Annotated in this window: 208 protein-coding genes, 1 tRNA gene and 1 pseudogene (2 of these 210 only partly in view); 98 read left to right on the top strand and 112 right to left on the bottom strand. The window is 68.3% G+C overall.

Annotated features, from left to right (window positions below):
- On the bottom strand, window positions 1–100 hold the 5' portion of the coding sequence (locus IBX18_RS26790) for a hypothetical protein (protein ID WP_194836266.1). The gene continues 407 nt to the left of window position 1, outside the view; the window shows 100 of its 507 coding nt (coding positions 1–100); it begins with the start codon at window positions 98–100; its stop codon lies off the left edge, out of view.
- A 228-nt stretch (window positions 101–328) separates the two neighbouring features.
- On the opposite strand from IBX18_RS26790, the gene IBX18_RS26785 reads away from it, so the two are divergent.
- Together IBX18_RS26785 and IBX18_RS26780 are read left to right on the top strand one after the other, a co-directional pair.
- Window positions 329–685, top strand: a complete 357-nt coding sequence (locus tag IBX18_RS26785; protein ID WP_194836529.1) for a hypothetical protein — start codon at window positions 329–331, stop codon at window positions 683–685.
- 108 nt (window positions 686–793) lie between these two features.
- Window positions 794–1627 carry a GNAT family N-acetyltransferase gene (locus IBX18_RS26780; RefSeq protein WP_194836265.1) on the top strand — a complete coding sequence of 278 codons (834 nt, stop codon included), beginning with the start codon at window positions 794–796 and terminating at the stop codon, window positions 1625–1627.
- A gap of 40 nt (window positions 1628–1667) precedes the next feature.
- Here IBX18_RS26780 and IBX18_RS26775 read toward each other — a convergent pair whose 3' ends face one another.
- Both IBX18_RS26775 and IBX18_RS26770 read right to left on the bottom strand, forming a co-directional pair.
- Window positions 1668–3446, bottom strand: coding sequence for a serine/threonine-protein kinase (locus IBX18_RS26775; RefSeq protein WP_194836264.1), 1779 nt, complete (start codon window positions 3444–3446; stop codon window positions 1668–1670).
- A gap of 3 nt (window positions 3447–3449) precedes the next feature.
- Window positions 3450–5252: a serine/threonine-protein kinase gene (locus tag IBX18_RS26770; protein ID WP_194836263.1), complete on the bottom strand. Its 1803-nt coding sequence runs from the start codon at window positions 5250–5252 to the stop codon at window positions 3450–3452.
- Between the two features lie 340 nt (window positions 5253–5592).
- Here IBX18_RS26770 and IBX18_RS26765 point away from each other — a divergent pair, with 340 nt between their 5' ends.
- The 5 genes from IBX18_RS26765 to tuf all read left to right on the top strand — a co-directional run bounded on the left by IBX18_RS26765 (window position 5593) and on the right by tuf (window position 10275).
- The gene (locus tag IBX18_RS26765; RefSeq protein WP_194836262.1) at window positions 5593–6363 is read left to right on the top strand and encodes a deoxyribonuclease IV; all 771 of its coding nucleotides are present in this window, start codon (window positions 5593–5595) and stop codon (window positions 6361–6363) included.
- Between the two features lie 59 nt (window positions 6364–6422).
- Window positions 6423–7640 (top strand): CaiB/BaiF CoA-transferase family protein, encoded by a 1218-nt coding sequence (locus tag IBX18_RS26760; RefSeq protein ID WP_194836261.1) that lies wholly within the window; start codon window positions 6423–6425, stop codon window positions 7638–7640.
- Window positions 7637–7795, top strand: coding sequence for a hypothetical protein (locus IBX18_RS26755; RefSeq protein ID WP_159080695.1), 159 nt, complete (start codon window positions 7637–7639; stop codon window positions 7793–7795). Before IBX18_RS26760 ends, IBX18_RS26755 begins: the two co-directional genes overlap by 4 nt.
- Window positions 7792–8721, top strand: coding sequence for a hydroxymethylglutaryl-CoA lyase (locus IBX18_RS26750; protein WP_194836260.1), 930 nt, complete (start codon window positions 7792–7794; stop codon window positions 8719–8721). The genes IBX18_RS26755 and IBX18_RS26750 overlap by 4 nt, the downstream gene beginning before the upstream one ends.
- A gap of 375 nt (window positions 8722–9096) precedes the next feature.
- Complete coding sequence (gene tuf, locus IBX18_RS26745; protein ID WP_194836259.1) at window positions 9097–10275, top strand: elongation factor Tu; 1179 nt, start codon at window positions 9097–9099, stop codon at window positions 10273–10275.
- 51 nt (window positions 10276–10326) lie between these two features.
- Here tuf and cqsA read toward each other — a convergent pair whose 3' ends face one another.
- The 4 genes from cqsA to IBX18_RS26725 form a co-directional block, all read right to left on the bottom strand.
- The gene (cqsA, locus tag IBX18_RS26740) at window positions 10327–11565 is read right to left on the bottom strand and encodes an alpha-hydroxyketone-type quorum-sensing autoinducer synthase (protein WP_194836258.1); all 1239 of its coding nucleotides are present in this window, start codon (window positions 11563–11565) and stop codon (window positions 10327–10329) included.
- A gap of 233 nt (window positions 11566–11798) precedes the next feature.
- Window positions 11799–13052, bottom strand: coding sequence for a formamidase (gene fmdA, locus IBX18_RS26735; RefSeq protein ID WP_194836257.1), 1254 nt, complete (start codon window positions 13050–13052; stop codon window positions 11799–11801).
- Between the two features lie 16 nt (window positions 13053–13068).
- The gene (locus IBX18_RS26730; RefSeq protein WP_194836256.1) at window positions 13069–13347 is read right to left on the bottom strand and encodes an FmdB family zinc ribbon protein; all 279 of its coding nucleotides are present in this window, start codon (window positions 13345–13347) and stop codon (window positions 13069–13071) included.
- Between the two features lie 65 nt (window positions 13348–13412).
- Window positions 13413–14486: a substrate-binding domain-containing protein gene (locus IBX18_RS26725; protein WP_194836255.1), complete on the bottom strand. Its 1074-nt coding sequence runs from the start codon at window positions 14484–14486 to the stop codon at window positions 13413–13415.
- Window positions 14487–14550: 64 nt separating this feature from the next.
- Between IBX18_RS26725 and IBX18_RS26720 the strand changes: the two genes are divergently transcribed.
- From IBX18_RS26720 to IBX18_RS26705, 4 genes are all read left to right on the top strand, one after another.
- Window positions 14551–14988, top strand: coding sequence for a MarR family transcriptional regulator (locus IBX18_RS26720; protein ID WP_306796432.1), 438 nt, complete (start codon window positions 14551–14553; stop codon window positions 14986–14988).
- Between the two features lie 81 nt (window positions 14989–15069).
- Window positions 15070–15846 (top strand): ABC transporter ATP-binding protein, encoded by a 777-nt coding sequence (locus IBX18_RS26715; RefSeq protein ID WP_194836254.1) that lies wholly within the window; start codon window positions 15070–15072, stop codon window positions 15844–15846.
- A gap of 11 nt (window positions 15847–15857) precedes the next feature.
- Window positions 15858–18371, top strand: coding sequence for an ABC transporter permease (locus tag IBX18_RS26710; protein ID WP_194836253.1), 2514 nt, complete (start codon window positions 15858–15860; stop codon window positions 18369–18371).
- 226 nt (window positions 18372–18597) lie between these two features.
- Entirely contained in the window at window positions 18598–19425 is an 828-nt protein-coding gene (locus IBX18_RS26705) for a phosphatase PAP2 family protein (RefSeq protein ID WP_194836252.1), read from the top strand.
- Between the two features lie 199 nt (window positions 19426–19624).
- Here IBX18_RS26705 and IBX18_RS26700 read toward each other — a convergent pair whose 3' ends face one another.
- The 6 genes from IBX18_RS26700 to IBX18_RS26675 all read right to left on the bottom strand — a co-directional run bounded on the left by IBX18_RS26700 (window position 19625) and on the right by IBX18_RS26675 (window position 27987).
- Window positions 19625–20053: a PIN domain-containing protein gene (locus IBX18_RS26700; RefSeq protein ID WP_194836251.1), complete on the bottom strand. Its 429-nt coding sequence runs from the start codon at window positions 20051–20053 to the stop codon at window positions 19625–19627.
- A complete protein-coding gene (locus IBX18_RS26695; RefSeq protein WP_194836250.1) occupies window positions 20050–20289 on the bottom strand; it encodes an AbrB/MazE/SpoVT family DNA-binding domain-containing protein in 240 nt (79 codons plus the stop codon). The genes IBX18_RS26700 and IBX18_RS26695 overlap by 4 nt, the downstream gene beginning before the upstream one ends.
- A gap of 67 nt (window positions 20290–20356) precedes the next feature.
- Window positions 20357–21517, bottom strand: coding sequence for a VWA domain-containing protein (locus IBX18_RS26690; protein ID WP_147141330.1), 1161 nt, complete (start codon window positions 21515–21517; stop codon window positions 20357–20359).
- Window positions 21518–21605: 88 nt separating this feature from the next.
- Complete coding sequence (locus IBX18_RS26685; RefSeq protein WP_194836249.1) at window positions 21606–24020, bottom strand: DUF5682 family protein; 2415 nt, start codon at window positions 24018–24020, stop codon at window positions 21606–21608.
- Window positions 24017–25111, bottom strand: coding sequence for an AAA family ATPase (locus tag IBX18_RS26680; RefSeq protein ID WP_107659029.1), 1095 nt, complete (start codon window positions 25109–25111; stop codon window positions 24017–24019). The genes IBX18_RS26685 and IBX18_RS26680 overlap by 4 nt, the downstream gene beginning before the upstream one ends.
- A gap of 2 nt (window positions 25112–25113) precedes the next feature.
- Window positions 25114–27987: an SWIM zinc finger family protein gene (locus IBX18_RS26675; protein ID WP_194836248.1), complete on the bottom strand. Its 2874-nt coding sequence runs from the start codon at window positions 27985–27987 to the stop codon at window positions 25114–25116.
- A 421-nt stretch (window positions 27988–28408) separates the two neighbouring features.
- Here IBX18_RS26675 and IBX18_RS26670 point away from each other — a divergent pair, with 421 nt between their 5' ends.
- From IBX18_RS26670 to IBX18_RS26655, 4 genes are all read left to right on the top strand, one after another.
- A complete protein-coding gene (locus tag IBX18_RS26670) occupies window positions 28409–30826 on the top strand; it encodes an AAA family ATPase (protein WP_194836247.1) in 2418 nt (805 codons plus the stop codon).
- Window positions 30827–30839: 13 nt separating this feature from the next.
- Entirely contained in the window at window positions 30840–31292 is a 453-nt protein-coding gene (locus IBX18_RS26665) for a hypothetical protein (protein WP_194836246.1), read from the top strand.
- A gap of 91 nt (window positions 31293–31383) precedes the next feature.
- On the top strand, window positions 31384–31773 hold the full coding sequence (locus IBX18_RS26660; RefSeq protein ID WP_228541796.1) for a YchJ family protein: 390 nt from the start codon (window positions 31384–31386) through the stop codon (window positions 31771–31773).
- A 44-nt stretch (window positions 31774–31817) separates the two neighbouring features.
- On the top strand, window positions 31818–32093 hold the full coding sequence (locus IBX18_RS26655; RefSeq protein WP_107659024.1) for a SelT/SelW/SelH family protein: 276 nt from the start codon (window positions 31818–31820) through the stop codon (window positions 32091–32093).
- Window positions 32094–32162: 69 nt separating this feature from the next.
- On the opposite strand, the gene IBX18_RS26650 is transcribed toward IBX18_RS26655, so the two are convergent.
- Window positions 32163–32387 (bottom strand): zinc ribbon domain-containing protein, encoded by a 225-nt coding sequence (locus IBX18_RS26650; protein WP_194836245.1) that lies wholly within the window; start codon window positions 32385–32387, stop codon window positions 32163–32165.
- A gap of 151 nt (window positions 32388–32538) precedes the next feature.
- On the opposite strand from IBX18_RS26650, the gene IBX18_RS26645 reads away from it, so the two are divergent.
- Window positions 32539–34137, top strand: coding sequence for a carboxylesterase/lipase family protein (locus IBX18_RS26645; RefSeq protein WP_194836244.1), 1599 nt, complete (start codon window positions 32539–32541; stop codon window positions 34135–34137).
- A gap of 50 nt (window positions 34138–34187) precedes the next feature.
- On the opposite strand, the gene IBX18_RS26640 is transcribed toward IBX18_RS26645, so the two are convergent.
- The 3 genes from IBX18_RS26640 to IBX18_RS26630 form a co-directional block, all read right to left on the bottom strand.
- Entirely contained in the window at window positions 34188–35495 is a 1308-nt protein-coding gene (locus tag IBX18_RS26640; RefSeq protein WP_194836507.1) for a cytochrome P450, read from the bottom strand.
- 202 nt (window positions 35496–35697) lie between these two features.
- Window positions 35698–36420: a TIGR03089 family protein gene (locus tag IBX18_RS26635; RefSeq protein ID WP_194836243.1), complete on the bottom strand. Its 723-nt coding sequence runs from the start codon at window positions 36418–36420 to the stop codon at window positions 35698–35700.
- A gap of 3 nt (window positions 36421–36423) precedes the next feature.
- The gene (locus tag IBX18_RS26630) at window positions 36424–37854 is read right to left on the bottom strand and encodes an LCP family protein (protein WP_194836506.1); all 1431 of its coding nucleotides are present in this window, start codon (window positions 37852–37854) and stop codon (window positions 36424–36426) included.
- Between the two features lie 327 nt (window positions 37855–38181).
- Here IBX18_RS26630 and rfbD point away from each other — a divergent pair, with 327 nt between their 5' ends.
- The 5 genes from rfbD (at window position 38182) to IBX18_RS26605 (ending at window position 43631) form a co-directional block, all read left to right on the top strand.
- Entirely contained in the window at window positions 38182–39051 is an 870-nt protein-coding gene (gene rfbD, locus IBX18_RS26625; protein ID WP_194836242.1) for a dTDP-4-dehydrorhamnose reductase, read from the top strand.
- 11 nt (window positions 39052–39062) lie between these two features.
- Window positions 39063–39965, top strand: a complete 903-nt coding sequence (locus IBX18_RS26620) for a glycosyltransferase family 2 protein (RefSeq protein ID WP_194836241.1) — start codon at window positions 39063–39065, stop codon at window positions 39963–39965.
- Window positions 39966–40234: 269 nt separating this feature from the next.
- Window positions 40235–41314, top strand: coding sequence for a sugar phosphate nucleotidyltransferase (locus tag IBX18_RS26615; RefSeq protein WP_135233055.1), 1080 nt, complete (start codon window positions 40235–40237; stop codon window positions 41312–41314).
- A 130-nt stretch (window positions 41315–41444) separates the two neighbouring features.
- Window positions 41445–41777, top strand: a complete 333-nt coding sequence (locus IBX18_RS26610) for a hypothetical protein (RefSeq protein ID WP_194836240.1) — start codon at window positions 41445–41447, stop codon at window positions 41775–41777.
- 447 nt (window positions 41778–42224) lie between these two features.
- A complete protein-coding gene (locus IBX18_RS26605; protein WP_194836239.1) occupies window positions 42225–43631 on the top strand; it encodes a hypothetical protein in 1407 nt (468 codons plus the stop codon).
- Between the two features lie 67 nt (window positions 43632–43698).
- Here IBX18_RS26605 and IBX18_RS26600 read toward each other — a convergent pair whose 3' ends face one another.
- Window positions 43699–44397 (bottom strand): response regulator, encoded by a 699-nt coding sequence (locus tag IBX18_RS26600; protein WP_107659019.1) that lies wholly within the window; start codon window positions 44395–44397, stop codon window positions 43699–43701.
- Window positions 44394–45980, bottom strand: a complete 1587-nt coding sequence (locus IBX18_RS26595; RefSeq protein ID WP_306796431.1) for a sensor histidine kinase — start codon at window positions 45978–45980, stop codon at window positions 44394–44396. Before IBX18_RS26595 ends, IBX18_RS26600 begins: the two co-directional genes overlap by 4 nt.
- Before the next feature lie 125 nt (window positions 45981–46105).
- Here IBX18_RS26595 and IBX18_RS26590 point away from each other — a divergent pair, with 125 nt between their 5' ends.
- Window positions 46106–47473 carry a cation:dicarboxylate symporter family transporter gene (locus tag IBX18_RS26590; RefSeq protein ID WP_194836237.1) on the top strand — a complete coding sequence of 456 codons (1368 nt, stop codon included), beginning with the start codon at window positions 46106–46108 and terminating at the stop codon, window positions 47471–47473.
- A 58-nt stretch (window positions 47474–47531) separates the two neighbouring features.
- On the opposite strand, the gene IBX18_RS26585 is transcribed toward IBX18_RS26590, so the two are convergent.
- Window positions 47532–47747, bottom strand: coding sequence for a DUF4287 domain-containing protein (locus tag IBX18_RS26585; protein WP_135233050.1), 216 nt, complete (start codon window positions 47745–47747; stop codon window positions 47532–47534).
- A 189-nt stretch (window positions 47748–47936) separates the two neighbouring features.
- Window positions 47937–48362, bottom strand: coding sequence for a DUF4267 domain-containing protein (locus IBX18_RS26580; protein ID WP_194836236.1), 426 nt, complete (start codon window positions 48360–48362; stop codon window positions 47937–47939).
- Between the two features lie 110 nt (window positions 48363–48472).
- Here IBX18_RS26580 and IBX18_RS26575 point away from each other — a divergent pair, with 110 nt between their 5' ends.
- Window positions 48473–49063: a TetR/AcrR family transcriptional regulator gene (locus IBX18_RS26575; protein ID WP_194836235.1), complete on the top strand. Its 591-nt coding sequence runs from the start codon at window positions 48473–48475 to the stop codon at window positions 49061–49063.
- A 177-nt stretch (window positions 49064–49240) separates the two neighbouring features.
- Window positions 49241–50695: an NAD(P)/FAD-dependent oxidoreductase gene (locus IBX18_RS26570; RefSeq protein WP_194836234.1), complete on the top strand. Its 1455-nt coding sequence runs from the start codon at window positions 49241–49243 to the stop codon at window positions 50693–50695.
- On the opposite strand, the gene IBX18_RS26565 is transcribed toward IBX18_RS26570, so the two are convergent.
- The 7 genes from IBX18_RS26565 to IBX18_RS26535 all read right to left on the bottom strand — a co-directional run bounded on the left by IBX18_RS26565 (window position 50692) and on the right by IBX18_RS26535 (window position 57204).
- Window positions 50692–51612 carry a cation diffusion facilitator family transporter gene (locus IBX18_RS26565; RefSeq protein ID WP_194836233.1) on the bottom strand — a complete coding sequence of 307 codons (921 nt, stop codon included), beginning with the start codon at window positions 51610–51612 and terminating at the stop codon, window positions 50692–50694. The two genes, IBX18_RS26570 and IBX18_RS26565, sit on opposite strands and share 4 nt — an antisense overlap.
- A 112-nt stretch (window positions 51613–51724) precedes the next feature.
- Complete coding sequence (gene manA, locus IBX18_RS26560) at window positions 51725–52942, bottom strand: mannose-6-phosphate isomerase, class I (protein ID WP_194836232.1); 1218 nt, start codon at window positions 52940–52942, stop codon at window positions 51725–51727.
- Window positions 52942–54144 carry a tobH protein gene (locus IBX18_RS26555; protein WP_194836231.1) on the bottom strand — a complete coding sequence of 401 codons (1203 nt, stop codon included), beginning with the start codon at window positions 54142–54144 and terminating at the stop codon, window positions 52942–52944. The genes manA and IBX18_RS26555 overlap by 1 nt, the downstream gene beginning before the upstream one ends.
- Before the next feature lie 118 nt (window positions 54145–54262).
- The gene (locus IBX18_RS26550; RefSeq protein WP_194836230.1) at window positions 54263–55639 is read right to left on the bottom strand and encodes a phosphomannomutase/phosphoglucomutase; all 1377 of its coding nucleotides are present in this window, start codon (window positions 55637–55639) and stop codon (window positions 54263–54265) included.
- Window positions 55640–55692: 53 nt separating this feature from the next.
- Window positions 55693–56073, bottom strand: a complete 381-nt coding sequence (locus IBX18_RS26545) for a DUF3499 domain-containing protein (protein ID WP_135237563.1) — start codon at window positions 56071–56073, stop codon at window positions 55693–55695.
- 240 nt (window positions 56074–56313) lie between these two features.
- Window positions 56314–56793, bottom strand: a complete 480-nt coding sequence (locus tag IBX18_RS26540; protein ID WP_167768837.1) for a metallopeptidase family protein — start codon at window positions 56791–56793, stop codon at window positions 56314–56316.
- A 177-nt stretch (window positions 56794–56970) separates the two neighbouring features.
- Window positions 56971–57204, bottom strand: coding sequence for a WhiB family transcriptional regulator (locus IBX18_RS26535; protein WP_029901515.1), 234 nt, complete (start codon window positions 57202–57204; stop codon window positions 56971–56973).
- A gap of 522 nt (window positions 57205–57726) precedes the next feature.
- On the opposite strand from IBX18_RS26535, the gene cofD reads away from it, so the two are divergent.
- The 8 genes from cofD to IBX18_RS26495 all read left to right on the top strand — a co-directional run bounded on the left by cofD (window position 57727) and on the right by IBX18_RS26495 (window position 64510).
- Complete coding sequence (cofD, locus tag IBX18_RS26530; protein WP_306796429.1) at window positions 57727–58725, top strand: 2-phospho-L-lactate transferase; 999 nt, start codon at window positions 57727–57729, stop codon at window positions 58723–58725.
- Between the two features lie 14 nt (window positions 58726–58739).
- Window positions 58740–60077, top strand: a complete 1338-nt coding sequence (locus IBX18_RS26525; RefSeq protein ID WP_306796428.1) for a coenzyme F420-0:L-glutamate ligase — start codon at window positions 58740–58742, stop codon at window positions 60075–60077.
- A complete protein-coding gene (locus tag IBX18_RS26520; RefSeq protein WP_194836227.1) occupies window positions 60074–60592 on the top strand; it encodes an NUDIX hydrolase in 519 nt (172 codons plus the stop codon). Before IBX18_RS26525 ends, IBX18_RS26520 begins: the two co-directional genes overlap by 4 nt.
- A gap of 183 nt (window positions 60593–60775) precedes the next feature.
- Entirely contained in the window at window positions 60776–62026 is a 1251-nt protein-coding gene (locus tag IBX18_RS26515) for an alkane 1-monooxygenase (RefSeq protein ID WP_194836226.1), read from the top strand.
- Window positions 62023–62196 (top strand): rubredoxin, encoded by a 174-nt coding sequence (locus IBX18_RS26510; protein ID WP_107659003.1) that lies wholly within the window; start codon window positions 62023–62025, stop codon window positions 62194–62196. The genes IBX18_RS26515 and IBX18_RS26510 overlap by 4 nt, the downstream gene beginning before the upstream one ends.
- Window positions 62193–62375: a rubredoxin gene (locus IBX18_RS26505; protein WP_194836225.1), complete on the top strand. Its 183-nt coding sequence runs from the start codon at window positions 62193–62195 to the stop codon at window positions 62373–62375. The genes IBX18_RS26510 and IBX18_RS26505 overlap by 4 nt, the downstream gene beginning before the upstream one ends.
- A gap of 40 nt (window positions 62376–62415) precedes the next feature.
- Window positions 62416–63036, top strand: coding sequence for a TetR/AcrR family transcriptional regulator (locus tag IBX18_RS26500; protein WP_194836224.1), 621 nt, complete (start codon window positions 62416–62418; stop codon window positions 63034–63036).
- 295 nt (window positions 63037–63331) lie between these two features.
- Complete coding sequence (locus IBX18_RS26495) at window positions 63332–64510, top strand: alkane 1-monooxygenase (protein ID WP_306796427.1); 1179 nt, start codon at window positions 63332–63334, stop codon at window positions 64508–64510.
- Between the two features lie 19 nt (window positions 64511–64529).
- Here IBX18_RS26495 and IBX18_RS26490 read toward each other — a convergent pair whose 3' ends face one another.
- On the bottom strand, window positions 64530–65576 hold the full coding sequence (locus tag IBX18_RS26490) for a glycerophosphodiester phosphodiesterase (RefSeq protein ID WP_194836222.1): 1047 nt from the start codon (window positions 65574–65576) through the stop codon (window positions 64530–64532).
- A gap of 101 nt (window positions 65577–65677) precedes the next feature.
- On the opposite strand from IBX18_RS26490, the gene ahcY reads away from it, so the two are divergent.
- From ahcY to hpf, 7 genes are all read left to right on the top strand, one after another.
- On the top strand, window positions 65678–67162 hold the full coding sequence (ahcY, locus tag IBX18_RS26485; RefSeq protein WP_194836221.1) for an adenosylhomocysteinase: 1485 nt from the start codon (window positions 65678–65680) through the stop codon (window positions 67160–67162).
- Between the two features lie 128 nt (window positions 67163–67290).
- Entirely contained in the window at window positions 67291–67938 is a 648-nt protein-coding gene (locus IBX18_RS26480; protein WP_194836220.1) for a dTMP kinase, read from the top strand.
- A gap of 78 nt (window positions 67939–68016) precedes the next feature.
- Window positions 68017–68694 (top strand): MtrAB system response regulator MtrA, encoded by a 678-nt coding sequence (gene mtrA, locus IBX18_RS26475; protein WP_069163595.1) that lies wholly within the window; start codon window positions 68017–68019, stop codon window positions 68692–68694.
- Window positions 68695–68764: 70 nt separating this feature from the next.
- Complete coding sequence (gene mtrB, locus IBX18_RS26470) at window positions 68765–70537, top strand: MtrAB system histidine kinase MtrB (protein ID WP_194836219.1); 1773 nt, start codon at window positions 68765–68767, stop codon at window positions 70535–70537.
- Window positions 70538–70629: 92 nt separating this feature from the next.
- Entirely contained in the window at window positions 70630–72453 is a 1824-nt protein-coding gene (lpqB, locus tag IBX18_RS26465; protein WP_194836218.1) for an MtrAB system accessory lipoprotein LpqB, read from the top strand.
- Between the two features lie 132 nt (window positions 72454–72585).
- Complete coding sequence (locus tag IBX18_RS26460) at window positions 72586–73230, top strand: ComF family protein (protein WP_194836217.1); 645 nt, start codon at window positions 72586–72588, stop codon at window positions 73228–73230.
- A gap of 227 nt (window positions 73231–73457) precedes the next feature.
- The gene (hpf, locus tag IBX18_RS26455; RefSeq protein ID WP_194836504.1) at window positions 73458–74165 is read left to right on the top strand and encodes a ribosome hibernation-promoting factor, HPF/YfiA family; all 708 of its coding nucleotides are present in this window, start codon (window positions 73458–73460) and stop codon (window positions 74163–74165) included.
- 82 nt (window positions 74166–74247) lie between these two features.
- Here the strand turns inward: hpf and IBX18_RS26450 are convergent, their stop codons facing one another.
- Genes IBX18_RS26450 through IBX18_RS26435 form a run of 4 tightly spaced genes read right to left on the bottom strand, consistent with a single transcriptional unit; the run spans window position 74248 to window position 77110 of the window.
- The gene (locus tag IBX18_RS26450) at window positions 74248–75384 is read right to left on the bottom strand and encodes an MAB_1171c family putative transporter (protein ID WP_194836216.1); all 1137 of its coding nucleotides are present in this window, start codon (window positions 75382–75384) and stop codon (window positions 74248–74250) included.
- The gene (locus IBX18_RS26445; protein ID WP_194836215.1) at window positions 75381–75905 is read right to left on the bottom strand and encodes a hypothetical protein; all 525 of its coding nucleotides are present in this window, start codon (window positions 75903–75905) and stop codon (window positions 75381–75383) included. Before IBX18_RS26445 ends, IBX18_RS26450 begins: the two co-directional genes overlap by 4 nt.
- Before the next feature lie 49 nt (window positions 75906–75954).
- A complete protein-coding gene (locus IBX18_RS26440; RefSeq protein WP_194836214.1) occupies window positions 75955–76392 on the bottom strand; it encodes a hypothetical protein in 438 nt (145 codons plus the stop codon).
- A gap of 10 nt (window positions 76393–76402) precedes the next feature.
- Window positions 76403–77110: a helix-turn-helix domain-containing protein gene (locus IBX18_RS26435; protein ID WP_194836213.1), complete on the bottom strand. Its 708-nt coding sequence runs from the start codon at window positions 77108–77110 to the stop codon at window positions 76403–76405.
- Window positions 77111–77428: 318 nt separating this feature from the next.
- On the opposite strand from IBX18_RS26435, the gene IBX18_RS26430 reads away from it, so the two are divergent.
- Window positions 77429–78721, top strand: coding sequence for an acetyl-CoA C-acyltransferase (locus IBX18_RS26430; protein WP_194836212.1), 1293 nt, complete (start codon window positions 77429–77431; stop codon window positions 78719–78721).
- A gap of 195 nt (window positions 78722–78916) precedes the next feature.
- Here the strand turns inward: IBX18_RS26430 and IBX18_RS26425 are convergent, their stop codons facing one another.
- From IBX18_RS26425 to IBX18_RS26410, 4 genes are all read right to left on the bottom strand, one after another.
- Entirely contained in the window at window positions 78917–79162 is a 246-nt protein-coding gene (locus IBX18_RS26425; RefSeq protein ID WP_194836211.1) for a hypothetical protein, read from the bottom strand.
- Between the two features lie 278 nt (window positions 79163–79440).
- A complete protein-coding gene (gene bluB, locus IBX18_RS26420; RefSeq protein ID WP_228541794.1) occupies window positions 79441–80061 on the bottom strand; it encodes a 5,6-dimethylbenzimidazole synthase in 621 nt (206 codons plus the stop codon).
- 214 nt (window positions 80062–80275) lie between these two features.
- Window positions 80276–80509: a hypothetical protein gene (locus IBX18_RS26415; protein ID WP_194836209.1), complete on the bottom strand. Its 234-nt coding sequence runs from the start codon at window positions 80507–80509 to the stop codon at window positions 80276–80278.
- 213 nt (window positions 80510–80722) lie between these two features.
- Window positions 80723–81997 carry a fatty acid desaturase gene (locus IBX18_RS26410; RefSeq protein WP_194836208.1) on the bottom strand — a complete coding sequence of 425 codons (1275 nt, stop codon included), beginning with the start codon at window positions 81995–81997 and terminating at the stop codon, window positions 80723–80725.
- Between the two features lie 239 nt (window positions 81998–82236).
- Between IBX18_RS26410 and IBX18_RS26405 the strand changes: the two genes are divergently transcribed.
- Window positions 82237–83235 (top strand): endonuclease/exonuclease/phosphatase family protein, encoded by a 999-nt coding sequence (locus IBX18_RS26405; protein ID WP_194836207.1) that lies wholly within the window; start codon window positions 82237–82239, stop codon window positions 83233–83235.
- A gap of 47 nt (window positions 83236–83282) precedes the next feature.
- Here IBX18_RS26405 and IBX18_RS26400 read toward each other — a convergent pair whose 3' ends face one another.
- The 4 genes from IBX18_RS26400 to IBX18_RS26385 all read right to left on the bottom strand — a co-directional run bounded on the left by IBX18_RS26400 (window position 83283) and on the right by IBX18_RS26385 (window position 88021).
- Window positions 83283–84719 carry a fatty acid desaturase gene (locus IBX18_RS26400; RefSeq protein WP_194836206.1) on the bottom strand — a complete coding sequence of 479 codons (1437 nt, stop codon included), beginning with the start codon at window positions 84717–84719 and terminating at the stop codon, window positions 83283–83285.
- Window positions 84720–84801: 82 nt separating this feature from the next.
- Window positions 84802–85959, bottom strand: coding sequence for a ferredoxin reductase (locus IBX18_RS26395; RefSeq protein ID WP_194836205.1), 1158 nt, complete (start codon window positions 85957–85959; stop codon window positions 84802–84804).
- A gap of 105 nt (window positions 85960–86064) precedes the next feature.
- Window positions 86065–86598 (bottom strand): hypothetical protein, encoded by a 534-nt coding sequence (locus IBX18_RS26390; RefSeq protein WP_194836503.1) that lies wholly within the window; start codon window positions 86596–86598, stop codon window positions 86065–86067.
- A 10-nt stretch (window positions 86599–86608) separates the two neighbouring features.
- The gene (locus IBX18_RS26385) at window positions 86609–88021 is read right to left on the bottom strand and encodes a wax ester/triacylglycerol synthase family O-acyltransferase (RefSeq protein ID WP_194836204.1); all 1413 of its coding nucleotides are present in this window, start codon (window positions 88019–88021) and stop codon (window positions 86609–86611) included.
- Here IBX18_RS26385 and IBX18_RS43185 point away from each other — a divergent pair.
- From IBX18_RS43185 to IBX18_RS26370, 3 genes are all read left to right on the top strand, one after another.
- Entirely contained in the window at window positions 87953–88741 is a 789-nt protein-coding gene (locus IBX18_RS43185) for an Rv3235 family protein (RefSeq protein ID WP_306796426.1), read from the top strand. The two genes, IBX18_RS26385 and IBX18_RS43185, sit on opposite strands and share 69 nt — an antisense overlap.
- Window positions 88742–88946: 205 nt before the next feature.
- Window positions 88947–91799: a preprotein translocase subunit SecA gene (gene secA, locus IBX18_RS26375; RefSeq protein ID WP_194836203.1), complete on the top strand. Its 2853-nt coding sequence runs from the start codon at window positions 88947–88949 to the stop codon at window positions 91797–91799.
- A gap of 232 nt (window positions 91800–92031) precedes the next feature.
- On the top strand, window positions 92032–92433 hold the full coding sequence (locus IBX18_RS26370; protein ID WP_135233015.1) for a nuclear transport factor 2 family protein: 402 nt from the start codon (window positions 92032–92034) through the stop codon (window positions 92431–92433).
- Here IBX18_RS26370 and rsgA read toward each other — a convergent pair.
- Genes rsgA through IBX18_RS26355 form a run of 3 tightly spaced genes read right to left on the bottom strand, consistent with a single transcriptional unit; the run spans window position 92430 to window position 96290 of the window.
- Window positions 92430–93446 (bottom strand): ribosome small subunit-dependent GTPase A, encoded by a 1017-nt coding sequence (rsgA, locus tag IBX18_RS26365; protein WP_107660880.1) that lies wholly within the window; start codon window positions 93444–93446, stop codon window positions 92430–92432. The genes IBX18_RS26370 and rsgA overlap by 4 nt on opposite strands.
- A complete protein-coding gene (gene aroA, locus IBX18_RS26360; protein WP_194836502.1) occupies window positions 93443–94753 on the bottom strand; it encodes a 3-phosphoshikimate 1-carboxyvinyltransferase in 1311 nt (436 codons plus the stop codon). The genes rsgA and aroA overlap by 4 nt, the downstream gene beginning before the upstream one ends.
- 28 nt (window positions 94754–94781) lie before the next feature.
- Window positions 94782–96290: an aldehyde dehydrogenase family protein gene (locus tag IBX18_RS26355; protein ID WP_194836202.1), complete on the bottom strand. Its 1509-nt coding sequence runs from the start codon at window positions 96288–96290 to the stop codon at window positions 94782–94784.
- Window positions 96291–96499: 209 nt separating this feature from the next.
- Between IBX18_RS26355 and IBX18_RS26350 the strand changes: the two genes are divergently transcribed.
- A complete protein-coding gene (locus tag IBX18_RS26350) occupies window positions 96500–97285 on the top strand; it encodes an SOS response-associated peptidase (protein WP_194836201.1) in 786 nt (261 codons plus the stop codon).
- 23 nt (window positions 97286–97308) lie between these two features.
- Here the strand turns inward: IBX18_RS26350 and IBX18_RS26345 are convergent, their stop codons facing one another.
- A complete protein-coding gene (locus IBX18_RS26345; protein WP_194836200.1) occupies window positions 97309–97623 on the bottom strand; it encodes a hypothetical protein in 315 nt (104 codons plus the stop codon).
- 72 nt (window positions 97624–97695) lie between these two features.
- Complete coding sequence (gene ybaK, locus IBX18_RS26340; RefSeq protein WP_194836199.1) at window positions 97696–98190, bottom strand: Cys-tRNA(Pro) deacylase; 495 nt, start codon at window positions 98188–98190, stop codon at window positions 97696–97698.
- Between the two features lie 173 nt (window positions 98191–98363).
- Here ybaK and IBX18_RS26335 point away from each other — a divergent pair, with 173 nt between their 5' ends.
- Complete coding sequence (locus IBX18_RS26335) at window positions 98364–99206, top strand: sigma-70 family RNA polymerase sigma factor (protein ID WP_373889237.1); 843 nt, start codon at window positions 98364–98366, stop codon at window positions 99204–99206.
- 73 nt (window positions 99207–99279) lie between these two features.
- A complete protein-coding gene (gene rsrA / locus IBX18_RS26330) occupies window positions 99280–99576 on the top strand; it encodes a mycothiol system anti-sigma-R factor (protein ID WP_194836198.1) in 297 nt (98 codons plus the stop codon).
- Between the two features lie 76 nt (window positions 99577–99652).
- On the opposite strand, the gene IBX18_RS43490 is transcribed toward rsrA, so the two are convergent.
- On the bottom strand, window positions 99653–99727 hold the full coding sequence (locus IBX18_RS43490; protein ID WP_022597109.1) for a 50S ribosomal protein bL37: 75 nt from the start codon (window positions 99725–99727) through the stop codon (window positions 99653–99655).
- Window positions 99728–99862: 135 nt separating this feature from the next.
- Here IBX18_RS43490 and IBX18_RS26325 point away from each other — a divergent pair, with 135 nt between their 5' ends.
- Complete coding sequence (locus IBX18_RS26325) at window positions 99863–100078, top strand: biotin/lipoyl-binding carrier protein (RefSeq protein WP_107658974.1); 216 nt, start codon at window positions 99863–99865, stop codon at window positions 100076–100078.
- Between the two features lie 22 nt (window positions 100079–100100).
- Complete coding sequence (locus IBX18_RS26320) at window positions 100101–101615, top strand: sensor histidine kinase (RefSeq protein WP_107658973.1); 1515 nt, start codon at window positions 100101–100103, stop codon at window positions 101613–101615.
- 113 nt (window positions 101616–101728) lie between these two features.
- Here IBX18_RS26320 and IBX18_RS26315 read toward each other — a convergent pair whose 3' ends face one another.
- On the bottom strand, window positions 101729–101983 hold the full coding sequence (locus tag IBX18_RS26315) for a WhiB family transcriptional regulator (RefSeq protein ID WP_011211115.1): 255 nt from the start codon (window positions 101981–101983) through the stop codon (window positions 101729–101731).
- Between the two features lie 252 nt (window positions 101984–102235).
- The gene (locus tag IBX18_RS26310) at window positions 102236–103180 is read right to left on the bottom strand and encodes a diacylglycerol kinase family protein (protein ID WP_107658972.1); all 945 of its coding nucleotides are present in this window, start codon (window positions 103178–103180) and stop codon (window positions 102236–102238) included.
- A 96-nt stretch (window positions 103181–103276) separates the two neighbouring features.
- Here IBX18_RS26310 and IBX18_RS26305 point away from each other — a divergent pair, with 96 nt between their 5' ends.
- The gene (locus IBX18_RS26305; RefSeq protein ID WP_234391228.1) at window positions 103277–103711 is read left to right on the top strand and encodes a hypothetical protein; all 435 of its coding nucleotides are present in this window, start codon (window positions 103277–103279) and stop codon (window positions 103709–103711) included.
- A gap of 13 nt (window positions 103712–103724) precedes the next feature.
- Here the strand turns inward: IBX18_RS26305 and IBX18_RS26300 are convergent, their stop codons facing one another.
- The 5 genes from IBX18_RS26300 to IBX18_RS26280 are packed head-to-tail and all read right to left on the bottom strand — an operon-like array spanning window position 103725 to window position 108590.
- Window positions 103725–104411 (bottom strand): endonuclease V, encoded by a 687-nt coding sequence (locus IBX18_RS26300; RefSeq protein WP_194836197.1) that lies wholly within the window; start codon window positions 104409–104411, stop codon window positions 103725–103727.
- Window positions 104412–104422: 11 nt separating this feature from the next.
- Window positions 104423–104908: a GNAT family N-acetyltransferase gene (locus tag IBX18_RS26295; protein WP_194836196.1), complete on the bottom strand. Its 486-nt coding sequence runs from the start codon at window positions 104906–104908 to the stop codon at window positions 104423–104425.
- Window positions 104905–105516: an acid phosphatase gene (locus tag IBX18_RS26290; protein ID WP_194836195.1), complete on the bottom strand. Its 612-nt coding sequence runs from the start codon at window positions 105514–105516 to the stop codon at window positions 104905–104907. Before IBX18_RS26290 ends, IBX18_RS26295 begins: the two co-directional genes overlap by 4 nt.
- A 56-nt stretch (window positions 105517–105572) precedes the next feature.
- Entirely contained in the window at window positions 105573–106808 is a 1236-nt protein-coding gene (locus tag IBX18_RS26285) for a PQQ-binding-like beta-propeller repeat protein (RefSeq protein WP_194836194.1), read from the bottom strand.
- 27 nt (window positions 106809–106835) lie between these two features.
- Window positions 106836–108590 (bottom strand): DEAD/DEAH box helicase, encoded by a 1755-nt coding sequence (locus IBX18_RS26280; RefSeq protein ID WP_194836193.1) that lies wholly within the window; start codon window positions 108588–108590, stop codon window positions 106836–106838.
- A 368-nt stretch (window positions 108591–108958) separates the two neighbouring features.
- Here IBX18_RS26280 and IBX18_RS26275 point away from each other — a divergent pair, with 368 nt between their 5' ends.
- From IBX18_RS26275 to IBX18_RS26265, 3 genes are read left to right on the top strand one after another with little or no spacing between them, the layout of a single operon-like run.
- Window positions 108959–109816 (top strand): hypothetical protein, encoded by an 858-nt coding sequence (locus tag IBX18_RS26275; RefSeq protein WP_194836192.1) that lies wholly within the window; start codon window positions 108959–108961, stop codon window positions 109814–109816.
- Window positions 109817–109870: 54 nt separating this feature from the next.
- Window positions 109871–110938 (top strand): alpha/beta fold hydrolase, encoded by a 1068-nt coding sequence (locus tag IBX18_RS26270; RefSeq protein WP_194836191.1) that lies wholly within the window; start codon window positions 109871–109873, stop codon window positions 110936–110938.
- A 58-nt stretch (window positions 110939–110996) separates the two neighbouring features.
- On the top strand, window positions 110997–111686 hold the full coding sequence (locus IBX18_RS26265; RefSeq protein ID WP_194836190.1) for a ferritin-like fold-containing protein: 690 nt from the start codon (window positions 110997–110999) through the stop codon (window positions 111684–111686).
- A gap of 5 nt (window positions 111687–111691) precedes the next feature.
- Here the strand turns inward: IBX18_RS26265 and IBX18_RS26260 are convergent, their stop codons facing one another.
- Window positions 111692–112528, bottom strand: a complete 837-nt coding sequence (locus IBX18_RS26260) for a helix-turn-helix transcriptional regulator (RefSeq protein ID WP_194836189.1) — start codon at window positions 112526–112528, stop codon at window positions 111692–111694.
- A 102-nt stretch (window positions 112529–112630) separates the two neighbouring features.
- Between IBX18_RS26260 and IBX18_RS26255 the strand changes: the two genes are divergently transcribed.
- Window positions 112631–113182 carry a YceI family protein gene (locus tag IBX18_RS26255; RefSeq protein WP_194836188.1) on the top strand — a complete coding sequence of 184 codons (552 nt, stop codon included), beginning with the start codon at window positions 112631–112633 and terminating at the stop codon, window positions 113180–113182.
- 143 nt (window positions 113183–113325) lie between these two features.
- Window positions 113326–113553, top strand: a complete 228-nt coding sequence (locus tag IBX18_RS26250; RefSeq protein WP_107658961.1) for a DUF3107 domain-containing protein — start codon at window positions 113326–113328, stop codon at window positions 113551–113553.
- A gap of 73 nt (window positions 113554–113626) precedes the next feature.
- Here the strand turns inward: IBX18_RS26250 and IBX18_RS26245 are convergent, their stop codons facing one another.
- Window positions 113627–114283, bottom strand: a complete 657-nt coding sequence (locus tag IBX18_RS26245; protein WP_107658960.1) for a TetR/AcrR family transcriptional regulator — start codon at window positions 114281–114283, stop codon at window positions 113627–113629.
- A 309-nt stretch (window positions 114284–114592) separates the two neighbouring features.
- Between IBX18_RS26245 and IBX18_RS26240 the strand changes: the two genes are divergently transcribed.
- The 3 genes from IBX18_RS26240 to IBX18_RS26230 all read left to right on the top strand — a co-directional run bounded on the left by IBX18_RS26240 (window position 114593) and on the right by IBX18_RS26230 (window position 117984).
- On the top strand, window positions 114593–115762 hold the full coding sequence (locus IBX18_RS26240; protein ID WP_373889232.1) for a DUF3152 domain-containing protein: 1170 nt from the start codon (window positions 114593–114595) through the stop codon (window positions 115760–115762).
- Window positions 115763–115848: 86 nt separating this feature from the next.
- Window positions 115849–117033 (top strand): adenylyltransferase/sulfurtransferase MoeZ, encoded by a 1185-nt coding sequence (gene moeZ, locus IBX18_RS26235; protein ID WP_147129872.1) that lies wholly within the window; start codon window positions 115849–115851, stop codon window positions 117031–117033.
- A 96-nt stretch (window positions 117034–117129) separates the two neighbouring features.
- Window positions 117130–117984 (top strand): TIGR02569 family protein, encoded by an 855-nt coding sequence (locus IBX18_RS26230; RefSeq protein ID WP_194836187.1) that lies wholly within the window; start codon window positions 117130–117132, stop codon window positions 117982–117984.
- Between the two features lie 85 nt (window positions 117985–118069).
- Here IBX18_RS26230 and IBX18_RS26225 read toward each other — a convergent pair whose 3' ends face one another.
- Together IBX18_RS26225 and IBX18_RS26220 are read right to left on the bottom strand one after the other, a co-directional pair.
- Window positions 118070–119560: an MFS transporter gene (locus IBX18_RS26225; protein WP_194836186.1), complete on the bottom strand. Its 1491-nt coding sequence runs from the start codon at window positions 119558–119560 to the stop codon at window positions 118070–118072.
- Window positions 119561–119844: 284 nt separating this feature from the next.
- A complete protein-coding gene (locus IBX18_RS26220) occupies window positions 119845–120516 on the bottom strand; it encodes a FadR/GntR family transcriptional regulator (protein ID WP_107660875.1) in 672 nt (223 codons plus the stop codon).
- A gap of 65 nt (window positions 120517–120581) precedes the next feature.
- Between IBX18_RS26220 and IBX18_RS26215 the strand changes: the two genes are divergently transcribed.
- The 8 genes from IBX18_RS26215 to IBX18_RS26180 all read left to right on the top strand — a co-directional run bounded on the left by IBX18_RS26215 (window position 120582) and on the right by IBX18_RS26180 (window position 133316).
- Window positions 120582–121841 carry an MFS transporter gene (locus IBX18_RS26215; protein WP_306796420.1) on the top strand — a complete coding sequence of 420 codons (1260 nt, stop codon included), beginning with the start codon at window positions 120582–120584 and terminating at the stop codon, window positions 121839–121841.
- A gap of 287 nt (window positions 121842–122128) precedes the next feature.
- Window positions 122129–124639: a nitrite reductase large subunit NirB gene (nirB, locus tag IBX18_RS26210; RefSeq protein ID WP_194836498.1), complete on the top strand. Its 2511-nt coding sequence runs from the start codon at window positions 122129–122131 to the stop codon at window positions 124637–124639.
- 64 nt (window positions 124640–124703) lie between these two features.
- Complete coding sequence (gene nirD, locus IBX18_RS26205; RefSeq protein WP_194836185.1) at window positions 124704–125105, top strand: nitrite reductase small subunit NirD; 402 nt, start codon at window positions 124704–124706, stop codon at window positions 125103–125105.
- A 4-nt stretch (window positions 125106–125109) separates the two neighbouring features.
- A complete protein-coding gene (locus tag IBX18_RS26200) occupies window positions 125110–126333 on the top strand; it encodes a uroporphyrinogen-III synthase (protein ID WP_194836184.1) in 1224 nt (407 codons plus the stop codon).
- A complete protein-coding gene (locus IBX18_RS26195; RefSeq protein WP_194836183.1) occupies window positions 126330–127085 on the top strand; it encodes a sirohydrochlorin chelatase in 756 nt (251 codons plus the stop codon). The genes IBX18_RS26200 and IBX18_RS26195 overlap by 4 nt, the downstream gene beginning before the upstream one ends.
- Before the next feature lie 346 nt (window positions 127086–127431).
- On the top strand, window positions 127432–131700 hold the full coding sequence (locus IBX18_RS26190) for a non-ribosomal peptide synthetase (protein ID WP_228541787.1): 4269 nt from the start codon (window positions 127432–127434) through the stop codon (window positions 131698–131700).
- Between the two features lie 254 nt (window positions 131701–131954).
- Entirely contained in the window at window positions 131955–132932 is a 978-nt protein-coding gene (locus IBX18_RS26185) for an alpha/beta hydrolase family protein (RefSeq protein ID WP_194836182.1), read from the top strand.
- Window positions 132933–132977: 45 nt separating this feature from the next.
- Window positions 132978–133316 (top strand): TfoX/Sxy family protein, encoded by a 339-nt coding sequence (locus tag IBX18_RS26180; RefSeq protein ID WP_135232993.1) that lies wholly within the window; start codon window positions 132978–132980, stop codon window positions 133314–133316.
- Window positions 133317–133335: 19 nt separating this feature from the next.
- On the opposite strand, the gene IBX18_RS26175 is transcribed toward IBX18_RS26180, so the two are convergent.
- A complete protein-coding gene (locus tag IBX18_RS26175; RefSeq protein WP_194836181.1) occupies window positions 133336–135039 on the bottom strand; it encodes a metallophosphoesterase in 1704 nt (567 codons plus the stop codon).
- Window positions 135040–135287: 248 nt separating this feature from the next.
- On the opposite strand from IBX18_RS26175, the gene IBX18_RS26170 reads away from it, so the two are divergent.
- The 3 genes from IBX18_RS26170 (at window position 135288) to IBX18_RS26160 (ending at window position 137759) form a co-directional block, all read left to right on the top strand.
- A complete protein-coding gene (locus IBX18_RS26170) occupies window positions 135288–136157 on the top strand; it encodes a hypothetical protein (protein ID WP_194836180.1) in 870 nt (289 codons plus the stop codon).
- Window positions 136158–136340: 183 nt separating this feature from the next.
- Complete coding sequence (locus IBX18_RS26165) at window positions 136341–137195, top strand: aminoglycoside 6-adenylyltransferase (RefSeq protein ID WP_228541786.1); 855 nt, start codon at window positions 136341–136343, stop codon at window positions 137193–137195.
- A gap of 111 nt (window positions 137196–137306) precedes the next feature.
- Window positions 137307–137759, top strand: a complete 453-nt coding sequence (locus IBX18_RS26160; RefSeq protein ID WP_194836179.1) for a VOC family protein — start codon at window positions 137307–137309, stop codon at window positions 137757–137759.
- Window positions 137760–137792: 33 nt separating this feature from the next.
- On the opposite strand, the gene IBX18_RS43180 is transcribed toward IBX18_RS26160, so the two are convergent.
- On the bottom strand, window positions 137793–138599 hold the full coding sequence (locus tag IBX18_RS43180; RefSeq protein ID WP_194836178.1) for a CPBP family intramembrane glutamic endopeptidase: 807 nt from the start codon (window positions 138597–138599) through the stop codon (window positions 137793–137795).
- A gap of 119 nt (window positions 138600–138718) precedes the next feature.
- On the opposite strand from IBX18_RS43180, the gene IBX18_RS26150 reads away from it, so the two are divergent.
- A complete protein-coding gene (locus IBX18_RS26150; RefSeq protein WP_194836177.1) occupies window positions 138719–139150 on the top strand; it encodes a YdeI/OmpD-associated family protein in 432 nt (143 codons plus the stop codon).
- Window positions 139151–139155: 5 nt separating this feature from the next.
- Here IBX18_RS26150 and mtnC read toward each other — a convergent pair whose 3' ends face one another.
- The 11 genes from mtnC to IBX18_RS26095 form a co-directional block, all read right to left on the bottom strand.
- On the bottom strand, window positions 139156–139845 hold the full coding sequence (mtnC, locus tag IBX18_RS26145; RefSeq protein WP_194836176.1) for an acireductone synthase: 690 nt from the start codon (window positions 139843–139845) through the stop codon (window positions 139156–139158).
- Window positions 139842–140417, bottom strand: coding sequence for an acireductone dioxygenase (locus IBX18_RS26140; protein WP_194836175.1), 576 nt, complete (start codon window positions 140415–140417; stop codon window positions 139842–139844). The genes mtnC and IBX18_RS26140 overlap by 4 nt, the downstream gene beginning before the upstream one ends.
- Window positions 140414–142147 (bottom strand): S-methyl-5-thioribose-1-phosphate isomerase, encoded by a 1734-nt coding sequence (mtnA, locus tag IBX18_RS26135; protein ID WP_194836174.1) that lies wholly within the window; start codon window positions 142145–142147, stop codon window positions 140414–140416. The genes IBX18_RS26140 and mtnA overlap by 4 nt, the downstream gene beginning before the upstream one ends.
- A 106-nt stretch (window positions 142148–142253) precedes the next feature.
- A complete protein-coding gene (locus IBX18_RS26130; protein ID WP_194836173.1) occupies window positions 142254–142601 on the bottom strand; it encodes a DUF1330 domain-containing protein in 348 nt (115 codons plus the stop codon).
- Between the two features lie 104 nt (window positions 142602–142705).
- Entirely contained in the window at window positions 142706–145018 is a 2313-nt protein-coding gene (locus tag IBX18_RS26125) for an arylsulfatase (protein WP_194836172.1), read from the bottom strand.
- A gap of 171 nt (window positions 145019–145189) precedes the next feature.
- On the bottom strand, window positions 145190–145384 hold the full coding sequence (locus tag IBX18_RS26120; protein WP_194836171.1) for a hypothetical protein: 195 nt from the start codon (window positions 145382–145384) through the stop codon (window positions 145190–145192).
- A 134-nt stretch (window positions 145385–145518) separates the two neighbouring features.
- Window positions 145519–146277 (bottom strand): class I SAM-dependent methyltransferase, encoded by a 759-nt coding sequence (locus IBX18_RS26115; protein ID WP_194836170.1) that lies wholly within the window; start codon window positions 146275–146277, stop codon window positions 145519–145521.
- Between the two features lie 74 nt (window positions 146278–146351).
- Complete coding sequence (locus IBX18_RS26110; protein WP_194836169.1) at window positions 146352–148088, bottom strand: NTP transferase domain-containing protein; 1737 nt, start codon at window positions 148086–148088, stop codon at window positions 146352–146354.
- A 77-nt stretch (window positions 148089–148165) separates the two neighbouring features.
- On the bottom strand, window positions 148166–148915 hold the full coding sequence (locus IBX18_RS26105) for a VOC family protein (RefSeq protein ID WP_194836168.1): 750 nt from the start codon (window positions 148913–148915) through the stop codon (window positions 148166–148168).
- A gap of 40 nt (window positions 148916–148955) precedes the next feature.
- Window positions 148956–149252: an MGMT family protein gene (locus tag IBX18_RS26100; RefSeq protein WP_107658936.1), complete on the bottom strand. Its 297-nt coding sequence runs from the start codon at window positions 149250–149252 to the stop codon at window positions 148956–148958.
- A 5-nt stretch (window positions 149253–149257) separates the two neighbouring features.
- A complete protein-coding gene (locus tag IBX18_RS26095; protein WP_194836167.1) occupies window positions 149258–150034 on the bottom strand; it encodes an alpha/beta fold hydrolase in 777 nt (258 codons plus the stop codon).
- A 71-nt stretch (window positions 150035–150105) separates the two neighbouring features.
- Here IBX18_RS26095 and IBX18_RS26090 point away from each other — a divergent pair, with 71 nt between their 5' ends.
- From IBX18_RS26090 to IBX18_RS26080, 3 genes are all read left to right on the top strand, one after another.
- Window positions 150106–153954, top strand: coding sequence for a PD-(D/E)XK nuclease family protein (locus IBX18_RS26090; protein WP_373889231.1), 3849 nt, complete (start codon window positions 150106–150108; stop codon window positions 153952–153954).
- Between the two features lie 61 nt (window positions 153955–154015).
- On the top strand, window positions 154016–154222 hold the full coding sequence (locus IBX18_RS26085; protein ID WP_194836166.1) for a hypothetical protein: 207 nt from the start codon (window positions 154016–154018) through the stop codon (window positions 154220–154222).
- Window positions 154219–158217, top strand: a complete 3999-nt coding sequence (locus tag IBX18_RS26080) for a UvrD-helicase domain-containing protein (RefSeq protein ID WP_306796417.1) — start codon at window positions 154219–154221, stop codon at window positions 158215–158217. Before IBX18_RS26085 ends, IBX18_RS26080 begins: the two co-directional genes overlap by 4 nt.
- Here the strand turns inward: IBX18_RS26080 and IBX18_RS26070 are convergent.
- Window positions 158174–158587 carry a hypothetical protein gene (locus tag IBX18_RS26070; RefSeq protein WP_194836165.1) on the bottom strand — a complete coding sequence of 138 codons (414 nt, stop codon included), beginning with the start codon at window positions 158585–158587 and terminating at the stop codon, window positions 158174–158176. The genes IBX18_RS26080 and IBX18_RS26070 overlap by 44 nt on opposite strands.
- A gap of 139 nt (window positions 158588–158726) precedes the next feature.
- Here IBX18_RS26070 and IBX18_RS26065 point away from each other — a divergent pair, with 139 nt between their 5' ends.
- Together IBX18_RS26065 and nudC are read left to right on the top strand one after the other, a co-directional pair.
- Window positions 158727–159782: a TrkA family potassium uptake protein gene (locus tag IBX18_RS26065; protein WP_194836494.1), complete on the top strand. Its 1056-nt coding sequence runs from the start codon at window positions 158727–158729 to the stop codon at window positions 159780–159782.
- A 45-nt stretch (window positions 159783–159827) separates the two neighbouring features.
- Window positions 159828–160727 (top strand): NAD(+) diphosphatase, encoded by a 900-nt coding sequence (nudC, locus tag IBX18_RS26060; RefSeq protein WP_194836164.1) that lies wholly within the window; start codon window positions 159828–159830, stop codon window positions 160725–160727.
- A 100-nt stretch (window positions 160728–160827) separates the two neighbouring features.
- Here the strand turns inward: nudC and IBX18_RS26055 are convergent, their stop codons facing one another.
- Complete coding sequence (locus tag IBX18_RS26055) at window positions 160828–161058, bottom strand: mycoredoxin (RefSeq protein ID WP_107660865.1); 231 nt, start codon at window positions 161056–161058, stop codon at window positions 160828–160830.
- Between the two features lie 336 nt (window positions 161059–161394).
- On the opposite strand from IBX18_RS26055, the gene IBX18_RS26050 reads away from it, so the two are divergent.
- The gene (locus tag IBX18_RS26050; protein WP_194836163.1) at window positions 161395–161853 is read left to right on the top strand and encodes a MarR family winged helix-turn-helix transcriptional regulator; all 459 of its coding nucleotides are present in this window, start codon (window positions 161395–161397) and stop codon (window positions 161851–161853) included.
- Here IBX18_RS26050 and IBX18_RS26045 read toward each other — a convergent pair.
- Window positions 161848–163107 carry a low temperature requirement protein A gene (locus IBX18_RS26045; RefSeq protein WP_194836162.1) on the bottom strand — a complete coding sequence of 420 codons (1260 nt, stop codon included), beginning with the start codon at window positions 163105–163107 and terminating at the stop codon, window positions 161848–161850. The genes IBX18_RS26050 and IBX18_RS26045 overlap by 6 nt on opposite strands.
- 48 nt (window positions 163108–163155) lie before the next feature.
- Between IBX18_RS26045 and IBX18_RS26040 the strand changes: the two genes are divergently transcribed.
- The 3 genes from IBX18_RS26040 to IBX18_RS26030 all read left to right on the top strand — a co-directional run bounded on the left by IBX18_RS26040 (window position 163156) and on the right by IBX18_RS26030 (window position 166244).
- Window positions 163156–165330, top strand: coding sequence for an ATP-dependent DNA helicase UvrD2 (locus IBX18_RS26040; protein ID WP_373889230.1), 2175 nt, complete (start codon window positions 163156–163158; stop codon window positions 165328–165330).
- A 110-nt stretch (window positions 165331–165440) separates the two neighbouring features.
- On the top strand, window positions 165441–165782 hold the full coding sequence (locus IBX18_RS26035; protein ID WP_194836161.1) for a hypothetical protein: 342 nt from the start codon (window positions 165441–165443) through the stop codon (window positions 165780–165782).
- A 138-nt stretch (window positions 165783–165920) separates the two neighbouring features.
- Window positions 165921–166244 carry a WhiB family transcriptional regulator gene (locus tag IBX18_RS26030; protein WP_373889229.1) on the top strand — a complete coding sequence of 108 codons (324 nt, stop codon included), beginning with the start codon at window positions 165921–165923 and terminating at the stop codon, window positions 166242–166244.
- Window positions 166245–166374: 130 nt separating this feature from the next.
- Here the strand turns inward: IBX18_RS26030 and IBX18_RS26025 are convergent, their stop codons facing one another.
- The 5 genes from IBX18_RS26025 to IBX18_RS26005 all read right to left on the bottom strand — a co-directional run bounded on the left by IBX18_RS26025 (window position 166375) and on the right by IBX18_RS26005 (window position 171457).
- Window positions 166375–166998 carry a helix-turn-helix domain-containing protein gene (locus IBX18_RS26025; protein ID WP_306796416.1) on the bottom strand — a complete coding sequence of 208 codons (624 nt, stop codon included), beginning with the start codon at window positions 166996–166998 and terminating at the stop codon, window positions 166375–166377.
- 98 nt (window positions 166999–167096) lie between these two features.
- Window positions 167097–167513: an SSI family serine proteinase inhibitor gene (locus tag IBX18_RS26020; RefSeq protein WP_194836159.1), complete on the bottom strand. Its 417-nt coding sequence runs from the start codon at window positions 167511–167513 to the stop codon at window positions 167097–167099.
- Window positions 167514–167615: 102 nt separating this feature from the next.
- Window positions 167616–168959 carry an AarF/ABC1/UbiB kinase family protein gene (locus IBX18_RS26015; RefSeq protein ID WP_194836158.1) on the bottom strand — a complete coding sequence of 448 codons (1344 nt, stop codon included), beginning with the start codon at window positions 168957–168959 and terminating at the stop codon, window positions 167616–167618.
- A gap of 78 nt (window positions 168960–169037) precedes the next feature.
- The gene (locus tag IBX18_RS26010; protein ID WP_194836157.1) at window positions 169038–169943 is read right to left on the bottom strand and encodes a hypothetical protein; all 906 of its coding nucleotides are present in this window, start codon (window positions 169941–169943) and stop codon (window positions 169038–169040) included.
- 86 nt (window positions 169944–170029) lie between these two features.
- Window positions 170030–171457, bottom strand: coding sequence for a zinc-dependent metalloprotease (locus IBX18_RS26005; RefSeq protein ID WP_194836156.1), 1428 nt, complete (start codon window positions 171455–171457; stop codon window positions 170030–170032).
- A gap of 126 nt (window positions 171458–171583) precedes the next feature.
- On the opposite strand from IBX18_RS26005, the gene IBX18_RS26000 reads away from it, so the two are divergent.
- Window positions 171584–172609 (top strand): PDZ domain-containing protein, encoded by a 1026-nt coding sequence (locus tag IBX18_RS26000; protein ID WP_194836155.1) that lies wholly within the window; start codon window positions 171584–171586, stop codon window positions 172607–172609.
- 5 nt (window positions 172610–172614) lie between these two features.
- On the opposite strand, the gene IBX18_RS25995 is transcribed toward IBX18_RS26000, so the two are convergent.
- The gene (locus IBX18_RS25995) at window positions 172615–173220 is read right to left on the bottom strand and encodes a PPA1309 family protein (RefSeq protein ID WP_107658922.1); all 606 of its coding nucleotides are present in this window, start codon (window positions 173218–173220) and stop codon (window positions 172615–172617) included.
- Window positions 173221–173445: 225 nt separating this feature from the next.
- Here IBX18_RS25995 and IBX18_RS25990 point away from each other — a divergent pair, with 225 nt between their 5' ends.
- Window positions 173446–176451: a UPF0182 family protein gene (locus IBX18_RS25990; protein ID WP_194836154.1), complete on the top strand. Its 3006-nt coding sequence runs from the start codon at window positions 173446–173448 to the stop codon at window positions 176449–176451.
- A gap of 78 nt (window positions 176452–176529) precedes the next feature.
- Here the strand turns inward: IBX18_RS25990 and IBX18_RS25985 are convergent, their stop codons facing one another.
- Window positions 176530–177087: a transglycosylase family protein gene (locus tag IBX18_RS25985; protein WP_135232959.1), complete on the bottom strand. Its 558-nt coding sequence runs from the start codon at window positions 177085–177087 to the stop codon at window positions 176530–176532.
- A gap of 553 nt (window positions 177088–177640) precedes the next feature.
- On the opposite strand from IBX18_RS25985, the gene IBX18_RS25980 reads away from it, so the two are divergent.
- Window positions 177641–177714, top strand: a tRNA-Met gene (locus tag IBX18_RS25980).
- A 237-nt stretch (window positions 177715–177951) separates the two neighbouring features.
- Window positions 177952–178821: a hypothetical protein gene (locus IBX18_RS25975; RefSeq protein ID WP_194836153.1), complete on the top strand. Its 870-nt coding sequence runs from the start codon at window positions 177952–177954 to the stop codon at window positions 178819–178821.
- A gap of 25 nt (window positions 178822–178846) precedes the next feature.
- On the opposite strand, the gene IBX18_RS25970 is transcribed toward IBX18_RS25975, so the two are convergent.
- The 3 genes from IBX18_RS25970 to IBX18_RS25960 all read right to left on the bottom strand — a co-directional run bounded on the left by IBX18_RS25970 (window position 178847) and on the right by IBX18_RS25960 (window position 182517).
- Window positions 178847–179437 (bottom strand): TetR/AcrR family transcriptional regulator, encoded by a 591-nt coding sequence (locus IBX18_RS25970; RefSeq protein ID WP_194836152.1) that lies wholly within the window; start codon window positions 179435–179437, stop codon window positions 178847–178849.
- A 56-nt stretch (window positions 179438–179493) separates the two neighbouring features.
- Complete coding sequence (locus tag IBX18_RS25965; protein WP_194836151.1) at window positions 179494–181173, bottom strand: ABC-F family ATP-binding cassette domain-containing protein; 1680 nt, start codon at window positions 181171–181173, stop codon at window positions 179494–179496.
- Between the two features lie 81 nt (window positions 181174–181254).
- Window positions 181255–182517 carry an MFS transporter gene (locus tag IBX18_RS25960; RefSeq protein WP_194836150.1) on the bottom strand — a complete coding sequence of 421 codons (1263 nt, stop codon included), beginning with the start codon at window positions 182515–182517 and terminating at the stop codon, window positions 181255–181257.
- A gap of 203 nt (window positions 182518–182720) precedes the next feature.
- On the opposite strand from IBX18_RS25960, the gene IBX18_RS25955 reads away from it, so the two are divergent.
- Window positions 182721–183527, top strand: a complete 807-nt coding sequence (locus IBX18_RS25955) for a VOC family protein (RefSeq protein WP_194836149.1) — start codon at window positions 182721–182723, stop codon at window positions 183525–183527.
- Here the strand turns inward: IBX18_RS25955 and IBX18_RS25950 are convergent, their stop codons facing one another.
- The 3 genes from IBX18_RS25950 to IBX18_RS25940 are packed head-to-tail and all read right to left on the bottom strand — an operon-like array spanning window position 183528 to window position 185850.
- The gene (locus tag IBX18_RS25950) at window positions 183528–183989 is read right to left on the bottom strand and encodes a CinA family protein (RefSeq protein ID WP_194836148.1); all 462 of its coding nucleotides are present in this window, start codon (window positions 183987–183989) and stop codon (window positions 183528–183530) included.
- A 29-nt stretch (window positions 183990–184018) separates the two neighbouring features.
- Window positions 184019–184690 (bottom strand): response regulator transcription factor, encoded by a 672-nt coding sequence (locus tag IBX18_RS25945; protein ID WP_194836147.1) that lies wholly within the window; start codon window positions 184688–184690, stop codon window positions 184019–184021.
- Window positions 184687–185850 (bottom strand): histidine kinase, encoded by a 1164-nt coding sequence (locus IBX18_RS25940; protein WP_306796414.1) that lies wholly within the window; start codon window positions 185848–185850, stop codon window positions 184687–184689. The genes IBX18_RS25945 and IBX18_RS25940 overlap by 4 nt, the downstream gene beginning before the upstream one ends.
- Before the next feature lie 266 nt (window positions 185851–186116).
- Here IBX18_RS25940 and IBX18_RS25935 point away from each other — a divergent pair.
- Window positions 186117–186722 (top strand): annotated as a pseudogene (locus tag IBX18_RS25935) (sterol desaturase family protein); the annotation flags it as partial.
- Window positions 186723–186934: 212 nt separating this feature from the next.
- On the opposite strand, the gene IBX18_RS25930 reads toward IBX18_RS25935, so the two are convergent.
- Window positions 186935–187741 carry a nuclear transport factor 2 family protein gene (locus IBX18_RS25930; RefSeq protein ID WP_194836145.1) on the bottom strand — a complete coding sequence of 269 codons (807 nt, stop codon included), beginning with the start codon at window positions 187739–187741 and terminating at the stop codon, window positions 186935–186937.
- A gap of 152 nt (window positions 187742–187893) precedes the next feature.
- Here IBX18_RS25930 and IBX18_RS25925 point away from each other — a divergent pair, with 152 nt between their 5' ends.
- Window positions 187894–189240 (top strand): TIGR01777 family oxidoreductase, encoded by a 1347-nt coding sequence (locus IBX18_RS25925; protein ID WP_194836144.1) that lies wholly within the window; start codon window positions 187894–187896, stop codon window positions 189238–189240.
- Window positions 189241–189249: 9 nt separating this feature from the next.
- Here the strand turns inward: IBX18_RS25925 and IBX18_RS25920 are convergent, their stop codons facing one another.
- Together IBX18_RS25920 and IBX18_RS25915 are read right to left on the bottom strand one after the other, a co-directional pair.
- Window positions 189250–190512 (bottom strand): cyclopropane-fatty-acyl-phospholipid synthase family protein, encoded by a 1263-nt coding sequence (locus IBX18_RS25920; RefSeq protein ID WP_194836143.1) that lies wholly within the window; start codon window positions 190510–190512, stop codon window positions 189250–189252.
- A 407-nt stretch (window positions 190513–190919) separates the two neighbouring features.
- Window positions 190920–191765, bottom strand: a complete 846-nt coding sequence (locus tag IBX18_RS25915; protein ID WP_194836142.1) for a MerR family transcriptional regulator — start codon at window positions 191763–191765, stop codon at window positions 190920–190922.
- Window positions 191766–191947: 182 nt separating this feature from the next.
- Here IBX18_RS25915 and IBX18_RS25910 point away from each other — a divergent pair, with 182 nt between their 5' ends.
- Complete coding sequence (locus tag IBX18_RS25910; protein ID WP_373889228.1) at window positions 191948–192559, top strand: lipocalin family protein; 612 nt, start codon at window positions 191948–191950, stop codon at window positions 192557–192559.
- A 125-nt stretch (window positions 192560–192684) separates the two neighbouring features.
- Window positions 192685–194010, top strand: coding sequence for a deoxyribodipyrimidine photo-lyase (locus tag IBX18_RS25905; RefSeq protein ID WP_194836140.1), 1326 nt, complete (start codon window positions 192685–192687; stop codon window positions 194008–194010).
- 8 nt (window positions 194011–194018) lie between these two features.
- Here IBX18_RS25905 and IBX18_RS25900 read toward each other — a convergent pair whose 3' ends face one another.
- Window positions 194019–195533 carry a cell wall metabolism sensor histidine kinase WalK gene (locus tag IBX18_RS25900; RefSeq protein WP_228541784.1) on the bottom strand — a complete coding sequence of 505 codons (1515 nt, stop codon included), beginning with the start codon at window positions 195531–195533 and terminating at the stop codon, window positions 194019–194021.
- A gap of 492 nt (window positions 195534–196025) precedes the next feature.
- Between IBX18_RS25900 and IBX18_RS25895 the strand changes: the two genes are divergently transcribed.
- The gene (locus IBX18_RS25895) at window positions 196026–196850 is read left to right on the top strand and encodes an amidohydrolase family protein (protein ID WP_194836139.1); all 825 of its coding nucleotides are present in this window, start codon (window positions 196026–196028) and stop codon (window positions 196848–196850) included.
- A 13-nt stretch (window positions 196851–196863) separates the two neighbouring features.
- Window positions 196864–197400 carry an AAA family ATPase gene (locus tag IBX18_RS25890; protein ID WP_194836138.1) on the top strand — a complete coding sequence of 179 codons (537 nt, stop codon included), beginning with the start codon at window positions 196864–196866 and terminating at the stop codon, window positions 197398–197400.
- 1 nt (window position 197401) lies between these two features.
- On the opposite strand, the gene IBX18_RS25885 is transcribed toward IBX18_RS25890, so the two are convergent.
- Complete coding sequence (locus IBX18_RS25885) at window positions 197402–198067, bottom strand: bifunctional 2-polyprenyl-6-hydroxyphenol methylase/3-demethylubiquinol 3-O-methyltransferase UbiG (RefSeq protein WP_194836137.1); 666 nt, start codon at window positions 198065–198067, stop codon at window positions 197402–197404.
- A 60-nt stretch (window positions 198068–198127) separates the two neighbouring features.
- Window positions 198128–199912: a cytochrome c oxidase subunit I gene (gene ctaD / locus IBX18_RS25880; RefSeq protein ID WP_194836136.1), complete on the bottom strand. Its 1785-nt coding sequence runs from the start codon at window positions 199910–199912 to the stop codon at window positions 198128–198130.
- Between the two features lie 199 nt (window positions 199913–200111).
- Between ctaD and IBX18_RS25875 the strand changes: the two genes are divergently transcribed.
- The gene (locus tag IBX18_RS25875; protein ID WP_194836135.1) at window positions 200112–201407 is read left to right on the top strand and encodes a cytochrome P450; all 1296 of its coding nucleotides are present in this window, start codon (window positions 200112–200114) and stop codon (window positions 201405–201407) included.
- Between the two features lie 6 nt (window positions 201408–201413).
- Here IBX18_RS25875 and IBX18_RS25870 read toward each other — a convergent pair whose 3' ends face one another.
- Window positions 201414–201638, bottom strand: a complete 225-nt coding sequence (locus IBX18_RS25870; protein ID WP_147129817.1) for a hypothetical protein — start codon at window positions 201636–201638, stop codon at window positions 201414–201416.
- A 231-nt stretch (window positions 201639–201869) separates the two neighbouring features.
- Here IBX18_RS25870 and IBX18_RS25865 point away from each other — a divergent pair, with 231 nt between their 5' ends.
- Both IBX18_RS25865 and IBX18_RS25860 read left to right on the top strand, forming a co-directional pair.
- Window positions 201870–202700, top strand: coding sequence for a mycofactocin-coupled SDR family oxidoreductase (locus IBX18_RS25865; RefSeq protein ID WP_194836134.1), 831 nt, complete (start codon window positions 201870–201872; stop codon window positions 202698–202700).
- A gap of 124 nt (window positions 202701–202824) precedes the next feature.
- Window positions 202825–204798, top strand: a complete 1974-nt coding sequence (locus tag IBX18_RS25860) for a cytochrome c oxidase assembly protein (RefSeq protein WP_194836133.1) — start codon at window positions 202825–202827, stop codon at window positions 204796–204798.
- 19 nt (window positions 204799–204817) lie between these two features.
- Here IBX18_RS25860 and IBX18_RS25855 read toward each other — a convergent pair whose 3' ends face one another.
- Both IBX18_RS25855 and IBX18_RS25850 read right to left on the bottom strand, forming a co-directional pair.
- Window positions 204818–207091 (bottom strand): cation-translocating P-type ATPase, encoded by a 2274-nt coding sequence (locus tag IBX18_RS25855; RefSeq protein WP_194836132.1) that lies wholly within the window; start codon window positions 207089–207091, stop codon window positions 204818–204820.
- A 13-nt stretch (window positions 207092–207104) separates the two neighbouring features.
- The gene (locus IBX18_RS25850; protein WP_194836131.1) at window positions 207105–207848 is read right to left on the bottom strand and encodes a zf-HC2 domain-containing protein; all 744 of its coding nucleotides are present in this window, start codon (window positions 207846–207848) and stop codon (window positions 207105–207107) included.
- A 142-nt stretch (window positions 207849–207990) separates the two neighbouring features.
- Here IBX18_RS25850 and sigC point away from each other — a divergent pair, with 142 nt between their 5' ends.
- Window positions 207991–208557 (top strand): RNA polymerase sigma factor SigC, encoded by a 567-nt coding sequence (sigC, locus tag IBX18_RS25845; RefSeq protein WP_107658899.1) that lies wholly within the window; start codon window positions 207991–207993, stop codon window positions 208555–208557.
- Window positions 208558–208562: 5 nt separating this feature from the next.
- Here the strand turns inward: sigC and IBX18_RS25840 are convergent, their stop codons facing one another.
- From IBX18_RS25840 to IBX18_RS25800, 9 genes are all read right to left on the bottom strand, one after another.
- A complete protein-coding gene (locus tag IBX18_RS25840) occupies window positions 208563–209351 on the bottom strand; it encodes an ABC transporter ATP-binding protein (RefSeq protein ID WP_194836130.1) in 789 nt (262 codons plus the stop codon).
- Entirely contained in the window at window positions 209348–210394 is a 1047-nt protein-coding gene (locus tag IBX18_RS25835) for an iron ABC transporter permease (protein ID WP_194836129.1), read from the bottom strand. Before IBX18_RS25835 ends, IBX18_RS25840 begins: the two co-directional genes overlap by 4 nt.
- Window positions 210391–211443 (bottom strand): ABC transporter substrate-binding protein, encoded by a 1053-nt coding sequence (locus IBX18_RS25830; RefSeq protein WP_194836128.1) that lies wholly within the window; start codon window positions 211441–211443, stop codon window positions 210391–210393. Before IBX18_RS25830 ends, IBX18_RS25835 begins: the two co-directional genes overlap by 4 nt.
- Window positions 211437–215786 (bottom strand): amino acid adenylation domain-containing protein, encoded by a 4350-nt coding sequence (locus IBX18_RS25825; protein ID WP_306796413.1) that lies wholly within the window; start codon window positions 215784–215786, stop codon window positions 211437–211439. The genes IBX18_RS25830 and IBX18_RS25825 overlap by 7 nt, the downstream gene beginning before the upstream one ends.
- A gap of 38 nt (window positions 215787–215824) precedes the next feature.
- A complete protein-coding gene (locus IBX18_RS25820; RefSeq protein WP_194836126.1) occupies window positions 215825–216061 on the bottom strand; it encodes a phosphopantetheine-binding protein in 237 nt (78 codons plus the stop codon).
- A 5-nt stretch (window positions 216062–216066) separates the two neighbouring features.
- Window positions 216067–217605, bottom strand: a complete 1539-nt coding sequence (locus IBX18_RS25815) for a long-chain-fatty-acid--CoA ligase (protein WP_194836125.1) — start codon at window positions 217603–217605, stop codon at window positions 216067–216069.
- A complete protein-coding gene (locus IBX18_RS25810; RefSeq protein WP_194836124.1) occupies window positions 217602–218204 on the bottom strand; it encodes an FcoT family thioesterase in 603 nt (200 codons plus the stop codon). The genes IBX18_RS25815 and IBX18_RS25810 overlap by 4 nt, the downstream gene beginning before the upstream one ends.
- Complete coding sequence (locus IBX18_RS25805) at window positions 218201–219076, bottom strand: TauD/TfdA family dioxygenase (RefSeq protein WP_228541783.1); 876 nt, start codon at window positions 219074–219076, stop codon at window positions 218201–218203. Before IBX18_RS25805 ends, IBX18_RS25810 begins: the two co-directional genes overlap by 4 nt.
- A 109-nt stretch (window positions 219077–219185) precedes the next feature.
- On the bottom strand, window positions 219186–219773 hold the full coding sequence (locus IBX18_RS25800; protein WP_194836490.1) for a TetR/AcrR family transcriptional regulator: 588 nt from the start codon (window positions 219771–219773) through the stop codon (window positions 219186–219188).
- A 95-nt stretch (window positions 219774–219868) separates the two neighbouring features.
- Between IBX18_RS25800 and IBX18_RS25795 the strand changes: the two genes are divergently transcribed.
- Entirely contained in the window at window positions 219869–220300 is a 432-nt protein-coding gene (locus tag IBX18_RS25795; protein ID WP_194836123.1) for an STAS domain-containing protein, read from the top strand.
- 18 nt (window positions 220301–220318) lie between these two features.
- Here the strand turns inward: IBX18_RS25795 and IBX18_RS25790 are convergent, their stop codons facing one another.
- On the bottom strand, window positions 220319–221383 hold the full coding sequence (locus IBX18_RS25790) for a DoxX family protein (RefSeq protein WP_194836122.1): 1065 nt from the start codon (window positions 221381–221383) through the stop codon (window positions 220319–220321).
- Window positions 221384–221583: 200 nt separating this feature from the next.
- Here IBX18_RS25790 and IBX18_RS25785 point away from each other — a divergent pair, with 200 nt between their 5' ends.
- A complete protein-coding gene (locus IBX18_RS25785) occupies window positions 221584–221868 on the top strand; it encodes a hypothetical protein (RefSeq protein ID WP_194836121.1) in 285 nt (94 codons plus the stop codon).
- 8 nt (window positions 221869–221876) lie between these two features.
- On the opposite strand, the gene IBX18_RS25780 is transcribed toward IBX18_RS25785, so the two are convergent.
- The 5 genes from IBX18_RS25780 to IBX18_RS25760 form a co-directional block, all read right to left on the bottom strand.
- Window positions 221877–222734, bottom strand: a complete 858-nt coding sequence (locus IBX18_RS25780; RefSeq protein WP_194836120.1) for an alpha/beta fold hydrolase — start codon at window positions 222732–222734, stop codon at window positions 221877–221879.
- A gap of 85 nt (window positions 222735–222819) precedes the next feature.
- Complete coding sequence (locus IBX18_RS25775; protein ID WP_194836119.1) at window positions 222820–224469, bottom strand: class I adenylate-forming enzyme family protein; 1650 nt, start codon at window positions 224467–224469, stop codon at window positions 222820–222822.
- Window positions 224470–224486: 17 nt separating this feature from the next.
- Window positions 224487–225527 (bottom strand): NAD(P)-dependent alcohol dehydrogenase, encoded by a 1041-nt coding sequence (locus IBX18_RS25770; protein ID WP_194836489.1) that lies wholly within the window; start codon window positions 225525–225527, stop codon window positions 224487–224489.
- Entirely contained in the window at window positions 225527–226678 is a 1152-nt protein-coding gene (locus IBX18_RS25765; RefSeq protein ID WP_194836118.1) for a serine hydrolase, read from the bottom strand. Before IBX18_RS25765 ends, IBX18_RS25770 begins: the two co-directional genes overlap by 1 nt.
- A 10-nt stretch (window positions 226679–226688) precedes the next feature.
- Window positions 226689–228056 carry an NAD(P)/FAD-dependent oxidoreductase gene (locus tag IBX18_RS25760; RefSeq protein WP_194836117.1) on the bottom strand — a complete coding sequence of 456 codons (1368 nt, stop codon included), beginning with the start codon at window positions 228054–228056 and terminating at the stop codon, window positions 226689–226691.
- A 234-nt stretch (window positions 228057–228290) separates the two neighbouring features.
- On the opposite strand from IBX18_RS25760, the gene IBX18_RS25755 reads away from it, so the two are divergent.
- Window positions 228291–228920, top strand: coding sequence for a TetR/AcrR family transcriptional regulator (locus tag IBX18_RS25755; protein WP_194836116.1), 630 nt, complete (start codon window positions 228291–228293; stop codon window positions 228918–228920).
- Between the two features lie 163 nt (window positions 228921–229083).
- Window positions 229084–229857 carry a DUF6319 family protein gene (locus IBX18_RS25750; RefSeq protein ID WP_194836115.1) on the top strand — a complete coding sequence of 258 codons (774 nt, stop codon included), beginning with the start codon at window positions 229084–229086 and terminating at the stop codon, window positions 229855–229857.
- A 1-nt stretch (window position 229858) separates the two neighbouring features.
- On the opposite strand, the gene IBX18_RS25745 is transcribed toward IBX18_RS25750, so the two are convergent.
- Window positions 229859–230686 carry the 3' portion of a GGDEF domain-containing protein gene (locus IBX18_RS25745; protein ID WP_194836114.1) on the bottom strand. Its footprint extends 741 nt past the window's final position, so the window shows 828 of its 1569 coding nt (coding positions 742–1569); its start codon lies off the right edge, out of view; the stop codon is at window positions 229859–229861.

Raw genomic sequence — 230686 nt, 5'->3', positions numbered from 1 at the left:
CCTGCTTGCCGATTCCGCAGGCGCCGATGAGGACTAGCCCGACGGAGATCGCGCCTGCGGCGATCGCCGGACCTGCGATCTTGGTCCTGGTGCTCTCCATCGGTGACAACTCCTGCTGCGGTTCGAGTGGGCATCACCTTACTCGAGCGCGGTCCACCGGGCCAGGCGAAGCGGTCGCCGCCGGTGCGTCGGACACGCCCATTTTAAATGCCGGTAACTCAGATATCGAATTGGTCTCTTCGGCGTGTCGTGGGCACGTGTCGCTGTCATATGGCCCGGCATGGTCGTAGCGTGTGAGCAAAGTTACGCGTGAGACGCCTGTACCCAGATGAGAGAAGCGTTGTGTGATGAACGCGGCATTGGTTCTCTGATCGGCGTCATCGAGGAGTGGATGATGGGAGCTTACTCGACAGCGTCGCAGCAGGAGTCGTCCGCAGCCGCCAAGGATGCGGTGTCGGCTTCTTCGCAGCATCTCGTGTCGAACGGGTCAGCGCGCTCGCTGTCCACGATTCTTTCGCGGACACTCGCCTGGCTGATCTTCATTGGCGGCATCGTCGGGGCTGTCCTCGGCATCGCAGGCCTACACGTCGAAATCACCGTCGCCGGACTGATTCTCGCGTGCACCGCAGGGTTGGTCCTGCTCAAACTTCGCACAGGTGGCCATGGCGGCAACGAAACGGATTGACGCCGAACCCAACTGAGCCGTGCGCCGACTCGACCACTGATCGGTCATCGTGGCAGGCCGGGCGAGACACGCGGGCGCGCAACGCATCCGCCGCCTACCGTGGTGATCATGAGGATCGAGATCAGCACGGACGCGGCCGAGTTCCGCTCGCGCACCGAGTCGTTCCTGCTCCGTGATCCGCTGCGGCACACCGTGATCAGCACCAGCATCGCCAACCACGTGGCCGGTCTGCAGGCCGCCGACGGTGGCTCGCGATTTCTGGCGCTGTACGGCGACGGCGCGTCCGTGGCCGGTGTCGCCATGCGGGTCGCGGACCGGGACATGTACCTGGGCGAGCTGCCCGAGGGCGGTGCGAGCGCGGTGGCGGACGCGCTGGCCGAGGTGACACCGGAAAGCGCCGGGGTGGAAGGGCTTGCCGCCGACGCCGATAGTTTCGCCAAGCGGTGGAGCGACCGCCTCGGCGTCGGCGTCCAGCCGTCCTACACCACCAGGCTGTACCGGCTCGGTGCGCTGCGTATCCCCGATGTGCCCGGGAGTCCGCGCCGGGCAACCGAATCCGAGGTCGAGCTGTGTCTCGAATGGGCCGAGGCCATGCGGGCCGAAGCAGGGATCTCGCCGGCCGGACCGGACAAGGCGACCATCCGCAACCGGGTCGCGGCCGGACTGATGTGGTTCTGGGAGCGCGACGGCCGCCCGACAAGCTTTGCCGCCCATCACCTTCCCGTGCACGGCTGGTCCCGCGTCGGCCTCGTGTACACACCGCCGCAGGAGCGCGGGCACGGCTATGCCAGCGCCGTCACCGCGCACATCGCGCAAGTCTTGCGCGCCGACAACTTGAACGTGTGCCTGTTCGCCGACACCGCCAACCGCACATCCAGCAAGATCTACCAGTCCATCGGCTTCCATCCGACCCACGAATTCGTGCATCACGCATTCGGTTGAACCCCTGGGTCTTCCGGTCGCGGCGGTGGTCGGCTCTCGCTCAGTTCAGTGGGGCGTCGGTCCACCACTGCATCAGCTCGGACTCGGTGGCGATGAAGCCCGCGCTGTACATCAGGATCGTGGCGCGTTGCGGGTCGGCGGTGAACTCGGTGATCATCCGCGGGCGCCGGGTACTGCTGTTGTGCAACGTGTAATTGGTGTAGGTGTGGCCGTGATTGGTGGCCGCGGTCCGGTCGTTGGCGGGTAGGGCATCCAGCGCGGCGCGGACGTCGGTGGGGGAGTTGTAGAGGTAGAAGGAGAAGGCCGCTTTGTTCTCGGTGCCGCCGAAGCAGCGCCACATCACCAGCCAGGCGCCGAAGGCGGGATCCTCCTCGTCGATGGTCGGCGCCGAGGCCGGGTCATAGGAGAAGCAGCCCGCCTTGTTGTAGCCCGAACCGGACTGAACCAGCTGCTGGGCAGTGGTTTTCGGCAGCATCGCCGGGAACTCGGCGCTGAGCGCCGCCGCGTTTGCGCCCACCTGAGCGGGGTCGGCGGTCGTCGCGGGTGGTGCCGAGGTCGGCGGCTCTGTGGTGTCGGCGACAGCTGTGGCACGTGGCGTGGTCGTGGTCGTGGTGACCGTCGGTCCCGCCGAACCTGATTCGCCGCGGGAGGACATGATGAGCGAGGCGATGAGGCCGAGCACCAGAAGAACGCCGATGCCGCCGCCGAGTTTGGCGTTGGACTTCGGGCGTCGCACGGGGACTGGGCTGCGCCCAGCGGGACCGGCGTCGTGCCCGTTCTGCCCCATGGCGCGTTGCTGATTCAGCGGGTGCGGTGGCGCGAACTGGCTCGGCGCGGAGGACGGTGCGAACTTGTGCGGTAGGGCGGAGGGCGAGAACTGGTTCGGTGTCGAGGATGGCGTGAGCTGCTGTGCCGGGGATGGCGTGAACTGTTGCTGTGCCGAGGACGGCGCAAATTGCTGCTGTGCCGAGGGCGAGCCGAACTCTTGCGTCGCAGTGAGCGCACGCCAAGCGGCACCGGCGAATTCGGCGCAGGAATCGAATCGTCCGTCGGGCCGCTTCGCCATCGCCTTGGCCAGCACCGCATCCAGTGCCAGCGGCAGCCCCGGCCGCAATCGGCTGACCGGCGGTGGCGGCACCTGCAAATGGCCCTGAATCACCGCGACCGGGTTGGTGGCGTCGAACGGCACCGTGCCGGTTAGTAGCCGAAACAGCGTGCAGGCCAGCGAGTATTGGTCGGAGCGGTGATCGAGCAGCGCGCCCGACAGCTGCTCCGGTGACGCATACGCCAAAGTGGCGGTGAAGGTTCCGGTCTGCGTGAGCCGCCCGGTGTCATCGCGGAAGCGCGCGATCCCGAAATCGGTCAGGAACACTCGTTCGCCCGCGCCGGCAGTGCGTTCGAGCAAGATGTTGGCGGGCTTCACATCTCGGTGCAGCACGCCACGACGGTGCGCGAAGTCGAGCGCCTTGGCGGTCTCGCCGATGATCTGCAACGCGCGCTCCGGCGGCAACGACCGCGCGTCCACCCCGGCGGCGTCGGTGCCGTCGATGTACTGCATCGAGATCCACAGCCGCTCGTCCTCGACGCCGCGGTCGAACACGGTCACGATGTTCGGGTGATCCAGCCGGGCGACCAGGTCGGCCTCCCGCTCGAACCGAGTACGGATCTCCTTGTCGTGGAACACTTCCGGGTTCAACAGCTTCATCGCCGTCAACCGTGGCAGGCGGGGGTGCCGCGCCAGGTACACCGAGCCCATGCCGCCGCGACCGAGCAGCCGTTCGATGGTGTACCCGGCGAATATCTCTCCGGGTTGCAGCATGGATCAGTTCAGCGGCGCCGAGCGCCACCAGCGCAGGGTCTGATCGATAGAGCCGGAGCCGTCGGTGAACATCAGGTACTGGGCGCGGTCCGGATCGCCGGTGAAGGCGGTGACGATCTTCGGGCCGCCCGTGTCGTATTTGTAGTTGGTGTAGGACTTTCCGCCGTTGGTGTCGGTGGACTTGGTGTTGGCGGGCAGCGTGTTCAGCACCGCCTGCACGTCGGCGGCGGACTTGTAGACGTAGATGCGATAGAGCGGGTCGGAGCTGTCGCCGCCGCCGTAGCAGCGCCACTGCCAGGCCCAGTCACCGAACTCCGGGTCGCCCTCGCTCGGCGACGGCGTGTACGTGGCGTCGGTCTCCCAGCATTTTGCGCCGTTGTAGCCGACCTGCTCCGTCTTGGTGGCGGGCACCATACGCGGGAACTCGGCACTGATCGAGTCCACGGTCGCGGGCACCGTGGTGCCGGGCCCGTTCACGCCGGACGCGACCGAACTCGGTGTCGTATCGCCGCCGGAGGCGGTCGAATCGCTGACCGCGCCGATGATGGCCAGCGTCAGCACGAGCAGCACCACGACTCCGACACAGATGCCGATGATGACGCCGACGTTGGACTTCTTCGGCGGCCGTCCGCCGACACCGACCGGAGACATGGGCGGCGGGCCGTAGTTGTTGCCGAACTGCTGCCCCGCGTACGGGGCGGTCGGCTGCGGTGCCTGGCCGTTGCCGTACTGCGGCGCGGCCAGCGTGGCCGGTGGCGGCGTGAACGGTGATCCCGCAAGGTGATTCGGCCCGCTGGTCGGCTGGCCGTACTGCGCCGGGTAGGGCGCGCCGGTGGTCGGGGTGGGCGGTCCCGTGGTGGGGCGCGGTCCGGTGGTCGGCCTCGGCCCGGTGGTGGGCCGTGGTCCGGCCACCGCCGTCGGTGGCGCGGTGAACGGCCGCGGCCCGCCGGCCACCGGCATCGAGGGCACGCTGGGATTGGTCAGGGCGTGCCGGGCGGCGGCGGCGAAGTCGGCGCAGGTGGGGTACCTGTCCTCCGGACGCTTGGCCATCGCTCTGGCCAGCACGCTGTCCAGCGCGTAGGGCAGGCCCTGGCGGTGGCTGCTCAAGGCCGGCGGCGCACCCTGCAGATGACCCTGGATGACCGCCGCGGGGTTGGTCGCGGAGAACGGGCCGGTCCCGGTGAGCAACCAGAACAGCGAGCACGCCAGCGAATACTGATCCGACCGATGGTCCAGCGACGAACCAGTGAGCTGCTCGGGCGAGGCGTAAGCCAGTGTGGCGGTGAAGGTTCCGGTCTGCGTGAGATGGCCGGTGTCGTCCCGGAAGCGGGCGATACCGAAGTCGGTGAGGTACACCCGCTCGCCGCGGCCACCACCGCCGCGCGCCAGCAGGATGTTCGCCGGCTTCACGTCGCGGTGCAGCACACCGATGCCGTGCGCGTAGTCGAGGGCGTCCGCGGTTTCCTTGACGATCTGCACGGCGCGCTCCGGCGGCAGCGCCTGCGGTTGCACCGATGCGGCGTCGATGCCGTCGATGAACTGCATGGAGATCCACAGCTGCTCGGCCTCGAGCCCGCGGTCGTAGACCGTGACAATATTCGGGTGGTCGAGCTGGGCGACCAGATCCGCCTCCCGTTCGAACCGCGCCCGCACCTCCTTGTCGAAGAACATCTCCCTGTTCAACAGCTTCAACGCGGTCAGGCGCGGCAGCCGAGGGTGTTTCGCCAGGTAGACCGAACCCATGCCACCGCGACCCAGTTGCCGCTCGATGACATAACCGGCGAAAACGTCACCGCTGGCCAGCATGTCTGCTCCACTTCCCGCCGCCCGCCGGGACCCACCGACGAACAGGCGTACAGCATAAGAACGCGCGATCAGGCACGGGCCGGACCACGGAAAACATCGAAACCATAGCAGTTGTCACCGGACCGGCGGCCCGCCAGCGAAAGCGGGGCAAGGCCGGTCGAGGACACCATCGAGAACCTGGCCGGCGACGACATCGTCGGTCTGCAACACGGTATTCACCCCCGTTGTCGGGTCGAGCGCGCGGATACTACCGATGTATCTCGCCGGACTCCCGCGATGCAACAAATCGCGGTTCGCCGTGCGCGGCTCGCTGTCGGTGGTGGTCGTTAAGCTGGCCCTCATGCAGATTGGCGCACATGTCCGGCTCGACGGCGATCCGATCGGCTTCGGCGAGAAACTCGGCGCCGACGTCATCCAGATGTTCGTCGTCGACCCGCAGAGCTGGGACAAACCCACCCCGCACCCGCGGACCGAGGAGATCGTGGCCAGCCCGATCGACGTGGTGGTGCACTCGTCCTATCAGATCAATGTGGCGAGCCTGAACAATCGCCTGCGCATGCCCTCCCGCAACGCGGTCGCCCAGCAGGCCAAGGCCGCCGCCGACCTCGGCGCGATCGGTCTGGTCGTGCACGGCGGGCACGTGCGCTCGGACGCCGAGCTGGCGACCGGCGTCGACAACTGGCGCAAACTGTTCGAACGCCAGCAGGACAAGGGTGGCTTCGCGGTGCCGATCCTCATCGAGAACACCGCGGGCGGCAACCACGCGATGGCCCGGCATTTCGATTCGATCGCCCGATTGTGGGACGCCGTCGGCGATTTCGGCGCGGGCTTCTGCCTCGACACCTGCCACGCCTGGGCGGGCGGCGAGGAACTGATCGGCGTCGTCGACCGCATCAAGGCGATCACCGGCCGCATCGACCTGGTGCACCTGAACTCCTCGCGCGACGAGTTCAACTCCGGCGCCGACCGGCACGCAAACTTCGCCGACGGCACCATCGACCCCCAGCTACTCGCCGAGGTCTGCAAGACCGCCGACGCCCCGGTCATCCTGGAAACTCCCGCCGACGGGGTCGCCGAGGATCTGGCTTACCTGCGCGAGCACGTGGGGTAGATGGGTCCCAGCGAGGTGTCGTCGTGCGCTGCCGCTCGGGCCCCTGAGACACTGGTGCGATGAGTATTCGGCCGTTGGACGGTGTTCGCGTCCTGGAGCTGGGCAATTACATTGCCGCGCCGACCGCCGGGCGCATCCTCGGCGACTTCGGCGCCGAGGTCATCAAGGTGGAGCGGCCGAAGGCGGGAGACGAGCTGCGCAACTGGCGGCTCTACGGCGGCGACACCTCCATGCTCTACCGCACCGTCAACCGGAACAAGAAGTCGATCACGCTGGACCTACGCAGCGAAGCGGGCCGCGCCGTCGCGCTCGACCTGGTCCGCCGGTGCGATGTACTGCTGGAGAACTTCCGGCCCGGGATGCTGGAGAAGTGGGGGCTCGGCCCGGAGGTGCTCAACGCGGCGAACCCCGATCTGGTAATCACCAGGATCTCCGGCTACGGGCAGACCGGGCCGCACGCGTCCCGGCCGGGCTTCGCCGCCGTCGCCGAGGCGGTCGGCGGCCTGCGCGAACTGATGGGCGAACCGGACCGGCCGCCGGTGCGCACGGGCGTCTCGATCGGTGACTCGATCGCGGGCGTCTATGCCGCCTTCGGCACCGTGATGGCGCTGTTCCAGCGCGAGCGCAAGCCGGACGAGACGCCGATTCCGTTGCGCGAGCGGGTCATCGACGTCGCCCTCAACGAGACGATCCTGTCGGTGATGGAATCCCTCGTGCCCGACTACCTTGCCTACGGCATCAAACGCGAACGCACCGGCGGTCTGGTCGAGGGCATTGCCCCGAGCAACGCGTACCCGTGCAGCGACGGCGTCAGCATTATCATCGGCGGCAACGGTGACGCCATCTTCCAGCGCTACATGCAGGTGATCGACCGCCCCGACCTGGCCGCCGACCCCGACCTACACGACAACGCGGGCCGCTGGCGCAACCACGACCGCCTCGATGCCGCGATCACCGAGTGGACCAGCAGGCACACGCGCGCCGAGGCACTGAAGATCCTGGAGGCCGCGGGCATCCCCTGCGGCCCCATCTACACCGCGGCCGACATCGTCGCCGACGAACAGTACAAGGCGCGCAACATGATTCAGCAGTTCTCGGTGGATGTCGGTGCGGCGGAACCGAAGTCGGTCGGCTTCCCCGGCATCGTCCCGGTGATCGGCGAACAGTCCCTGCCCATCCGTAACGTCGGACCCGATCTGGGGGAGCACACGCACGAGGTGTTGTCCGGGCTACTCGGCATGAGCGACAGCGAGATCGACGCCTTGGAGGCGAAATGAGGGAAGACCGCAGGCGACCACCGCGACGCGGCCCACGCGACATCCGTTCGCCGGGATTCACCCGGCCGACCGTGCATCCGAACCCCGCGGGTGTGCACGAAAAGCCGTGGGGCGGCGTGATGTGCGCGCCGCGGCAGGAGCGGGACGAGCGGTGAGCTCGGCGATCCTGCGCGACGTCACCCTGCGCGACGGCTTGCAGCTCACCGGAAAGGTGTTGCCGGTCGAGCAGAAGGCCGACCTCGTCCGGCGGCTGCTCGGGCTCGGCGTGCCCGCGCTGGAGATCGGCTCGATGGCCCGGCCCGACCTGGTGCCGCCGATGGCCAACACCATGGAGCTCATCGCCGCGCTGAGCCCCGAAGAGCTGCAACACTGTTGGGTGTGGGTGGCCACGCCGCGGCACGTCGAGAAGGCGGCCGCGGCGGGGGTGCGCAATTTCCAGTACTGCTTCTCCGTCTCGGACGCGCACAACAAGGCCAATATCGGCCGTAGCACCGAGGACAGCGTCGCCGCCATGCCCGACGCGGTCCGGCTCGCCACATCCGTGGGCGGCTCGATCCAGCTGTGCCTGGCCACCAGCTTCACCTGCCCGTTCGACGGCCCGGTCGATCCGGAGCGGGTCATCGCCATCGCCAACGACCCGCGCACCGCGGGCGCCGACGACATCGTCCTCGCCGATACCCTCGGCCAAGCCCATCCCGGCGAGGTCGCCGCACTGGTCTCCGCCGTCCACACGCGAACCCCCCAGCGCCGCATCGTCTTCCACGGCCACGACACCTGGGGCATGGGCGTAGCCAACACCCTGGCCGCCATCACGGCCGGCGCCACAATGGTCGACGGTGCGCTCGGCGGCCTAGGCGGCTGCCCCTTCGCCCCCGGCGCCAGCGGCAACACCGCCACCGAAGACATCCTCTTCGCCACCCGCCCCACCTGGTTCACCCCCACCACCCTCGCCACCCTGGTCGACCTCTCCGAAAACCTCCGCGCCGACCTCGGCGAACCGAACCGCTCCCGCACCGCCGAAGGCGCACGATCAAAAGCCGAAGCCTTCGAATGGGTCAGCCAGCGGTCCACCGGCTCATGACATCCGTCGGCGTCCGGTAAACACCCAGACAGCCGCCGGGCGGTGACGCTCGTGTGCACGGCGAGCCTTCGCACGGCGGTGGCCGATTGCGCGGCTCCCGGCACCCGGAAAATGCGTCGCGCTCAGCGGGTCTCGACGCTTACCATTCCCAGCATGTTCAGCTACGCCATCGTCGCATCGTCCGCAGTCGCGGGCGCGATGGCTGCTGTCCTGGCCGCCTCGGCAGCATCTGCCGCGCAGCTCGACGGAGCCCGAAGCTGACCTTCCCCGGGATGTCCCGGGACCTCGGACGGGGAAGGTCGCCCCGTCGCTGAGGTCCCGCTCGACATCGTCGGGCACATTCGCTCGTGCCCGCCAGGCAAGCCAGGAAAAACCATGTCCAAGAAGACCTATGTTCGCACCAAGCCGCACCTCAACATCGGCACGATGGGCCACGTCGACCACGGCAAGACCACGCTCACCGCGGCGATCACCAAGGTGCTCGCGGAGCGGGGCGGCGGCAGCTTCGTGCCGTTCGACCGGATCGACCGGGCGCCGGAAGAGGCGCAGCGTGGCATCACCATCAATATCGCGCACGTCGAATACGAGACGGCGACCAGGCATTACGCGCACATCGACATGCCGGGACACGCCGATTTCGTGAAGAACATGATCACCGGGGCGTCCCAGCTGGACGGCGCCATCCTGGTGGTTTCGGCGCAGGACGGGGTGATGCCGCAGACCGCCGAGCACGTGCTGCTGGCCCGTCAGGTCGGCGTCGAGCACATCGTCGTTGCCCTGAACAAGGCCGACGCGGGTGACCCGGAGCTGCTCGACCTGATCGAGCTGGAGGTGCGTGAACTGCTCACCGCGCAGGGCTATCCCGGCGCCGACCTGCCGGTCGTCCGGGTTTCGGGCCTGCGTGCGCTGGACGGCGACGAGCGGTGGACGGCCGCGCTGCTGGAGCTGCTGGACGCCGTCGACACGCACGTGCCGACCCCGGTCCGGTACACCGACGCGCCGTTCCTGCTGCCGGTGGAGAACGTCCTCACCATCACCGGCCGCGGCACCGTGGTCACCGGTGCGGTGGAACGCGGCCGGGTCCGGCTCGGCGATCGGGTGGCCGTGCTCGGCCTCGGTGACGAGCTCACCTCGGTCGTCACCGGCGTCGAAACCTTCGGCCGCACCATGGATGTCGCGGAGGCGGGCGACAATGTCGCGCTGCTGCTGCGCGGCGTGCAACGCGATCAGGTCCGCCGCGGCCAGGTCGTCGTCGAACCCGGCAGCGTCGCCGTGCACAGCGTGTTCACCGCGCGTGTCTACCTGCTCGGCGCGGCGGAGGGCGGCAGGCGTACGCCGATCACCACCGGCTACCGCCCGCAGTTCTACATCCGCACCGGCGACGTGGTCGGCGACGTGACGCTGCCCGGCGACATCCGGGTGGCGATGCCGGGGGAGACGGTCGAGGTGACCGTCGAACTGGGCCGCCCGGTGCCGTTGGAGCCGGGTCTGGGCTTCGCCATCCGGGAGGGTGGCCGCACAGTCGGCGCGGGCACTGTGCTCGCCACCGGCTAGCGGTGTGACACCGTGCGCGGGGACTTCTCGGTCCCCGCGCACGGCGGTCGCTCAACCGGCGGTGGCCGATGTCTGCGCGTGTCTGGGTGGTGGTGCGCTCGGCTTGGGAAACGGCTCGACCGGTGGCATCGCGCCGAACCGGGTGCGAACTTCGGTGCACGCGTCGATGATCCGGTCGACGGCCTGGTCGGTGAGACCGGCATGCAAGCAGAAGCGGATCAGCGTGTGATTGCGTGCGGTGGTGGGCGGGCACAGCAGGGTGCCGAAAATGCCGCGGATCTCCAGGAAGTCCCGGATGGCGGCGGCCCGCAGGTCCGGTCCGGCCTGGAGCGCGACGATGTGGCTGGCCGAGCCTGCCAGGTCGAATTCGAGCGTGGTCAGCGCCCGCCGCACCATGGTCGACAGCTCGCGTAGTCGCTGGCGCCGCCAGTTGTCGGTCCGGATCATCTCGAGTGTCGCGGCCAGTCCGGCGATCTCGTACGGCAGCATGGTCGAGGAGAAGACCGCCGGATGCGACTCCAGCTTGAAGTAGTCCACGAAATCGATGCTGTTCGCGCCGACGAACCCGGCTCGGCCGCCGAAGGCCTTGGCCAGGCTGGCGATTCGGTACGGCACCCGATCGGTGAGGCCGAGCGCCGCCACCATCCCCGCCCCGGCGGGACCGTCGGTGCCCAGCGCGTGCGATTCGTCGACGACGAGCACACTGTCGGTTTCGTCGGCGATATCGCACATGTGGGTCAGCGGGCACCGGCTGCCGGTGTTGCCGTAGATGGCGTCCACCGCGATGATGCCCGGCCCGTGCGCGCGAATCTGTTCGCGTAGGTGACCGGGAAAGTTGTGCCGGAACGAATAGATCGGCGCCCCCGCCGCCCGCGCGCCGTGCCAGAACGACATGTGCGCGAATTGGTCGATGTAGACCGGAGTTTCGGCGTCCGCGATCGATTGGAGCAACCCGACGGTCGCATTCCAGCCGGATTGGCAGAGTATTCCGGCGGGCGACCGTAGATGATCGGCGAGCGCACGTTCCAGCAGCACCTGCGGATGGTCGTCGCGCAGGAACGCGCTCGCGGCGAGTCTTCCGGAGGTCGGGGCGCGTAGCGCGGTCTCGAGCGCGTGGGTGATCCGCGGATCGGCCCACAGCGCCAGATAGTCGTTGCTGGTGAGCACGACATCGCCGTGGTCGGGGACACCGCCGTGCAGAATGTGCCGCCCGCCCCAGTGCCCGGCGAGTCTGCCCGACTGAAAGCTATCGACGCGCAGGCGAATCCGTTCGGCGACAGTAGGGCCCATGGAACTCCTTTCGCTACCAATAGCTACTTCAGAGCACACGCCTCTCGATTGAACCACCGTGGCTTCGGGCCAGGGCGATATTCGGTAACTTGACGGATGACCACTAATTCGCCTGCGTACGAACGCCGACCGCACGGTTTGCCGCAGTTCTGTGTGCGGTCACCCGCAATGATTCAGCAATCGCACAGCGGGCCGGTTGTGGCCGGCGCGCACAACCGGCACGGCGTGGTTGGTCAGCGGGTGGCGCGCGGCGCGCCGGGGCCCGGGTCGATCCGAGTCGGACCGGCTGCGGTCGGGAGCACGGGGAAGTCGAAAATCGCGGTCGGAATGTACACGGTGGCACAGGAATTCGGGATATCGACCACACCGGAGAACCGGCCCTCGATGGGCGCGGCGCCGAGTAATAAGTAAGCCTGCTCCGGGGAGTAGCCGAACTTGGTGAGGTAGTCGATGGCGTGCAGGCAGGCCCGTTCGAACGACAGCTGCGAGTCGAGATAGCGCTGTTCGCCGTCGAGGGTCACCGAGGTGCCCGAGAAAGCAAGGTACTCAGAATAATTGGGTCCGGAGTTACCCGGAACGAAGATGGCGTTCTCGCTGACGCCGTAGAGTTCCATGCCGTTCTTGATGAGATCGACCCGCAGGTCGATGAATCCGCCCATCTCGATGGCGCCGCAGAAGGTGATCTCGCCGTCGCCCTGGGAGAAGTGCAGGTCGCCCACCGAGAGATGCGCACCGTCGACGAACACCGGGTAGAACACCCTGCTGCCGCGGGTGAAGTTCTTGATGTCCTGGTTGCCGCCGTTCTCCCGCGGCGGCGCGGTGCGCGCGGCATCCGCGGCGACCCGATCGAATTCGGCGCCAGTGAGCGTGCCGAGGACGGCGTCGCGTGGTTCGGGCGGCAGCGCCAGCGGCGGCACCCGGTGCGGGTCGGTCGCGATCAGCGCCTCCTCCCGGGCGTTCCATTTCGACAGCAGCGCGGCGGACGGCGCGGTACCCATCAGGCCGGGGTGCGTCATGCCGGTGAACTTCACACCGGGGATGTGCCGCGAGGTGGTGGCCTGACCGCTGAAATCCCAGATGGCCTTGTAGGCGTCGGGGAAGTGTTCGGTGAGGAAGCCGCCGCCGTTGTCGGTGGCGAAAATGCCGGTGTAACCCCAGCCCTGACCGGCGAGGGGTCCCGCGTCCTCCTGCGGGATGGGGCCGATGTCCAGAATGTCGACGATGAGCAGGTCGCCGGGCTGCGCGCCCTCGATCGCGAACGGACCCGACAGGCAGTGCACCGTGCTGAGCGGAGCGTTCAGCACGTCCTCGGCGGAGTCGTCGTTGCGGATGGCGCCGTCGAACCACTCGCGCACGTGCACGCGGAACTCGTCGCCCGGTTTCACGGTCACCGCGGCGGGGATGTCGGGGTGCCACCGGTTGTGGCCGACGACCTTCTGCTCGGTGAACCGCTTGCTGGAGTCGAGCGGGAACAGTAACTCGGGCATGGTGCTTCCTTCGGGGTCAGGGGCGGGGCAGCTTGCGGTGCAGCGGATTACGCGTCACCGGCACGGACCGGCGCGGCGGTGGCCCGGCGACGACCGACGGTTCGCTCGCGGTGCGTTCGGTCATATCGATCAGCCGGGTGGCCGACGAACCGGGCCGGATCAGCGCCGCGACGCCGAACTGTCGTTTGCTGCTCGACGCGCAGTCCGGGCACGGCGCGGCGGCGGGCACGTCGGCCATCGTGAAGGTGAGATCGAAGCCGCCGCAGGCGCGGCAGTGGAACCAGTAGAGGGGCACGGAGACCTCATTATTTCGGCAGGTCGCCGCAGCGAAACCGCAAGGTGAAGTTCGTGTTACGAGATTCAGGAGTTCAGTTCGGCGAGCACGCTGAATTCGAGCGCGTCGGCGTCGGCCAGATAGACCGGCTGGGTGGTGTGCGCGCCGCGGACCCGCACCTCGCCGCGCGGGCCGCCGTAGCTGACCCGAGGGGCGTTGCGTTCGATGGCGCGCAGGTCGAGGCTGCGGGCGGACTCGGCGAGCGAGGCGAACAGCAGCAGTCCCTCGTAACAGGATTCGCCGATGTTGTTGAGCGCGGGCCCGGCCGCGCCGAACTCGTGCAGGTAGCGCGCGCCGAAATCCATCCCGGCCGGCGACACGACGCTCTCGAAATAGCCACTGGCGGTGAATAATCCGCGCGTGCTGTCGGCGCCGCCCGCGTACAGCACGTCCTCGCCGATCATCATGCTCAGCCGCAGCCTGCCGTCGTCGAGTCCGGCCTCGGCGAACGCCAGGTTGAACGCGGCACAGTCCGCGCCGACCATGAACAGCAGCACGCCCTGCGCCGGGGAGCGGCGGACCAGCTCCAGCGCCTGCCGGAAGTCGCGGCCGCCGAGTGGGACGAAGGCCTGCCCGACCACCTCGATATCGGTGGTCAGCGCGAATTCCCGGGTGGCCCTTGCGGTTTCCCGCGGCCACACGTAATCGTTGCCGACCACGCACCAGCGGCGGATGCCGTGCTCGGCGCGCAGCCAGCGCAGCGCGGGGAACAGCTGCTGCTCCGGGGTCTCGCCCACCATGTAGACACCGTCGGAGTCCTCGCCGCCCTCGTAGAAGGTGGTGTAGACGTAGGGCACCCGGCCCGCGGTGTGCGGGGTGATCACCTTGCGCGCGTTGGACAAATGCCAGCCGACGACGCCGTCGACCATCCCGGTGCCGACCATCCGGTCGATCGTCGCGGCGAGCACGGGCAGCGGCGCGCCCGCGTCGACGGGGTGCAGCCGGACCGGCCGATCGAGGATGCCGCCCGCGGCGTTGATGTCGCCGATCGCCAAGGCGGCGCAGGCCTCACAGGAGGGCCCGAACATGCCCGCCGTGCCGCTCAGCGGCACCACCAGCGCGATGTCTACCGTGGATCGACGAAAACCGGAGCGCGACAACGGAAATCACCACCGTATATTTCCATTTGAATATTTACCATACGGGGTTGGCTATAGTACTGCTGTGGACGATAGCACCGCCCCCGCCGCGCTGGAGGAGCTGGCCCGGCTTGTGCGCAGGGCATCGCAGGAACTCGACCGGGCCATCGCGACCAGCCTCGGCGAGAGCTCCGTCGCGCGCTGGCACGTCCTGGCCGCAGTGGTGGACGGCGTCGGCCACCCCATGTCGCACCTCGCGGAGGCGACCCTGCTCACCGGGGCCAACCTGACCCGGTTGATCGACGGGATGATCGCCGACAACCTGGTGCACCGCAAAGTCGACGACACCGATCGCCGCCGGGTGCTGGTGTTCCCGACCCGCCGCGGCCTGCTCGCCTACCAGACGATGAACCGCGCCGTCGGCGCCAGCGGCCTCGATGTGCTCGCCGCCAGTCATGGACGATTGGCCAAGTCGCTGGCCGCCATGGTCGACCAACTGCACAGCGAACCCGCTACCACGTAAACCGCCGCGGCGCATCGATACCGGAGGAGTCGGGGAATTCCCTGATGGCGCGCGGGGGCGAACCCGGTAAGACTGGTGTGCATGACTTCGCAAGCTTTGGGTTCCGACACCGCCGAAGTGGCGGTTCCGACCGATGTCGCGGCCCGCGCTATCGACCTGGTGAAGGTCTACGGGTCGGGAGATACGCAGGTCCGAGCCCTGGACGGGGTGTCGGCCGAGTTCGCGAAGGGGGAATTCACGGCGATCATGGGCCCCTCCGGGTCCGGCAAGTCGACCCTGATGCACTGCCTGGCCGGACTGGACAGTGCGAGCACGGGCACCGTTCGCATCGGTGATACCGACCTGGCCGGGCTCTCGGACAAGCAGATGACGCGGCTGCGACGGGACCGGATCGGCTTCGTCTTCCAGGCGTTCAACCTGGTGCCGACGCTCACCGCACTGGAGAACATCACGCTGCCGCTGGACATCGCCGGCCGCAAACCGGATCAGGAGTGGCTGGACACCGTGCTGAAACGGCTCGGCCTCAACGACCGGCTCACCCATCGCCCCAGCGAGTTGTCCGGCGGGCAGCAGCAGCGGGTGGCTTGCGCGCGGGCGCTGGCGGCCAAGCCGGAGATCATCTTCGGCGACGAGCCGACCGGCAACCTGGACTCCAAGGCCTCCGAGGAGGTGCTGTCGATCCTGCGGGCCGCGGTGGACGAGTTCCGGCAGACCGTGGTGATCGTCACGCACGAGCCGCACGCCGCCGGGTTCGCCGACCGGGTGGTGTTCCTGGCCGACGGGAAGATCGTCAACGAGATGCGGGACCCGACCTCGGAAACCGTGCTCGATCGGATGAAGGCGCTGGAGCAAGCCTGATGGGTAGTCCGATGCGCAAGGTTGCTCTGCGCAACCTTGCGGCACACAAGGTTCGGCTGGCGCTCACCCTGTTGTCGGTGGTGCTCGGCACCGCGTTCATCGCGGGCTCGTTCGTGTTCACCGATACGCTGCAGCGCACGTTCGACGGCATCTTCGCGGGTCAGGCGAAGGGCGTCGACGTTCGGGTAAGCCCCAAAGAGCGTCAGGCGCAAGGGATTCCGAACAATATCGTCGACGAGCTGCGCAAGTATCCTGGGGTGCGCACGGCCGCGCCGAGCGTGAACGGCGTCGTGGTGCTGCTGACACCCGACGGGAAGAAGGCCATCCAGACCGGTGGCGCGCCCACCTTCGGGCAGTCGTATCTCCCGCCGGAGCAGGCGGTCGCCGAACCGAACAAGTTCGTACAGGGCGCCCCACCCACCAAACCGGGCGAGATCGCGCTGAACACCACCGGTGCCGAGCGAGCGGGATTGAAGCTCGGCGAGCACACCAAGGTGATGATCCCGTCGCAGGGCAATCCCCTCGATGTGACCCTCACCGGCATCTACGAGGTGCCCTCGGACACCGGCGGTTTCATCGGTGTGCTGTTCGACGACAGTCAGGCGCGCAAGCTGTTCACCGACGGGCTGCACGTGGCCTATGTCGATCTCGCTGTCGCCGGCATACCGGGTGACCAACTGCGCGACGACCTCGCGAAGGAGCTGCCGAACTACAAGGTGCAGAACGGTGATCAGGTGCGCGAAGACCTGAAGAAGGAAGTCTCGAACGCGCTCAACTTCATCAACTACTTTCTGCTTGCGTTCGGCGCGATCGCGCTGATCGTCGGCACCTTCATCATCTACAACACCTTCTCGATGATCGTCGCGCAGCGGCTGCGCGAACTCGCGCTGCTCCGAGCCGTCGGCGCGAGCAGACAGCAGGTCGGCCGGTCCGTCGTCGCGGAGGCGTTCGTTATCGGATTGGTCGGCAGCGCACTGGGTTTGGCCGGTGGTGTCGGCCTGGCGTTCGGCTTGTCCGCGGTGCTCAACGCCTTCGATCTCGGGTTGCCCACCGGATCGATGGCGGTGCTGCCGCGCACCATCGTGGTCGGGTTGCTCGTCGGCCTGGCGGTAACGGTGCTCAGCGCCTACGCCCCGGCCCGGCGGGCGGCGAAGATCCCGCCGGTCGAGGCGATGCGCGAGGAATTCGCTTCGGCCGGTGACTCTTTGCGGGTGCGCACGCTGGTCGGCGTGGTGCTCGCGGTGGCCGGTGGCGTGCTCGTGTACGTCGGCGCGCAGTCCACCGGTGGCAACGCGGCGTTGACCGTCGGCATCGGAGCCCTTGCACTGATTCTGGCGGTGCTGTTGGCCGCGCCCGCACTGTCGCGGCCGGTGGTGGCCGGGCTCGGCGTGCTCATCGGCCCGTTCGGACCGATCGGGCGAATGGCACGCAACAATGCCGCGCGCAACCCACGCCGTACCGCCGCAACGGCTTTCGCGCTCACCCTCGGGTTGATGCTGGTGACCGCGATCGGCATGCTCGGCGCCTCGGCGAAGGCGAGCGTCGGTGTGCTGGTGGATAAGGGCGTGCGATCCGAATATGTGCTCGCGGGACAGCAATTCGTCGGAGTGCCGTTCGGTGCGGCCGACGCGGTCCGCAAGTCGGTGCCCGGCGTCGCCGACGTCGTCGGGATTCGCGGGGTCGGCTTCAAGATCGGTGACGATCAGGTCGGCGGCGCCTCGCCGGACGGACAGCTCGATCGGGCACTGAACTACGAAATACTGCGCGGCAGTGCGACACTCGGCGATCGCGACATCCTGGTGTCCGAGGACGAAGCCGACAAGCGCGGCTGGCGGGTCGGCCAGCAGGTGTCGCCGACCAGTTTCGACGGCAAGAAGGTGCCGCTCACCGTCACCGGCATCTACCGCAAGACCCCGCTGCTCGGCGCGTTGGTGGTGTCGCCGGTGGTGTACAAGGAGGTCGTGCCGGTCAACTTCCAGAGCAACTTCGTGGTGCTGGTCACCGCCCAGCCCGGCACGGACCTCACCGAGCTGCGCGCCGATCTGGAGAAAGCGGTCGAACCGTTCCCGGTGGTCCAGGTGCAGAACCGGGAGGAATTCAAAGGCGCGCAAGGGCAGCAGATCAACACGCTGCTCGCCATCCTCTACGGCCTGCTCGCGCTGGCGGTGGTGATCGCCATCCTCGGCATCGTCAACACGTTGGCCTTGTCGGTGGTGGAGCGGCGCCGCGAGATCGGCATGCTGCGCGCGGTCGGTATGCAACGTGCTCAAGTGCGGCGGACCATCTATCTGGAATCCATGCTCATCGCCGTGTTCGGCGCGATCGTCGGGATGCTGCTCGGACTCGGTCTCGGGGTGGGGTTCCTGCGGACACTGCGTGATCTCGGTCTGGATCAGATCGCCATCCCGTGGTCTCAGCTGGTGCTCGTTCTGGTCAGTTCGGCGGTGGTCGGCGTATTGGCCGCGCTCTGGCCCGCGGTGCGTGCGGCTCGCACTCCACCGTTGGCGGCAATCGCCGACCTGTAGCAGTGCGTTGTCCGGCGGGCCCCGATTTTCGGGGCCCGCCGTTTTTGTGCCCTGGGTTCGAATCTGGTGTCCCCACAGCAGGTCTGGCGCGGGTCGGTCGATCGCTCTGTCTCCCTGATCACCCTTGTGGAAATCGGCTGGCCGGCGCTGCTAAGTTAAACGGAGGATATAACTCCACTTAATTGCCGGGATCGGCCTGGTTCAACGGAGAAGGAGGCCGCAGGCAATGGTGGCTGTGGGTCTTGATGGGCCCGGTGCGGGTCTGGAGTTCGCGCCGAGCGGGCTCGTCGAGCGGGTGCGGGCGGCGGTGCACGGTCGTGGTGGCGAGGCGGCGGGGCAGTTGGCGCTGATCACCGTGCTCTATCTCGGTTATCGCGTCGGCCGGATGTTCACCGCCGACGACACGGTGCGCGCGTTCGGCAACGCGCGTGGTCTGCTCGGTCTGGAGGATCGGCTCGGGCTGCCGGAGGAGACCACGGTGCAGTCGATCTTCGTGCACCGCGACTTCTTCGCCGTGCCTGCCAACTTCTATTACGCCACCGCGCATTTCACCGTTGCGGTGGCGGTCTTATTATGGCTGTGGATGTTTCGGCCCGAGCATTATCGATGGACGCGAAACCTGATGGTGGCGTTGACCGCTGCCGCCCTCGTCGTGCACGTTCTGGTTCCGCTCGCGCCGCCGCGCATGCTGCCGGAGCACGGTTTCGTCGATCTGGCGGCGGTGCACGGTCAATCCGTCTACGGCTCGGCCGAATCCGGCGGACTGTCGAATCAGTTCGCCGCCATGCCGTCACTGCACGTCGGCTGGGCGTTGCTGCTCGCGTTCGCCGTCGTCGCCGCGACGCGCACGTCGTGGCGCTGGCTCGCCCTGGCCCACCCGGTGCTCACCACCGTGATAGTCGTCGGCACCGGCAATCACTACTGGCTGGACATCATGGTTGCGGTCTGTTTGCTAGCTGTGGCCGCCCTGCTGCACCCGAAACTCGTCCCGACTGCGGCGACCGCCTGGGGCATCATGGGTCCCGTTATCGCAAAACCAGCCGTGACCAGCTGAAACCAGTCGCGCGGTGGTATGCCGAACTCGGCTCTTCCCCGCGATCTCTGTCGTACGATCTCCTGAGCTGTCCGGTTCGCCCGTTCAGATAGGAGCCCGATGGATCTCTCCACCCTCTCCACCCTGCTCGGCATCGCCATCCAGCTGGTCAACCTGGCCTCGGCCCTCTCCAGCCTGTCCGGGTGAGTCGGGTTTCGAGTCAGGGCAGGCGGCCCTTGCTGTCGGGTAGCGGGTGGACTTTGCCGCCTTCCAGACGCACCACTTCGGCGAGTGCGGGATCTGCGGTGGCAAGGGGAAGTTGCTCGGACAGTGCGGTAGCCGCGGCGACGCAATCGGCCAGGCTCACGGCCATCCGTTCGCGGTGGTAGTGCCGCGTTCGCAAACGTCCGGCGAGTACCCCCAGTTGGGCGGTCACCGGGGCGAGTCGCATGCCGATCGAGGAGAGCAGCGCGATGTCGGCCTCGACGTCGTCCGGGTGGCGGCCGTAGACGCGGGCGAGTTGGTCCATCACTTCCGCGGCATTCGCGGTGGACATGACGCTGGGCTGGGCGAGCAGACCCGCGACCTCATGGGCTGACGGTTCGGCGCGGAAGTACGCGATCACCGCGTACGCATCGAGGACGGTCACCGTGGCCTGCTGGTCGGATCGGCGGAGCGCTCTGCCGCGCGGGCATCCTCGCTGTCGGGCCCCGGACCTGCGTGCGCACCCAGCAGGGCGCTGACCGGGTCCTCGGGTATCGGCCGCACGATCGCGTAGTCGCCGCGATCGATGACGAGCACAGACGAAGCGCCCCACCGGCGGCGCAGGTCCGCTGGGAGGGAGATTTGACCGTTTCCGGTCACCTTGGCGTGTGCCGAGCTCATGGATTGATAGTACTACCTATCGTCTAGATACAACAGATCCTCAATTCATAGTATGTGCGGGGTGCTATCAGCTATGGCTCGAGTTGGCGTTGGCCCAGACTTGGAGGTCGCCGCGGTCCAGGGCTACGGCGAGCAGGGCGGGGAACTTGTCGGGGGTGCAGGCGAAGGCGGGGACGCCGAGGGCGGCCAGGGCGGCGGCGTTGTCGTGGTCGAAGGCGGGGGCGCCCTCGTCGGAGAGGGCGAGCAGGACGACCACCTGGACGCCGGATTCCTTCATGGCGTTGACCCGGCGCAGCATTTCGTCGCGGACGCCGCCCTCGTAGAGGTCGGAGATGAGGACGAAGAGGGTGTCGGTGGGGCGGGTGATCAGGGTTTGCGAGTAGGCGATGGCGCGGTTGATGTCGGTGCCGCCGCCGAGTTGAGTGCCGAACAGGACGTCGACGGGATCGTCGAGTTTGTCGGTGAGATCGACGATCTCGGTATCGAAGACGACCAGGGAGGTCTTCAGCGAGCGCATGGAGGCGAGGACGGCGCCGAAGACGGAGGCGTAGACGACACTGGCGGCCATCGAGCCGGATTGGTCGATGGCCAGCACCACATCACGCTGTACCGCTTGGGCCTTGCGGCCGTAGCCGACCAGCCGCTCCGGCACGACGGTGCGGTGTTCGGGCAGGTAGTTGGCCAGGTTCTTGCGGATGGTGCGGTCCCAGTCGATATCGCGCAGCCGGGGGCGGGAGACGCGCGCGGCCCGGTTCAACGCGCCGGAGACGGCGGCGACGGTGTGCGCGGCGATGCGCTGTTCGATCTCGCGCACCACCTTCTCCACCACCAGACGCGCGGTGGCCTTGGTGGTTTCGGGCATCACCCGGTTCAGGCTCAGCAGGGTGCCGACCAGGTGCACGTCGGGCTCCACCGCCTCGAGCAGCTCCGGCTCGAGCAGTAGCTGAGTGAGATTCAGCCGCTGCACGGCGTCGCGCTGCATCACCTCGACGACGGTGGAGGGAAAGTAATTGCGGATGTCGCCGAGCCAGCGGGCGACCCGGGGCGCGGAACCCTCCAGCCCGCCCGAGCGTTTGCCGGAGGTCCGTTCGTCGTCGTTGTACAGCGCCGACAAGGCGCGATCCATCGCGACGTCGTCGGCCGAGCCGAGGCCGCCGAGTCCCTCCTCCGCGGCCGTACCGAGCACCAAACGCCAACGCCGCGCCTGTGTTTCGTTGTCGGTGTTCATCGCATCCCCTGAGTGGTGGTCGAACTGACGAACGGCACGGATCGAGCCCGGGCGACGGTGCCGGACGGCGCGGCAAGCAGTGAAGTACTCACACCGCGACCCCCAAAATCTCTGCGGCGGAACGCAGTGCGATATTGCCCCGCGCCATATCGAAGCTTCCGTCGCCATCGGTTCGGACGGCGGCGGCACCCCCATCGCGCACCGCGCGGCCGATCGCCCGGCGCTCACCCGATTCGAAAGCGCCGAAAGTTCGGCGCAGCAGGGGAAGTGTCTCGACGAACTGGTCCTCGCGTAGCTCGCTCAGCCAATCGTCGATGAGGCGCAACAACTCTCGGTCGTGCACCAGCAGTAGGCCACGCCCGCCGAGGAAACCGTCGATCCAGGCGGCCTTCGCGGCGGCGGTATTGCCGACCGACAGCGCGGCGGAAAGCCGACGGGCGGAATCGGTCTCGTCGATGATGCCCGCGTCGCAGAGCAGCCGGACGGCGCGGCCGACCAGGGCGCCGTGCACGTCGTCGCGGTCGGCGAGCTTGCGCAGCGCGCCGAGCCATTCGCCGGTGGCCCAGCCGTCGTCGCGGGTATGGATGGCGGTGTGCGCGGCGTCGAGCTGGCTGCGCAATTCGGTGGCCGCGTCGGTATCCAGCCCGGTGACGGCGCCGGGCAGGCCGGCACAGACGCGTACCAGCAGGCCGTCGGCCACGTGTGCGAGGGCCTTGGTGTCGGTGCCGCGGACATCGCCGTAGCGCAGCGTCCTGATCAGGCCGGGCAAGGCGGCGAGCAGGTGCGTGATGTCGTGGTCCAGCGCGGCGGCGGACTCCAGCCTGCTGATCAATCCGTCGGTGGCGCCGCCGAGGTCGGCGAGCAGCGCGACCTCCAGTGCGGCGGTGAGGCCGCCGACGGTGCTGTCGTCCCGCCCGGCCGTGTCGAGGATCTTCGCCTCGGCGGCGGTGCGGATGGTGGTGCCCCAGCGGGAGGCCTCGATGATGGAGATGGCGTACTCCGGTCGCCACTGCAGCGTCCAGGTCTCGCGGAAGGTGCCGGTGCTGCGCACCTCGCTGGTGGTCAGCTCGCCCCACGGGATTTCGAGCACGCGCAGCCGATGCAGCAGGCGCGATCGTTCGACCTCGTGCTCCTTGCGCAGGTCGAGGTCGAGCACCCGGGACGAGGCCTCCTGCTTCATCCGCAGCGAGCGGGCCCGGGCGCGCAGGTCGGCGTCGAGCGGGACGGTCGGCGTGCCCTCGGGCACGGTGCCCAATGCCTCGCCGACGACAAGTTCGTTGACGACCAGCCGCAGCATCGTCTCGTCGCCCGCGCACATCACCGCCCTGGTGGCCTCGGTGACCTCGGACAATCCCGCCAGCGGGCGATCGCGCATGGCGGCGAGCGCGTCCGCGAGCCGGACGGCCTCGATGATGTGCGCGCTCGACACCGGCAGATCGTGCGCCCGCAGCACCCCGGCGACCTTGGTGAGCCAGCGCACGATCGGCCGCTCGGTCTCGGTGAACAGATGGTGGTACCAGCCGGGCGAGGTGATTCCCGCGCCGTATCCGGAGGTCGTGGACAGGCGCGAATGCGTCCACGGCACCCAGGTCAGCGTGGCCTTCGTCTTCGGAAGTCCTTTCAGCAGCCGGGTATCCGGTGCGGCGGGCCCGAGCTTGCCGGCCAGCGCGGGCGCATGCCAGGCCCCGCACACCACCGCGAGCCGGACCGCACCGTCCTTCAATGCCTTTCGCATCGTCTGCCGCATGTATGCCTCGCGGCGCAGCGTGTGCGCGTCGATGCGGACGGCCCCGAGTCGGATCGGTTCCAGCTCGAGGACATCGTCGGTGGCCTCGCCGACCGAATTGGTCTCCGGTTCCCCGCGGTCCACCTCTGGCCGCAGGTCGATGGATGGGGGCGAATCGTATTCGGCGGCTGCCTGTTCGTCCTCGTCGCGGCGGTCGTTCGTCGTGGCGTCGGCCGGCTCCAGCTCGGCCGCGATCTGCTCGGCACCTTCGCGCAGCGCACCCATCGCCTCGGTGATCGCCTCGAAAGCGGTGGCGTCGGGCGAGGATTCGACCACCGCGTCCCACCAGCGCTCGGCATCGTCGTAACCGCCCGCCGCGGCCAGCTCGGTCAGCGGATCGAACCGATCGCCGGGCTCCTCCTCGGCGGCCAGCACCATGCTCGCGGGCAGATCGCAGAACCGCACGGGCACATCGTGTTCGGCCGCGTACGCCAGCGCCTGCCACTCCGGCGAGAACACCGCGTACGGCCAGAACGCGGCTTTCGCGGGCGCGTCGGGCACATAGGCCAGCAGCGCGACCGGCGGCTGCATCCCCTCGGCCGCGACGTAGTCGACCAGCGGATCAGCATCCGCAGGCCCCTCGATCAGGATGGTGTCCGGCCGGAACTCCGCCAGCGCCAGCCGCAGCGAGCGCGCGGAGCCCGGCCCGTGATGGCGGATGCCGAATACCCGGGTCAGCGCACCGCCGTCCGCCGAACCGGGGTCGGCGGTGCTCATCCGGAGACCTCGCGGCAAGCCCGGTAGAAATCCGACCACTCCGGGCGTTCGCGGACAACGGCTTCCAGGTACTCGGTCCACACCACCGCGTCGGCGACCGGATCCTTGATCACCGAACCGAGCACAGCGCCAGCGATGTCGGCGGCCCGCAGCACACCGTCCCCGAAGTGCACGGACAGGGCGATCCCATTGGTGATCACCGAGATCGCCTCGGCGGTGGACAGCGTGCCGGACGGCGATTTCAGCTTGGTGCGGCCGTCGGCGGTGATCCCGGAGCGCAGTTCGCGGAAGACGCGCACCACCCGGCGCACCTCCTCGGCCGCGGCGGGCACCTTCGGCAGTTCCAAAGAGGCGCCGAGCTGTTCGACGCGGCGGCTGACGATGGCGACCTCTTCGTCCTCGCTGGCGGGCAGCGGCAGCACCACGGTGTTGAAGCGGCGGCGCAGCGCGGAGGACAGCTCGTTCACGCCGCGGTCACGATCGTTGGCGGTGGCGATGACGTTGAAGCCCTTGGCCGCCTGCACCTCCGTGCCGAGTTCCGGTACCGGCAGCGTCTTCTCGGACAGCACGGTGATCAACGCGTCCTGCACGTCGGACGGGATGCGGGTGAGCTCCTCGATCCTGGCGATGGCGCCGCCGCGCATCGCGGTCATCACCGGTGACGGCACCAGCGCGCCCTCGCTCGGGCCCTCGGCGAGCAGCCGCGCGTAGTTCCAGCCGTACCGGATCGCCTCCTCCGCGGTCCCCGAGGTGCCCTGCACGAGCAGCGTCGATTCACCGCAGATAGCGGCCGAAAGATGTTCCGACACCCAGGTTTTGGCGGTGCCCGGCACGCCGAGCAGCAGCAGTGCCCGGTCGGTGGCCAGCGTCGCGACCGCCACCTCCATCAGCCTGCGCGGCCCCACGTACTTCGGGCTGATCACGGTGCCGTCGTCGAGGGTGCCGCCGAGCAGGTAGGTGACCACCGCCCACGGGGACAGCCGCCAGGACGGCGGGCGCGGACGCTCGTCGGCGGCGGCCAGCGCGCGCAGTTCGTCGGCGTAGGCCTGTTCGGCGTGCGGACGCAGCAGGTCGGGCGTCACGTCGGTCATGGTCACAGCAACTCCTCGAGCATCATCGAGCGGTGGTTGAGGTCGTGTGCGAGCTGATCGAACGCTCGCTCCCAGGCGGGATCGCCGCACCGGCGCGCGACCACGGCGGCGGCGCCCGCCGCGGTAACGGGCAAGTGCACCGACGCGGCGGACAGCAGCGACCGGTGCGCGTTAGGGGTATTGCCGTGCGCCTCGGGGCGGCGGGCCGCCGCGCGGGCACGTTCGAACAGCAGCAGAATCAGGTGCTGCGCCAGCGGTTCCGGCCACGGATGCCCCATCGCGGGCAGCAGCGCCTCGATTTCGGAGAGCCAGGAGCCGTCCAGCTCGAGCAGGTGCCGGGTGCGATCGGCCAGTGGCAGCAGCGCGAACAACTCGCGCCTGCGCAGCATGGCGACGTCGGTGGGCACGCCCGCGTCGAAGAGCGCCCGCGCCCAGGACGAATCATGCTGCGCCAGTGCGGCATCCACCCAGCCGTCGAAGATCGGCTGGCGGAAGCGGTCGTCGATCGTCACCTTGACCGCCTTGTCCGGCGCGCCGAGCGCGCTCGCCCAGTGGCGCAGCGGCGTCGCCGCGACCAGCTGCCGCAGCCTGCCCGCGGTGACGTCGGGGCCACCACCCCAGCGGTAGCTGAATTCGACGCTGCGGTCGGTGATGCCGTCGCGGTGCGCGGGTGGATCCAGCGTATCGGGCAGTGCGACAACGAGTTCGGTGTGCAGCAGCCGGTGCTCGACCCGGAGCCAGTCGCTCGCGCGGCGGGTCATGCGCTGCGCGAACGCCGAATCGGGCAGCAGGGTCAGCAGCCCGGCGGCGGTCCGCCGGACATCGGAGCGCCGATCGTCCAACCCGGCCTCCAGTAGCGGCTCGTCGGCCCTGGAGATCCCGTCGGCGAGGATGGCGACCAGCTCCGCCTTCAACGGCCCGGACTCCTTCGGCCACGCCGCGGCGAGCGTTTCGCGCGCCGCGTCCGCGTCCCGGCGGCGCAACTCGGCCAGCCATGCTCGACGCTCCGGCGGCTGCCCGAACTGCCACACCTCCTCGGTGGGCACCGCGGCGGGCTGTTCGCGCACCAGGTTTCGCCATTCCGGATGCCGGCCGGCCAGCCATCGGCCCCGGGTGCCCGCCAGGCGCAGCAGCGGCTCACGCAGCTCGGCGTTGCTCTTCGCCTGATCGAGCAGCTGTCCGCACAGCGCGTCCGGCGCGCGGTAGTCGAACGGCACGGCCGCGGCGAACCATTCGGGCAGGAAGGGGGAGCGCTCCTGGAGCATGCGCGCGAGGTGGCCCGCGGCGGTGGGTGGCAGCAGTCGCCGGGTGTCGTCCTCGGCGGGTTCGGGCGCGGTCGCGGTGACCGCGCGTACCCCGCCGCGCGCGAAAACGTCCTGGAGTGCTGCGGATTCGAGCAGGCGCAGTGCCGGATCGGCGGGTAGCAGGTCGGCGGCGCGCGCCACCGGTGCGGCGAGCTGGGCGAGGTCCGGTGCCCGGCGCGCGGTGCCGAGCAGCGCGACGGAGGTCAGATCCGCCGAGTTCGAGGACTGTGTGGTCCGGGCCTGCGACGTGCTCCGGCCGACCGGATCGAGCCTGGCCAGATCGATCACCTCGCCCGTGCTGAACACCGAGATCGGCACCAGCCCCTCGCTGGTCCATTCGGCGGCCACGGTCACCGGATGGCCGCCGGACACACCGAGTAGTCGCCACGGCTGCTCGCCCGGCGCCACCGGTAACGCGGTGCCGTCGGATTCGGTGATGTACCAACCGTTTTCGGTGCATACCGGTATCACATCGACGAGCAGCACCGGCCAGCCGCGCAGCCACGGATCGGCGCCGAGCGCGGCGGCATGGTCGTCGAGCGCGGCGGCCACCGTGCCGGAGTGGTCCGGATCGATCGGCAGGGTCGTGAAAGGTTCTGCCGCACCGTGGCGTTCGCCCCACAGCGCCCGCAGCGGTGCGGCGCCGGGGTAGTAGTGCAGGTCCGCGTCGGCGAGCAAACCGAGCGTCGGCACGTCCGCGGGAAAGCCCGGCGAACCGAACGAGTGGTCGACCACCAGCGCCCACCGCCGAGATGTGCGCCCGTACAACCATGTTCGCCGCGTGTAGAGGCGCTCGTCCTCGGAGATCCGGACGCCGAGCACCATCCACCGATCGCGGACCGCGGGCTCGGTGCGCACCGTCTCGGCCGGATTCGGGTAACCGACATGCGTGCGGACGGTGGCGGACAACTCGGGCGAAAGCTCATCCAGCCGCCGGTGCGCGGCGATGAGCAGGTGCAGCCGCGCGTATTCGCGCAGCACGACCTCCGGCCAGTCGGCCCTGGTCACCACGGCGGTCGGCAGCTGGCGCAGCGCCGAGGCGACGCTGGGCGCCTGCGCGTCGACCATTCGGGCGGCGATCGCCTCGAACGCCCGGAACGAGCGGTCGGTCTGCGCCAGCCCGGTCCGCACCTGATCGCCGAGCCAGACGTCGAGCTCGGCGAGCCCCGCGGTGACCCGGACCCGGCGCTGTTGCGCGGTCGCGGGATTCGCGGTGCGGGTGGTGGACTCCGCTGCGGGCTTGGCGGCCTTGGCCACCCGGCCGTCGATCCAGCTCGCCGCGAAATCGGCGATCCCCGGCGCCTGCTCGACCCGGCCCGCCGCCCACTCGAGCAACAGCGACAGCGCGTGCTTGCACGGGAACTTGCGACTCGGACAGGAGCACTTGTACGCGGGCCCGGACAGGTCGACGATCGTCTGATACGGCTTAGCGCCGCTGCCCTGGCACAGTCCCCACAGCGCGATGTCGTGCTGCCCGGTGCTCCGCCAGCGACTCGCGAGCTTCCGCGCGGCCGACAGCGAGCTCGCGTCCGGCGCGAGCGCCGTGACCTGGTCCTCGCTCCAGCGCGTCATGTTTCCCCCGTTCCTCGGTTGACCGGATTTGTACCCCAGGCCACCGACAAGTGCCGCGTCGACCGGTGTGCTTCGCACGGAAATACCTGTGCCATGGCAGGTTTCACTGCTGAAAACATCTTGCATGTGTGGGTGTTCTCTGGCATTCTGTCCTGTTCGGCTCGACCGAACCATCCAAATCGGGTGATACACCATCGAGCTGCCCGCCGGGGCTGGCGAGGGGTGGACATCGACGCGCGGCCCCAGCCGTTTCGATGACCATATCCATCCCCGCGGGCAGGTTCGCATGGCTGCCGGAGGTCTCACCTCCGGTGGGCGAATCCGACGGGATCGGGTAGCGTTTCGCACAGCTTCGACAGTGGCGCCGCGCACGGGATCGGAGGACGTGTAGCGGCTCGGTGGTGGAGGGGGTCCGACCAAATTGCGTCCCGACGCCGATCCGGTGCCTCGGCTGACCGAGGTGGTGACCCGGCGGCTGGCCGACGATCCGGCGGTGACGCCCTCGGTCGCACGGACCGTCCTGCGCGCCCTCGGCGGCAGTGAGAACGATGATCGGGCAACCCAATTCGACGACGGCGGGATCTTCCTGCGGGCCATCCGGGTCCGTGGCTTCCGCGGCATCGGCCCGGAAGCCGAACTGCAACTACCGCCCGGGCCGGGCCTGACCCTGGTCGTCGGCCGCAACGGCAGCGGCAAATCCAGCTTCGCCGAGGCCGCCGAGCTCGTGTTCACCGGCGGAAACCGCCGCTGGGACGGTCGATCCGCGGCCTGGCGCGAAGGCTGGCGCAACCTGCACGACGGCGGCACCGCCCGCATCGAGGTGGAGCTGCTCACCACCGGAAACAAGCCGCAGCTGACCATCGCCAAGGAATGGGCCGCCGACGCCGACCTCCCCGACGCGCAGTGGACCGAACAGCACCCGCCCGCCGCGCCAACGGAATTCGACATCGACCGCTGGGCGGGCCGGCTGGAGCTCTATCGCCCCTTCCTGTCCTACAGCGAGCTCGGCGCGCTGGTCGACGGCAAACCGAGCGACCTGTTCGACGCGCTGCACCAGCTGCTCGGCCTGGACGAACTGACCTTGGCGCAGGAACGAATTCGGATGCGCCGCCTGGAACTGGAACGCGCCGTGCGCGATTCGCGCCAGGAACGCCTCGAGCTGCTGGAGGCGCTCGAGACGGTGGCCGACGACCGCGCCATCCGGGTGAACAGCCTGCTGCGACCCGCCCAACCCGACCTCGCCGCGGTCGGGCGCGAGGTCATCGGCACCTTCGACGACCAGAGCGGCCCGGCGAGTCTGCGCGCGATCGTGCGGCTGACGTTGCCCACTGCCACCGAGGTGGCGGAGGTGGCCACCCGGCTCGCCGAATGCGGTACCGCGCTCACCCGCGGCACCACCGCCGACGCCGAGGCGGATCTGCGCGTGCTCGAGCTGTTGCGCCGGGCGCGCGACCACCACGCGGCGAGCGGCGACTGCCCCTGCCCCGTGTGCGGTCGCGGTGACCTGGACGCCGCGTGGGCCCGCGAGGCGGACGCCTCGATCGCCACCCTCGCCGCCCGCGTCGACGCGCTGACCACCGCACGCACCGAACTAGGCCAGGCGCTGCGCGCGGCGCGTTCGCTGCCGGATCTCGTTCCGCCGGAACTGGATTTCGACCCGCGCAACCCGCCCTCGGTGGACACCGCCGCCGTGCGCCGGGCCTGGGCCGACTGGGCGGCGCTCACCTCCGCCGACTACACCCCCGACCTGCCGGACCGGCTGCGCGGCGCGCACACGCGGCTCGTCGATGAACTCAACCTGGTGCAGCAGGGCACCCGCAAGGAACTGGACCGCCTCGACGAGGTATGGACACCGCTGGTGCCGCGCATCGTGAGCTGGCTGGAGGGTGCCCGCGAGGTGGCGGCGCACGCGGCCGAGCTGCGCACCGTCAAGAAGGCCGAGGACTGGCTCAAGTCCGCCACCGCGGGCCTGCGCGGCGAACGCATGACGCCGCTGGAGACGACCGCGCGCTGGGTGTGGCAGACGCTGCGCCAGCAGAGCAATGTCGAACTCGGCGCTATTCGCTTGCAGGGCAACGCCGGAACCGCGCGCCGGGTGTTGCTCGACGTCACCGTCGACGAGGTGGACGGCGCCGCGCTCGGCGTGATGAGCCAGGGTGAGCTGCACGCGCTCGGGCTGTCGCTGTTCCTGCCGCGGGCCACCGTCGAGGAGAGCCCGTTCCGCTTCGTGATGATCGACGACCCGGTGCAGGCGATGGACCCGGCGAAGGTGGACGGCCTGGCCAGGGTGCTCGCCGCCGTCGCGTGGACGCGGCAGGTGGTCGTCTTCACCCACGACGAGCGCCTCGCCGAGGCGGTGCGCCGGATGCAGCTCGACGCCACCGTGCTGGAGGTGCAGCGCCGGGATCGTTCGGTGGTCGAGGTCCGCGTGTCCAGCGACCCGGTGCGTCGCTACCTCGATGACGCACGCGCTCTCGTCCGCACCCCACAGCTGCCGCAGGCCATCGCCGATGAACTCGTCGCCACCTGCTGTCGCTCCGCGGTGGAAGCCGCGAGCCTCGGCCGGGCCAGGCGCACCCTGCTCGCCGACGGCATGAACCACCGCGAGGTGGAGCGCCACATCGACGCGGCCCAATCCACCAGGGCGAAGGTGGCTCTCGCGGTGATGGGTGTCGGCGGCAAGGTCGACGACCTCAACAAGCATCTGGTCGCGCGCGAAGGGAAATGGGTGGTCGAGGCGTTGCGCGACGCCACGGCTGGTGCGCACGTGCCGATCGGCCGCAGCATGCGCGAATTGATCACGGAGACCGAAAGATTCGTCGCATGGCTCGCACGCTGACGGCAAGGCCGGCATGACTGGGCAGCGTGGACCGCGCCGCGGACCGGCGGGCGGTCGCGGAAACAAGCGCGGACCCGCGAAAGGCCCTAAACGCCCGCGGCCGTCGGTGGCCGAGCGGCTCGACACGGTGGACCGCCTGCTGGCCGGCGCGGTGACCGACGCAGGCGGGCTGTGGTCTCGCGCCACCGCGTGGATTCTGCGAATCGCGTTGGAGCAGTCCGTGGATGAGCTGTGGGGGCGACTCGCACCGGCGCTGATGCGCTGCCCGATGCGCGCTCAGCTGATCGCGCTGCGCACCTTCGCCGGACCCGAGGTGGCGGCGCAGGTGGCCGCGCTGTGGGCGGCGTTGTCGCGAGCCGCGCACCACCACGACTACGAGCTGGCGCCCAGCGTCACCGACCTGCGTCGTTGGCGCGAACAGACCGTGGCAATCGCAGGCGCGCTGGCCGCGGTCGAGTCGAGGTGACCAGCGTCGAGTCGAGGTGACCGGTGCCGCTGCGGCGGAACAGGCCACCCGGCCGGACCTTCGTCGCGGGCGGCACGCGAGAATCGGGGACATGAGTGGGACCCGGATGTGTCCGTGTGGCCGGGGCGAGGCCTTCGACGACTGCTGCGGGCCGGTGCTGAACGGAAAGCGGGCGGCGGCAACCGCCGAGGCGTTGATGCGTTCGCGCTACACCGCTTTCGCGGTGGGGGACACCGACTATCTACGCCAATCGTGGCATCCGCGCACCAGGCCCGCCGAGCTGGAGCTCGATCCCGGCCAGCGCTGGTTGTTCCTGGAGATACTGCGCACCGCCGACGGCGGGCTGTTCGACGAGACCGGCTTGGTCGAGTTCGTCGCGCACTATCGGGCGGAGGGCTCGCGCGGCGCACTGCACGAGGTCAGCAGGTTCCTGCGCGCCGACGGCGCCTGGGTCTACCTGGATGGTGAGATCGAGGCGTGAGTGCGTGCGGCGCGGCGCGGGCCCGAACGGTAGCGTGAGCCACCATGTCCCGTGTCGCGATCGAGTACTGCACCCAGTGCCGCTGGCTGTTGCGCGCGAGCTGGATGGCGCAGGAACTGCTGAGCACCTTCGGCACCGAACTCGGTGAGGTGGCACTGATTCCGGCGACGGGCGGCCTCTTCCGGATCACCGTCGACGGCGAGCAGGTGTGGGAACGCAAGGCCGACGGCGGTTTTCCCGATATCGCGGTGCTGAAGCAGCGGGTGCGCGACCGGGTCGCACCGGACCGTGATCTCGGCCACGCGGATCGGCGCGACTGAGCCAGGCAGCTCCGGCGCTGAGCCTTCCGGGCTAGGCGCCCAGCCGCCGAGGCGAGACGTCGGCGAGACTCAGCCGCAGCAGCCGCCACCACAGCAGCCGCCACCGCCCTGCGGCGCGGCCTGGCTCGGCGCCGGAGCCGTGTTACCACGGCTGACCGTGGCAAACGTGGTCAGCAGCTTGACTGTGTCGGCATGGCCCGCGGGGCAGGACGCCGGATTCGACGACTCCGCCATCGGTCGGTTCACCTCGAAGGTGTCGCCGCAACTGCGGCACCGGTAGCTGTAGCTCGGCATCGGTCAAGCGTACCGTCGCGATCTCAGCTTGGTGCGTCGCATATCCAGGTCGCCGGTGGGTAAGTACCCTCGAATAGGAGATCACGAGGTGCGAGGCCAGCTGGAGCAAACCGGCAGCACACCGATGGATCGCTGGCAGGAGGTGCGAACAATGACTGCTCAGTTCGAGAAGGAAGCGGGCTGGGAAGTGCGCGGCGCCGAGCCAGTCGTCACCACGACTTCGGGTGATGTACGCGGCCGCTGGGACGGCCCGGTGGCGGTATGGCGCAGCATTCCCTATGCGGCGCCGCCGAGCGGGCCCCATCGGTTCCTGCCGCCGCGGCCCGCACCGGAGTGGGATGGGATCCGCGATTGCGCCACCTTCGGCGAGATCGCGCCGCAGACCATGGGCAACATGGTCCCCGTCGACTCCGACCTGCGGATGGGCGAGGACTGCCTCTGGCTGAACGTGTGGTCGCCCCGGCGCGACGTCGGCGACCTGGTGCACACCTTCGACACGGGCGAACCGCGTCCGGTGCTGGTCTGGCTACACGGCGGCGCCTACTGCCTCGGCACGGCCGCGCAGGGCATCTATGACGGCCGCAAGCTGGCCGAAACCGGTGACGTCGTTGTGGTCACCGTGAACTACCGCCTCGGTGCGCTCGGTTTCCTCGATCTGTCCTCGCTGCCCGGCCCGTTCACGCCGAACCTCGGCCTGCACGACCAGATCGCCGCGCTGGAATGGGTGCGCGACAATATCGCCGCGTTCGGCGGTGACCCCGGCAATGTCACGCTGTTCGGCGAATCGTCCGGCGCGGGTTGCGTTACCGCACTGCTGACTTCGCCGCGCGCGGCCGGGCTGTTCCACAAGGCGATCGCGCAGAGCCCGCCGGCCACCACGGTCTTCGGCCAGGAGCGGGCGGCCGCGGTGGCGCGGCGATTCCTGGAACTGCTGGAACTGCCCGCGGCCAGGGCCGTCGAATTGCTCGACTGGCCGGTCGAGAAGATCGTGGAGGTCGCGGGCATCCTGCTGGACGAGATCCCGTTGAAGGAGCCGGGCAGGCTGGCCGCGGCGCCGGTGGTGGACGGCGATCTGCTGCCGACCTATCCGATCGAGCGGTTCCAGCACGGGCGGTCGCACCGGGTGCCGCTGATGATCGGCGCCAACAAGGACGAGGCCTCGCTGTTCCGGGTGTTCCGGTCGCCGATCATGCCGGTGACCCCGGACGCGGTGAACGCGATGCTCAACGATGTGGCGGCCAGCCACCCGGAGCTCTCGCACGAGCGGATCGCCGAAATCACCTCGGCCTACCCGGATCTGGACAAGACCAGGGGCGCACTGGCCATGTCCGGCGACGCCGCGTTCCGGATGCCCGCGCACTGGGTGGCCGACGCGCACGCGCAGCACTCACCGACCTGGATGTACCGCTTCGACCACGCGACGCCGATGCTGCGGGCAGCCCGGGTCGGCGCCGGGCACGCGACCGAATTGCCTTATGTCTTCGGCAATTTCGGTTCGTTCAACCACGACCCGACGTTCTGGCTCGGCGGCCGCAAGGTGGCCATGGAGGTGTCCGGCCGAATGATGCGGCGCTGGCTGGCCTTTGCCACCCACGGGGTGCCCGCCGCGCTCGACGGCTCGAAACACTGGCCGCCGTACCGTCCGGACACGCGCACCACGCTGCTGATCGACACGGTCGATCGGGTGGTGGACGACCCCGACGCAGAACTGCACACCGCCTGGGGTGCACAGGCCGTGGGATTCGGCTGAAATCTGTTGTCTCGCAGTGCGGCTCGGAGGTACCGAGCCGCTCGACGAAGTCAGACCGTGGTCGGTTCGGGGGCGGGTGCACGACGCCCGAGGCGGACCGGCATCTGCTCGTATCCGTGCAGAGTGAACAACTTCCGGCGTCGTGGCGGCCCGTCCAGTTGCAAGTCGGGGAAGCGGTCGAACAGAGCCTGCAAGGCGTAGACGCCCTCCATCCGGGCCAGGCTGGCACCGAGGCAGACGTGGATGCCGTTGCTGAACGACAAGTGCTCCTTGGCATTAGCGCGGCCGATGTCGAAACGATCGGGCTCGGCGAACACCGCGGGGTCGCGATTGGCGCCGGCCAGCGACAGGACGACGGTGTCGCCGGCGCGCAGCCGCTCGCCGGCGATCTCCACGTCGCACATCGCGGTGCGCGCCGTCGTCTGGACCGGCGAGTCGAAGCGCAGCACCTCTTCGATGGCGTTGGGCCACAGCTCGGGTTCGGCGCGCAGCCGCGCCAGCTGCTCGGGATGGTCGAGCAGCTGGACCACGCCGTTGCCGATCAGGTTCACGGTGGTCTCGAAGCCCGCGCCCATCAGCAGACTCGCCGAGGCCTTGAGCTCGAACAGGTCCAGCTCGCCCGCGGTGACCAGAGTGCTGAGAATGTCGTCACCCGGCGTGCGCCGCAGGCGCGCGATGTGGTCGTCGAAGTAGGCGTTCATCACCTCCATGGCCTGCAACGCCCGCTCGTGGGCGCGCCAGGAGATGCCGACATCGAGCAGCGGTGTCAGTTCATCGCCCCAGTGCAGGAACCGGTCCTTGTCCGAGTCGGGGAAGCCCAGCATTTCGGAGATGATCGCGATCGGGACCTGGGCGGCGAAGGCGGTGATCAGATCGGCGGAACCGCCTGCGGGCAGCGCGTCGAGCAGTTCCGCGGTGACCGTTTCGACGCGGTCGCGCAGCCTGCCGATGGCGCGCGGAGTGAACGCGGAGGCGACCGGCTTGCGCATCTTCGTGTGCTCCGGTGGATTGATCACCAGCATCGACGGTGGCTCCACCGGGTTCGGCGGCAACGGGAAGTAGTTGGCCAGCTTCTGGAGCGGGCCGGGGATGTCGAAGCTTTCGGTGGTGCGCACGCCGAACCGGTTGTCGCGCAGGATGGCTCGGCACAGCTCGTGGTCGAAGGTGGCCCACGAGATCGAGGTGCGGATCAGCCTGCCCTGGCCGCGCAACCGCTCGATGAGCGGATACGGATCGGCGAACCCGCCGGGCCCGCCCATCAGTTCGGCGAACGCGTCGCCGCGCCTGGCTTGCCTGCGCAACACCAGCCGGGGGGCACCTTGAACGGACAACCAGCGGAACCAATACTGCGGCTTCATCATTCACCAACTCTGTCGTTGTGCGATAAGTCAACCGTACGGAACCCGGGCAGAATGTGGAACGTCCTCTAGTCGGACTTCCACCTATACCGTGGTAGGAGGTGCCGTCGAGGTTAGCCAAGACGGCCGCACACTTTCTGATTTCGCGCAGACCGAATCGCATGCGATTACCTCTGCGGGAAACCAGAAAGTGTGCGGGTGGTCAGGCGCGTTGCGCGGTGACGCGTTCTGTTTCGATGCGACGGTCGCGCAGAGCTGGGTCGGGGTTGACGACCTGGACGAGCGAGGCGCCTGCGGCGAGCACCGCGAGGTAGCCGTCGATCAGTTCGGCGGGGGTGTCCCACGGCGTGCTCGACAGCACCCGGTCGCCCTCGGAAAACCCTTGCCGCATGGCCGATTTCTTCGCTTCGGCGAACACCTCGGCCACCGGCATCCCGTCCAGCGCGGCACCCGCGCCGCCCGGCAGGAACTGATCGCCGTGCACCCGTACCGAAGTCGCGAAGTCGGTGACGCCGACCGGGAGGTCGCGTACCGGCGCGCCCATCGCGTCCAGTGACAGCGCCGCGACCTCGGCGACGCCGTCCGCGTCGTCGAGCCGGTCGGGTGTCACCAGGGCCAGTTCGGCGTGTTCGTCGGGGCGCAGCACCACCTCGGTGCCCGCCCACCAGCAGCCGAGCAGCACGGCGGCGGTCTGCCAGTGCGCGGGCAGCAGTACCGCGATCCGAGCGCCGGGACTCAGGCCGAACTCGTCGCGAATCAGGTTGGCCGTCTTGGCCGCCCAGTTCGCCAGGGTGAGCCCGGACAGTTCGATCCTGGCTCCGGTGGCGTCGTCGTAGTAGGTGACGCGCGGCCCCGCGGGGTCCCGCGCGAGAATCGGATCGAGCACTTTTTCGGTGAGGGTGAGCGCCTTGTCGAATTCACGCATTGTCTAATTCACGCATTTCGGTCCGTTCTGGCCTGCGTCGATCGGTGGGGCGGGCGGGACTGGCGTCGCGGTGGTGCTCGACGTTCCGGAGAAGTCGAACATGCTTCCTGCCGCCGAGCCCGGACCAGAATAGTCGCTCGCCAGCACGACGCTCACCGAATCCGGCGACAGCGTCGTATCCGCGAGCACCGGCAGCCCACCGAGCGCCTTGGCCACCGCCTTGGCTTTCGCGTCGGAGGTCTTCGCGGCGAGCACCCGGCTGCTGGACACATTCGGGCCGGTGTAGTTGCCGACCAGACCCTCGTGGAATCCCTTACCGCTCAAAGCCTGTGCGACCTGGCCGGCCAGGCCGCCGATGCCGCTGGCGTTGTACACGCTGACGGTCACCGTGGCCGGGTCCAGCGCGGGCTCGTCCGACTCCGACTCGGCTGCCTTACCGTCGACCAGCGAGCCCACATACGACTTCACCGCGGCCGGATCGACCCGCACCACCGATTCACCGCTGGTGGTCAGGTAATTCAGGTCGGTGACCGGAATGGTCTCGAATTTCACCTGACCGCCCGAGAGATCCTGCAACTGCTGCAGGAACGCGAGCACGTCCCAGTCGTCGTCGAGCACGACGGTGCGCCCGACCGCGTCGCTGAGCTGCTTCATCCGCCCCGGATTGCTGAGCGTCTTCGCGTTGAGCACCTGCCCGACCAACTGCGCCATGAACACCTGCTGGCGCACAATGCGATCGAGGTCACCGCGCGGCAGATTGTGCCGTTGCCGCACGAAGCTCAACGCGGCCGGGCCGTCGAGGCGTTGGCGGCCCGCCGGGAAGTCGGCGCCGGACATCCATTCGTCGACCGAATTGTTCAGGCACACCTCGACCCCGCCCACCGCGTCGGTGAGCAGCACGAAACCGAGCAGGCTCACCTCGGCGTAATGATCGACGCTGATGCCGGTGAGGTTGGCCACGGACTTGATCAACGCCTGACGGCCCGCCTGGGTGGACTGCTTGCCCGCGTCGGCCTCCGGAACACCCTGGTTCATCAGCTTGAGCCGCTGGGTCTCCTTGGTCGCGCCGTACGCCGAATTGATCTTGCCCTTACCGAGATCGGGAATGTCGACATAGGAGTCGCGGGGGATGGAGATGGCGGTCGCGGATCGGCCGTCGTTCGGCACCCGGACCAGCACGATGGTGTCGGTATTGGTGCCGACCTCGTCGCCCGCGTGCAGCAGCGCGCGCTCCCGGTCGCTCAGCGGATTGCCGTGCGCGTCGGTGCGGCTGTCGACGCCGACCAGCAGGATGTCGACGGCGCCGTCGCGCCCACCGCCCAGGCCGAGATTGCCGATGCGTTCGATGTTGGAGATCAGGCTGTCGACGCTGTGCCAGGCGAAGCCGGTGATGACGAGCACCACCACCGCGAGCACCGCGGCGCCGGCCCGCAGCGGACCGCCCGCCGGTAACCGCGATTGCGTGCCGCGCGGCCTCGCGCGTTCGCGGCTCGCAAGCGCTCCGAGCGGCCGGGTCACCCGGAACCTTCCGCCGCAGCTACTTTGTGTCCTCTCGCCAACACGACATCCTTTCGACACGCTCGGGGCCTCTTACGACAGCACGGTCCGACCGACCACCCCACCTTTCCGTAGCCCCCGCACCCTTTCAGCAAACCCATGTTCGCGGGCGGGTGTCCGCCGAGGGCAACTGACTGAAGGCTAACGAATACCGGCCCGGGCACCCTCAATCCGCAGGTGTGGCGGCGTGCCAGACTCGACCCCGTGACAGCTTCGACAGCATCCGGCGCCGCCGCGCCCGCCCGCCTCGTGGTGACCGGGGCAGGTGGACAGGTCGGCCGGGAACTGCTCGCCCTGGCGCCGGCCGCTCGCGCGTTCGGTCGCCGTGACCTCGATATCACCGATGCGGCCGCGGTCGCCGCCGTCCTGGAACCGGGCGATGTGGTGATCAACTGCGCCGCTTACACCGCGGTCGACCGCGCCGAGTCCGACGTGGCCGCGGCCTTCGCGGGCAACGAGACCGGTCCGGCCGTGCTGGCCGCCGCCTGTGCGCGAGTCGGCGCCAGGCTGATTCACCTGTCCACCGACTACGTGTTCGCGGGTGTGCACGAGCGTCCCTACGAGACCACCGATCCGACCGGGCCGGTCAGCGTCTACGGCCGGTCCAAGCTGGCCGGCGAGCATGCCGTGCTGACCCTCGCCCCGCAGTCGCACGTGGTGCGCACCGCGTGGGTATATGCCGGGCGCGGAAGTGATTTCGTCGCCACCATGCTGCGGTTGGAGCGCGAACGCGACACCGTCGACGTGGTGAAAGACCAGCTCGGCGCACCTACCTATGCCGCCGATCTCGCGGTCGCGTTGCTGGAACTCGCGGGGCGTCCGGACGCCCCGCGGCTACTGCACGCCACCAACTCAGGCCAGGCCAGCTGGTTCGACCTGGCGCGAGCGGTATTCGCCGGCGTCGGTGCCGATCCAGAACGGGTCCGGCCCTGTGACTCGTCCGCGTTTCCGAGACCCGCACCGCGCCCGGCATATTCGGTGTTGTCGCACCGGGCCTGGGATGAAGCCGGGTTGACGCCGCTGCGGCCCTGGCAGGCGGCACTGGGGGACGCGCTCGCGCGGTTGTCCGACTAGGCTCTCGGGCCGTGGACGTATCCGACTCCGCCCATAAGGGGCTGGCCGTCGTCACGGTGACCTATTCACCGGGCGAGCACCTCGAGCACTTCATCAGCACGCTGGCTGCCGCCACCACCGAGAAACCGCAGGTGATCCTTGCGGACAACGGGTCGACCGACGGGGTGCCCGAGCTGATCGCCGAGGCCAATTCGCATGTGCGGCTGCTGCGCACCGGCGGCAATATCGGCTACGGCGGCGCGATCAACCGGGCGGTCGCCGAGATCGATCCGGACATCGAGTTCGTGGTGATCGCCAACCCGGACATCCGCTGGGGCACCGACTCCATCGACCAGCTGCTCGCCGCCGCGAAGCGCTGGCCGCGGGCCGGTGCGCTGGGCCCGCTGGTGCTGGAACCGGACGGCAGTGTCTACCCCTCCGCCCGCCGGGTGCCCGGTCTGCTCGACGGCGCCGGTCACGCGATCCTCGGCACGGTGTGGAAGACGAACCCGTGGACCCAGCGCTATCGCCAGGACAACGAGGAGATCTCCGAGCGGTCCGTCGGCTGGCTGTCCGGCTCCTGCCTGCTGGTGCGGCGCGCGGCGTTCGACTCGATCGACGGCTTCGACTCGCGCTACTTCATGTACATGGAGGACGTCGACTTCGGCGACCGGATGGGCAAGGCGGGCTGGCACAACGTGTTCGTGCCGTCCGCGGAGGTCACCCACGCGAAGGGGCACGCCGCGGGGCGGCACCCCGAGGTCATGCTGCCCGCGCACCACGCGAGCGCGTACCGGTTCCAGGCCGATCGGCATCCGCACTGGTGGCAGCTGCCGTTGCGGCTGGCGTTGCGGGCCGGACTTGCGGTGCGCTCCCGGATTGCGGTTCGATCTGCGCTGCGTCAACAGGCGCTGGACGCAAGTCAGCAGGCGTAGGGCGCGGATCGACAGGCGTAGGGCGCAAGCCGAAAGCCGTAGAGCGCGAGTCGACGAATGCAGGACGCGAACCGATAAGCGCAGGCCGTGAGTTAACAAGCGCAAACCGCGAGCCAATAGGGTGCAAAGCGTGACTCGCTGGTCACCCGGCCGAGCGACAATCGAGGTAGGGCCCGCACCACTCGGTGCGGTCCGAGTGAACTGGCGCGCAGCCGAGTGTCGATCGGCGCGCGAGCAACAATCGATCCACTGTGAACAGGGGACCTTGAATGGCAGGAAATGCAGGCACCGACGCCGTGATCCTGGTGGGCGGGCAGGGCACACGACTGCGCCCGCTGACCCTCTCGGCGCCGAAGCCGATGCTACCGACGGCCGGACTGCCGTTCCTGACGCATCTGCTCGCTCGGATCGCCGAGGCCGGGATCACGCACGTGGTGCTGGGCACCTCCTTCAAGGCGGAGGTGTTCGAGGACCACTTCGGTGACGGTTCCGAGCTCGGCCTCGAGCTGGAGTACGTCACCGAGACCGAGCCGCTCGGCACCGGCGGCGGCATCCGCAACGTGCTGCCCAAGCTGCGCGCCGACACCGTGATGGTGTTCAACGGTGACGTGCTCGGCGGCACCGAACTCGGCGCGGTGCTGGACACGCACGAGTCCACGAACGCCGATGTCACGCTGCACCTGGTGCGGGTGAGCGATCCGCGTGCCTTTGGCTGCGTGCCGACCGACGAGAACGGCCGGGTCACCGCGTTCCTGGAGAAGACTCAGGATCCGCCGACCGACCAGATCAACGCGGGCTGCTACGTCTTCCGCCGCGAATACATCGAGAAGATCCCGGCGGGCCGGCCGGTCTCGGTGGAGCGCGAGGTGTTCCCGCAGCTGCTCGCCGAGGGCGCCCGCGTGCAGGGCCACGTCGACACCTCGTACTGGCGCGACATGGGTACTCCCGAGGACTTCGTCCGCGGCTCCGCCGATCTGGTCCGCGGCATCGCGCCCTCGCCCGCACTGCCGGGCCAGCGCGGTGAATCCCTGGTCCATCCTGGCGCGGGCGTCGCGCCCGGCGCACTGCTCATCGGCGGCACGGTCGTCGGCCGCGGTGCGGAGGTCGGCGCGGGTGCGCGCCTCGACGGCGCGGTCATCTTCGACGGCGCGGTCATCGAGGCGGGGGCCACCGTCGAACGCTCGATCATCGGGTTCGGCGCCCGCATCGGCCCGCGCGCGCTGGTGCGCGACGGCGTCATCGGTGACGGTGCGCACGTCGGCGCGCGTTGCGAACTACTACGGGGCGCACGGGTGTGGCCGGGCGTCGAGATCCCCGACGGCGGGATCCGTTTCTCCACCGACGTCTGATCGGCGCTCCTCAAAAACGGTTTCGTCGCGACGGTGCTTCTGGCAGGGTGCTGCCCAGGGTCCCGGGGCTCCGTCGCGGGATCGCTTCTTTGCTCACTGTGCCAATAGGAATAGTTGAGGAGAACTCTTTATGGGGAAGTCTGTCTCTCGGGTGCTGGCCGCAACACTTTTCGCGGGAGCGGTCGGCATCTGCGTGGCGCCGAACGCTACGGCGGCACCTTCGATCTACGAACCGAGCATCACCCCGTGTAGCCACCAGTTCAGAACGCCGTTCGAACCCGCCCGCCCGGGTACCAGCGCCTACTGGAGCCCGTTCGGCACCGCCGACATCGTCTGCTACGACGCGGGTTTCGGAGTCAGCCACTACCAGCGTGATCCCGGCGGGCAGTGGCATGCCATGAACCAACTGATTCCCGGCAACTACTTCATCAACATTTTCGGCTACAACCACCTGCCCGCATAGAACTCACAGCGGCTCTACATCTTTCACAGGGCTGATCGTCCTGTGGGAGGTGTAGACACTCTGTGGGAGTCGGCGGCTCGAGCGCGGTTGCCGCTGCGAACCAGCGGTGGTCATGGCGTGCGCACGGCGAATCTGCGAGTCCGAGTCCGTCGTCGGGCTGAACCCATCTGTCTGGGTTACCGATGCCGACCTGCGGCTCCGCCTTGTATGTGCAGGTAAATTGCCTGAATGCCATCTCTGCGAGTCAGTGCTTCGTGGAGATTCCGGGGACGGGATCCGAGCGGGCGAGTAACTGTCTGGGACAATAATTCCATTCCGACCGTGCAGTGGACTGAAGTATGGCTAAATGCAAGTTAGAGAATGTTCAGTTCCTAACTATCGCAGCTTCAAGCTCGATTAAGCCACGCTAACGACCCATCCGCTCCGATCGCGAAGGATTGCATTCACATGCCCAGACAGTTGATAGTCACGGCGTTGGCCACCGCGATTGTGGCGACCATGCCGCTGATCGCGGCCGCGCAACCACCCATCACGCCGGAGCCTCCGATCGATCCCGTCGCCTGTGGCTTGTGGGGTTGCACCGACCAGGCTCCGGTTCTTCCGGTTCCGATACCAGAAGCAGTCCCGTTGCCCGAGTCGCCACCGGGTGGCTGGTCGACAGCCGATCCGCCGCCGCGTGCAGAGCTGCTGTATTGGCACGACTTCGACAGTGACGGGGTGGTGAACTGGGCCGATAATTGCGTGATCGTGCCGAACGGTGATCAAGCAGCGGCGATTCGCCCCGAGAACGCCGCCGATCCGGTCAATCCCAGCTCGCACGCGCTGGCGACGGCGTGGAAGGCGTCGAATCCTGGTGCGATGTACCGGACCTCGGGCGAATTGGGCGAAGCCTGCTCCAATTACAACGACAACTGGCGCCGGACCATGGTCGCGTTCCGGGTGTCGAGCAACGACCGCAAGCGCGACATCTTCAAGTTCCTCGGTCAGGGCGGACCGATGTTCGGTGACAACACGCTGACGTTGGCGGTGCCGACCTGTTCACGTCTCGACACGGTGATGAACATCCTCGAATGGGGGCTGCACATTCCCGAGGGTCTGATCGCCAACGCGCTGAAGGCACTCCTCACCCCCGCTATCACCGACCACTTCGGTTGCAGCACCGGTATTCTCGCTCGACTCGCCGAAGAGCTCGGGCAGCTGGTGTGGGCAGGCAAGCGGCTCTATACCCCGACCAACGACGGCGGCGCGATCACCAACCGGTTCTTCGCACCCGTCACCGAGATCGGTATTTTCGATCCGCTCATCAAGGCCATGCCGTGGCTGTTCCCCGGCGGTACCGGGCAAACCGTGCAGGGCCGTGTCCGCAACGACGCGGTATCCCCGTGGGACGGCCGCAATTCCATCGCGATCGACTGGCGTGACGTCTCCGACACCGGGATCGGGCTGCGGGGCAACCGGTGGCCGATCACCGACCAGTCGTTGAGCGAACTGCTCAATGCCATGATCGGGGTCGGGCAGGTCGCCGGCCCCGGCATCGAGGGCCAGATCATCCGTGCTCTCCCGATCGCGCTCGGCAACATCATGAAGATGATTCCGATCATCCGGGATCTCGACGTGCAGTACCTGATCTACGACTCGTGTCGCGCGCTGCAAGAAGGATTCACCCCCTGCACCGCCGAGATCGCGCTGAGCAGGCCCGCCGACGGGGCGACCCGCTGGTATCAGGAGGGCTGGATGCCGTTCAGCACCGTCGACCCGGACATATTGCACCAAACCGCCTGGGAGGTATCGCATTTCAATGAGATGCAGCCCGCCTTCTACAATCTCCCGCCGAACGTCGGTATCGACAACTGAGCGCTGCTTCGGGACTCGCCACACGGGTCGCCGGAACCTGCCCGGCGACCCGTGTGGTCGCTGCGAATCAGGCTCGCGTTTTCCAGACGTAGCGGGTTTTGGGCCGCCCCGCGCGCCCGTAATCCGAACGGCGGGTGACCAATCCGTCGTCGGCCAGCTTTTCCAGATACCGCCACGCAGTGATCCGGGAGACGCCGATGGTGGTGGCGGTGTCCGCGGCGGTGATGCCCTCGGGGGCGGCCCGGACGGTGCGGGAGATCTCGTCGAGGGTCTGCGGCGCAACACCTTTGGGAGTGGTGGCGCGTTGGTCGGGGGTGCGTAGCGCGCTGAGTGCGCGGTCGATGTCGTGCTGGGAGACCGCGGTCTCGCCTGCGGGCAGCGCCGTGCGGAATTCGCGGTAGCGGTCCAGCTTGTCGCGAAAAGCGGCGAAGGTGAACGGCTTCAAGAGATAGAGGACAACGCCGTGCGAGACCGCGGTGCGCACCATGGCGAGGTCGCGGGCCGAGGTGATGGCGATGACGTCGGGCCGGGGCGCCAGGCCGGTGAGTGCCGCCGCGACGTCCAGGCCGCTGGCATCGGGTAGCCCGATATCCATCAGCACCAGGTCGATCGGCGTGCCCTCGGCTGCGGCCTCGGCGGCCGCCCGCATCGCCTCGCGGCCGGTGTGGGCCACCCCGACGGGCGTGAAGCCCTCGATGCGGTCCACATAGGCGCGGTGTGCTTCGGCGATGAGTGGTTCGTCCTCGACGATCAGCACTCGGATCACTGTGCGTCCTTTCGCGGAATCGTCACGGTTACCGCGCTTTCCGGATCTAGTTCGGTACGAATGGTTCCCCCGTGCCTGGCCACCAGGCGGTGGACCAGTGCGAGGCCGAGCCCGTGATGGTCGGCCTTGGTCGAATAACCGCGCCGCGACGCCCGCGCGAACGTCTCCTCGGACATGCCGGGGCCGCTGTCGGCGACGCGCACATATAACGCCGAAGCTGGTTCGGCGCGAACACCTTCGGGATTGTCGCCGCAGTGCCGCACGGTGACCTCGACCCAGCCCGACGGACTCTCGGCGGCGGCGTCGATGGCGTTGTCGATGAGATTGCCGACCAGCGTGACCATCTCCTGCGGAGTCAGCGGCTCGATCGAGTCGAGCGCGGTGTCCTCGGTGATGGTCAGTTCGATGCTGCGCTCGGCGGCCTGGTTCACCTTGCCGAGCAGCAACGCCGCCAGCGCAGGCGACCCGACCGCGTTCAGCAGCCGATCGATGAGGGCTTGGGACAGTTGCAGTTCCGAGGTGGCGAAGTCCACCGCCTCCTGATACCGGCCCAGTTCGACCATGGTGACCACGGTGTGCAGCCGGTTGGCGGATTCATGCGCCTGGGCGTGCAGCGACTCGGCGAAACTGCGCACCGAATCGAGTTCGCCCATCACCGCGCGTAATTCGGTGTGGTCGCGGATCGTCATCACGGTGCCGATCGGGCGGCCCTCCCAGCTGACGATGTCCTGGTTGATGAGCAGGATCCGGTCGCCGGTCACGTGCATCTCGTCGCGGACCACGCCCCAGCTCATCTGCTGCATCGAGGTCGGCAGGTCGCTGCGGCGTACTTCGCCGTCCGGTAGTTCGAGCAGCCTGCGCGCCTCGTCGTTGACCACCTCGGCCAGCTCGCCCGCCATGCCGAAGACCACGAGTCCCTCGTGGATCGAGTGCAGCACGGCGTCGTGCTGTTCGTACATGGCGCGCAACTCGTCGGGTGCGAGCCCGTGGGTCTGCCTGCGCAGGCGGCGGCTCAGCAGGAACGACCCGCTGCCGGAGACCGCGAGGCCCGCCGCGGCGATGCCCAGGATCAACGGCAGTTGCGCGGCGACCTGATCACCGATCTTGGCGCGGGTCACCCCGGCCGACACCAGCGCGACCACCTTCCCGCCGTCGTAGACCGGCGCCACCGCCCGGATCGACGGCCCGAGGGTGCCGGTGAAGGTTTCGGTGAAGGTCTCCCCGGACAGGGCGCGGTCGATGTTCCCGCTGAACGGCTTGCCGATCATGTTCTGGTTGGTGTGCGTGTAGCGGGTGCGATCCGGCGCCATCACGACGATGAAGTCCATGCCGGTCGCATTGCGAATGCGCTCGGTCACCGGTTGCAGCAGCGCCGTGGGATTGATCGTGTAGACGGCGGACAGGGTGGACGGGGCTTCAGCGACACTCACCGCGACATCTCTCACTTCGCGGGTGGTCGTCACGTCGCTGTGGCGCCGCGCGTCGACCACCGCGAGGACCGCGCCGACAGCAACCATCAGGGTCAACACGATCAGCTGAAGTGCGAAGGCCTGACCGGCCAGGGATAGCCGACCGCGTCTCACTAGCTGTTTTCCTCCGCTGAACGTAATGCACCAAACCGTGACCGGCGTCACCAGGGCCGTCATCATTCTGCCTGGAAGGCGTGAGGCACTTCACGTCGGCACCACTTCGGAGGACATCACTCGGTATGAGCCAAGCAACACCAGCAGCACCCCCACGCAAGCGCGACCGCACCCACTGGCTGTATATAGCCGTCATCATCGCGGTCATCGCGGGCATTCTGGTGGGTTGGCTGGCGCCCGGTTTCGGGGTGTCGGTTGCTCCGCTCGGCAGCATCTTCGTCGACCTGATCAAGATGATGATCGCGCCGGTCATCTTCTGCACCATCGTGCTCGGCATCGGCTCGATCCGCTCGGCGGCGACCGTCGGCAAGGTCGGCGGGCTGACCATCGCGTACTTCATGGTCATGTCGACCGCCGCGCTCATCATCGGGCTCGTCGTCGGCAATGTGATCTCGCCGGGTACCGGATTGAATGTCGGCGAGAACGCCAAGGCGGTCAAGTCGCTCACGGATACCGCGCACAAGGCGGGCGGAACGTGGGACTTCTTCAGCGGAATCGTCCCGGACTCACTGCTGTCCGCACTGACCCAGGGCAGCACGCTGCAGGCGTTGTTCGTCGCGCTGCTGGTCGGTTTCGCGGTGCAGGCCATGGGCAAGACCGGCGAGCCGATTCTGCGTGGTGTGGCGTTGCTGCAGAAACTGGTGTTCCGCATCCTGGTGATGATTCTGTGGCTGGCGCCGATCGGTGCGTTCGGCGCGATCGCCAACCTGGTCGGCAAGAGTGGACTGGATGCGGTGCTGAAGTTGGCAACGTTGATGATCGCGTTCTACCTGACCTGCTTGATATTCGTGTTCGGCGTGCTCGGGGTGCTGCTGTGGGCGGTGGCTCGGGTGTCGGTGCTGAAGCTGGTTCGCTATCTGGCCCGCGAGTACCTGTTGATCCTGGCGACCTCGTCCTCGGAGTCGGCACTGCCTCGGTTGATCGCGAAAATGGAACACATGGGCGTCGAGCGGACGACTGTGGGTGTGGTTGTGCCGACCGGATATTCGTTCAATCTGGATGGCACTGCAATTTACCTGACAATGGCGTCGTTGTTCATCGCTGATGCGATGGGAAAACCGCTCACCCTCGGCGAGCAGATCGGCCTGTTGCTGTTCATGATCGTCGCGTCCAAGGGGGCGGCCGGTGTCACCGGCGCCGGCTTGGCCACGCTGGCCGGCGGACTGGAGAGTCACCGCCCCGAATTGCTCGACGGCGTCGGCCTGATCGTCGGTATCGACCGCTTCATGTCCGAGGCCCGCGCGCTCACCAATTTCTCCGGCAACGCCGTCGCCACGGTGCTCCTCGGCACCTGGACCAAGACCATCGACGCGGACCGCGTCAAGGAAGTTCTCGACCGCAAGCTGCCCTTCGATGAACAAACCATGGTCGATGACGACCACGGCGCGCAGCCGCAGCAGGAGCCCGACACCAAGGACCTGGTTCCGGCTTAGCTGCACTGTGAAACACGAAGGGCCCGCAGGATCTGCGGGCCCTTCGCGCATTTCGGGGTCAGGAGGCCCACTTCTCCGGGTTGAGGTGGTACTGGGCGAGCGCGGTGGCGTGACCGTGGCCCATGGCGTGCTCGGACTTGAGCCACTCGACCAGCGGCTTGTGCGACGTCAGGCCGGACTCGCCCATCGCGGTGCGCCACTCGTCGATGGTGCGGCCGTACTTGGCCTCGATGGACGGGAAGTAGGACGCGGGTCCGTGCGGCTTGGTCGACATGGTGGTCGTCTCCTGTGGTCGTCGTGCGTTCAGTGGTGTCGACGGCGGCGCTTCGGAAGATTCATCGGGCGCGGGTGGTTTGTGTGCCGGATCACGAGTGCGTGCGAACGCTGGTCTGCGCGAGGAGGTCCGGACGCGGAACTGTCCGGCACCGGCGAAAACCGGTACCGGACAGCGGGTGCGGTGGAATCAGGCGGGGACGGCGATGGGCAGCGGGGTCGCCCGCTGGGCCAGCTGGTGCTCGCGGATCAGCAGGCCGCCGGCGAGGAAGACCAGCGCGGCGGTGAGGCCGTGGATGCCGAAGGCGGCGGCGGTGGAGCCGTTCCAGGCGAGGACGGTCAGCATGTCGCCGACCGGGACCAGGGCGATGACCAGGGTGGCGATGCCGAGCGCGTAGCGCTGCTTCGCGGCGAGCAGCACCAGGATGAGCACGCCGAAGACGGTGTCGCGGACACCCTTCAGGTTCATGAAGGCGGTCGCCTCACCGTTCGGCCATGCGGGCAGGCCGAAACCGGGGGCGATGGTGTCCGGGCTGATCAGGTAGCTGAGGCCGATGTAGAGGATGAAGGCCGCGCCGATGAGGGACAGTGCGGTGGCGATGCGCGAGGTGGTCATGGTGCTGCTCCTTGGTGCTGCTGATCCTGCTCTGATTTCTAGCGTTGCTAGGTTCGAGAGCAACCATATCGGAGCTTCGTTAGCTTGTCTAGCGCTGCTAGAATTTCGGTATGACCCTCCAGACGCGCAAGGAACGTGAACGAGCCGAACGTCGTCAGCAGATCATCGATACCGCTCGAGAGTTGGCCGAGGAAGAGGGCTGGGAGGCGGTGACCGTGCGCAAGCTGGCCGAGCGCATCGAGTACAGCCAGCCGGTGTTGTACAGCCACTTCGCGGGCAAATCGGCCATCGTGGCTGCGGTCGCGGAGCAAGGTATCGCCGATCTCTCCGTCGTCCTGCATCAGGCGCACGCCGAGGCGACCAGTCCGGCCGACCGAATGACCCGCGTCGCCCGCGCCTACCTCGATTTCGCCGCCGCCAACCCCGCCCGCTACGACGCCATGTTCGTGATGAACGTCGACCTCGTATTCGGGCTGGAGGCGTCGCAGACGCTGCGTGACGCCTTCGCGGAATTGGAAGCGATGTTCCGGCCGTTCGTCGACGAGGCGGACCTCGGCGCCCGCACCGAGGTGGCCTGGAGCGCGATGCACGGCCTCGCCACCCTGGAGCGCGGCGCCCGCCTGCGCCCGGAGTTGCGCGAGCAGCGCCTCGACATCCTGGTCGCCGAGTGGCTGACCGCGGTCGGCGCGACGTCGGCCTGACCAGACCCGACTCGTTCCGCGCCTGCCGAGGCGAATCCTGTTCCCGCGGACCGAATCGGCCATGGCGGGTGACAGTCGACACCTCGGCCACGATCCGGCAGGTCTGACCGCCGTTTCGCACGGCAACGCGTTTCGTGGGCCGGGAAGCACCGCCCGCGGGCCGGTAGCGTGGGGGATATGCCTGATGTTGTGGTCGTCGGTTCCGGGCCGAATGGTCTCGCCGCCGCGGTGATCCTGGCGAAGGCCGGACTCTCCGTCGAGGTGTACGAGGCCGAGTACGCGGCGGGCGGTGGGTCGCGGACGGCGGAGCTGACCCTGCCCGGATACCGGCACGACGTGTGCGCGGGCGCGCACCCGATGGCGTTGGCCTCCCCGTTCTTCCGCGCGTTCGATCTCGCGGCGCACGGCGTCGAACTACTCACGCCGGAAGCGTCTTACGCGCACCCGATGGACGGCGGCACGGCCGGCATCGCCTGGCGCGATCTGGACCGGACCGTCGACGGTCTCGGCCGCGACGGTGCCGCGTGGCGCTCGCTGTTCGGCCCGCTGGTGCCGCACTGGGAGTCGATCGTCGATCTGGCGATGTCGGACATGCGCCGACCACCCAAGGACCTACTGACCGCTGTGCGGTTCGGCCTGCGCACGCTCGAGCAGGGCTCGCCCTTGTGGAACACCAGGTTTCGCGACGACACCGCGGCCGCGCTGCTGACCGGCGTCGCCACCCACGCGATCATCCCGCCGCGCGCCGTGCCCGCCGCCGGGGCCGGGCTGATGCTCGGCACGCTGGCGCACGCCGGCGGCTGGGTGATCCCGCGCGGTGGCAGCCAGGCGATTCCGGACGCGATGATCGCCGAGCTGGAACGCCTCGGCGGGCGGATGCGCACCGGCCACCGCATCGACGCGCTCGGACAGTTCGACGACGCCCGCGCGGTCGTGCTCGACCTCGCGCCCGCGGAGTTGCTGCGCATCGCCGGTCATCGACTGCCGGACCGATACATCAAGCGGCTCCGGCGTTTCCGCTATGGCGGCGCCGCGTGCAAGGTCGATTTCGCGCTCGCGGGCCCGGTGCCCTGGCAGGCCGCTGACCTGGACCGCGCCGGAACGCTGCATCTGGTCGGCACCAGGGACGAGGCGATGGCCGCCGAACGCGCGGTCGCCGCTGGCCAGCACGCGGAACGGCCCTATGTGCTGACCATTCAACCTGGTGTGGTCGACTCGACCCGCGCGCCGGCCGGCAAGCACACCCTCTACACCTACGCGCACGTGCCGAACGGCTCGACTCGCGACATCAGCGAGACGATCATCGGCCAGGTCGAGCGCTTCGCGCCCGGCTTCCGGGACCTGATCCTCGCCAAGCACGTCTACACGGCGGCCGAAATGCCCGCGCACAACGCCAATTATATCGGCGGCGATATCTCGGCGGGCGCGATGACCCTGCGCCAGTGGGCCTTCCGCCCCGCACCGCGCTGGAACCCTTACGCCACACCGCTTCCCGGCGTCTATCTCTGCTCCGCCTCGACCCCGCCCGGACCCGGTGTGCACGGCATGTCCGGCTTGCACGCGGCCCGCCACGTGCTGCGCCAGCGGTTCGGCATCACGACCGACCCGCTGGCGCTGCTCCGTAATCCCTAAACGCTCTCGGTGCGGTAGAGGTCGGGCTCCAGGTAGATCACCCGGGCGGCCGGAACGGCGGCGCGCACGCGGGCTTCCGCGTCGTTGATCGCGGCGGCGATGTCGGCGATGTCCAGGTCGGGGATGAAAGACACCTTGGCGGCGACCAGCATCTCCTCCGGGCCCAGGTACTGGGTCTTGAGATGAATCACCCGCTCGATGCGCTCGCCGTCGGCCAGGTTCTCCCGGATGGCGCGGTCCTCGGCGGGGGTGGCGCCCTCGCCGATGAGCAGACTCTGCATCTCGATGATCAGAATGACGGCGATGATGCCGAGCAGCAGGCCGATGGACAGGGTGCCGATACCGTCCCAGATCGCGTCGCCGGTGAGCATCGTCAGGCTGACGCCCGCGAGGGCCAAGATCAGACCGACCAGGGCGCCGGTGTCCTCCAGCAGCACCACCGGCAACTCCGGGCTACGCGAGGTGCGGATGAACCGCCACCAGCTCGCATTTCCCTTGAGCGGCCGGGACTCCTTGACGGCGGTCATGAAGCTGTAGGTCTCCAGCCCGATCGCGATCAGCAGGATGACGATCGCGACGATCGGCGAGGTCAGATCCTCCGGGTGCTGGATCTTGTGGATGCCCTCGTAGACCGCGTAGATCGAGCCGATGGTGAACAGCACCAGCGCCACGACGAACGAGTAGAAGTAGCGATTGCGCCCGTACCCGAACGGGTGCAGCTCGTCGGCCTCCTGCGCGGCGCGGCGCTGACCGAGTAGCAGCAGACCCTGATTGGAGGTGTCGGCCACCGAGTGCACCGCCTCGGCGAGCATCGACGCCGAACCGGTGATCGCCGCACCGATGAACTTCGCTACGGCGATCCCCGCGTTCGCCGTCAATGCGGCGAGAATCGCCTTCTTGCCACCACCAGCCGACATGGGTTGGATGTCCTCTCTCCGATTGCCCGAACCTGGCTAACTTAGCGTGTGCCGAGATCGGATACCCGATACCGGAGGTGATCACCCGGCCGCGGCGACACACCGCGCCGGCTCACACCTTGCCGACGCAGGCGCAGAAGAGCTGGGCCGAGCCGTCCAGGGCGCGGGCCCGAATGTCGGTGTCGGCGGCCGAGATCCACGCCGCAGCACCGCGTTCCAGCGTCAACTCGGACGCACCGTGCAGCAGCCGCACCGACCCCGCCGTGCACAGCACGATGCCGGGGCCCGCTGCGGTGAGCGGGACCTGCGCCGAGCCCGCGGTCAGATCGAAACGGCGCAGCTCGAACTCCGGCGCGGGCGTGCGGTAGCGCACCGAGCCGTCGCCCGCCGGTTCCGGCAGCACCACGGGCAGCTCGATCGGCTCGAAGTCGAGTACCCGCAACAGTTCCGGCACGTCGACGTGCTTGGGCGTGAGACCGCCGCGCAGCACGTTGTCGGAGTTGGCCATGATCTCCACGCCGAGTCCGCGCAGGTAGGCGTGCAGGTTGCCGGCCGCGAGGAACAAGCCCTGGCCGGGCTCCAGCGTCAGCCGGTTCAGCAGCAGCGCCGCGAGCACGCCGGCGTCGCCGGGGTAGGCCTCGGCGAGTTCGAGCGTGGTGCGCGCCTCGGGGGTGAACCCGCGCTTGCCTTTTCCGGACAGGTAGCGCACGCAGCCGTCGAGCACCTCGGGCAGCAGCGTCGCGAGCACGTGCTGCGGCAGCGTGATCCAGGTGGTGAACAGGGTGCGCAGACCGTCCGAATCCGGCTGCGCGGCAAGCAGATCGGCGAACGAGGCGAGTCCGTCCACGTCGAGCGCGCGCAGCAGTTCGACGGTGCGGTGCGGCTCGCGGAAGCCGGCGAGCGCCTCGAACCGATCCAGCGCCACCACCAGTTCCGGCTTGTGGTTGTCGTCGCGGTAGTTGCGCATCGGCGAGTCGAACGGCACCTTGGTGCGGTTCTCCCGTTCGAAGCCGGCCCGCGCTTGCGCGGTGCTCGGGTGCGCCTGGAGCGACAGCGGCTCCTCGGCGGCCAGGATCTTCAGCAGGAACGGCAGTTTGCCGCCGAATTCCCGGGCGGCGGGGCCCAATTCGCGCTGTGGATCCTCGGCGACGAAATCCAGCAGCGAGCGGGTGCGGTTGTCGATCAGGACGTGCGCGGGGTCGGCGGGGTGCGCGCCGAACCACAGTTCGGCCTCCGGATGCGCGGACGGAACCGGCCTGCCGCACAGCTGAGCGAGCGCGGTGCGCGAGCCCCAGGCATACGAGCGCAACGCACCAACGAGTTCGTGCACTAGTAGCTTCCCCCGTACTGCCCTCGACTGTCGGGTGCGGTACCGCGGGTTCCGATCAGCCGTAGGTAGGCGGCGGCCATTTCCAGCCGCAGCGCGAGCACGGCGAGCTGTTCGAGTTCGCCACCGGCGCCGGGAGCGGGCTCCTCGGGGCGCGGCGGGGCGGGCAGGGAGGGGTCGGTGAGGCCGGTGTGCAGCAGATCGAGCTCGGCGCTCACCAGATCGGCGTCGACCAGGCTGGACCCGGCGCCGCCGAACACGGCGATCCGGCGCCGCGCGGCCGACTGGTCCGGGTCGATGCTGAGCACGAAGACGCGCATGCGCTCGACCTGCATCGGTCCGTCGAGTTCCTCGTCGTGGAACATCGGATCGAAGCCGGGCGCGGATTCGCCTGCGGCCTCGACCATTCGGGTCTTGGCGGCTACCGCCTCGGCCAGATCGACCGCGGTGGCGACCCGGCCCGCCGACTGCAGCAGCACCTCGGCGCCGTGCTCGGCCAGCTCGGCCGCGGCGGGGGAGTCGCCGGCCAGCACCACACCGCGCTGAAGCATGCGCGAGGCGAGGGTCTTGGCCGGATTGCGGAAGACTTCGTTGCCGGGACCGGCGCGCAACGCCTCGGCGTCGAGCACGTCGGCCAGCTCGGTGAGGTCGGGCACGAACGTGCCGCTGCGGGCCGGGTCGACCGCGCGCAGGACGGCGATTCCGGCGGCCAGGAAGCGCAGCAGGCGGTTGTGATCGAGCACCTGGACCCGAGGTGCCAGCACGGCGGCCCGGCCGGCCGCGACGGCGCGCATCGGTCCTTCGATGGGGGTGGCGACGACGACCTCGGCCCCGCGGCGCAGCGCCCGGTCGACCGCGTCGGTCAGGCGTGGGTCGCCCGCGTCGTCGCCGGCGACCAGGACGACATCGAGTGGGCCGACCCAGGGCGGCAACGCGGTGACGGGCACGACGGGCAGGCCCGCGCGGTCACCCAGGGTGGCGACGAGCAGGCTCGCGGCGCGCGCGGCGCGACCGGAGCCGGAGACGAGGACCACGCTGCGCGGGCGCAGACCGGCCAGACGCGCGAGCGCGTCCTCACCGACTGCTGCCGCGGTGGCCCGGACCTGAGCGCCGCCGGAGGCGGCCGAGCGCAGGGCGCCGCCGGTATCGGCCGCCTCCAGCGAAGCGGCATCGTCGAGGTCGAGCACCGGTGTTCCAGCGATCATCGGGCGTCCCACCTCCCCTCATCGCGCTGAGTCGTTATCGCCTTCGCTCGCACCCGGGTCAGCTGCCACGCCGGGCCCGAGTCGGGCGAATTCAAGGCCTGTGATTCCACTATTCCAGTCAGGACCGGACGATGCTCAGGATCTCTGTTACGAGTGCGTCTACATCTTCGGTTGATCGGGCCTCGACGTTGAGCCGAAGCAGCGGTTCGGTGTTCGACGCGCGCAGGTTGAACCAGGCGTCGTCGGCCAATTGCACGGTCACGCCGTCCAGCCTATCCACCGAGATGGTCCGATCCGCGAAGGCCTCCACCACAGCCAGCGTCCGCTCCTGCGCGTCCGGCACGGTGGAGTTGATCTCGCCGGAGGCCGCATACGTTTCGTAGGCCGACATCAGCTCCGAGACCGGCCGATCCTTCTCGCCGAGCGCGGCGAGCACGTGCAGCGCGGCGAGCATGCCGGAGTCGGCGCCCCAGAAGTCGCGGAAGTAGTAGTGCGCGGAGTGTTCGCCGCCGAACACCGCGCCGGTCGAGGCCATCTGCTGCTTGATGAACGAGTGGCCGACCCGGGTGCGCACCGGGGTGCCGCCGAGCGCGGTGACGAGCTCGGGCACCGCATGCGAGGTGATCAGGTTGTGGATGATGACCGCGCCGGGCTCCTTGATGAGCTCGCGCTCGGCGACCAGCGCGGTGATGGTGGACGGCGACACCGGGTCGCCCTTCTCGTCCACCACGAAGCAGCGGTCGGCGTCACCGTCGAAGGCCAGACCGATGTCGGCGCCCGACTTGACCACCAGGTCCTGCAGGTCCACCAGGTTCTTGGGGTCGAGCGGGTTCGCCTCGTGGTTGGGGAAGGAACCGTCGAGCTCGAAGTACAGCGGAACGATGGTCACCTGCGGCAGCGCGTCGAACACGGCGGGCACGGTGTGGCCGCCCATGCCGTTGCCCGCGTCCACCGCGATGGTGAGCGGGCGCATCTCGCCGAGATCGACCAGGTCGCGCAGGAACGCCGCGTAATCGGCGAGCAGGTCGGTTCTGGTCTCGGTGCCGCGCGGTCCGTCATAGCCGGGCACGCCCTCGGCGACCTCGGCCTTGATGGTGGCCAGGCCCGTGTCCTGGCCCACCGGAATGGCTTTGGCGCGGCACATCTTGATGCCGTTGTAGCGCGCCGGGTTGTGGCTCGCGGTGAACATGGCGCCGGGGCAGTCCAGGCTGCCGGAGGCGAAGTAGAGCTGATCGGTGGACGCGAGTCCGATGTGCACCACGTCGAGGCCCTGGGCCAGCACGCCGTCGGCGAAAGCCGCCGACAGACCGGGGGAGGACTCGCGCATGTCGTGTCCGATGACGGCCCGCGTCGCGCCTTCGGCACGCATCAGCCTGGCGAACGATGCGCCGATGTCCCTGACGAATTCGGCGTCGATCTGTTCACCGACCACACCGCGAACGTCGTAAGCCTTGATCACCGCGTTTACGAATTCGGCAGAGCGGGCGACTGTCATGCCCACCACCCTAGGGGATGACGGCGACGGAGGATGACCCGGTTCTCAGTGGTTCAGGACGGCGGGTCGGGGAGCACCCGCAGATGTCCGCGGCGCCCGGTGCGGGTGGTGCGCTGCGGCGGCGGGGCGTAGTCGCGGTAGCCGCGCTGTTCGTGTTCCGGCGGGCGGCGGCGTAGTCCGGCCTCGCGGACCGCTTCGGCGAGCGCGGTCAGATCGTCGTCATCCGGTGTGCTGGAGGAGAACCCGCCTTCGTGGCGGACCATCTCCCAGCCCTTCGGGGCGGTGATGCGGGAGCCGTGCGTTTCGCAGAGATCCCAGGAGTGTGGTTCGGCGACGGTCGCGAGCGGTCCGACGACGGCGGTCGAGTCCGAGTACACATAGGTGAGCGTCGCGACGGCCGGATTCTTGCAACCTGGACGGCAGCAACGACGCATGGGGATCACGCCGATGAGAGTAACCCTCCTGGCGGTCCGATGTGGATAGACACGCTCATGATTCGGGCAAAAACTCCCGCCACGCGGCGGCTGCCGCAGGCGGGCGCGGGGCGCCGGGCCGAGGACGGCCCGAGCCGGTGTCGGTGCGCGGTCTGCGGGCCGCGCACGCGGTGTCGGTAATCAGTTATCGCCGCTCGCAACAACATTCGTTACCGAGGCGGGGCCGGCTTGGTGCGATTCCTACTCGGGTTCCGGATCGATGATGTCCGGATCGACGCCGAGGTAGGTGGCGATCTGCTGGACCAGCACCTCGCGCAGCAGGTCGACCAGGTCGTCGGGGTCGCTGGCGCGCAGCTCGAGCGGCTTGCGGAACAGCACCACCCTGGCGCGGGTCGCGGTGCCGTGCCGGTCGACGCCCGCCGGGATGAGCCGGGACAGCGGCACCGGTCCGTCGGCGACCACCTCGTCCGGCCAGGTGACCGAATCAGGGTGCAGCGGACGGATTTTCGGCACGTCGTCGACCGCGATATCGAGTTTGGTGAGCCGGTCGTGCCAGCGGGTGTCCAGCGGTGCGAACGCCTCGAGCACCAGCCGATCGAACTTCTGTCCCCGGGTGCGCCAGGCAGGCACCGTGGGCGGCAACATCGGCCCACGTACCCCGCGACCACGGCGGATCACCGACCGTGCGGTCGGCGGACGACGATTACGGGAACGTGCCATGGGTAAAACCTAGCCAGCCCGCCCCTGGCCCGTGCACCCAGTGCTACCTCGGCCGGTCGGCGGGCGTGCCGCCGGGGCTCGGGCGTACCCCCGGAGCTACCCGTATGTTCGCGAGAACCGTTGTCGCCGTAGCGAGTTGTCGCGCGTGCGGATAACTCGGGGGCCAACCCAAGTCGGCTAGCCGATGCCGCGCTTCAGGCGGCGGCGCTCTCGTTCGGAGAGGCCACCCCAGATGCCGAAGCGCTCATCGTGGGCGAGTGCGTATTCCAGGCACTCGTCGCGTACTTCGCAGCCCATGCAGATCCGTTTCGCCTCGCGAGTCGAGCCGCCCTTCTCAGGGAAGAACGCCTCCGGATCGGTCTGTGCGCACAGGGCACGCTCCTGCCACTGCTCTTCGATGGATTCGAACATCTCGTCGAAGCCCGTGACGACCAGGCTGAGCCGGGGCGCCGAGACTTCGTCACCCGAGCCGAGCACGGTCGCCGAGACTTCGTCACCCCCCTCGCGATCCTTCCAGCCGTTGTCTGCGCAGACGCCACGTGCTGCGCCTGCTGTGGAATCGGTCGGCGAGACCATCTCATTGGCCATCGCTCCGCCTCCTCACTGTGTGTTAGCGCAGAATGATTCGTTCCGTCGGACCAACACGCATACCGACGGCCATACCCCGCGACGTTGTCCCGCGGACGTCCCCGAGCTCGTCATCTCGATGCGAACATCTGTTCGAAAAGCCGTTCGCGCCTTGCACTCTCGCGCGAACCCGAAATGACATGACTGTGATTAGACACGCCGGACGTGTCGATGGTCAAGCGGCCGTCGCTATTCCGTTACTATCCGCGAACGCTTTCGAAGATGATCTTGAGTCGGAGTAGGGCAAATGACCAGCAACTATAGCCCGAACATCGCCCGGTCCGACAGCGCATAGGCTGTGCGGATGTGACTTCCCTTCAAGCGGACAGCGACTCCCTCGGCGGCCCGAGGATTGCCGTACTGGTCGGGGGTGTCGGCGGCGCTCGCTTCCTCCAGGGCGTCCGGGAACTGCTGCCCGATGCCGATGTCTCCGCGATCGTGAACGTCGGCGACGACGTCTGGATGCATGGCCTCCGAATCTGTCCTGACCTCGATACCTGCATGTACACCCTCGGCGGCGGCATCGATACCGACCGCGGCTGGGGCAGGCTCGACGAGACCTGGCACGCCAAGGAAGAGCTGGCGAAGTACCACGCGCAGCCGGACTGGTTCGGGCTGGGCGATCGCGACCTCGCCACGCATCTGGTGCGCAGCGAGATGCTGCGCGCCGGGTACCCGCTCTCCGCGGTCACCGAGGCCCTCTGCAACAGGTGGCAGCCGGGCGTGAAATTGATCCCGGCAACCGACGATCGTTGTGAAACGCATGTGGTTGTGACCGACCCGGACGACCCTGGCGAACGTCGCGCGATCCATTTTCAAGAGTGGTGGGTTCGCTATCGCGCGAACATCCAGACCCATGGATTCGCCACAATTGGGGCCGAGGACGCCAAACCAGGCCCGAATGTGATCGAGATCATAGAGTCGGCGGATGTGGTCTTGCTCGCTCCGTCGAACCCCGTGGTGAGCATCGGCGCCATCTTGGCGGTGCCTGGCATCCGGGGCGCGCTGCGCACAACTGCGGCCAAAGTTATTGGTATATCCGGTGTGATCGACGGCAAACCTCTGCGCGGCATGGCCGACGAGTGTCTGTCGGTGATCGGGGTCGAGACGACCGCCGAGGCGATCGGCCGGTACTACGGCGCCCGCTCGGCCACCGGCATCCTGGACGGCTGGTTGATCCACACCACCGACACCGCCGACGTGCCCGGCGTCGAAGTGCGCAGTGTGCCGCTGCTGATGACCGATCCGCCGACCACCGCCGAGATGGTGCGGGAGGCTCTGGACCTTGCGGGCGTCAAACCGTGAGTGAGGATGAGTATGTGAATGACCATGCCGCAGGGGAACTGCGCATCCTGCCGATCACCGGCCTGCCGGAGTTCCGACCTGGTGACGACCTTGCCGCACACATTGCGGACCGCGCGCCCTGGCTGACCGACGGTGACGTGCTCGTGGTGACGAGCAAGATCGTCGCGAAGGTCGAGGGTCGCATCGTCGACGTGCCGCTGGATCCGGAGCAGCGCGACGCCGCGCGGCGCGCCCTGGTCGAGCAGGAAGCGGTGCGGGTGCTCGCGCGCAAGGGCCGCACCCTGATCACCGAGAACAAGCTCGGCATCGTGCAGGCCGCGTCCGGTATCGACGGCTCCAATGTCGAACAGGGCGAACTGGTTCTGCTGCCCGCCGATCCCGACGCCAGCGCCAAGGGCTTGCGTTCGGCGCTGGCCGAGCGGCTCGGCGTGCAGGTCGCCGTGGTCGTCACCGACACCATGGGCCGGGCCTGGCGCAACGGGCAGACCGACGCGGCGATCGGCGCCGCCGGCCTGCGGGTACTGCACGATTACTCGGGCGCCGTCGATGGACAGGGCAACGAACTGCACGTCACCCAGGTGGCGATCGCGGACGAGCTGGCCGCCGCGGCGGATCTGGTGAAGGGCAAGCTCGGCGGCGTGCCGGTCGCGGTGGTGCGCGGACTGCCGGTCACCGACGACGGGTCCAGTGCCGCGGACCTGCTGCGCGGCGGCACCGACGACCTGTTCTGGCTCGGCACCGCCGAGGCGATCGAGCAGGGGCGCCGCGAGGCGGTGCTGCTGCGCCGCTCGATCCGGCAGTTCGCCGACGCACCGGTCGATCCCGCCCGGGTGCGCGCCGCCGTCGCGGTGGCGCTGACCGCGCCCGCGCCGCACCACACCCGGCCGGTGCGCTTCGTGTGGGTGCGCGACGCCGAGCTGCGGACCCGATTGCTGACGGCGATGGCCGACAAGTGGCGGGCCGATCTCACCGCGGACGGCCTGGCACCCGATCGGGTCGAGCGCCGAATCGCCCGTGGCCGAATCCTTTTCGACGCACCCGAGGTGATCATCCCGTTCTGTGTGCCGGACGGCGCGCACGACTATCCGGACGAGCGGCGCCGCGCCGACGAGCGCACCATGTTCACCGTCGCGGTCGGCGCGGCGGTGCAGGGCCTGCTCGTCGCGCTGGCCACCGAGGGCCTCGGCAGCTGCTGGATCGGCTCCACCATCTTCGCGCCGGAGATCACCCGCGCGGTCCTCGGACTCGAGGACGACTGGAATCCGTTGGGCGCCATCGCCATCGGCCACCCGCTCGAGGAACTCCGGCCGCGCCCGGTGCCCGGCTCCAGTTTCGGACTGGTCGAGCTGTGAGCGCGGATTCCCTGCACGCCTCGGCCATCGAGCTGCTCGAAAAATGGTCGCCCGATGCGGATTACGATCAGTCGCTGCGGCATGCGATGCTCGCGTTCCTCGGCTCGGCCCCGCGTGGTTGTCTGCGTGAGCACGTGCCGGGCCACATCACCGCCTCGGCGGTGGTGTTCTCGCACGACGAACGCGAGGTTCTGCTGACCCTGCATCCGCGGGTCGGGTCCTGGATCCAGCTCGGCGGGCACTGCGAGGAGGGCGACGACACGGTCGCCGATGCCGCGCTGCGCGAAGCCACCGAGGAGTCGGGCATCAGCGGTCTGCGGATGGAGCCGGAACTATATGGCGCGCAGGCGCATTCGATCACCTGCTCGCTCGGGGTGCCGACCAGGCATCTCGATCTGCTGTTCCGGATCACCGCGCCCGCGGGTGCCGTCCCGGTGCGCAGCGCGGAGTCGACCGACCTGCGCTGGTGGCCGGTCGACGCGCTGCCCGAGAACGCCGAAGTGCTGCTGCGCTAACTCCCCTCGACACCCGACACCCCGGCCGGAGATCGCTCCGACCGGGGTGTTTGTGTCTTCGGCGGTCGTTCTGCTTTACAAATCAGCCAATTTGTCTAGACAAACGACAAATCTATCTCTATCGTCCATTTCAGAGGTAACGCACGTCACACGTGACGTGCCGCTTTTGGATGGGAGACAACGATGTCGACAGAGGCCGACACGTCCGCGCAGCCGGTGGCAACCCCGGACTGGCGCGATCGCAAGCGCTACATGTGGCTGTGGGGATTGTTCGCCCCCACCGGCCTTTTCACGATCGGCATCCCGATCATCCTGGCCCTCAACGCGATCGGCTGGCAGACGCTGGCGCAGGTACCGTTCTGGCTCGGCCCGATCCTGGTGTACGTGCTGATTCCGTTGGCGGACATCTTCTTCGGGCCCGACGGTGACAATCCGCCGGACGAGGTGATGGAGTATCTGGAGCACGACAAGTACTACCGCTACCTCACCTACCTGTATCTGCCGTTCCAATACGCGTCACTGGTCATGGCCTGCTATCTGATCACCGCGGATCAGGTGAGCTGGCTCGGCTTCGACAACGGTCTGCACCTGGTCGACAAGATCGGCCTGGCGATCACCGTCGGCATGCTCGGCGGCATCGGCATCAACACCGCGCACGAACTGGGGCACAAGAAGGTGCACCTGGAGCGCTGGCTGTCCCGGATCGCGCTGGCCCAGTCCTTCTACGGGCATTTCTATATCGAGCACAATCGCGGCCACCATGTGCGCGTCGCGACGCCGGAGGACCCGGCGAGTTCCCGGATCGGCGAGTCGTTCTGGTCCTTCTGGCCGCGCACCGTGTGGGGCAGCCTGACCTCGTCGCTGCGATTGGAGAAGGCCCGCCTGGCCCGGCTCGACAAGAAACCGTGGAGCTTGAAGAACGAGGTGCTCAGCGCCTGGCTGATGTCGGCGGTGCTCTACGCGGCGCTTGTCGCGGTGTTCGGGATCGAGCTGCTGCCCTATCTCGTACTCCAGGCGGTGATCGGTTTCAGCCTGCTGGAGGCGGTGAACTATCTCGAGCACTACGGCCTGGTCCGCCAGCGCACCGCGTCCGGCCGCTATGAACGGCCCGCGCCGGTGCACAGCTGGAACAGCGACCACATCGTCACCAATATCTTCCTGTACCACCTGCAGCGGCACAGCGATCATCACGCCTACCCGACCCGGCGCTATCAGACGCTGCGCAGCTGGGACGGTGCGCCGAACCTGCCGAGCGGGTACGCCAGCATGATCCTGCTGGCCTACTTCCCGCCGCTGTGGCGCCGGGTGATGGACAAGCGGGTGCTCGCGCACTATCACGGCGACATCACACTCGCGAACATCCACCCCGCCAAGCGGGACAAAGTGCTCGCCCGCTACCAGGGCGGTGCGGCGACCGGCGAGGTGCGGGGATGAATCGCTTTCGCTGCCCGGTCTGTGAATACGTTTACGACGAGGGAAAAGGCGCGCCACACGAAGGTTTCCCGCCGGGAACGTCCTGGGAAAAGATTCCCGACGACTGGTGCTGTCCGGACTGCGGCGTCCGGGAAAAGATCGACTTCGAACCGATAGGAGCCGTCCGATGAGTGACTACAAACTTTTCCAGTGCATTCAATGCGGCTTCGAATACGACGAAGCCAAAGGCTGGCCGGAGGACGGGATCGTCGCGGGCACCCGCTGGGACGATATCCCCGACGACTGGACCTGTCCGGACTGCGGCGCGGCTAAGGCCGACTTCTACATGGTCGAAATCGAACGGTCGTGAGATTTTGACTGCGGCAACCGCCCGTGACAGTGTCGCCGGTATGCCGCGCTCCGGAACCCGCATCCCTTATCAGGAGGCGGCGCGTGAACTCCTGCGCGCCTCGGTCCTCGATGCCATGCGCGACCTACTCACCGAACGGGATTGGTCCAAGATCACCCTCGGCGACGTGGCGGGCCGGGCCGGGGTCAGCAGGCAGACGCTCTACAACGAGTTCGGTTCGCGCAGTGGCCTTGCGCAGTCTTACGCACTGCGCCTGGCCGACGATTTGGTCGACCATGTCGACGCGGCCATCACCGGCAATGTCGGTGATGTTCGCGCGGCGTTCCGGGAGGGCATGACCAATTTCTTCGTCGACGCCGCGGCCGACCCGCTGGTGCAGTCGCTGCTCGCGGGCGAGGTGAAATTGGATCTGTTGCGGCTGATCACGCTGGACGCCGGCCCGTTGCTGGACCAAGCCACCCGTCGGCTGTCGTTGGCTTTCCAGCACAGCTGGGTGGCGGCCACGGCGGCCGAGTCGGACATCATCGCGCACGCGCTGGTGCGCATCGCGCTGAGCTATATCCCGACGCCGCCCGGTCCCGGCCGAGACGCGCCCGCGGAGTTGAGTGCGTTGCTGAGTCCGTATGTCGAAGCGATTCTGGCCGCCCGGATCGAGCACTGATCCACCCTTGAAGAACCCCGGTCCGTTTGCGCTGAGTAAGCCAGGGCTTCAACTACATGTGAGCCCACTTAAAAGCTAGTCCCCATAGCTGTAACGCTCATCACGTTTCAACCGTCAAAGTCTGCGAAACAGCCGTACAGTCTGGAACTATTCTCGTACATCGGAGTAAGGGTTCCTATTTAGCGGGGCAAACGTGCAAACGGTTGGCAAACCGGCGGTATCTTCAGATCCCAAACGACACTTATGGGTTTTCGGGCTGATCGCTCCACTGAGCGCACTCCTGCCCTCGCAACTCGTGTTGCAGACGGGCGCAAGGGTGTTCTGGTGGATCGGTCCAATCATCGTGTTGATCGTCATCCCGGTCCTGGACTGGGTTGTCGGCGAGGACGGCACCAACCCGCGCGATGAGGATTACGAGTTGCTGAGCAACGACCGGTACTACCGGTGGTGCACCTATCTGTTCCTGCCAGTGCAGCTGCTCGGCCTGCTCATCGCCTGCTACATGTGGGCGGGGCACGAGCTGAGCATCGTCGACAAACTAGGCCTGGCCGCGACGCTGGGCTTCGTCAGTGGCATCGGCATCAACGCCGCGCACGAGCTCGGCCACCGGGTCGAGCACGCGGAGCGCTGGCTGGCCAAAGTCGCGCTGGCGCAATCGTTCTACGGGCATTTCTTCGTGGAGCACAACCGCGGTCACCACGTGCGGGTGGCGACGCCGGAGGATCCGGCCAGCGGCCGGCTCGGCGAGACGCTGTGGGAGTTCCTGCCGCGCAGCGTGTTCGGCAGCTTCCGCTCGGCCATCGAGCTGGAGCGGGTGCGACTGGCGCGCAAGGGCCTGCGCTGGTTCAGCGTGCACAACCACATCCTGCAGGCGTGGTCGATGAGCGTGGTGCTGTTCGGCAGCCTCATGGCGCTCTTCGGTATCGGTGTGCTGCCGTGGCTGATCCTGCAGGCCGTGATCGGCGCGTCGCTGCTGGAGACGGTGAACTTCATCGAGCACTACGGGTTGCTGCGGGCCAAGAAGCCGAACGGGAACTACGCGCGCTGCTCACCGCGCGACAGCTGGAACAGTGACCGGCTGGTCACCAACATCTTCCTGTTCCATCTGCAGCGGCACAGCGATCACCACGCCAATCCGGGGCGTCGCTACCAGACGCTGCGCAGTTCGATGCAGGCGCCGCAGTTGCCCGCCGGTTACGCGACGATGATCCTGTTCGCCGTGCTGCCGCCGCTGTGGCGGGCGGTGATGGACCATCGGGTGCTCGAGCACTACGAAGGCGACGTCACCAAGGCCAATATCCACCCGCGTAAGCGCCGCCGGATCCTGGAGACCTACGGGACCGTCGCCACGCTGACCGGTGCGGCCCAGGCGAATTCGGCCAAGGGCACGTCGGCGCAGACGGTCACGCGGCAATCCGGTTCGGCGCAGTCGAATTCGGCGGAGTCCGACGTGCGGGAGTCGGGCGCGGCTTGAGTCACCGGCGCACCCCGGCTCAGCGGTGGTAGGCAGGAGGCAGGGGTAAACCCCTCTCCTGCAACACCTCCCGCATCCGGTCGGGGTAGTCGGTGATCACGCCGTCCACGCCGGTATCGAGTTGCGCGGCGATCGTGGCCTTGTCGTTCACCGTCCACGGGATCACCCGCAGATCCAGTTCGTGGGCGCGCTCGACATAGGCCCGATCGGCCACCAGGCCGAAGCCGCGCTCACCTGCCTTGCGGCCGTAGGGGACCGAGTAACCGGGTGAGGCGGTGTTGGCGCCGAGTGCTTTCACCGCGCCGAGCGGGTCGCCCGCGTAGTCCTCGTAGCGGATGGGGCCGAGCCACTTCGAGCCGGCCACGAAGGTGGTGTCGTCGTAGAGCGCGACCAGGGGGATCGCCGGATTCGCCTTGCGTACCAGCGGAAGTGCGCGCCAGTCGAAGCTCTGGATCTCGACGTTGCCGGTCTCGCCGGCCCCGGCGACCGTGCTGAGGATGACGTCCACGAATTCCTGCGGCGTCGCCGACTGCTCGGGGTGCTCGGCCTCCAGCTTCGTCTCGATGTTGTAGCGCAGCTGCGCGCCCCGGTAGGTCTTGACCAGATCGAACAGGGCGGGCAGCGTCGCTATCTTGTTGCCGGGCAGGCCCTGCTGGTCCGGGTAGTCGGCCAGGGTCTTGCCGCAGTCCAGCGTCTGGGTCTGGGCGTAGGTCAGGTCGTGCACCAGCTTGCCCACGTAGGGGAACTGCGGATCGTCCGGCGTGACGGGCGCGGTGTCCGCGCACTTGGTCGCGAGCACCGTCGGGTCGTGCCAGATCATCGGCATCTTGTCCTTGGTGAGCACGATGTCGAGCTCCAGCGTGCTCACGCCCAGCTCGATCGCCTTGCTGAAGCCCGGCAGCGATTCCTCGACGGTCAGACCGCGTCCGCCGCGGTGCGCCTGCAGCTCCACTGTTCGCGGCGCGGTAGCCGGTGACGAGTCCGCTGAGCTGTCGCACGCGGTGCTCAGACCGAGGACGAGCGACCCGGCGACCGCGGTCGTGACGATGACGCGAAGGTTCGGCATCGCGCCAAGCTAGCAAGGGTGAGTACGGTGTACCCACCCGCCGCGCCAGCGACTAACCTTGCGTGTTGGTACCGACTTACCAGGAGAGGCAGATAGAGGCTATGACGACCTCAGAACTTCCCGCGCGAACCGAGCTCACCGCCGATGTGCGCAACGGCATCGACTTCAAGGTGGCCGATCTCGGGCTGGCCGAATTCGGCCGCAAGGAGATCCGGCTGGCCGAACACGAGATGCCCGGCCTGATGGCGCTGCGCCGCGAGTACGCCGAGGTGCTACCGCTGCAGGGTGCCCGCATCTCCGGCTCGCTGCACATGACCGTGCAGACCGCGGTGCTGATCGAGACCCTGGTCGCGCTGGGCGCGCAGGTGCGCTGGGCCTCGTGCAACATCTTCTCCACCCAGGACCACGCGGCGGCCGCCGTCGTGATCGGCCCGCACGGCACCCTCGACGAGCCCAAGGGCACCCCGGTCTTCGCCTGGAAGGGCGAGAGCCTGGAGGAGTACTGGTGGGCCGCCGAGCAGATGCTCACCTGGCCGGACGAACCGGCCAACATGATCCTCGACGACGGTGGTGACGCCACCATGCTCGTGCTGCGCGGCGCGCAGTTCGAGAAGGCAGGCGTGGTGCCGCCGGAGGACGAGAACCACTCCGCCGAGTACAAGGTGTTCCTCAACCTGCTGCGCGAGCGCTTCGAGACCGACAAGGGCAAGTGGAGCGCCATCGCCGATTCGGTGCAGGGCGTCACCGAGGAGACCACCACCGGCGTGCTGCGGCTGTACCAGTTCGCCGCCGCGGGCGAGCTGGTGTTCCCGGCGATCAACGTCAACGACTCGGTCACCAAGTCGAAGTTCGACAACAAGTACGGCACCCGCCACTCGCTGATCGACGGCATCAACCGCGGCACCGATGTGCTCATCGGCGGCAAGAAGGTGCTGATCTGTGGCTACGGCGACGTCGGCAAGGGCTGTGCGGAATCGCTTGCCGGACAGGGCGCCCGGGTGCAGGTCACCGAGATCGACCCGATCAACGCGCTGCAGGCGCTGATGGACGGCTACGACGTGGTCACCGTGGAGAAGGCGATCGGCGACGCCGACATCGTCATCACCTCGACCGGCAACAAGGACATCATCACCCTCGAGCACATGAAGGCGATGAAGGATCACTCGATCCTCGGCAATATCGGTCACTTCGACAACGAGATCGATATGGCGGCACTGGAGCGCTGCGGCGCGACCCGGATCAACATCAAGCCGCAGGTCGACGAGTGGACGTTCAAGGACTCCGGCAAGTCGATCATCGTGCTGTCCGAGGGCCGCCTGCTGAACCTGGGCAACGCCACCGGCCACCCGTCGTTCGTCATGTCCAACAGCTTCTCCAACCAGGTGATCGCGCAGATCGAACTGTGGACCAAGCCGGACGAGTACGACAACGAGGTCTACCGCCTGCCCAAGCACCTCGACGAGAAGGTCGCGAAGATCCACGTGGAGGCGCTCGGCGGCGAGCTGACCAAGCTCACCAAGGATCAGGCCGAGTACATCGGCGTGGACGTCGACGGACCGTTCAAGCCGGAGCACTACCGCTACTGAGTCTCGGGCGCGATGACATCGCCCTCAGCGTGAGATGACAGGAGACCGCCGGATCCGTGGATCCGGCGGTCTTCGCGTTTCTCCGGCCGCGGCGCGACCCGCGGTGCACCCTCGGTACCCTGCGTGCCATGGGCGCGCTGATTGTCATCGAAGGGCTCGACGGTGCGGGCAAGCGGACGCTGACCGAGGCCGTGACGTCCCAATTGCGGGACGCCGGACTGCGAATCGACTCGCTGGCGTTTCCGCGCTACGGCCGGTCGGTGCACGCCGATCTGGCGGCGGAGGCGCTGCACGGCGCGCACGGCGACCTCGCGGCGTCGGTCAACGCGATGGCGCTGCTGTTCGCGCTGGACCGGGCGCAGGCGCGCGACGAACTGACGAAGTTGTTGGCGGACAACGACATCGTGCTGCTCGACCGGTACGTTGCCTCCAATGCCGCCTACAACGCGGCCCGGCTCGACGAGCAGGCCGACGGCAAAATCGTCGGCTGGATAGGCGAATTGGAGTACGAGCGGTTCGCGCTGCCGACGCCCGCGGTGCAGGTGTTGCTGGACGTTTCGCCCGAACTCGCGGCCGAACGGGCGCGCAAGCGCGGTGAGCTCGACCACAGCCGGGCGCTGGACGCTTACGAACGGGACGGACAACTTCAGCAGCGAACCCTCGCGGTGTACCGTGAGCTGGCTCAACACAACTGGTATGGGCCGTGGTGGATATTCCGATCAGGTGACGATCCAGCCACATTGGCTGCGCGATTGGCGGATTTGATTACCCGCTAGGGTTAGATGTGCGGCGGGTTCACACCAGTGTTGGCGTGGCAGCCCGATCCTGGCCTGGGAGATGACACCATAGTAATTATGAAGCCGAAGATTCTGGTCGTCGACGACGATATGGCGCTCGCTGAGATGCTCACGATCGTCTTGCGCGGGGAAGGGTTCGACCCGCATGTGGTCGGCGACGGCACACAGGCCCTGGCGGCGGTTCGCGAGATCCGCCCCGATCTGGTGTTGCTGGACCTGATGCTGCCCGGCATGAACGGCATCGATGTGTGCCGTGTGTTGCGGGCCGATTCCGGAGTCCCGATCGTGATGCTCACCGCGAAGACCGACACGGTCGACGTGGTGCTCGGTCTGGAGTCCGGTGCCGACGATTACATCGTCAAGCCGTTCAAGCCGAAGGAACTCGTCGCCAGGGTGCGTGCCCGGTTGCGGCGCACCGAGGACGAGCCGGCCGAGCTGTTGTCGATCGCCGACATCGTGATCGATGTGCCCGCGCACAAGGTGACTCGCGGCGGCGCGCAGATCTCGCTGACACCGCTCGAGTTCGATCTGCTTGTCGCGCTTGCCCGTAAGCCGCGCCAGGTGTTCACCCGCGAGGTGCTGCTCGAGCAGGTCTGGGGCTACCGGCATGCCGCCGATACCCGACTGGTCAACGTGCATGTGCAGCGGTTGCGCGCCAAGGTCGAGAAGGATCCGGAGAACCCGGAGATCGTGCTGACCGTCCGTGGCGTCGGTTACAAGGCCGGACCGCCGTGATCCGTCGCGTTGAGCGAGTGCAGGCAGCGTTCGTGCGGACGGAGGCATCGAGCGCCGACGAGGCTCGGTCGTGATCGATCGCTCCAGCAGCAAACTGGAGCGGCGACTGGCAGCGGTAGGCGCCAGATTCACCGAGCTGGGTACGGTGCTCGGCCATCTCTGGCAGCGATCGTTGCAACTGCGGGTCGCGGTCTCGACCATCACCCTGTCGCTGATCGTGATCACCATCCTCGGTGTGGTGCTGACCGATCAGATCACCAACCGGATGCTGGACACCAAGATCAACGCGGCGGTCGAGGAGATGGTCCGCGCCCGCAACGCGGCGCACAGCCAGCTGGTCGGTACGCACGACACCGGTACCCAGCTCAATCGGCTCGTCGAGGCGCGCAACGCGCTCTCCAGCGACGGTAGCCCGCAGACCGGGGTCGCGGGCAGCTACGACGTGGCGCTGGTGATGGTGGACAGCGGCCAGCAGGAGGTCGCCGCGGGTCCGATCCAGGACGTGCCCGCCGAACTGCGCAACTTCGTGCGCCGCGGCCAGGTCAGCCGTCAGTTCAGCACGGTCTCGGACTCCAGCGGCTATCGCGGCCCCGCGTTGATCATCGGCAGCCCGAGCACCGAAATACCCACGCTGGAGATCTATCTCATCTTCCCGCTGTCCACCGAGGCCCGCAGCCTGTCGCTGATCCGCGGCACCATGCTGATCGGCGGCATCGTGCTGCTCGTCTTGCTCGCCGCCATCACGGCGCTGGTGACCAGGCAGGTGGTGCTGCCGATCCGTTCGGCCGCGCGGATCGCCGGTCGCTTCGCCGACGGCAGGCTCAAGGAACGCATGCTGGTGCGCGGCGAGGACGACATGGCGCGGCTGGCGCAGGCGTTCAACGAGATGGCCGAGAGCCTGTCCAACCAGATCACCCAGCTGGAAGAGTTCGGAAACCTGCAGCGCCGCTTCACCTCCGACGTCAGCCACGAGTTGCGCACCCCGTTGACCACCGTGCGGATGGCCGCGGATCTGATCCACGGCAGCAGCGACGATCTCGATCCGGCGCTGGCCCGCAGCGCGGAGCTGTTGGTCAACGAGCTGGACCGGTTCGAGGGCCTGCTCAACGATCTGCTCGAGATCAGCCGCCACGACGCGGGCGTCGCTGAACTCCAGGTCGAGTCGCTGGACGTGCGGATGTGCGCCCGGGCGGCGATCTCCACGGTCCGGCACCTGGCCAAGGACGCGAGCGTCGAGGTGGTCATCGATCTGCCCGAGGAACCGTTGGTCGCCGAGGTGGATCCGCGCCGGGTCGAGCGGGTGCTGCGCAACCTGCTGGCCAACGCGATCGACCACAGCGAGGGCAAGCCGGTGCTGATCAGGATGCGCGGCGACGTCGACGCCAACGCGGTCTCGGTGGTGGTGCGCGACCAGGGCGTCGGGCTGCGGCCGGGCGAGGAGAAGCTGGTCTTCAACCGATTCTGGCGCTCGGATCCGTCGCGCATGCGCCGCTCCGGCGGCACCGGGCTCGGCCTGTCGATCAGCGTGGAGGACGCGAACCTGCACGAAGGCAGGCTGGAGGCCTGGGGCGAGGTCGGCGTCGGCGCGAGCTTCCGGTTGACGCTGCCGCTGGTGCGCGGCAAGAAGCTCGGGGTCAGCCCGCTGCCGCTGGAGCCGGTGCGCAAGCAGGCCGTCGTGCGGCAGGTCGAACTGGAGGCCGTCCCGGCTTCGCCTGCGCCGGAACCGAATCCGGTGTCCGGTGCGACCTCGGCGGCGGCCGCCGGGAACGGCTCGACCCCGCCTGCGACGTCGTCATCGGCGGGGGCCGACTCGGCGCACGAACCGGGGGACGTACCGTCATGACTCGGCGTTACCCGCCCGGTGCGCGCCCGGCGCCAGCCTTCCGAAACACACCCCCGACGACGGGGGCGCTCGGTCCCGGGGGAAGGGGTTTCATGGGAATGCGTGTCGGTTCCGCGAAGACGCAGCGGCTGTTCGCGTGCGCCGCGGCGGCCCTTGCGGCCTTGGTCGTGCTCTCCGGGTGTGCCAGCCTGCCGGAATCCTCGGCGCCGCAGGCGCTGGGCACCATCGACCGGGAGCCGACCTCCGAGGGCCCGCCGCCGCCGGTCGCCGGGCGCGACCCCGATCTACTGCTGCGCGACTTCCTGCTGGCCACCGCCGACCCGACCAATCGGCATCTGGCGGCCCGCCAGTACATGACCCCGTCGGCCGCCGCGCACTGGGACGACGCGGCGGGCACCACGATCGTGGAGAAGCCGGATACCTTGCGCGAGTCGCGAACCGGCGACAAGGCGACTTATCGCATCCGGGCGCGCAAGGTCGCCGAACTGGACACCAACGGCGCGTACCGCGCCTCGGCCGACCCGCCGCTGGAACACAAGATCGAGATGACGAAGGTCAACGACGAGTGGCGCATCGACGAGCTGCCCGACGGCGTCGTGATGGACTCCATCGCGTTCGGCAAGTCGTATCGGCGCTACGTGCTCTATTTCGTCGATCCGACGAGCAGCGTCGTGGTGCCCGATCTGCGCTGGGTGTCCGTGCCCAAGGTGCAGCTGACCCAGCGGCTGCTCGCCATGCTCGGCGAGGGCACCCAGCCCGCCCTCGCCCCGGTGCTACGCAACGAGCTGGCCGCGCCGATCACCTTGCGCGGGCCCATCACCAAGGCCAACGGAGATCCGGACGAGGTCGGGGTGGGGATCGGCGGCGTGAAGATCGACTTCGCCGGCGCGTCCGCGCTCAACCCGCGCGATCGGGAGTTGCTCGCCGCGCAGGTCGTGCTCACCCTGGCGGGCGCGGACATTCTCGGCCCCTATGTGCTGCTCGCCGACGGTAAACCGTTCGATGACCGGTTCACCGGCAGCGGCTGGTCGACCGCCGATGTCCAGCAGTACAGCCAGCCGACCGTGGGGAACAACCAGGTCGGTCTGCACGCGCTGCGCGGCGGCGCGCTGGTGCAGGTGCCGGAGAACAACGCCGTCATCACCCCCGCGCCGGGCTACTTCGGTGCCGTGAACAACTTGCTTTCCGCGTCGCTCTCGCCGGACGGTCAGCTGGTCGCCGGAGTCGCGGACACCGGACGGCCCGCGCCGGAACCACCGCGCACCTTGATGATCGGCACCTATGGCGGCAACGCCATTCCGGTCGCCGCGGGCGCGACGATCACCCGGCCGTCCTGGAATGTCGACGGCACCGCCGCGTGGGCCGTCATCGACGGCGAACGGGTGATCCGGGCCGTCAACGACCGGACAACGAACACCGTATCGGTCCAGGATGTCGACACCTCGGCACTCACCACGTCGAGCTCCGGGTCGAATTTCCGGCCGCCCATCACCGAGCTGCGGCTCTCCCGGACCGGCGTGCGGGCCGCGCTGATCGCCGACGGCAAAGTCTATGTGGCGGTGGTGGTTCCGAAGCCCGGCGGCGGGTACGCCCTGGACTCGCCGCTGCCGGTGGGCGTCAACGCGAGTGCGAACGCCGTGTCGCTGTCCTGGTTCGGCAACGACCGGTTGATCATCTCCCGCGAAGGCAATGTCGATCCGGTGGGCACCGTGTACATCGACGGGTCACAGCCGACGCCGCAGACCAGCCGCAACCTCACGGCGCCGGTGCGGCAGGTGAGTGCCTCCCCGGAGCACCAGTACGCCGCCGATTCCCGTGCGGTGCTGGAGCTGACCAGCAATCCGGACGGTGGCGAACCCTACTGGCGCGAGGTGCCAGGACTAGGGGCGAACGCCGTGCCGGTGCTGCCGGGCTGACGGACTTCTGCGGAGCCATCCGTACCGATTCCCCCGGACAGCGCACGCGTAAACAGTTCCCTGGCAACGGTATCGAAGACGCGGTAGCAGCCGAGTCGGTCGCTTGTCGGTGGGCGGGCGCACACTCGGTCGATGCGGACCCTGTTGGATCTGATCCTGCCCGCCTCGTGTGCGGGCTGCCGGACGGCGGGGGTCGGCTGGTGTGCCGACTGTGCGGGCGCGCTCGCGGGGCCGCCGCTGCGGGTGCGGCCGCGGACCGATCCGGGGGTGCCGTGCTGGGCGCTCGGGCCCTACGCGGGGCCGGGGCGGCGGGCGGTGCTCGCGGCCAAGGAGCGTGGGCGCCGGGACCTGGCCGAGCCGCTCGGGCTGGCATTGGCGGGTGGGCTCGCGCGCTTGCGGACGGCCGATCGGCCGCTCGTGCTGGTGCCCGCGCCGAGCCGGAAGGTCGCGGCGCGCAGGCGCGGCGGTGATCCGGTGCTGCGTGCGGCGGCGGTAGCCGTGAGTTGGCTGCCCGATAGCCAAATGGTATCCGTGCTCCGGGTGTGGTGGGGTGTCCGTGATTCGGTGGGGTTGACACCCGGTGCGCGGGCACACAATCTGCGCGGGCGGATCACGACGATACCCGCTTGCCCGGCGCTGCGCGAGATCGCGGAAAACGCCGAGGTAGTGCTGGTCGACGACGTGCTGACGACCGGAGCGACGGCACGCGAATCGGTGCGCGCACTTGCCCGGATCGGATTACGGACACGTGCCGTGCTGGTTACCTGTGCTGCTTGACTCCGGGAAATTTGCGTGAACACTGGCGCACTCCCGAATGTCGTACTACCGTCGCGATCACACACCCGAACCGGGAGTTTGGAGGTGGCGCCTCGGACATCAAGTGCCGAGAGATCGTCGATCGGCACGGCTCAATCCCGCCGCACGCACATTGTCTGTGCGGCCATATTCGGGAGGTACGCGTGACGACTTCTTCACGACCTTCAGTGCAAGACGCTGACCCTTCGGTGCTGGACGACCGCACCGTCGACGTGACCGAACAATCCACTGCAGACCGAACCAAAACGCCCCGTGCGGACGTCGTGGTCAAGGGTCGCAATGTCGAAGTTCCGGATCACTTTCGAATCTACGTCGCGGAGAAACTCTCCCGCCTCGAACGCTTCGACCCGTCCATTTTCATTTTCGACGTCGAGCTGTTCCACGAGCGAAATCGGCGGCAGCGCAAGAGCTGTCAGCGCGTCGAGATCACCGCGCGCGGTAAAGGCCCGATCGTGCGGGCCGAGGCCTGCGCCGATAGTTTCTACGCCGCGTTCGAGTCGGTGACGGCCAAACTGGAGAGCAGGCTGCGCCGCACCAAGGACCGCCGCAAGGTGCACTACGGGGACAAGACCCCGCTGTCGGTCGCGCAGGCCACCGCGGATCTGGTGGACGAGTCGCTGTTCGCGCAGCCGAACGGATCCGGCGCGCACGACCACCCCGACGGCGACACCCGCCGCTCCGAGGAGCAGGCCGAGAACCAGGAATACGCGGCCGGACCCGGGCATATCGTGCGCACCAAGGTGCACACCGCGACCCCGATGTCCGTCGACGACGCCCTCTACCAGATGGAACTCGTCGGCCACGATTTCTTCCTCTTCCAAGACCGGGAGACCGACCGACCGTCGGTTGTCTACCGTCGGCACGCCTTCGACTACGGGCTCATCCGCCTCGCGTAGTTCGGCTTTCCACCTTCCACCGCTCCGGGTATCCAGCGCCCGAGTTGGGTGCCCGGAGAACCCGCACCCGTCCCAGCGATCGTCAGCCGCCCCGGCTGGGCTTCGGTAGTAACTTCGTCAAACCTGTTGGTACCGTGCGAGTTTCGCGTATCCGCCAAGCTTGTGCCAGCTCCAGCAGGCGGCGGATGTCGGAGTCGAGATCGCTGGACGGTGTGCCGAATCGATCGGCTTCCGTGGCGCCCGCGGCGGGGGCGGCGCCGGCCCGCTTGGCGGTGATCGCCTGCCGCAGTTGCCGGGCATAGCGCTCGGTACTCGGCGGACCCGGCGTGGTCTGCTCGGCGGGCAGGTACCGGTGCAGGTGCATCAGCGCGTCCCGGATCTCCACCGTCATCCGGAGCAGGCGGGCGTCCGGCGGGACCGGACCGCTTGCGGGCAGCACGATCTCGGGCACCGCCGCGGTGAGCTCGGACCACAGCGGCCGCAGCCGACGGCAGCGTCGACCGGACCGGTCCCACCCGGCCCGCGCCGACACCAGCTCGGCCAGCGGTACCGCCAGCATCGCGGCCAGCACGAACACGGTGCCGAAATTCGGTGCCGCCCAACGGGTGAGGTGCGGGTCGTCGGCGTTCCAGCGACCGGTATGCCGGGCGATCGAGCTCACCAGGCTCGCGCCCGCGATAACCGGCGCGGCGAGCAGGGCGGTGAAGACGGCCCGCTCGTACCTGCTGACCTGACCGGTGCGCAGCTCGCGCAGGCCGACCCGCCAGACCAGCCTGCCCGCCGCGATCAGCGGAATCCACATCACCGCCGACACCACGAACTCCTGCCAGCTGCTGTCCTGGCCGAGCAGGGTGCCTGCCCGCCGGTAGGGCGTGCCGATGAGCAGGATCAGCCCGACGGAGGCGACGGCGGCCAGGTCGTAGTACCGCTGCCGACGCGCCGCGACGCGCGGGTCGGTGTCGGCCCACAGGGTCGCGGCACCGTAGATGCTCGCGATCGCGAGCATGGTGGCGCCCATCGACAGCTGGTGCATCAGGCTGCCGAATTGCGGTGCGATGCCCCGTTCCAGCAGGACGAGCGATACCGCGGTCCAGGCCAGTGATCGGTTGAGCAGCCGGTCGATCGCAGTGTGGTTGAGCACCGCGAAACGACCGAGGGTCACGGCGACGACGAAAGCGATCACCGGCACCGCGAAGACCGCGGGGACGGGGGAGCTCACCGACGTCGGTCGCGGAAGAATGTCCGGTGTAGCAACGAGTCTCGGCGTGGCGGGCGCATGGCGTGCAGCATGACCATGTCGGCGAAGGTTTCGGCGTCGCGTTCACGGGTGGTGCCGTAGTCGGTCCGGCCCAGCACGTGCGCGATGGATTCCGGCGAGATCGAGGGCAGTAGTTCGGCGACCGCGGCCACCGTCGGGGTGGTCGGCGCGGGTTCGTCGTCGGTCGGCTGCTCCGGGCCGTGGCCGAGCAGCATGTGGCCGAGCTCGTGCACGATGATGTGCTCGGCGTGCCACTCGGTGGTGTCCGCGCCGTAGACGATGACATCACTGTCCTGCTTCGCGATCCACAAACCGCTGCCGGTGCCGCACCCGGTGCCCGCGAGCAACGCGGTATCGATCGGCAGCAGACTGATGCTCCGGCCGCGATACCGCGCGACATCGTCGAGATAGCTCGACAGATCCCACGGGTGGGGTATCGGTACGTCGCGGGTCAGGTTCCGGAACCGGGCCTGCATGGCCATGCGATCGATCTCCTACAGCAAGCTCGTTGCCCCCATGTAGGTGGAGATGTTACCGACTCGGCGGTACGGGACGATCGGTGCTCTCGATGATCCGGGCCAGGATCGACTGATCGACGTTGGAACCGCGCAGCGCGATGCTGGAAACATTGGCATCGCGCATGGTCGCGAGCAGCTCGAGCTCACGGTCGATCGCCGCGGCCGCCGGGCCCGTCGTGGTGAGGTAGTCCGCGGCGACGCCGAAGCTCTGCGCGATCGCCGCGAGGACCTCGGGTTCGATTGCGGCGGAACCATTTTCGCCGTCGAAGTCACCACGGCGTAGTCGCTCCAGCTGGCTCGCCGGGATGGTCCGGCGCAGGTAGTCCCCGGCCTGCTCGGCCACCGTCGCATTGCTGCGCTCGGGGGCGGAGCGGGGGTGCACGACGGCGAAGAGCCGGTTGACCTTGTGGCTCAGCGTGAGCGTCCCGTTGGTCGGCGCGTTGTTCGTCATCTCCGTCACCTCAGTGCCCGCCGTTTCGACTCGCGGTCGTGGCCAGGTTGGCAGCCAGCCACCGTGCCCGGAACTGGGCTTCTGTCGCAGCATCCACGTCCTCCGATCGTCCGGCCAGCCAGCGCCGGTATCGCCGTTCCTGTAGTTCGGTAGCGTCGCTGACTTCGGCGGGCACCTCCAGCAGATGCGCGAAGGCCATTTCGACGAGGGGGTGCAGGGCGCGGCCCGGTCCACCGTTGCGTTCCAGCATGGTGGTCGCGTAGCGCGCCGACAGTTTGGAGACCACCCGGTTGAGCTCTTCGATGGCCGCGACCAGCTGCGGGTCGGTGGCCTTGCCGCGCTCGACCGCATCGTTGAGCCGGCCCGCGGTGGCGAGCAGGCCGGTGAGGTCGGCGATTTCGAAGCGGATCGAGTCGGGCCCGGCCACGACGGATTCGCCGGTGTGGCGGGCGACCGGGCCCGGCTCGTCGGCGGTCGGCGTACCGCCCGCGTAGGTGCGCGCGGCACTGCCGGGCAGCCAGCGCAGCGGCGCGTCGAGTTTGTTCAGCGTGTGCGTGCTGATCGCCGCGTCGCCGTCCTCGATCTTGCGAATCGTCGGTGCTGATGGCCCCCCGAGGTCGCCGATCTGTAACTGCGTGAGTCCGAGCTCGTCCCGGCGCTCCTTGATGATTCGGCCGAATCTCTTCTGGCGTCGCGACAGCTCCGAAGGGCTATGCATAGTGGCTTCAGGGTAGGCGCGAGCAGGGCTGAAAGCAAATCGATAGAAAGTGTTTGAAAAATCAGTGGAAATATTGCTAGTGTTCTGAGGCGCCGAGTCGCATCCGACATCGGCCTTGCGGAGCGTTCCGGGACGAGCAGGGGCGTTCGTCGGGACGGGCGCCTTCCGGTCTGTTGCGCAACGGCGCGCGGCAGGCCGGAATCAGCGACGGTGGAGGGGATCGCCGCTGCGCACGGGGTCACCGTCGGCGAAGGGGGTCGACGGTGAACTTACTATGGAGTAAGTTTGGTGGTCATAGATCTCTCGAAAGGAAATCGCATGGCCACCAAGGCTGCTCGCCGTGCCGTTATCGTGTCCGGTGCGCGCACGCCGTTCGTGCGTGCGTTCACCGGATACACGCGGATGGATTCCATCGCTCTCGCTGATGCCGCCGTTCGGGGATTGCTGGAGCGCACCGGGCTGCCCGGCGCGCAGGTGCAGGCGATCGTGTGGGGCGGGGTCATCCTGCCGAGCGCGGCGCCGAACATCGCCAGGGAAATCGCGCTCGACCTGCAATTGGATCCGGGCTGTGAGGGATACACGGTGACCAGGGCCTGCGCGTCCGGCCTGCAGGCGGTGACCTCCGCCGCGGCCGCGATCGAGCGCGGCGAGTACGACATCATGATCGCCGGCGGCAGCGACTCCACCTCCAATGCCGAGGTCAAACTGCCGCAGAAGGTGGTGCACGCCGCCGCGCCGCTGGCGCTCGGTAAGCCGAAGCCGAAGGACTATCTGTCCGCGGTCGCGCAGCTCGCGCCGTTCACCGACCTGCTGCCGAGCAGGCCGAAGATCGCCGAGCGCACCACCGGTGAGGTGATGGGGGAGTCGGCCGAGAAGATGGCCCGCATCCACGGCGTCAGCCGCGCCGACCAGGACGAATTCGCCGCCCGCTCGCATCATCGTGCGGCCGCGGCCATCGATTCGGGCCGGTTCGACGACGAGGTTCTGCGGGTGCGCACCCCCGAGGGCACCGAGATCGCCCGCGACGGACTGGTCCGCGGGGACACCAGCATCGAAAAACTATCGAAACTCAAGCCGGTGTTCGCCGAAAACGGCACCGTCACCGCGGGCAATGCCAGCCCGCTCACCGACGGCGCGTCCGCGGTGCTGCTGATGAGCGAGGAGAAGGCCCTCGAACTCGGCTACCGGCCGCTCGCCGCGTTCCGCTCCTGGAGCTACGTCAGCGTGGACCCGACCGACCAGGTGCTCATCGGGCCCGCCATCTCCATGCCGCGGGCGCTCGACAAGGCCGGAATGTCGTTGGGCGACATCGACTTCGTCGACATCCACGAGGCTTTTGCCGCGCAGACCTTGTCCGTACTCGCGGCCCTCAACAGTGACGAATGGGCCAAGACCCGGCTCGACCGGGACACCGCCGTCGGCGAGATCGACATCGACAAGCTCAACGTGCACGGTGGTTCGGTCTCCCTCGGCCACCCCTTCGGCGCCACCGGGGCTCGCATGGTCACCACCATGGCGAACGAACTCGCCCGGACCGGGAAGAACGCGGCACTGCTCGGCATCTGCGCCGCAGGCGGTATCGGTGCGTCGGCGGTCCTGGAACGCGTCTGACCGCCACGCCCTGCGCTGCCTCGGCACTCCGTTGGTGAACCGCACACCGTTTTCGTGAGCCGCACGGCCTTTTCGTGAGCCGCACACCCTTTTCATGAGCCGCACACCCCGTATAGCGGGTGTGTGGCTCACACAAGGGGTGTGCGGTGTTAAACGAAGGGCCGGTACGGCTTTCGGCCGAAAGTTGGGGTCGGGCTAGCGCGGGCGGCGGGGGCGGGCCGGGGGGATCACCGGGATGGTGCCGTCGGCGGTGGGGCGGGCACCGTAGGAGGTGAAGGTGCGGCGCGGGGTCTGTGATCGGCCGCCTTCTTCGGCGATGATCCGCAGGCAGGTGTCGTGATGAGTCTCGCCGGGATGGCCCTCACGGCGCAGGCGCAGCATGGCATGCGCGAGGTCGATGCCCAGCTCATGCGACAGCCGGACGGCGTCGACATTGGCCATGGCAAACCTCCTGAGCTGACGAACTTTGTGCGCGAGACGAATTCATTGTCCTAGATGGATATCCTCCATGCGTACCCACTCGGCACCCAGACGAATCCTCGGGGTTGCGCGCGATGGCCGCGCGCCCGGTGATCTCACGCACAGCGAATCGCAGGCGGCGGTCGCCAATCGCACGCGAAATCGTGTGCGGCAGGCGTGTGTTCATCGAGCTGGTCGAGTCCGGGGGCGTGCGCCGTGGGGGTGATGGGCTGGATCGCGGGACATCAGTTAGGTGTGTGTTAGGCGCGGTAGGTCTCGAGGTGCACGGCCTCTTGCAGCGGTCGCCTGCCGCGCCAGCCGAATCGTTCCAGGTCGGGGATCTGCTGGAGTTCGTCGACGGGGCCGACGCACAACCAGGCGACCGGCTGGATGCCCTCGGGTAGTGCGACCAGGTCGGTGAGGAATTCGGGGTCGTAGAACGACACCCAGCCGACGCCCAGCCCCTCGGCGGTGGCGGCCAGCCACAGGTTCTGGATGGCGAGAACCGCGGAGTAGACACCGGTTTCGGGCACGCTGGCGCGCCCGAGCACCTGCGGCCCACCGCGGCTGTGGTCGTAGCTGACCACGATGCCCGTGCCGCTCTCGATGATTCCCTCGATCTTGATCGGCTCGAACGTCGCCGCACGCTCCGGCGGCAGCGACGCACGGAACTCCACCCGCTTGTCCGCCACGTGATCCGCGAATTTCCGCAACGTGCTCGGATCGCGCACCACCACGAAATCCCACGGCTGCGAATTCCCGACGCTCGGCGCTCGATGCGCGGCCTCGAGAATCCGCCACAGTGTCGCGTCGTCCACCAGCTCGCTGGTGAACTCCGCGCGCACGTCCCGCCGCACTCGAATCGCCTCGTAAACACTCAACCCGTCAGCACCCACGCGCCTACTCAACCACTCGGCCCTACTACGCAGACGAGCAGAGTCATATGGTCGTTGATCGAGCTGGATCAGCCACCATATGACTCTGCTCGTTTACCGCGAACGACCATATGACTCTGCCCGTTCCCGGAGTGGCCGGAATAAGACTGTGCGGGCGGCTGTAAAAGCCGCCCGCACAGTTGATTCGATTATTCGACGATCACCGCCGCGACCACTGCCCGTAGTGCTCGACGACGTTGCCGTTGCCGTCGAAGTCGCAGGTGCCGCTCAGCAGGCCGGGGGCGGCCACGAGATCCTTTTCGAGCTGCTTGGCGCAGTCCCACTCGGCGTCCGGCCCGGTGAAGACCTGTCCGTCGTAGGCCGACGCGACCCCTGTTGCGCCGAGACCGACGACCGCCGCGGCGGCACAGGCATAGAAGACCTTACGAAACATGTGAATCCCTCCCACTGTGAATGGCCCGGAGTCCTCCCTCGACGCCTGGAGCCGTGCTCAAACTATCAAGGCACGGTGCGTCGAACAAGATCGAATACGCCGAGTGTCAGTGGGAACTGCCATGTTTCGTCGAAATGTGGCACAGCGACGTTCCTGGCAAGCAGCGGCAGGTACGGTCCTCGACGGCCCGGGTCGGAACCCGGGCCGACCGGTTCACTTCGTGAGTTGCAATGCGCGCTCGACCGGCGCGGGGCGGCGGGTGAGGCGGCGGCGGCCGGAGGCGAGGGCGGTGCGCAGGCCGTGGCGTTTGCCGGTGACCGGGTCGATGAACGGGCCCGTCTTGCCGGCGAACTTGCGCTCCGAGGCGGTCTCGGGGGCGTCGTCGGCGGTGTCGCGCAGGTACTTGTCCGGCAGGGACAGTTTGAGGATGGTGCGCCAGGCCTTGAAGTACTGCACCGGCAGCGAACCGGTGGTGTAGGGCAGGTCGTACTTTTCGGCCAGCTCACGGACCCGCACCGCGATCTCGGCGTACCGGTTGCTCGGCAGGTCGGGGAAGAGGTGGTGTTCGATCTGGTGGCTGAGGTTGCCGGTCATGAAGTGGGTGAGCGGTCCGCCGGAGATGTTGGCGCTGCCCAGCATCTGGCGCAGGTACCACTGGCCCTTGGTCTCGCCGTCGACATCGGCCTTGGTGAACTTCTCCGCCCCGTCGGGGAAGTGACCGCAGAAGATCACCGCGTTGGACCACACGTTGCGGATCGCGTTCGCGGCGAGGTTGGCCGTGAGCGTGGAGAAGAACGCGGGGCCGGTGAGCGCCGGGAAGATCACATAGTCCTTGAGGACCTGCTTGCCCATCTTGGTCAGCGCTTCGCTGCGCTTGCGCTCGAACTCGGCCCGCTCGGGGGTGCCCGGCTTGAAGCGGCCAGCGGCCAGCTTGCCGAGCTCCATGTGCTGGATGGCGACGCCGTATTCGAACAGCAGCTGCAGCACCAGGTTGTAGACCGGGTTGCCCAGGTTGAACGGCTTCCAGCGCTGATCGCGGGTCACCCGCAGCAGCCCGTAGCCGATGTCGTCGTCCATGCCGAGCACGTTGGTGTACTTGTGATGCAGGTAGTTGTGCGTGTGCTTCCAGTGCTTGGCCGGGCCCGCGTTGTCCCATTCCCAGGTGCTTGAGTGGATCTCCGGATCGTTCATCCAGTCCCACTGCCCGTGCATGGCGTTGTGCCCGATCTCCATGTTCTCGATGATCTTGGACGTGCTCAGCAGGGCGACACCGGCCAGCCAGGCCGGCGGTAAGAAGCTGGCGAACAGGACGCCGCGGCCGCTGATCTCGAGGGCACGCTGCAGCCGGATGACGTTGCGGATGTACCGCGCGTCGCGCTCACCGCGCGAGGATTCGATATCCCGCCGGATCGCGTCGAATTCCGCGCCGAGTGCTTCCACGTCGGCCTCGGTGAGATGTGCGTATTCCTTGACATCCGAGATCGCCATGGCGGTTACAGTACCGTAAGTTACGTGACCGTAGGTTGCGTGGAGCTGAACGCTGGTGTGGTAAATCCCCCATTGCGATCACGATCATATGGTGCTAGATCAAGTATGCGGCCGTACAGCGTAAAGCCTTCTCTCGCATGGCGTTACGGCTCGACGGCGACCAGAGCTTTGCCCACTCGTCACGCGCTGTTCCGAAGATTCACCTAACTTCCAGCGTCCCTGACGAATGGAGTTCGATCATGCGATTATGCAAGGCGTTGCTCACGGCTGTTCTGCTGGCGAGTACCGCGCTGGTGGGGGTCGCGCCGACGGCGCAGGCCGGCGACCACGAGCGGGTGCGCGTGCTGACCTGGAACATCTTTCACGGCGGACGTGAGCCCACGCCGGACAATCTGAACGACCTGATCGACCAAGTGATCGATATCGAGCCGGACGTGTTCTTCGCCGTGGAAACCTACGGCTCCGGCGACCTCATCACCGACGCGCTGACCCGCCGGGCGCACAACGGCCGCTACACCGGCGTCCGCATCACCGACCGGCCCGCCGGCCAGGACAACCTGTGGATCTTCACCAAGTACGAGGTCGTCGCGTCCTACCCGAAGCCGCAGGGCGGCCCGGTGAGCGACTTCAATCTCGGTGGTGTCCGGGTCCGCGTGCCGCACGACGGTGAGCTGAATCTGTTCGCCACCTGGCTGACCTACACCGATCCATGGGACGGCTACCTGATCGACGAGAACGCGATCGACCGCCGCGACGGCCGCGAACCCCGCCACTCGGTCGCCGCCGTCGTGCAGGCCGGACGCGCCCAGACGCAATACATCACCGACATCGTGCAGAACCAGCTACCGAGGATGCTCGGCGGCAACACCGCACCCGTGCTGCTCGGTGGCGACTTCAACACGCTGCCCGGCGCGGACTGGACGCCGAGCCAGGCCGACTGTCCGAACCACTTCGGGCTCAGCTATCCGCTGACCGCAACCAAGGTCGTCACCGAGGCCGGTTTCGTGGACACCTTCCGCGCGGCCAACCCCGACGTCTGCGCCGTCCCCGGCCGCACCTGGAGCCCACTACCCACCGAGAAGCTGATCACCGATCAGCGGATCGACTTCCTCTTCGCCAAGGGCAACGTGGAAACGCGGGCGGCCCGCATCGTCGATCAACGCATGCGGCGCCACGGGCCCGGCGTCTTCTACTCCGACCACGCGGCGGTCGTCAGCGATCTGAAGGTGCGCTGGTAATCCACCGGACGAGCCGGGAGCTGATCACTCCCGGCTCACTCGATCGGTCAGCGACGGCGGCGATTGCGGAACAACGCCCGCTGCCGCTCGGCCTTGCGCTTCAGCGACGCCTGCTCGGTGCGGGCCCGGTCCTGCAGCGCGACGGTGGCCTCGCGCAGCGCCTCTTTCTCGTGCTCGGCCTTCTCGCGCAGCGCGCGCTTGGCCTCGCGCAGCATTTCCTTCTCCTGCCGCGCCTTCTCCTTCAGCACCACTTTGGCCTCGCGCATCGCCGAACGCAGCCCGCGTCGCTGCCCGGTCTCCGGGTCGACGCCGAGCCAGCTCGCGGTGTCCGAACTCGGCAGCGACGGCAGCGTGATGCCGGCGAACTTGTGTTCCGAGGACGTCTCCGGCGCGTTGTCGGCGGTGGCCTTGAGAAAACGGTCCGGGAGCGCGAGCTTGTGGATGGTCCGGAAGGCGAGCAGGTACTGCTTGCCGAGCGAGCCGGTGGTGTAGGGCAGGTCGTACTTCTCGCACAGTTCGCGCACCCGTACGGAGATCTCGGCGTACCGGTTGCTCGGCAGGTCCGGGAACAGGTGGTGCTCGATCTGGTAGCAGAGGTTGCCGCTCATGAACGCCATCGCGGGCCCGGCCTTGAAGTTGGCACTGCCGAGCATCTGCCGCAGGTACCACTCGCCGCTGGTCTCACCCTCGAGCTGCTCGATGGTGAACTTCTCGGCGCCGTCAGGGAAGTGGCCGCAGAAGATCACCGCGTAGGCCCACAGGTTGCGCACCAGGTTGGCGGTCGCGTTCGCCTTCAAGGTCGACAGGAAGGCGGGTCCAGTGAGCGCCGGATAAAACACGAAGTCCTTGCCCACCTGCCGGGCGATCTTGCGGGCGAACTCGCGGTTCGGCTCGGACCGCCACCCCGGCGGAGTTCCGGAGAGCTCTTTCTCGATGTCCCAGTCGTGCAGCGCGATACCCCACTCGAAGGTCGCGGCGAGCACCAGGTTGGCCACCGGTTGCACCAGGTGAACCGGCCGCCAGGCCTCGTCACGGGTCATCCGCAGGATGCCGAAGCCGAGGTCCTCGTCCTTGCCGAGCACGTTGGTGTAGGTGTGGTGCGAGTAGTTGTGCGCCCGCCGCCACTGCGACGACGGCCCGGTCTGGTCCCATTCCCAACTGCTGGAATGGATCTCCGGGTCGTTCATCCAGTCCCACTGCCCGTGGCTGATGTTGTGCCCGAGCTCCATGTTCTCGACGATCTTGGCGACCGACAGCAACGCGGTGCCGGTGAGCCAGGCCCAGCGGTTGCGGCTGCCGAACAGCACCGCGCGCCCGGCCACCTCGAGGCAGCGCTGCGCGGCGATGGTGCGCCGGATGTACTTCGCGTCACGCTCGCCGCGCGACTGCTCCACCGAGCGCCGGATCGAATCGAGTTCCTGCCCCAGTGTTTCGATGTCGGCCGCAGTCAGGTGGGCGAACGCCTGAATATCGGTGATTGCCACCGGGTGTCCTTTCGCTGCTCAATTTCACTCGAGGGTACCCAAACAACGTCGGCGGCGCGGTGAGCCGAGGCTCGGCGCGCGCTCAGACGTCGAGGGTGCAGTCGCCTGCCGCGGCGGAGATGCAGGTCTGCACCTTGTCGCCTTCGCGATGCTCGTCACCGTTGCGTAGGTCACGCACGTGCCCGGAAGCCAGTGTTACGACACAGGTTTGGCAGATGCCCATGCGGCAACCGAACGGCATCTGCACGCCGACGGACTCGCCCGCCTCCAGCAGGCTGGTCGCGCCGTCCACCTCGGCGGTGCGCCCGGTCTTGCCGAAGGTGACCGTGCCACCCTCGCCGACCGCGGAGCGCGCGATCTCGAACCGCTCCACGTGCAGCCGATCGGAGAGGCCCGCGTCGCGCCAGTGGTGTTCGATCTCGTCCAGCATCGCGGCGGGGCCGCAGGCCCAGGTGTGCCGCTCGCGCCAGTCGGGGAACTTCTCGTCGAGCCCGGCGAGGGCGAACTTGCCGTGCTCGCCGGTGAGGTGCAGGTGCGAATCGAAGCTCGGGTGCCGGTCGTGCAGGTCGCGCAGCTCGGCACCGAACATGACGTCCTCGGCGGTGCGCGCGGAATGCAGGTGCTGCACGTCGGTGACCATGTCGCGGCGGTCCATCGCGCGCAGCATGGCGAGCACCGGAGTGATCCCGCTGCCCGCGGTCAGGAACAACACCTTGTCCGGCGGCGGGTAGGGCAGCACGAAACCGCCCTGCGGCGCGGCGAGCCGGACCACGGTGCCCACCGGGACGCCGCTCACCAGGTGACTGGACAGGAAGCCCTCCGGCATCGCCTTCACGGCGATCGAGATGACGCGCTTGCCGCCCGCCTCGGGATCCGACCAGTTCGGCGGACAGGTGAGCGAGTACGAGCGCCAGTGCCAGCGCCCGTCGATCAGCACGCCGATGCCGATGTACTGGCCCGGCTCGTATTTGAAGTCGAAGCCCCAGCCCGGCTTGATCACCAGGGTGGCCGAGTCCGCGGTTTCCTTGCGCACGTCGACGATGCGACCGCGCAGTTCGCGGGCCGACCACAGCGGGTTGGCCAGATGCAGATAGTCATCCGGCAGCAACGGGGTGGTGACGCGTGCCACGGCCCCGCGCAACACGTTCAATCTGCCGCCGCGCTCGGCGACCGCGGCGGCCGGTGCCTCCAGCCACTCCCGCACGCTGCGCACGGAGAATCCCCCAGTTTTCGAGCTCATCGCTGCCGTTCGTCTTCCTGTTCGTCGGATGCGCTGCCCACGCCTCAGCAAGGTTACGGCATCGTAGGTTAGCCGGGAGGTCGTGGCCGCTCCACCCCGGGCGCGTCAGAGCAGCTCGAGCAGGAACGGCAGCTCCTGCGCGGCGTACCAGGCGAGCTGGTGGTCCTCGGCGTCGCCGAGCACGAATTCGGCGTCGGTGTCGCCGAGATCGGCGGCGTCGACCACGTCGACGGCCTTGGCCACCTGCGGCTCGGCCTCGGCCAGATCGACGTGCACGCAGCCGATCTGGTCGTAGGTGATCGGGCCGGCCAGCTTCACCACGGCGTCGTCGAGGTCGGAGCGCAGCTTCGCACCGGTCACATCGGCGGCGATCACGGCGCGCCGGTAGACCGGCCTGCCCGCATCGGCCGGTGCCGCGGTCGCGTCCTCATCGTCGTCACGTTCGGCGGCGAGCAGGCGCAGCGAGGCGCGGGCGGCCTCGCCCATCGCGACCTCGGCCAGCTCCTCGTCGTCGCCGGAGGCGTACGCCTCGCGCAACGCCGGGGTCACCGCGAAGGCGGTGCCGCCGATCGGGTGCAGCTCCCGGTTCGTGACGAGCTCGCGCAGCATCGGCACCGTCGCGGGGATATAGACCCGCATTTTCTCCTGATCAGACGCAGGCACCGAGCATCTCCTCCATGGAATCGCGCACCGACGCGGCCAGCACGCCGATGTCGGCCATCGCGTCGCGGTCGGCGTTGAGTCCGTAGAAAACGCGTCCGTCATAGGACGTGATCCCGATGCTCGAGGCCTGATTGCGCAGCAGTGGCGACACCGGATACATCTCCAGCATCCGCGCGCCGCCGATGTACATCGGCGTCTGCGGACCCGGTGCGTTGGTGATCACCAGATTGAACGTGTGCTCTGCGAAGGTACTCGCCGCACGCACACTCATGGCATGCAGGCTCGCCGGAGCGAAACCGGCCAGATGCACCAGGGTGCGCGCGCGAACGCCGCGATGATGCTTGCCGTTGGCCTCGGTGGCGTGCGAGATATGCGAAAGCCGCATGACCGGATTGGGTTCGCCGACCGGCAGGTCGATCAGGAACGAGGAGACCTCGCTGGCCGGTTTCAGCTGATCGCTGTCGGGCCCTTCGACATACACCGACATCGGCACCACGGCGCGCAACGTGGTCGATTCGGTGAGCGTCTCACCCCGCGACAGCAGCCAATTGCGCAGCGCACCGGAGACCACGGCGAGGATGACGTCGTTGATCGAGCAGTCGAACCGCTTGCGGATCTTGCGGTAATCCTCGAGATCGGTGCGCACCACGTCGAAGCGGCGGTTGCGGGAGGTGCGCGCGTTCAACGGGCTGTCCGGCGCGCCGGTCGTCGCCGCGCGCACCGCCGAGACCACCGAGTCCACCGCCCGGCCCGCGGCACCGATCACCGCGAAGGCGTGCCCGCTCGCGTGCCTGGCCACCTCCAGCGCCTCGCGTGGCTGGGCGGCCAGGTGGGTCAACGCGCCGACCAGCAGCTCCACGTCGTTGGGCTCGCGCGGTGCGTGCCAGGCGTTGTTCGCGAGCTCGCGCGGCGACGGCCCGGTATCGAGGATCACGTGGCCGATCTCCAGCGCGGTGTCGCCGTCGACCAGGGCCGAGTGGGTCTTGGTGAAGATCGCGCAGCGGCCGTCGGACAGGCCCTCGATCAGATGCATCTCCCACAGCGGCCTGCTCTGATCCAGCGGCCGGGAGGCCAGCCGGGCGACCAGGTCGTGCAGTTGCTCGTCGGTGCCCGGAGTGGGCAGGGCCGAGCGACGGATGTGATAGGTGATGTCGAACTGGCTGTCCTCCACCCAGACCGGGCGGCCGAGAGCGAACGGGATCTCCACCACCTTGCGGCGGTAGCGGGGGACCAGCGAGAGCCTGGCCTCGACCAGATCGACCAGCCGGTCGTAGTCCAGCACCGGATCGGCGCCGTGCTCGGCATTCCGGACGATCGCGAGGGCGCCGATATGAATCGGGTTGCTGCTCGACTCGAGCCGATAGAAGGACGCGTCCTGCGGCGTCAGTCTCGTGATCACGCTGCCCGATGCTCCCTTTTTTCGATGCCGCCTCACGCCTATTGTGCTGCTGCCACAAGGGTTCAGCTGCTCCGCTGTGGCTTATTCGGTGAAATCGGCGTTCCCCTTTACCCGCTGCGGCTTCCGTGGCAAGCTGTCTGCCTCGAGCCAGGGGAACTCGATTCGAACACAGGGGGACACCGGATGCACAGTCGACGACCATCGCTTTCGCCCGCGCCACGGCTCGAGCCACCGCTGGACGGTGATCGGCCGGGCCGCCCTCGATCGGAGGCGTTGTCGCCACGAGCCGCGCTGCCCTGTCACCGTCGCATGCCGTCGCATAGCGGGTCGACCAGTCGGGCGGCGGAGCGACGCGCCCGGCACGACGGTCGCCCTCCATCGTACGGCAGGGATGGCGAAACAGGTTCGGCCGCAAGCCGATTCGCGGAAAGTTCGCTACGGCTGGTGCTCGAGGTGCTGGACGGCCGCCGCCCCGCGGTCCAGTTGCGCAGGCTCGCCGCGCCGTCGGTGCTCGCCGCGATCGAGACGCTGGCGCGGTCGGCGCCGCCGGGCCGCAAACTCGGTCCGGCCCTGCTGACCAAGCTCGGGGTCGAGCTGACCGGCCCGAACACCGCCGAGGTATACGGCCGATATCAGCGCGGGAATCGGGAGTTCGCGGTGGCCGCGTGCGTGGTGTTGCACCGGGCCGGCTGGCAGCTGACCGCCTTCCGCGTACTGTGAGTACCAGGGCGGACGACACGGCCACGGGCTGATGTTGCCGAAAGGCGCTGCTCGTCGGCACTGACGTACGGCGCCGCATTACCATGAAGCGTGCAGCGGATTCCGCACTCGTGGCGCGAACCCGCACGCCGGCCGTGAGTCCACCCCTCGGCCCGGCGCCGACGACGACACGAATGACACACCGACCAGAGGACTGACGAGACCCGTGCCTGCGCTGACACTGACGAGGTTGCTACGGATTGGTGAGGGTCGCATGGTCAAGCGGCTCGCCAACTTCGCCGATCAGGTTCTCGACCTCGAGTCGGAGTACGAGCAACTCACCGACGCCGAGCTGCGCGGCAAGACGGACGAATTCCGCGAGCGCTACTCCGACATGGTCGCCGACGGCGCGGCCGATCCGCTCGGCGCGCTGATGGCCGAGGCCTTCGCGGTGGCCAGGGAGGCCTCCTGGCGGGTGCTCAACCAGAAGCACTACAAGGTGCAGATCATGGGTGGTGCCGCGCTGCACACCGGCAACATCGCCGAGATGAAGACCGGTGAGGGCAAGACGCTCACCTCGGTGCTGCCCGCCTACCTCAACGCGATCAGCGGCGACGGCGTGCACATCGTCACCACCAACGACTATCTCGCCAAGCGCGACTCCGAGTGGATGGGTCGCGTGCACCGCTTCCTCGGGCTCGAGGTCGGCGTGATCCTCGGCGGCATGACGCCCGCGCAACGGCGGGTGTCCTACGGCGCCGACATCACCTACGGCACCAACAACGAGTTCGGCTTCGACTACCTGCGCGACAACATGACGCACTCGCTCGACGATCTGGTGCAGCGCGGGCACAACTTCGCCGTGGTCGACGAGGTCGACTCCATCCTGATCGACGAGGCGCGGACCCCGCTGATCATCTCGGGTCCGGCCGACGCCTCCAGCAAGTGGTACGCCGAGTTCGCGCGTATCGCACCGCTGTTGAAGAAGGACCTGCACTACGAGGTCGACATCAAGAAGCGCACCATCGGCGTGCACGAGGCCGGCGTCGAGTTCATCGAGGATCAGCTCGGCATCGACAACCTCTACGAGGCCGCCAACTCGCCGCTGGTCAGCTACGTGAACAACGCGATCAAGGCCAAAGAGCTCTACACCCGCGACAAGGACTACATCGTCCGCGACGGCGAGGTGATCATCGTCGACGAGTTCACCGGACGCATCCTGGTCGGGCGCCGCTACAACGAGGGCATGCACCAGGCGATCGAGGCCAAGGAAGGGGTGGAGATCCAGCCGGAGAACCAGACCCTGGCGACGATCACCCTGCAGAACTACTTCCGCCTCTACGACACGCTGTCCGGCATGACCGGTACCGCCGAGACCGAGGCCGCCGAGCTGCACCAGATCTACAACCTCGGCGTCGTCCCGATCCCGACCAACCGTCCGATGGTCCGCGCCGACCAGTCCGACCTGATCTACAAGACCGAAGAGGCCAAGTTCGCGGCCGTGGTCGACGACGTGGTCGAGCGGCACGAGCGGGACCAGCCGGTGCTGATCGGTACCACCAGCGTCGAGCGCTCGGAGTACCTGTCCAAGCAGTTCACCAAGCGCGGCATCGCGCACACCGTGCTCAACGCGAAGTTCCACGAGAAGGAAGCCGAGATCATCGCCGAGGCCGGGCGGCCCGGCGCGGTGACCGTCGCGACGAACATGGCCGGTCGCGGTACCGACGTTGTGCTCGGCGGCAACCCCGACATCATCGCCGACCTCATTCTGCGTCGGGAGGGCCTCGACCCGGTCGAGACGCCCGACGCCTACCAGCAGGCCTGGCTGCCGACGCTGGAGCAGGTCAAGGCGCAGACCGCGGCGGACGCCGATCGGGTGCGCGAGGCGGGCGGGCTCTACGTGCTCGGCACCGAGCGGCACGAGTCGCGCCGCATCGACAACCAGCTGCGTGGTCGTTCCGGCCGTCAGGGTGACCCCGGCGAGTCCCGGTTCTACCTGTCGCTGGGCGACGAGCTGATGCGCCGCTTCAACGGCGCCGCGCTCGAGGCGATCATGACCAGGCTCAACCTGCCCGACGATGTGCCGATCGAGGCCAAGATGGTCTCCAAGGCGATCAAGAGCGCGCAGACCCAGGTCGAGCAGCAGAACTTCGAGATCCGCAAGAACGTGCTCAAGTACGACGAGGTGATGAACCAGCAGCGCACCATCATCTACGGCGAGCGCAACCGGATCCTGCGCGGCGAGGACATGGAGGGCCAGGTCCAGGGCATGATCACGGACGTGATCACCGCCTACGTCAACGGCGCCACCGCCGAGGGCTACGTCGAGGACTGGGATCTGGACAAGCTGTGGACGGCGCTCAAGACGCTGTACCCGGTCAAGATCAACTACAAGGACCTGACCGGCGAGACCGCGGTCGGCGAGGCGGGCGATCTCACCCGCGACGAGCTGCTCGAAGCGCTGCTCGACGACGCGCACGACGCCTACGCGCGGCGCGAGGCCGAGATCGACGGGCTGGCCGGCGCGGGCAGCATGCGCAATCTCGAACGGCAGGTGCTGCTTTCGGTGCTCGACCGCAAGTGGCGCGAACACCTCTACGAGATGGACTACCTCAAGGAGGGCATCGGCCTGCGGGCCATGGCGCAGCGCGACCCGCTGGTCGAATACCAGCGCGAGGGCTTCGACATGTTCACGGCGATGCTCGAGGGCCTGAAGGAGGAGTCGGTCGGCTTCCTGTTCAACCTGCAGGTAGAGGTGCAGCAGCCGCAGCCGGACGGCGTCTCGGTCGATCAGGGCCTGCGTTCGCCGGTCGGTGCGATGGCCGCGCCGCGTCCGCTGCCCACCGACGAAGCGCCCGTCGGCAACGGCACCGCCGCTCCGGCGGCATTGCGTGCCAAGGGCATCGACTCCGGTAACCAGCGTGGTCTCAGCTACTCCGGACCCGACGAGGGCGGGCACCGCGAGGTGCACAGCGACGCCGAGGAGTACGGCGACGGCACCACCCGCCGCGAGCGCCGCGAGGCCGCCCGCTCGCAGGAAAAGCCGAAGCGCGCACCGAAGCCGCGTCGCCGCCACTGACGTGGTGTAGCTGAAACGCAAAGGCGCCCAAGGACTCCGGTCCTGGGCGCCTTTTGCGTTTCCGCCGCACAGCCCGGTCGGCCGCACACCTTTCGATTTCCCGCACAGGGTTTCGCATGCGATTCCGTGTGCGGAAAATCAGGACCTGTGCGGCTGGTCGGTGCGGGGCAGCGCGGCCCTCTTTGGGGCGGAATCCGCGTGGCGGGTGCTGAAGAGGCGTACTTTTTTCTGGGTGGACCGAAGCACAGTTGAGGCATGGGTCAGCGAATATGAACGGGCCTGGCGATCGCCGGGCACGGACAAGCTCGGCGACCTCTTCGCCCCCGAAGTCGGATACCAAGTCTCCCCGTGGGCCGAACCGCTCACCGGGCTACCAGCGCTGGCGAAATTCTGGGAAGCCGGGCGGGACGGGCCGGACGAGACGTTCTCGATGGAGCCCGAGGTCGTCGCCGTGGACGGACTGACCGCCGTCGTCCGGGCGGAGGTCGAATACCCCGGTCAACCGGCGCGCTGGCGCGACCTATGGGTGTTGCGCTTCGACGGGGAGGGCCGCTGCACCTGGTTCGAGGAGTGGCCGTTCGCTCCCGGCCAGCCGGACGGGCAGGACCGATCCAGCGAAGCGCTGCGCAGCTAGTCGATCGGCCGTGGTCCGCTGTTGTTCTGCCAGTGCTCGTTGGAGTTCAGCGCGGTGAGCAGCAGTCGGATGGCGGCCACCCGGCGCTCTTTGCCGGGCAGTTTGTCCAGCGCGCACTCCGGGTCGGCGGGCGGTCCGAGGTGGGTGCAGCCGCGGGGACAGTCCTCGATGGCGGCGGCGAGGTCGCTGAAGGCGGCGACCACGTCGTCGGGGGTGATGTGGGCCAGGCCGAACGAGCGGATACCCGGGGTGTCGATGACCCAGCCACCGTCGGGCAGCGGCAGCGCGACGGACTGGGTGGAGGTGTGTTTGCCCTTGCCGACGCCGGACACCTCGCCGACGGCCCGATACGCGTCCGGCACAAGGCGATTCACCAGCGTCGACTTGCCGACGCCGGAGTGGCCGATGAACGCGGTGAGCCGTCCGGTGAGCAGCTCGAGCACCGGCTCCAGCGGGTCGTCGACCCCGCCGTAGACGATGGTGAGGTCGAGATCCTCGAAGGCGGCGGCGAATTCGGACTCGGCGGCCAGATCGTGTTTGGTCAGGCACAGCACCGGGTGCAGCCCACCGGCGTACGCGGCGACCATGCAGCGTTCGACGAAGCCGGTGCGCGGCGGCGGGTCGGCCAGGGCGACCACCATGAACAGCTGTTCGGCATTGCCGACCACGATGCGCTCGAACGGATCGGTGTCATCGGCGGTGCGCCGCAACACCGTTCGGCGGTCGGTCACCCGCACGATGCGGGCCAGCGAGTCGGGCCGGCCGGACAGATCGCCGACCACGTCGACCTGATCGCCGACCACGATGGGCGTGCGCCCCAGTTCTCTGGCGCGCATGGCGACGATGTGCCGGTTCGGGTCGCCGCCGAGCACACAGCCCCAGCGGCCGCGATCCACCGCGACCACCATCGCGGATTCCGCATCATTGTGCTGCGGACGGGTTTTCGTGCGGGGACGCGAACTCTTGCCCGGGCGGACCCGGACGTCGGATTCGTCGTACTCGCGCTTCCTCAGTGCGCCGCCTCCTGATCGGAGCGCGTCGGATCGAGCATCCGCTCCCACAGCGCAACGAAATTCGGCAGCGTCTTGGCCGTGGTGCCGATGTCCTCGATCTCGATGCCGGGCACCCGCAGCCCGAGAATCGCTCCGGCGGTGGCCATTCGGTGGTCGGCGTAGGAATGCCAGCGGCCGCCGTGCAATTGGGCGGGCTCGATCTCGAGTCCGTCCTCGGTCTCGGTGACCTTGCCGCCGAGCCGGTTGATCTCGGTGGACAGTGCGGCGAGCCGGTCGGTCTCGTGGCCGCGCAGGTGCGCGATGCCGCGCAGATGCGACGGCGAATCGGCCAGTGCCGCAAGGGCTGCGACGGTCGGCGTCAGCTCGCCGACGTCGTGCAGGTCGATGTCGATGCCGGCCAGGCGGTCGGGGCCCTGCACGGTCAGCACACCGTCGAAGACCCGCGCCTCGGCGCCCATCCGCACCAGGATCTCGCGGATCACGTCGCCGGGCTGGGTGGTCAGCCGCGGCCAGTGCGGGATCTTCACCTCGCCGCCGGTGACGGCGGCGGCCGCCAGGAACGGGGTCGCGTTGGACAGATCCGGCTCGACGTCCCAGTCCACCGCGCGGATCGGACCGGGAGAAACCTCCCAGGTCTGCGCCTTGCGGCTGTGCTCGGGCGCCTGCACCTGGACATCGGCCCGGCGCAGCATCTCCACGGTCATCTCGATGTGTGGCATGGACGGCAGGGCCTTGCCGTCGTGGTGCACGATCAGGCCCTCGTCGAACCGCGCCGCCGACAGCAGCAGCCCGGACACGAACTGGGAGGACCCGGAGGCGTCGATGGTCACCGTGCCGCCGCGCAGCGCGCCCTTGCCGTGCACCCGGAACGGCAGCGCATCGCCGTCGATGTCGGCGCCGAGGCCGCGCAGCGCGTCCAGGATGGTGCTGAGCGGGCGCACCCTGGCCTGCGCGTCACCGTCGAAGGCCACCTCGCCCGCGGCGAGTGTGGCCACCGGCGGCAGGAAACGCATCACGGTGCCCGCGAGCCCGCAGTCGACGGCACCGGCGCGCAACGGGGCGGGGGTGACGGTGAGCGTGTCACCGTCACCCTCGATACTCGTGCCCAGTGCGCACAGAGCCGCGATCATCAGGTTGGTATCTCGGCTGCGCAGCGCGCCGGACAGCGTCGACGGCCCGTCGGCCAGGGCAGCCAAGATCAATGCCCGGTTCGTGATCGACTTCGATCCAGGCAGGGTCACGGTCGCGTGCACAGGGACATCGACATGGGGCGCTGGCCAGAAACTCACCTGTCCATCTTCGCCCATCATCCGGCCGGACACGCGGGCGGTGTACTTACTTGTGCCGACCGTGCAGGAACGGAACCAGCTTGCGCAGCAGCTTCATGGTGGACTGGGTGCGCGAGTAGCTGAGCAGCGCCATGCCGGGAATCGCGAAGCGCTGCACCGCGATCGAGTGCGGACGGGCGAATTCGCGCAGGCCGGGCTCGCCGTGGATGCGGCCGATGCCGGAATCGCCGACGCCGCCGAACGGCAGGCCGGGGATGGCGGCGAAGGCGAGCACCGAGTTCACCGAGGTGGCCCCGACGTGCAGCCTGCGCGCGATCTCCAGGCCGTTCTTCTTCGAGTACACCGCCGAGGACAGCCCGTACTTGGAGCTGTTGGCCAGCTCGACCGCCTCGTCCACGCCGTCCACGGTGCGGATGGTGACCGTCGGGCCGAAGGTTTCCTCCTGCACCGCTTCGGAGTTCTCGTCCACGTCGACCAGCACCACCGGCTCGATGAACGGCGCCTTGACCGATTCCGGGCCGCCGAGCACGGCGGTGCCGCCGTTCTTCAGCGCGGACTCGATGTGGCGGCGCACGATATCGACCTGGCTCGGCATGGTCATCGGGCCGTAGGAGGCGTCGGCGCCCGAACCGGGGCCGACCTTCTCCAGGATCCGCTTCACCTCGGCGACGAACTCGTCGCGCACCGACCGGTCGACGTACACCCGCTCCACGCCCGCGCAGGTCTGGCCGCTGTTGGCGGTGGCGCCCCAGGCCACCGCGTCGGCGGCGGCCTTCACGTCCGCGTCACCCGCGACGATCACCGCGTCCTTGCCGCCGCATTCGAGCAGCACCGGGGTGAGATTATCGGCGGCGGCGGCCATGATCCGCTTGCCGGTCGCGGTGGAGCCGGTGAACGCGAGCTTGTCGACGCCCGACTTCACCAGGGCCGCGCCGGTGGCGCCGTAACCGTTGATCGTGCTGAACACGCCCTCGGGCAGATCGGGGTTGGCCTTGGCGAACGCCTCGGCCAGGAAATTGCCGATGCCGGTGGAGTACTCGCTCGGCTTGAACACCACGGTGTTGCCCGCGGCGAGCGCGTAACCGATCGAGCCGTTAGGGGTGTAGACCGGGTAGTTCCACGGGCCGATCACGCCGACCACGCCGAGCGGGCGCTGCTCGACCCTGGCGGCGAAGTTCGCCATGAACGCGCCGGGGGAGACCTTCTTGGGCGACAGCACCTTCTTGGCGTTCTTGGCCGCCCAGGCGATGTGCTCGAGCGCGAGCATGAGCTCCAGGAAGGCGTCGTCGAGCGGCTTGCCGTTCTCGGCGTGGATCAGCCGGCAGAACTCGTCGGAATCCGCGACCAGCCGGCTCGACCAGCGCAGCAGATGCGTCTTGCGCTCGTCGTAGCTCAACGCGCCCCAGGTGGCGGCGGCCGTGCGGGCCTTCGCGACGGCCGCGCGCACCGCGTCCTCGTCCGCGATCGGGTAGGTGCCGATGACCTCGCCCGTCGCCGGGTTGACCGACGTGAGCGCCGTATCGTTGTCGGCCGGTTTGATGTCGGTGGAAGTCACGGTGAGTCTCTCCTCTTGCCGGTGATTGCTCGGGACGACGTCGATCCCGGTTGCTCCTGGCGGTGGCCGGTCGGGGCGCGCATGCGTCAGCGGACGGGCACAGCGACCACCCATCCTCTGAGAGAATGTTAGGTCAAAACTCTCAACTGGTCACCAGCTATGGATCAATTGTCCATGAGAGTGTCGGTGGGAGGTGGAAGTATCGAGATATGTGCGGACGATATGCGACCACGACAGACCCCGGCCGGCTCGCGGTCGAGCTGGATGCGATCGACGAAACCGAAAGCACGCCGGGCTCGGGCAATTTCACCAATTACAACGTCGCGCCGACCACCCAGATCCTCACCGTGGTGGAGCGGCACGAGCACGGCCACAAAGACGATGAGCCCAAGCTGCGGCTGCGGCGGATGCGCTGGGGCCTGATCCCGGTGTGGACCAAGGTCGCCGAACCGGGAGTGCCGGTGAAGGGCAAACCGCTGTTCAATGCCCGCGCCGACAAGGCGGCGACCACGCCTTCGTTCCGGGACGCGGTGAAGTACCGGCGCTGCCTGGTGCCGATGGACGGCTGGTACGAGTGGGTGGTCGAGCCGGACCCGGCGGCCAAGGGCAAGGTGGCCAAGAAGCCCTTCTTCATGGCCCAGGAGGACGGCTCCCGGCTGTATATGGCCGGGCTGTGGTCGGTGTGGCGGGACCGGTCGCTGCCCGACAGTGAGCCGCTGCTGTCCTGCACCATCTTGACCACCGACGCGATCGGCGATCTGACCCGCATCCACGACCGGATGCCGCTGCCGATGCCGAGGGAGCACTGGGACGCTTGGCTCGACCCGGACCACCCCGCGCCGTCGAGCCTGCTGGAGACGCCCGGCGAAGACGTGATCGCGGGCATCGTGGCGCGACCGGTGCCGTCGCTGGTGAACAGCGTGAAGAACAATGGCCCCGAACTGCTCGCGCAGGCGAGCGAGCAGGAAGAAGCCGGGCAGATCAGCATGCTCTGACCGCCCGGCCTCCGATCAGCGGGTCAGATCGAGCACTTCACGCTGGGGCTGGCGATATTCAGGCCGCACTTGACGATGCCGGTGACCAGGTCGATCACCTTGCTGGTCACCGTGCCGCCGAGCTTCTCGGCCTTGCCCGCCTTCTCGTCCGCCTTGGGGGCGTTCGGCGTGCTCGGGGCGTCGTCTTTGCCGAGGCCGTCGAAGGGGAAGTCGATCTGGGCCGCCGTCGGCGGCGCCGCGGTGGCCGTCGGGGCTTGCAGCGCCACCGCGCCGAGGGTCAGGGCGAGAGTTCCGAGCAGGGCGACGATCACGGTGCGTACACGCTGGTGCGCGGGCATTTCGCATCACATCCTCGAGTCGGACGAATCTGGCCCGTCCATTGACGCACAGATTGTGTCGAATCGAGTGGATTACCCGGTCCTCACTGTGGCGGTCACCGCCGAGGTCAGCCGGACCAGGTCGGCCGGCGCCAGCTCGATCTCCAGCCCGCGCCGCCCGGCGCTGCACAGGATGCGATCCCAGGACAGCGCGGACTCGTCCACCACGGTCGGCAACGGCTTGCGCTGGCCGAGCGGGGAGATGCCGCCGAGCACATATCCGGTGCTGCGTTCGGCCTTCACCTTGTCGGCCATGGCCGCCTTCGACACCCCGAACGCGGCCGCAGCGGCCTTGAGCGACAACGTATTCGGCACCGGAAGCACGGCCACCGCGAGCGAGCCGTTGGCCAGTTCGAGCACCAGTGTCTTGAAGACCTGCGCCGCCGTCACCCCGAGTTCGCCGGCCAGCGCGTCCACCGCTTCGGTGCCGTATGAGTCGGCGCGCGGGTCGTGCTGGTAGGCGTGCACCCGATGGGCAACCTTGGCCTGCGTCAGGGTCCGGATCGCCGGGGTCGAGGCTCCTGCCATGGCGGACACCTTAGCGAGCAGACCCGCCCGGACCGCAATGGATTTTGCGGTGCTGGAGTTTCGCTGCGGGAACACAGGGCGTGTCCCGCATGTTGGAAGCGAATACACAGCGCCCGGCCGGGACGAAACCCCCGGCCTCGCGACTGATCAGCCCCGTGAACGACGTGAAGGAGATGTCGGTGCCCCTGCTGCTCGACGAACGTCCGAGAGGGACGACGGCGTCGCTGACGGAAGCCGGATTCCCCTTCGAATTGCCAGTGCCGGTAGATTTGGCAGGTACGGCGATCGAAGGGACAGGTGTGACGAGCGACCATGTGGCGCGAGCGACGGGCCCGGAGGAGGCAGCGCAGCGTAACCACGGAGGGACCCGCGAGGGCCGCGAATCGGACACTGACGTGGTGACCGACGGTGTCGGTGCCGCGGTCGACGAAACCGAGCTGGCCCAGCGGTTCGAGCGCGACGCGCTCCCGCTGCTCGACCAGCTCTACGGTGCCGCGCTGCGGATGACCAGGAATCCGGCCGATGCCGAAGACCTGGTGCAGGAGACCTACGTCAAGGCGTTCCAGGGTTTCAAGTCCTTCAAGGAAGGCACCAATCTGCGTGCCTGGCTGTACCGGATCCTGACCAACACCTACATCAACTCCTACCGCAAGAAGCAGCGCCAGCCCGCGCAGTACCCGACCGACGAGATCACCGACTGGCAGCTCGCGGCTACCGCCGAGCACACCTCGCAGGGGCTGCGCTCGGCCGAGGTCGAGGCCCTGGACGCGCTGCCCGACGACGACATCAAGGCCGCGCTGCAGGAGCTGCCGGAGGAATTCCGGATGGCCGTGTACTACGCCGATGTCGAAGGCTTCCCGTACAAGGAAATCGCCGACATCATGGGCACCCCCATCGGTACCGTGATGTCCCGGCTGCACCGCGGCCGCAAGCAGCTCAAGGGTTTGCTCGCCGATGTGGCGCGCGAACGTGGATTCAACCGTTCGGGGGAACGCCAGGAGGTCAAGCAGTCATGAGAGAGCGCAGCGAACGAATCGCAGGCGCAGCGCCATCGGGCATGACGGAATCGAGCGTCAGCGAGATGGAGTCATGACCGAGCGGGACCCGGATATGGATCTCGACTGCACCGCTGTGCTCACAGATATCTGGCTGATGCTGGACGGGGAGTGCAACGACGAGACCCGTGCCCGGTTGCAGCACCACATGGACCATTGCTCACCCTGCATCGAGGCCTACGGCATCGAGGAGAAGATCAAGGGTCTGCTGAGCCGTAAATGCGGTGGCGACCGCGCACCGGACGCCCTGCGCGATCGACTGACCTTCGAGATCCGCAAGACTGTCACGATCACCCAGGTCGAAACCACGATCGAGACCTCCGACTCCTAGGTCCTACGCAAACACCAGCGGCACGCCTTCCTTACGGAAGTGCGTGCCGCTCTGCGTTTTTCGGCCGAGCTCTCGCTCAGGCGTTTGGCCGCTTGCCGTGGTTGGCTGCGTTGCCCTTGCGACTACGCTTCTTACGTCCGCGCTTACCCATGAGTAGTCTCCCTTCTGATTGAAGGCCATTCTTTCACGTGTGGTTGGCTATACCTTCAGCGGATACAGGCCGCACGGCTCGGCTGCTCGAACCTGCCGGGCGAGCCGCGTGAACCAACCGAGTGAATGGGGTGTCATGGCCGAGGAAGTGCTCGCCGAGCTGGTGTCCGTCGTCTACCAGGTCGTGGTGAACGAGGGGGACGTGGTCAAGGAGGGCGACACCCTGGTGATCCTCGAGTCGATGAAGATGGAGATCCCGGTGCTGGCCGAGGTCGGCGGCACCGTCACCTCGATCGGCGTCAAAGAGGGCGACGCCATCAAAGCCGGTCACCTAATCGCCGTCATCTCCTAGAAAACGTTAGCGGTAGATCTTCATGGCGACGCTGAGCGAGCTATTAGCCGAACACACCGACTTACCCGGCGTCGCCGTGGATCACCTGCAGCGGGTGGTGGGTGATTGGCAGCTGCTTGCCGATCTGTCCTTCGCCGATCTGCAGCTGTGGGTCGGTGCGGGACCGATCGCGGCGGGCGCCGACATCGTGTGTGTCGCGCAGTGCCGCCCGACCACGGCGTCCACCGTGCACCACGAGGACCTGGTCGGCACCCTGGCCCTGCAGGCCGATCATCCGCAGGTGTTCGAGGCGTTGATGTCGGGCAAGATCGTCCGCGCCGATCGTGACGTGGAGACCGCGGGCGTTTATCACCCGACTCCGGTGCACGCGATCCGCGAGGCCATCCCGGTCCGCTGCGGCGACGATGTCATCGCGGTGCTCAGCCGCGACACCGACGTGCAGCGCTCGCGGGTGCGCAGCACCCTCGAAATCGCTTATGTCGCTTGCGCCGACGACCTGTGCCAGATGATCGCCGACGGCACCTTCCCGACCACCGAGGACCGCGCGGCCACGCACTCCAGCCCGCGCGCCGGTGACGGTTTCATCCGGCTCGACACCGAGGGCATCGTCGTCTACGCCAGCCCGAACGCCCTGTCCGCCTATCACCGGATGGGCCTGCAGGCCGATCTCGCAGGCCAGGATCTGGCGGTGCTCACCCGTTCGCTGATCACCGATCCGTTCGACGCCCAGGAGGTGGTCGGCGACATCCAGGCCGCCCTGGCCGGCCGCACCGGCCGCCGGATGGAGGTGGAGGCGCGCGGCGCGACCGTGCTGCTGCGCACCCTGGTGCTGCGCCCGCACGGCGAATTGGCTGGTGCCGCGGTGCTGGTGCGCGATGTCACCGAGGTCAAACGCCGCGATCGCGCGCTGCTCAGCAAGGACGCCACCATCCGGGAGATCCACCACCGGGTGAAGAACAATCTGCAGACCGTCGCCGCGCTGCTGCGGTTACAGGCGCGGCGTACCGAGAACGAGGAGGCGCAGGTCGCGCTCACCGAGTCGGTGCGCAGGGTCACCTCGATCGCGTCGGTGCACGAGATGCTGTCCATGTCGGTGGACGAAGAGGTCGACCTGGACGAGGTCGTCGACCGGCTGTTACCGATCATGGCCGACGTGGCCACCGTGCACACCGCGCGGATCAAGGTGCGCCGCGCGGGTTCGCTCGGCGTCTTCTCCGCCGAACGCGCGACCCCGCTGGTGATGGTGCTCACCGAACTGGTGCAGAACGCGATCGAGCACGCCTTCGATTCGGGCGAAGACGGCACGGTGACAATCCGTTCCGAGCGTTCCGCGCGCTGGCTCGACGTGATCATCAGCGACGACGGCCGCGGGCTGCCCAGCGGATTCAGCCTGGAATCCTCGGACCGGCTCGGCCTGCAAATCGTGCGCACCCTGGTGACCGCCGAACTCGGCGGCTCCATCGGCCTGCACCCCGGCGCGGATATCGGAACCGATGCGGTACTTCGTGTTCCGCTGGGCCGTCGCTCCGGTCGCTAGTAGCCGTTTCGTTATATGCGTTGGGACACAAGAGAGCCCGGCACCTCGAAGGTGCCGGGCTTAAATGCGTTCACCGGACCGGGGCTGAATGGTCCGGTAAATCCGATCGTCTGCTAGACGACGGTGCGGGTGCGCGTGCGTGCGTTGCGACGCTTGAGCGCCCGGCGCTCGTCTTCACTCATACCGCCCCACACGCCGGCATCCTGTCCGGACTTCAGGGCCCAGGACAGGCAGTCAGCGGTTACGGGACAGCGAGCGCAGACCAGCTTGGCATCGGCAATCTGCGCGAGCGCAGGACCACTGTTACCCACCGGGAAAAACAGTTCGGGGTCCTCGTCGCGACAGATGGCCTTGTGGCGCCAGTCCATTCCTCTGCTCCTTTGCTGGGCGCCGCAAATGGCGCCGACGGTTTGTGGATCGTTCACTTGTGCGACTCGAATGTTTCCGCACGGTTGCTTGTGAATGCTTTCACGAACACCGTAGATGTCAATAGGTATCTGGTGCACCGTGGGGAAGCTCACGCTCTAACGGCCCCCGCTAGGGGAACCTGCCCGGTCCTTTGTACTCGCTCTACCCAGTTTTCGCAGCACTACCACGATGTTTTTCGTGCGTTTCGTGCATCACTCAGGTCGCGGCGCCACGACATCCAAGACGGCGGGCACGGCCGTGAAATCCACCACGTTGCGCTTCCCGATAAAGTCGCCATCGATTTGCAGACCGATGGGTTCCTTCGTCTCGATACGCACGGACGGAACGTTGTCTTCGCGAAACAAATTGCGAGACTTGGGGTTTCCGTCGACTGCCAAGAGCTGTCTGGCAAGCAGCAGTGTAGGCAGTACAGACATCGAACGCACGGCAAACACGCCGAGTCCGTCTTCGAACCTGGTGCCCGGGTTGGTGTGCACCGGGGTGGTGTTCAGGTAGGTCCACGGGGTTGTGTTCGTTACGAAGGCGTAATGCACGTCGGTGACCGGTTCGTGGCCAGGGACCTCGATCCGGACGGTCGGCTCCTTGCGCCGGGCCCGGAAGAACTGCCGCACGGTTGTCCGGAGGTAGCGGGCCGGGGTGGCCGTCTTGCCGTCGGCGCGACTGGCGTCGATCGCCTCGCAGACATCGGCGTCCAGGCCGACGCCCGCGCTGAAGGTGAACCACCGGTCGTCGGCCAGGCCGAGCCCGATCCTGCGGTCCCGATCCAGCGTCAGCAGATCGATGAGCTGGTTGGTTGCTGTCACCGGGTCCGGCGAGATTCCGAGCGCCCGCGCGAACACGTTCGCCGAGCCGCCGGGGATCACCCCGAGCCGCGGCAGCCAGGCCTGCCCGTCGTTGAGTTCGGGCAGCGGCAGGAAGCCGTTGATGGTCTCGTTGACCGTCCCGTCGCCGCCGTGCACGACGATCAGGTCCATCTCGTTGGTGGCGGCCCACTGGGCCAATTCGGCGGCATGGCCGCGATGCTGGGTGTGCGCGACGGTCAGCTGCGTGCGGCTCTCCAGCGCGTGCGCCAGCAGATCCCGAGTCGCCGGAGTGGTCGAGGTGGCATTCGGATTCACGATCAGCAGCGTCCGCACGACCCGCAGCCTAATCGTCGGCGGATCCGGTCCGAAAAGCCGCTGAACCGGAGCGGTCGGGAGGACGGCCACTACGACGGGTCGTAGGCTTGCCGGGTGGCTGAACGCAAGGGTGACGGTGGCGTGCCGAGGACGGTGCGCGGCGCGGGTGGACTGGTGACGCTGGAGGGGGCGGTCGCCGTGATCGTCGCGCTGGTGTTGATCGTGCGCGGGCTGCTCGGCCACGACCAGACCGCGGCCAGCGGGTACGGCACCGCCGCCTGGTTCGGCATCCTCGGTGGCGCGGTGCTCGCCGCTGGCATCGGTCTGCTGCTCGGCAAGCGCTGGGGGCGGGCGATCGCCGTGATCGCCCAGTTGCTGCTGCTGCCGGTCACCTGGTCGCTGCTGACCGATTCACACCAGCCGGTGTGGGGCACGCTGCTCGGCGTGGTCGTCGTGGCCGCGCTGGTGCTGCTGTTCGCCCCGGCCTCTACGCGGTGGATGGCCGCCGATTACGCCATCGAGCCGGAGAAATCTGATCCGTCGAGCTGACTGTCGCGCGGGTCTATGCGCTGAGTGCGGCGCGTAGCTCGGCGCGGCACAGCGAGTCGGCGCGCCTGGTGGTTTCGGGGAGCCGGTAGCGCGGCGTGAGGGCCAGCACTTGGGCGCACGCGGTGTCCAGATCGATGCGGTGGCCGACGGAGACGAAGACGGGTTTCACGTCCGTCCTGGTGCGCAGGGCGCGGCCGACGATCTCGCCGTCGATGGTGATGTCCGTGCGGGCACCGCGCTCGGGACCCGGTTCGCGGTAGTCGCCCCAGACGGACTTGGCGACGCCGATCGTCGGGATGCCGGTGAGCACACCGAGGTGGCAGGCCAGGCCGAAACGGCGGGGATGCGCCAAACCCTGTGCGTCACAGACGAGTAGGTCCGGTGCGGCGTCGAGTTGCGCCAATGCCCGCATGGTCGTGGGTAATTCGCGGAACGCGAGCAAGCCGGGGTGGTAGGGGAAGTTCGAAGTGCCGTGTGCGACAGCCGTTTCGATGGTTTCCAAGGTGGTCGCGCGCAACACCACCACGGCCGCGGCTACCTCGCCGGTCTCGGCGTAGGCGGAGTCGAGTCCGGCGATGGTGCCGAATTCCCCGGCCTGCCTGGTGGTTTCGACCTTCGGCCGCAACTCGTCCTGCACCGCTATGGCCGCGTCCGGGGTGCTCGGCCAGGCGTCCTCGTCGAAATGTTCGAGCCACGTCATCGTCGGTGCACTTACCGCGCTTCCTTGGCGAGCTTGCCCAGTGGCTCACCCGTGAGGCGGTAGCCCACCCACTCGTTCTGCACTGCGGCGCCGAGGGATTCGTAGAAATCGATGGAGGGTGTGTTCCACGTCAGCACGGCCCAGTCGAGCCTGCTGTAGCCGTTGTCCACGGCCTCCTTTGCCAGCGCGGCGAGCAGGGCCTTGCCGTAACCCTTGCCGCGCGTCTCCGGCTTGACGTAGAGGTCTTCCAGATAGATGCCGTGCACGCCGTTCCAGGTGGAGAAGTTGAGGAACCAGATCGCGCAGCCGACCAGCTCGCCGTCTTCGTCCACCACATGGGCGAAAACCTTCGGCTCGGCGCCGAACAGCGCGGTGTCGAGTTGGGCTGCGGTGACGGTGCACTGGTCGCTGGCCCGTTCGTACTCGGCCAGTTCATGGACGAGGCCGACCAGGCCGGGCACGTCGGCGGGGACGGCGCGGCGCAGTTCTACAGTCACAGTGTTTCTCCCTCAGCGGTGGGAACCAGGTTGTGCGCCAAGATGGTTCGCACGTCGTGTTCGTGGCCGAGCACGGTCAGCGCGCCGGTGGACATGGCGAACCGGCGACCCTCCCTGATGTCGAACTCGGCCCAGCGGGCGATCAACGCCCGGGAGAAGTGTCCGTGCCCCACGAGCACGATATCCCGCTCGGGTAGCCGGGGCGCCACGGTGGCGAGCACCCGATCGGCGCGGGCCTGCACCGCGTCTGCGGACTCGCCGCCCGGCACCGCGCCGGTCCAAATGGTCCAGCCGGGCGCGCTCTCCCGGATCTCCGGGGTGGTCAGGCCCTCGTAGTCGCCGTAGTCCCATTCGGCGAGGTCGTCGTCGACCGTGCTCGTGGTCAGTCCGGCGAGCTCCGCGGTCTGCCGCGCGCGTTGGCGTGGGCTGGTGAAGACCAGCGGATCGCGCAGCTTCAAGGCGCTCAGCAGCGGGCCTGCCGCCCGGGCCTGCGCCTCGCCGCGCTCGGTGAGCGGCAGGTCGGTGCGGCCGGTGTGGCGGTGCAGGGTGGACCAGGTGGTCTCGCCGTGGCGCAGCAGCACCAGCCGGGCATCGTCGAGTACGGACATGGATCCATCATGGTTCACCGGTGCGCCGCCCGGTCGTCCGGCCGGTCTACCGCCGGTCAGCCGAGGGCGTAGAGCTCGGTGCCGCGCTGCTCGAGGATCGTCGTGCCGAGCACCGCGAGCGAGATGGGCGCGCCGCTGTAGCCGGGCCGGTCCACCGGAATGCGGCCCACCTCGGCGCCGGACGCGGGATCGAGCGCGGCGATCGCACCCGAGGTCGGCATCAGCAGCCTGCCTGCCATCATGCTGGGCGAGCCGAGCGCGCCGGCCGCGGTCCAGATCGGGTCGAAAGTGCTGCCGTTCAAGGCGATTACGCTGTTGCCGGTGAAAACCAGGTAGGCCGAACCGATTCGGGTGGTCGCGGTCTTGTCGCTCAGCGGGGCCGAAAGCTGGTGCACCACAATGGGATTACCAGATGCGTCGTAAACGGCGAGCCGGGGCGCGGCCGCCTCCGCCCCGCCGGCCGCCGGGGTGCCGGGCAGGTAAAGCACGATCCTGTTGTCCGACACCGCGAGTACCCGCGCGTCGGGGGAGTCCGCGCCGGGGCCGGACAAGACGTGCGAGCCGGACTCCTCGGGCACCGTGTTGTCCTTCGGCGCGGGATTCAGCATGGTCAGCCGGTTGGCGGCGTCCTCGGGACAGCGTTCCAGCACACCGAGCCGCGACGGACTCGAGCCGGCGGACAGCAGCGTGCAGCCTTTGCGCGGTTGGGTTTTCACGTTCACCGGCGCATCGACGAAGCCGTACTCGATGGTGCGCACCAGGTCCGAGCGCCACATCTCCAGCCGCTCCGGCCCCTGGGCGAGCACATAGGTGCCGTCGACGGAGAGCCGCACGGACGGATCCATGTAGCTGCTGCGCGCGGTGCGCCTGGCACCACTGTCGCCGGTCAGCAGCGTGGCCTGACTACAGCCGCGCTCGTCCAGATACACCGCGACCACGGTGCTGAACTGGCTCTCGATCCCGCAGAGCGGCATGTCGCGCCGGTAGTACCACAGGTCCTTGCCGGTCAGCGGGTCGTGACCGGTGACCGTGCCGTCGTCGCCGGTGACGACGACGCCACCAGCGGTCAGTGCCCGGGCGCTCGCGGCGTTGGGCGCGTGCCACAGTTCACGCAGCGAGGTCGGGAGTTGGTCGGCGGCCACCGGGGTCGGCACGGGCGAGCTCGCGGTCACCGACTCGGTGCCGCTCGCATCGCCGCGCACCCACACCGCCACCGCCGCGATCACCACGAGTGCGGCGATCGCGGCAGCGGAGATGACGTCGGCGCGCGTTCGCCGCTCGGGTGCGAGCACGGTTGCGAGAGTAGCGGATCCGGCCGGTCAGACCGAAGCCGTGGCGGGCTCTACCGTGCTGGCGCTGTCTTCGGTGCCGTTCTCGCCGGCCGGCTTACGACGCCGACGCCTGCGCCGCGCGGGCTGGTCACCGGACTCCGCGTCACCGTTCTCGTGGTCGGCCGAGGCGTCGGCGGTAGCGGTTTCGCCACCGTTGTCGGCCTCGCCCGCGGGCTTGCGGCGACGGCGCCGACGACGGGCGGGCTGGTCGCCGTTCTCGTCGGTGGGCGCGTCCTCGCTCGGCGGTGCGTCGTGCGGTGCGGAGACCTCGGTGCCGTTGGTGGCGGTGCCGTTCGACTCGGTCTCATCGATCGGCCTGCCACGCACGGTGCGCTTGCGGTTGCGCGTGCGCGGGGCCCGCGCCGGGCGCTCCACCACGACCGCGTCCTCGTCCCGCTCGGCCGGCTTGGCCTTGCGGATGGTGCCGGTCACGCCCTCGGGAATGCCGAGTTCGGCGAACAGGTGCGGCGAGCGCGAGTATGTCTCCACCGGCTCCGCCATACCCAGGCTGAGCGCCTTGTCGATGCCGGCCCAGCGGCCCAGTTCGTCCCAGTCGATCAGCGTCACCGCGATACCGGTGCGCCCGGCCCGGCCGGTGCGCCCGATCCGGTGCACGTAGGTCTTCTCGTCCTCGGGGCACTGGTAGTTGATGACGTGGGTGATGTCATCGATGTCGATGCCTCGGGCCGCGACGTCGGTCGCGACGAGCACGTCGATGCCGCCCTTGCGGAACTTGTTGAGCGCCTTCTCGCGGGCGATCTGACCGAGGTCACCGTGCACGGCGCCGACCGAGAAACCGCGCTCGGCGAGATCGTCGGCGACCTTCTGCGCGGTGCGCTTGGTCCTGGTGAAGATCATGGTCGCGCCGCGGCCCTCGGCCTGCAGGATCTTGGCGACCAGCTCGCTCTTGTCCAGCGCGTGCGCCCGGTAGACGAACTGCGCGGTGCGGTCGTGGATGGCCGTCTCGTGCGCTTCCTCGGCCCGGATGTGCGTCGGACGGCTGAGGAAGGTGCGGGCCAGGGTGATGATCGGGCCCGGCATGGTGGCCGAGAACAGCATGGTCTGGCGCTTGTCCGGGACCATGGTCAGGATGCGCTCGATATCCGGCAGGAAGCCGAGGTCGAGCATCTCGTCGGCCTCGTCCAGCACGAGCACGCCGACCTTGCCCAGGATCAGGTGGTTCTGGTTCGCCAGGTCCAGCAGGCGTCCCGGGGTGCCGACGACGACGTCCACGCCGTTGCGCAGCGCCGCGATCTGTGACTCGTAGGGACGGCCACCGTAGATGGAGGCCACCTTCAAGGAGCCGTGGTGGTTCTTCAGGTACTTGCCCGCGTTCTCCAGGTCGGAGGTGACCTGGATGCACAGCTCGCGGGTCGGCACGATGATCAGCGCCCGCGGCGTGCCGTCGAGCGGCGTGGTGCCGGTGTCGGCGGTGGCGATGCGGTGCAGCAGCGGCACACCGAAGCCGAAGGTCTTACCCATGCCGGTGCGGGCCTGGCCGATGAGATCTTCGCCGGCCAGCGCCAGCGGCAGGGTGAGTTCCTGAATAGCGAAAGTACGTTCGATGCCGATCTCGTCGAGCGCGCGCACGATTTCGTCGCGAACGCCCAATTCGGCAAATGTCGGTGCGGTATGTGTTGCGTCCAGTTCGGCGGTCAACAGCGTCTCCGCTACCCCGGGTTCCTGTTCGACAGTGATCTTGCTCAGGTTCGTGCCTTCCTCGTAATCGCGTCCCGCGCGCACGAGGTGGGGCGGACCGGTCGGCCCGCGACGACCACGTCTCCGCCTGTGATACTCACCCGGCCACGCTCTGGAGATCTTCGGGTGCCGCGACTGGGCGGCTACCTCGGGAGATCCCGGCGCGGCGCACTGGTGATGCGGAGCTGGTGCGCGCACATTTTCCTGGACGACGAAATCGCTGCTCGTTATGCCGATCGGATCGGTACCGCTGGGCGGTGCACGCACAGATCAGGCAAGTCGGTCGAGCGAAACTTTTCATTGTCCGGTGCGATTGTAGCGTGATATTGTGCGTGGCTCGAATTGCCACCGTCGATTATTCGGAATCCGAACTCGGCTATCGTCCGATGGTTCATCGACGTACGCTGCGCCACATGGCAATTCATCCCGCGCGGCAAATCTGGAAGACTCTCGAGCCACTACATGACGTGGTCTATTTCGGGACCGGCGTCAAGGAGGCCGGAGTCGCGATCGGACTGCGCGGTTACTGGCAAACGTACTTCGCATTTCGGGCGGCGCCGCTCGGTGCGGTGACGCCCGCCACAGTCGAGGCGATCTTCGCCGGTTTTCATCCGGAAATGGTGCGCAAAGCGCTGCCCGGTGCCTGGTCTCGGGCAACCCCCGAGCAGTGCCTCGAGGTCAGGCTCGACCTGTCCACCGCGCTGTTGCGTGAGCTCGGCGCCGGTGAGGCGGAGTGTGCCCGCGCCGTCTCGCTGCTCGCTCCTGCGCAGGAGCAGGCCGACCCGACGGGCCGGCCACTGTTCGCGGCGAACGCGGCACTGCCGCTGCCCGCGGACCCGGTGGGCGCGCTCTGGCAGCTGACCACCTCGCTGCGCGAGCATCGCGGCGACGGGCACGTGGCCGCGCTGGCCACGCACGGCCTGACCGGGCGGCAGGCGATGGTCATGCAGGCGGCGGCGGGCAAGGCGGCCGAATCGGTGCTGCGCGGGGCGCGTGGGGTGTCCGAACGGGAGTGGGCGGACGCGTTCGACGAATTGCGGGCCAGGGGAGTGGTCGAGGGGGAGCCGGTCAGCCCGGCGCTGACCGGTAGCGGCGCCGAACTGCTGGGGCGGGTCGAGCAGAGCACCGACGACGCGGCCTGGAACGGCGCGCTCGCGGTGCTGTCCGCCGACGCGGTGACCGAACTGACGACCTCGCTCGCGCCGCTGGCCGACCGAGTGCACGCGGCCATCGTGCCTGCGGCGAATCCGCTCGCCATGGGCAAGCGGTAACCGCAAACCAGACTTGCCTGTTACCGCCGGTACCGGATGTGAGACATTCTCCAGGTGAATATCGCGGACACCGTCACGACCGCCGCCCGCAACGCCTGGGCGCTGACCTTCGGTTCGGGCGTAGAGGCACCGGATCCCACGCCGTCGACGGTGCTCTGGGACGAGCCGCATCGGCAGCTGCGTCGCTTCGAGCGCCGCCCCGGTGCCACCGAAACCGCCGTGCCCGCAACGGATTCCGCGGTCCTGCTGGTGCCGCCGCTGGCCGCGCCCGCGACCTGCTTCGACCTGCGCCCCGACCAGAGCCTGGCCGGCTTCCTGCTGGCGACCGGCCGCGCACCGTATGTGATCGACTATGGCGACATCACCTTCGGCGACCGGCGGATGGGCTTCGAGGACTGGATCGACGAGATCCTGCCCGAGGCGGTGCTGCGCACCTCCGCCGATCGCGACGGCAAGCCGGTCGATCTGGTGGGCTGGTCGCTCGGCGGCACGCTGGCGCTGCTCACCGCCGCCGCGCACGCCGAGCTGCCGATCCGCTCCATCACCGCGGTCGGCGCACCGCTGGACTACGACAAACTGACCGGCATCCCGCAGCTGCGCGCGGTCGCCAAGTTGACCGGCGGGATCGCCACCTCGACGCTCGTGCGCGCCGCCGGTGGCGTGCCCGCGCCGCTGACCAGGATCGGCTACAAGATCACCGCCTGGGACCGCGAGCTGACCAGGCCGTGGTTCGTCGCCAGCAATATCGCGCGCACCGAGACGCTGGCGCGGATGGAGACCATCGACCGCTTCATGGCCGAGATGCCCGGCTACCCCGGTCGCTTCTACGGCCAGCTGTGGGGCAGGTTGATCCTGAACAACGACATCGGCCGCGGCGTCGTTCAACTCGGTGAGCGGCGCATCGAGCTGGCCCAGGTGAGTGCCCCCGTCCTGCTGGTCGGCGGTCCCACCGACGTGATCACCCCGGCCGCCGCCGTCGAAGCGGGCACCCGGACGCTCACCGGCGCGGCCTCGGTCAGGTTCGAAACCTCTCCGGGCAGCCACCTCGGCATCCTCACCGGACCGGAAGCCCGCGACTCGACATGGGCATATTTGGACAAGTTCCTCACCGAGGCCGCGTGAAAATGGACAACTTTCGCGCTCCGGCGGCGGGACCATCGGGGAGTACTAGGCTGGGGTCATGGGAGCACAGTCACCTGCCACGCTGGGTGTTTCGCCGACCGATGCCGACCTCGCCGACCACCCGGGCGTCATAGATCTGTTCGCGGTGCTCGCCTACGGTGAGATCTCCGCGTTCTATCGGCTGGCCGAGGAAGCCAAGCTGTCGCCGACGCTGCGCGGCAAGGTAGCCGTGGCCAAGATGGCCTCCGCCGAGATGGGCCACTTCAACGCGCTCGAGGCGGCGTTGGCCGAGCGCGGGGTCGACATCTTCGACGCGATGGCGCCGTTCGTCCGCGCGCTGGACGCCTACCACGCCTCCACCGACCCCTCCACCTGGCTCGAGTCGATGGTGAAGTTCTACGTCGGCGACGGCATCGCCGCGGACTTCTACAACGAGATCGCCGGTGCGCTGCCGCCCGAGGTCGCCGAGGTGGTCCGCGACGTGCTCGCCGAGACCAGCCACTCCGAATTCGTCGTCGAGGAGGTGCGGCGCGCGGTCGAGGCCAGCCGCTCCGAACGCGACCGGCTCACCCTGTGGGGCAGGCGCCTGCTCGGCGAGGCGATCACGCAGGCGCAGTACGTCATGGCGCAGCGCGACGAGCTGACCGAACTCGTGCTCGGCGCCGCGGGCGACCTCAACGGCATCGCCTCGCTGTTCGAGCGCATGCAGGCCAGCCACGCCGAACGCATGGCGAAGCTGGGAATCTGACAGGCCTACTCGTTGACGGCCGCGGGCCGGACCAGTCGCAGGCCGGGTGTCTGCATCTGGGCCTGATCGGTGAGCCACACGATGATGCTCTGATCGCGATCGGCGTCGAGCGTTTCGAACGGGACCTGCACCAGGCCGTGCACCGGATGGTCGATCTGCAGCAGGCCCGAGATGGGCGCCCCGACATGGTGCGGCTTCCAGCGGGCCGCGAACTCCGGGTGGCGGCGCAGCGCGTCGATCGTCTCCACCAGCGAATCGTCGCCGGGCCAGCGCAATTTGGCGCGTGAGAGTGCCGCGGCGAAGGTATCCGCCACCTCGGACCAGTTCCGCAGCACCTGGCGCGCGGCCGGTTGCACGAACGTGTACCAGGCCAGGTTCGGCTGTCCGTCGCCGTCGAGCAGGCCCAGCGGTGCGGCGAAGTCCGCCCACGCCGCGTTCCAGCCGAGCACATTCAGCCTGCGGCCGACCACGAACGCGGGGGTCGGCTGCAACGCGCGCAGGATCGACTGGATCGTCTCGGCCACCTTCTCCTGCGCGGATTCGCTACCGGGGCAGTGGGATTCGTTACCGGAGGCGAGCGCGAGCAGGCTGAAGTGATGGCGTTCGTCGCCACGCAGCAGCAGTGCGTCGGCGAGCGCGTCGATCACCGCGACCGAAGGATTGGTGTCGCGGCCCTGCTCGAGTCGCGCCAGATAGTCGGCACTGACGCCCGCGCGCACGGCCACCTCTTCGCGGCGTAACCCGGGTGTGCGCCGCCGCCTGCCCTCGGGCATGCCGACGTCGGCCGGGCGTAGCTCAGCGCGTCGCGCGACGAGGAATTCGGCGAATCCGCTGCGTGCCATGGGTCCCATCGTGCCGTGTCCTAGGAGGCTTAACCTCGCCCTACGGGGGCCATGATAACTGCGGTCTGGTTAACGGACCGTGGTCCGGCAAAGGTGGTTGGCATGACAACTTCTTCCGAGTCCACCACGACCACCCAGTCGCTGAAGCCCGGCTCCTGGACCCTGGACACCGCGCACTCGTCGGTGGCCTTCACCATCCGCCACCTCGGCATCTCCAAGGTGCGCGGCGGATTCACCCGCTTCGAGACCGAATTCGTGGTCGACGAGTCCGGCGCCGCCACCCTCGGCGCGACGATCTACCTCGACTCGTTCGACACCGGCAACGCCGACCGCGACGCGCACATCCGCACCGCCGACTTCCTCGATGCCGCGAACCGCCCGACGCTGACCTTCCGCGCCACCGAGCCGGTGCAGATCGCGGAGAGCTTCGAGGTGCAGGGCGCGGCCACGCTCGGCGCGATCACCAAGCCGGTCACCCTGGACGTCGAGTGGGGTGGCGTGCAGGAGTTCGGCGCGACCGGCAACCGGCACGCGGGCTTCTCCGCCACCGGCACCATCAAGCGCACCGATTTCGGCGTCGGCGGCCCGCTGCCCGGCATGCTCAGCGACAAGGTCAACATCGAGCTGGAGATCCAGCTCATCGAACCGAAGTAACACCGCCGCACCGAACTGGCCCGCACAACGGTGTGCGGGCCGTTGCTGTTCGCTGAGGGCGCAGGCAGCCGTCTGCCTGCACGGCGTTGCCCTGCACTAGCCTTGGATCGACAGCACAGGACTCTTACGTTCGGAGGTTGGCCGTGGAGGTCAAGATCGGTATTTCGGATAGCCCGCGCGAGCTCTTGATCAACAGCTCGCAGACCCCGGACGAGGTCGAGGCGCTGGTGGCCGGTGCGCTGAACGGCAGCGGCGGCGTCGTGTCGCTGACCGACGACAAGGGTCGCAAGTTCCTGATCCAGGCTTCGAAGGTCGCCTACGTCGAGATCGGCACCGTCACCAGCGGTCGCGTCGGCTTCGCCACCGTCTAGTTTTCTCGGCCTCGGGCCGACAGCAACGAGCCCCTGCAACCTCGGGATGCAGGGGCTCGCGTCGTTCGTGTGCTCAGTCGATCGGGTGCAGCGGGACGTGCGACAGACCGCCCCAGGCCAGCGAGACGGTGGTGTCCACGGCCTCTTCCTTCGGGATCGGCCGATCCGCCTCCAGCCAGTAGCGCGCGGTGAATTGGCTCGCGCCGACCAGGCCGACCGCGAGGATGCGCGCCCGGTACGGGTCCAGGCCGGAGTCGTGCGCCACCACGTCGAACACCGCGTCCACGCAGGCCTCGGTGGCCTGCTCGACCCGGCGCTGCACCTGCGGCTCGCTGGTCAGGTCGGATTCGAAGACCAGCCGGAAGCCCTGCATCTCGTTGTCGACGAAATCGAAGTAGGCCTGCACCGCGGCCCGCACCCGCTGTCGGTTGTCGGTGGTCGACCGCAGCGCCTGCCGGACGCTGGACACCAGCATGTCGACATAGTTCTGCAGCACCGCCAGATACAGCTCCAGCTTGCTGGTGAAGTGTTGGTACAGCACCGGCTTGCTCACACCGGCGCACTGCGAGATCTCGTCCATCCCCGCGGCGTGGTAGCCGCGCTGCACGAAGACTTCGCTGGCGGCCGCGAGTAGTTGTTGACGTCGCTCATCGCGCGGAAGCCGGGTGCCGCGTTTGGCGGGCTCGGACGACGATCTACGGGACGCCATCCGGTCCACGAGGTCAGTCATTTCGGCTCTCCCAGTTGATTCCCCGGCAAGGGGTAAGCACCGGGTATCCCAAGAACGATACTCGGTTGTCGCCCGCCCGCAGACCGGGCCCGGAGAACTGAGGGAACCCGGTGAGAAATGTCGCACCGCCCGGCGGTTGTGGCGTGCCCGACGGCGGCGCTGGCCCGCTGTGAGAACCTGGTGTCCGTGACTTTCCGCGCCGACCGACCCGGGGAGCGGCACGCAGACCCCCCGGTCACGTCCGGCGGCGGACGCGATCCGCGCCGCCGTGCTGGCCCCGGCGCTCCCGGTTCCGTAGGGTCGGAACCCGTGGCAAGGTCAGGCCCAGAAGCACGACCGGGCGCAGCCGCCCGCACCGGCGCTGCGCCACCGCTCGATGCCGAAGCAGGCTCCGGCCGCAGGCCGGACCGCAACGGTCGCCCCAACGGTGCCGATCCGCTTACCCGGCAGCCCGATTCGACCGCCACCCGCCGCGACCGCGACGGCGTCGAGATCTACGACCCGCTCGGGCTCTACGCTCAGCCGGACCGCTCCCATCAACCGCTGCGCGCCAGCTGGGATCCCACCGCCCCCACCGAGGGGCGAACCAGGGAACGCCCCGACCGCAGCATCAAAAAGCAAAGCGCGCTGGGCAGATTCGTCTCCACCTACGGCTGGCGGGCCTACGCCTTACCGGTGTTGTTCGCCGTCACGATGCTGGTGGTGGTCGACGCGGTGCGCGGCTCCGACCCGGCGACCACGGTGAGCGGCGTGCCCGGCCTCGGCCACCTGAGCCCGCGCGCCGCGAGCGACGGCATCATCGGCGGACCGGCCGGCGACGGCCAGTTCCCTACCGACCTGCCGACCGGCGCGCTGCCGCAGGGCGGCAACTTCGCCGAAACCGGCACCGGCACTTGGCATGTGGTGCCCGGCGCGTCCGCCCAGGTCGGCACCGGCACCGACTCGGTCTTCCGCTACACCGTGGAGATCGAGGACGGTATCGACACCACGGGTTTCGGCGGCGACGAGTCGGTGGCGAAGCTGATCGAGTCCACCCTCGCCAACCCGAAGAGCTGGACGCACGACCAAAAGTTCGCGTTCCGCCGGGTCGACCAGGGCGACACCGAGTTCCGCATCTCGCTCACCTCCCGCGAATCCACCCGCAAGGCCTGCGGATACGAGATCCCGATCGACTCGTCCTGCTACAACGCCGAGCTCGGCCGGGTGGTGCTCTCCGAGGTCCGCTGGGTGCGCGGCGCGCTCGCCTTCGAGGGCGACATCGGCTCCTACCGGCAGTACCTGATCAACCACGAGGTCGGTCACGCCATCGGCTACCACCAGCACCAGCCGTGCGAGACCGACGGTGGCCTGGCTCCGGTGATGATGCAGCAGACCTTCGGCACCAAGAACAACGACATCGCGACCCTCGAGCCCGACGGCGTCGTCCCGATGGACGGCAAGCGCTGCCGCTTCAACCCCTGGCCGTACCCCCGCGGCTGACATGCGCGACGATGGGTCGGGAAGAACGGTCTGGTCGCGGGTGTTGCACAACGAGATCGACCCATTCGATTCGAGGAGTCCTGGACGTGTCATCACCTAAGTCCCTGCCGCCGCTGGTCGAGCCGGCCGCGGAGCTGACCAAGGACGAGGTCGCCCGCTACAGCCGCCACCTGATCATTCCGGACCTGGGCGTCGACGGGCAGAAACGGCTGAAGAACGCCAAGGTCCTGGTGATCGGCGCGGGCGGGCTCGGCTCCCCGGCGCTGCTGTACCTGGCCGCCGCCGGCGTCGGCACGCTCGGCATCGTCGAGTTCGACGAGGTGGACGCCTCGAACCTGCAGCGCCAGATCATCCACGGCGAGTCCGACATCGGCCGCCCGAAAGCCGACAGCGCGCGCGACTCGATCCTCGAGATCAACTCCGGCATCGACGTCCGGCTGCACAAGATCCGGCTGGAGCCGGAGAACGCCGTCGAGCTGTTCGCCGACTACGACCTGATCGTGGACGGCACCGACAACTTCGCCACCCGTTACCTCGTCAACGACGCGGCGGTGCTGGCGGGCAAGCCCTACGTGTGGGGCTCCATCTACCGCTTCGAGGGCCAGGTCTCGGTTTTCTGGGAGGACGCCCCCGACGGTCGCGGCATCAACTACCGCGACCTCTACCCGGAGGCCCCGCCGCCGGGCATGGTGCCCTCCTGCGCCGAGGGCGGCGTGCTCGGGGTGCTGTGCGCGTCCATCGGTTCGGTGATGGTGACCGAGGCGATCAAGCTGATCACCGGCATCGGTGAACCGCTGCTCGGCCGCCTGATGGTGTACGACGCACTGGACATGAACTACCGGACCATCAAGCTGCGCCGCGACCCGGAGCGTCAGCCGATCACCGAACTGATCGACTACGAGGCGTTCTGCGGGGTGGTGTCCGAGGAGGGCCAGGCCGCCGCGGCCGACTCGACGGTCACCGCGCGTGAGCTGAAGGATCTGCTCGACGCGGGCAAGGAGATCGAGCTGATCGACGTGCGCGAGCCGGTCGAGTGGGACATCGTGCACATCGATGGCGCGCGGCTCATCCCGAAGGACCGCATCCTGTCCGGCGAGGCGCTGTCCGAGCTGCCGCAGAACCGCCCGATCGTGTTGCACTGCAAGACCGGTGTGCGTTCGGCGGAGGCCTTGGCCGCGCTCAAGCGCGCGGGTTTCGCCGACGCCACCCACCTGCAAGGCGGGGTCATCGCCTGGGCGCGGCAGATCGATCCGTCGCTGCCCGTCTACTGATCCGCTGGAGGAGGCTGTAACCCCCGCCCTAACGGCGGGGGTTGCACTTCGGCGCGGCGTCCTGTACAGCGTCCACCACGGCGGTACGGTACGGCCGTGACTTCTGTGGAACCTCCCGAGCACGTGCGCTCCACGTTCGGTCTGCGCGAAGTTTCCCCGGTCACGCTGGGCGATTGGGAGGGTGGCTGGCGGTTCGGGGACGTGGTGCTCAGCCCGGTCGCCGATCACGCGCGGGCGGCGTGGTCGGCGAAGGTGCGCGAGACGCTGAAGGTGGACGGGCTGCGCCTGGCCCGGCCGGTGCGCGCGACCGACGGCCGCTATGTGGTCTCCGGCTGGCGCGCCGACACTTACCTGGAAGGCATCCCGGAACCCAGGCACGACGAAGTGGTTTCGGTGTCGCTGCGCCTGCATCAGGCGACGACACATCTCGAGCGGCCCCGGTTCCTGGTACAGCCACCGGTGGCGCCGTGGGTCGACGTGGACGTGTTCGTCGCCGCCGATCGGGCCGCCTGGGAGGCGGTGCCGCTGCGCAGCCTGCGCGCGGGTGGCCCGCTGCCCTCGGCGGACTCGCCTGACGGCCAGCGCAGCATGGAGCTCATCGGCCAGCTGGCCACCCTGCGCAAGCCGGTGCAGACGCCCGCCCAGCTGGTGCACGGCGACCTGTTCGGCACGGTGCTGTTCGCGGGGACCCATACGCCGGGCCTCACCGACATCACGCCGTACTGGCGGCCCGGCCCGTGGGCGGCCGGGGTGATCGTGGTGGACGCGCTGGCCTGGGGTGGCGCCGACGACGGACTGCTGGAGCGCTGGCGGGATCTGCCGGAATGGCCGCAGATGTTGTTGCGCGCGGTCATGTTCCGGCTCGCCGTGCACGCGCTGCATCCACGCTCGACGCCGGAGGCATTCCCCGGCTTGGCGCGCACGGCGGACATGGTCCGATTGATGGTGTAGCGCAAACGAAAACGCCGGCCGCCGAAAGGCGAGCCTTGCGGCTCAGTGCCTTTCGACGACCGACGTGCGTGCTGCGTTGCGCCGGTTACACCTTGGCGTAGGCCAGCGACGGCATCCGCTGCACCGCGAACGAGGACCGCAGGTAGAACCACCAGGTGACCGTGCCCATCAGCAGGAACGCCACGGCATAGGCCCAGAACGCGGGCGCCATCGAGTGGTAGTGAATGTTGGACAGCCGCAACGCCTGCTGCAACAGCCAGCCGCCCGAGGCGCCCACCGCGCCGATCACGCCGATCGCGGCGCCGGCCTGGCGCCGGGCCGACGCGGTCGACTCGGTGAGGTCCAGACCGTGCTCGGCGGCGTACTTCTTGGAGATCGCGCTGAAGATGGTCGGGATCATGCGATAGGTGGAGCCGTTGCCGATGCCGGTCATCACGAACAGCAGCAGGAACGAGATCAGGTACAGCGGGAAGCTTTTCAGCTCCAGCGCGGCCATGATCAGCGCGACCGAGACGGCCATGCCGCCGAACACGCACACGGTGATCTTGGCGCCACCGATCTTGTCGGACACCCAGCCGCCGAACGGCCTGCTGAACGAGCCCACGAACGCGCCGAGGAAGGCCAGGTTGCCGATGGTGCTGATCCAGCCGATCTTGGCCAGCTCCGGGAAGTTGGCCTTGATCAGCGTCGGGAAGGCGAAGGAGAACCCGATGAACGAGCCGAAGGTGCCGATGTACAGCAGCGCCATCACCCAGGTGTGCTGGTTGGTCAGCGCCAGCCGGTAGGACTTGCCGTCGGACTTGGCGCTGGCGACGCTGTCCATGTAGCGCAGCGCGCCGAAGGCCGCGATGAGGATGAACGGAATCCACACCAGCACCGACAGCGTGATGCCGAAGCGGTAGCCCGCCGGATCCTTGGCCATGAGGTGCGTGCCCAGGGTGATCAGCAGCGGCAACGCCAGCTGGGTCTGTGCCACACCGAGATTGCCGCCTGCGGCGTTGATGCCGAGCGCCGCGCCCTTCTTGTTCTCCGGGAAGAAGAAGTTGATGTTGGCCATCGACGAGGAGAAGTTGCCGCCGCCGACACCGGCGAGCGCGGCCAGGATCATGAAGACCCACATGGGCGTGCCCGGCTGATTCACGAAGTACGCCAGCCCGAGGGTGGGAATGAGCAGCATCGCCGCGCTGAACGCGGTGAAGGCGCGGCCGCCGAATTTCGGGATCGCGAAGGTGTAGGGGATGCGTAGCGCGGCGCCGACCAGGGTCGGGGTGGACGACAGCAGCAGCGCGTTGCTCACCGCCGTCGGGTTGCCCTTGCCGAGCCCCTCGAGGAAGGGGAAGCCCGCGGCGCCCATGCTGGTGACCACGGTGCCCCAGATGACCCAGATGCTGAAGCCGAGGTTCTCGGCGAACACCGAGAAGATCAGGTTCTTGCGTGCCGTCCGCGCGCCACCGGACTCCCAGAACTTCAGATTGTCCGGCTCCCAGTGTTCCAGCCAGCGGCCGCGGGTCTGGTGCTGGAAGGTCTCGGATGCGGTGTTCGACTCGGTGCCGGTGGCGGCTGCGATGGCAGTCATCGGCTTCCTCTCGTTCGCACTCGACCGGCCCTCATCGCGGCTGGCGCCGCCGGCGGAGTCGAGTTGCCTTTTAGGTCGTTTCACAACGTAGGGGCCGGTTGTTGCGGCTCCGTGGCTACGCGTGACGTTCCAGGCAATTCCGACTCACATGCGAAGCGGACGGCAAGTGAGCGAGCGCAAGCGAGCGAACCGAAGACACAGTGCGCACGCACGACGGAGCCGAGCGCTAGCGAGGCGGAGTCGTGAGTGATTCTTCACGTGCCGTCCGCGGGAACTAGAGCTGTTTAACGAACGTCGGGATATTCGGCGATGAGCGACTCGAGGAAGCAGCTGGCCGCGGAAGCGGCGCGCTCGGGGTCGCCGTCGATCACGGCGTGCACCAGCTCGGCGTGCTCCTCGGGGTAGGAGTCGTCGGACTTCAAGGTCCGGGCCCGGATCACCTGTTCGATGATCGGCAGCAGCGAGTCGTAGAACTCGAGGTAGACCGCGTTGTGGCTGGCGACCACGATCGCGCGGTGCAGCTCGACATCGGACTCGATCGCGGCCGGGTTGTCCTCGTCGTAGGCCTTGTCGCGCTCGGCGAGCAGCTGCAGTAGGTTCGCGATGTCGCCGTCGTCGCGGCGGCGCGCGGCCAGCGCGGCGGCCGTGGTGTCCAGCGCCAGGCGTAGCTCGAGGACATCGCGCTCTTCGGCGTCGGCGAAGTACTTGCCGAGGGTGCCGCCGAGGTCGGAGGAGGCGATCACGTAGGTTCCCGAGCCTTGGCGTCGCTCCAGCATCCCCGCATGCACGAGGGCCTGGACGGCCTCGCGCACGGTGTTTCGACCCGTTCCGGTGAGCTCGGTCAGCTCCGGTTCGGTGGGGATGCGGGACCCGATGGGCCAACGGCTGGAACGAATTTCGGCACGCAGCTGCTCGGTGACCTGGGCGATGAGGCTGGTGCGCCGGACTGGTTGCACTGCCATAGAGTACCGCTCATCACAAATCGTTGCCTCCTATCATCCGGTCATCCTATGATTTCGCAGTGACTGCAACCCTCCAGAAAACGCCGACCGGACAGGAATCTCCGCAGGTCGAGCAGCGCCGACGTGCGCTGACGGAGGGCCGTCTCCTCGTTCTAGCTGCCATCGTGATGTCGGCGCTCACCCTGCGGGTCGCGGTCACCGCGTTCAGTCCGCTTGCCGAACGCATCGGCGCGGACGTGGGCTACGGCACCGCGGTGGTCGGCGTCTTCGGCATGATCCCGACCGCGATGTTCGCGCTGTCCGGCCTGCTCACCCCGGTGCTCGTCCGGCGTCTCGGGCTGGAGCGCACCGCGCTGGTCGCCATGCTGATGGCGGGCACCGGCCAGCTGGTCCGGGTGCTGCTCTCGGGCACCGCCGAACTCCTCGTCTTCTCCGCGCTGGCGCTGGCCGGCATGGGCATCGGCAACGTGGTGATCCCGCCGCTGGTGAAGCGGTACTTCGCCGATCGGGTCGCCATCGTCAGCTCGCTCTACATCGTGATGGTGCAGCTCGGCACCGTGGTGCCCGCGTTCGTCGCGGTCCCGGTCGCCGACGCGCACGGCTGGCGCATCTCGCTGGGCCTGTGGGCGATCCTCGGCTTCGCCGCCGTGGTGCCGTGGCTCGGCGTGCTGCGCGACCGGCGCGGCCGCGACGTGCAGGACAGCACCGCCCTCGGCGCGATCGACGCACCGCGCACCGGGCGGGTCTGGCGGTCGCCGGTGGCGTGGGGCATGGCGGGCATGTTCGGTATGACGTCGTTGATCACCTACGCGATGTTCACCTGGTTGCCCAAGATCCTCAGCGACGCCGGAGCAAGCGCCGGCTTCGGCGGGTCGATGCTCGCGCTGTTCGCGGTGGTCGGTCTGGTCGCGGCGCTCAGCGCGCCGACGGTCGTCACCCGATTCCGTAATCCCTTCCCCGTCGTGATCGGCTGCGCGGTCTTCTTCGTCGCCGCCTTCGTAGGCCTGATCGTCGCCCCGATGAGCGCGCCCATCCTGTGGGTCGTGCTGCTCGGCCTCGGCCCGAGCACCTTCCCGATGGCGCTGACCCTGATCAACCTGCGCACCAACACCCCCGGTGGCTCCGCCGCGCTCTCCGGTTTCACCCAGGGCGTCGGCTACGCGGTGGCCTGCATCGGACCGCTGCTGTTCGGCGTGCTGCACTCGGTCACCGGCGGCTGGGTCGCTCCGTTCGCACTGCTCGGCGTGGCCGTACTGGTGCTGCTCGCCGGTGCCTGGCAAGCCTGCAAGCCGCGGATGCTCGAAGACACCTGGAATTGATTCCCGGCTCGAGTTGCGGGGTGATGCGGCGGCGTTCATGCTGTGCGCGTCACCCCGCATCGGCCGGCTATTGCGAGGTCGGCTCGCGATGACGTGCGGTATCGGCGCGTCACATCCGCACAACATTGCGGCGAGCTCACCCTGGTGAATCCGGGTCCGTGAGCAACCGTTGATGCGCCGGTCATCGCGCGCAGCATGGCGGCAATACCTGTTTCCTACCGTGGGGCCAACCGGATCTTGGGAGGCCCTTCTTGAGCACGTCGACGAATCACTCAGTCGAACCAGCCCTGCGCAAGACCGCGGTCGTCGTCGGCCACGGCATGGTCGGGCATCGGTTCGTGGAGGCACTGCGCTCGCGCGACGAGGCAGGACAGTGGCAGGTTGTCGTGCTCAGCGAGGAACGGCTGCCCGCCTACGACCGCGTGGGTCTGTCGACCTACGTGGGCGCCTGGGATACCGCGGCGCTGGCCCTGCCCGGCAACGAATACGACGGTGACGCACTCGTCGACCTGCGGCTCGGCCAGCGCGCCGAGTCGATCGACCGGGACGCCCGCAAGGTCACCACGTCGGCGGGCGACACCATCGCCTACGACGCGCTGGTGCTCGCCACCGGCTCCTATCCCTTCGTGCCGCCGGTGCCCGGCCACGATCGCCCGGAATGCTTCGTCTACCGCACCATCGACGACCTGGACGGCATCCGGGCGGCCGCCGAGGCCGCCGGACCCGGCGCGGTCGGCGTGGTGGTCGGCGGCGGTCTGCTCGGCCTGGAGGCCGCGAACGCGCTGCGGCTGCTCGGCCTCACCCCGCACGTGGTCGAGTACAACCAGCGGCTGATGCCCGCCCAGGTGGACGAGGGCGGCGGCGCCATCTTGGAGCGCCTGGTCACCGATCTCGGCCTGTACGTGCACACCGGCGTCGGCACGTCCTCGATCGAGGCGGGAGACAACGGCATCCGGGTCAGCCTGTCCGACGACTCGGTCATCGAGGCCTCGCTCGTCGTCTTCTCCGCGGGTGTCCGCCCGCGCGACCAGATCGCCCGCGACAGTGGGCTGGAGGTCGGCCCGCGCGGCGGCATCATCACCGATCTCGGCTTGCAGACCTCGGATCCGAGCATCTGGGCCATCGGCGAATGCGCCGCGGTCGAGGGCACCTGCTACGGCCTCGTCGCGCCCGGTTACACCACCGCCGAGATCGTGGCCGACCGATTGCTAGGCGGCGCAGGCGAATTCCCCGGCGCGGACATGTCGACCAAGCTCAAGCTGCTCGGCGTCGACGTGGCCAGCTTCGGTGACGCGCACGGCACCACCGAGGGCGCGCTGTCGGTGGTACTGCACGACGCCGCCAAGGGCACCTACGCGAAACTCGTCGTCTCCGATGACGCGCAGATCCTGCTCGGCGGCATCCTGGTCGGCGACGCCACCGCCTACGCCGCGCTGCGCCCGCTGGTCGGGCGTCCGCTGCCGGCCGAGCCCGCCGCGCTGATCTCGCCCGCCGGTGCGGAATTGGGCGCCGACGCGTTACCCGACGATGCGCAGATCTGCTCCTGCAACAACGTGTCCAAGGGCGCGATCTGCGGCGCCATCGCCGAGGGCGCCTGCGACATCCCGGGCATCAAGAAGTGCACGACCGCCGGAACCTCCTGCGGCGGTTGCGTTCCCATGCTCAAGAAGCTGCTCGAGCAGTCCGGCGTGGAGATGTCCAAGGCGCTGTGCGAGCACTTCACCCAGTCGCGCGCCGAGCTGTTCCAGATCGTCCAGGTGACCGGCATCCGCACCTTCTCCGGCCTGATCACCAAGTACGGCAAGGGAACCGGCTGCGACATCTGCAAGCCGACGGTCGCCTCCATCCTGGCCTCGACCTCCAGCGAGCACATCCTCGACGGCGAGCAGGCCGCGCTGCAGGACACCAACGACCACTTCCTGGCCAACCTGCAGAAGAACGGCACCTACTCGGTGGTGCCGCGGATGCCCGGCGGTGAGGTGACCGCCGATCAGCTCATCACCATCGGGCAGATCGCCAAGGACTTCGACCTGTACGTGAAGGTCACCGGCGGTCAGCGGATCGACCTGTTCGGCGCCCGGGTGGAGCAGCTGCCGCAGATCTGGCAGCGCCTGGTCGACGTCGGCATGGAATCCGGTCACGCGTACGGCAAGTCGCTGCGCACGGTGAAGAGCTGCGTCGGCTCCACCTGGTGCCGCTACGGCCAGCAGGACTCGGTCGGCATGGCGGTGCTGCTCGAAAAGCGTTACCGCGGACTGCGTTCCCCGCACAAGCTGAAGCTGGCCGTGTCCGGCTGCGCCCGCGAGTGCGCCGAGGCGCGCGGCAAGGACGTCGGCGTGATCGCCACCGAGCACGGCTGGAACCTCTACGTCGGCGGCAACGGCGGCCTCACGCCGAAGCACGCGGTGCTGCTCGCCGGCGACCTCGACGACGAGACCTTGATCAAGTACATCGACCGGTACCTGATGTTCTACGTCCGCACCGCCGACCGGTTGCAGCGCACCGCGCCGTGGCAGGAGGCGCTCGAGGGTGGCATCGATTACCTCAAGCAGGTCATCTGCGAGGACAGCCTGGGCATCGCCGAGGAACTGGAGGCGGTGATGGCCCAGCATGTCGCCGGCTACCGCGACGAGTGGGCCGCCGTGCTGGACGACGAGGAGAAGCTGTCGCGCTTCGTTTCCTTCGTCAATGCCCCCGATGAGACCGACCCCACAATCGCCTTCGACGAAACCGGGGAACGCAAGGTACCGGTGTTGCTGGGCATGCCGGACGTGCCGGTCGCCATGCCAGGGAAATGACGGCTTAACCGCATAGAAACAGGACGCCTGTACCAATGGGTAAGGCGTTTGGAGGATGACACCGATGACCGTGATCGATACCCCCGGTTTTGCCGCTACGACCGCCACCGGCTGGACGCAGGCATGCCGGCTCGACTACCTGATCCCCGGCCGCGGCGTTGCGGTATTGCTGAAAGGTGGCCGTCAGGCCGCGTTGTTCCTGCTGTCCGACGGCATGCTCTACGCCGTGGGCAACATTGATCCGATCGGACGCGCGGCGGTCATGTCGCGCGGCATCGTCGGCGACCGCGGCGGCGTCCCGGTCGTCGCCTCACCCCTGCTGAAGCAGGCGTTCTCCCTGATCGACGGGCGCTGCCTGGACGACGAATCGGCGGCGCTGCCGGTGTACGCGGTCCGCGTAGCCGACGGCGTCGTGTCGATCTCCAACGAGCCGGTCGCCGCCGGGCTCGCCTCCTCGGACGGATGAACGCATGACAACCATCGAGCCGGGCCCCTGCCTTGCCGGATTCACCATCGGCATCACAGCGGCCAGACGGGCCGACGAGTTCGCCACGCTGCTCGTCCGGCGCGGCGCCGACATCGTGTCGGCGCCGGCCATTCGCATCATTCCGCTGGCCGACGACACCGAGCTGGAGCGGGTGACCCGCCAGCTCATCGTCGAACCGCCGCAGATCGCGGTGGCCACCACCGGCATCGGCTTCCGCGGTTGGATGGAGGCCGCCGAAGGCTGGGGCGTCGCGGAGGAGTTGCGCGCCACGCTCGGCGCCACCCGGATGCTGGCGCGCGGCCCGAAAGCCAAGGGCGCCATCCGCGCCGCGGAATTACGTGAGGAGTGGTCGCCTGCCTCGGAGTCGTCCGCGGAGGTGCTCGATCACCTGCTCGCCGAGGGCGTGGAGGGCGTGCGGATCGCGGTGCAGCTGCACGGCGCCACCACCGAGTGGGAGCCGGTGCCCGACTTCTGCGAGGTATTGCGTTGTGCCGGTGCGGATGTCGTGCCGGTGCCGGTGTACCGGTGGATGCCGCCGGAGGATCAGGGTCCGATGGATCAGCTGATCGAGGCCATCGTCACCGCGAACCTGGACTGTGTGACGTTCACCAGCGCGCCCGCCGTGGCGTCGATGTTGATGCGCGCCAAGGAAACCGGGCTGCTCGAGGGTGTGCTGCACGCGCTGCGCGGCCGGGTGCTGGCCGCCTGTGTCGGCCCGATCACCGCGGCGCCGCTGGAAGAGCTCGGTGTGGCGACGTCGATGCCGGGCCGGGCCAGGCTCGGTGCGCTGGCTCGCCACGTCGCCGAGGAACTGCCGCGGCGGGCCAACCGGATCTACGCCGCGGGCCACACGCTCAGCGTGCGTGGCGGCTGCGTGGTGGTCGACGGTGAGGTGCGTCAGCTCGCGCCCGCGCCGATGGCGCTGATGCGCTCGCTGGCGCGCCAGCCCGGCCGGGTCGTCTCCCGGGAGAACCTGCTCGCCGCGCTGCCCGGCGGCGGTGACGACACCCATGCCGTGGAGACCGCGATCGCCCGGCTGCGGGCCGGACTCGGTGCGCCGAAGGCGATTCAGACGGTGGTCAAGCGCGGCTATCGACTGGCGCTGGACGCGGCCGAATGCATCGACAACAATCCGCGCCCCGAGCTGTCGGGGCCGCAGAAGCCCGGCGGGCCGACGCGGTACGTGCAGACGATGGGCTCCTCATGACCAGCCCCGCCCTGGTGCTGGTGGCTCATGGCACCAGGAGCACCCGTGGGGTTCAGATGATCGCCGCGCTGGCCGAGGCGGTGGCCAGGGAGCTCGGCGTCGCGGTTTCGGGGCGCGACGCCGAGCTGCCCGACCCGGCCGTGCGGACCGCGTTCGTGGACGTGCTGGGGCCGTCACCGGCCGAAGTGCTGCGCGATCTGTGCGACACGGCGGGGGATTCTGTTCCCGCCGTGGTGGTTCCGGCGTTCCTTGCCTCCGGGTACCACGTCTACCAGGACGTGCCTAGGGAAGTAGCCGAGAGCGGGCATGCCGCCGTGGCGGTCACCCCGGCCATGGGTCCGGATCCGGCACTGGCCCGGATCATGACCATGCGGCTGCGGGCCGCGGGCTGGCGTCCTGGTGACGCGGTCGTCTTCGCCGCCGCCGGATCCTCCGATGCTCGGGCCCGCCAGGATGTTCGCCGGGCCGCCGCCATGCTCGCCGAACACCTCGATACCCCGGTTCGCATCGGCTACATCGCCACCGGTGCGCCGCGGGTTGCGGAAGTTGTTGCCGCACTGCGGGAGTCAGGTTCGCAACGGGTCTTCGTCGCGTCGTATCTGCTGGCGCACGGGCTGTTCCAGCAACGCCTCCACGATGCGGGTGCCGACGGCGTCGCCGAGCCCATCGGCGTGCATCCCGCCGTGGTCCGGCTCATCGCCGACCGCTATCGCGCGGCCGCGCGGGAACTGGTGCGGACCCGGGCTGCTTGAGCTCGCGCTTCGAGCTGTGCGGCGTCGCCGACGTGGTGAGCCGAGCGAAGTTCGTGCTGTCGGCCCCCAGTAAGTGAACGGCTCCACCGCGACGCCTCCTGTTGAGTGAACAGCTCAACGACGACGCCTCCCGTTGAGTGAACGACCCCACGTAGCAGGGTGTGTGCCGAGAGGGCGCTCGTGGTCGGATATTCGTCGAATCCGATAGACCAGCGCCTGCTGTCTGTCCTGGCAGCGATCCCTGCACGCGCCGATCATGCTGCAATTACGGCGAGTTCGGGCCCGGATGCCGTAGGTTTGCCCGAGAAACGATTCAGCGGTGGCTTCCGAATGCATGGGAGGCGTGTTGACCGGAGCCGACGACGCCGTGCCTGGCGATGCCACGGCGCAGCGGATGTACCCCCTCTCGACCGTGCAACAGAGTTGGTGGGTGGCCCAGCAACTGCAACCCGAGGTGCCGCTCACAGTCGCGATGTACCTGGATCTCTGCGGACCGCTGCACGTAGCGCTGATGGCACGTTGTGCCCGGCGAGCGGCCCGGGAACTGGAATCCCCGCACGTGCGACTCCGGACCGTCGACGGGCAGCCGCGGCAGTATGTCGATCCGGACGCGGAACTGCCGATCGAGGTCGTGGACCTGACGACCGACCTCGACCCGGTCGCTACCGCTCTCGCCGCGATGGAGCGTGACTACAGCGCACCGCTGGATCCGCGCACCGACGACCACACCGTCGCCACCCTCTTCCGGGTAGCGCCGCAGCACCACCTGCTGTACCTGCGCAGCCACCACCTCGTAGTGGACGGGCTCGGCGCCGCCGCCGTGCTGCGTCGCACGGGGGAGCTCTACAAGGCCGAAGTCCTTGCGGCTCAGCGGGACACCGAGCCGCGAGTAGTACGCGGGACGGGCGACACCGCGCTGCTCGACACCGGCCGCTTGGTAGGAGCGGGCCGTCGCCCCTCCGGGCGAGTGCTGTGGCGGTCCGCAGATCATCTGGCATCCACCGAAACGCGGGAAACCGCAGGCGATTCCCCGCAGCGTGACGGCGCTGAGCTGTCGAACGGCGCCGCCGATCACGCCAAAGCTGGTTCGGTGCAGGACCTTCCGGCGCTCTCGGTACCAGAAATCCTGGCAACCGAACAGGCCTATCGGGATTCGCCACGCCGAGCGGCCGATCGAGACTACTGGCTGGACCGGCTCGCCGGACTCGGCGCGCCGGTGAGCCTGGCCGGCCAACCTGCCGCACCGCAGGCACGGCCGCACCGGGTGACGGCGACCGTCGATGCCGCCACCGCGGAACTGCTCGCCGCCGCGAGGACCAGCCACGGTGCGACCTTCCCGGAGTTGGCCCTCGCGGCGTTCGCCTGCTTCCTGGCGCGGATGACGGGCAACGGGGAGGTCTGCCTCACCCTGCCCGTCCCCGCCCGCACCACCGCGGGACTACGCCGATCGGCCGGTTCGCTGTCGAATGTGGTGCCGCTGCGACTATCCGGGCTCGACACCAGCACCGTCGGTGCGGTCATCGCGCAGGTCCGGTCGACCGTCATCGGCGCCTTGCGCCACCAGCGCTACCGCTTCGAGGACATGCGCCGCGACAGCGGCCGGGATCAGGCCCTGGGCAGCGGATTCGGACCGTTGGTCAATGTCCTCGGTTTCGCCGAACCGCTCCGGCTCGGCCCGCTGACCGGCCAGGCCCGGCTGCTCGCGCTCGGACCCGTCGAGGATCTGATGGTCAACGGTTACCAGGCCGGTCCGGACGACCGCTCGGTCAGCATCGACTTTCAGGCCAACCCGACGCGCTACCGCCACGACACGGTGGTGTGGCAGCACCGCATGTTCCTGGAGTACTTCCGCCGCTTCCTCGCCGCGGCGCCCGACTGCCCGATCATCGCGGTCGACGGCGCCCGGCCCGCTCCGGTAGTCGCGCCGCCCGCCGGGCCGGTGCGGGTGCTGCCCGAACTGCTGTGCGCGGACGCGGCCTCGGATGCTGTTGCGGTGCACGACGATACCCGCACCATGAGCTACCGCGAACTGGACGAGGCGTCCTCGCGGCTGGCCCGCGAGCTGATGGCGGGCGGGGCGCGTCCCGGTGAGTTCGTCTTGGTTGCCGTACCGCGATCGCTGGAATCGGTACTGGCCCTGTGGGCGGTCGCGAAGACCGGCGCCTGCTTCGTCCCGGTCGATCCGTCCGATCCGGTCGCGCGGATCGCCACCGTCATCGCGGATTCCCGTGCCCGGCAGGGAATCACGCTCAGTGCGGTGCGGGACAAATTTCCCTGCGATACCGGATTCTTCGGCCGCCTCGATCCTGCCGCGGCGGACGCGGACCGTGCGAGCGACGATGACGCACGCGGCGCGACCGGGTGTGGCATCGACTGGCTCGTGCTCGATGATCCGCGGTGCATGGCGGAGGTCGAGCGCCGGTCGGCGACACCGGTGGCCGACACGGAGCGGCCGCGCGCCCTGCGGCCCGCGCATCCGGCCTATCTGATCTACACCTCGGGCACGACCGGGCGGCCGAAGGGAGTGGCGGTCAGCCATCGTGGACTCGGTTCGTTGACCGACTACATCGTCGAGCACTGGGGCGTCGGCAAGAACTCGGTGGTGCTGCATTCGCACGCCCCGTCTTTCGACGCACATCTACTCGATGTCCTTGCCGCGTTCGCATCCGGTGCGCGCTTGGTGGTGCAGCCGCCGTCGGTGGTTTCCGGTGCCGAGCTGGCAGGGTTGCTCCGCGAAACAGGCTGCACCCATTACCTGACGACCCCTGCGGTGCTTGCCACGCTCTCGCCGGCGGAGGTGCCCGGTCTCTCGGTGGTGGCCATCGGTGGCGAGGCCTGCCCGGCGAAACTGGTGCGCGAATGGGCGCCGCATGTGCGGTTGTTCAACGGGTACGGGCCGACCGAGGCCACCGTGATGGCGACGGAGACGGCGGCGATGGCGATCGACGCGCCGGTGACCATCGGACGCGCGCTCCCCGGCGTGCTCGCGGTGGTGCTGGACTCGCGATTGGCCCGGCTGCCCGACGGTGCCCGAGGGGAGCTGTACCTCGGCGGCATCGGCGTCGCCGATTGTTATGTCCGCAATCCGGCGGGCACCGCGGTGCGGTTCATCGCCGATCCGTTCGGGGTAGGGCGGCGGCTGTACCGCACCGGCGACCTGGTCAGCGCGGGACCCGACGGGGTGTTCGAGTTCCTCGGTCGGGTCGACGCCCAGGTCGAGGTGCGCGGGCGGCGGATCGAGCCCGCCGAGATCGAGGCTGCGCTGCTCGCCGGACCGGACATCGAGTGCGCGGTCGTCACGGTCGCCGACGCCGGTCGACCTGAGGCGCGACTGGTGGGTTACGTGGTCGCCGCCCCCGGCACCGCGTTCGACGCGGCGGCCACGCTGCACCGATTGCGCGCGACGCTGCCCGCCGCGCTGGTGCCCTCGGCGCTGATCGAACTCGACCGGCTTCCGGTGGCGAGCAACGGAAAGCTCGATCGTGCCGCTTTGCCGCCGTCGATCATCGTGCAGCGCCCGTATCTCGCGCCGGAGAACATGATTCAGCGTCTGGTCGCCGAGCACATCGGCACGGCCACCGGTCAGTCCAGGGTCGGCCTGAACGACGACTTCTTCGAACTCGGCGGGAATTCGCTACTCGGCGTGGCGGTCTCGGCCGAATTGGCCGCGGCGACCGGTGTACCGGTGACGGTGCGCTGGTTGTACGCGGCACCCACCGTGCGGGCGCTCGCCGAGCGGATCACCACCTACGACGGCACGGATACCAGCGACGACGACGCGTTCGGTGTGTTGCTCGCGTTGCGCCGCAACGGAACCCGCCCGCCGCTGTTCTGCGTCCACTCGGCGGTCCCGCTGGCCTGGTGCTACGCCGGATTGGCGCGGCACATCACGGACCGGCCGGTGTACGGCTTGCAAGCCCCGACGCTGACCGGCCCGGGCGGCACGCTCGGCACCATCGACGAGCTGGCCGACAGCTACGTCGACGCGATGCTGCGCGTGCAGCCGGAGGGGCCGTACCACCTGCTCGGCTGGTCCCTCGGCGGCCAGATCGCGCATGCCATCGCGGTGCGGCTGCGCGCCCGCGGTGCCGCGGTGGCGGTGCTGGCCATGTTGGACAGTGTCGTCTTCCCCGACGGCGTCGATCCGCCGCCCGCGCCGCGGATGCGAGATCTGTTGACGCACTTGCTCGGTGACGAGCCGGAAGACGGCGACGCCGCCCCCGAGCTGACGGCCGCCGAGGCCGCCGACGAATTGGCCAGCGCCGGTGCGTCATTCGGTACCGGACTGTCGGCGGCGCAACTGGAACGGCTGCATCGCGGTTATGTGGACGGCGTCGCCCTCTCGCACGGCTACCAGCCCGGCGTCTTCGACGGTGACCTGCTGTACTTTTCGGCCACCCGTGGCGTGACCGAACTGTTCGGCGCCGAGATATGGCGGCCGTTCATCACCGGCGACCTCATCGAGCATCCGGTGCCGGCGACACATGCGCAGCTCACCAACGCGGATGTGGTGGGCGTGATCGGCCCGATACTGGCGCGGCATTTGGAGCGCACGGCGGTGCCCGTCGCGGCGCGCAGTGAACGGCTCGAGCGCGTTGCGGGTCCGGGCGCATAAGGCTCGAAGGCGGTCGATGCAGGCGTCTGACCCGGCACGTATGGGCTCGAATACGCAGGCGCGGACGATCGATTCGGCGCGTTGGGCACCGGTGGCGGGAACGTGGTGACGCAGGCAGGAGCTGCCGTCGCTGGAAGATTGCTGGATGCCGCTGATCGCCGACAGGGCCGTCACCGACCTGCGCGTTCATTCGTTGCCAGAACACGCCCGGTGAATGCCGGATGTCCCGGCGGCCCTGGGAGATACTCGACCCCATGCGCCGGCTGATGCGATGCCTGGTTCCCCTTCTCGCGGTCGTCGCCGCGATCGTCCCGGCCGGTCCGGCCGCCGCCGATCCCGACTCCCGCATCCTCGACGTACGCCCGCTCGACGGGCGGCAGCTCGAGGTCGTCGTGCACTCGGCGGCGATGAACAAGCCCATCACGCTGTGGATGTCGCACCCCGGCGCCGGTGCGCCCGCGCTGTATCTGCTCAACGCGGTCGACGGCGGCGAGGACGGCGGGCCGTGGATGCGGCGCACCGATGTCGCGGAGTTCTTCGCGGACAAGAACGTCAACGTGATCGTGCCGATGGGTGGGCGCGCCAGCTACTACACCGACTGGCTGCGCGACGATCCGGTGCTCGGCCGCAACCAGTGGACCACCTTCCTGACCCGTGAGCTGCCGCCGTTGCTGGAGGACAGGTTCGGCATGACGGGGCGCAATGCCGTTGCGGGACTGTCCATGTCGGCGACCTCGGCGTTGAACCTCGCGACCGGCGCACCCGGTCTCTATCAGGCGGTCGGCGCCTACAGCGGATGCCCGCGCACCAGCGATTCGGTGGCTCAGGCCTACGTCTCGTCGCAGCTCGCGGTGTTCGGCGCGAACGCCGCGAACATGTGGGGCGGGCCGGAGAGCCCGGCTTGGGCCGAGCACGATCCGATGCTGAACGCCGAACGCTTGCGCGGTGTGGCGCTGTACGTTTCGTCGGGCACCGGCGCACCGGGGGAGCACGACACCATCGGCGACCGCGGCATCGACGGCAACCCGGCCCGGTTGCTCGACCGCATGCTCGTCGGCGGTGTGATGGAGACCGTCATCGGCGGCTGCACCCGGCCGTTCGTGGATCGGCTGCACCAACTCGGCATCCCGGTCACCGCGAATCTGCGGCCTGCCGGTACCCACGCCTGGACCTACTGGGAAGACGACGTGCATCTGTCCTGGCCATTGTTCGCCGCGGCGATCGGCGCGTGAGGCTTTCGCCGAGAATCTGTCGGTGCCAGGGTCGACAATTCCGCTATGGCATATGACGAGGAATTGGCCGATCGCATCCGGCTGCTGATCAAGCCGGGGCCGGAGCTGTCCGAGCGCAAGATGTTCGGCGGCCTGGCCTTTCTGATCGGCGGCAATATGGCGGTGGCGGCCAGTGGGCAAGGCGGCTTGCTGGTCCGGGTCGACCGAACCGAAAGCGACCGGCTGCTCGCGAACGAATTCGTGGAGCCCATGGTGATGGGTGGCCGGGAAATGGTCGGCTGGCTGCGCGTCACCCCCGAGGCGGCCGACGACGACACCGTGCTGCGCGAATGGGTCGATCGCGGCGTCGGTTACGCGCGGACGTTGCCGCCGAAAAAGAAGTAGCCGGGAAAGAAGTAGCCGGTTACCCGCGCACCTGCCTGCGGTAGGTGACCCGGTCGAATTCGTGGCCGTACTCGTCGACGGCGATCACGTCCATCTCGCTGGCGAAGATGCCGGGACGGACGTCGACGCGCAGGAACGAATAGTTACGGAACCGCACCCGCGACCACGGTACCGCCTCGTCCTGTTTGTCGCCGCCGGGTGCCCACACATAGCTGTTCGGTACGGCTGTGTCCGGCAACTCGTTGCCCCGGTAGGACTCTCGCGATCCCGGTTGGAAGTCGTAGCGGGGCCGACCGCCGCCGCCGACCGTGTAGTAGACGGTGCCGTCGGTCTCCGGATACACCACCGAATTGTCGCCCGCGACCTTCGTCGCGACATTGCCGCGGATCGGATCGGTGCGCTCGAAAACGTGATTGTGCCCCTGCAACACCAGATCCACCTGGTAGCGGTCGAACAGTGCGACCCAGGCGTCACGCACGCCACCGTCGCTGGCGTGCGCCTCGGTCGTCGAATAGGCGCAGTGGTGGAAGAAGCAGACCAGGAAATCGATATCGGGGTTCGCCCGGTAGGCGGCGAGCGTGCGCTCCACCCAACTCGTCTGCGCCCCATCGGAATACCCGGTGTTGGCGCGAATCTCGTAGGAGACGTCATTGGCGTCGAGCGAGAGCACCGCGACATTGCCGTAGGTGAACGAATACGCCGACGGGCAGCCCGCCGGCCCGTTACCGGGAAAGTCGAGGCGCGCCGCGTGACCGCCGTAGCCGTGCGAGCCGTAGGTCGCCTCCATGTCGTGATTGCCGGTGGCGAACATCCACGGCGTCTGAGCGGCGCTCACCTCGATGGCGCCGAAATAGACGTCCCAGACGTACGGATTGAACTTGTCGAAGCCGTGCGCCGATTTCGCACCGTGCGCAACGAATTGGTTCGGTTTGCCCGCACCGGACGGATCGGCGTAGGCGATGTCGCCCGCCAAAATATGGAAATCCGGCTTGGCCCTGGCGATTTGGCGCAGCACATTGGTGGCGTGCGGGACATTCGGATCGTTGTCCCCCTTGTAGTACTTGTCGTCGTAATCCCCGGGCGCGACACCCGACGGCAACGCCGGCGTTTCGTCGGTCCCCTGATCGCCCATCATGGTGAACCGAAACGGCACGATCGCCGCCCGCGCGGTCGGCATCGCCGTCGCAGCCGCACGGATATCACTCACGAACCCGTCGGCGGTGCGCCAGCGATAGTAGTGCGGCACCCGCCCCGGCAACCCGTCCACCGGCGCGTGCACATAGAACTGTTCCGCCGCCAGCACGCCGCCATCACTACTCGGCACCTGCGTCAGCAGATTGCGCACCTCCGCCTCCACCGTCGCCCCGAGCGCAGGCGTCGGCCCATGCTCGAGAAACACCTTGGTACCCGCCGGTCGCCTGGACAACTGCCCCGCAAACCGCAGCTGACTCGTCGCATCCGCCCCGAACCCAACATGCCGCCCCCCAACCGCCAACGGCGCATCCTGCGCATAAGCCCGCCCCCCGAACGGCGACGTACCCACCGCCGCTACAGCCGCCGCAGCCGCCGCCCCCCGCAACACATTCCGCCGCGAAACCCGATGCCGCCGCAAATACTCCTGATGCCACTCATGCTGCTCAGCCATAGTCATCTCGGCAGCCAGCCCACCCGGTATCCCGGTCTCCGGAACATCACCAACAGGATTCAGCGGATTCGACCCCATACCCACCGATGCTGTACCCTCCGCAAGCCTCCAGCAACTCGACACCGCAAGCCAAGTGCGAACACTGGATGAACTCTCCCCATCGTGGCGCTACATCCTGGCAATCACGACAAACCACCCCGAATCCCACAACCACTGCCGGATTCGGCCAGCCTTCGAAGGCGGTCCCAGCCATGCACCTCACCCGAATTCCACTGCCCCAAATGTGAATCGAACGTATTTTCGAATCTCGAGGTACCTTCGGCGGAATGGTCGGTTCCCAGCACGAGGCGATGCACCGGATCTTTCAGCACGACCCAAAAATGTTCGCGCGCGCATTCCGCGCGTTGGACGTGCCATTAGACGATCCAACCGAAGTGGTCTTGCTACCAACGGATCTCACCGAAGTCAGACCGCTGGAGCGACGAGTAGACACTCTACTGCGGTTCACCACGGCTACGGGCCAGTTTCTGCTTCTGGTCGAAGCGCAAGGCGAGGACGACCCGGCCAAACCTTCGGCATGGGCCTACTACCTCGCGCACGCGCACGCCAAGTACCGCCTCCCCGCACTGCTGCTGGTCGTCTGCCACGACCAAGCCACCGCGCTGTGGGCGGCCCGCCCCGTAGCGTTCGGCCAGCCGTTCTGGTCGAGTCTCACGATGCGCCCCCTCGTCCTCGGCCCGGAAAACGTGCGCCCGGTGACCGACCCCGACGAGGCCGCCGCCGACATCGCCCTCACCGCACTCTCCGCGATGACGCATGCCAAAGACCCCTGCATCGGTGAGATACTGAAAGCGCTCGCCGCCGCCCTGCGGGGGATCGACGAGGAGGACGCCCACGTCATCGCCGAACTCACCGAACTCGGCCTGGGTAAGAGCCCGGCCGCCCACACTTGGAGGCACCTGATGTCGATCGACCCATCGTTCTTCCGCTCGGAGACGTCGCAGCGCCTGCGGGAAGAGGGGGAGGCCAAGGGGATCGCCGGCAGCATTCTCGGGATCTTGGCTGAGCGATCGATCGAGGTCCCATCCGACGCGCGGGCCCGCATCACATCGTGCGAAGACCTGGAGATACTGCGATTGTGGCTCCGTCGCTCGGCGACTGTGACCAGCATTGCCGACCTTTTCGGGGCGGAGTGACACTGATCGGTCCGTCGCCCAGGGGAGAACATGTGCGTTGGGCGGACCTTCGCGCCGAAGTCATGAGCCGGTCGGGGGCTGGAGTTGCCTACGAGACGGCGCGAAGCCGATTCGAACTCGATGCCGCAGAGGGGGCCGGTGGTCCGTTGCCACCCCGAGGTCCGTCGGGCAGGATCGGCGATCATGGATCGCTCGCTGATGGGGATTGCTGAAGACGAACCGATGGTGGGGCGGGTGGTGGAGTGGGCTCGGGGGCGTGACGACATTCGGGTGGTGTTGCGGACGGGGTCGCGGGGGCGGGGGGATGGGGCAGTGGATGCGTTGTCGGACCACGATATTGAGCTGTACACCACGGAGGTGGAGCGGTATTCGGGGGATGACGGGTGGGTGCGGGAGTTGGGGGAGGTGTGGGTGAATGTCGAGTTGGCGGGGCCGTATGACAATCCGGCGCATCTGGTGTTCTTCGAGGGTGGGGTGAAGGTCGACTTTCAGGTGGTGCCGGTGGAGCGGCTGGCGGAGATGGTCGAGGACGGTCTCGACGAGTTGCATGAGCGGGGATATCAGGTGCTGTTCGATCGGGATGGGTCGGCGGCGGGGCTGCCGGTGGCGACCGGGTCCGCACCGGTCGGCGAGTTGCCTGATCAGGAGGAGTTCGGGGCGCTGTGTGCGGAGTTCTGGTTCGAGATCGCCCATCTGCCAAGGTATTTGGTGCGTGGTGAGCTCTGGGTGGTGAAGTCTCGGGACTGGGAGACGAAGGAACTGCTGTTGACGATGATCGAATGGCATGCGGTTTCGCGGCACGGCAGTGGGCACGATGTCTGGCATGCGGGCACCAAGATGCGGCAGTGGGCGGCGCCGGGGGTGTGGGAGCGGGTCGAGGGGATCTTCGCGATCGGTGATCCGTTGCGGCAGGCGCAGGCGACGGCGGATCTGTTCGGTGAGCTCGCCAGGGAGGTCGCTACGGCCGGTGGACTCGACTACCCGGAGAAGGCCGAGAAGGTGATCCGGCCATATCTCGACCAGCCGCCGTCTCTCTGACAGGCCTCTCAGAAATATCTCGAGAAATTTCTCGGAGATAGGTAGAGACAGCGAAAACGGCTCCGACCAGAGGGTGACAGCAAGTCACACACCACCGGCAAGGAGCCCATCATGTCCGTCAACACTTTCCTCTGGTTCGACAGCGCCGCCGAGGAAGCCGCCACCCGGTACACCACCCTCGTCCCGAACTCCCGAATCACCGACGTCGCCCGCAACTCGGACGGTACGGCGTTCATCGTCGCGATCGAACTCGACGGCCAGGCGGTCACCCTGATGAACGGCGGCCCCGGCCACCCGCTGACCGACGCGGCCTCGCTGCAACTGGTCGTCGAAACCCAGGACGAGATCGACCGACTCTGGGACGCCCTGACAGAGGGTGGCGAGCCGGGCCCGTGCGGCTGGCTCACCGACCGCTACGGCCTGTCCTGGCAGGTCACCCCGGCCATGCTGCCCGCCCTGATGAGCGGCGACAACCCCGCCAAGACCATCGCCGTCGGCACCGCCCTGCGCAGCATGTCCAAGCTCGACATCAAAACCCTCCAGGACGCCTACGACAACGCCTGAACCGACCGCCCGCCTCCACCGAGAGGCGGGCGTTCACATCTTGCTGCTGACCGCCGGACGTTCCGAGTGCACGAGCCGCTTTCGCCACACTCCCGCGAGCAGGCAGGCAAGCAAACCCGTACCGAGCATGACGAACAGCCCGGTATCACCAGCGAGGTACTCCCCGAACACCACGGGATGACTAGTCGCCACGATCGCAGGCAGCACCGCGAACGCCCAGTTGTGCGCGAAGTGCGCGAGCACCGGCGGCCACACGCTGTCGGACACGAGCCGCAGATAACCGAAGAAGAAGGAGAACGCGAGCACACTTCCTAAGAACAGCGAAAGGGTAAGCAGCCGATTGCCTTCGCTGTGATAGTAGGGCGTGAACAGGATGTAGGGCAGATGCCAAGCCGCCCAGACGATGCCGACGAGCAGCATGGCCCACCGCTCGCCCAACCCCATCACCCGCGGCAGAAGGTAACCGCGCCAACCGATTTCCTCGGCGAACGCGAGAATCGGCCCGGTGATCGCCAGCACGAGCATATTCATCCACATGTCCGAGCCAGGCGAGGTGAACGACGCGTAGCCGAGCGACACCACGAGACCCGTGGCCACCACCGACACCGCGACACAGCCGCCGACGGCCAGCGGCCACTGCCCAATCCCACTGCGGGACAACCCGACCCGGTCCCACCCTGTGCGACTGTCACGAGTGAACGCCAGCAGCAGCACGGTCACCAACACCGGCGACAACGCCAGAATCAACCCACCGGCGACATTCGCCGTCGCCACCGCGATCCCCAGCACCAGCACAATGAACACGGCCGCGGCCGACCGATCCGAAACCTGACGCCGCACACTACCTCCACCGATGACCGATCGACCGACGCTCACCGTAGGCCGGACCGGCGCACCCCTGCCATCGGGGAACACCCTGAATCCCGAGGTCATGACACCTCAGGGGCTATGGTCGGTCCATGCGATTCGAAGCGAGAATCGAGTCCGGCGCCGGCGGCGGCGCGTACGTCGCGGTGCCCACGGAGGTCGTCGCGGCGCTCGGTGGCGGCCGCCGCATCCCGGTCGAGGTGGACTTCGACGGCATCGACTACCGCGGCTCCATCGTCGACATGGGTTCCGGACCCTGCCTCGGCATGCTGAAGGCGATCCGCACCGAGTTGGGTAAGGCGCCCGGCGACACCGTAGTGGTGACGGTGTCCCGTGACGACGCCGAACGCACCGTCGACGTCCCGGACGACCTGGCCGACGCACTGCGCGCCGCGGGTCGCCGCGACGCCTTCGACAAGCTGTCCTACTCGCGCCGCCGCGAACACGTCACGGCGGTCACCGACGCCAAGCGTGCGGACACCCGAGCACGGCGGATCACGAAGATCGTCGACTCGCTGGGCTGAGCCGCTTACTCGGCGCCCGGATCGATGTCAGCGAAGGTATCCACCCAACGATGCGGTGGCCGAGGCGGATTGGGCTCGCCGGGCCTGGCGAGCCCGACGGCGTGCCAACCGGCCGCGACGGCCGCGTCGAGCTCGTCCGGATGGTCGGACAGGAACAGAATCCGATCACCGGCGACGCCGATGGCACCCGCGATCTTCTCGTACGACGACGGCTCACGCTTGCCGCCCGCCGTCGACAGATCGAAGTAGCCGCGGACCAGCGAAGCCAATTCACCGCCGCGCGCGAACGTGAACCAATCCTGTTGATTACGAACAGATCCCGACGAATACACGTACACGGCGAGACGGTCCGCATGCCAGGCGCGCAGCGCCGGTGGCACATCGGCGAAGAACTCCCCGTGCAGCGCGCCGTTGCGGAATCCCTCCGCGCAGATCAGCCCCTGGGCGGCCTTGAGCGACTCGGCTTTGACATCGGAGTCGAGCCAGCCGCGCAAGATCGCCGCGACCTCGTCGGTGTCGGCCGACGGCTGCCCAGCCTGCGCCTTGGCCGCCGCGAGAATGGGAGCCGCTGCGCCCGTGCGGTTCTCGGCCAACCACGCCGGAAGGCGTTCGCAGGTATAGCCGTACAGATCTTCGCGCACCGAACTGGTCGGGCTGGTGGTCCCCTCGATATCGACGACGACCGTCGTGATCATGAGGTGGCGAGCAGCTCGTCGAGGGTGGGGAACCCTGCGCTGATGCGGTCTCCGGTGAAGTCGCCCACCCAGCCGTCCGCCTCCTCGAAGAAGCGGATGGCGATGAAGTCGGGCCTGCTACCCATGTCGAACCAGTGCAGGGTGCCCGCGGGCACCGAGAGCAGATCGCCGCCTTCGCAGACCACGGCCAGCACCTCCTGCCCCAGATGCAGGTAGAAGCAGCCGCGGCCGGCGGCGAAGTAGCGGACCTCATCCTCGGCGTGCCGGTGTTCGTCGAGGAACTTCGCCCGCGCACCCTCGGCGACCTTCGGCCATTCGGGGTCGGCGTCGTCCGGGTGGATGCGGACGACGTCGATGTGCTGGTAGCGCCCGGACTCGTTCAGCTCGGCGACCTGGTCGGTGTAGTGCGCGAGCAGCTCGTCGGAGGCGATCGCCGCCGCGTTGTCCACCACCGGCCAGCGGCCGAAAGTTATGCCGTGCTTTGCCAATTCGGTGCCGATCACCGCATCGTCCGTGGTCCGCACCCGCACGTCGGCCGGGTTGTCGGCGGCCATCACCTGGAGCAGGGTCATGTCAGTCCAATCTCGAGAGTCTCGTCGCGCGACCCGAACGCCTGCCTGCGACCGGTGCGGGCCACCAGCTCGCACAGCGCCTCCAGGCATTCGGCACGATCGCGCGCCTGGGAAAGATTGTCCCCCCACGCGGTGATCCCGTGACCGGTGATGAACAGGATCGGCGGGGCGGCGGGGTGGTCGGTGAGATAACGCTCGATATCGGCGCCGATGCGCGGCACGTCGGGCCAGTTGGGGAACACGGGAATGTCGATGACCGCGGGGTCGCTGCCGCCGAGCCCCTTGATGAGCTCGTAATCGGCGATCCGCAGGAAGGTCACCTCGTCGGACCCACCCGCCCGTGTGGCCAGCGTGGTGGCACAGGGCGGATGGATGTGCACGACCGCCTGCGCCGCGGTGGCACGATACGCGGCGGTGTGAATTGTGGTCTCCGCCGACGGTTTCCGGCTGCCCCCGGCCATCGGTGCCGAATCCGCGACCCGGACGGTCACCATGTCGTGTTCGGTGAGTTCACCTTTGGACAATCCGCTGCCGGTGATCACGGCGGTCTCGCCGGTCCGCACCGAGATATTGCCCGCGGTGCCCGGCATCCAGCCCCGCTGGTACAGGCCGCGCGCGATATCGGCGATCGCCTTGCCGGGCAAGGGATTACCGGTGGTCGCTGCACGGACCGCGTCCTGCGGCTGATGATCACCCGGGACGACAGATTGGGTCGACCCAGACCCAATCATCGTGTCCGAGCGATGCACCACACCGAGTTCCGAGACCACCGCCGTCACCAACGCACCGGGCGTCACATCGAACGCCGGGTTGAACACCGCGGTCCCTTCGGGAGCCGTTGCCACACCACCGAATCCGATCACCTCGGCGGCGGCCCGTTCTTCCACGACGATGTCGCGCCCGGTCGCCATATTCGGATCCCTGGTCGACTCCGGCGCGACCACGATGAACGGAATACCGTGATGCCGCGCCGCGAGCGCCAGCGAATACGTGCCGATCTTGTTCGCGACGTCACCGTTCATGGTGACCCGATCGGCGCCGACCAGCACACAGTCGACCTGCCCCGTCGCCATGGCCCAGGCCGCCGCGGCATCGATGGTCAGCCGATGCGGAATACCCGCCTCGGCGAGCTCCCAGGTGGTGAGCCGCGCGCCCTGCAACAACGGCCGGGTCTCGTCGACCAGAACGTCCTCGAGCGCGCCACGCTCGAACAGCACCCGCAGCGTGCCGATCGCGGTACCGAACGCACTCGTCGCGAGCCGACCCGTGTTGCAGTGGGTGAGCACCCGCAACGGCCGGTCCGGGCACAGCTCCCGCACCAGGTCGGCGGCGTGCGTCGCGGCGGCCCGGTTGACCCGGCCGTCTTCGGCGAGCATGTCCAGCGTTTCGGCGAGCACGGCATCGGCGCCCAGCGCGACCTTGGCGCGCACGCGCTGCACCGCCCACGCGAGGTTCACCGCGGTCGGCCGCGCGGCCGCGATGCGATCGGCGTCGTCGTGCACCCGGGCCTCGTCCACCACACCGTCGACCGTGTGCGCGGAAGTGGCGATGACCACGCCGAACGCCCCCGCGATGCCGATGGCGGGCGCGCCCCGAATGGCGAGCACCCGGATGGCGTCGATGACCGCGTCGACCGTGTCGAGCCGCAGCTCGCGGACTTCGTGCGGCAGTCCACGCTGGTCGATGGTGACCAGCGCACCGTCGTCCCAGCTCAGGGAACTGTCGTCCATCAGGCGCATCCTTCGTCGCGTCGAACCGTGTTGTGCCTGGTCAACGGTATCGGACGGGAATGGCGCGGAGAAAGTCGGCCGAGTGGCCGGAACCGGACGTGCCGGGTTACCCGGCTGCGGCTTCCGCCCGCAACTTCACGGCCCGCGCACGCGGGTCGTAATTCGGTTCGACGCCCTCGATCAGCAGCAGATCGCCGTCGATGTGGTCGGTGCGCAGGTGCATGATCTGCTGATACGCGGGGGAGTGGTACCACGCCCGTGCCGTAGCCAGATCGGGGAACTCGAGCAGCACCATGCTGCCCGGCCAGTCGCCCTCGACCACCTCGGCGGGCGGCCCGTGGATGACGAAGCGGCCGTGGAACGGATCCAGGGTGTCCTGAATGCGCTCCAGGTACTCGAGGATGTCGGGGTGCGGCCTGCGGGCGCGCAGGTGGGCGAAGCCATAGGCGGACATGGGCGGCTCCCGTCGTCGGTGGCGTCGCCGGAGCACGACGCCGATCCGAACGTAGGCCGCGCGCCGCTGCCGGACAATTACCTCGGAGGTAAGCGTCGATCTGCTTACTCCGCAACGAATTCCGCCTCCCGCTCGACCGTCTCGATGGTGCCCGCGGGCACCCGGATCGGGCCCGGGGTGTAGGTGATCGCGCGCAGCGCGCCGGTGTAGCGGAAGGTGCCGCGACGCTCCCGCAGATCCCACGAGACCGGTCCGCGGGCATCCACGCCGACGGAAATGCCGGTCCACGGCGACATGCCGACCAGTTGCACCTGGTCGCGGAGCTCGGCGACTCGGCATCCGTCGACCTCGAGCACGAAGTCCCAGCGCAGGCGCGGACGGACCGTCGCCGTCACCGAGACGCGGCGGGTGCCCGGCGCGAGCGGACCGGCCGACGCCGAGTCGTACCTGCCGTAACTGTTCATCCCGAAGGTCAGGCGGCCGTCCTCGAGGTAGAGGAGGTAACCACCGAGCGGATCACCGTGGGCGACCAGGACTCCCTCATCGCCGGGCCGATAGTTGTCCAGCTCCGCGCCGATGGTGAAGTCCCGGTAGGCGATCAGTCGTTGGGACCGGTAGCGCTCCAAGGTCGGTGTCCCGGGCAGCAATCGAAGCGGCTCGGCGAGGCGCCGTTCCTCAGGCCGCCTGCGCACCAGGTCCTGCCGGGTGAGCAGCGGGAAAACGGTATTGGCCCAGGCGGATTCGTCCCAGGCGGCGGCGAGCTCGGCGGCTCGCTCGGGAAACTGTGCCGAAAGGTCGTGCAGCTCGGTTGGATCGGCGCGTACGTCGAACAGCTGCCAGTGCGGCGCGTCGATGTCGCTGCCGCGTTCGTGCAGGGACAGCAGCTTCCAGCCGTCCCGATAGAAGCCGCGATGCCCGGTCATCTCGGAGTACTGCTCGGTGTGTTCGGTCCGGGCGTGCGGGTCGCGCAGCAGCGCGGCGGCGGAGACGCCGTCGAAGTCCTTGGCGGGCAGACCGTTACGCACGCTCGGCCGTTGCAGTCCGGCGAACTCCAGCAGAGTCGGCGCGAGGTCGGTGACGTAGGCGTATTCGTGGCGGATGCCGTTGTCGCCGTCGCCGCGCGGCAGCCCCTTCGGCCACGAAACGAGCAACGGCACCCGCACGCCGCCGGCGAAAGTCTGTCCCTTGTAGAACCGGAACGGCGTGTTCGACGCCTGCCCCCAGCCGCGCGGATAGTGCACGCCGAGCCGCGCGGTGCCGATCAGCTCCTCGTCGAGCGGGACATCCCCGATCCAGTCCGGGTCGTCGATGTGCGCGAACTCGGCGAAGTAGCTGCGGGTGCCCTCCGGTCCGCCCTCGGCGGTGCCGCCGTTGTCGGAGGTGAACACCACGATGGTGTTGTCGAGTTCGCCGAGCTGCTCCAGGGTTTCGAGAATGCGGGCGAGGCTCTGGTCGATGCTGTCGACCATGCCCGCGTACACCTCCATGTACCTGGCGAAGCGGCGCTGTTGCGCGGTGGTGAGCGAATCCCATTCCGCCGCTTCGTAACCGGGCTCGGTATTGCGTGGCTTCTGCTCGGTGCCCGGCGGGAACAGGCCCTGCGCGAGCTGAGCGGCAAACCTGCGCTGCCGCAACCTGTCCCAGCCCTCGGCGTAGCGACCACGGTATTTGGCCAGGTCCGCGGGCTTGGCCTGCAAGGGACCGTGCATGGCGACGTGCGCGAAGTAGAGGAAGAACGGCTTGGTCGCATCGTGTGCGCGCAGATCCTTGAGGTAGGAGATCGCCTTGTCGGTCAGATCGTCGGTGAGGTAGTAGCCCGGCGGGTACTCCTCGACGTCGACGACGGAGCTGTCCGACACCAGCTGGTTCGGGTAGTAGAAGGAGTTCAGTCCCTCCAGCGAGCCGTAGTAGCGGTCGAACCCGCGCTGGGTCGGCCAGGAATCCCGGTGCGCCGCCGGGTTCATCGTGGCGTCGCGCACCAGATGCCACTTGCCGACCGCGTAGGTCGCGTATCCGTTGGCGCGCAAGATCTCCGGCAAGGTCAGCACGTCGTCCGCCAGCTCCAGGCGCAGGCCGGGGTAGCCGGGATCGGCATTGGCGACGAAGCCGAAACCCGCACGGTGGGAGTTGATTCCGGTGAGCAGCGCGGCCCGCGACGGCGAGCACAGCGGGGTGGTGTGGTAGTTCGTCAGCCGGACACCACGCGCGGCGAGCCGATCCAGCGTCGGTGTCTCGATCTCGGAGCCGAACGGGCCGATGTCGCTGTATCCCAGATCGTCGACCAGCACCACCAGGATGTTCGGTGCGCCGGCCGGGGCCGTCGGCGGGTAGGTCCACTCGGGGGTCGAGGTCGCGGTGGTGCGTCCGATGGTGCCGGCGAAGGACTGGTAACCGCGGGCATAGGAAGGAACAGGCATCCACCCAGTAATAGGCGGGGTATGCCCAGGTCACCAGCGTTTCGCGCACGGTGCGTGCAACCGGCGGCCCGCGACGCACCGTTTCGACGAGCTGTCCGGCGCCGCACGCACCGGAACGACCACAACCGCGGCCGCCGGTTCGGTGAACCGGCGGCACGCGGTGCGGATCAGTTAGTTCTGGCCCATCCTGCGCTGGTCGGCATCGCGCCGATCATCGTCGGACTGGCGCTGGTTCGGCATGCGCTGGCCGTCTGCGCCTGGGCGGTTCATGCCCTGGTTCTGGTTTTGATCCTGGCGCTGTTGCTGCTGCTGCCGATCCATCTGCCTAGGCATTTTCTTAGGCGTTTTCTTCGACTTTTCAGCCATCTCCACTCGGTCCTTTCCGGGGATTGATATTCGCCTAACGTCACTCACGATAGCGAGCATCGAGCAATTCCGGAAGGGAAAGAGAAAAAAGCCTGTCGCACCGGCGATCCTAAGCATTTCCGCAGGTAGAGACGTTATGGCTTGCGTGCTTCGATTAGGAATCGGGTCGAATGGGCGATGAATGGACCATTTGCTTCGATCTCGTCGTGCAGGGTCCGGAGGCGGTCGCGGTATCGGTCCACCGTGAAGTCGGGGACCATCCACGGCACCTTCCGCAGGAAGTACACGACCGCGCCGATATCGCCGAACTCGACGCGTAACCGTTCATATCGGAGATCGATGATATCGAGTCCAGCGGCTGCCGCGGCGGCCCGATCGTCATTCGGATTGCGGCGCTTACGAATTTCCGCAGGCTGCGTGCCGAGGAAATATTCGACGAGTTCGAAAACGCTTGCATCACCGACATGTTGCGCTAAATAGGTGCCCGTCGGACGGAGCACCCTGGCGATCTCCGCCCACCAGACGGTGACCGGGTGTCTGCTGACCACCAGATCGAAGGCATTGTCCCCGAACGGCAACGGTGGTTCATCCGGATCCGCGATCAGCGCCACGCCCAGCGGATGCAGCAGTCGGGTCGCCTTGTCGATATTCGGCGGCCACGACTCGGTGGCCACCATCAGCGGCGGAAAGTTCCCGGCACCGGCCAGTACTTCGCCCCCGCCGGTCTGAATGTCCAGGGCCGCAGTGACTTTCCCGAGCCGCTCACCCAGCACCCGCTGATACCCCCAGGACGGCCGCTGCTCGCTGGCCCGCCCGTCGAGCCAGCCGAAATCCCAGCCTGCCACGGAGACCGTGCCGGCCTCCGCTACCAGATCCTCGAAGCTGCGTCCCATGCCCCGATTGTTGCCGAGCGGTTGCCGCACGGGCAACAGGTTTACCTACCCGCGCGTCGGCAAGCGGACTCTGCCTATCGGGGCAGCGGCAGGAACTCGACCGTCGCGCCGTCGGCGGCGTCGGCGGGCACGATGACCAGACCGTCGCGGTCCACCAGGCCGCCGAGGTGAGCGGTGCGAATGTGCGGGTCGCCGACCCAGCCGCCCGCCTCGGCGTAGCGAGCGGGCACGATGCGCGCGACCGGTCCCGCGATCTCCGAGGCGTTGTGCAGCGGGCCGAGGAGGACGCGACGCGGTGCGCCGCCGGTGCGACCCTCGACGATAGCGGGCGCCAAGGCCAGCAGCGTCGCCACGGCGGCGAACGGGTTGCCGGGTAGTCCGAGAACCGTAGTGCCCGTGGTGAGTTCGGCGACGATCGTGGAACCGCCCGGCCGTAGTCGCAGTCGTCGCACCAATACCCGGGCTCGCGAGCGGTCGACCGCGGCACGTAGCTGATCGGCCGCCCCGCCGCCCGTCGCGCCGACGATCACCAGCAGATCGCACTCCGGCGCTGCGGCGAGCACCTGGTCGAAACCGTTGGGGGTATCACGCAGGTGCACCCGGTCGGCGGTGCGAATACCGCACAGCGACAGCAGCTCCGGCAGAATCGGGCCGATCGAATCGCGGGTCTGGCCCGCGTGCAGCGGACCTTCGCTGCGGATCTCATCGCCGGTCATCACGATCCTGGCCCGGACCGGTCCGCGCACCGGCGCCGCGGTCACCTCCACGCTCGCCGCCGCGGAGATCAACGCCGCGGTGACCGGAGTCCCTTGCGGCGCAACGAGATCGCCGGGTTGCCGGTCCTCGCCCCGGCGGCGCACATCGTCCCGGATCGGGGTGTCCGGTAGTCGGTGCAGGCTGTTTTCCGCGGTCACCCGGACGAATTCGTCGCGCACCACGCTGGTGGTGCCGTCGGGCACGTGGGCGCCGGTGGCGATGCGCACCGCCTCGCCGGACAGCAGCCCGACCGGACGCTGACCGCCTGCGAACCCGATATCGCGGCGCAGCCGCCACGGACCGTCGCCGGCCACCGCGTACCCGTCCATCGCGGAGACGTCGAAGCGGGGCAGCGGTCCGACGGCGGCCAGTGGTGCCGCGAGTGCCGCCCCGCGCACCGAGGCCAGGTCGGCGGTGTAGGTGGTGAGCCGGGAGAGGTTGTCACGCAGGGTATTCCGTGCCTCGTCCAGGGATAGCGGTGGCGCCGGGTCGACCGAGGCGCGGGCCTGACGCACCTCCTCGTCGGTATCGCAGTCGGCGACCCCCGGCAGCGCGATGATCGCCGAGTCGGCCGGTATCAACGCCTTCATCGGCTGATTGATCAGCGAGTCCAGTCCATCGAGGGCCGCGGCCAGCGCGGTGCGCCGCCAGACTCCGATCAGATACTGCGGCCGCCCCGACTCGTCCGCCGCGAAGACCGCCTCGGCCCCGGATTCGCAGGCGTGCCTGATCAATTCGGTGACCGACCAGTCGGACAGGAACGGCAGATCGGCCGCGAGCACCACCACGAGCGGGGCGGCCGAGCCGAGCGCGTGCAACCCGGCGCCGATCGCCGCGACCGGCCCCGACCCCGGTGGCACCTCGCGGGTCTGCTTGATCTCCGGCGGCAGCCCGGGCCGATGCGGTCCGACCACGACCGTCTGCACACACGAGGTGACGGCGGCCAACGCGGCATCGAGCATGGAGCGACCGCCGATGACGATCGCGGGTTTGTCGACACCGCCCATCCGGCTGGCTCGCCCGCCGGCGAGCACGATGGCATCGGCGGCGGTCACCGAGCAGGGCCTAGGTACGACATGGCGGACATGCTAATTCGTCGTCGCCGCGAACCCGGGAGGCGGACACCGACCGTTTACACCGTCGAGCAGTCGCGCACCGGCCGCAGCAGGCAGAACTCGTTGGTCTCGGGGTCGGCGAGGGTGAGGCCGGGCGCGGTGCCGACGTTCCCGCCGTCGCGCTCGATCGGTGTGGCGCCGGCGGCCCGCAGCCTGGCCAGCTCGACGGCCTGGTCGTCGAACGAGGCCAGATTCAGGTGCAGCAGGTTGCGGCCCGACTTCGCCTCCGGCGTGTGCACGAACTCCAGCCACGAGCCGAGCCCGGTCGCCGATCGCAGTCCGGCGACCTGCGCGCCGCCGTGCGCGACCGGCCAGCCGGAGGCGGCGGACCAGAATTCGGCCAGCCGCAGCGGGTCTCGGGTGTCCATCACGATGGCCGCGACGGCGCCGGTGTCCACATATTCCTCGCGCGGCTCCAGGACACAGAATTCGTTGCCCTCGGGATCGGCGAGCACCACCCACGGCACCGCGCCCTGCCCGATGTCGACGCGGCGCGCCCCGAGGGACAGCGCGCGATCCACCTGCAGGCGTTGATGATCGATCGAGCGGCTGGCCAGATCGAGGTGAATGCGGTTCTTGCCGTGCTTGGCTCGCGCGGCGGGCAGGAAGGCCAGCGCCAGATCGGCACCGTCGGGATCGTGCGCCGCCACATCCACTTCGTCCGGGCGGTCGAGCGTCACGCCCCAACCGAGCAGCTCGGCCCAGAAATCCGCGATGAACCGCGGCCGGTCTGCATCGAACACGACACACGCCAGGCGGGTGGACATGATTCAACGGTAACCGTCGCGCGGCTCGCGCCGGGTGGGTTTACCCAAACGGAAAACGCGCCGCCCGCAAGTTCACTCGGCCCTCGCGGATCGGCACCCCTTCGGCCGCGAGCAGCCGCAGCTGGCGGTCGGCCAGGTGCGCGGCGGGCTTGCCTGCCGCGCCGATCACCCGATGCCACGGCAGGTCGGCGGCGTCGGTGCGCATGATCCAGCCGACCGTGCGCGGCGTGGACAGCCCGGCGGCCGCGGCGATGTCGCCGTAGGTCGCCACCCGGCCTGGCGGGATCGACGCGACCAGCGCGCGCACCCGCTCGACCTGATCATCGGTGGTGGCCATCGTGCTCAGAGAACCGAGCGGATGAGCGCGGCGGCCTCGGCCGGAAGGGCTTGCGGGATCATGTGATCGCACTGCCACTCGTGCACGGTGAGGCGCGCGCCGAGGTGCTCGGTGAGCGCCGCGCGGAACTCGGGTGTGACGAACGGTGGCTGTACCTTCATCGCCTGCACCAGGACCGTGGGCAGGTCGGCGGGCGGCAGCACGAAGGGGCGGGCGAGCTGCCCCCAGTAGGAGGTGATGGCGGGCAGGCTCATCCGCCAGCCGACGCGGCCGGCCGCGGTCGGCACCAGATGTTCGGCCAGCTCGGCAGCCAGGCGCTCCGGCGCGACCTCGCCCCACGAGGAGGCCAGCTTGTCCTCGCGGGCCCGAGCCACGCTCTCGTAGTCGGGGGAGGCCAGCAGCGATTCGGCGATGTCGTTGATCAGCGCCGGATCGATCGCGATGGCCGGATCGAACAGCACGAGCTGCCGGACCAGGTCCGGATGGCGATCGGCGAGATGAAGCGCACACGCGCCGCCGAACGAGTGCCCGACCACTGTCACCGGATCGGTGGTCTCCGCGGCGAGCAGATCGACCAGATCCGCGACGACGGCTTCGAAGGTCCACGGCGGCAAGGCGCTCGACCGTCCGTGTCCGCGCAGGTCAGGTGCGATGATCCGGACACCGGGCAGATGGTTCGCGGCCAGGTCTTCCCAGCGTTTGCCGTGGCCGGTCACCCCGTGCAGCGTGAGGACGGCCGGTCCGGTCGCCGGGCCGAATCGATAGACATTGAGAGCAGACACCGGTCCATTTTGACCTGCTCGGCGGATGGCCGCTCGGCGAGTTGCCCGAGGGGCGCGTCGGCGTGTCGGTCGTGTCTGTTGCAATAGCCCGCGTGGTGCGATCGGATAGCGCGGTGCGACTTGTTCGCCGGAACGTGGCGGCACCCCGGCCGCGCGCCTGGGGTGCCGACGTTCGCGCGCTGTTCGAGGCCGCGGCCGCGGCCGGGCCGACGCGCCCAGGGTGGCGACCTTGGCAGGTGCTCGGCGGACCGGGCACGGGCAAAACAGCCCTGCTGGTCGATCTCGCCGCCGACCGCATCGCGGCGGGCGACGATCCCGAATCCGTGCTGGTCCTTGCCCATTCGAAACAGGCCGCGAGTGCGGCCCGCGACGCCATCACCGCACGCCTGGCCGGCCCCGACGCCGAGGGCGGGGTACCGGGCGCGACCAGGGAGCCGCTGGCCCGCACCCTGCACTCCTACGCCTTCTCGGTGCTGCGCAGGCACGCGACCGCCCACGGCAACCCGCCGCCGCGTTTGCTGACCGGTGCCGAGCAGGATGCGGTGCTGCGGGAAATGCTGCGCGGTGACCTGATCGACATCGCTGAGGGTGCGGACGACCTGTGGCCGGAACGGCTGCAACCCGCATTGGCACTCGGGGGGTTCGCCGAACAGTTGCGTGATCTGATGTTGCGGGCGACCGAACGCGGGCTGGGGCCCGAAGATTTGGTGCGGCTCGGTCGTGAGCACGGTAAACCGGAGTGGGTGGCGGCCGGCAAGTTCGCGGTGCGTTACGAGCAGACGATGCTGCTGCGCTGGTCGGTGGGTGTCGAGGCGCCGGAGGCGACCGCGCCCGCGCTGGACGCCGCCGAACTGATCGGCGCCGCATTGGACGCGCTGGCCGGCGACGCCGATCTGCTTGCCGCCGAACGCGCCCGGATCAGGTACCTGCTGGTCGACGATGCGCAACATCTCGATCCGCAAGCCGCGATGCTGGTCAGGGCGATCGGGCACAGCGCGCACACCACCGTCGTCGCGGGCGACCCCGACCAGGGCGTCTTCGCCTTCCGCGGCGCGGACGCCCGGTTCGTCGCCGACCTGCCCGCACCCGACGGGCAGCGAATCGTGCTGCGGGACAACCATCGTTCGGGCGGTCCGGTGGAGCTGGCGGTCGCCAGGGTGGCGGCCAAGTTGCCCGGCAGTGCGCCACAACGCTTTTCGTTGCCCAAGCGGGCGGATCAACCGACGGACGACGGCACCGAGGTGCGAGTGCGGGTGCTCGCCACGCCCGCGAAGGAAGCCGCGCTCATCGCCGATCACCTACGGCGGGCGCACCTGACCGGTGGGGTGCCCTGGTCGCGGATGGCGGTGATCGTCCGGTCGGTGCCGCTGTCGTTGCCGCCGCTGCGCCGGGCGCTGCTGGCGGCGGGGGTGCCCGTGCAGCAGCCCGCCCTGGACACACCACTGGCCCGGCGGCGGGGCGCAGCCTGGATGCTGCTGTCGCTACGAGCGTTGCTCGCGGGCGAGAAGGGCTCGGCATTCGAGCCGGAGGACGCGCTGGACCTGCTCGCCGGTCCGCTCGGTGGCGCGGATCAGATCACGCTGCGGCGGTTGCGGCGTGGTGTGCGGCGCAGCGTGCTGGAATCCGAGCGGAATAAGGCGAAGTTCGGCCGGGGTGCGGAGGAGGCTCCGGAAAGCGAGTATTCGGAGCGGAATCCGGGTGAGCCCGATCGGGCTATCGAAAGCTCGGAGCGGGAGACAGGGCTGCCCGAGCCGAGTCCGGGGAGCGTCGAGCGGGCTGCGGACGACGCGGATTGGTATGGGGTCGACGCCGAATGGAGCATCGAAGACTCCGAATGGCGTGGCATCGAGGTCGAACAGGAGGGTGAGGACGCCGAACGGCCTGCTGATTCTCCCCACGCGGCCGGTGAACCTGATGTCACTGCTGACGCAGCGACCGTCGTCGGTACAGCCTCGCAGGGGGGCGATTCCGGGGATACCGCTGACGATCCTGCGGCGAGCGGTGAGTCCGCCGTACTCCGGCACGGCATAGATCAATCGTCTGCGGAGGTGCTGCGGGATCTGCTGATCGGGTCCGGTGATCTGCGCATCCTGGAGCGGCTGACCGATGTCGAGGCGGCACCGCTGCGGCGGGTGCTCGACGCGTTGGAGCGTGCTCGTAAGGCGCGTCGGCGCGGCGCGGGGCTGGAGGACGTGCTGTGGGCGCTGTGGACTGCCTCACGGCTGGAGCGGCGCTGGGTCGCGCAGTCCGAACGTGGTGGCGCGGTGGGTATGCAGGCCGACCGCGATCTCGATGCCGCCGTCGGGTTGTTCGACGCGGCCGCGGCCTATGTGGACCGGCTGCCCCGCGCGAGCATCGAGGGCTTCGTGGAATACCTGCTGCAACAGGAGATTCCGAACGGCTCGATGCCCCGTACGGCGCCCAAGGAGGCGGTCGCCCTGCTCAGTGCACACGCCGCCGCGGGCCGGGAGTGGGACGTCGTCGCGGTCGCCGCTGTGCAGGAAGGGATCTGGCCGAACCCGCGGGCGCGCGGGACGTTGTTGAACACCGAGGACCTGGTTGACCTGACCGCCGGCGTCATCGACGGCGGCGAACAGGTGAGCCGGGCGGCGCCGATCCTCGCCGAGGAACGCAGGCTGCTGCTCGTCGCGTGCAGCCGGGCCCGGCGCTCGCTGCTGGTCACCGCGGTCGAATCGGTCTCGGGGGAGCGGGATCTCGTGCCGTCGCGGTTCCTCGCCGAGTTGCTCGGGCACGACGAGGACGGGGAACCCGGTGCGCTGCCGATCGCCGACCCCGGCCGCGCCCTGGTCATGCATTCGCTGGTGGCCGAATTGCGCGGCGCCGTCTGCGATCCCGAGGCCGATCCGGACCGCAGGCATCGGGCCGCGCACCAGTTGGCGCGCCTGGCCAGCGCCGGTGTGCCGGGCACCCATCCTGACGAGTGGTACGGCACCGCCGAATTGAGCTCGGCACGGTCCCTGTGGGAGGAGGACGAGAGCCCGATCGGCCTCTCACCGTCCACCGTGGAGCTGCTGCGCACCTGCCCGCTGCGCTGGGCGCTGGAACGCCACGGCGGCACCGACGGCGACAATCCGCACGCCGTCAAGGGCAACCTGGTGCACACGCTGGTGCAGGCGCTGGCCGGGCAGGTGCCCGAGGCGCAGGTGCGCGCCGCGCTCGAAAAGGCCTGGCAGTCCGTCGATCCCGGATCCGGCTGGCATTCCCGGCAGGAGCTGCGCCGCACCGAGGCCATGCTGGAAACCTTCATGGCGTGGGTGCGCAACACCCGCGGCGAACTCACCCAGGCCGGGGTCGAGGTGCCGGTGGACTGCGTGCTGCCGCCGCGGACGGAAGAGGAACGGCCCGTGCGGATTCGCGGCCGGGTGGACCGGTTGGAGCGGGATGCGCTGGGCCGCTTCGTGATCGTGGACGTGAAGACCGGGAAGTCGCCGGTCACCAAGCAGGCGGCGGTCGATCACGCGCAGCTGGCGACGTATCAGGTGGCGGCGGCGATGGGCGCGCTCGACACGGCCACCGAGGAAGCGCGGGAAGAATCGGACCCCGCCGATAGGCCGGCTGATTCGGATGCGGTCGAATCGGTCACCGCCCCAGGCGAACCGGATGCCGACGAGCAAGACTCGGACGAACAGGTTGCGGACGAAGGCGGCGCACTCGGCGAGCCGGGCGGCGCTCGATTGGTCTACGTCGCCAAGCCGAGCAGCAAGGAGGGCGCTACCCAACGCATGCAGCCGCCGCTCGATCCGGAAGCTCTGGACAAGTGGCGCAACACCATTCACGACGCGGCCGCCGCCACCGAGGGCCCGAGCTATCTCGCGATGCGCAACGACGGCTGCCGCCACTGCCCGGTCGCAGGTAGCTGCCCCGTTCAGGACACCGGCAGGCAGGTGACCGACGAGTGAGCGAGCGTCGCCAACACAGCATGCTGTCGCGCACGACGGATCCGAGCAGCGAGGTGAAGTCGTGAACGACAAGCCCCGCCGCGTACCGCTGCCGATCTGCGGAGTCGAGTGTCTGTGCTGCTCCGTCATACCGGAGCGGGCGATCGACGCCGTGGCGCACTCGAGCATCGGGCCTCGTCGCCGTGCCACCGGCCCCCGTCGGGCGCGACCCGGCGGACCCGTGCCGCCCGGCACCTCGGCGTGCGGCACCACCGAGGCGCAGCCGTGACCGGCGGCCGAGTAACCCCCCATCAGCTGGCCGACGCACTCGGCCTGCCGCCGCCGACCGACGAACAGGCGGCGGTGATCGCCGCCCCACCGGGCCCGACCTTGGTCGTCGCGGGGGCCGGGGCGGGCAAGACCGAGACGATGGCCGCCCGCGTGGTGTGGATGGTGGCCAACCGCCTCGTGCTGCCCGATGAAGTACTCGGCCTGACGTTCACCCGAAAAGCCGCGCAGCAGTTGACCGCTCGCATCCGGACCCGGCTGGCCCGGCTGGCCGGTGCGCCGCTGCTGCGCGACCTCGACCCGTCCGGGCAGTTGCGGGCGCAGCTGTCCGGCGCCGAGCCGGAGATCAGCACCTACCACTCGTACGCGGGCAGGCTGCTCACCGAACACGGCCTGCTGCTGCCGGTGGAGCCGTCGGCAACGCTGCTCACCCAGACCCAGCTCTGGCAGCTGGCACACCAGGTGGTGCGCACCTGGGACGGCGACCTGGACACCGACCGCACCCCCGTCTCGGTCACCGAGGCGATCCTCGCGCTGTCCGGGCAGCTGGCCGAGCACCTGGTCGAGCCGGAACAATTGGCCGAGGCGCACACCGACCTCGAGAAGCTGGTGCACACCCTCCCGCCCGGCCCACGCCAGCGTGGTGGGCCGAGCCAAGCCCTGTTGAGCATCCTGCAGGTCCAGCGCGAACGCATCGCCCTGCTCCCGCTGGTGCAGCAACTGGCCGACGCGTTACGTCGCCGCGGCGCACTGGATTTCGGCGCGCAGATGTCCTTGGCCGCCCGCCTTGCCGCCGAACACCCCGAGGTCGCCACCGCCGAACGCGCCCGCTTCCGCCTCGTCCTGCTCGACGAATACCAGGACACCGGCCACGCCCAACGAGTTCTGCTGGCCGCCTTGTTCGGTGGCGCGCCCGAGGCCGATCCCACCGCGCGCGCTGAGCAGCCGAAGAGTGCACGGGAGCCGCGGCACACCGGACGGCCGGCGAGTGAGGAGTCGCGGCCGGGCAAGCAACGCGGCGCTGCCAAGTCCTCGAATGCCGATGCGCGGGAGCCCTCGTCGCGCGACGGACAACGACTGGCGGTCACCGCCGTCGGCGACCCGATGCAATCGATCTACGGCTGGCGCGGCGCCTCCGCCGCGAACCTGCCGCGCTTCGCCACCGACTTCCCCAGTGCCCCCGGCGTTCCCGCGCCGACACTGCCGCTGCTGACCAGTTGGCGCAATCCGCCCGAGGCACTGGCACTGGCGAACTTGGTAGCGGACCCCTTGCGCCGCAAAGCCATCGAGGGCGGCGGCGTGACGGTCGACGCCTTGCGTGCAAAACCCGATGCGGGACAGGGCGTGGTGGCGCTGGCGTTGACCGAGACCGTTGCCGAGGAACGCGAGTGGCTGGCCATACGAATCGCCGAGGAGTGGGCGGCCCGTCGCGACGCGGGGGAGCCGCCGCCCACCTCGGCGGTGCTGGTGCGCCGCAACGCCGATGCGTCGCCGCTCGCGGAAGCGCTGCGCGCCCAGGGTTTACCGGTGGAGATCGTCGGGCTCGGCGGTCTGCTCGCCACCCCCGAGGTCGCCGATATCGTCGCCACGCTGCGCCTGATCGCCGAACCGGGCTCGGGTAGCGCGGCGATGCGGGTCTTGACCGGTGCCCGCTGGCGCATCGGTGTCGCCGATATCGCGGCACTGGCCCGGCGCGCGCGCATGCTCTCGATCAGCCGCTTCAACAGTGGTGACGCGCCGGACATCACCGACGGCAACACGCTGGCCGAGGCCTTGCGCGAGGTGGCGCCGGAACCTGCCGAGCAGGCGGGCCTGGCCGACGCGATCGCCGATCCCGGTCCGCGCGAACAGTATTCGGAGTCGGGTTTCGTCCGGATCGAGGCCTTGAGCAGAGAACTCGCCGCACTGCGCGAACGCAGCGGCCAATTGCTGACCGAGCTGGTCGCCGACGTGGAGCGCACCATCGGCGTCGGCGTGGAGACCCAAGCCCGCAGGGCCATGTCGGGCACCGGCGCGGGGCGTGAGCATCTCGACGCCTTCGCCGAAGTGGTCGCCGGGTACGCGGCCGATTCCGGTGCGTCGCTGAGCGGCTTGCTGTCCTTCCTCGCCGCCGCCGAGTCGGTCGAGAACGGCTTGGAGCCAGGCGAAGTCGAGGTCGCCAAGGACCGGGTCCAGGTGTTGACCGTGCACGCGGCGAAGGGCCTCGAATGGGAGATCGTCGCGGTGCCGCACGTGGTGCGCGGCGTGTTCCCGTCGGGGACCGCGTCGGGTACCTGGCTGGGTGCCCTGGCCGAACTCCCGACCAAGCTGCGTGGCGATCGGCAACAGGACGACGCGGCCGAAGGTGTGCCCGTGCTGGACCTGGCCGACCTCTACGACCGCGCCGACCTGGAACGCGCCATCAAGTCCCACAAAGAAGCACTGGAGCGCCGCCGCATCGACGAAGAGCGCCGCCTCTTCTATGTCGCCCTCACCAGAACCGAACGCGTGCTGCTCGTTTCGTCGCACCACTGGGCCGAGACCGGCACCACCCCGAAGGGCCCCTCCGACTTCCTGCTCGAACTGAAACACGCCAGCGAGTCCGCCGACAGCCCCGCCAACGGCGTCGTCGACGTCGCCCGCTGGGACGACCCACCGGCACCCGACGCGGTGAACCCGTTCACCGACAACCCGGCCACCGCCGAATGGCCGCGCGACCCCCTCGGCGACCGCCGCGATCCCATCGAGCAGGGTGCCGTCCTCGTCCGCGCCGCCCTGGCCGAACTCCGCGCCAAGCCGCCCGCGCCCCGAGCAACGGCCCGCGAAAAGAACATCGAAGCCGGACAACCGGGCACCGTCGTAGCCGCGGATGCTGATCTCGAACCGGGCACTGTCGTGGAAGCGGCCGCTGTCCCCCAACCGGGCGTGGTCGAAGAAACGGACGCTGCCGCCGAAACTGGCGAAGTCCTCGAATCGGGCAACGCCGTTGGTGGTCGTTTCGGCGAAACTACGGCGACCAGAGCAGGATTCAGCGACCCGTACCCGTTCGAGCCGCCGGACGACCTCGATGCCTTGCCACCGGACCCCATGGACGCCCTGCCACCGGACACCGACAATCTACCGCCGGACCCCATGGACACCCACCCCACCGAACCCCGGCACCTCAGCAATATCCCACCCGACCCCATGGACGAGCCCCTCTCCGACGAGGACATCGCCTTCGCCACCGCACAATTCGCGGCAGACCAACCCCTGGACCCGATCACCCCCGCCCCCGACCCCGACGACCCCGACGGCTGGGCCGCCGACGTCGACGCCCTACTCGCCGAGTTCGAGTCCGAGCAGGCCGCCGCCGAAGAGGTCGAACTCCCCGGCCAGATCGCCGCGACCGCGCTGGTGGAGATGCGCGCCGACCCGGCGAAACTCGCAGCGCGCCTGCGCCGTCCGCTCCCGTTCCCGCCGAGCCCGCTGGCCCGCCGCGGCACCGCGTTCCACGCCTGGGTGCAGCGCTGGTTCGGCTCGACCCGGCTGCTCGGCTTGGACGAACTCCCCGGTGCGGCCGACAGCACCGCCGCCGACGCGGGCGTCGACGACGAGCTGACCGCGATGCAGGACGCGTTCCTGAACTCCTCGTGGGCCAACCGCAGCCCGATCGACGTGGAGGTCCCGTTCGAAACGTCACTCGCGGGCACCGTGATTCGCGGCCGGATGGACGCGGTGTTCGCCGAGCCGGGCGGCGGCTGGATCGTGGTCGACTGGAAGACCGGCGCCGAGCCGACCCCCGCCGAGGAGCCCGCGGTCGCCATGCAACTGGCCGTCTACCGGTTGGCCTGGGCCAGGCTGATGGCGTCCAGGGAGGGCAGGCCCGAGCAGGAGATGCTCGAACGCATCAGTGCCGCTTTCCATTACGTGCGCACCGGCCGCACCATCGCACCGACGGCGCTGGCCGGACCGGACGAACTGGCCGAGCTGATCAGGAATTCCGCGCCGACCGGCTCACCTTCAACGCCTGGATGATCAGCGGAACCTGCAACGGCAGCCGCAGCACCGTGCCGATCTTCATCAGCTGCGAGGCCTTCTTGTTGCCGAGGGTGTCGACGGCCATCTGCACGTTCGCGGGCAGCACCGCGATGAACAGCAGCGCGGCCAGCCGCCCGCCGAGGCCGCGGGTCCGCGGGATCGCCAGCGCAGCGGCGACGCCGATCTCGGCGACGCCAGAGGCATAGGTGTAGTTGCGCGCCTCGCCGGGCAGCGCGCGGGGCACGATCCCGTCGAAGAATTTGGGCGCGACGAAATGCAGGATGCCCATGGGGAACAGCAGGGCGGCGATGGCCAGTGCGGGGCGACGACCGGCGGCGCGGGTAGGTACGTGAGCGTTTTCTGCCATGAGGCACCTTCGCATTCCGCGGGTGTTCGCGTCGAGACCGGGTGGTATCCCGGGAAACAGGTAGGCTCCCGTGCTGTGCTGGAGGGACAAGCAGAGCCGGGTACCGCCGACTCGTTGAATACCAGGGCGGGTGAGTCCGCTGTTCGGTGATCGAGCGCGCACGCTCGGGCTGTCGAATCGCCCGCATTTCGCGTTGGTCGGCGTGCTGCGCATCCCGGAAGTGCAGACCAGCCCGTGGATTTCGCTGACCCGCCGCGTGTTGTTCGCGATCGGGCTGCTGTTCACCGCGGCCCTGGTGGTGTTCATCGGCAGGAACGGGTACCGCGACAATTCCGGCGATCCGCTGTCGTTTCTCGACGCGTTTTATTACGCCACGGTGTCGCTGTCGACCACCGGTTACGGCGATATCGCGCCGATCACGCCACAGGCGCGACTGGCCAACATCATCATCATCACGCCGCTGCGTGTGCTGTTCCTCATTGTTCTCGTCGGTACCACCCTGGGCGTGCTGACGGAACGGTCCCGGCAGGCTTTCAAGATTCAGCGATGGAGGCACAGCGTGCGCAATCACACCGTGGTCGTCGGATACGGCACGAAGGGACGGACCGCGATCGACGCGATGCTCGGCGACAACGTGCAGCCCGCCGACATCGTGGTGGTCGACACCGATGTGATCGCGCTGGAGGCCGCCGCGAACGCGGGCCTGGTGACGGTGCACGGCTCGGCGACCCAGTCCGACGTGCAGCGGCTGGCCGGCGTGCAGAACGCGTCCTCGGTGGTGGTCGCGACCAACCGCGACGACACCGCGGTGCTGGTCACCCTCACCGCCCGTGAGCTCACCAAGAGCGCCAAGATCGTGGTCGCGATCCGCGAGGCGGAGAACACCCACCTGGTCCGGCAGTCCGGCGCCGACTCGGTGGTGGTCTCCTCGGAGACGGCGGGCCGGCTGCTCGGTGTCGCCACGACGACGCCCTCGGTGGTCGAGATGATGGAGGACCTGCTCACCCCGGAGGAGGGGTTCGCGATCGCCGAGCGCGATGTCGATCCCTCGGAGATCGGCGGCTCCCCACGGCATCTGAGCGACATCGTGCTCGGCGTGGTGCGCGCGGGCGTGCTGGTCCGGGTCGGCGAGCCGGAAGTGGACTCGCTCGAGGGCAGCGACAAGCTGCTCTACATCCGCCGCACGGCCAAGTAAGGCCGCGCCACGGGTACCTGGCGTTCGGCGCGATAGTCTCGAGGGGTGCCGGTCTTTCAGCTCAATGGTGTGCCCTTGCTGTCCCGTTCCGTGCTCGATCGCGCCGAGGAGACTCGGGCCGACGCGCAGGCCCTACTGGAAGGCTGGCGCGACGCCAAGCTGCTGCGGGTGAACGCGCGCGGCCAGGTCAGATTCGAGAACGGCGCGCTCGTCCTCGACAAGGCCATCGACCTGTCGCCCGAGCCGAGCCCCGACGCGGTGTTCCTCGGTATCGACGGTGTGCACCTGTGGGCGGTGCGTGATCGGGAACTGACCGGCTCGCTGACCGACCTGCGCGGCATGTCGAACACGGTCGACGATCTCACCGCCGGGGTGCTCTCCACTGCCGTCGCCCTGCTGAACTGGCATGACAAGGCCGGATTCAACAGCGCCGACGGCACCGCCACCACCTCGAGCAAGGGTGGCTGGTCGCGGGTCACCGAGAGCGGTTACGAGGAGTTCCCGCGGATCGATCCCGCGGTGATCTGCCTGATTCACGACGGCGCCGACCGGGTGCTGCTCGCGCGCCAGCACAGCTGGCCGGAGACGCTGTTCTCGCTGCTCGCCGGGTTCGTCGAGGCGGGGGAGTCGCTGGAGCGGTGCGTCGAGCGGGAGGTGAAGGAGGAGGTCGGCGTCGATGTCCGCGACATCCACTACCTGGGTAGCCAGCCGTGGCCGTTCCCGCGCTCGCTGATGCTCGGCTTCGCCGCGGTCGGCGATCCGGCGCAGCCGCTGGTCTTCTCCGACGGGGAGATCGCCGAGGCGCACTGGTTCACCCGGGACGAGGTGCGCGCGGCGCTGGCGGCGGGCGACTGGTCGGCGCAGGGTTCGGGCGCACGGTTGTTGCTGCCGGGTTCGATCTCCATCGCCCGCACCATCATGGAATCCTGGGCCGCGCTCGACTGAGTTCGGCGCGCGCGAAAGGACCGCGGCGGGCCGGCGACGGCCCGCGCGGATGCGGGTGTTCAGCAGGACTATTGCATGCCGAGTCGGCACGGCGGGCTGATCAGGCTAGTGCGGCGAGCGCCTTCTTGACGTCCACCAGCGACGGATTGGTCGCCGTCGAGCCATCCGCGAACTTCACTGTTGGCACCACATGGTTGCCGCCGTTGACGCTGCCGACGAACTCGGCGGACGCCGGATCTTGTTCGATATCGATCTCGATGTAGCTGATACCGGACTCGTCCAGCTGCTTCTTCAGCCTGCGGCAGTAGCCGCACCAGGTGGTCGAGTACATCGTCAGGTCGGGGGTTGCGTCAGTCACGAAGGATGCAACGCTGCCAGGGCCGATGGTGTTCCGCGTGGTCGCCGATCCACGCGTTGACCGCGATCGGCACCATCGACCACCACAGGCCGACTCGGCCTGCCAGGCGGCAGCTGCTGCCAGCCGTGGCGCCGTTCGGTCAGCTACCGGGCCGGGACCAAGCAGATCCCGATCGACGACTTGCGGAGCGAACTGGCGCTGAAGAGCACCCCGAACTGGGGAATGATAGTGCGCCGCGGCCTGATACAACTCACCGAACACGACCATGCGGTGATCGCGGCAGCGATGTCAGGCGAGTGAGGCAGGCCGATGCGAAACAATGGGCTACGCAGCGAATTCGAACACGCCGACGAAGGTCCGGGCCTGCTGCTCTGGCAGGTGACCAACCGCTGGCAGGCCGCCCAGCGCGCGGCGCTGGCGCCCTTCGAGCTCACCCACGTGCAGTTCGTGCTGCTCGCCTCGCTCACCTACCTCGCGGTCGCCGGCGATCCGGTCATGCAGCGTGACCTCGCCGCGCAGGCCGCCACCGACCCGATGATGACCTCCCAGGTGCTGCGCGTACTCGAGCAGAAGGGCCTGGTCGAGCGGCGCGATCATCCGAGTGATCGGCGGGCGAAGTCGCTGGTGCTCACCGAAGCCGGTGCGGCACTGGCGAACCGGGCGGTGGTCGCGGTGCAAGCCTGTGACCGCGAGTTCTTCGGTCCGCTCGGGCCGCGGACCGGGCAATTCGGCGTCGATCTGCGGCGACTGCGCGACCGGCGGCTATAGCACCTCGTCGATCCCGAGACCGTGGTTCGGCCGTCGCCATCGCCCGCGGCGATCGGATCCGACGCCCCACTGCCCAGCGGCGTACGTCTGGCACAGCACCGCCCACAGGAAAAGCGCCACCACGCCGTACACCAGTCCGAGCGCTCCGAGGTGCGGACCGAACGCACCGAGCAGCACCGCGAGCACCGCACACGGCAGCGGCCAGGTCAGCATCCAGCGCCACCCCGCCCCGCTGCGCGCGCCGCCGAGTCCGGTGATCACGAAGTACGCGGCCGCGCCGCCACCGAGCGACCAGCCGATGCCGGTGGACACGTGCCCGTCCGCGTGCTCGACGGCCAGCCCGAGACCCGCGGTGATGGTGGCGATCGCGGCGGTGATCCAGCAGTGCATCGCCATCGCGTACTGCCTCGGTATGGAGCCGTCCGGGTCGCCGCCGGTCATCAGGCGTGGCACGAAGCCGTACATCAGGGTCAGCGCCCACAGGCTCGCCAGGACCACGAACGCGCCGAAGCCGAGGGCGAGCACCGGTGCGTGCCACCGCACGCCGCCCACCGCGGCGATCACCGCGATGACACCCTCACCGAGCACGATGATCACGTACAGCCCGAGGCGTTCGCCGAGATGCACCGAATCGGCATGCAGCGCCTTGATTTTCGGCGGCTCGACATTCCGGAACCGGCGCGAGTTGCTCAGCCTGCGATCGATCGCCTCCTGCGCACCCGCCAGCATCCGCTCGCCGGTCATCGCGAACATCAGCCACAGATCCAGCGCGAGGCCAAGCGCCCAGAGGCCGTACTTCCCCGGCTCGGGCACCCACAGTGAGACGATCCACGGCAACACACCGACGGACAGTTGCGCGATCGGCCAGTCGACCACCAGCGTGCCGCGGCCCCAGACCTGCGCGGCGACCATGCGCACGAGCACGTAGACCGCCGCGAATGTGGTCGCATGCCGGTCCGGGATCCCCGCGACCGCACTAGCCATCACGCCGAGGCCGAGCATCGCCGCCAGCATCAGCCGGATCCTGGTGTGGTCGCGCGCGATGTTGCCGTACAGCATCATGCATGCCCAGGCCGTCCAGAAGGCCAGGTAGAGCAGCAGATACAGGCCGAAGTCGCCGAGCGAGGGGCCGCGGTGCAGCAGGTGGGTGAGCTGGCCGATCCCGGCGACCGCGACCAGGTCGAAGAACAGTTCCATCCAGGTCGCATGCCGGTCGGTCGGTTGTGCGTCCGTTGACGGCGTGTCGTGTGCCACGAGGCGAGCGTATTGCGCGGGCCGCGTGAGTTGTCGGCGGTCACTGTCATGATGGGTGCCGTGTCGTCAACCAGTACACACCGACCGACCGGCCGCGAGCTGGACTCGCTCGACCCTGAACAGGCCGCCGCCGTGCGCGCGCCACGGGGTCCGGTGTGTGTACTCGCGGGGGCGGGCACCGGCAAGACCAGGACCATCACCCATCGCATCGCGCACCTGGTTTCCGCAGGACATGTGAAGGCCGATCAGGTGCTGGCGGTGACCTTCACCGCACGGGCGGCGGGGGAGCTGCGCAGCAGGTTGCGTGCCCTCGGCCTGGGTGGTGACGCGAACCAGGTGCAGGCGCGCACCTTCCACGCGGCCGCGCTGCGCCAGCTCAAATACTTCTGGCCGCAGATCGTCGGCGACGTGCCGTGGCGGCTGATCGACGGCAAGTTCCCGATCGTCGCGCAGGCGGCGAACCGGGCGGGGCTCTCCTCGGCCACCGACAGCGTGCGTGACCTGCTGAGCGAGATCGAGTGGGCGAAGGCCTCGCTCATCGCCCCCGAGGACTATCCGGCGGCGGTGGCCAAGAACCACCGCGAGACGCCCTACGATGCGCTGCGAGTGGCCGAGGTGTACGCGGGCTACGAGAAGCTCAAGGCCACACCGGACGGCCTGCTGCTCGACTTCGACGATCTGCTGTTGCACACCGCGGCGGCGCTGGAGGACTATCCGGCGGTGGCCGACGAATTCCGCGGCCGCTATCGCAGTTTCGTCGTCGACGAATACCAGGACGTCACCCCGTTGCAGCAGCGGGTGCTCGACGCCTGGCTCGGCGACCGCGACGACCTGACCGTGGTCGGCGACGCGAACCAGACCATCTACTCGTTCACCGGCGCGACCCCCGGCTACCTGCTCGACTTCTCCCGCCGCTTCCCCGACGCCACCGTGGTCCGCCTGGAACGCGACTACCGCTCGACCCCGCAGGTGGTGTCGCTGGCGAACCGGGTGATCGGTGTGGCCCGCGGCCGCATCGCCGGCACCCGGCTGCAACTGATCGGCCAGCGCCCGGACGGACCCGAGCCGGTCTTCGCCGAGTTCGAGGACGGCCCCGCCGAGGCCGCCGCGGTGGCCAAGTCGATCAAGCGGCTGATCGATGCGGGCACGCCCGCCGCCGAGATCGCCGTGCTCTACCGGATCAACGCCCAGTCCGAGAGCTATGAGCAGGCGCTCACCGAACGCGGCATCCCCTACCAGGTGCGCGGCGGTGAAGGCTTCTTCTCGCGTGCCGAAGTCAGGCAGGCCGTTTCGGCGTTGCGCCAAGCCGCCTCGCGCGACGACCTGCCCGGCGAGGCGCGCAGCGGCGCCGCGCTGGTCACCCTGGTGCGCGCGGTGCTGGCCCCGCTCGGCCTGACCACGGCCGAACCGGCCGGTGTCCAGGCCAGGGAGAAATGGGCCTCGCTCGTCGCGCTGGTCACGCTGACCGAGGAACTGGTCGAGCACGACGAAAAACTCGACCTGCCCGGCCTGCTGCGTGAGCTGGCCGCCCGGACCGAGGCGCGGCACCCACCGACCGTGCAGGGCGTCACGCTCGCCTCGCTGCATGCCGCCAAGGGGCTGGAGTGGGACGCGGTCTTCCTGGTCGGGGTCGCCGACGGCACCCTGCCGATCGCGCACGTGCTCGCCGACGACGGCTCGGTCGGCGACGAGGCGAAACTGGAAGAGGAACGGCGGCTGCTCTATGTCGGCGTGACCAGGGCGCGCGTACATCTGCAGCTGTCCTGGGCGCTGGCCCGCGGCGAGGGCAAGCGGCGCACCCGGCGCCGGTCCCGGTTCCTCAACGGCCTCGTGCCCGACGATTCCCCGGCTTCCCGGATCGCGGCGCCGGTCTCGGAGACCGCGAAGGGCATTCGTCCCACCTGCCGAGTGTGTGCGAAGCCACTCATCGGCACCTATGCGACTATGCTCGGCCGCTGTCGCCGTTGTCCGGCGGAGCTCGACGCCGAGCTGCTGGTGGCACTGCAGGAGTGGCGCGCGGAGAAGGCGCAGGCCTTGCAGGTGCCCGAGTTCGTGGTGTTCACCGACACCACGCTGACCGCCATCGCCGAACAACTCCCAGGTGACGACACCGCGCTCACCGCGATCGCCGGGATCGGCGCGAAGAAGCTCGAACAGTACGGCGCCGACGTGCTCGCGATCATCGCTTCACGGCTGCGCGCAAGACCCCAAAACCGCAGGTAGAAAATAGGTTGTACCGTTTGGCGAACTTGCCTATGGTGGGTTCTACGCACCGGGAGGTCATCCCGGCGCGCACAGTCATCAGACACAACGAGTTATGGAGGGAGGCAGACGTGAACAGCAATTACTTCAGCGGCAGTGACGTTGCGGTGAACACACCCATGTCGGCCTCCCGGGGGATCCTCGCCTTGCAGGGGATCGGTCTGTCCGAAATCGGTGCGTTCGGCACGCAGGCGCAACTCGCGCCCATGTATGCCCACGGTTGCACCGTCATGCAGGACAAGCCCAACGCGGGTAGCTGGCACCCGTCTGTCGTCACCACGACGGCAGACAACGTTGTCGTCATCGCAGCAGACGCCGGTTATGAGCCGGCGGATCTGCAGGCAGCACGCCTCCGCCCCGCAAACCAAGCGATCGTGATCAGGACTCGGCAGAGATGTCGAATACCTAGGTAGGGAATCTCCCTCCCAGACCTCCTGGCCACGGATCGCACGAAGCGAAACCGTGGCCAATCTTTTTCGGCCCTTCAGCCAGCCGGCACCGGTTTCGCGGACAACACAACGAACCGCTGCAACGAGCTGAAGGAGAACGACGTGTTCACCGCCCAGGAATGGCCAGAGGCCACTACTGACGTGACATGCCGAACCGTGGCCCCCATCACCCGGGCCAGGGAGGTCAACAAGGTTCTGCCTTGCCGTGCCGGAGATCCCGATCTCTGGTTCGCCGAGAGCCCTAACCAGTTGGAGCAGGCCAAGGCGCTATGCGCCAGTTGCCCCATCCGGAAGGGCTGCTTGACCGCAGCCATGGATCGGCGTGAGCCGTGGGGTGTCTGGGGTGGCGAAATCTTCGAACAGGGAGTCGTCATCGAACGCAAGCGCCCGCGCGGCCGTCCGCGCAAGATCGCGGTCCCGGCATGAATCCGGGAGTAGCTTCCCTCCCTCCGGTCGATGTGCTCGATTCGGTTGGTCCTGACACGGGCCGAGCCAACGAACGAGAAAGCAGACGAACCGCTCACCGTTGCCCGGTGGGCGGCTCGTTTGCGTTGTGCTACCGGGGTTTTGGAAGTCCGGTTCGCCGTGGCCCGTGGGGTGCCCGGCGGACCGTCAGCCCGTCGGCAACGGCGAGCAGTAGTGTTCTGGTGTCGTCGGCGTGCGCCCACCAGCGGTGGCGCACGCCCGACGGGCAGTAATAGGAGTCTCCGGTGGACAGGATCACCTCTTCGCCACTGGCGGCGACCGTGATCGTCCCGGAGACCACATAGATCAATTCGTCGTTGCCGTGGGTGAATTCGCGCTCGCCCCGCCTGGTTCCGCCGGTGAACTCGAGCGCCCGCAGTTCCCTGGCACCGTGCACCAGCGAGCGCACCGATCCGTCGTTGTCCCAATCGGTTTGATCGAGGCTGCCCTCGCCCGCGCGCACGATCACCGAGCCGGGCGTGCTGTCGGCCGCCGCCAGCAGTTCCGTCGCGGTGGTACTGAGCGCGTCGGCGATGCGTTGCAGCGAGCGCAGGCTCGTGTTGGTGCGCCCGTTCTCCAATTGACTCAGAAATGATTGCGACAATTCGGTCTTCGCCGCCAGTTGTGCCAGCGTCAGCCGCGCCGCACGCCTGCGGTCGTGCACGACGTTGCCGAGTCCAGGCCACCGCGCCTGGTCGTCGCTTCCGTACCGCACCTGCCGAAAAACCTCTCTCGATCCCATCGCACAGTGGCAGGAGTGCGGTACTGAAGCCGCGTGTTTACATCACGCTGATCCGAATACTTCCCAGCGGTCTAAAAGTCGAACACCGAGACTGTGGTGGCATGCAAGACGCACTCGTTCGAGAAGAAGCCGTGGTCGGAGATCGGCTCGCCGCGCCAGACACCGTCGATGGCGGCGACCACCGGAACGAAATCCTGGGAGCACAGCGGCGGCACGGTGAAGTCGGCGAGTGCCCGGATATTGCCGTCGGCCGCCGCCAAATTCGCACAGGCCTGCTCGGCCTTCGGGTGGGTGCCGCCGATCTTCGGCGCACAGATGAGGCTGACGACGCGTTTGCTACCCACCTCGGTCGATACTCCCGGCCCCACCGACAGCGAGACCACCGACTGCGCTTCGGCGGCGGGTTCGGCACCGACCGGTGCCATCGACACCCCCAGCGCCGCCGCCGCGCCGATCGAGACACCGACTATCCGACCGGTGCGCGACATGGTCATCACCCTTCGTCGACGGAGACGATCCGAGCCGAGGATGAGGTTAATCGACCGGCGGCCCCGCATCCCGCAATTCGCGTCGCGGGCCGGGTCACCGGTTCAGCTGACCGTGCGCTCCTCGCGGAAGCCCGGCATCCAGGTGCGGACCAGTTCCATGAACGGCAGTTCGGCGTCGAGCTGGGCGAGGATGCCGACGGAGCCGCCGAGCACCCGGAAGATCATCACGTATTCCGCCGGAAGTTGCAGGGCGCGTGCGGTTTTCATCTCCTGGCTGGAGATGTCGGAGGCCTTGCCCGCGACCCGCTGCATCCACTTGCGGGTGAAGTGGAACGAGTCCGACTTGATCGGGTCGGTGAACGGGCGCAGGTAGTCGGCGATCTCTTGATGGGTGACGGTGCGGCCGGGGATGACCCAGCCGTTGTCGTACATGAGCTCGGTGAGTTCCTCGAAGCGCTCCTCGACCGAGAGCGCGAGCATCTGGCCGAGAACGGGGGGAAAGCCGTTCGGCAGCGGTGCGCAGGCGCCGAAGTCGATGACCGCGAGCTTGCCGTCGGCGAGCATCATGAAGTTGCCGGGGTGCGGGTCGGCGTGCAGCAGGCCGACGGTTTCGGGGGAGGAGAAGTGGAACCGGCCCATCAGGGTCGCGACCCGGTTACGCAGCTCACGGGTGCCCTCGGGGTCCGCGGCACCGGCCTGGATGATCGAGGAGACGGCGGTGCCGTCCAGCCATTCGGTGACGATCACCTTCGGCGCGCTGGCCACCACCTTGGGCACCACGATCTCCTGGTGCCCGTCGAAACCCTTGGCGAAGGCGCGTTGATTGGCCGCCTCGTTGCGGTAGTCGAGCTCTTCCTCGGTGCGCTCGGTGATCTCGGCCAGGATCGGCTTCACATCGGCGCCGGGGATGACCGAGGCGAGCAGTCCGGTCATCCGGTTCAACGTCTTGAGGTCGGCGCGCAACGCCTCGTCGGCGCCGGGGTACTGCACCTTCACCGCGACGGTGCGCCCGTCCGACCAGACCGCCTTGTGCACCTGGCCGATGCTGGCCGACGCGGCGGGGCTGTCGTCGAATTCCTGGAACCGCTGCCGCCACTGGGTGCCCAGCTGCTGATCGAGCACCCGGTGCACGGTCTCGGCGGGCATCGGCGGCGCGGCGGCCTGCAGCTTGGTGAGGGCCTCGCGGTAGTGCTCGCCGAACTCCTCGGGCACCGCGGCTTCCATCACGCTGAGGGCCTGGCCGAACTTCATCGCGCCGCCCTTGAGCTCACCGAGCACGGTGAACAGCTGCTCAGCGGCCTTCTGGTTCAGCTGAGCGTTGATCTCGGACTTGTCGCCACCGGCCAGCTTCTTACCGAACCCCACGGCGGCCCGCCCGGCGATGCCGAGCGGAATCTTGGCCAACTTGGCGTTACGGGACGAGCGACGGCGCACGATCTCAGACACGTACCCATCATGGCGGAAGGAAGTACTTCTTAGCCACGGCAATCTTGCAATAGACACCGCTGACGGCAGTGACCCCGATCACTCGTGCTCCGCCTCGGCCGAGGTATTCGGTCGATCTCGACACGCGGTGAGCCCGGCCGGAATTCGGCGGCAGCCGCAGTCCTGGTGCCGCGGCCACTGCCGCCGATCCAGCAGGTACGCGTCCAGGTCGACCTCGAGTGTCGCGTCCAAGGTGGCCGGTGCCCGGCGGGTCGACAGGGCCAGGACGGCCTCCACCTCGCTGACCGCGAGGGCCGCGGTGGCCGCGATCTTGGCCGGCGAGGCGTGACCGACCCGGCCCAGCAACTGCGCGGCCAGGTGCGGCCAGTCCGCGTCGTAGTCGGCGCGCAGCAGATCGGCACAGCGCAGGCAACTGGTCGCGCCGGGCAGCACCAGCGGGCCGATCACGCCGCGACCGTCGCGGATCCGTACCGGCAGATGGGCGATCCGATGTTGCACGAGATCCTCGGTGAGTCGCGGGTCGGTGACCAGTACGTCGGCCAGCACCACCAGGTCGGTCTGCCAGCCGGACACCGGGGCGACGTGCGGCCGGTAGTCGCGCGAACGGCTCGGCCGCACACCGAGTTTGCGCAGTCCCGTGGTGATCGCGTCGGACATCGGGCCGAGCCCGTGTACCCGCACCGACCTGATCCGCCCGCCGCGGTCCTCGGGATGCTCGAGCAGTCCGGCCCCGTCCAGCACGTCGAGCAGCGCCATCGCGTGGTCCGGTTCGATGCCGCATTCCCCGGCGCGCCAGACGATTTGGGGCCGCGTCTGCGTCCCGTCCAGCAGGCGCAGGAAGGCGAGCACGGTGTCGGCGTCGAGCCCGGCTGGGTCGAGCAGCAGGGCGGTCTCAGGATGCCAGCCGAGCTGTACGACGCCGGACGGACGCACCAGCACGGCGATCTGCGGGGGCAGCAGCGGGCCACGACACAGTGAGGTCATGTCCGGCAGTATGCGGACCTCACAGGCGCCGATCAGCCACGAATCCCGTAGTTATGCACAGGGATTCGTGGCTATCAACAGGACACTCAGGCGGACGGGCCGCTGTCCTTGCCCAGGTCCGGACCGGGCTGGTCGTCGTCCGCACCCGGATCGGCCGCGTCGGTCTTGTCCCGCTCGGCTTTTTCCCGCGCCTCGGTCTCCGCCAGCTGTGCCAGCGGATCGTCGAACGCGGTGGTGCCGCCGCCGATCACCGAATCGATGAAGCCGGCGGGGGAGTCCAGGTCGTTGGAGTCGGGCAGCAGGTCCGGATGGGCCCAGACGCCGTCGCGCTTCTCCACGCTCGCGTCGGTGGTGAGCCTGCGCCACAGCGCGGCGGCCTCGCGCAGTTTGCGCGGCCGCAGTTCCAGCCCGACCAGGGTCGCGAAGGTCTGCTCGGCGGGTCCACCGGTGGCGCGGCGCCGCCGCAGGGTCTCGGCCAGCGCACCCGCGCCGGGCAGCCGATCGCCGACCGCGTCGGTGACCACGACCTCCACCCAGCCCTCGATCAACGCGAGCAGGGTCTCCAGCCGCTCCAGCGCCTGCTTCTGCTCCGGCGTCGTCTGCGGCTCGAACGCGCCCTGCGACAGGATTTCCTCGAGCTTGCCGGGATCGGTCAGCGCCATCGGGTCGATGCCCTGGGCGGCTTCCTCCAGCGCGGAGAAGTCCATCCGGATGCCGCGCGCGTAGTCCTCGACCGCGGCGAGCACCTGCTGGCGCAGCCACGGCACGTGACCGAACAGCCGCTGGTGCGCCGCTTCCCGCGCGGCGAGGAACACCATGATCTCGCTCTCCGGCTGTTCCAGGCCCGCGCTGAAGTCCGAGATCGCGGCGGGCAGCAGCGCTGCGGTGCCGGTGGGGCCGAGCGGCAGGCCGATGTCGGTGGAGGTCAGCACTTCCTTGGCGAGCTGGCCGAGCGCCTGGCCGAGCTGCGAGCCGAAGGCGAGGCCGCCCATCTGGCCGAGCATGCCCACCATCGGCGCCGCGAACTCCTTGGCTTCCTCGGGCAGGGACGCGGTCCACATGCCCGAGATCTGCTGCGCCACCGGGTCGCACAGCCGCTGCCAGGTGGACAGCGTCTCCTCGATCCAGTCATTGGCGGTCCAGGCGACGGTCTTGGTCGCGCCTGCGGGCAGGGTGGTCGCGCCGTCGAGCCAGAGCTCGGCGAGGTGCGCGGCATCGGCGATGGCACTCGCGGTGCTCGCCGACACGGGGGTCACGCTCGACCCGAGCTGTTGCCGGGCGAGTCGCTTGGCGACGTCGTAATTCACCGGGCCGGCCTGCGCCGAACCGGGCTGACCCATGCCGCTGAGCATCTGGCCGAGCGAGGTCAACATCTGACCGAGCTGTGACGGATCGAAACCGCCGCCGGGTCCACCCACTCCGAACGGATTGTTCGACTCGGGACCGCCCGGCTCGTCACCGCGCTTGCGGTCGTCGTCGTCGCGGTCCGAAAATCCGAAGGGGACGTCACTCATACGGCCAACATTACGCGTGTAGTGCAGGCACTTGATGTTCGCGCGGCGCGAAACCGGGGACGCGCGGGAGCATCGAATGTCCGCCTCCGGCGTCCTTCGACGGCGGCCATCACTACTGTGGTCCAGGTGAATCGTCGGATCCTCACCCTGGTGGCCGCCCTGATCCCGGTGCTCGTGCTCGGCGCCCTCGGCAGCGTGCTCACTGTGCCGTTCGTCGCACTCGGCCCCGGTCCCACTTTCAACACCCTCGGCAAGGTCGAAGGCAAAGAGGTGGTGGACGTCCGCGGCACCGAGGTGGACCCGACGACGGGTCACCTCAATATGACCACCGTGTCGGTGCGCGACGGGTTGAGCATCTTCGAGGCGTTCGGCTTCTGGGTGAGCGGCAAGCACGGGCTGGTGCCGCGCGCCGAGGTCTACCCGCCAGGGGTGTCGCGAGACGAGATCGACAAGTCCAACCAGCAGGACTTCAAGGATTCCGAGGGCAATGCCGAGGTCGCGGCGCTGCACTACCTGAACATGCCGACGGTGGTGCTGCTGCGCAAGGTGGCCGAGGACGGCCCGGCCAAGGACGTGCTCAAAGCCGGTGACGAGATCATCAGCATCAACGGCGCGCCGATCGCCGCGCCGAAGGACGTGGTGACGGCCGTGTCGGAGCAGCCGCCGGGCGCGCAGCTGACCGTGCAGGTGCGCCGCGAGAACGCCGAGCAGACCCTGCAGGTGACCCTCGGCGCGCGACCCGACGACAAGGACAAGGGCTACCTCGGCGTGACACCGGGCGAGGGCGCGCGCCCGCCTTTGCAGGTGTTCTTCAACCTCGCCGACATCGGCGGACCGTCGGCCGGGCTGATGTTCAGCCTCGCGCTGATCGACAAGCTCACCCCCGGCGAGCTCGACGGCGGCAAGTTCGTCGCGGGCACCGGCACCATCGATCAGGAGGGCAAGGTCGGCCCGATCGGCGGCATCCAGTACAAGATGATGGCCGCGCGCGATGCGGGCGCGGAGACCTTCATGGTGCCCGCCGCGAACTGCAACGAGGCCAAGCAGCGGACCCCCGAGGGGCTGCGCCTGGTCAAGGTCGAAAACCTCACCGGCGCCGTGCAATCGCTCAACGACATCAACGCGGGCAAGGAACCCGTCAGCTGCGGCTGAGCCGGTCAGTCGCCGGCCCACTCCAGGGTGGCGTGCAGCGCGTCGATGAGGTTGGGCGCCAGGTTCGGGTAGGTGCGCAGGTCCAGATCGCCGAAGTCGTCGGCGTCCTCCTCGGGGCGCAACTGCAGCAGGCTCAGCGACGCGCCCTCGCGCAGCACCGCGGCGAACAGGCGGGCCTCGCGCCGCTCCGGATGCGACTCGGCCGCGGCCCGGGCGGCGGCGTCGGCCGCCTCGTGGTCGGCGAGCAGCGGCACCAGCGCCTCGTCCAGGGAGGACTCGGCGTCGGGCGGCAGCACCACGATTTCCTGCACCAGCACACAACCCTGGACGGCGGGCGGCCAGCTGGTGGTCGCGAGGTACTCGTCCAGCGCCACCGAGCCGCCGGTCACCTCGTCCGGATACGACTCCTGCGCAACAGGAGTGAGCTCCGCCGCCTCATCGACCTCCTCGAGCAGCTCCGGCTGCGCCGCGATCAGGTCGGCGGTGGGTACCAGCGCGAACATCTGCGGCGGTCTTCCCCACCCTTCGGCGTCGACGAAATCGGCCACCTCCCGGACGGCGCGGGCGAGTACCAATTCGGCGTGCAGATCTGCGGGAGTCACGGGGGACATCCAATCAAATCGACCAGACAGGCTATTCACAAACCCGAGTTCGGCGCTCGAATTTGCGCCAGGAGCGGATTTTCGAGCGTCGAATCGCGGGCAGAGCATGGGATCAGTGTCCGATTCCGTAGAGTGGGCCCCGACGGTCCGTAAGGACCACCCCGCACTATCGGACTGCGGCGTCTCGGCCTGCTGTATCGGCGCGAGTGCCGCCGGACCTTGGAGAGTGGCATCGTGGGCATGCGGCCCCCCACCGGCTTACCTTCGCTTTCCCGACGCAGCCGCGTGCTGCTGCTGGCGGCCATTGCCTTAGCGGCGTTGCTGCTACTCGGTCCACGGCTGACCGACACCTATACCAATTGGTTGTGGTTCGGCGAAGTCGGTTTCCGCGAGGTGTATCTCACGGTCTTGGTGACCCGGATCCTGTTGTTCGTCGGCGTGGCGATCTTCGTCGGCGTGATCGTCTGGCTGGCGTTGCTGATGGCCTATCGCTCCCGGCCGGTGTTCGTGCCGGTGGCCGGGCCGAACGATCCGATCGCGCGCTACCGCACCACGGTGATGAGCAGGCTGCGGTTGTTCGGTGTCGGCATCCCGGTGCTGCTCGGATTGCTGTCCGGCCTGGTGGCGCAGTCGAATTGGGTCACCGTGCAGCTGTTCCTGAACAGCAGCAAGTTCGGCGAGGAGGACCCGCAGTTCCATCTCGACGTCAGTTTCTACGCCTTCGAGCTGCCGCTGTATCGAATGGTGCTGAACTGGTTGTTCGTCGCGGTGGTCATCGCGTTCTTCGCCAGCTTGGTGACGCACTACATCTTCGGCGGGCTGCGGCTGAGTGGTCGCGAGGGCACGCTGACCCGCGCCGCGCGCATCCAATTGGCCGTACTGGCCGGGCTTTTCGTGCTGCTCAAGGCGATCGCGTACTGGTTCGATCGCTATGAGCTGTTGATGAGCAGTCGTAAGGAGCCCACCTTCACCGGTGGTTCCTTCACCGACATCAACGCGGTGCTGCCCGCCAAACTGATCCTGCTTTCCATCGCGGTGATCTGCGCGCTCGCCTTCTTCGCAGGCATTGTGCTGCGCGATCTGCGGGTGCCCGCGATGGCGGCCGCGCTGCTCGTGCTGTCCTCGATCCTGGTCGGCGCGGTGTGGCCGCTGGTGGTCGAGCAGTTCTCGGTGCGTCCGAACGCCGCGGACAAGGAAAGCGAATACATCCAACGCAATATCGCCGCGACCAGGCAGGCGTTCGGCATCACCGACGACAAGATCAACTATCAGGATTACAAGGGCGAGAGCAAGAAGAACCCGCTGGATGTGCCGGTCGATGCCGCGACCATCGGCAATGCCCGGCTGCTCGATCCGAACATCCTGTCGCCCACCTTCACTCAGCTGCGCCAGCTGAAGAACTTCTACGGCTTCCCCGAGTCGCTGGACATCGACCGCTACAACCTCGACGGCGATGTGCAGGACTACATCGTCGCCGCGCGCGAGCTCTCGCCCGCCGCGTTGAGCGGTAACCAGAAGGACTGGATCAACCAGCACACCGTCTACACCCACGGCAACGGTTTCGTCGCCGCGCCGGCGAACCGGGTCAACAAGCCGCAGTCCGACGATCCGAACGCGGCAGGCGGCAGCAGCGACAGTGGCTACCCGATCTTCATGGTCAGCGACCTGTTCACGCCGAAGGACAAGCAGCGGATCAAGGTGGACCAGCCGCGCATCTATTTCGGCGAGGTGATTTCGCAGGCCACCCCGGACTACTCGATCGTCGGCAATACGGAAGGCCAGCGGCCCCGTGAATACGATTCCGACACCGCGCAGTTCACCTACGACGGTAAGGGTGGCGTGCCGATCGGCAACTGGTTCAACCGGCTCGCCTTCGCCGCCAAGTACGCCGAGCGCAACATTCTGTTCTCCTCGGCCATCGGCGACAACTCCAAGATCATCTTCAATCGCGACCCGCGCGACCGGGTGCAGAAGGTGGCCCCGTGGCTGACCACCGACGGCAACGCCTATCCGGCGGTCGTCGACGGCCGGATCCAGTGGATCGTCGACGCCTACACCACCCTCGACAACTACCCGTACGCGCAGAAGACCTCGCTGGACGGCATCGAGGACAGCATCGACAAGAAGACCGGCAGGCTGATTCCGCGCAAGGAGGTCAGCTACATCCGTAACTCGGTGAAGGCCACCGTCGACGCCTACGACGGCACGGTGAACCTGTACGAGGTGGACTCGAAAGATCCCGTGCTGAAGGCCTGGCGCGGCGTGTTCCCCGGGGCGGTCAAGCCGGAAAGCGAGATCACTCCGGAGTTGCGCGCGCACTTCCGGTATCCGGAGGATCTGTTCAAGGTGCAGCGCGAGATGTTGACGAAGTACCACGTCGACGATCCGCGAGAGTTCTTCACCAACAACGCCTTCTGGTCGGTGGCGGCCGATCCGACGATCGAGGGTGGGGCACCGGCCAACCAGCCGCCCTACTACGTGCTGCTGGGTGACCCGAAGGGCGGGAACAAGCCGGTCTTCAACCTGACCAGTGCGATGGTCGGCTACAACCGGCAGTTCCTGTCGGCGTATATCTCGGTGCGGTCGGATCCCGACGAGTACGGCAAATTCACGATCTTGCGATTGCCGACCGATACGCAGACCCTCGGCCCGCAGCAGACCCAGAACCGAATGACGACAGCGCCGGAAGTCTCCCGGGAGAAGACGCTGCTGTCCAACTCGAACAAGATCAAATACGGCAATTTGCTGACCTTGCCGATTGCCGACGGCGGAATCCTCTATGTGGAGCCGTTCTACAACGAACGCAACACCGGAGCGAACACCGCGACCTTCCCGCAGTTGCTGCGCGTCCTGGTGAGTTACCGGGATGACGCGGGAAGCGTAAAGGTGGGCTACGCCTCGACTTTGGCTGAGGCGTTGAACCAGGTGCTGCCCGGCAGTGGTGCGCTGGCCACTCCGTTCGGTGGCGATTCCGGTACTAGGCCGCGCCCCGGTACCGTGCCGCCACCCGCGGAAGGCACCACACCGCCGCCGAACACCGGTGGCACACCCACCCCGCCGCCGGGCAGTGTCACCCCGCCACCCGGCTCGTCGCCCGCGAAGGACGCCGCAGCCGCTGAGCTGAACCGGAAGATCGACGCCTTGCGAAATGCCATGCGCTCAGGCAACTTCCAGGAATTGGGCAAGGCGCTGGACGAGCTGGACGCCGCAGCGAAGGCGTACCAGGACGCCGGTCGCTGAGGTAGGTCTGAACCGAAACACGAAGCGGCGCTGCTGTCCCCAGGGACGGCAGCGCCGCTTTCGTTGTGCAGCAGGCGCTTAGCGGCCGGCGATCGCCTCGATCAGCGAGCCGTTCTGCTCCAGGATCTGCAGGTACTGGGCTTCCAGGCCGTGCTGCTTGGCCAGGTCGCTGCCCACGGCCTTGGCCTGGTCGACCAGCGCCTTGGAGCTGCCCGGCAGCGGCAGGGCGGGGGCGGCGGGCTCGGGGGCCGGTTCCGGCTCCACGACGGCCTCCGGCTCCGGCGCGGAGGTGCCCGGGCGCAGGTACTTGCCGCAGGACGGCCACGCGCCGACACCCTGGGTGGCGAGCACGTTCTCCGCGACGCGGATCTGCTCTTCCTTGCTTGCGGTGTGGGCCGAGCCCTGGCCGCCGTTGGCCGCCCAGGTGCTCGGCGAGAACTGCAGGCCGCCGTAGTAGCCGTTGCCGGTGGCGATGCCCCAGTTGCCGCCGCTCTCGCACTGTGCGACGCCGTCCCAGTCGTGGGCGGGCGCGGCGGATGCGGTCGCGGTGGAGAATGCGAACGGGACGGCAACAAGGGCGCCGGTAACAGCGGCAAAGCCGAGGGCGCGGGCGTTGAACTTCCGGTTCTCAGTCATAAGTGCATTTCCCTCCCTGCGCCTACCAGCCTCGGCGATGCAGCTGCCGGGCCCCTGCCCCCAGGTTGTCGGGGATCCTCGAACCGCGGGACAGGGTCGCCGGTATACGAACGGTTCGAGTTCGAGCCCTTCACGGATGATCCGGGCCGTGAACGCACGGTAACGAAGAAATCTCGGCAGATCACGTCTTGATAACACTCGCATTGCATGAAGCGAATAACCCGAATATCATCCTTTGCGCAGGTCGGAAATATCATCGACACGCATTCTGGACGGTCTGTTATAGCAACGTTATGTGATTGAGATCACCACGATATAGTGACCCGGATCACGTTTAAGCGGCTGCCGTCGGCAGTGATAGGCCCATCGGCATAGCGAAACCGAGCGCTTCGGGCACAGCTCGCCGGCTCCCGCCGTGTGTGGCCCTGGTCTCCAGCTCGTTTTCCGGCCGCCGCAATGTCCGCCGCAACCGGCGCTCAGCCATCGCAAATACGCCCGCCGACCAGGCGATTTGGCATCAACGTGAACCCGTGTGTAATGTTGTGTTTACCGACGCGGGGTGGAGCAGCTCGGTAGCTCGCTGGGCTCATAACCCAGAGGTCGCAGGTTCAAATCCTGTCCCCGCTACAAATGGAAGAGGCTCCCGGATCACTCCGGGAGCCTCTTTTCTTATGTCCGGACGCCGGGCGTAGCTGCTCAATGGTTCGGCACTGATTTGGTGACGGCTGTCCCGCTGTAGGCGCGGTGACGGGACGCGAGTGGCGCTCGCTCACCCACGATCCGGTGCACCCATCCATCTCGGTCCCGGCAACGAATAGCGGTCGCGCGCTGCCCGCACCCATTCCCCGAGGAAGAACTGGAGATGTGACCGCATTCATGGCCGTAACCGCGAGGATTCTGGCGAGTGTCGCAGGTATGGGCTTATTCGTTCTCACGCCGACTGTCCCTGCCGCACAAGCGGACTCATGCCCCACGGCAGAGATGTTCACCGCCTGGATGGACAAGGCGAACGACGACGGCACGGTTGAAGAGACGATCGAGACGCCCGAGGCGGGCTGCGTCGTGACCGTCACCGAACGGCAACACCCCGTCAACGGCACCCTGTCCCTGACCGCCAAAGGCGGCAAGCTCACCCTGAAGCATCAGAACGACGATCACTATGGCTTCATCAAAGTGAAGGAGGGCGGGACGCTCTCGCTGACCAATGTCATCCTCACCGGCGCCGACTCGTCGAGCACCAGTGGCGGCGCTATCACCAACTCGAAGGGCTCGGTCACGTTGACCGATAGCCTCGTTACCGGCAACAAGGCCCGCGATGGCGGCGGCATTTTCAACCAGGGCGGCACGCTGAAGCTGACCAACACCACGGTCACCAACAATCGTGCTGAAGCGCAACAGAAGTACAAGAGCTCCGGTGGCGGCATCTACAACAGCGATGGTGGCACGGCCACTCTCGACAACAGCAAGGTCACCGACAATATTGCCGTGGCCCAACGCGTCAGCGAGGACGACGACCTCAATGCCTACACCGCGTCGTACGGGGGTGGGATCTACAACTCCGCCGCCACGCTTGTCTTGACCGGCAGCACGGTCAGCGGCAACAAAATCGTGGTGGAAGACGGAACCACCGCATACGGCGGCGGCATCTACGGTGCCGAAGGCGCGGTCACCTTGAAGAGCAGTACGGTGACCGGCAATGAGCCTGACGACTGTTCAGGTACTGTCGAGTGCTGACGATCGTGTTCGAGCGGCCGATTCGCTAGACCAGCAGCGAAAGTAGATGTGCCCGAAGCGTTTTTCGCAGGCGCTCGACCGTTAGGGAACCGTGCGGTGTCACCGCATCGAGGCTCAGCCCCTCCATGATCGCGGTGAGCAGTTCGGCCTGTTCTCGCGGCTCGGGGACGGCGAGGGCGCGCAGGGCGTCGGTGACCACCTGGCGTAGGTCGGCGGCCATCTGTTCGGTTACGGGGCGGAACACCGGTTTCGTGCGGGCGGCGACGATGAACTCCAGCAGCACGATCGACTCGACTCGGCGTTCCTCGTCGATCGGAAGTAGTTCCTCGAGTAGCGACTGGAGGGCGTCGACGGCGCGTCGGCCGGTCAATCCGCGCAATGTCGCGATGGGATGGCGGGAAAGTCGTTGTCCTATGCGGTCGCCGACCTCGGCTGCGGTCGCGGCGAGGAGGTCCTGGTGGTCATCGAAGTAGTGCCGCACCGAGCCGATGTTCAATCCCGATTCGACGGCGACCTTTCGCAGGGAAAGGCCGTCGAGGCCTTCAGCGACCACTAGGCGGAAGGCCGCCTCGACGACGTGGCGGCGTCGCTGTTCGGCGTCGATGCGAGCTGGCATCGGGCCAATCTATCGCAGCTGTGATAAACGCTGGGGCGCAACGCCGTCGGCGCGGTTCAGGCCCTGTGCCGGGCGACGCGCCCTTCGTCCCACACCGGCTCGGCCGCCTCATAGACGCCACCATCGGCGCCGAAGACGAGGAAGCGATCGAAGTCCCTGGCGAACCATCGGTCATGGGTAACCGTGAGCACCGTTCCGTCGAAGCAGTTCAATGCCTGCTGTAAGGCCTCGGCGGAGACCAGATCGAGATTGTCGGTGGGTTCGTCCAGCAACAGCAGTGTCGCGCCGCCGAGTTCCAGCAGCAGGATCTGCATGCGAGCCTGTTGCCCGCCGGAGAGCGAGTCGAACGTCTGCTCCGCCGCGCCTGCCAGTTCGTAGCGGGCCAGCACCCGGGAGGCCTCTTCGCGCGGCAACCCGGCTCGATGCTCGTCACCGTGGTGCAGGATCGACAGCAGCGTGCGGCCGGTTAGGTCGGGGCGGCCGTGGGTCTGGGCGAACCACCCCGGGCGGACCCGCGCACCGAGCCGCGCCCGCCCGGCGTGCGACACCGGCTCGACGGTCAGGTCGCCGACCGGTCGATGCTCGGGGTCCGGGTCGGTGCCACCGGCGGCGAGCAGTCGCAGGAAGTGCGACTTGCCCGAGCCGTTGGCACCGAGCACGGCAACTCGATCGCCGTACCAGACCTCCAGGTCGAACGGCTGCATCAAGCCGGTGAGCTCCAGGCTCTCGCACACCACGGCGCGCTTACCGGTTCGCCCGCCGCGCAACCGCATCGCCACCTGCTGCTGCCGTGGCTGGGCCTCGGGCGGCCCTGCCTCCTCGAACCGGGCAAGCCGGGACTGCGCCGCGCGGTATCGAGATGTCATGTCCGAGTTGTAGGCGGCCTTCTGCTTGTACATCTGCACCAGCTCTTTGAGCTTGAGGTGCTCGTCGTCCCATCGTCGTCGCAGCTCATCGAGTCGCGCGAACCGGTCGGCGCGCGCCGTCTGATACGTCTCGAACCCGGCCGGATGCACCCACGCGGTGTTCCCGGCCGCGCCGAGCTCGACGGTGACGATGCGCTGCGCCGTGCGGGCGAGCAGCTCGCGGTCGTGGCTGACGTACAGCACACTCTTCGGCGTCTCGATCAGCCGACTCTCCAGCCAACGCTTGCCGGGCACATCGAGGAAGTTGTCCGGCTCGTCCAGCAGCAGCACCTCGTCCGCGCCGCGCAGCAAAGCCTCGAGCACGAGCCGCTTCTGCTCGCCACCGGACAGCGTCCGCACCGCCCGCCGCAGGCATCGGTCGAACGGCACGCCGAGCGCTTCGATGGTGCACACATCCCACAGCACCTCGGCGTCGTATCCGCCCGCGTCGCCCCATTCGGCCAGCGCGGACGCGTACGCCATCTGTGTGTCGATGTCGTTGCGCGCCACCATCTTCGATTCCGCCGCGGCTACCGTCGCCGCAGCTCGGCGTAGTCGCGGTGGCGCCACCGACAGCAGCAGGTCGCGCACGTCGGCGTCCTCGCGGGCGATGAACTGCCGCATGACGCCGAGGCTGCCGCTGCGCGTCACCGCGCCGGTGCTGGGCGTCAGGTCCCCGGCGATGATGCGCAGCAACGAGGTCTTTCCGGAACCATTCGCGCCGATCAGGGCGACCTTCGAACCCTCGCCGACCCGGAACGAAATCTCGTCCAGCAGAACGCGACCGTCGGGAAGCGCGTACCCGATCCCGTTGATGTCGATGTGCCCCATGCCGCGAAAGTATCACGGTCGTGATAAATAGACGAGCCATTTTCCGGTGGCCGCACGGCGCGAGGTTCCAGCGGCGGATGCTCACTCCGCGTCCAGCGCCCGCCTGCCGGTGAGCGGCCCCCAGATGCCGACCAGGGCAACCATGGTGAGCAGCGCGACGGTGATCACCGAGAACACCAGACCCGGCCCGTTCGGGCGGTCCAGCAGCGGAAGCAGCAAGAACGGCAGGAGCGCGGTGCTGACCTTCGACAGCGAATAGGTTGCGCCGGAAGCGGTTCCGCGCACCGCGGTGGGGAACGACTCGGGTAGGTAGGCGTGGATGGCGTCGGAGAAGACGTTGCTCGCGATGGTGAACAGCCCGCCCGACAACAGGATCAGCGGCACACTGGTGGCGAAGCCGAAGGTGAGGCCGAAGATTGCCATCAGCGTGGCGGTCCCCATGACCAGGTGCTTGCGTTCGATCCGCTCCATCAGCGGGATCGCCAGCAGGGAACCCAGCGGATAGCCGAGGTAGGTGACGGCCAAGTAGCTCAGGGAGGTCACCACTTCGAATCCCTTGCGGTCCAACACGAGTACCGCCAAGGTGCCGAACCCGTAGTAACCGAAGACCTGCAGGATCATCACGGCGGAGAACAGCGTTGTCCTCGCTCGATAGGGCGGCCGGACGATCGCGCTGAACGGCGTGAGGGCGGTCTTGTTCTGCTGCCGGGCGATCCAGTGCGGCGATTCGGGCATGTCACGTCGCGCGAACACCACCACGGCGGCACCGAGCCCGCCGATCACGAACAACCAGCGCCAGCCCTCGATACCGAAGGGCTGCAACGGAACCAGCCACTTGGCGAGGAACCCCACGGTCGGTACCGCACAGAAACCGATCGTGTAGGCCATGGCGATCATTCGGCCACGCACTTGCGGCGGAACAACTTCCGACAGGTAGGTGTCCGACACGGTCATCTCGGCGCCGATCCCGAGTCCGGCCAGGAAACGCGTCGCCATCAGAAAGGTGATGTTCGGGCTGAACGCGCCCAGCAGCGTGAATCCGGAATACAACGCGATATTGATCATGAACATGCGGCGCCGGCCGAACACATCCGACAACCGGCCGATCACCAGCGCCCCGAGGAACTGCCCGGCGAAGGCCGATCCTACGATCCCGCTGAGCTGAAATGTAGACAGGTGCATCTGTTGTTTCAGCACTCCGGTAATGGTCCCGGCGAGAAACAATTCATACAGATCGAAAAACAATCCGGCACCGACGAGCAGGACCAATTTGCGATGAATGGGACGAACCGGAAGTTCGTCCAGCCGCAGACGTTCGCGCCCGACGTCGGATGTTGTGATCATCCCGCCATACTCCTGATCAACCCTTGTCAGGGCAACAAATCAGTACGGTGTGTCCGGTTCGCGAAGCTTCGCCGATGGTGGATTCGAGGTGCCGTGCCGGAATTGTCGATTCGCTGATTCGAGACTGCCGCGGTGGTTGACTTGGCGCCGTGCCGGCCGCAACCGGCCGCACTTCAGCGCACCGAGGTCAGGAGGCCACGGATATGCCCACACACGATGGAAAATGGCCACAGGGAACACCGAGCTGGGTCGACAGTCAGGTCGACGACACCGCGCTGGCTCGCGAGTTCTACGGGGAACTGTTCGGCTGGGAAATCATGGACGGCCCGCCGGGTGCAGGCGGCTATCTGATGGCGCTACGGCACGGCAGGCCGGCCGCGGGCATCGGACCCAAACCCGACGGTATGGCGATGCCGTCGGTATGGACCACCTACTTCGCCGCGGACAGCGCCGACGCGATCGCCGAGAAAGTCACGGCGGCAGGCGGTTCGGTGCTGATGGCCCCCTTCGACGTACTCGATGTCGGCCGGATGTTCGTCGCGACCGATCCCGCCGGTGCGGCGTTCGGTGTGTGGGAAGCCAAGGCGCACACCGGTGCCGGGATCTACAACGAGCACGGCGCCTACTGCTGGAACGAGCTGCATACCGATCGGTACAAGCAGGCGCAGGAGTTCTACGCGGCCGTATTCGGCTGGCACTACACCGAAATCGGGGACGGCCAGAACTTCGTCTACTCCACCTTCGGCCTGACCCAGGACGGCGACCCGGTCGGCGGCATCAACGACGCGACCAAGACGCCCGGCGATTCGCCGTCGTTCTGGCTGGTCTGGTTCCAGGTCGACAACACCGACGCGGCCGTCGCCAAGGCCACCGAGCTGGGCGCGACGGTCCTGCTGGACGTGTTCGACAGCGCGTTCGGCCGGATGGGTGTGGTTCAGGGCCCGCAGGGCGAGGCGTTCGGCCTGGTCGACCCGTCGACGACAGTGGGTGAGCCGCCGACGGGTACGTGATCAGTGTCGCCGCGCCGCCTCCAGTAGCAGTTCGAGGGCGCGCTGCACGGTCTGCTCGAGCACCTGCTCCGGATCGCCGTCGAACTGGCGATGCGAGGCCGTCACGCTGTCATCGGCGACGGAGAACCACACCGACCCGGCGGGTTCGCCATCCTGCGGGCCCGGTCCGCCGACGCCGGTGACAGCGACCGACAGCGTCGCGCCGAGGAGGGTGTTGACCCCCTCGGCCATCGCCTTGGCCGCCGTCTCCGACACCACCGGTACCTGGGGCACGCCGAGTACTTTGTGCTTGACCTCTGCTGAATAGGCGACGATGCCGCCGCGGAACCACTCGGCGGACTCGGGGGCGGCGCCCAAGGCGGTCGCGATCTGCCCGGCGGTCAACGACTCCGCGACCGCCACCGTCAGACCGCGACGCCGGACTACCTCGGCAAGCTCTTCGGCAATGGCGTGATCATTCATGCCATCCATGATGCGCACCGCCGCATCGGTCACCGAGGGCCGGGTGGGGTGCGGGGGACGAGGCCGTGCTGGTGCGCGTAGACGACCGCGTGAATACGGTCGCGCACACCGAGTTTGGCCAGGACGCGGGAGACGTGCGTCTTCACGGTTTCCTCGCCGACACCGAGCAGGCCGGCGATCTCGGCATTGCTGCGGGCGTCGGCGAGCAGTAGCAGCACTTCGAGTTCGCGGGCGGTGAGCTGCCCGATCTCGGGTGGGTTGGACGGTGGGGCCAGGGTGGCGGCGAAGCGGGCGGCCAGGCGGCGGGTCATCGACGGATCGATCAGCGCGTCGCCGCGGGCGGCGATCCGGATCGCGGCGACGAGTTCCTCCGGCGGCAGGCTCTTCAGCAGGAATCCGCTCGCCCCCGCGCGCAGCGCTCGGTGGAGGTTGGCGTCGCTGTCGTAGGTGGTGAGCACCAGCACGTGGGTGCCGCCCGCGGCGACGATGGCCTCGGTGGCGGCGAGCCCGTCCAGTTTGGGCATGCGCACGTCGAGAATCGCGACATCTGGTCGCAGCCGGGCGGTTTCGGCGATGGCGGTGCGGCCGTCGCTGACGTCGGCGACGCAGTCGAGGTCGGCCTGGCTGTCGAGGACCGCGCGCAACCCGGAGCGGAACATGCTGTGGTCGTCGGCGATCAGGACCCGGATCGGCGCGGTCATGCGCCACCGATCGGGACGGAAACCGTGGTGTGCCAAGAGGTTCCGGCAGGATCGAGACCGCAGTCGAGGGTGCCGTCGAAAAGCTCGGTGCGGCGGCGGATTCCGCAGAGGCCACGCGGTGCCGCGGTACCGGTGGCGGTCGGCGTGGGTGACATCGGATTGGTGGCGCGGATGACCACCCGATGGGGGAGGTACTCCACCGTCAACCGCGCATGCTCGCCGTCACCGTGGCGCAGCGCGTTGGTCAGCATCTCCTGCACGATCCGATACACCGTGACATCCAACGACTCCGGTAGATCGACCACCGTACCGCGCACGGCGACCTCGACGGCCAGTCCGGCGGCCTGCACATGCTCGACCAGTCCGTCGATATCGACGAGACCGGGTTGCCGCTGCCCCTCGTCGTCACGGCCGTGCAGTAGATCGAGTTGCCGCCGCAGATCGACCATCGCCGCCCTACTGCTCGACTCGACCGCCATGAGGGAACGGGTCGCCGCGCCATTCGTGCTATCCGCCAAGGCTATTCGAGCCGCGCCCGCGTGGATGCCGATGGCGCTGACGTGGTGGGAGATCACATCGTGCAGGTCCCGCGCGATGGCGGCGCGCTCCTCGGTCACCGCCCGCTCCAGCGCCACCTGATGATCCCGGCGCCGCAGGCGTTCGCGCTGCTCCAGATCCGCGATGTAGGCGCCGCGCGCCGCGGTGTAGCGGCCGACCAGCCATGGCACACAGCCCGCGGCGACCGTGGAGGTGACCAGTATTCGCCAGTCGCGGGTGGCGTAGCTCGCGGTCAGCAGATGGCCCGTCGCGACACCGCCACACAGCACCATCATGGTCAGCACCGAAGTCGGTCCGGCCAACCACGCACCCGCCCGATAACCGGCCACCAGAAAGCCGACATCGGCGAAGCGCGCGCCGAAGCCGTGCCAGTACAGCAGCCACGCGCCGAGCAGCCGGACAGCGACGTGGGCCACCGCGACCACACCGGCTGTGCGAGGCGGCGCGGCCAAGGCCAGATCGACGGCAACGATGCCCGCCACCGCGACGACGGCCTGCCACGGCGCGACCGTGAATACCCCGCTCAGCCCGAACACCACCGCGTCGATCAGCGCCGCCACCACCGCGACCAGCAGCGACTGGCGGGCGAGCGACCGGCTCACGTCCACTGGTTCGCCACCGCCTTCGCGTCGTCGGAACTGTCGATCCTAGCCAGCTCGGCGCGTCCGGGTCGGGCGCTGCCTGCGACAACTCTGCCCGTCGGCGGGTGCCGTCGCGTCCCCCGCGCGAGGGACGCCGAATCCCTCGACGGCGCGATGTTTGCGCAGGCCATCGCCCGTAGCGTCGGGATCACCGCCGGAGGAGTCAAGGAGATCTCGTGGGCAGAGTGGAGCTGTTGAGCTATGCCGTCCCCGCTTTCGCGTTGTTCATGCTCGTGGAGTGGTTCGCCTACCGCCGCGATCCCGATCGCCCGAGCAACGCCGGATCCGGCCGCGACACCGCAACCAACGTGGCGACCTTCACGATCGGCCGGCTCACCAAACCGCTGACGCAGTACCTGATTCCGTTCTCTGCCGTGGTCGGGGCCGCCGCGAGCACCCCGCTGCACCTGTCCGCGAACGCGTGGTGGGTCTGGGTGCTCGGCCTGGTGGTGACCGATTTCTGCTACTACTGGGCGCATCGCGCCGACCATCGGGTCCGGCTGCTGTGGACCTCGCACAGCGTGCACCACTCCAGCGAGCACTTCAATCTGTCCACCGCGATCCGGTTGCCCTGGGTGCATCCGGTGACGAATGTCTTGCGCGGAATGGCTTGGGTGCCAGCGGCTTTGCTCGGACTGCCGGTGTGGATGATCTTCGTGCTGCAAAGCATCGGGCTGCTGTACCAGTTCCCGATCCACACCCAGCGGGTCGGTACGCTGCCGCGTCCGATCGAGTTCCTGTTCAACACTCCGGCCCACCATCGCGTCCACCACGGGTCGAACCAGCCCTACCTCGATCGGAACTACGGCGGCATCTTCATCATCTGGGACCGGATGTTCGGCAGCTTCGCCGCCGAGTCCGAGCCGATCCGGTACGGGCTCACCAAGAACATCGATACGCACAATCCGGTGAAGGTCAACTATCACGAGCTGGCCGGACTCGTTCGTGACGTGCGCGGCGCACACACCTGGCGTGGCCGCCTCGGCTATATCTTCGGTCCGCCCGGCTGGACCGAGGGCGGCGTGCCGCTATCCGACAACCGATCTCACGCGCGATCGAGGAAGAAGCGCAGGCTGGCGATGCTCGGCGCCCCCGCGGCGAATTCGACGAACGCCACCCCGCGAGTATCCCCGAAACGAACGCTCGCGCTCACCGTACGACCCGCGGCGATCAGCTTGCCCCACCGCATGTTTCGCGCCCGGTTGGTGAACTCCTCCGCCGAAACCGGTGTGCCCGCCGGAAATTCGACCACGGCATAGTGCCCGAGCAGCCCGCGAACGCGAACGATGTCCGTGCTGCCCGCCGCGGCGAACAGGCGAGAGGACACGCGCTTGCCCGTTCGTCCCACCCCGCCGAGCGCACGCAGCATGCCCAGCGCGCCGCTGACGCCTTGATGGCGAATCAGTTGCGGACCGAGCTGCAGTGCGGCGCCGAACCCGCTCGGCCCGGTGCGCAGCAGTTGCACGATCATCGGCGCCAGTTCCCAGTGCGCGGCCAGCTGTGTGATCTTCCAGCCGTCGGTGTCCTCGGTGAGCTGGTAGCGCAGGTGCATCGGGACCGAGACCCTGGCGCCGGTCGACATGGTGGTCTCGATGGTCAGGTCGCGCACCACCGTCGGCGGGTGCACGATGTCGCGCTCCACCCGGAAGGCGATGTCGTTCGGGCCGATGAAGGTGTCGTAGAAGCGCTCGATGGCGGCGCGCCCGACATGCGGGCGGGCGCCGACCGGGTCGTTCACCTCGGCGTCGACGGCGAATAAGTCGACCCACGCGGACTTGTCGTGCGCGGCGACCGCGGTCGGCGACGCCTGGACGGCGGTCAAGAGCTCCGCGGCCGAGGGTTCCAGCGGCATGACAAATCCTCCGATGTCGACGATGACTCGTCATATGGTAGAACAAGTTTCAATTGCACGGTATCGCGCGGGCGGGCGGCCGATCCGGGGCGATTTTCGGAATAACGATGCATGAACGTTGCAAAGCGGCGCTACCTCGCTAGAGTCGAGTGATGGGCATCGAGTGTTCGAGCGTCGTCGCGGCACCCCGGTCCGAGGTCTTCGAGTGGCATGCCCGACCAGGCGCGTTCGCGCGGCTCGCGCCGCCGTGGCAGCCGGCGTCGGTGCTCGCGGAGGCCGATTCGCTGGCCGACGGCCGGGCCGTGCTCGGCCTGCCCGGTGGGCTGCGGTGGGTGGCGAAACACGACCCGGCCGGCTATGACCCACCGCAGCGGTTCGTCGATCGGATCGCCGTGGACGGTCTCGGCTCGCTGCCCGCAGGCCTGCTGCTGCGCTGGCGGCACACCCACGATTTCGAGATCGTCGACGACACGCACACCAGGGTGCTCGATCGGGTCGAGTCGCTGGTGCCCGCGTTCACCCTGCGCCCGATGTTCGACTACCGATATCGGCAGCTGGCCGACGACCTGGCCGCGCACGCCGACGCGGCCCGCGCCGGCTTCACCGCCAAGACGATCGCGGTGACCGGTGCGTCGGGGCTGGTCGGCTCGGCCTTGACCGCCTTTCTCTCGACCGGCGGCCACACCGTGCTCCGACTGGTCCGCCATGCGCCGCAAGCCGGTGAAAGGCAATGGAACCCGGACGATCCCGCGCCCGACCTGCTCGACGGAGTCGATGCGGTGGTGCACCTGGCGGGTGCCTCGATCGCGGGTCGATTCACCGACGAGCACAAGCAGGCGATTGTGGACAGCCGGATCGGCCCGACCGAGCAGCTCGCCGCCCTCGCCGCCCGCGCGGGCGTCCCGACCTTCGTCAGCGCGTCCGCCATCGGCTACTACGGCTACGACCGCGGCGACGACCGACTACCCGAGGACGCCTCGCGCGGTGACGGCTTCCTCGCCGACGTGGTCGACGCGTGGGAGGCGGCCACCAGCGCCGCCGCCGACGGCGGGGTCCGGGTGGTCAAGGTGCGCACCGGCATCGTGCAGTCGCCGCGCGGCGGCACCCTGCGCTTGCTGCGGCCGCTGTTCGCTACCGGGCTCGGCGGCCGGATCGGTGACGGCGAGCAGTGGCTGTCCTGGATCGGCATCGATGATCTGGTGGATATCTACTATCGGGCGCTATGGGACAACTCCGTGTCCGGACCGGTGAATGCCGTTGCCCCGCAACCTGTTCGCAATAGTGAGTACACCCATATCCTGGCCGGCGTGCTGCGCAGGCCCGCGCTGCTCCCGGTGCCCGAGTTCGGTCCGGCCCTGCTGCTGGGCGGGCAGGGTGCGCGGGAACTGGCCGCCGCGAGTCAACGGGTGGTGCCCGCTGTGCTCGACAAAGCCGGGCATCGTTTCCGCACACCGGATCTCGCGTCCGCGCTGAAACATCTGCTCGGTCGCACCCGCTGAACTACCCGCTCACGCGTCGCGGGTGAGCAGGATCTGGTGGACATCGAGGTAGCCGCAGCGAAACCCGGCCTCGGCGTGCGCCAGGTACAACCGCCACATCCGGCGGAAGATCGGATCGAAGCCCAGTTCGGCGACCCGGTCGGCCCGCGCATTGAACCGCTGCTGCCACAGGCGCAGGGTGTGCGCATAGTGCTCGCCCATCGACAGTTGTTCGCGGACAACGAGTTCGGTGCGCCGAGCGGCCACGTCGGCGAGCAGTCGGGTGGACGGCAGGAAGCCGCCGGGGAAGATGTACTTATGCACCCAGGTGTAGGTGTCGCGGGTGGCGCGCATGCGGTGGTGCGGCATGGTGATCGCCTGGATCACCGCGCGGCCACCCGGCGCGAGCACCCGGTCGATGGTCTCGAAGAAGGTGTCCAGGTATTCGTAACCGACGGCCTCGATCATCTCCACTGAGACCACCGCGTCGAATTCGCCGGTCACCCTGCGGTAGTCGAGCAGATCGATGGTGACGCGCTCGGACAGGCCCGCGGCGGCGATCCGGTCGAGCGCCAGTGCGCGCTGCTCCGTGGACAGCGTCACCGAACGCACCGACGCGCCGCGGGCGGCCGCGCGCAGCGCCAATTCGCCCCAGCCGGTACCTATTTCGAGCAATCGGGTGCCGGGGCCCACGCCTGCTCGATCGAGGATTCGATCGATCTTGGCCTGCTGTGCGGCGGCGAGGTCGGCCCATCGCGGTGGCGGCGCGGTCGCGGGGAACAGCGCGCTGGAGTAGGTCAGGGTCTCGTCGAGAAACAGCTCGAACAGATTGTTCGACAGGTCGTAGTGCCTGGCGATATTGCTGCGGCTGTTCGATTCGCTGTTGTGCTCGGTAGCAGGGTGTTTCGACACGTATAGGCGGCGTAGCGCCCGCAGCGGGGCGGGGACGAGCCGGTCGATGCGCGCGGCGAACACCGTGAGCGTCGCCGCCGGATCGGGCGACGACCAGTCGCCTGCCATGTACGACTCGCCGAAGCCGATCAGGCCGCCTACCCCGAGCCGCGCGGTGAAGTCCGCCGGGCGGTGCAGGATCAGCCGCGGCGCGTCCGCCCCGCCACGGCCGAGCGCCGTCCCGTCCGGGTATTCGACCCGGATCGGCAACGTGCGCACGGCGCGCCGGAACAGCCGATCCGCCAGCGCGGCGGCGATGGTGGCTCGGGTGCCGGTGGGTACGCGTTCGACATCGGGCCAGGAAGTCGAGGGTCGTGCCGTGACGTGCGATTGGATGCTCACCGCGAAGACTCCTCGAAGTGTTGGGGCGGTCCGGGGACGAGTGGCAGGCCGGGTGCTTGGAGAGGTACGCCGGGCCTGCGCAGGGGCGCCGAGACCGCAAGTGGGGCAAGGGGTACCGCCACTGTCGCGCGCAGGGTGGTACGGACGGTGGCCGAAGAGCAACGCCCGGTCATCGAGGCGGCGAAAATCGGCTGGCGAATGATGCGGGTGCGAGTGGCCCGCATTCGATCGACGGGCTGCCTCGGCGCGCAGTGCTGGTCGAGGTGCCCCCGCGGGTCGCCGGTCCTACGCGGCAGGAAGGTGACTGATCGGTTGCCACCGCTCATACGGCAGCGGATAACCCGACGATTATCCGGCAAACAGGCCGGTTGCTAACTGCCTCGTTATTGCATCGTTTGTCGGGAGCGTCAGCTCAGATGCTCGACGGCGTCCGTCAGGCTCGTCACTCGTTCGGTCGACTCGGGCAGGATCACCGAATCCCAGCCCGGCCCGCCGACGAACACTCGTGCGCCCGCTTCCTGGCAGGCGCGCACCGCCGAGGTCAGCGCCGTCGATTCCTGCTGAGACCACAGCACCACCGAGGCGGGCTGATCATGGCGCGCGAGACTGTCGGTCAGCGCGCCGGTCGGGACGTCCGCGCCGAGCATGTGCGCGCCGACTTCGCACTCGGCCAGCGCCGCGCGCAGTACTTCGAGCGGCAGCGCGTGCGTCTCGCCGCTGGTGCAGGCGAGCACCACCGGTTGCGGTGCGGGTGCGTCGGGCGGCGGATTGGTGCGATGCAGCACCGAGGTGATGCACCACGACAGCAGATGCTCCACGTCGATGCAGCCTTCGCCCGCACCTTGGCGCGCCACGATGTCGGCGAATGCGGGGCGACACAACTGATCCCAGGTGTCCACCACCCCGTAGGCGCGGAAGTGCGCCTCCAGATAGTTGGACACCGCGCGGGTCTCCAGTGTGAAGGCCGCGGCGAGCAACGGGAATCGGTCACCGAGCTGCGGCGCCGGGCCGCGCACCGCCGCTGCCGCGCCCGCCGGGCTGGCGCCGTCCTGGATGAGGGTCAGCATCCGCCCGAGCAGCGCGATGTCGGCCTCGGTGTAGAGGCGGTGTTTGCCGGGGCGGTGCTGCGGCGGGCCGATGTTGTAGCGGCGGTTCCAGCTCCGCAGGGTGGCCGTGGGGATGCCGAGGCGCTCGGCGACCGCGCGGACCGTGTACCCGGCCGCGTCGGAAACGGGAGCGGAACCGGCGGACATCGCCCTATTCTGCCTGTTCCGGTTCGCTCGCTTCACCACGCCCGGGCGGCTGCGCATCGCGCGAGGCGTCCGAGGCAATCGGTTCCGGGTGGTGGCCGGCTTCGCAATTCTCGCCACATTGAATCACTTGTGCATCGTTATCGGCTACCATGGTCGGTGTCGTCGATTCCCGAGGAGTTCGCGTGACATCACGAACGAAGCGGTATCCCGTTCGCCTGCTCGTTGCCCTGGCCGGTCTGGCCGGCTCATTCTTGGCCCTGGGCGGTGCGCAAGCGGCCCCTGTCGCCGCACCGGCACCGGTGCCTTCGCTGGACCTGAACCGGTATCTCGGTACCTGGAATCAGCTCGCGGCGATCCCGCAGTACTTCAATCTTGTCTGTGCGCGCGATACCCAGGCCAACTACGCGCTCGACCCACAGGGCAACATCTCGGTGCGCAACACCTGCACCACCTGGACGAACACGAACAACGAGATCATGGGCACCGCGACGGTCAACGACCGGGCCACCGGTGCGCAGTTGCACGTCAGCTTTCCCGGGGTGCCCACCCAGGAAAGGCTCGACGGGCCGACCAACTACATCGTGACCGCCCTCGGCCCGGATTACTCGTGGGCGCTCGTGACCAACCCGGAGCGGACATCGGGCTTCGTGCTGGCCCGCGCACCGATACTGGATGCGGCAGCATGGTCGCGGGTGCGCGCGGAAATCGTTGCGGCGGGCCAGGATCCGTGCCTATACCTGACCTCACCCAGCACCGGTGGCCGGACGGATATCGTCCCGCTCTGCACGCTCTGACCGAGTGCTCCGGCACCCGCCAGGGTCGCGTCGACGGGGTCCAGCATTGAGCCGCCCGTGGCACCGTGGCGCCACCCTTGTGGTTGCCGGAGTGATTTGTCCCCGCACTGTCCGAAGAGGAGCAGATGACCGTCACCATCGCAGTGTTCACCCGTGACCTGCGGGTGCACGACAATCCGGTGCTCACCGCCGCCCATCGCGAGGGCGCGGCGGTGGTACCGCTGTTCGTCATCGACGACGCCATCGCGGCCGGGCGCTTCGCCGCGCCGAACCGGGCGCGCTTTCTCGCCGCCGCACTGGGCGAGCTGGACGCCGAATTGCGGGCCATCGGTGGCCGGCTGGTGGTGCGGCGCGGCAATGTCGTCGACGCGGTCGCCGAGGTGGCGGCGCAGGTACACGCAGACAGCGTGCACATCGCCGCCGACGTGAGCGGGTACAGCCGCAGGCGCGAACAGGCGCTGCGGGAACGCCTCGAAGAGCGCGGCTGCCTGCTGCACAGCCATGCCGCCACGATCACCGCTGCCGATCCCGAGGTGCTCGTACCGTCCACCGGGCGGGACCATTTCGCCGTCTTCACCCCGTACTTCCGCCGCTGGACCGAGGCGCATCAGCGCAAGCCGTTCGGCAAGCCGCGCGAGCTCACCATGCCGCCGGTGGTGAGCGATCCGCTGCCCGAAGCCGAGCAACTCTGTGCGGGTCCGACGTCGCCGCAGCTCGCCGTGGGTGGCGAGACGACCGGGCGAAAGATACTGCGGGACTGGCTGTCCGGGCCGATCGCGGGCTACGAGGACAACAATGACGATCTCGCCGCCGACGCCACCTCGCACCTCTCGCCGTATCTGCACTTCGGGTGCGTGTCGCCGGTGGAATTGGTGCACCGGGTGGACATGGCGACGCCGGGTGGACACGCCTTCGCACGGCAGCTCGCGTGGCGCGACTTTCATCATCAGCTGCTCGCCGCCAGGCCGGACGCCGCGTGGTCGGACTATCGGCCCCGGTCGGTCACCTGGCGCGATGATCCTCAGGCCGTCACGGCCTGGCAGGACGGACGCACCGGCTACCCGGTCATCGACGCGGCCATGCGGCAATTGCGCGCCGAAGGGTGGATGCCCGGCCGTGCCCGGCTGATCGCCGCGAGCTTCCTGGCCAAATCGCTGCGCGTGGACTGGCGCATCGGGGCCGCGCACTTCCTGCACTGGTTGGTCGACGCCGACCTGGCCAACAATCAACTCAACTGGCAGTGGGTGGCCGGCACCGGCACCGACACCCGGCCGAATCGGGTGCTGAATCCGCTGCGCCAAGCCAAGCGCTACGACCCGGACGGCGACTATGTGCGCCGCTGGCTGCCTGAACTGGCGCACATCCCGGGCGCGGCCGTGCACACGCCGTGGCGCGAGAACGTCGATCCGGGGGTCTACCCGGCACCGATCATCGAATGCGTCGGGATGTAGGGCCTGGATCAGGTTGTCGCACAGGCGGTTTGCTCGCGGGGCAGCGTGACCGTGAAGGTGGCTCCCTCGCCGGGCTTGCTGTGCACCGTGACTCGGCCGCCGTGCGCCGCCACCAGCGCGTGCACGATCGAGAGGCCTAGGCCTGCGCCGCCGCTCGCCCGGTTGCGGGAGCTGTCGGTGCGGTAGAAGCGTTCGAAGACGCGGGCGGCGGCATCGGGTGCGAGTCCGGGGCCGGAGTCGATCACGTCGAGGCGCACCTCGTCGCGAAACGGGGTGAGCCGCACGATGATCGCGGCCTGCGACGGCGTGTGCGCGAGGGCGTTGCCGAGCAGGTTGGCCAGGATCTGGCGCAGTCGTGGTTCGTCGCCGACCACTTCCATCGTGCCTTCGCCCGGGTCGACCACCACGCCGATGCGACGCTCGGGCGTTGCGGGCGTTGGCTTTTGGCGGGCGGCCATGGCTTGGGCGTTGTGCACCGCTTCACCGGCCAGAGCCAGCAGATCCACCGGTTTGCGCTCCAGCGGGCGCTTTTCGTCCAGCCGCGCCAGCAGCAACAGATCCTCGACGAGCAGACTCATCCGTTCGGACTCGGACTCGATGCGGCCGATCACCATGGCGGCATCGGTAGTCGCGCCCTGCCGATACAGCTCGGCGAAACCGCGGATGGTGGTCAGCGGGGTCCGTAACTCGTGGCTGGCGTCGGCGACGAACCGGCGCATCGTGGCCTCGGAACGGCGGGCGGCCTCCTCGGACGCCTCCGTCGCCGCGACGCCGTATTGGATCCGGGCGAGCATCTCGTTCAACGAGCGGGCCAGATGATCGACCTCGGTATCCACGCCGCGCACCGGGACCCGCCGGTGCAGATCGCCGCCCGCGATGGCGGCCGCGGTGTCCTCCACCTCGCGCAGCGGTCGCAGGCTCCGCTGGATCACCAGGTAGCCGACCACGCCGAGGGTGATCAACGCCGCTGTGCCGGTAGCGATCTCGATGAAGATCAAGTGCGAGACCGTCTCCTGGTTGTCGGTGAGCGGCAGGCCGACGGTGGTCGAGCCGTACTGGTTCTCGGTGGTCAATACCCGCCAGCGCACGGACGAGCCGTCGGCCGAGTCGACCGTCACCGGAGCGTCCCCGGACTGCCCCGCGAGATCCGGTATGCCCGAAGCATTGCCGCCACCCGCGACCTCGAAGAACACCTGTCCGCCCGCGCTCTTGTGCAGTTCGAAGAATCGGCGCGGTTGGTCGCCGGGCAACCGCGGCAGTGGGCCGGGTGCGTCGGCCGGGACCCATTGCACGGCACCGTCACTCGTGCGCACCTGCTTCATCGGCCGCGGCTGGGCCCACGAGCGCGCCGCATCGTAGAGCTGCTCGTCGGTGCGTTGGGTCAGCGATCGACTCAGTGCCGAGGTCACCGCCACACCCGAGGCGAGCAGGGCCGCCGCGGTCAGCAGCAGCAACGCGATAACCAACCCGATCCGCAACGGAACCGACGCCACCCGCCGCGCCACCCGCGCCCGCGCGCTCATGCCCGGCTCGCCCGTGCCACACACAGCGGCCGACCAGCGCCGAACGCGCCGATCCACACGAGATAAGTACCGACCATGCGCCCATGATCGCCCCGCAACCGCTGCCCGACCTGCGAGCGAGCTGGGGATTCCCTGTGAGCGCCGCCAGCGGAGGGGTGCCCGCGCCGCGCCGTTGCGATGCGGACACCCGGGCCGGTTGGCTCAGCTACCGATCGTCGGCGATACGGCGTAAAGACCTAATACCCATTCGGTGGGCGGATCACCCCACGAATTTTCGCGGACCTTCCGCATGGAGCTTCGATGCCAGTTCGCTTGGGCGGCGGCGCACTTAGGCGTGGCGCTCGCGGCGGCCGGTGAACTCGGGGGCCGGTACGTTTCGGCGCCAGAGCGGATTTCGATCGCGTGCCTGGATTCGCCGATCCGCCTGAGCGGCGCCGGGACCCTGACTACCGTAAGCGGCGTTGACCGATGCGATATCTGTGGGGAGTGGCGATGGCGATCATCGATGCGTGGGCGCAGCATCCGACGGTACGGATGGTGCAGCACGACATGTTCGATTCGCTGCGGCGCTGGGGTGCACCGCTGCCGACCGAGCAGCCGCCCGTGTCCGCCACGATCGCGGCCATGGATGCCGGGGGCGTCGACGTCGCATTGATCAGTGCCTGGTACGGCCCGGAAGGGGTGTTGATCTCCAACGACGAGGTCGCCTCGTTCGTCGCGGAATCCGACGGCCGGTTGGTCGGCGTCGCCTCGGTGGATCTGCGCAAGCCGATCGCCGCGGTGCATGAATTGCGCCGTGCGGTCAATGAATTGGGCATGCGGGCGCTGCGCATCGTGCCGTGGTTGTGGGGCTTGCCGCCGAACGACCGCCGCTACTACCCGCTGTACGCCGAGTGCGTAGAACTCGGCATTCCCTTCTGCACCCAGGTCGGCCACACCGGCCCGCTGCGTTCCTCGGAGACCGGACGACCGATTCCCTACCTCGACGACGTCGCCCTTGACTTCCCCGAACTGACCATCGTCGGCGGCCACATCGGCTACCCCTGGACCACCGAAATGATCGCGCTCGCAACGAAATACCCGAACGTGCACATCGACACCTCGGCCTACACCGTCCGCCGATACCCACCCGAACTGGTGACCTACCTCCAGGGCCACGGCCGCGAAAAAGTCCTCTTCGGCACCAACTACCCCATGATCATGCCCAACCGAGCCCTGACCGGCCTCGACGACCTGAACCTCGACAACGAAGTCCGCGACCTGTTCCTCGCCGGCAACGCCCGCCGAGTCTTCCACCTGGAGACGCCCGAACGCTGAGGAGCACCGGCAGATGGCCGAATTTCTGGTGCTGGTCAATGGATTGCCGGGCTCCGGTAAGACGACGCTCGGGCGATCGCTGGCGGTGGCGTTGGGGGCGGAGTTCTTGTCGAAGGACACGGTCAAGGAGGCCCTGGCGGACTGTGTTGCCGACGCCGCTGCCATCCCTGAGTTGGGTGGCATCGCGATGGATGCGGTGTGGGCGTTGGCGCGGGCGGCGCCGGGGACTGTTGTCATCGACTCGTGGTGGTTCAGGCCGCGGGACTTGTCTTTTGCCGCAACGGGAATCGACAAGTCCGGCGCTGATCGGGTCGTGGAGGTGTGGTGTGACATCCCCGCCGAACTGGCGAAAGCTCGCTACGCGGATAGGCGCCGGGCCGCGATACATCGGGACGAGCAGCGCCTTGTCAGTGACTGGGCGGTGTGGGCGGCGCAGGCCGAACCGCTCGACCTCGCGCCGACGGTTCGGGTGGATACGGCGCGGCCGGTTTGTGGTGCCGAGGTGGCGGTGGAGGTCGAGCGGGTGGCTGTTCGGTGGACGCGCGGGTGAATCAGTGGCGGCGGATGCGGAGGATGTTGTCCTGGCGGGTTCCGGGTTCGCCTTCGGGGCCGGCGTGTTCGCGGTCGACGACTTCGTCGACTTCGACGGTCCATTCGGTGGGGGTGAGGTGGAGGGCGGTGCGGACCTCGGCGGTGGTGGGGAGGTGGATGTTGGGCGGGTCTTGGACCCAGGTGGGCCAGCCGGCGTGGCCGACGATGAGGAGCAGGCCGCCGGGGGCGACGGCGTCGGCGGCGCGGCGCAGGATCTTCTCGCGTTCGTCGGCCTGTGCCACGGGGGAGTGCAGGTATTGGGCGTTGACGAGGTCGAACTGTCCTCCGGGGAAGGAGTTCGCGAGATCGTGTTGCTGCCAGTCGATGTCGATGATGCCCTCGTCGGCGGCGTGGGCGCGAGCGCGGCCCAGTGCGGTCTCCGAGACGTCGATGGCGGTGACGCGCCAACCGCGTTGGGCCAGCCAGACGGCGTCGGCGCCTTCCGCGCACCCGAGGTCCAGGGCGGAACCAGGCGACACCGATTCGATCTCGCGGACGAGGAAGACGTTGGGCAACCCGGACCAGACGCGTTCCCGCTCCTGGTAGAAGTGCTCCCAGTAGCCCACCGTATCGTCGCCGTCGTAGGGGGTCATATGGCTGCTGCCGTGGTTGTGTGTCTCGGTCATGAGCACCACGATCCACGCGCGAGGCTGTTCTGGCAAACTTCTTTGCTGATTCAGCAATAGCTATTCGGGCGTGCTCTCGGTACCCGGCTTTTTCTCCAGCGAGGGCCTGTTCTCCTCGTCGAGCGCACGATCCTGGACGAGCATGGCCGCCCGCTGCTCGGCACCCCAGCCCGCGTACGCCTCGGTCCGCATCTTCTCCACCATGTGCGGGTAGTGCAACTCGAAGGCCGGACGCTCGGACCGGATCCGCGGCAGCTCGTAGAAGTTGTGCCGCGGCGGCGGGCAGGTGGTCGCCCATTCCAGCGAGTTCCCATAACCCCACGGATCGTCCACGGTGACCACTTCGCCGTACCGGTAGCTCTTGAAGACGTTCCAGATGAACGGCAGCATCGACGCGCCGAGCACGAACGCGCCGATGGAGGAGACGGTGTTCAGCACGGTGAACCCGTCGCTGGGCAGATAGTCGGCGTAGCGCCGCGGCATGCCCTCCGAACCCACCCAGTGCTGCACCAGGAACGTGGTGTGGAAGCCGACGAACGTCGTCCAGAAATGCAACTTTCCGAGGCGCTCGTCCATCAGCCGCCCGGTCATCTTCGGGAACCAGAAGTAGATACCCGCGAACGTCGCGAACACGATGGTCCCGAACAGCACGTAATGGAAGTGCGCCACCACGAAATACGAGTCGGTGACGTGGAAGTCGAGCGGCGGGCTGGCCAGGATGATGCCCGACAGACCACCGAACAGGAAGGTCACCAGGAAGCCCAGTGACCACAGCATCGGCGTCTCGAAGGTCAACTGCCCGCGCCACATCGTGAAGATCCAGTTGAAGAACTTCACCCCGGTGGGCACCGCGATCAGGAAGGTCATCAGCGAAAAGAACGGCAGCAGAACAGATCCTGTCGCGTACATGTGGTGCGCCCAGACCGCCACCGACAGCGCGCCGATCGAGATCGTCGCGTACACCAGTGCGGTGTAACCGAACAGCGGCTTGCGGCTGAACACCGGGAAGATCTCGGTGACGATACCGAAGAACGGCAGCGCCACGATATACACCTCGGGATGGCCGAAGAACCAGAACAGGTGCTGCCACAGGATCACGCCACCGTTGGCCGGGTCGTAGATGTGCGCGCCGAGATGGCGGTCGATCGCCAGCGCGAACAGCGCGGCCGTCAGGATCGGAAAGGCAAGCAGCACAAGGATGCTGGTGATCAGGATGTTCCAGGTGAAGATGGGCATCCGGAACATGATCATGCCGGGCGCGCGCAGGCAGATGATCGTGGTGATCATGTTGACGCCGCCGAGAATGGTGCCGAGGCCGGACAGGATCAGGCCCATGATCCAGAGATCGCCGCCCACCCCGGGCGCGTGCTGGAAGTTGCTCAGCGGCGTGTACCCGGTCCAGCCGAAGTCGGCGGCCCCGCCGGGCGTGATGAAACCTGCGGTCGCGATGGTGGCCCCGAACAGATACAGCCAATAGCTGAACGCGTTGAGCCGCGGAAACGCGACGTCCGGCGCGCCGATCTGCAAGGGCAGCACGGCATTCGCGAAGCCGAAGACGATCGGGGTGGCGTAGAACAGCAGCATCAGGGTGCCGTGCATGGTGAACAGCTGGTTGTACTGCTCCGGGGAGAGGAACTGCATGCCGGGCCGGGCCAGTTCGCCGCGCATCAGCAGCGCCATCAGTCCGCCGATGAAGAAGAACGACATCGCCGAGACCAGATACATGACCCCGAGCACCTTCGGATCGGTGGTCGTGATCATCTTCCAGATGTAGGAACCCTTCGGCCCCATCCGTCGCGGATACGGTCGAACCGCCTGAAGTTGTTCGGTCTGCGTCACACTCATGGCCGTCGCCACCTCCGAACCGCCGTCCAGCTATGGCCGGCGCGACCGGCCTGTCTCCACCAAACCATGTGACCGCCGTCTCATGTCATGGATTGATCGACTTTGCCGAAGGTTCGCCTCGTCTGCCACCACGGTCCGATGCGCGCCGCGCCACCGGTGCGTACCGTGAGGGAATTCGACAGCACAGGCGGGGGCCACGATGAAGAGTTGGATCAGGTGGGCGATACTGCACGGCGGTCCGGGCGTCTTCCTCCGAATTCGGGCCCGCCGCGGCGATCCCGTGTCCGAGATCCTGGCGGGCCGGCGCGCCGGACCGAACCCCTACCCGTTCGGTGACCGGGTCCGGGAGCAGGGCAGGCTGGTCCGGACTCCGTTCTCCTGGGTCTCCGCCGACCACGAGGTCTGCCGAAACATTCTGCGCGACAAAAACTTCGGCGTCACCCCGCCGGAGACGATGAACCTGCCCGGCCCCGTGCTGCGCCTGCTGCGAGCCACCGATCCGAAGCTGGCGAACCCGGTGGAGCCACCGTCGATGCTGATGGTCGACCCACCGGAGCACACCCGGTACCGCAAGCTCGTCGCGCAGGAATTCACCCCGCGCGCCATCGCCCGCCTGCGCGATCGGATCGCCGAGGTGACCGACGAACTGCTGGCCGACCTGGCGACCCGACCCGCCGCCGACCTGATCCAGGACTTCGCGCGGCTACTGCCGGTGGCGATCATCTGCGAAATCCTCGGTGTGCCGAAGGAAAAAGAGGCCGAGCTACTGGAACTCGGCCACGCGGGCGCGCCACTGCTGGACGTCGGCATCTCCTGGCGTGCCTTCCGCCGCGCGATGGCCGCCCTGCGGGACAGCCAGGACTACCTCGAAGGCCACATCGAGCAATTGCGCGCCGAGCCCGGCGACAACATCCTCAGCGAGCTGACCGTCGGCGGCCTGCTGACCAAGCCGGAGTTGATGGCTACGGCCACGCTGGTCACCGGGGCGGGCTTCGAAACGACGGTCAACCTGCTCGGCAACGGCATCGTGGCGTTGCACGAGAACCCGGATCAACTCGACCTGCTGCGGGCGGAGCCGCACCGGTGGCCCGGCGCCGTCGAGGAGATCCTGCGCTACGACAGCCCCGTGCAGATGACCGCCCGAATCGCGTTGTGCGACAGGGAGATAGCGGGCCACACGATCGCACGCGGCGAGATGGTCTCGCTGCTGCTCGGTGCCGCCAACCGCGACCCGGCCGTCTTCGACGACCCCACGCGATTCGACGTGACCAGGTCCAACGCGAAGGACCACCTGTCGTTCAGCAGTGGCGTGCACGCTTGTCTGGGCGCCAGCCTGGCCAGGACGGAGGGCGTGATCGCCCTGTCCGCGCTGTACGAGCGCTTCCCCGGGCTGCGGCTCACCGGCCCGCCCGAGCGCCGCGGACTGGTCAATCTCCGTGGCTATCAACGGATACCGGCCGCGCCGGGACTGCCCGCGGCCGGTAGTACCGGCTGATCCCGCTCAGCAGTCGAGCGGGTCGCGCACCAGCATCCCCTCGACCGCGCGCAGCCGGTCGCTCATGGTCGACAGTAGATCGATGGAGTCGTGCGAGAGCCCGACCACGGTGTACATCAGCCTGCGCAGCCGCGGGCTGTCCAGCGCGCGCACCACGGTCACGTCGTAGTCGGTATCGATAGGTCGGACGAGCTGGTCGAGATCCACGGCGCGGTACTCACAATCGGTCATCTGGCCCCCTGGGACCATTGTGGGCGCGCTGGGCCGCGCGCCTGGGTGTTGTGGCGCAGACAAGTCCTACCGGATGCTGCGACACACACCGCATCCACTTCGTCGCTGCGCCGACCCGGAACGTTTCGTGCATTGGACTGGACAATACGAACGTAAACGGCAACCGCACACCGATCCGGCATGAAACGATGGCTTCGGCCGAACACATGCCGATCTGGTGAGGGGCCCGATATGGGGAATCTCGATGACAAGGTAGCGGTGATCACCGGCGGTGCCCGCGGGCAGGGTCGTGCTCATGCGGTCGCGCTGGCAGCAGCGGGTGCGGACATCGTGGTCTGCGATATTGCCCAGCAGATCGCGAGCGTGCCGTATGCGATGAGCGCCGAGGACGATCTGGCCGAGACGGCCAAGCTGGTCGAGGAGACCGGTCGCCGCTGCGTGCCGCTCGAGGCCGATGTGCGCAGTCAGACGGAGATGAACGCGGTCGCTCAGCGCGCCATCGATGACTTCGGTCACATCGACATCCTGATCGCCAATGCCGGCATCGCGTCCAACGCGCCGATCGCCGAGATGGGCGACGAGATGTGGCAGGACATGATCGACACCAATCTGAACGGTGTCTTCCACAGCATCCGCGCGGTGCTGCCGCACATGATCGAACGCCGCTGGGGCCGCATCGTGGCCACCTCCTCCATCGTGGCGCGGATGGGCGTGCGCAACGCCGGACACTATGCGGCCGCGAAATGGGGTGTGGTCGGTCTGGTCAAGTCGGTGTCGCTGGAGGTGGTGGAGTACGGGATCACCGTCAACGCGGTGCTGCCCGGCGGCGTGGACACCGACATGATCCAGAACCCGGCGATGTATCGACTGATGCTGCCGGACAAGGAGAATCCCACCAGGGAAGACGTGATGGAGATGTTCGCCTCCGGTCCGCCGAACGGCGATCTGATCGCCCCGGACGAGGTCGCCGACGCGGTGTTGCTGCTGGTGTCCGAGCACGGGCGGCACTTCAACGGCGAGGCACTGACGATCTCCGGCGGAATCAGCGCGAACACCGTCTGAGCCACGAGCTCCACCACCCACGAAATGTGACCTGCATCGCAGTCGGGCCGACGTCGGAACTTTCCCGCCCTCGCGGCCGACCGGTCAGCGAGGCCTGGTTCAGGGGCAACTTTCGTACGCGAGGATGGTGGACGGCAACGTGCAGGTGAAACGCTCGACAGTCCACCTCGTCTGGCTGGTCGCGGCGGCTGTTCTGCTCGCCCTCGTCATCGGCTCGGTGGTGGAAGCGGGTGCGACGCCGTACCGGGCCGCCGGAACCGCCTATCCGGGATTCGCCGACGTGCTCGCGTACGTGGTGCTGCGCGTTGTCGCCGCGCTGGCGGGAGCGACCGCGCTCGGTGCGCTGGTCTACGCGGTGTGCTGCACCGCGGTCACCGGCCGCGGCCGCCTCGAGGTCGACGGCTATTCCGGACTGCGCCTGGCCGAGCGAGCCGGTGCGGTGTGGCTGGTGTCGGCGCTGGCGCTGATCCCGGTGACCGCCGCGAATGTAGGCGGATTGACCTTCTCGAATCTCTTCCGGCTCGGCGCGCTCGGCCCGCTGATCGACGCCAGCGAAAAGCCGAAGGCCTGGATCGTGGTCGCCCTGCTCGCCGCAGTGGTGACGCTCGGTGCTCGAATGATGTTGTCCTGGAACGGGGCAGCGGTGCTCATGCTGGTGGCCGCCATCGGCGTGCTGCCGCCCGCGATGGTGGGCAACGCGGGGGAGGGGCCGAATCACGACTACGGCACCGGCGCGATGATCATCTTCCAGCTCGCCGTGTCGGTGCTGCCCGGACTGCTGTGGTGCGTCGCGGAACACCTGCGGCGCAACGGGTCCCACGCGCGCACCGCGGTACGGCGCGGCGCGACGATCACCCTGCTGTGCCTGGCGGCGGCGACACTCAGCGGCCTCGTGCTCTGGCTGATCCTGCTGCCCTGGTCGGATGTGCTCGGCACCGGGTACGGGCGGCTGGCACTGGTGGTGGTCGCGGTAGGCGTCGACCTCGCGCTGACGATGCGCGTGGTGCTACGCCACCGGAAGCCCGGTGCCCGCACCGCCTTCCTGATCGCCTGCGCCGGAGCACTTTCCGCGACAGCGCTCGGCGCGACGGTGGCCATGGCGGTGCAGCCCGCCCCGGCCTTCGCCGACCGGTCGTTCACCGCGCAGCAGGTCTTCCTCGGCTTCGACCTGTTCGACCGGCCGAACCTGCTGCGGTTGATGACGTTGTGGCGCTTCGACATCGTGCTCGGCACCGCCGCGGTGGTCGCGATCGTGCTGTACGCGCTCGGCGTGCTGCGGTTGTGGCGGCGCGGCGACGAATGGTCGAAGTGGCGCACCATCTCCTGGATCAGCGGCTGCGTGGCGCTGCTGATCGCGACCTCCTCGGGCATCGGCACCTACGGATTCGCGATGTTCAGCATGCACATGATCACGCACATGGCCTTGAACATGTTCGTGCCGGTGCTGCTGGTGCTCGGCGCGCCGGTGACCCTGCTGCTGCGCGCGGTCCCGGCGGCCAAGCGCGGCCAGGTGCACGGTGTGCGCGAATGGGTGCTCGCGCTGTTGCATTCGCGACCGACCGCGGTGATCGCGCACCCCGCGATCGCGCTGTCGTTGTTCGTGATCTCGCTCTACGGCTTGTATTTCACGCCACTGTTCGAGAGCCTGATTCGCTACCACTGGGGGCACGTGCTGATGAACGTGCACTTCCTGATCGTCGGCTACCTGTACTACTGGGGCATCATCGGCATCGACCCGGGCCCGCGGCGGCTGCCGCATCTGGGCAGGCTCGGGATGTTGTTCGCGGTCATGCCTTTTCACGCTTTCTTCGGTGTCGCGGTGATGTCGATGAACACCGTCATCGGGTCGCGCTTCTACACCAACCTGCAACTGCCGTGGCGGATCGACCTGCTCGCCGATCAGCGCGTCGGCGGCGGCATCGCCTGGGTCTCCGGCGAGATCCCGATTCTGCTCGTGGTCGGCGCGCTGCTCACCCAGTGGGTGGCCCAGGACCGCCGCACCGCGGTGCGCACCGATCGCAAGGACGACGACTACGGCGACTCCGATCTCGCCGCGTACAACGCCATGCTGGACCAATTGGCCCAGTCCCGCCGCTGACGCCTTGCCGAGCGCGCGGCTAGCGATCGAAGCGAACTCGCCGCAGCCGCAAGCTGTTCGAGACCACGAAGAACGACGAGAACGCCATGGCCGCGCCGGCGATCAGTGGATTGAGAAAGCCGAGCGCGGCCACCGGGATGGCGATCACGTTGTAGCCGAAGGCCCACAGCAGGTTTCCCTTGATGGTGCGCAACGTGGCATGCGCCAGCTCGATGGCGTCGGCCACGGCGCCGAGGTCCTCGCGCACCAGGATGACGTCGGCGGCCGCGATCGCGACATCGGTGCCCGCGCCGATTGCCATGCCTAGGTCGGCGGTGGCCAGCGCCGCACCGTCGTTGATGCCGTCGCCGACCATCACCACGCGGCGGCCCTGCTCCTGCATCCGGGCGATCAGCTCGACCTTGCCCTCCGGAAGCAGTTCGGCGACAACCTCATCGATGCCGATCTCGTCGGCCACCGACTGCGCCGCGTAGGCGTTGTCACCGGTGAACATCATGACCCGCAGCCCGAGCCGGTGCAGCCGGGCGATCGCGGCGGCCGCGGTGTCCTTGACAGTGTCGGCCACCGCGATCACCGCGACGACCGCACCGTCCACGGCGACCAGCACCACGGTGCGCCCGCAGCGTTCCTGTTGCCGCACAGCGCGATTCAGATCCTGCGGGATGTCGATGCCCTGATCGTCGAACAGCCGCGCTCGGCCCACCAGCACACGGCGGCCGTCCACCGTGCCGCGGGCGCCCAAACCTGGTAGTGCCTCGAAGGATTCGACGGCGGGCAAGTCCTCGACCAGGTCGCGGGCGTGGCGGGTGATCGCCGCGGCCACCGCGTGTTCGGACGCCGCCTCCACCGCACCGGCCAGGCGCAGCACCTCGGCGGTGCTGAACGGCTCGCGCTCGGTCACCGCGACCACGCTCATCGCGCCGTTGGTGACGGTGCCGGTCTTGTCCAGCACGACGGTGTCGACGTCGCGGGTGGCTTCCAGCGCCTGATGTCCCTTGATGAAAATGCCCAGTTGCGCACCGCGTCCCGAGGCCACCATCAGCGCGGTGGGAATGGCCAGGCCCAGCGCGCACGGGCACGCCACCACCAGCACCGCCAGCGCGGCGGCCGCGGCCCGATCCGCACCGGCGCCGGTGACCAGCCAGCTCACGAAGGTCACGGCCGTCAGGAGGAAGACGAACGGGACGAACACCGCCGACACCCGATCGGCGATTCGCTGCATGCGCGCCTTGCCGGTCTGTGCCTGTTCGACCAGCCGGATCATCCCGGACAGCTTCGTATCCGCCCCTACCGCAGCGGCTTCCACGATCAGGCGACCGGTGAGCGCGGTGGTGCCGCCGATCACCGCCATGCCCACCGTCACGTCGACCGGGAGAGATTCGCCGGTCATCGCGCTGGCGTCGACGCTCGATTCACCCGCTACGACAAGGCCGTCCGTGGCGATGGTCTCACCCGGGCGCACCACGAAGCGCTGCCCTTCCACGAGTTCGCCGATGGGCACACGTAATTCGCGGTCGTCGCGGGTCAGCACGGTGACCTCACGGGCACCGAGCGCGGCCAGCGCACGCAGCGCGCTGCCCGCCGAGCGCTTGGCCTTCGCCTCGAAATACCGCCCCGCCAACACGAATGCGGTGACACCCGCGGCGACCTCGAGGTAGATCGCGTCGCTGGCCCAGATCGCCGCCCAGACCCCGTCAGGGGCCGGCCCGGAACGGTTCGGGTGCAGGAACATGGTGTCCAGCGACCACAGCGTCGCGGTGAGCACGCCGACCGAGACCAGGGTGTCCATGCTGGCCGCACCGGCCTTGGCATTGGCGAAAGCCTTGCGGTGGAACGGCGCCGCCGACCAGACCACGACGGGCAGCGCGAGCACGGTGAGGATCAGCTGCCAGCCGGTGATCCGGGTGGACGGAATGGTGGCGAACATCACCGAGAGATCGGCCAGCGGGAAGAACGCCATCAGCGCGACGACCAGCCGCCGCAGCAGATCGCTGACCTGCACGTCCTCCGGCGTCGAGCGGATCGTCTCGGCGCGGTCGGTGACCGGCGACGCCCCGAAGCCGGTGGCCTCGACCTCGGTGCACAGCTGCTCGGCGGTCAGGTCGCCGACCGCGTCGATCGTCGCGATGCCGGTCGCGTAGTTCACCGAGGCGGTGACCCCGTCGATCTTGTTGAGCTTGCGTTCCACCCGGGTGGAGCAGGCCGCGCAGCTCATGCCGGTGACGGCGAGAGAGATGCGGTTCGGCGCGGTGGTCGAGTCGGGTCGAGTGATCGGGTCGAGCTCGATGGTCATGGAAGTCCGTTCATCACGCGGCGGGATCCTGGGTCGAACGAAGGTGACGGGTGCGCCTGCCGAGCTGGGCGCCCGGCGGCAGCACCAGATCGGTGGGGACCCGGTCGCTGGTCGGTGGCGAGGTGTCCGGGCGGCGGGTCCGGTGCACGACCACGACCAGCACCAGCGCGATCACCAGCAGGCCGTGCGAGAGCACCCGGGAGATCGGCACCACACCGGAGTACAGGTCGGACACGACGAACGCACTCAACGCGGCGACCAGCACACCCAGCACCGGCAGCACGCCCGAGGCGGCATGCGGCCGCAGCGCGCAGTAGAGGAACCCGACGCCGATGGCCAGGCTCCACGCGGTGCTCTCGTTGAGCAGGTGCCGGGTCATCTCGGCGGCGTGGTGGTGGCTCATGCCGAAGTCGACACCGGCGAGTTGGGCCAGCGCCAACGCGCACTGCAACACACCGAGCAGGCCGAGCAGCATGCGGGCGGAAACGGCCCGCGAGGTCGGCACGGCGGCGCGCAGCCTCGACAGCCGCGACGGCTGCGGCCGCTCCAACTCGGCGGCGGCGAAGATCGCGTCGGTCAGGTCCGGCGCGTACGACGAGCCGCCGCGCAACCGCTTCGAGGTCTCCACCGCGGCGACGTACCAGGAGCAGCACTCGGCGCACTGCTCCAGGTGCTCGTCCACCCTGGCCGCGGGAACGGTTTCGCGCTCGCCGTCGATCCGGGCCGACAGCGCCGTCCGGCACACTTTGCACTCCACGTCCAGATTGTCGTCTATCCGGACACCGAAGTTCCCGCAGGTTGCCCTCGGTGGCCACGGTCACCACACCCGCCGTGGTGACGCGGATTACGGCCGCCGGGCCCCTCCATCGGCGCGGTGACCGCCGGTTATTGTCGACACCATGCCGACGCCCGCCGAGGATGACGAGACGACCCGCCTGGCACTGGCGGCGGCGCGCGGCGACCGGCGGGCACTGGAAGCTTTCATCCGGGCCACCCAGAAAGACGTGTGGCGACTGCTCGCCCATCTGACCGAGGTGGGCCGGGCCGACGACCTGACCCAGGAGACCTACCTGCGCGCCCTCGGCAGCATCAAGCGCTTCGAGGGCCGCGCCAGCGCGCGCACCTGGCTGCTCTCCATCGCGCGCCGCGTCGTGGTCGACCAGGTGCGGATGGCGGTGGCCCGGCCGAAGATCGCGCACGGTGTCGACTGGGCCGCGGCGGCCGACCGGCAGGTGCCGCGCCGGGACGGGCTGACCGAGATCGTCGAACTCAACCTGCTGCTCGACGACCTGGCGCCGGAGCGGCGCGAGGCACTGGTGCTCACCCAGGTGCTCGGCCTGTCCTACGCCGAGGCGGCGGCGGTATGCGGCTGCCCGGTGGGCACGGTGCGCTCGCGGGTGGCGCGGGGCCGCGAAGATCTGGTCGCCGCAACACGATTCGGCGGCAGGCGACGCGCGCATGGCTGAGGCCGTCACAGCTCTGCCAAAGGGTTTGCGGCGTAAAGCAATCGGATGATTCCGTCCGCGTGCCTCGTCGCCGTGGCGTGCACGCCGAACACCTTGCGCAGTAGTTCCGGCGTCATCACCTCGAGCACCTCGCCCGCCGCGACGACGCCGCCGTGGTCGAGTACCACCAGCCGGTCACAGCAGCGGACGGCGAGGTCGAGTTCGTGCAGCACCGCGAGGGTGGTGATGCCGGTGGTCCGGATCAGGTCGAGCAGTTCGAAGCGGGCCCGGACGTCGAGATGGTTGGTCAGTTCGTCGAGCACCAGTAGGCGTGGTTGTTGCGCGAGGGCCCGGGCGAGCAGGACACGCTGACGTTCGCCGCCGGACAGCGAGCCGACGGTGCGGTCGGCGTAGGCGGTGACGCCGGTGCGCGCCATGGCGTCGGTGACGGCCTGCTGGTCGGCCGCGGTGTCCCGGCTGAACAGCGCGTGATGTGGATTGCGGCCGAGGCCGACCACTTCGGCGACGGTCGATTCCGGTGCGCCGGAACCGTTCTGGAGTACCGCCGCGGTCGTCTGTGCCGCCGTGCGTATCGACATCCCGGTGATGTCGGCACCATCGATCGCGATGATGCCGGTGGCGGGTCGGAGTGATCGATAGACGGTGCGCAGCAGCGTGGTCTTGCCGCTGCCGTTGGGGCCGACCAGGCCGACGACCGTGCCGGGCGGGACGTGCAGGGTCACCTTGTCCAGGACCGCGGCGTCGCCGAACGTGACACTCACGCCGGCAACCGACAATTCGGCTGAGGCGCTCATGCCGGTCCACCGTTGCGGCGCAGCAGCCAGAGGAAGAACGGTGCGCCGAAAGCGGCGGTGAAGATACCGAGCGGCAACTCGTTGGGCGCGTCGACGGTCCGCGAAAGCAGGTCTACCGCAACCAGATACGCGGCCCCGATCAGGGCGGACAGCGGCAGCACCCGTCGATGGTCCAGGCCGAAGCCGAGCCGGACCAGATGCGGAATCATCAAGCCGACGAAGCCGATACCGCCGGCCACCGCGATCAGCACGCCAGTCAGCAGCGAGGCCAGCACCAGCAGGATGATGCGGAGCGTGCGCACATCGACACCGAGCGCGGTGGCCTGTTCGTCACCGGTGCCCAGCACATTGAGCCTGCGGCCGAAGGCGAGCACAACGGCCACGGTCACCAGCACCACCACGGTGACCGGCCAGAGCCGCTCCCAGCTCGCTCCGGCGACACTACCCATCGTCCAGAACATCACCGCCCGTAGCTCGTTCGGTGTGGCGCGCAATTGCAGGTAGTTGGTGGCGGCGAGCAGGAGGTAGCCGACCGCGACACCGGCCAGCACCAGCCGGGTGGGCACCAGGGTGCCGCGTTGCTGGCCGAGCAGGAACACCACCGCGATGGTCGCGACCGCGCCGCAGAAGGCCGCGGCGCTCACCCCGACACCGCCGAGCACGCCACCGGTCGTGACGATGACGGTCACCGCGCCGAGCGAAGCGCCCGAGGACAACCCGAGCACATACGGGTCGGCCAGCGGATTGTTCACCAGCGCTTGCAGAATCACGCCCGCCACCGCGAGACCGCAGCCGCAGAGTGCGGCCAGGATCACCCGGGGGAGTCGGTAGTGCCAGACGATCTGGTCGACGGTGAAGCCGACATCCGGTGTCTTGCCGGACAAATGGGCCAGGATCACCCGGCCGGTGTCGGCAACCGAGACGGTGACCGAGCCCGCGGCGATCGACAGCAGCATCACGGCGAGCAGCACTGCGGCCGAGATCGCGAGCACGATCGGCAGCGGTGTCGTCGCCAACGGGGCACGGGTGGTGGTGCGGGTCATCGGAACTGCTCGGGGTGCACCAGTGTCGCGATGCGCCGCACCGCGATGTCGTTGCTCGGGCCGAGGTAGATCGAATCCGACAGCACCGCATAGTTTTCGGTCCGTGCGGCCGCCCATTGCGGGAACTGTGCGAGTATGCGTTCGGCGACCGCGTCGATATCGGGGCTGCGGTAGTTGACCACGACGAGCCCGTCGATGGGCGTCACCGCGAGTTGCTCTTTGCTGATCGTCACGAACGTCGTGCCGTCGTCGCGATCGAACGGGTTCACGCCGCCCGCCTTGCCGATCACGTCGTTCCAGATACCGCCCGCCGCGATGGCGGAGAAGTCCGAGGAATCGCCCATGCCCATGCCGGGGAAGACGAGCAGCACGTTCTTTTTGGGTTGTCCGGCAACGAGGCCCGCCGTCTCGGCGATCGCACGCTTCGAGTCGGCGATCAGCCGTTCGGCCCGGCCGGGCACGTCGAAGATGGTGCCGAGGTCGCGGAGCAGCGCGTAGCTGTCCTCGATCGTCGGCGTGCCGGTGACGGCACCGGTCACGCCGCAGTTCGCGCGGGGCACATAGGTATTGGCGCCCGCGGCGGCCAGCTCGTCACGGGTCGCGAAACCCTGGTCGGCGGCGAAACCGCCACCGCCGGTGGATATCACCAGGTCGGGGTGCTGGTTCAGCATCGCCTCGCGGGGGATGTCCTGGAGGCTGTTCGGGGTGATCTGACCGGTCGGCAACGCGTCGATCGCGGCGGCCCGGCCCGGTACGTCGGAGGCGCCGTAGGACTGGGCATTGGCCACCACCCGGTCGGCGACACCCAGCGCGAGCAGCGCGGATACCTCGCCGACGGAACCACCGTTCATCACGACGACGCGCTTCGGTGCCTCGGTGAAGGTGTAGGTCTTGCCGCAATTGTCCAGGGCCACCGGGTATTTGGTGACACCCTCGGTGGTCGCCGCGGACGGCCTGTTGTCCGCCGCGTCGGTGACCGTGGTCGTGCAGCCGGTGACGGCGAGGGTGCTTGCCGCGAGTGCCAGCAGCAGCGCGCGTTTCATCAGCATGGGTGCCTCTTCGATCGTTGCGCCGCCACAGCCGGTGGCGGCGGAAGGAAACGGGTGTCGATCAGGTAGTCGATCCCGGCGAGCAGTGCTGCGGTGGGATCTGGTTGTGGGAGTGCGGGATCGAGTGTGGCGGCGGCGTTGTCATGCCCGTAGCTGACGGCGGCGCCGGGGGAAGTCAGGTGCGTGGCGTGCGCGCGGGCGATGGTCAGCGCATGGTCGTCTCGCGCGGCCGCCTGGTCCGCCATACCGGTCAACCGGGCGTGCCAGATCGGGGCGGGGATTGCGGCGATCGGGTAGCCGCGGTCACGCAGTGCGTCGACGACGGTGGCGAATGTCAGCGGGCGGCGGCTGGTCAGGTGGTAGGTGGGGGCGGTCGGCCGGTGGGCGACAAGGTGGGTGATGGCAGCGGCGACCCAGTCCACCGGCACCAGGTCGACGGTGCCTGTGTCATAGCTCTCGTCCGGGACGGCCGCGAGCACGACCATCGCGCGGATCAGGCTCCAGAACGCGTCGTCCCGGCCGGAAACGCCGGTTACCGAGTGGCCGCCGATGCGGCCGGGCCGGTGCACCGTGACCGGGACGCCGCGGTCGGCGGCGGCGTACACCAGACCCTCCGCTACCCACTTGCTCGCGACATATCCGTTGTGCGGCAACGACATCGCGGCCGCCCGTCGGTCTTCGCGGAGGATCGGTGGGTTGCCGTCGACGGCGAAGGCGGTGTCGACGGAGGACACGAAGTGGACCGGTTTGGTCGTGCCGGTGGTCGCGAGTCGCAGAATGCGTTCGGTGCCTTCGACATTCGCCGGGCGAAGTCGGGAGTACGGCTCGAAGTGGTGGACTCGGGCGCCATTGTGGACGATCACATCGACGGTGTCGGCCAGCTGTTGGTAGCGCGTCGGCGACAGGCCGAGCCGGGGGAGGGCGAGGTCCCCTGCGATGGCCGTGACCCGGCTTCCAGGCGGGAATTCGAGACCGTAACGGGTGCAACCCGATTCGATGCGACGTAGTGCCGCGGCATCATCGTCTGCGCGGACCAGGCAGTAGATCTGAAAGTCGGTCCGCTCGAGCAGGGCGGCGAGCAAGAACGCGCCCAGGAATCCGGTCGCGCCGGTCAGCAACACGGTGTGCGGCTGCGTCCGTGGCTCGGCCGTCGCACGGATGGTGTCATCGAGCCGGGCGTCTGCCTCGAGATCCGCTGCCGTCCACGTCGGCCCGTGGTCCCGGCCGGATTCGAGGCGTTCGGCGAGCCCGGCCACAGTGGGTGTGTCGAACATGGTGCGCAGGTCCCACCGCACTCCGAAGGCCTCCCGGACACCGTTGAGCACCCTCGCCGCACGCAACGAATGCCCGCCACGTGCGAAGAAATCGTCATCGATGCCGACCGACTCGACCTCGAGCGCCTCGGCGAACAATCGGGCCAGCGCGCGTTCGGTGGGCGTGCGCGGGGCTCGGTCGGTGGGTTCGGCGTCCGGCGGTGCGGGCAGGGCGGCTCGATCCAGCTTTCCGTTCGTGGTGTGCGGCAGGCGATCCAGCGAGAGGTACACCGACGGCACCATGTAGTCGGGTAGCCGGCCGGCCAGGTGTGTGCGGAGGTGCTGCGCTTCGGGCGCACCCGCGCCGGGCGTGGGCACCACATACGCGACAAGGACTTCGCTGTGGATTCGCACTGCGGCCGCGTCGACCTGCGGGTGGGCGATCAGCGCGGCCTCCACCTCGCCGACCTCGATGCGATAGCCGCGCAACGACATCTGGTTGTCGCCGCGGCCCAGATACTCCAGATGGCCGTCGGTGTGCCACCGCACCAGATCGCCGGTGCGGTAGAGACGACTGCCGTTCGCGTCGAACGGGTCGGCTATGAATCGAGTCGCCGTTGCGGCAGGCGCACCGAGATAACGCTGCCCGACCGGCGTTCCGCCGACGTACAGCTCGCCGACGACCCCAGGCGGTACCGGCCGCAGGTGTCGATCCAGGACGTGGCAGCGGCCGTTGGTGATTGCGGTCCCGATGGATGGTGTGGTGTGTGCGGCGAGGGTCCAGGTGGCATCGACGGTGCATTCCGTTGGGCCGTACAGGTTGTAAACCGAGATGCCCGGCTCGGCGCGTAGTGCGGTCCACAAAGCCGGATCGGCCGCTTCACCGCCGAGCGCCAATACCTCTGGGCGATGGGCTCCGGTGTAGAGCCCGGCAGCCAGCAGCTCGCGCGCGAACGTCGGTGTGACATCGAGGAAGTCGATGCGCTCCGCTCTGATGTAGCGCACCAGGCGGTCGGGGTCGCGGCGTAGGTCGTCATCGATGAGATGCAGCTCGTGTCCCGCGAGCAGCCAGAGCAACCCTTCCCACGCGGTGTCGAAGGTCAGCGATGCGGTGAGCGCCGCCCGCATCCGCCGCCCACCTCGCGCCGCCACGGCGGGCTCGATGAGGTGCTCGCGATGGTGGTGGTACAGGTTCACCACCGAGCCGTGTGAAATCACCACGGCCTTGGGAGTTCCGGTGGTGCCCGACGTGTGGATCACCCAGGCAGGGTGCTCGGGATGCAGGCGGAGCGGGGGATGGGCGTGCGGAACTACCGGTAGGCCACCGCCATCCAGCACGACGGCTCGGTCGCGTAGTGCGGCAGGGATCTTCGGGGCCAGCGCGGTCGTGGTCACGATGGCACTGAGCTCGATCCCCTTGACCAGGCCCTCCAGGAGCAGTGCCAATCGTGCGTCCGGCTGTCCGGAATCGAGCGGGACATAGGTTGCACCGCAGGCGAGTACGGCGAACAGCGCGGCAATCGCGTCGCTGGTGCGGGGAAGCAGTACCGCCACGGCATGACCAGGACGAGTACCCGCTGCGGTTAGTGCTGAACTCAATAGTCTTGTCCGACTGCCGAGTTCGGCATATGTGAGCGTCTGCCGTACGCCGTCGGCACCGGTGGCCACGAGCGCCGTAGCCGTCGGGGTGCGGGCGACCTGGGCGGTCAGCAAGTCGTGCACGGTGCTGTCGTGCAGAGCACGTTCGGGACCGCTGCTGTTGGCACGCAACCACTCTCGTTCCCCAGGTAGAAACAGATCGACCGCAGCGAGGGGTAGATCGGGGACCGCTAGGGTGCGGCGGAGAAACGTCGTGAAGCGCTGGAGATGCGTGGCCAGCTCCGCCGCCGTGTACGAGCTCGGATGGCCGTCGAGATACAGCGTCGGCCCGGCGCCATCCATCCGGTCGTAGAGGTTGAAGACCAGGTCGTCGATCATGCCCGCGGTGACATTGCGGACCGTGCTGGTGCATGCACCGAAGCGCAGGTCGTAGTCGAACAGCATGATGTTGACCGACGGGCCGTACATGCTGCGGTCGCTGCCGACCAGACCGAGGTCGCGGCGCACCTGCTCGCTGCGGTAACGCTGATGGCGGCGGCTGCGGACCAGCTGGCGCGCGACCTGGCCGCTCAGCTCGGTCAGCGTCGGGTCCGCCACGAAATCGGTCCACAGCGCGACACCGTTGAGCGTCATGCACGGCACCCGCAACGCGGGCGTCCCGGTACGCAACATCACCGGGAGCGCGAGACACACCTGCTCGGCGCCGGTCATCCGGTGCAGGTAAGCGGCGACCGCCGCGGTGAACACGTCGGTCCAATTGGCACGCGCGGCCTGTGCGACGCTCCGCAGCAGTGCGACGAGCTCGGAATCGAGCGTGGTGAACTCTCGAAGTGTCCGGCCCGCAGCGGAGGTCGTACGCGGTGCGGCACCGGACAAGGTCACCGGGGCCGGACGATCGCGGAGATAGTCGAGCCAGAATGTGCGATCGCGGTCGAGCTCGGCGGAGTCCGCGTACGCGAGATCGGCCGCCAGCACCGCATCCCAATCCCCGAACGCGTAAGGCGGTGGCGATGTTCCGGCCACCGACGCGGTGTACAGCTCGGCAACCCGACGCGCGATCAGGGCCATGCCGTAGCCATCGAGCAGGATGTGGTGCACCCGGTGATACCAGAGCGTCCGCCGCGCATCGAGCCTGAACACGCTGTGTGCGAAGAGCACATCGTCCGTCAGGTTCACCGGCTGCGAGACATCCCGATCCATCAGCTCGAGTGCTGCGCGCAGCGGATCCGGCTCGCCCGAAACATCTACCACCTGAACAGCCCAGTCGGGTGATTCCGCGATCTGCCGAGGGCCGTCCTCGACGAACCGAATGTGCAGCGCCGCAGCCTCATCGACCGCCGCGTGAATCGCGGCAGCCAACTCCTCGACCACCACTGGGCCCGAAATGTCCAAGTACTCGGCAATATTGAAGACCGCTGAGGCCGGATCGAGCTGTTGGCCGAGCCAGACGCCGAGCTGCGCGGCGGTCAACGGTCGCGCGGCCGAACCCACGGCCCCATCGGCTCCATCGATTGCTCGGGCACGCGCGCTCACGGCGCGGACCGTGGTGCGAGTAGCGACCACCAGGCGGCGAGGGTGGGGTTCTCGGCCAGGTCCACGAAAGCCGCTGCGGCGCCGCGGGACTTCCACCGCTCGATCAAGCCGATCAACCGCACCGAATCGAGCCCGGCGGCGAACAGATCGTCGGTGTCGCCCAATTCGTGCGGTTCGAGATAGAGCAGATCGGCGATGTCCGCGCGCACGCTGTCGTAGGTGAGTGGTTGCATCGCGCTCAGTTGACCTGTCTGTCCCGGTCGGCCCAGAACCGGTCGCGCAGCTGCCAGCGCAGGATCTTGCCGCTGGGATTGCGCGGAATGCGGTCGACGAACTCGAAGCGCACCGGAATCTTGAACCACGCCAGCTGCTCCCGGCAGAACGTCATCAGCTCGCGCACCCGAACCTGCGCACCGGGCCGGCACGCGACGAACGCGTGCACCGATTCACCGAGGATGTCGTCCGGCACACCGATCACCGCCGAGTCGGCCACGGCGGGATGCCGGGCCAGGGCGTTCTCGATTTCGGCGGGATAGATGTTCTCGCCGCCCACAATGATCATGTCCTTCAGGCGGTCTCGGATATACAGGTAGCCGTCGGCATCGACGTATCCGGCGTCACCGGTGTGGATCCAGCCGTCGATCAGGGTTTCCGCAGTCGCCTCAGGCAGGTTCCAGTAGCCCAGCATGGCGGCGGGCGAGCGCAGGCAGATTTCTCCCACCTCGCCGGGCGGCCGCTGTGCACCGGACGCGTCGATGATCTGCACGGACACACTGGGATACGGCCGGCCCGCGGCGGCCAACCGCGGATTGCCCGCCACATGCTCCGCGGGTGGCAGGCAGATCGCGGTGTTACCGGTTTCGGTGAGCCCGTAGATCTGCGCGAACTCGGCGCCGAAGAGCTCCAACGCTTCCCGCAGCAGCGTCTCCGAAATCGGCGACCCGCCGTAGACGACCTTGCGCACCGACCCGACGGCCTCCGGCGTCACCCGCGGTTCGCCGAGGATCAGCCGCAGCATGGACGGGACGACGCACAGGGTGGTGATCCGGGCTTCCTCGATGATCGCCACCGCGGTGGTGCTGTCGAACCGGGGCATCGCCACATTGGTGATGCCCGCCGCGAAACCCTGCATGGCCCACCAGATGCCACCGACGTGGAAGCCGGGGATACCGATGAGATTGCGGTCTCCGTCGCGGAAGTCGATCCAGTCCAGCCCGGCCTGCTCGAGTGCCTCCGCGATGGCGAAGAAGCTACGTTGCGCCAGCACAACGCCTTTGGGCAGCCCGGTGGTGCCGCTGGTGTACAGCTGGATCACCGCGTCGTCGCGACCCGATGGACGTTCGCCGAGATCCGGGTCGGCGACACCGGCCAGCCATCCGGCGAACTCGTCGCCGTCCATGCGGACCGAGCGCACCTGCGGCGCGGCGGATCTCGCGATGTCGGCGGTATCGGCGTCGACCAGCACCAGCGCGCTGCCCGAGTCCCGGATGATGTGCTCGACCTCCGGCGCGGTCAGCCGGAAGTTGATCGGCACCAGCACCGCGCCGAGCCGCGCGCAGGCGAAGAACAGCGCGTAGTAGTAGACGGACTCCTGGCCGAGATACGCCACCCGGCTGCCCTTATCGATGTCCGCGGCACGCAAGGCGCGGGCCAGTCGGATGCTGTCGGCGCGCAGCTGTGCGTAGTCGAGCCCGCTTCCAGCGCAGGCGATCGCAAGGGTGTCCGGGCGATTGCGCGCGTGCTCGGCGAGGATCGAAGACACCGTGGGTGCGCTCATCGCACCGCGCCCATCGACGGTTGCGCCGTTCCCTGCGACGAATGCACAGCGCCCAGTGCGGATTGCGCCGCGTCGAGTGTTTGTTCCACGTCGACGATGGCCAACCGGACCGTGCCCGCGCAGCGTCCCCCTGCGTCGTCCCAGCACCGAAACCACGTGTCCAACGAGGTGAACGGCGCACTATCGATCGAGCTGACGCGTTCCTGGCTACCGGCGAGGACGAACTCCCCGTAGAACCGCCGCGGATCGATCGGCCGCCGGTACTCGCTGTCGAGCCTGGTGATCAGGATGCCGGGCAGCTGGCGCCGCCAGTAGTCCTCCATGGTCCAGCCGCCGAACAGCGGACCGACGCGATGACGCACCAGCACCGCGATGGTCTGGTAGAGCATCTGGTTGTAACAGATGTTCACCTCGACCGAGTTGAGGTGACCGGTCGCGTCGATGTAGCAGGACTCGGCGATCTCGAAAGCGCCGGTGGCCGTTGCTCGTTCGCCCCGCGCCTCGACCGTCAGCTCGCGCAGATAACGGCAGTGCGGCTTGTAACAGCGCAGTACCTCCGACAGCAGCAACGGATCGTTGGCGAACACCTCCGCGGTCACGCCGGGATGCCTTCGTCGTCGTACACGGTGACCCGATGCGACACCGCGGGCTCGCAGGTGGTGTTGTGCAACGCCCGGTGCACGAGGCTGCGGTTGTCCCAGATGAGCAGGTCGCCGCGTTCGAAGGTCTGTAGCCGGATCGCCGGATGCTCGAAGGTGTCATCGAGTTGCCCGGTGGCGAAGAGCAATTCGTGCAGCAGGTCGGGCCGGTCGGTGCCGTCGGCCGCGGTGATGGATTCGGTGAGACCTTCGCTGACGTACACGACGGGCTCCCCGGTGTGCGGGTGCGCGTGCACCGTCGGCAGCGTCACCGGCGGCGTCTTCCGCTCGATCTCGGCGAGCAACTCGGAGACGGGCCGGTAGACATCGCTCGGCCGGATCTTGAAGTATCGGCGGACGCTGTGCGTCGCGACCGTACCGGCGACGGCCCTGCGCAGGTCGGGGCTGAGGTCGCGGTAGGCGCGGGCCAGGTCGATGAAGTAGGTACCTCGACTGTGCGTGGGCACGACCTGAGTGTGGGTGAACGTCAGGTCGAACGGCCGCGCCATGAACTGATAGTCCGAATGCCAGAACTTCCCGGTCTTGGGCACGCCCACCCGCTGCCGGCCGGTGTCGACATTGGACGACACGAACACCTCGGGCACATCCGGGTGGTGGTAGATCGGCTCGTAGTAGCGCACCGGATCGCCGAAACTGCTTGCCAGCGCGACGAATTGGTGCGGGTCGAGCTCGATGCCCTTGATCACCGCGATCCGCTCGCGGTACACGGCGCGCTTGACCGCGCGGACATCGTCGGGCGAGGTGGGGTCGAAGTCCTCGACCACCACACCGAAATCTCCCTGCGGGCTGATCCGCATGGCTGTTCGCTGCATAACCACGTAGTCGGCCAACTACGCCCTGTAGTTCCCGGGCACCTCGTCGGCTGTGAGCTAGCCGACACTCTGTGTGACCGATTGCTGGGCCGACGCCGAGCCCAGTGGGTCAGGCCGCAGGCTCGACGCGGTGACTGTCGATGAGGGTCCGTGCCATCGCTTGGGCACGTCGGGCTGCGTACCGGTCGCCCTCGGTGGCGGACACGATCGAACCCTTCATCAGGATGTGCCAGGACCTGGCGAAGTCGTCGGGGTCACGCAACCCCGCCTCTTCGGCGCGGGACCGGACAACGCCGCGAATGTTGTTCAGGTGGTCGATGCTCGCCCGTCCGGCCGGGTGCTGCGGCCCCATCTCCAGCAGCACATTGATGAACGTGCACGCCTCGAAGCCGTCGGTGCCGAACCAGTCGTCGAGCACGTCGAAGATGGCGAGCAGTCGTTCCTCCGCGGTGCTGCCGAGTCCGCGAGACCGTTGCTCGATCAGACCGAAGGTCCACAGCAGTTCGCGGCGGGCCAGCACCGCGAGGACCAGCTCGTCCTTGGTGTGAAAGTGCCGGTACAGCGTCGCTTTCGCGATGCCGGCCCTGGCGATCACCTCGTCGACGCCGACGTCTCGGATGCCACGCCGAGTGAACAGCTCGTAGGCGGCGGACAGGATCCGTTCGCGGGCACCGACAACCACGTCGTCGCTTGCCATCACGGTATAACCCTAACGCTGTACAGACCTGTCGGGCCATGCTTCACTAGGAAGACAGGTCTGTCCCGAGTGGTGACAGACCGAGGAGTCGGCAAATGTCCCTCAATAACAACGAGCGGTTCTCCGGCCCGCCCCCGGACCGTTCGGTGCTGGAAGTTACTGAAGTTCTTCGTTTTTCGGTGTGCCGTCCGCGCCGCGACATCGCCGTGATGCTGGTGGTCGGCGAGATCGATCTGGGCACCGCGCCCAGTTTCCGAGATCAGCTCCGTCGACTGTTCGGTGACGGAGCCGCCATGGTCGTGCTGGACCTCTCGCCGGTCACCTTCCTCGGCGCGGCTGGCCTGCGGGTGCTGGTGGACGCGCAGACCCAGGCCGAAAAGACCAGGCGCCGAATGGTGTTGATCACCGAGGCGCGCTGTGTCGATCGCGCGCTGGAGGTGACCGGCCTGGCGCCCAGCTTCCATCGAGTGCGGTCGCTGGACGCCGCGCTGGCCGACAGCTCCGCGGGATACGAAGAGACGGCCTAGCTTTCGGCCTGGTGCTGCCTAGTGCAGCCTCTTCTCGACCCGATGCCGAGCGGTCTCGGCAAACCGGCCGCCGCGCTTGCGAGCGGTGTCGGCAAGCTCCGGGCCACGGTCGCGCGCGGTGTCCGCCAGCTCGGCGGCGCGCTCCCTGGCAACATCCGCGTACTCCACCCCGCGCTCCCTGGCCAGCTCCGCCCACTCCGCACCGCGATGCTTCGCCACGTCGGCCAGCTCCGCGCCACGCTCCCTGGCCAGCTCGGCCAGTTCGGCGCCGCGTTCGCGAGCGAACTCGGCCCACTTGGGTCCGCGTTCCTTGGCGAGTTCGGCCCATTCGGCGCCGCGGTGCTTGGCCACGTCGGCGAGTTCCGCGCCGCGATGCTTGGCGACATCGGCGAGTTCCGCGCCGCGCTCCTTGGCCGTCTCGGCCAGCGGAGCCGCGTGTTCCTTTGCCGCAGAAGCCCATTCGGGGCCGTGCTGGTGCACGGTCTCGGCGAGCTCGGAACCCTTGGCGGCCGCGGCGCTGCCGAGACTGCCTGCCGCGGCGGCGACCTCGTGGGCACGGCGCTTCAGCAGCTCGCTGGTCGCGCCGTCGGAGGATCCGGTGAACGGCAGGGCCGCGGTGACCGTCGCCGCCGCATCACGGGCGGCCCGCTTGCCACGCCAGCCGAGCGAGGGCTTGCCCTCGGTGTCGGCGGCCGCGATCATCAGCCCGCCGAGCAACCCGAGATCCTTGAGGAACGCCTTGCGCTTGGTCGCCTTCTGCGCCGGGTCCGGCTCGTTCCAGAAGTCCTGTTCGGTGACCGTGGCCGGGACGACGGTGGCCGCGAGGACCAGCGCGGCCAGGCGTGGCGCCTTGCCGAGGGCCAGCAGCACACCACCGGCTACCTGTGCGCCCGCATTGATCCGTACGACGGTTCCCGGATCGCTCGGCAGCTTCGCGGCGTATTGCTCGGGCAGCTGACGCTGGCCTCGCTGCACCAGCTCGGTCGCCGCCTTGACTCGTGATTCCGGGCGTCGCAACGTATCGACACCCTCCACGACAAAGACAGTGGCCAAAAGCGGGCGGGCAAGTCGGCGTAACAACATGACGGATCCCTTTCCTCGACGGCTCTATTCGACCGGGTTCCCGGAAGGTGTCGCATCAAACCCGGTGGACGGGGAGTAACGGGCGTATCGGACGTCGAATCTACACCGCGTAACAGCAAATATTGAGCGAACGATCACTGGGTGTGGATCCGAGGGGATCCGCATGTCGTCGCTCAGCTGTCCGCCGGAAGGTACCGCCGATGAAATCCGCCACGGCCCCAACGACTTTCGAGGCCATCGTGGCCCCGCTGCCCGCCGCGCCCGGCTGCACCTTCCGCTTCGATACCGTGCCCTGCCGACATCGCGCCGAATGGTTCATTCGCAAACGCGGCTGCTGCCACGTCGAGGGTGTCGACTTCATGTGCGATACATGTCACACCCGTATCCACTGGCTGCTCACCCTCGGCGTCGAATTCGAGTGCGCTGGTTGCGGTGTGCGCTCGGACAGCTTCACCGAGCTGTATCCGACCGCAGGGCCGCTGTAGGGCAGCGCTCAGGACCCGCCGACGGCCTTCGGGACTGTGGCCCGGCCGGTCGTCGCCAGGAATTCGGTGATGACCGCGGTGACCCGCTCCGGGTCCTCCATCATCGGCAGGTGCCCGCAGTCGGGCAGCTCGACCGCCCTGTGGACGTGCAGCCTGCGATTGAGGCGGGCGCCTGCGCGGGCCGAGAGAATGCGGTTCTGCTTCCCCCAGAGCGTGCAGATGGGCGGGAAGTCCGGCGGCGGGTCGAACCGATCGAAGGCGGCATAGGCCGGGAAGTCCTGGACCAGGCCGTGCAGGGCGAACAACCGGCCCCGATCGGACCAGTGCGCGCGCAGTCGCGGCGCATCCTGCAGCCGCTGCCGCTTGCCGCGGGTGCCGAGCTGATTGGCCACGATCATCGACACGGCGCGGCCGGGCAGCGCGAGCCTGCGGGCCAGCGGTCCCAGCGGCAGCCGGGCATCCGCCCAGGCGAGCGCCGCCGACTGACCGGAGCTGACCGTGTCCCAGGTCAGCGGGTTGATCAAGACGAGCGCCCGTACCCGTTCCGGATGCGCCATCGTGTAGCTCAGCGCGGTGGCGCTGCCGAGACAGTTGCCGACGAACACCACGTCGGTGAGGCGGTGGGCGTCCAGGAAGGCGCCGAGCATGTGCACGTAGTCGGCGAGGCGGTAGCCGTCCGCGGGTTGCTCGGACTCGCCGTAGCCGGGGAGGTCGAGCGCGAATACCTGGTGGTCGCGCCGCAGCACCGTCACCTGGTCGTCCCAGATACGGCGCTGGGTGCCCGCGTTGTGCAGGAAGACCACCGGCGTGCCGCTACCGGCCCGATCGAAGGCGACAGCCCTGCCCAGATGCTCGAAAACGTCCACAGTGACTCCTTGCGAGCGGCCGAGCGGCAATGCCCGATCCGTGCCCGATTTTACGGGGTCGTGGACGGCCTGTCCGGCGACTCCTTCACACTTCGATGCCGGTGCGAACGACCTTCCCCGTCGCATTGCGCGGTAGTGCCGTGCTGGTCAGGCGCCACCGGGCGGGCACTTTGTAGTAGGCGATCCGTGCCGCGGCAAACGTGCGCAGCTCCTCTTCGGTTGCCGCCGAGGGGCTTTCGAGCACAACCAACGCCGCGACCGCCTGGCCGAGATCGGCGTCGGGCACCCCGATGACCGCGCATTCGCGCACGGCCGGGTGCTCCTCGAGGCACTGCTCGATCTCGGTGGGGTAGACGTTCTCGCCGCCGCGCAGGATGAGATCCGAACGTCGGCCGGACAATCGCAGCCTGCCCTCGGTGAGCACGCCGATATCGCCGGTGCGCAGCCAGCGGTCCTCGGTGACGGCGGCCGCGGTCGCCGCCTCGTCGTCCCAGTAGCCCAGCATCACGTAGGGGCTGCGCAGGCAGATCTCGCCTTCGGTGCCGTCCGGTACGGGATTGCCCGCGCTGTCGCGGACCTGCACGGTGGCCCCGATGACGGGGCGGCCCACCGTATCCGGGAACGCCGCGAGTTCGGCCGGACTGGCCAGAGTCGCCGCGGTGCTGCACTCGGTGAGCCCGTAGCTGGTGACCAGCGCGGTCCGTGCCACCGGAAGTTGTTCGCGCAGTTGGTGTTGCAGCGCGGCCGAGGACGGCGCCGAATTCAGTGAGAAGGAGGCCAGCGAGGACAGGTCGTAGCGGGACAGATCCTGGTCGAGCAGCCGGGTGGCCATGGTCGGCATGGCGCCCCAGTTGGTGATGCGCTCGCGTTCGATGAGGCGCAGCACCCGATCCGCGTCGAACGAACCCTGGTAGAGCACGGCGGTATCGCCGGTCACCAGCCGGGGCACCACCAGGTTGTGCAGGCTGGCGATGTGGAACAGCGGGGAGGTGAGCAGGAACCGCCGGCCGCTCGGCGGTTCGGTCGCGCCGGTGAACTCGGCGACCATCGCGTCGTTGAACAGGTGATAACCGATGACCGCCACCACGTTTCGATGCGAATGCACCGCGCCCTTCGGCCTTCCGCTGGTGCCGCTCGTGTACAGGATGACCGCCGGGTCGTCCTCGGCTACCTCCGTGCTCGGGAGTTCGCTGCCGTCGAATTCGGCGATCAGCCTGGGCAACTCGTCTTCCATGGTGAGCACCGGCACTCGAATATCCAGCTCCGCCACCAGTGCCGCGCGTTTCGCGTCGACGACGAGCGCGGCGGGCTTGGTGTGTTCGACACCGTAGGCGATTTCGCGGGTCGTCCACCAGGCGTTGTAGCCCACTGCGATCGCACCGAGGCATTGCGCCGCCCAGAACGTGACGACCCACTCGGGGGTGTTGGCGGCCAGAATGCCGATGCGGTCGCCCTTTCGGATGCCGTAGCGGTCGCGCAACGCGGTGGCCAGCGCACCGACCGCCGCCGCGTGCTCGGCGAACGACATCCTGCGGTCCTCGGTGACGAGATAGTCGCGCGCACCCCAGGCGGTCGACGCCGCGAGCAAGTCGCCGAGCGACTTGTCGCGGTGCCGCAGCACCGGCAGCGGTGCGCCGAGTACGTCCTCGACCACCATCTCGAATCGGCCACCGGGCCCGGTCAATCGGGCCGCCGCGGCCGCCGCGAAGGCCTGCTGATCGAAAGGCTTTGTCATTTACCGCACTTCCTCGTCTACGGAACCAATACCGCGCGGCCGGTGACCAGGCCGCGCTCCAGCCGGTCGAGCGCCTCGCGGCCGGCCGCCAGGTCGTATTGCTCGATCTCGACCGTGAGCTTGCCCGAGCGGGCCAGGGCGACGGACTCGATCAAGTCGGATTTGGTGCCGCCGTAGGACTTTCGGACCGACGCGCCCCAGGGCCAGCCCGGCCCACCGGCGGGGCCCGCGGTGAGCTCCGGTGCACCGCCGCCGAGGCCGATCATCCGGTACGCGCCGTTCGGTGCCACCGATTCCACGGCGAGCGTGGCCGTCTGATCGACGCCGACGAAGTCGAAGACCGCGTCGGCGCCGCGACCGTCGGTGCGGTCGAGAATGTGGCGGGCGGTGTCGGCGTCCGCGAGCAGGCCCTCGGCCGCGCCGCACCGGGCGGCCAAGGCGAGCTTGTCCGCGGCGACATCGACCGCGATCACCCGGGTCGCGCTGGTCGCGGCGAGGATCTGTACCGCGACATGACCGAGACCGCCGATGCCGATCACCACCGCGACCGAGCCGGGCCGAAGGTGTTCGCGGGCACCACGAATCGCGTGATAGCTGGACAGCGCGGCATCGGCGAGCGGCGCGGCCTGGCGGAAGTCGAGGTCACCGACCGGCACGAAAGAGCTTGCCGGAATGCGGATGTACTCGGCCATGCCACCGTCCGGACCGAGGCCGGGACACGGCGGCATCGCGGTGCGGCCCGCGGCCAGGCAGACATTCTCGTTGCCGGACACGCATTCCCGGCACGTGCCGCACGACCAGCACAGGTAGACGATGCCGCGTTCACCGGCGGTGCGGCCGTCGACCTCGGCGCCGACCGCCTCGATGGTGCCCGCGACCTCGTGCCCGAGGGTCAGTGGCTCGTCGCGCAGCCGGAACGGGATGTGCAGGACATGCAGATCGGAGTGGCAGATTCCGGCCGCGCCCACCCGCAGCAACAGCTCGGTCGGGCCGATCTCGGGGACCGGAACCTCGCGCAGCTCCAGCACTCCCGGCTCGGTGAGTTGCAGTGCCCGCATCACGCCCCGACCCCGGCATCCACCGCGGTGAAGACCGCGCGCAGGTAGGCGTCGGCGCGAGCGGAGCCGATCAGTCCCGGCGCCATCTTGTTCATGGTGTAGGCGAAGGTGATTCGGCGATCGAGGTCGTTGACGACGATGGCGCCGCCGAGCCCGGCCCACCAGCAGACCCGGCCGTCGGGCACCTCCGGTGCGGTCTGCCGCTGCGGCAGCCCGTAACCGAGGCCGAAGCGCAGCGGCAGCAGCAGCGCCAGATCGGGACCGTCGGACTGCTGCTCGAAGATCAGATCGATCGTCTTCTCCGACAGCATCTTTCGACCGTTCACCGTGCCACCTGCGGAGACCAGCGACTGGATCCGGGCCACCGAACGGGCATTGCCGTGGCCGTTCACCGCGCCGATCTCGGCCTGCCGCCAGGCGGCGCTGTTGGCCTCCTGGAAATCGAGCAGCGGACTGGTGAGGGTCTTGACCAGGATGCTCGTCTGATCGAGCGAGGCCATGTCGAACTCCAGCATCGGCGGCGGTACCAGCGGCGCGATCCGGTGATGGTGTTCGGGGGCGGTGCCGATATGGAAGTCGGCGCCCAGCGGTTCGGCGAGTTCTTCGGCGAAGAACTGCCCGAGGCCGCGGCCGGTGATCCGGCGGATCACCTCGCCGACCAGGTGCCCGTAGTTGAGCGCGTGATAGCCGGACGCGGTGCCTGGTGTCCACCATGGCGCCTGCGCCGCGAGCCGCGCACTGGCCGCCTCGGTGTCGTAGATGTCGGCCAGCTCGATCGGTCGCTCCCAGCCGGAGACCCCGGAGGTGTGCCCGAGCAGTTGCCGAATCTCGATGTCGCCCTTGCCGTTCGCCGCGAACTCCGGCCAGTAGTGCGCGACCCGCTGCCGCACATCCAGCTCGCCGCGATCGACGAGCAGCAGGGCGGACAGCGCGGTCATCGTCTTGCTGATCGAGAAGACATTGACCAGCGTGTCCTCGGTCCACGGCACGGTGCGCTCGATATCGCGGTGCCCGCCCCAGATATCGACCACCGGCTCGCCGTCGACCGTCACGCAGATCGCCGCGCCGAGCTCCTCGCCCGCGGCCAGCTGGTTCGCTAATTCTGTACGTACGTTCGCGAATTGATCAGCACAAAAACCCGAAGTAGTCATCGTCGCTCGTTCACGCGTGCTCGAGTGCGCGGGCAGGAACCGGTAGCGCGTAACCCTCGGCTGCGGCACGCTTTGCGCCCCTTGCCATTTCCTTGTTCAGGTCGCGCACGTACGGCTCGAACTCGAGCTGGATCGTGTGCCGCGGCGAGTCGTAGTAGCGCCCGGTCCGGCGCTGCTCCGCCGCACGGATCGCCTCGTGCATCTCCGCTTCGGCGGGCGGCAGGTACTTGCCGGTCAGGTAGGCGGCGACCAGCTTGCTCTGCTGCTCGGCGAAGTTCACCAGCGTCGGCAGCGGCTGCGCCAGGCCTAGATAGAACAGGTTGTCCACTCCCGGTTTCATCATCTGCTGGAACAGCGGCATGCGGTTCTGCTCGTCCGGCACCAGGTTCGGATCCGCGAAGAACGGGAAGCTGATGTGATAGCCGGTGGCGCAGACGATCACGTCCACCTCCTCGGTGCTGCCGTCGGCGAAGCGCACCCGCGGGCCCTCCAGCGCCGTGATGGCGGGCTTGAACGCGATATCGCCGCAGCCGGCGCGGTGCAGGAACTCCTCGCTGGCCGACGGATGCGCCTCGAACGGTGCGTGATCGGGCTTCGGCAGCCCATAGAACTCCATGTCACCGCGGAATTTACGAACGAAGCGCTGCTTGAGTTTCAAGCTGACCTTGCGCGGAATCCAGGCGGGCACACTCTGCTTGTCGCCGACCTTGCCGTGCACGTACTTCGGCAGCACCCACACCCCGCGCCGGGCGGAGACGGTGAGCTTCGCCGCGACGAAGCGCTGCGACAGTTCCGAGGCGATATCCAGTCCGGAGTTGCCCATGCCGACGACAACGACCTTCTTGCCGCGCATATCCACCGGATCGAACGGATCGTTGTAAGCGTGGCTGTGCAGGAGTACGCCGTCGAATTCGCCGGGGTAGTCGGGCATGCGCGGATCCCAGTGGTGACCGTTGCAGACGATCAGCGCGTCGTAGTCGCGGGTGCGGCCGTCGTTCGCGGTGACCAGCCAGCGGCCGTCCGCCTGCCGCTCGGCCGCGGTGACCTTGCTGTTGAACCGGATTTTGTCCCGGAAGCCGAAATGGTCGACGTAATCCTTGAAGTACTGGAACAGCTGCGAATGGTGCGGGAAATCCGGCCAGCCCTCGGGCGCGGGATAGTCCTCGAATGCCAGGCGGAACTTACTGGTGTCGATGTGTAGTGACTGGTAGCAGGCCGACATTCCGTTGGGATTCTTGAAGTACCAGTTGCCGCCGACCTCGTCCGAGGCTTCGAACACCTCGAAGGGAATGCCGAAGTCCTGCAGGCGTTTCGCGGCGGTGATCCCGGAGGGGCCCGCGCCGATGACGCAGACCCGGGGCAGATCGGTTCGAGTCAATTCACTTGTCCTCGTGCTGGGAGGGAGTCACCAGCGGTGGCGCGCCCGGCGCCGAAACCGTCCGTAGCCCTGCGGCTTCGGGGGTGACGTAGGCAACAACGTAACACTGGCTAGACAGCGTGTCTAGTGAATGACGTATTGTCTAGTGAAGGCCGGGGACGGCACGGGCATCAGTAGACTTGCTCCAGCGAAAGTCGCACGTCAGCACAACTTTCGACCGACAAGGGGTAGCCGTTGCACACGAACCCGACGCCGGCGGGCGGCAGCCTGCGGGACGAGCAGAAGCAGCAGACCAGGACCCGGCTGCTGGCCGGGGCCAAGGAGCTGTTCAGCACGCGCGGCTACGCGGCGGTGCGGGTCGACGACATCGTCGCGGCGGTCGGGTGCAGCCGGGCCACCTTCTATCTGCACTTCACCAGCAAGTTGGAGATACTGCGCGCGATCGCCGAGCAGAGCACCGCGCCCAGCGCCCTGCACTTCTACGAGGATCTGGACCGGGTGCTCGACACCGGCTCGCGCGCCGAGTTCGTCGCCTGGGTGACCAGGGCCATCGACTGGTTCCACGAATACAAGGACCTGCTGCCCGCCTGGGACGAGGCCACCGCGCTGGAGCCGGAATTCCGGGAGATCGCCCGCAACGGCATCCTGGCGCTACCCAATGCGATGACCTCGTATCTCGCCCGCTGGCCCGCCGAACGCGCCGACGAGGCGCGGCTGCGGGTGGAACTGCTTGTCGCCCAACTGGAGCGCTTTTTCACCCGCTGGGCGGTGCAGGGCACCATCAACGTCTCCGCCGAACGCGCGGCCGAGGTGCTCACCGATATTTGGTTCCCGGCGTTGCGCGCGCCGCTCGACGGCGACTGAGCGAACCGGCGATCCGGGCGCCGGATACGGCCGTAGCTCGATATTCGCTGGCCCCGCGAGAATCGTGTTCTGGGACTCGATTTCGTAGCGGCCTGCGAATCTGTCGGTGCGGTGCGGCATCATCTGTGCACGCAGCCATCCACGAATATTGCTCGGAGTCACCATGCCGTCGCCTAAAACCAAGCCCAAGCCATTGTCGGACAGCGAGATTCAGCGGATCGCCACGGATATCGCCGGTGGCCGACCGCCCATGGTGTGGTTCACCGCCGCCGCGGTGGGCGTGCCGGAAGGACGGTCGGGAAAGGTGATCTCCCTCGGCGACCCGGCCGACGGAGACTTCCTGCAGGTCCGGCCCACCGGATCGAAGGATGTACTGTCCTTTTCTCCGACAGAAGTGACGTTGACCAAGCCGCCTCGCGGGGCGGCGCCTGTTTCCACTGCCCAGCCGAAGTCGACAACCAGGAAGGAATCACCCGTGACCCAGCCGTCGACCTTGACGAGCACTGCGACACCACCCACCCCCAGTTCTGTCACGCCGCCACCGGTCGCCCCGAAACCCGTTGCGAGCACGCCGGAATCCGAGGATCAGGACGGCGGTGCGGGCAAGCCCGCCGCGAAGTCCACCCCGGCCCCGGCGAAGGCTGCCAAGGCTCCCGCCCGGCCGAAGGCGAAGACGGCGGAAGTCACCGTCACCCTGACCGGCACCGCCGACGGCGAATGGTCCGTCGACGTGGTCAGCGGCAAGAAGCGCGCCGTGCGCGGGCTCGCGGTGCCGAGTTCGGCCGTGGCGCAGGCCGCCAAGATCCTGCACCCCGAGGTGGCCGATGTGGTGGCCGGCATCCTCGATGCGGCCCGCGAGGCGCAGGAGGCCAAGGTGCAGCAGTTACAGGCCGAGCTGGAGGCCGCCAAGCGCCTGCTCGACGAACTGGTCGACTAGCTCAGACCGCGGTGCTGGTGGACCTGGGGCTCGCGCGCCAGATCCGCCGGCCCGGCTCGGTGGCGGCGTGCCGCGCCGGGTCGTTCGTCATGTGTCGCACAGCGGAGTCGGGCGCGTGCCGCGCGTCGTCGTGGAACGCGTAGCCGAGCGAGTATTCCTTCGCGTGATACATGGCCGAATCCGCATCCCGGATGAGGTCGTAGACGGTCGATTCGGCGCTGCGCGGGCTGCCGCAGGCGATGCCGATGCTCGCGGTGATCGGGATCTCGCCCGCGCTCAGATCGAACGGCCGGACGAACGCGCCGAGCAGCTGCTCGGCGAGCGTCGCGGCCTGCTGCCGGTCGAGCGGGGACAGCACCACGAATTCGTCGCCGCCGTAGCGCGCGACCACATCCTCGCGCAGCACCACCCGGCGAATTCGCGAGGCCGCGTTCGCGATCAGCTCGTCGCCGACCGCGTGCCCGTAGCTGTCGTTGACCATCTTGAAGCCGTCCAGGTCGATGAACAGCAGACACAGCGGCTGTTCCGCCCAGCGCTCGCTGTTGCGGTTCAGCGCGCGTAGCAACGCCGATCGATTCAACAACCCGGTGAGCACGTCGTGGTCGGCCTGATATTGCGCGCGCCGCTCGCTGCGGGAGCTGCGCACGATGGCGCGCTCGCTGCGGACCAGCACCCCGATGAGCAGCAGTGCGAACAGCGACGACACCACCACTCGGTTCAGCGGGTCCAGCGAGGAGCCGACGACCGGCACCAGCGAGGCCACGATCAACGCGACCGCGATGAAGCTGGCGCGCTGACGCGAGTGGTGTGGATGAATCTCCCGCGGCGT

It is taken from the genome of Nocardia sp. XZ_19_369 (assembly GCF_015355715.1).
GTDB lineage: Bacteria > Actinomycetota > Actinomycetes > Mycobacteriales > Mycobacteriaceae > Nocardia.
The sequence above is the reverse complement of the archived record's forward strand: the minus strand, read 5'-3'. Positions and strand labels throughout refer to the sequence as shown.

Coding starts and splice junctions, on each gene's coding strand:
- IBX18_RS25885 (WP_194836137.1), bottom strand. CDS start 198,067: ATGACCGAGACACACAACCACGGCAGCAGCCATATGACCCCCTACGAC.
- IBX18_RS26515 (WP_194836226.1), top strand. CDS start 60,776: ATGTCGACAGAGGCCGACACGTCCGCGCAGCCGGTGGCAACCCCGGAC.
- IBX18_RS26180 (WP_135232993.1), top strand. CDS start 132,978: ATGGCATATGACGAGGAATTGGCCGATCGCATCCGGCTGCTGATCAAG.
- IBX18_RS26705 (WP_194836252.1), top strand. CDS start 18,598: ATGGTGGCTGTGGGTCTTGATGGGCCCGGTGCGGGTCTGGAGTTCGCG.
- lpqB (WP_194836218.1), top strand. CDS start 70,630: ATGGGAATGCGTGTCGGTTCCGCGAAGACGCAGCGGCTGTTCGCGTGC.
- IBX18_RS26390 (WP_194836503.1), bottom strand. CDS start 86,598: ATGCGGGTCTATATCCCCGCGACGGTGCCGATGCTGCGCGAGCTCGTC.
- IBX18_RS26635 (WP_194836243.1), bottom strand. CDS start 36,420: ATGCGTGAATTCGACAAGGCGCTCACCCTCACCGAAAAAGTGCTCGAT.
- IBX18_RS26010 (WP_194836157.1), bottom strand. CDS start 169,943: ATGACCTCACTGTGTCGTGGCCCGCTGCTGCCCCCGCAGATCGCCGTG.
- IBX18_RS26320 (WP_107658973.1), top strand. CDS start 100,101: ATGGCGACGCTGAGCGAGCTATTAGCCGAACACACCGACTTACCCGGC.
- IBX18_RS25905 (WP_194836140.1), top strand. CDS start 192,685: ATGACCGTCACCATCGCAGTGTTCACCCGTGACCTGCGGGTGCACGAC.
- IBX18_RS25890 (WP_194836138.1), top strand. CDS start 196,864: ATGGCCGAATTTCTGGTGCTGGTCAATGGATTGCCGGGCTCCGGTAAG.
- IBX18_RS25790 (WP_194836122.1), bottom strand. CDS start 221,383: ATGTTGTTACGCCGACTTGCCCGCCCGCTTTTGGCCACTGTCTTTGTC.
- IBX18_RS26580 (WP_194836236.1), bottom strand. CDS start 48,362: ATGACCACCTCGCGCATCGCCACCGCACTGTCCCTCATCGGCGCGGCC.
- IBX18_RS26775 (WP_194836264.1), bottom strand. CDS start 3,446: ATGCTGCAACCCGGAGAGATATTCGCCGGGTACACCATCGAACGGCTG.
- IBX18_RS26440 (WP_194836214.1), bottom strand. CDS start 76,392: ATGACGAACAACGCGCCGACCAACGGGACGCTCACGCTGAGCCACAAG.
- IBX18_RS26345 (WP_194836200.1), bottom strand. CDS start 97,623: ATGCCCGCGCACCAGCGTGTACGCACCGTGATCGTCGCCCTGCTCGGA.
- mtnC (WP_194836176.1), bottom strand. CDS start 139,845: ATGATCACGACGGTCGTCGTCGATATCGAGGGGACCACCAGCCCGACC.
- IBX18_RS26640 (WP_194836507.1), bottom strand. CDS start 35,495: ATGAAGCCGCAGTATTGGTTCCGCTGGTTGTCCGTTCAAGGTGCCCCC.
- IBX18_RS26200 (WP_194836184.1), top strand. CDS start 125,110: ATGACAACCATCGAGCCGGGCCCCTGCCTTGCCGGATTCACCATCGGC.
- IBX18_RS26170 (WP_194836180.1), top strand. CDS start 135,288: ATGGTCGGTTCCCAGCACGAGGCGATGCACCGGATCTTTCAGCACGAC.
- IBX18_RS25820 (WP_194836126.1), bottom strand. CDS start 216,061: ATGCAACCACTCACCTACGACAGCGTGCGCGCGGACATCGCCGATCTG.
- IBX18_RS26300 (WP_194836197.1), bottom strand. CDS start 104,411: ATGACGTGGCTCGAACATTTCGACGAGGACGCCTGGCCGAGCACCCCG.
- IBX18_RS25950 (WP_194836148.1), bottom strand. CDS start 183,989: ATGAATGATCACGCCATTGCCGAAGAGCTTGCCGAGGTAGTCCGGCGT.
- IBX18_RS26695 (WP_194836250.1), bottom strand. CDS start 20,289: ATGAGCTCGGCACACGCCAAGGTGACCGGAAACGGTCAAATCTCCCTC.
- IBX18_RS26715 (WP_194836254.1), top strand. CDS start 15,070: ATGACTTCGCAAGCTTTGGGTTCCGACACCGCCGAAGTGGCGGTTCCG.
- IBX18_RS26760 (WP_194836261.1), top strand. CDS start 6,423: ATGAGTATTCGGCCGTTGGACGGTGTTCGCGTCCTGGAGCTGGGCAAT.
- IBX18_RS26260 (WP_194836189.1), bottom strand. CDS start 112,528: ATGGCACGCAGCGGATTCGCCGAATTCCTCGTCGCGCGACGCGCTGAG.
- IBX18_RS25945 (WP_194836147.1), bottom strand. CDS start 184,690: ATGACCGCGCCGATCCGGGTCCTGATCGCCGACGACCACAGCATGTTC.
- rsrA (WP_194836198.1), top strand. CDS start 99,280: ATGACCGAGCGGGACCCGGATATGGATCTCGACTGCACCGCTGTGCTC.
- IBX18_RS26780 (WP_194836265.1), top strand. CDS start 794: ATGAGGATCGAGATCAGCACGGACGCGGCCGAGTTCCGCTCGCGCACC.
- fmdA (WP_194836257.1), bottom strand. CDS start 13,052: ATGCCCGAGTTACTGTTCCCGCTCGACTCCAGCAAGCGGTTCACCGAG.
- nirD (WP_194836185.1), top strand. CDS start 124,704: ATGACCGTGATCGATACCCCCGGTTTTGCCGCTACGACCGCCACCGGC.
- IBX18_RS26105 (WP_194836168.1), bottom strand. CDS start 148,915: ATGTCCACCCGCCTGGCGTGTGTCGTGTTCGATGCAGACCGGCCGCGG.
- IBX18_RS26125 (WP_194836172.1), bottom strand. CDS start 145,018: ATGCCTGTTCCTTCCTATGCCCGCGGTTACCAGTCCTTCGCCGGCACC.
- IBX18_RS26585 (WP_135233050.1), bottom strand. CDS start 47,747: ATGTCGACCAAGCCGCACGGACCCGCGTCCTACTTCCCGTCCATCGAG.
- IBX18_RS26160 (WP_194836179.1), top strand. CDS start 137,307: ATGTCCGTCAACACTTTCCTCTGGTTCGACAGCGCCGCCGAGGAAGCC.
- IBX18_RS26570 (WP_194836234.1), top strand. CDS start 49,241: ATGCCTGATGTTGTGGTCGTCGGTTCCGGGCCGAATGGTCTCGCCGCC.
- IBX18_RS26785 (WP_194836529.1), top strand. CDS start 329: ATGAGAGAAGCGTTGTGTGATGAACGCGGCATTGGTTCTCTGATCGGC.
- IBX18_RS26435 (WP_194836213.1), bottom strand. CDS start 77,110: ATGCATAGCCCTTCGGAGCTGTCGCGACGCCAGAAGAGATTCGGCCGA.
- IBX18_RS26150 (WP_194836177.1), top strand. CDS start 138,719: ATGCGATTCGAAGCGAGAATCGAGTCCGGCGCCGGCGGCGGCGCGTAC.
- IBX18_RS26425 (WP_194836211.1), bottom strand. CDS start 79,162: ATGGCCAATGTCGACGCCGTCCGGCTGTCGCATGAGCTGGGCATCGAC.
- IBX18_RS25835 (WP_194836129.1), bottom strand. CDS start 210,394: ATGACCCGCACCACCACCCGTGCCCCGTTGGCGACGACACCGCTGCCG.
- IBX18_RS25800 (WP_194836490.1), bottom strand. CDS start 219,773: ATGGCAAGCGACGACGTGGTTGTCGGTGCCCGCGAACGGATCCTGTCC.
- IBX18_RS25865 (WP_194836134.1), top strand. CDS start 201,870: ATGGGGAATCTCGATGACAAGGTAGCGGTGATCACCGGCGGTGCCCGC.
- IBX18_RS25795 (WP_194836123.1), top strand. CDS start 219,869: ATGTCCCTCAATAACAACGAGCGGTTCTCCGGCCCGCCCCCGGACCGT.
- IBX18_RS26575 (WP_194836235.1), top strand. CDS start 48,473: ATGACCCTCCAGACGCGCAAGGAACGTGAACGAGCCGAACGTCGTCAG.
- IBX18_RS26040 (WP_373889230.1), top strand. CDS start 163,156: ATGATGGGTGCCGTGTCGTCAACCAGTACACACCGACCGACCGGCCGC.
- IBX18_RS26315 (WP_011211115.1), bottom strand. CDS start 101,983: ATGGACTGGCGCCACAAGGCCATCTGTCGCGACGAGGACCCCGAACTG.
- IBX18_RS26645 (WP_194836244.1), top strand. CDS start 32,539: ATGACTGCTCAGTTCGAGAAGGAAGCGGGCTGGGAAGTGCGCGGCGCC.
- ahcY (WP_194836221.1), top strand. CDS start 65,678: ATGACGACCTCAGAACTTCCCGCGCGAACCGAGCTCACCGCCGATGTG.
- IBX18_RS25930 (WP_194836145.1), bottom strand. CDS start 187,741: ATGCCGCTGGAACCCTCGGCCGCGGAGCTCTTGACCGCCGTCCAGGCG.
- IBX18_RS26070 (WP_194836165.1), bottom strand. CDS start 158,587: ATGGCAGAAAACGCTCACGTACCTACCCGCGCCGCCGGTCGTCGCCCC.
- IBX18_RS25955 (WP_194836149.1), top strand. CDS start 182,721: ATGCCCACACACGATGGAAAATGGCCACAGGGAACACCGAGCTGGGTC.
- IBX18_RS25830 (WP_194836128.1), bottom strand. CDS start 211,443: ATGCTGATGAAACGCGCGCTGCTGCTGGCACTCGCGGCAAGCACCCTC.
- IBX18_RS26690 (WP_147141330.1), bottom strand. CDS start 21,517: ATGAACACCGACAACGAAACACAGGCGCGGCGTTGGCGTTTGGTGCTC.
- IBX18_RS26610 (WP_194836240.1), top strand. CDS start 41,445: ATGGGGAAGTCTGTCTCTCGGGTGCTGGCCGCAACACTTTTCGCGGGA.
- IBX18_RS25925 (WP_194836144.1), top strand. CDS start 187,894: ATGGGCATCGAGTGTTCGAGCGTCGTCGCGGCACCCCGGTCCGAGGTC.
- IBX18_RS26660 (WP_228541796.1), top strand. CDS start 31,384: ATGAGTGGGACCCGGATGTGTCCGTGTGGCCGGGGCGAGGCCTTCGAC.
- IBX18_RS26175 (WP_194836181.1), bottom strand. CDS start 135,039: ATGGGGTCGAATCCGCTGAATCCTGTTGGTGATGTTCCGGAGACCGGG.
- IBX18_RS26195 (WP_194836183.1), top strand. CDS start 126,330: ATGACCAGCCCCGCCCTGGTGCTGGTGGCTCATGGCACCAGGAGCACC.
- IBX18_RS26490 (WP_194836222.1), bottom strand. CDS start 65,576: ATGCCGAACCTTCGCGTCATCGTCACGACCGCGGTCGCCGGGTCGCTC.
- IBX18_RS25855 (WP_194836132.1), bottom strand. CDS start 207,091: ATGACCATCGAGCTCGACCCGATCACTCGACCCGACTCGACCACCGCG.
- IBX18_RS26005 (WP_194836156.1), bottom strand. CDS start 171,457: ATGAGTGACGTCCCCTTCGGATTTTCGGACCGCGACGACGACGACCGC.
- IBX18_RS25750 (WP_194836115.1), top strand. CDS start 229,084: ATGCCGTCGCCTAAAACCAAGCCCAAGCCATTGTCGGACAGCGAGATT.
- IBX18_RS26115 (WP_194836170.1), bottom strand. CDS start 146,277: ATGGGACGCAGCTTCGAGGATCTGGTAGCGGAGGCCGGCACGGTCTCC.
- IBX18_RS26130 (WP_194836173.1), bottom strand. CDS start 142,601: ATGTCCGCCTATGGCTTCGCCCACCTGCGCGCCCGCAGGCCGCACCCC.
- IBX18_RS25870 (WP_147129817.1), bottom strand. CDS start 201,638: ATGACCGATTGTGAGTACCGCGCCGTGGATCTCGACCAGCTCGTCCGA.
- mtrA (WP_069163595.1), top strand. CDS start 68,017: ATGAAGCCGAAGATTCTGGTCGTCGACGACGATATGGCGCTCGCTGAG.
- IBX18_RS26550 (WP_194836230.1), bottom strand. CDS start 55,639: ATGACAGTCGCCCGCTCTGCCGAATTCGTAAACGCGGTGATCAAGGCT.
- IBX18_RS26460 (WP_194836217.1), top strand. CDS start 72,586: ATGCGGACCCTGTTGGATCTGATCCTGCCCGCCTCGTGTGCGGGCTGC.
- IBX18_RS26480 (WP_194836220.1), top strand. CDS start 67,291: ATGGGCGCGCTGATTGTCATCGAAGGGCTCGACGGTGCGGGCAAGCGG.
- mtnA (WP_194836174.1), bottom strand. CDS start 142,147: ATGGACGACAGTTCCCTGAGCTGGGACGACGGTGCGCTGGTCACCATC.
- IBX18_RS26325 (WP_107658974.1), top strand. CDS start 99,863: ATGGCCGAGGAAGTGCTCGCCGAGCTGGTGTCCGTCGTCTACCAGGTC.
- IBX18_RS25970 (WP_194836152.1), bottom strand. CDS start 179,437: ATGCCAGCTCGCATCGACGCCGAACAGCGACGCCGCCACGTCGTCGAG.
- IBX18_RS26265 (WP_194836190.1), top strand. CDS start 110,997: ATGGGAGCACAGTCACCTGCCACGCTGGGTGTTTCGCCGACCGATGCC.
- IBX18_RS26120 (WP_194836171.1), bottom strand. CDS start 145,384: ATGGCTGAAAAGTCGAAGAAAACGCCTAAGAAAATGCCTAGGCAGATG.
- IBX18_RS26100 (WP_107658936.1), bottom strand. CDS start 149,252: ATGGCCACCACCGATGATCAGGTCGAGCGGGTGCGCGCGCTGGTCGCG.
- IBX18_RS25840 (WP_194836130.1), bottom strand. CDS start 209,351: ATGAGCGCCTCAGCCGAATTGTCGGTTGCCGGCGTGAGTGTCACGTTC.
- IBX18_RS25875 (WP_194836135.1), top strand. CDS start 200,112: ATGAAGAGTTGGATCAGGTGGGCGATACTGCACGGCGGTCCGGGCGTC.
- IBX18_RS26555 (WP_194836231.1), bottom strand. CDS start 54,144: ATGATCGCTGGAACACCGGTGCTCGACCTCGACGATGCCGCTTCGCTG.
- IBX18_RS26410 (WP_194836208.1), bottom strand. CDS start 81,997: ATGGCGATCTCGGATGTCAAGGAATACGCACATCTCACCGAGGCCGAC.
- IBX18_RS26500 (WP_194836224.1), top strand. CDS start 62,416: ATGCCGCGCTCCGGAACCCGCATCCCTTATCAGGAGGCGGCGCGTGAA.
- IBX18_RS26710 (WP_194836253.1), top strand. CDS start 15,858: ATGCGCAAGGTTGCTCTGCGCAACCTTGCGGCACACAAGGTTCGGCTG.
- IBX18_RS25985 (WP_135232959.1), bottom strand. CDS start 177,087: ATGACTGAGAACCGGAAGTTCAACGCCCGCGCCCTCGGCTTTGCCGCT.
- IBX18_RS25860 (WP_194836133.1), top strand. CDS start 202,825: ATGGTGGACGGCAACGTGCAGGTGAAACGCTCGACAGTCCACCTCGTC.
- IBX18_RS26505 (WP_194836225.1), top strand. CDS start 62,193: ATGAGTGACTACAAACTTTTCCAGTGCATTCAATGCGGCTTCGAATAC.
- IBX18_RS26430 (WP_194836212.1), top strand. CDS start 77,429: ATGGCCACCAAGGCTGCTCGCCGTGCCGTTATCGTGTCCGGTGCGCGC.
- IBX18_RS25785 (WP_194836121.1), top strand. CDS start 221,584: ATGAAATCCGCCACGGCCCCAACGACTTTCGAGGCCATCGTGGCCCCG.
- IBX18_RS26565 (WP_194836233.1), bottom strand. CDS start 51,612: ATGTCGGCTGGTGGTGGCAAGAAGGCGATTCTCGCCGCATTGACGGCG.
- IBX18_RS25775 (WP_194836119.1), bottom strand. CDS start 224,469: ATGACAAAGCCTTTCGATCAGCAGGCCTTCGCGGCGGCCGCGGCGGCC.
- IBX18_RS26020 (WP_194836159.1), bottom strand. CDS start 167,513: ATGTCGCGCACCGGTCGGATAGTCGGTGTCTCGATCGGCGCGGCGGCG.
- IBX18_RS26335 (WP_373889237.1), top strand. CDS start 98,364: ATGTCGGTGCCCCTGCTGCTCGACGAACGTCCGAGAGGGACGACGGCG.
- IBX18_RS26545 (WP_135237563.1), bottom strand. CDS start 56,073: ATGCGTCGTTGCTGCCGTCCAGGTTGCAAGAATCCGGCCGTCGCGACG.
- IBX18_RS25805 (WP_228541783.1), bottom strand. CDS start 219,076: ATGCAGCGAACAGCCATGCGGATCAGCCCGCAGGGAGATTTCGGTGTG.
- aroA (WP_194836502.1), bottom strand. CDS start 94,753: ATGGGCGAAGATGGACAGGTGAGTTTCTGGCCAGCGCCCCATGTCGAT.
- IBX18_RS26255 (WP_194836188.1), top strand. CDS start 112,631: ATGACAACTTCTTCCGAGTCCACCACGACCACCCAGTCGCTGAAGCCC.
- ybaK (WP_194836199.1), bottom strand. CDS start 98,190: ATGGCAGGAGCCTCGACCCCGGCGATCCGGACCCTGACGCAGGCCAAG.
- IBX18_RS26415 (WP_194836209.1), bottom strand. CDS start 80,509: ATGTTTCGTAAGGTCTTCTATGCCTGTGCCGCCGCGGCGGTCGTCGGT.
- cqsA (WP_194836258.1), bottom strand. CDS start 11,565: ATGGGCCCTACTGTCGCCGAACGGATTCGCCTGCGCGTCGATAGCTTT.
- IBX18_RS26590 (WP_194836237.1), top strand. CDS start 46,106: ATGAGCCAAGCAACACCAGCAGCACCCCCACGCAAGCGCGACCGCACC.
- IBX18_RS25895 (WP_194836139.1), top strand. CDS start 196,026: ATGGCGATCATCGATGCGTGGGCGCAGCATCCGACGGTACGGATGGTG.
- tuf (WP_194836259.1), top strand. CDS start 9,097: ATGTCCAAGAAGACCTATGTTCGCACCAAGCCGCACCTCAACATCGGC.
- IBX18_RS25995 (WP_107658922.1), bottom strand. CDS start 173,220: ATGTCCCCCGTGACTCCCGCAGATCTGCACGCCGAATTGGTACTCGCC.
- IBX18_RS26685 (WP_194836249.1), bottom strand. CDS start 24,020: ATGAGCACCGCCGACCCCGGTTCGGCGGACGGCGGTGCGCTGACCCGG.
- IBX18_RS43185 (WP_306796426.1), top strand. CDS start 87,953: ATGAATCGGGTTGCTGCTCGACTCGAGCCGATAGAAGGACGCGTCCTG.
- IBX18_RS26395 (WP_194836205.1), bottom strand. CDS start 85,959: ATGAGCTCGAAAACTGGGGGATTCTCCGTGCGCAGCGTGCGGGAGTGG.
- IBX18_RS26185 (WP_194836182.1), top strand. CDS start 131,955: ATGCGCCGGCTGATGCGATGCCTGGTTCCCCTTCTCGCGGTCGTCGCC.
- IBX18_RS26445 (WP_194836215.1), bottom strand. CDS start 75,905: ATGGCCATGCAGGCCCGGTTCCGGAACCTGACCCGCGACGTACCGATA.
- IBX18_RS25765 (WP_194836118.1), bottom strand. CDS start 226,678: ATGACTACTTCGGGTTTTTGTGCTGATCAATTCGCGAACGTACGTACA.
- IBX18_RS26770 (WP_194836263.1), bottom strand. CDS start 5,252: ATGCTGGCCAGCGGTGACGTTTTCGCCGGTTATGTCATCGAGCGGCAA.
- ctaD (WP_194836136.1), bottom strand. CDS start 199,912: ATGAGTGTGACGCAGACCGAACAACTTCAGGCGGTTCGACCGTATCCG.
- IBX18_RS26615 (WP_135233055.1), top strand. CDS start 40,235: ATGGCAGGAAATGCAGGCACCGACGCCGTGATCCTGGTGGGCGGGCAG.
- IBX18_RS26675 (WP_194836248.1), bottom strand. CDS start 27,987: ATGACGCGCTGGAGCGAGGACCAGGTCACGGCGCTCGCGCCGGACGCG.
- IBX18_RS26350 (WP_194836201.1), top strand. CDS start 96,500: ATGTGCGGACGATATGCGACCACGACAGACCCCGGCCGGCTCGCGGTC.
- IBX18_RS25915 (WP_194836142.1), bottom strand. CDS start 191,765: ATGTCCGCCGGTTCCGCTCCCGTTTCCGACGCGGCCGGGTACACGGTC.
- IBX18_RS26535 (WP_029901515.1), bottom strand. CDS start 57,204: ATGTTCGAATCCATCGAAGAGCAGTGGCAGGAGCGTGCCCTGTGCGCA.
- IBX18_RS25770 (WP_194836489.1), bottom strand. CDS start 225,527: ATGCGGGCACTGCAACTCACCGAGCCGGGAGTGCTGGAGCTGCGCGAG.
- IBX18_RS26275 (WP_194836192.1), top strand. CDS start 108,959: ATGGCAATTCATCCCGCGCGGCAAATCTGGAAGACTCTCGAGCCACTA.
- IBX18_RS26245 (WP_107658960.1), bottom strand. CDS start 114,283: ATGACTGACCTCGTGGACCGGATGGCGTCCCGTAGATCGTCGTCCGAG.
- IBX18_RS26290 (WP_194836195.1), bottom strand. CDS start 105,516: ATGTCCGTACTCGACGATGCCCGGCTGGTGCTGCTGCGCCACGGCGAG.
- IBX18_RS26055 (WP_107660865.1), bottom strand. CDS start 161,058: ATGTACTCGACCACCTGGTGCGGCTACTGCCGCAGGCTGAAGAAGCAG.
- IBX18_RS26165 (WP_228541786.1), top strand. CDS start 136,341: ATGGATCGCTCGCTGATGGGGATTGCTGAAGACGAACCGATGGTGGGG.
- IBX18_RS26605 (WP_194836239.1), top strand. CDS start 42,225: ATGCCCAGACAGTTGATAGTCACGGCGTTGGCCACCGCGATTGTGGCG.
- IBX18_RS25900 (WP_228541784.1), bottom strand. CDS start 195,533: ATGAGCGCGCGGGCGCGGGTGGCGCGGCGGGTGGCGTCGGTTCCGTTG.
- IBX18_RS26755 (WP_159080695.1), top strand. CDS start 7,637: ATGAGGGAAGACCGCAGGCGACCACCGCGACGCGGCCCACGCGACATC.
- IBX18_RS26405 (WP_194836207.1), top strand. CDS start 82,237: ATGCGATTATGCAAGGCGTTGCTCACGGCTGTTCTGCTGGCGAGTACC.
- IBX18_RS25815 (WP_194836125.1), bottom strand. CDS start 217,605: ATGAGCGCACCCACGGTGTCTTCGATCCTCGCCGAGCACGCGCGCAAT.
- IBX18_RS26765 (WP_194836262.1), top strand. CDS start 5,593: ATGCAGATTGGCGCACATGTCCGGCTCGACGGCGATCCGATCGGCTTC.
- IBX18_RS25965 (WP_194836151.1), bottom strand. CDS start 181,173: ATGGGGCACATCGACATCAACGGGATCGGGTACGCGCTTCCCGACGGT.
- IBX18_RS26665 (WP_194836246.1), top strand. CDS start 30,840: ATGACTGGGCAGCGTGGACCGCGCCGCGGACCGGCGGGCGGTCGCGGA.
- IBX18_RS26050 (WP_194836163.1), top strand. CDS start 161,395: ATGCGAAACAATGGGCTACGCAGCGAATTCGAACACGCCGACGAAGGT.
- IBX18_RS26540 (WP_167768837.1), bottom strand. CDS start 56,793: ATGGCACGTTCCCGTAATCGTCGTCCGCCGACCGCACGGTCGGTGATC.
- sigC (WP_107658899.1), top strand. CDS start 207,991: ATGCCGACGCCCGCCGAGGATGACGAGACGACCCGCCTGGCACTGGCG.
- IBX18_RS25960 (WP_194836150.1), bottom strand. CDS start 182,517: ATGATCACAACATCCGACGTCGGGCGCGAACGTCTGCGGCTGGACGAA.
- IBX18_RS26510 (WP_107659003.1), top strand. CDS start 62,023: ATGAATCGCTTTCGCTGCCCGGTCTGTGAATACGTTTACGACGAGGGA.
- IBX18_RS26225 (WP_194836186.1), bottom strand. CDS start 119,560: ATGACTGCCATCGCAGCCGCCACCGGCACCGAGTCGAACACCGCATCC.
- IBX18_RS26680 (WP_107659029.1), bottom strand. CDS start 25,111: ATGACCGACGTGACGCCCGACCTGCTGCGTCCGCACGCCGAACAGGCC.
- IBX18_RS26650 (WP_194836245.1), bottom strand. CDS start 32,387: ATGCCGAGCTACAGCTACCGGTGCCGCAGTTGCGGCGACACCTTCGAG.
- IBX18_RS26655 (WP_107659024.1), top strand. CDS start 31,818: ATGTCCCGTGTCGCGATCGAGTACTGCACCCAGTGCCGCTGGCTGTTG.
- IBX18_RS26140 (WP_194836175.1), bottom strand. CDS start 140,417: ATGACCCTGCTCCAGGTGATGGCCGCCGACAACCCGGCCGACGTGCGG.